Below are 230686 nucleotides of genomic sequence, written 5' to 3'. Positions count from 1 at the left end.
CCGGCCGCAGCCGGGTGCGGTCGGCCTCCTGGACGCGGACGGCGCCGCGGAGCTCGCCCGCTCCGGACTGCTGCTCGACGCCCGGGCCGCGGAGCGCTACCGCGGGGACGTGGAGCCCATCGACCGTGTCGGCGGCCACATCCCGGGCGCGGTGTCCGCCCCGACCACACAGAACGTCGACGAGGACGGGCGATTCCTGCCCGCAGGCTCACTCGCCGCCCGGTTCTCGGACCTGGGCGCCGACGGCACCACCGAGGTCGGTGTCTACTGCGGCTCCGGCGTCTCCGGTGCCCACGAGGTGCTGGCGCTGGAGCTCGCGGGACACCGGGCCGCCCTCTACGCCGGGTCCTGGTCGGAGTGGTCCTCCGACGAGTCCCGCCCCGTCGCCACGGGCCCGGAGCCGGTCTGACCCCGTCGGCGCCTGAACGGAGCGAGGGCCCGTACGCCACTGCGTACGGGCCCTCCTCGTGGTGCGGTCGCCGGACCGGCGCTCAGTCCTGCTTCTTCCGGCGTGTGCCGAAGACGATCTCGTCCCAGCTCGGAACCGCCGCCCGGCGGCCCGGCCGTACACCGTCGGCCTCGGCCTGGCGGTCCGTCGTCCCCGTCAGCCGGTCGCGGTGGCCCGCCACGGCACGAGGCATCAGCACATCGGCGTACGCGGAACCCGCACCGGCCGCCGCGGCCGGGGGCTCGTCCGCCTCCGGCTCCTGCTGCGGCGCGGGCTCGAGCGCGGGAGGCTCCGGCTGCGACGGCCGCTCCGGTACGACCATGTCGCCGCGGAAGCTCGGCACTGCCTCCAGCAGGCTGGTCAGCGAGTCGCGCTCACCGGCGGACACGCCGCTCACGCGCTCCTCCGGCTCCGGGGGTGCTGGACGCTCGATCTGACGGTCCAGGGAACGGTCCAGCGGCCGGTCCCGCGGCAGCCGTGCGATCCGGGGCACGAACGGGAAGCTCGGCTCCGGGGCCGCGACGTCGTCGGACTCGCCGATCAGCGAGCGCGCCTCCTCGTCAACGGCCTGGACCAGGCGCCGCGGCGGGTCGTACGTCCAGCTCGCGGAGTGCGGTTCGCCCGCGACGCGGTAGACCAGGAGGACCTCCCAGGTGCCGTCGTCACGGCGCCAGGAGTCCCACTGGACGGTCTCCCTGTCGGCTCCGCGCAGCAGCAGACGCTCCTGCACGGCCTCGCCGAGCTGGGGTCCGGTGTTCTCGCCGGGACGACGCACAGGAGTCTTCCGGGCACGCTCGGCCATGAACGCGCGCTCCGCGAGCACCGGGCCCTCGAAGCGCCGCACCCGGTCCACCGGGATACCCGCGAACTGGGCGACCTCCTCGGCGGAGGCGCCGGCACGTATACGCGCCTGGATGTCGCGGGGGCGGAGATGGCTCTCCACCTCGATCTCGATCTGGCCGAGCCGGGCGCGGTCGTTGCGCACGGCGGCACGCAGCCGTTCGTCGATCGGAAGCGTGTACTCCGTGCTGTCCGCAGCCTTGAGCACCAGTCGTGTGCCGTCGTTCGAGACGGCCACGACACGCAGTTCGGGCATGGGAACCTCCCGGGTGGTGCCTGCCGACGTCACGTGCGTCGCTGCTTCCGCTAGTCGAGTGTGACCTGCCCGGGTTCAGCCTGCCACAACCTTGCCAAGTTACCCGGCGTGTCGGGCCTTGGCCCTGGAACGCCACGATGGCACGGTCACCTGGTTACGACGCGGAGCGACCGTTTGGTTGCTCCATGTAGCAGGCGCCCGTGCGATGCCGCGGCGCCGCCGGTTCGGGGGCTTCCTTCGGCCCCCTCCCGTAGGTCCGGGACACCCGTGCGGGAGTCCGGCCCCAGGGCTCGTCACAGTACTCCATTCGGGCCACCTGGGTGGACCGGCGCGCCGCCGAAGTTCTCACCGCGCACGGGAGTTGGGTTACCCCGTTGTTCGCGGTATGCCCCCGATGCGTGTGCTGCTTCACAAAATCTCCAGAATCGGAACTATCTGATTCGCTCAAATGTCCCTTCCTGGTGCAAGGTGGGCTAGTTGTCGAGCAGGGACAGATCATGGTGCAGAAGCCGCAGAGTGATGCGGAACGCAAGGAAAGGCGCATAGATCTGAGCCTGCCCCAGGTCGCGGGCAGTGCCGTCGCGGCGGTGGCGGCGGCGGTGATGGCCTCGCAGCTCGGTGTGTACGGGACGATCGCCGGCGCGGGCGTGATGAGTGTGGTGGCCACCTGCGGAGGTTCGGTCTTCCAGCACTTCTTCCGTCGTACGGGGGAGCAGATCCGCGAGGTCACCGTCCAGGTGAAGCACCCGGCGGGCCGTCAGGTGACCGTGCACACCAAGGAGAGGTCTCCCGCGTCACGGCGCCCCGAGGACGACGCCACGCGATTGCTGGGAGCCGTGGGGCGGTCCGTGCCCGCGGAAACGGACCGTACGACGGTGCTGCGCACGGTGGAGCGGAGCGGCGACGCGGGCGCGGACCGCACGACGGTCCTGCGGCAGTTCCGGCCGGGCGGGCCGGCTCCCGGCGAGGGACCCACGGCAGCCCCGACTCCCGGTGAGGGGGCTCCCGGCTCCGACGCCTCCACGGACGACACCTGGTCCGACGCCCGTACTCACGGCACCCGCGTCCGCGGCTGGAAGCGGTCGGCCCTCGCGGCGACCGGGGTCTTCGTCCTGTCGATGGCCGGCATCACCGTGTACGAAATGGTCTCCGGCCACGACCTGGGGGGCGACGGGCGGACGACCATCAGCTCCGTCGTCGGCGGGGGTCATGGCGGGTCGACCTCACCGTCGCCCTCGACCTCGGGAGGTGCGGACCGGGAGGACGGCTCGGACCAGGAGGACGACGGGTCCGTGCCTGACAGCGGGAGCACGACGACGCCCGGCACCGACGCGGACCGGGGCGGGAGCGCGCAGCCCGAGCCCTCCGGCGACGGCTCGGCCGACGAACCCGCCCCCACGCCCTCGGCGTCCGGCGGCGCCTCGGCGCCTGCGACCGTCACCCCGACCACGCCGGGGGCGGACGGCACCACTCCTGCGTCGCCGGATCCGACCGGCGCCGACGAGGTCCCGGACCAGCAGGGCGGGGCCGGGGCGGACACGGACCGGTGATCGGGTCCGGCCCGCCCGCGGGCACTCACTCCCCGAGCACGCGCCGCAGGTAGTCGTTGGCGAAGAGCCGGTCCGGGTCGAGCCGGTCGCGTACGGCGGTGAACTCGCCGAACCGGGGATAGGCGCCGGCCAGATAGCCGGAGTCCCTGGTGTGGATCTTGCCCCAGTGCGGGCGCCCGTCGTAGCCGGTCATGATCCGCTCGACGGCCGTGAAGTACGCCTGGTGCGGCGTGCCCCGGTACATGTGCACCGCGATGTAGGCGCTGTCCCGGCCCGAGGCGGTGGAGAGCGCCATGTCGTCCGCCGGCGCCGTGCGGACCTCCACGGGGAAGCTGATGCGCAGCGGTGACCGTTCGACCATGGCCCTGAGCTCGCGCAGGGCGTCGACCGCCGCCTCGCGCGGCACGGCGTACTCCATCTCGACGAAGCGCACCCGCCTGGGGCTGGTGAAGACCTTGTACGGGATGTCGGTGTACGTACGGGCCGACAGGGCGCGGCTGGAGATCCTGGCCATGGACGGAATGGCGGCGGGGACGGCCCGGCCGACCGCGCAGGCGACCTGGAAGATCCCGTTGGAGAGGAGCTCGTCCTCGATCCAGCCGCTGACCCGCCCGGGCGGAGCGGCGGGGCCGGCGCTGCGGTTGTTGCGCTTGGTGTTGCAGTTGCCGGTGTGCGGGAACCAGTAGAACTCGAAGTGCTCGTTCTCCGTGACCAGCTGATCAAAATCGGATGTGACCCGGTCGAAGGTCATCGGCTCCTCGCGGGCGGTCAGAAGGAAGACCGGTTCCACGGCGAGCGTCACCGCGGTCACCACGCCCAGCGCGCCGAGCCCGACGCGGGCCGCCGCGAAGACCTCCGGGTGCTCGTCGGCCGAGCAGCGCAGGACCGTGCCGTCGGCGGTGACCAGCTCGAGCGCCCGGATCTGCGCGGATATCGACGCCGAGTCCCGGCCGGTGCCGTGGGTGCCCGTGGACGTAGCCCCGGCGACCGTCTGCTCCATGATGTCGCCCATGTTGGTGAGGGAGAGCCCCTCACGGGCGAGCGCGGTGTTCAGACGCTTCAGCGGGGTCCCGGCCTCCACCGTCACGGTCATCGCCTCGCGGTCGACGGCGCGGATGCCGGTGAGCAGGTCCGGGCGCACGAGGACCCCGTCGGTGGCCGCGGCCGCGGTGAAGGAGTGTCCGGTTCCGACGGGCTTGACCGTGAGCCCGTCCTCGGACGCCCTGCGGAGCACGTCGGCGAGCTCGTCGACGGACGCGGGGGACTCCACGCGTGCGGGCCGGGCGGTGACGTTGCCCGCCCAGTTACGCCACGTGTTCGCCGTCCGTGCGTAGGTGTCGGTCATCTTCCCCGCGCCCTCCCGTAGGCGCCGGCTCCGCCAGCCGGCGATACCCCAGGAGCGCCACCGCGGCCGCGAGCGCTCCCGCCACGGCGGGCACCGCGTACCCCGCCTCGGCCCCGGAGGCGTCGACCACCCAGCCGGCGGCGGACGAGCCGAGCGCCACTCCGACGGCGAGTCCGGTACTGGTCCAGGTCATGCCCTCGGTCAGCTGGGTACGCGGTACGTGCTGTTCGACGAGGGCCATGGTGGTGACCATCGTCGGTGCGATGGCGAGGCCCGCGACAAAGAGCGCCACGGCCAGGAACGGCAGGCTCCCGGCCAGTTGGAGGGGGATCATACTCACGGCCATCGCGCACACCCCCACCAGCCACCTGGTGGACGGCTTCCCCTTGAGGTGGAGCAGGCCGAAGACTGCTCCGGCGAGACATGAGCCCAGGGCGTAGACCGCGAGGACGAGGCTGGCCGCCGCCTTGTGACCGCGCTCCTCTGCGAAAGCCACAGTCACCACGTCCACCGCGCCGAAGATCGCCCCGGTGGCGACGAACGTGAGGACCAGCACCTGGAGCCCCGACGACCGGAGCGCCGAGCCGCCGGTGTGGTGCTCCTTCGGGTGCGGCCTGGGTTCGGTGGCGCGCTGCGCCGTCAGCCAGAAGACGCCCACCACCAGGAACCCGCCGGCCAGCAGTGGCCCCGCCTCCGGGAACCACGCGGTGGACAGACCGATGGAGACGATGGGGCCGAAGATGAAGCACACCTCGTCGACGATCGACTCCCAGGAGTACGCGGTGTGCAGCTGCCGCCCGGACCCCCGGTAGATCTCGGCCCAGCGGGCCCTGACCATCGACCCCACGCTCGGGACGCACCCGGCGCCCGCGGCGAAGACGAACAGCGTCCAGTCCGGGAGCCGCTGCTGGGCGCAGACCAGCAGCCCGGCGACCGAGGCGGCGGCGAACAGCGTGACCGGGCGCAGGACGCGGCGCTGCCCGTAGCGGTCGACCAGCCGGGACACCTGCGGTCCCATGACCGCCGCCGCCATCGCGAGCGTCGCGGAGAGCGCGCCCGCCAGCCCGTAACGGCCGGTGAGCTGGGAGACCATCGTCACCACACCGATCCCCATCATGGAGAGCGGCATCCGGCCGAGGAGTCCGGCCGTCGAGAAGGCCAGGGTTCCGGGTGCGGCGAAGATGGCGCGATAGGGGCTGGGCAAGGTGTAGCTCCGATGAAGCCTGTCAGGTGTGCAGAGGGCTGACACAGCTTACGGGTGGCCGGTGAGGCCGGACGCCGGCCGACGGCGGGTGCCGCGCTGTCGGAGGCGGGTGGCAGGATCGGGTACATGTCCGATCTGCGTGATCCCGCTCCCTACGACGCTCTTCTCCTGCTGTCCTTCGGCGGTCCCGAAGGCCCGGACGACGTCGTCCCGTTCCTCGCGAACGTGACGCGAGGCCGTGGCATCCCCGAAGAACGGCTCAGAGAGGTCGGCAAGCACTACTTCCTCTTCGGCGGCGTGAGCCCGATCAACGCGCAGAACCGGGCGCTCCTGGACGCGCTGCACAAGGACTTCGCGGACCACGGCCTCGAACTGCCGGTGTACTGGGGCAACCGCAACTGGGCCCCGTACCTCACCGACACCCTCCGCGAGATGATCACTGACGGGCACCGCCGGATCGCCGTGCTCGCCACCAGCGCCTACGCCTCGTACTCCGGCTGCCGCCAGTACCGCGAGAACCTCGCGGAGTCGCTGTCCGCGCTGGAGGCGGAGGGACTCCCGGTGCCCCGGGTGGACAAGCTGCGGCACTACTTCAACCACCCGGGCTTCGTACGCCCCATGGTGGACGGCGTCCTCGCGTCGCTGGCCGACCTCCCCGAGGACGTCCGAGCGGGGGCGCACATCGCGTTCACCACGCACTCCATCCCGACCGCCGCAGCCGACACCTCCGGACCGGCCGGGACGCACGGCGACGGCGGCTCCTACGTGGCGGAGCACCTGGACGTCGCCCGGCTGATCACCGAGGCGGTGCGTGAGGAGACCGGCATCGACCACCCCTGGCAGCTCGTCTACCAGTCGCGCAGCGGAGCCCCGCACATCCCGTGGCTGGAGCCGGACATCTGCGACCACCTGGAGGCACTCCACGGCGACGGTGTCCCGGCGGTCGTCATGGCCCCCATCGGCTTCGTCTCGGACCACATGGAGGTGTTGTACGACCTCGACACGGAGGCCACCGCGAAGGCCGCGGAGATCGGCCTCCCGGTGCGGCGGTCCGCGACGGTGGGGGCGGACCCCCGGTTCGCCGCTGCCGTCCGCGAACTCGTCCTGGAGCGCGCCGCCGCCGAACAGGGCCGTCCCGTCACGCCGTGCGTCCTGGGCACGCTGGGCCCCTCGCACGACCTCTGTCCGGTCGGCTGCTGCCCTGCCAGGACCCTCAAGCCGGCGGCCGCCGGCGCCGACAGCCCGTTCTAGCCGCCCGCCCACCCGCCGCCCGGGCGCGGACAAGCCCGTCCCGGGACACCACCTCTGGAGCGCTGTGACCGACCCCCTCCTGTCCGAACTGCTCGACCTCGCCCTGGAGGCTGCCCGCAGGGCCGGTGCGCTGCTGCGTGACGGCCGCCCCGCCGATCTCGGGGTGGCCGCGACGAAGTCCAGCCCCATCGACGTCGTCACCGAGATGGACATCCGGGCGGAGAAGCTGATCACCGGCTACCTCTCCGAGCACCGCCCCGCCGACGGCTTCCTCGGCGAGGAGGGCGCCAGCGCCGAGGGCAGCAGCGGGATCAGGTGGGTCATCGACCCGCTCGACGGCACGGTGAACTACCTCTACGGGCTGCCGACCTGGTCCGTCTCGATCGCCGCGGAGCGCGACGGCGAACGGGTCGTCGGTGTGGTCGAGGCGCCCATGCGCCGTGAGACGTTCCACGCGGTCCTGGGCCGCGGAGCCCACGCGAACGGGGAGGCACTGCGCTGCCGCCCCACGGCCCCCCTCGACCAGGCCCTCGTGTCGACCGGCTTCAACTACGTCACGAAGGTCCGCACCCACCAGGCCGCCGTCGCCCAGCAGCTGATTCCCAGGCTGCGGGACATCCGGCGCGGCGGATCCGCGGCCATCGAGCTCTGCGACGTCGCGGCGGGCCGCCTCGACGGCTACTACGAGCGCGGGCTCCACCCCTGGGACGTGGCGGCCGGCGACCTGATCGCCCGGGAGGCCGGCGCGCTCACCGGAGGCCGGCCCGGCCTTCCCGCGGACGGCGACCTCACCGTCGCGGCGACCCCGGGCGTCTTCGAGCCGCTGCAGGCGCTCCTCGAGGAACTGGGAGCCTGGCACGACTGACCGAACGGCTTCCTGAGCCTGTCGAGGCACCCAGGGGCCCCGTCGGCACACGAAGAGGGCCCCGGACAGCCATGACGGCTCCCGGGGCCCTCTCGTAGCGGCTCAGACGCTTGTGGCGCCGATTTCCACGCCGTGCTCGGCGGCGAGGCGGTGCAGGTCGTCGAGCTCTCCCTGCTCGACGTCCGCGAGGAAGTCGTCGCCCGTCTCGCGAGCCCTCGTGAGGTCGGACTCGGTGGTCTTGATTCGTTGCAGCAGACCTGCGGTGAAAGCGTCCATGAAGCGCCCCCTCGTCGTGGGTCGGTGGCACGGGGGTGTGCCCGGTGGTCCCCCGGCACGGTGGCCGGGGTGCGGGTGATCACGCAGTCCCTCTGGATGCAGGACGGGCTGTGGTACGCCACATACATGGCGTGATCGCGGGTGTGAGAGCGTCCTCCCCGCCGTGAACCTCTGAGAAACCTCAACTGGCCCGGAAATCCGATCAATTCCCAGGAGCGGCAGCCCGGCCCGCGCCGTCTTACCGCCGGTTTATGCGCGTTACGGGCAGGATGGACGCGCACAGTCGGTGCCGCTGACGTGCAGCGAGCGGCCGTATCGAGGGCCGCTCGCCGTTTTTTCGGGATCTAGGGAAGGACTGCGCCGTGCGCGTACTCGTCGTCGAGGACGAGCAGCTGCTCGCCGATGCGGTGGCCACCGGGCTGCGCCGGGAGGCCATGGCCGTCGACGTCGTCTACGACGGGGCGGCGGCCCTCGAACGGGTCGGGGTCAACGACTACGACGTCGTCGTGCTGGACCGGGACCTGCCGCTGGTCCACGGCGACGACGTCTGCCGCCGGATCGTCGAGCTGGGCATGCCCACACGGGTGCTCATGCTCACCGCGTCCGGCGACGTCAGCGACCGGGTCGAGGGACTGGAGCTCGGCGCGGACGACTACCTGCCCAAGCCCTTCGCCTTCAGCGAGCTGACCGCACGGGTACGCGCCCTGGGGCGCCGCACCACGGTCGCGCTGCCCCCCGTGCTGGAACGGGCCGGCATCAAGCTCGACCCCAACCGCCGCGAGGTCTTCCGGGACGAGCAGGAGATCCAGCTCGCCCCGAAGGAGTTCGCGGTCCTGGAGGTCCTGATGCGCAGCGAGGGCGCGGTCGTCTCGGCCGAGCAACTGCTGGAGAAGGCCTGGGACGAGAACACCGACCCCTTCACCAACGTGGTGCGGGTGACCGTCATGACCCTGCGCCGCAAGCTCGGTGAGCCGCCCGTCATCGTCACCGTCCCCGGCTCCGGATACCGGATCTGAGGGCGGGATGGCAGCCTCCCCGGCGCCCATGAAGGCACCACCGAAACCGACCTGGGAACCCAAGGCGCAGGAGTCCCCGTACCCCTGGCTGCGCCCGACCATCCGGATACGGCTCACGCTGCTGTACGGCGGCATGTTCCTGATCGCGGGCATCCTGCTGCTGTCGATCATCTACATGCTGGCCGCGCAGGCGCTGCACGACGCGGGCGGGCTGGAGTTCCAGGTCAAGGGCACGAGCGTGCAGATCTCCAGCGACATGTGCCCTCAGCTGTCCTCGGCGCTGAACAACACCCAGCTCAACGAGATGATCAAGGACTGCACCGCGGCGCAGCGGCAGCACGCCCTCGACAGCCTTCTGAACAGGGCGCTCCTGGCCCTCGTGGGCCTCAGCATCATCGCCTTCGCCTTCGGCTACGCCATGGCCGGACGTGTGCTCTCGCCCCTGGGCAGGATCACCCGCACCGCCCGCAGGGTGGCCGGGACCGACCTGACCCGGCGGATCGAGCTGGACGGGCCGGACGACGAGCTCAAGGAGCTCGCGGACACCTTCGACGAGATGCTGGACCGGCTGGAGCGGGCCTTCACGGCCCAGCAGCGGTTCGTGGGCAACGCCTCGCACGAACTGCGCACGCCCCTGGCGATCAACCGCACCCTGCTGGAGGTGCATCTCTCCGACCCCGGGGCCCCGCCGGAGCTCCAGCAGCTGGGCAAGACGCTCCTGGCGACGAACGAGCGCAGCGAGCAGCTCGTGGAGGGCCTGCTCCTGCTCGCCCGCAGCGACAACCAGATCGTGGAGCGGAAACCCGTCGATCTCGCCGAGGTCGCGGACCGCGCCATCGACCAGGCCAGGTCGGAGGCGGCGGACAAGGGCGTGCAGATCCTCGGGGAGCGCGCTTCCGCGGTCGTCCAGGGCAACGGAGTGCTCCTGGAGCGCATCGCGCTCAACCTCGTACAGAACGCCGTGCGCTACAACGTGGCGGAGGACGGCTGGGTCGAGGTCACCACCGAGCTCCAGCACGGGCAGGCGCTCCTGGTGGTGTCCAACACCGGCCCCGTGGTGCCGGCGTACGAGATCGACAACCTCTTCGAGCCGTTCAGGAGGCTGCGGACGGAGCGTACCGGCAGCGACAAGGGCGTGGGGCTCGGCCTGTCGATCGCGCGATCCGTCGCGCGGGCGCACGGAGGCCGTATCATCGCGGAGCCTCGTGAGGGTGGTGGTCTCGTGATGCGCGTCACCCTTCCGGTCTGAGAGGCTTCACGTCGTGAGGTCGCATTGGATCGCTCTGTTCGCTTTGGGCGGAATTTTGGAACCCTGTTTCCGTTCTGTCCCTGTGTGATCGATCACAGAAGCGGTTTTTGGCCCCTCTACTCTCCGTGAGCGCATCTCTGTACGAAAGCCGGGAAACGTCCGGGTTTTCGGGGGGCGATATCACGGGAAGTACACGGGGTGGCGCCCGTGAACTGCAGTAATGGGACCGTGTACGGTCCCCATCGCCACCCAAGCTGATCGCTCGCGAGAGATCCGGTTGGGTGTCGATTGAGTAACAGACCTTGATGTGAGGCAAAATCTCCGCCTCAGGTCGGGCACAAGTCCGGCCTCTCACGCGTTACGTGCGCTGAGACACCGCAGACACCCATGAGGGGGAGAGCGACATGGCAACGGATTACGACACCCCACGCAAGACCGACGACGACGTCGATCAGGACAGCCTCGAGGAGCTCAAGGCTCGTCGGAGCGACAAGACGGCATCCGCCGTCGACGTGGACGAGTTCGACGCGGCAGAGGGACTTGAGCTGCCCGGCGCGGACCTGTCCAACGAAGAGCTCGCCGTGCGGGTCCTGCCCAAGCAGGCCGACGAGTTCACCTGCATGAGCTGCTTCCTGGTGCACCACCGCAGCCAGCTGGCGCGCGAGAAGAACGGCCAGCCCATCTGCCGCGACTGCGACTGAGGCAGGCCGGCCGTGGCAGGCGACACACCGTTCCGGAAGCGGCGCTTGCGGCGCACGAAGTCGTCGGAGGCACATCAGGGCGGCGCGGGCCCGGCGAAGGGCGAAAGCCCCACAGCCGAGCACCAGGCCGCCCTGCCCGCCTCTCCCGGCAGCACACCTGACGACGAGCGGGGCCTGACGGCCTCGCTCGAAGCGGTACGGGAGGCCGACCGGCCACCCGGGCAGGAAGGCTCCCCGAAAGGCTCCGGACGCCTGCACACCCTGAGACGAGGCGTCGCCAGGAGCAGGGAGAGCGCCGTGGCCGCCGTGGGCATGGTGGCCGACCGGATCATCGACATCGCTCCCCGCGTCCCGGTGCGGGACCTGGCCACCCTGCGCAGGCAGTTCCCCGGGCTCGGCCCCGAAGAGCTGGCCGACAAGCTCGTCGCGGGCGCCTGCAACGCCACGGCGACCGTCGGCGCGGGCATCGGTGCCGCGGCGATGATGCCTGTCCCACCGGCCATGCTCGCCGAGCTGGCGGCCGAGATCACCGGAGTGGCCACCGTCGAGCTGAAGCTCGTCGCCGAACTCCACGAGGTCTACGGCCAACGCCCCCAGGGCAACCTCGGCCAGCGCAGCACCGCGTATCTGACGTCCTGGACGGAGGAGCGCGGCATCGACGTCTCCCGTCCCACCACGCTCAACGCGGCGCTGGGCGGACAGATGAAGCGCGAACTGCGCCAGCAGATCATGAAGCGCACCGTGCGCGACCTGCCCAACCTCATCCCCTTCATGATCGGCGCGGCCGTCGGCGCGATGATGAACAGGCGGGACACCAGAAAGCTCGCCGACCGGGTCAGGAACGACCTGCGGCGCCAGCAGATCCCCTGGGACCGCCTTCCGGAACTCCCTCCGCTGGAACAGCCCGCGAAGCCCCCCGAGGAACTCCCCGGAGGGCTGGACGGCCCCGGCCGCTGACCCCGGTCGTGTCAGGCGGCCACAGGTGCGAGGGCCGCCACCAGAGCCTGCGGCTCGCGGGTCGACAGATAGACGTAGGGCGTCGGGTCCTGCGGGTCCGTGACCTTCACCCGCACCGCGGTCGGGATGTAGCTGCGCAGCAGCATGAACGCGCGCGGGTCCGCCTTGTACGAGCGCCAGGCGCGCGCCTCCTCCCCGTCCAGCACCTCGGCGTCACCGAGCGCCTCCAGGGGGATACGGGCATCCCCCGCGACCAGGGCGCCGGCGACGACACGGATGCGGGCGGAGCCGTACGAGCTGACGGCCACACACGCCGCGGCCGTGCCGGCCACCAGGCCGCCGAGCATGGGCAGGGCGCCGAGCGGCAGGAACATCAGCGCGCACGCGACGCCGATCCCGAAGGCGATGAGCCACCACGAGCGGGGCGCTGCGAGACGTTCGTCGAAGGGCGGTGCGGAAGGCTGCATGGAAGCAAGCTTGGCACGGCGCGACCCTCGGTCGGCCGCGCGGGTAAGGTCTGCGGCTGTGAGTGGAACATCTGCACGTCTGACACCTCCGGCCGACGCGGTGAAGCCTGTCCGCCATCCTGACGCCCCCGCGCCCGGGGAGCTTCTCGGCTCCCACTACGAACAGTGTTTCGGCTGTGGTGGCGGGCAGCCGCACGGACTGCATCTCCGGGCGACCGCCGGAGAGGGCGTGAACGTCACCGCCGAGTTCACCGTGAAGCCCGCCCACCAGGGAGCTCCGGGACTCGCGCACGGCGGTGTCCTGGCCACGGCGATGGACGAGACGCTCGGCGCGCTCAGCTGGCTGCTGCGGGTCATCGCGGTGACCGGACGGCTGGAGACCGACTACGTCCTGCCGGTCCCGGTCGACACCGTGCTCTTCCTGGAGGCCGAGGTCACCGCGGTCCACGGCAGGAAGATCTACTGCCGTGCCACAGGGCGTACCGAGGGCCCCGAGGGGCCCGTCGCGGTCCGTGCGGAAGCCCTCTTCATCGAGGTCAAGGTGGAGCACTTCATCGACAACGGACGGCCGGAGGAGATCCAGGCCGCCATGTCCGACCCGGACCAGATCCGGCGTGCCCGCGCGTTCGAGGTGAACCCCTGATGCGCCACCCCGTCGACGTACTCATCCGCCGGGTCGACCCGGACGTGCCGATCCCCGCCTACGGTCATCCCGGTGACGCCGGTGCCGACCTGGTCACCACCGAGGCCGCGGAGCTCGCCCCGGGCGAACGGGCGGTGCTCCCCACCGGGGTGTCGATCGCCCTGCCCGACGGGTACGCCGCCTTCGTGCACCCCCGCTCCGGCCTCGCCGCCCGCTGCGGAGTGGCTCTCGTGAACGCCCCAGGGACTGTCGATGCCGGGTACCGTGGAGAGATCAAGGTCATCGTGGTCAATCTCGACCCACGCGAGACCGTGAGGTTCGAACGGTTCGACCGGATTGCCCAACTGGTCGTCCAGCAGGTCGAGAAGGTGCGCTTCCACGAGGTGACGGAGCTCCCCGGCTCGGCGCGGGCCGAGGGGGGCTTCGGATCCACCGGCGGCCACGCCGCGGTGGACGGTGTCACGGGCGGTAACACCCAGGGTGGGAACAGCTACGCTTCGGTCGTATCCGACCGGGAAGGACGTTGACGTGTTCGGACGTCGCAAGAACAGTGGTTCCGCCGAGGACACGGCGGACGAAGCGCGCGAGGCCGAGCAGGTCGCCGACGAGCTCGACGGCACCGAGGCCCAAAACGGCTCGCGCCGCACGAACCTCCCGCCGGCCCCCCGCCCCGACGGGCCGTGGGACATCTCCGAGGTCTCCCAGCCCGGCGAGGGCCGGGTGGACCTGGGCGGCATCTTCGTGCCCGGGGTCGAGGGCATGGAGCTCCGTGTGGAGGTCGCCGGTGACGCGATCGTCGCGGCCACCGTCGTGCTGCGCGACAGCGCGGTCCAGCTTCAGGCTTTCGCAGCCCCCAAGAAGGAGGGCATCTGGGGCGAGGTGCGCGAGGAGATCGCCTCGGGCATCACCCAGCAGGGCGGGATCATCGACGAGGTCGAGGGCCCGCTGGGCTGGGAACTGCGCGCCCAGGTCCCCGTACAGCTCCCGGACGGCAAGAACGGCGTACAGCTCGTGCGCTTCATCGGCGTCGACGGGCCGCGCTGGTTCCTGCGCGGTGTGATCTCCGGCCAGGGCGCGGTGCAGCCGGATGCCGCCGGGCTCCTGGAGACGATCTTCCGGGACACCGTCGTCGTCCGCGGTGAGGGCCCGATGGCTCCGCGTGACCCCATCGTCCTCAAGCTGCCCGACGACGCCCAGATGGTGCCCGAGGGTGTGCAGCAGGAGGACCAGGAGAGCTCGAAGTTCTCCGGTGGCATGGGCCAGCTCCAGCGCGGGCCCGAGATCACCGAGGTGCGCTGACCGCGCACCGGCTCGTTCGAGGCCGGTGGGCCGCGCCCCGGGGAGGGGGCGCGGCCCACCGGCTTTCCATTGCCTCACCGGGTGTGGCATGCACATACTGGCCGCTGCCGAGGGAGCGGTACGCACGGCCGCGTACGCACGGGGGAGAGCGATGACACGGAGCACCGACGTACAGGGCGGCACGGCTCCGGCCGGGAGCCCGGCCGACGGACCCATGGTGCGTGTCGAGGAACTGCGGCGCTCGTACGGCACCGGAGCCGCAGCGGTTCACGCCCTGCGGGGGGTCTCCTTCGAGGTCCCGCGCGGTGAGCTGGTGGCGCTCAAGGGCCGCTCCGGATCGGGCAAGACCACCCTGCTCAATCTCGTCGGCGGTCTCGACGCCCCTGACAGCGGCCGGATCACCGTCGGCGGCACCGACCTCTCCGGGCTCGACGAGGACGGGCTGCTGGAGCTGCGCAGGGACCGGATCGGCTTCATCTTCCAGTCGTTCGGCCTGATCCCGATCCTGACCGCGGCGGAGAACGTCGGTGTGCCCATGCGGCTGCGGAGGACCGATCCGCACGAGCGCGAGGAACGAGTGGCACTGCTGCTCTCGCTGGTGGGTCTCGGCGACCACACCCAGCAGCGCCCAGGGGAGCTCTCCGGCGGCCAGCAGCAGCGCGTCGCCATCGCCCGCGCACTGGCCAACCGGCCCGCCCTCCTGATCGCGGACGAGCCCACCGGGCAGCTCGACGCGGAGACGGGCCTGGCGGTCATGCAGCTGTTGCGTGCGGTCGTGCGCAGCGAGGGCGTCACCGTCCTCGTCGCCACCCACGACCCCCAGCTGCTGAGCTTCGCCGACAGGGTCCTGGAGCTGAGCGACGGGCACATCGTCGAGCACGTGTAGCGGCGCCCGGGACGGGGGCGCAGGGCTGTGACCTGGGTCCCACGTCGGGTGCGGCCGCATCAGAATCCCGTCAAGACGGTCCCCGCGTCCGGCCCTGACCCCATATGCCGGATTTTCTCGATGTAGCTTCGACACCGGCTCCCGTATCGGCGGCAGCCGGTTCAGAGAAGACAATGGGGCCATGGCACGCGGCAAGCTTCGGATCTACCTGGGTGCGGCACCCGGCGTCGGCAAGACGTACGCGATGCTGTCCGAGGCCCACCGCCGGGTGGAGCGGGGCACGGACTGCGTCGTCGCGTTCGTCGAGCACCACGAGCGCCCGCGCACGGAGGTGCTGCTGCACGGCCTGGAGCAGATCCGCCGCCGCGACATCGAATACCGCTCGGCCGTCTTCGCGGAGATGGACGTCGACGCTGTCCTGGAGCGGGCACCCGCCGTGGCACTCGTGGACGAACTCGCCCACACCAACGTGCCCGGCTCCCGCAACGCCAAGCGCTGGCAGGACGTCGAGGAACTCCTCAAGGCCGGCATCGACGTGGTCTCCACCGTCAACATCCAGCACCTGGAGTCCCTGGGCGACGTCGTGGAGGCGATAACCGGGGTGCGACAGCAGGAGACCATCCCCGACGAGGTCGCCCGGCGTGCGGACCAGATCGAGCTCGTCGACATGTCGCCCCAGTCGCTCAGGCGCCGCATGGCCCACGGCAACATCTACCAGTCCGACAAGGTCGACGCGGCCCTGTCCAACTACTTCCGCCCCGGCAACCTCACCGCCCTGCGCGAGCTGGCGCTCCTGTGGGTCGCCGACCGGGTCGACGAGTACCTCCAGCAGTACCGCGGCGAACACGACATCAGCGCGCCCTGGCAGGCCCGCGAGCGCATCGTCGTCGGACTGACCGGCGGACCCGAGGGGCGCACGCTCATCCGCCGCGCCTCCCGGATGGCCGCGAAGGGCTCCGGCAGCGAGATCATGGCGGTGTACATCGCCCGGAGCGACGGCCTGACCTCCGCGTCACCCAAGGAGCTCGCGGTCCAGCGCACCCTCGTCGAGGACCTCGGGGGCACCTTCCACCACGTCATCGGCGACGACATACCCTCCGCGCTCCTGGCGTTCGCCCGGGGCGTCAACGCCACCCAGATCGTCCTGGGCTCCAGCCGCCGCAAGACCTGGCAGTACATCTACGGCCCCGGGGTGGGGGCCACCGTCGCCCGCGAGTCCGGGCCCGACCTCGACGTGCACATCGTCACGCACGAGGAGGTCGCCAAGGGGCGCGGACTGCCCATCGCCCGCGGGGCACGGCTCAGCCGCGCCCGGATAATCTCGGGCTGGCTGGCCGGCGTCGGCGGGCCGGCCCTCCTGACCCTGCTCCTGCACGGCATGGAGAACGGACCGGGGCTCGCCAACGACGTCCTGCTCTTCCTCTTCCTGACCGTCGCCGCCGCCCTCCTCGGCGGGCTGACACCAGCCCTGGCCTCGGCAGCCGTCGGCTCCATGCTCCTGAACTACTGGTTCACGCCGCCCACCCACACCCTGACCGTGCAGGACCCGGAGAACTTCGTCGCCATCGTGATCTTCTTCGCGGTGGCGGTCGCGGTCGCCTCCGTGGTCGACCTGGCGGCACGCCGCACCCACCAGGCGGCCCGTCTGCGTGCCGAGTCGGAGATCCTCTCCACCCTCGCCGGGAGCGTCCTGCGGGGCGAGACGGCCCTGGACGCCCTGCTGGGCCGGGTCCGCGAGACCTTCGGCATGGAGTCCGTCGCCCTCCTGGAGCGGCAGAGCGACGTCGAGCCCTGGACCTGCGCCGGATCCGTCGGCCCCGCGCCGGTGGCCCGCCCCGACGACGCGGACGTGGACATGCCCGTCGGCGACCACATGGCGCTGGCGCTCTCCGGCCGTGTGCTTCCGGCGGAGGACCGCCGGGTCCTCGGCGCCTTCGCCGCGCAGGCCGCCGTCGTCCTCGACCGGCAGCGCCTGGTGGGGGAGGCCGAGGCGGCCAGACGGCTCGCCGAGGGCAACCGGATCAGGACCGCGCTGCTCGCCGCCGTCAGTCACGACCTGCGCACCCCGTTGGCTGCCATCAAAGCCGCGGTGAGCTCCCTGCGCTCCGACGACGTCGCCTGGTCCGACGCAGACGAGGCGGAGCTGCTCGCGGCGATCGAGGACGGGGCCGACCGTCTGGACCACCTGGTCGGCAACCTTCTCGACATGTCACGCCTGCAGACCGGCACGGTCACTCCGCTGATCCGCGAGCTCGACCTCGACGAGGTGGTGCCCATGGCGCTCGGCGGCGTACCGGAGGGCAGTGTCGACCTGGACATCCCCGAGACGCTGCCCATGGTGGCCGTCGACCCGGGGCTGCTGGAGAGGGCCGTCGCCAACATCGTCGAGAACGCCGTCAAGTACAGCCCGGGCCGGGAACGCGTCATGGTCGCCGCCAGCGCCCTGGGGGAACGTGTCGAGCTGCGGGTGGCCGACCGCGGGCGCGGAGTCCCCGACGAGGCCAAGGAACGCATATTCGAGCCCTTCCAGCGCTACGGCGACGCTCCGCGCGGCGCCGGCGTCGGCCTGGGGCTCGCGGTCGCCCGCGGCTTCGTGGAGTCCATGGGCGGCACGCTCGACGCCGAGGACACCCCCGGCGGCGGCCTCACCATGGTCCTCACCCTCACCGCCGCACCCGGACAGGTACGGGCCGGCCCCGTACCGCCCGTGCACATCAGCTCATGAGGTCCCCGCAGCCCGTGGGATCCCCGGGGCGCACCCCCACCCCGTACACGTACTTCCGAAAGGCAGGTCCGCGATGACCCGGGTGCTCGTGGTCGACGACGAGCCGCAGATCGTGCGCGCCCTCGTGATCAACCTCAAGGCGCGCAGGTACGAGGTGGACGCGGCACCCGACGGGGCGACCGCCCTGCAGCTCGCGGCGGCGCGTCACCCCGACGTCGTCGTCCTCGACCTCGGCCTGCCGGACATGGACGGCGTCGAGGTGATCAGGGGGCTGCGCGGCTGGACGCGGGTGCCGATCCTCGTGCTCTCGGCCCGTCACACCTCCGACGAGAAGGTCGAGGCCCTGGACGCCGGGGCCGACGACTACGTCACCAAGCCGTTCGGCATGGACGAGCTCCTGGCCCGGCTGCGCGCCGCCGTACGCCGCGCGGAACCCGTCGGCCAGGACGGCGGGGACGACCTGGTGATCGTCGAGACCGAGGGTTTCACCGTCGACCTGGCGGCGAAGAAGGTCCACCGCGAGGGCCGCGACGTACGGCTCACACCCACCGAGTGGCACCTGCTGGAGGTCCTCGTCCGCAACGACGGGCGGCTCGTCAGCCAGAAGCAGCTGCTCCAGGAGGTCTGGGGCCCCTCGTACGGCACCGAGACCAACTACCTGCGCGTCTACATGGCCCAGCTGCGCCGCAAGCTGGAGGCTGACCCCTCGCACCCCAGACACTTCGTGACCGAGCCCGGCATGGGGTACCGCTTCGAGCGCGGACGGCCCGTTCCTGAGTGATCGCGCCTCACTCGTCCGGGTGAATCTGTCCGGGCCCGCCCCTACCACAGGAGACCGGTACCCTTCGGGTATGAGCGCTGTTCCCCGATTCGAGAAGCCCGGCAGGGCGGCAAAGCCGTCCGGCCGCTTCCGCCGCATGCTCGACCGGCTGGCCAGCTCCCAGGAGGACCTCGAGTCCGAGGAGCTGCAGGAGGACACGCACGCGTCGGGCTGCACGCGCATCTCCGAGTGCACGGACCGCCAGATCGTGAAGGTCACTGGTACCTTGCGGACCGTCACCCTGCGTCCGCGGGCCGGAGTGCCCGCCCTGGAGGCGGAGCTCTTCGACGGCACCGCACCGCTCGACGTGGTCTGGCTCGGCCGACGTTCCATTGTCGGCATCGAGCCGGGGCGCAAGCTCATCGCGTCGGGCCGCGTGGCCATGAGCCACGGGCGCCGGGTGCTGTTCAACCCCAAATACGAACTCCGACCGCTCGGCAAGGAGTAGCCGGTGACGTCTCTCGACAAGCCGACGTCCGATACGGACCAGCCCCACCGCACCGACCAGCAGGACGCCGACGCGAAGGCGGTCACGGAAGCCGCGCTCTTCGAGGCCTTCGGCGGCGTGCGGGGCATGGTGGAGACAGTCCTTCCCGGGCTGCTCTTCGTCACGATCTTCACCATCAACAAAAACCTGACGGCCTCGGCGATCGCCGCGCTGGCCGTCTCCCTGGTCCTCGTCGTCGTACGGCTGCTCCGCAAGGACACCGTCAAGCACGCCTTCAGCGGCGTCTTCGGCGTGGCCTTCGGTGTGCTCTTCGCGAAGATGACGGGCAACGCCAAGGACTTCTACCTGCCGGGCATGATCTACACGCTCGGACTGGCCCTCGCCTACCTGGTCACGACCCTCGCGGGTCTGCCGCTGATCGGCCTCATCCTCGGGCCGGTGTTCAAGGAGAACCTCTCCTGGCGCACCAGGAACCCCGGCCGCAAGAAGGCCTACGCCAAGGCCAGCTACGCGTGGGGCCTGATCCTCCTCGCCAAGTGCGCGATCCTCTTCCCCCTGTACTGGTGGGCCGACACCGCCCAGCTCGGCTGGGTACTGGTCGCGCTGAAGATCCCGCCGTTCCTGCTCGCGGTGTACCTGACCTGGGTCTTCCTGGCCAAGGCGCCGCCGCCGATCGACGTCTTCGCCGAGATGGAGGCGGAGGAGCAGGCCGAGAAGGCCCGCAAGGCCGCCGCGGACGCCCGGGCCGTGGAGGCCCGCAACTCCGAGTTCTGACGCGGCACGGCACACGTACGTGTGGGGCCCCGGACCTTCACCAGAAGGTCCGGGGCCCCACACGTTGCCGCGTCCGCTCAGTCCTCGGCGGTCTCCCGGCGGACCGACAACAGGTCCTCCAGCTGCTCCTCGCGCGCCTGGGCGGCCACGAACAACAGCTCGTCACCCGCCTCCAGCGTCTCCTCGGGGCTCGGCGTCAGCACCCGCGTACCGCGGATGATCGTGACGAGCGAGGTGTCCTCCGGCCAGTCCACGTCGCTCACCCGGATGCCGGCCAGCGCCGACTCCGGGGGCAGCGTCAGCTCGACCAGGTTCGCGTCGCCGTGGCTGAAGCGCAGCAGCCGGACCAGATCACCGACGCTCACCGCCTCCTCGACCAGCGCGGACATCAGACGCGGGGTGGAGACCGCGACGTCGACGCCCCAGGACTCGTTGAACAGCCACTCGTTCTTCGGGTTGTTCACCCGGGCCACGACCCTCGGCACGCCGTACTCGGTCTTCGCGAGCAGCGAGACGACCAGGTTGACCTTGTCGTCACCCGTAGACGCGATCACGACGTTGCACCGCTGGAGCGCCGCCTCGTCGAGCGACGTGATCTCACAGGCGTCCGCCAGGAGCCACTCGGCCATCGGTACGCGCTCCACCGAGATGGCGGTCGGCGCCTTGTCGATCAGCAGTACCTCGTGCCCGTTCTCCAGGAGCTCGGCCGCGATGGAACGGCCCACCGCACCGGCCCCGGCAATCGCGACGCGCATCAGTGACCGCCCTCCTCGGGACCCTCGGCGAAGGCCTCCTCGACCTTCGCGATCTCGTCCGTACGCATCATCACGTGGACGAGGTCGCCCTCCTGCAGAACCGTCTGCGACGTGGGCAGTATGGCCTCACCCAACCGGGTGAGGAAGGCGACGCGGACGCCGGTCTCCTCCTGCAGGGTGCTGATCTTGTGCCCGATCCAGGACGGCGTGGTGTGCACCTCGGCGAGCTGCACACCACCGCTCGGGTCGCGCCACAGCGGCTCCGCGCCCGACGGCAGCAGCCGCCGCAGCATCTGGTCCGCCGTCCAGCGGACGGTCGCGACGGTGGGGATGCCCAGCCGCTGGTAGACCTCCGCACGCCGCGGGTCGTAGATGCGCGCCGCGACGTTCTCGATCCCGAACATCTCGCGGGCCACCCGGGCGGCGATGATGTTGGAGTTGTCGCCGCTGCTCACCGCCGCGAACGCGCCGGCCTCCTCGATCCCCGCCTCGCGCAGGGTGTCCTGGTCGAAACCGACCCCGCTGACACGCCGGCCGCCGAAACCGGAACCGAGGCGACGGAACGCCGTGGGGTCCTGGTCGATCACGGCGACCGTGTGCCCCTGCTGCTCCAGGGTCTGCGCGAGGGCGGCTCCGACGCGCCCGCAGCCCATGATGACGATGTGCACCTCGCGCCTACCTCGCCGTCCTGGTCGTCCGGATGACCTGCGAAAACACCCTGCTCACACTTCTCTCTCAGCTTGCGGGGCAAACAATGGGGCAACCACCTTCGGTGTCGCCCGTGGATGAGCTTATGCGGCGACGTCCCCGCCGCCTCATCCGAGTGTGCGTACGCTGCGGGCCGATGAGCAAAAGCGGGTCCGGCCTGAGCTCCGGGGACCTCCGCACCGCAAGGATTTCGTTAAGGATTCCATGGACTTTCGCGGTGAGGGCGGGTAAATATGAAGGTTTTCGGGGTGCCGAGGGGGTGGTGCCTCGGCGGCGTGTCCCAGCAGCGCTTACGATCCTCACCGTGTCCAAACTGACCGACGTGCCCAAACGGATCCTGATCGGCCGGGCGCTGCGCAGCGACAAGCTGGGGGAGACGCTCCTCCCCAAGCGCATCGCCCTCCCCGTCTTCGCATCCGACCCCCTGTCCTCCGTTGCGTACGCACCTGGCGAAGTCCTCCTCGTGCTGTCCATCGCGGGCGTGTCGGCGTACCACTTCAGCCCCTGGATCGCGGTCGCGGTCGTGGTCCTGATGTTCACCGTCGTCGCCTCGTACCGGCAGAACGTCCGCGCCTACCCGAGCGGGGGCGGCGACTACGAGGTCGCCACCACCAACCTCGGGCCGAAGGCGGGCCTGACCGTCGCCAGCGCCCTCCTCGTCGACTACGTCCTCACCGTGGCCGTGTCGATCGCCTCGGGCGTCGAGAACCTCGGCTCCGCGATCCCCTTCGTCGTCGAGCACAAGACGGCCTGCGCCGTCGGCGCCATCGTGCTGCTGACGCTGATGAACCTGCGCGGCGTCAAGGAGTCGGGAAAGCTCTTCGCCATCCCGACCTACCTGTTCGTGGCCGGCGTCTTCGCGATGATCATCTGGGGGGCGTTCCGGGGGCTCGCCCTCGGGGACACCATGCACGCGCCCACCTCGGACTACGAGATCAAGCCCGAACATCAGGGACTGGCGGGCTTCGCGCTCGTCTTCCTCCTGCTGCGCGCCTTCTCCTCCGGCTGTGCGGCCCTCACGGGCGTCGAGGCGATCAGCAACGGCGTCCCCGCCTTCCGCAAGCCGAAGAGCAAGAACGCCGCGACCACACTCGCGGCGATGGGCCTGCTCGCCGTCACCATGTTCTGCGGCATCATCGGCCTCGCCATGGCCACCGACGTGAAGATGGCCGAGAACCCGGCGAAGGACCTGATCCACAACGGCTCCCCGGTCGGCGCGAGCTTCACCCAGGACCCGGTGATCTCCCAGGTCGCCGCCGCCGTCTTCGGTGAGGGCACCTTCCTCTTCGTCTTCCTCGCGGCGGCCACCGCCCTCGTGCTCTTCCTCGCCGCGAACACGGCGTACAACGGCTTCCCGCTGCTCGGCTCGATCCTCGCCCAGGACCGCTACCTGCCGCGCCAGTTGCACACCCGCGGTGACCGGCTGGCCTTCTCCAACGGCATCGTGCTGCTGGCAGGGGCCGCGATCCTGCTCGTCTGGATCTACGGTGCGGACTCGACCCGGCTGATCCAGCTGTACATCGTCGGCGTGTTCGTCTCCTTCACGCTCAGCCAGACCGGCATGGTGCGGCACTGGAACCGTCATCTGCGCACCGAGAAGGACCCCGCCGCGCGGCGGCACATGATCCGCTCCCGGGCGATCAACACCTTCGGCGCGTTCTTCACCGGTCTCGTCCTGGTCGTCGTGCTCGCCACGAAGTTCACCCACGGCGCCTGGGTCGCGCTGCTCGGGATGGTCATCTTCTTCGGCACGATGACCGCGATCCGCAAGCACTACGACCGGGTCGCCGAGGAGATCGCCGCCCCGGAGACCCGGCCCGACGACAGCATCCGCCCCTCGCGCGTCCACTCGATCGTCCTGGTCTCCAAGCTCCACCGGCCCACGCTGCGCGCCCTCGCGTACGCCAAGCTGGTGCGCTCCGACCAGCTGGAGGCGCTCTCCATCAGCGTCGACCAGGCCGAGACGAAGGCGCTCAGGGAGGACTGGGAGCGGCGCGGCATCGACATCCCGCTGAAGATCCTCGACTCGCCCTACCGCGAGGTGACCCGGCCGGTCATCGACTACGTGAAGAGTCTCCGCAAGGACCGGCCGCGCGATGTGATCAGCGTCTACATCCCGGAGTACGTCGTCGGCCACTGGTACGAGCACCTGCTGCACAACCAGAGCGCGCTGCGGCTGAAGGGCAGGCTGCTGTTCACGCCGGGCGTGATGGTCACCTCGGTGCCGTACCAGCTGGAGTCCTCGGAGGCCGCGAAGGTGCGGGCCAGGAGGCGCGCGGACTGGATCGCGCCGGGCTCGGTCCGCCGCGGCCCCGTGGAACGGCGGCAGCCCAAGGAGCCCAGCCAGAAGGGCTGACTCCGGACTCGGCCTGTGGTAAGCGGCCGGCTTCCGTCCACGTAGACTGGTGGGCTGTTGTCCGGCCGTTTCCCGTTTTCCGTTCCGGCTTCCTCCTCCCCTCTCTCATCCCGACCCCTGGAGCCACCCCCTCATGCAGAACGAATCCACGTCGTCGCAGGCCGGGGAGTCGCTGATCGGCCAGGAGTACGAGGTCGAGGTCGGTCCCGTCGCCCACGGCGGCCACTGCATCGCCCGTACGTCCGAGGGACAGGTGCTCTTCGTGCGCCACACCCTCCCCGGCGAGAAGGTCGTCGCACGGGTCACCGAGGGCGAGACCGGCGCGCGTTTCCTGCGGGCCGACGCGGTCACGGTCATCGAGGCCTCCAAGGACCGGGTCGAGGCCCCCTGCCCGTACGCCGGCCCCGGCAAGTGCGGCGGCTGCGACTGGCAGCACGCCAAGCCGGGCGCCCAGCGCCGCCTCAAGGGCGAAGTGATCGCCGAACAGCTCCAGCGCCTGGCGGGCCTCACCCCCGAGGAGGCCGGCTGGGACGGCACGGTCATGCCGGCCGAGGGCGACAAGCTCCCGCCGGGCCAGGTCCCCGCCTGGCGGACACGCGTGCAGTACGCCGTCGACGCCGACGGCCTGGTCGGGCTCCGCAAGCACCGCTCGCACGAGGTCCAGCCGGTCGACCACTGCATGATCGCCGCCCCGGGCGTCTCCGAGCTCGGCATCGAGAAGCAGGACTGGCCGCAGATGGCGACGGTGGAGGCCATCTCCGCCACCGGTTCCCACGACCGCCAGGTCATCCTGACCCCGCGTGAGGGTGGCCGGCTGCCGCTGGTCGAGCTGGACAAGCCCGTCTCCGTGATGCGCGTCGACGAGAAGGACGGCGGCGTCCACCGCGTCCACGGCCGTGCCTTCGTCCGCGAGCGGGCCGACGACCGTACGTACCGCGTCGGCTCGGGCGGCTTCTGGCAGGTGCACCCGCAGGCGGCGGACACGCTGGTCCGCGCGGTCATGCAGGGCCTGCTGCCCCGTAAGAACGACACGGCGCTGGACCTGTACTGCGGGGTGGGCCTCTTCGCGGGTGCCATCGGCCAGCGGATCGGCGAGAAGGGCGCGGTGCTGGGCATCGAGTCCGGCAAGCGCGCGGTCGAGGACGCCCGCCACAACCTGAAGGACCTGGACCGGGTCCGCATCGAGCACGGCAAGGTCGACCAGATCCTTCCGCGCACGGGCATCACCGAGTGTGACCTGATCGTCCTGGACCCGCCGCGCGCGGGCGCGGGCAAGGGCACGGTCAAGCAGCTGGTCGCGCTGGGCGCACGCCGCATCGCGTACGTCGCCTGCGACCCGGCGGCGCTGGCCCGGGACATCGCGTACTTCCGGGACGGGGGGTACCGGGTGCGGACGCTGCGGGCGTTCGACCTGTTCCCGATGACGCATCACGTGGAGTGCGTGGCGATCCTGGAGCCGGTGAAGAAGGACGACTGACCTGCGGTTTCGTGTGGTCCGGGTGGGTTGCTCGACCTGTTTCCCTCCGTGCGGCGCGTCGAGCGGACGGCTTGCCTCTCGTAGCCTCTTGACCTGCGAATTCATCAGGGAGGCGCTTGCGTCGGCGACGCCTTCAGGGTCTCGTCGGAAACTCTTGACGCTCACATGACGCTTGAACAGGAATCTTGACCGCCCGGAACTCTCTGTGGCTCGGGTCCTGCGGAGCGGATCATCGGCAGGGGGCAAGTTCTTCCGGTGTGGGTGTCTCGCTGCGCCGACAGTGTGCTGTGGAGAGGTGCAGCAGATCTCGGCGGAGGGTGTCCGCCTGTTCTGGGTCGTCGTGTGCATCGGCTGTCCGGGATGCTCCCTGGGAACGAGGTGACCCGCCGTGCGACTGTTGCGGTCAGTGGTCGAGGCCACCGTGCAGATCGCCACGTCGTGGAACGGTCGCGCTTCCCACCCGGACCGACCACCGCAACGGGTTCTGCCCGCAACGTCGACGGCTTGGTCAAGGCGCTCGGCTCGGACACTGGCAAATCGAAGAACGAGGTCTCCCGGATCTGCGGCGATCTCGAGGAACGGCCCGTCGCCTGACGACGCTCTGCGGGTGCTTTGACCCGTCAGTTCAGACGAGGTCGAGCTCTGCAGACTCGACTGCGCCCAGTAGTCGGCATTCTCCGGTATTTCCGTCAACGCGCAGGTAGCCCGTACCTACAGCTATGTCCCGAGGGTCTCCGTCACGGAGATAGGCAGCTGACTGGCAGTCGAAACAGAAGTCGCCTGCCACTTGGGCGCGTTCCCCTTCGGCGAGCGCGAGGGCCATGCCTTCGTGGCTGACCTGTTGGTCCAGGAAGTTCTGGGCAAGACGGCAGCGGCTTCGGCGTTCAGCTTCAGTCTGTCCTCAGGCGAGAGAAGTTACGTCATGGCGAGAGGCCGGCATGTCCCGTCTGACCGTCCGGGAACACGACGCCAGCACGTTCGAGCAGATGCTGGTCATAGAACAGCAGCGACGTCCGGGCGGCATCGAGGAGATGGTCCTGTCGCTGTCGCTGTCGCTGTCGGTGAAGGGCTCGGCCCACTAGGCCGGCGTCCGGCCACCTGATTGAGGTGGGACTTTACGTCTCCCGCCTGAATCTCGCGACCTGCGGATTGCCTCTTCTTCACACCCCTGGAGCTAGTCAGCCAAGACCAGCTCGTCAGGGCCATCCATCCCAGCCGTCCTGACTACCGCCCGGCAGAACTCCTCGGGGGGGCAGTAGCGGTGCTCCGTGATGTAGTGGATGACGAGGTTGGGGGCCGAGTAGACAATGCCGTCGGTGTCCTGAGCCCGGATCTCGGCAGAGCCGAGCCACACCTGGGTGTCGAAGGCCGGGCCGCCAAGAATGACGGGCCGCTCGGTGGGGCAGAACTCGCAGTCGTGAACACCGCGCGTCTGGTTGTCGTAGGCACTGCTGAGGGCCTTCAGCGCATTTATCACACGGTCGTCCACGATCCCGGTGCGGAAAGCATAATCGGGCGCCAACCAGCCGACGTTGAGCATCTCCTGGTCCGATGCGTCGTACGCGTAGGCGGTCATGTCGGGGTAGTGGGGCACAACCACTTCTCAGCGTGGGTTGCAGTGTTCTCGGCAGAAGGCCATGTGCACGGGTCCCATGTTGGGTTCAACGGTATCGCTGAGCAGCGTGGGCTTGCTCACCGTGATCGACCCCGACGTCATCCGCAGGTCGGTCCCCAGGAACACGGTCCAGTTCGGAAGTCCTTGCCGGGACCGAAGGTCTCCGTGGGCTTCACTCTCCTGCCCTGCTCGGCGGCAAGTCCGACGGGCTGTCCGAGCACTTTCCCGTCCTCGACATAGAGGTAGCCCCAAGTGCCGCTGGGCATCTGAGTGTCCCCGTACCTCGGATGTATGCCCCGTGGCCCGGGATGACGGCTTGGCCGTCCGGCCGCCCGCCAGGGATTCGAACGCGGGCCGGGTCGACGCCCTTACCGTGAGAGGGATTGCTGTGTCCGCGCAACTCGGTTGCCACGGATGCCTTGCGCCACCCGGTCAGTCCTCCGAGTCCGGTGACGGCGAGCTGTTGGGCTTCCTGCGGCCGTGTAACGCGGCTGATGGCGCGCACCCGCGTCGAACGCCCGGCGCGGGGGTTGTGGTGCCCGGCCGAGGCGGTTGCCCGTTTTCTCGCAGGAGTGGCTTCGTTCCACCGCGACCGTCACATCGTGGGCCGCTGTACCTTCGGACCCCGGGGGAGGGGGAGTTGATGCAGGCGATTCGTTACGACCAGCGTGTGCTGGTGCTCGTGGAGGTACGGGGGGAGCAGCGCGACTGGGACGAGGCGGAGAGGGCGTTCGAGCAGCAGGGCTGGCCGGTCGTGACCGCGTTCGCCCGTGGTGAGGGCGCGTCGCGGGGTGTGCTGAGCGAGGCCGACCCGGCACGGTTGTACTCCGTCGAGGTGCGGTTCTTCGGGGCCCGCAACCGGCGCACCGAGCGGGCGGCCAGTTGGCGGGTGGAGCGGCTGGCACGGGCGGCCGGGCTGGAGATGTACGCCCGGCGCTGCGAGTCGGTGGACCGGGACCGGGAGCAGCTGACCGGCTGGCGGGCGCATACGGTGGCGCACAGACCACCGCGCGCGCCCGTTCCCAGGCCGCGGACGTCGATGGAGGGATTGCGCAACGCGGCAGTGCTGGCGCGTGCGCGATTCTCGGAGAGGCGTGGCCACCACGACACGGGCATGGTGGTCACGGGCACGGCGTCGGAAGCCCGCCGGCTCTCCCGCATGGACTTGCCCGGCGGTTCCGCTCCGAGGGATGTCATCGACGTGCGGCCCCTCCACGGCCGGGAGCGGGGGCACATCGTGCCGCGTCGCGACGAGGACGGTAGGCGTCGCGCGTTCCGCCTCGTGGCCTGGCTGCTCGTCATGACCTTCTGTGCCGTGGTCGCCCGGCACCACAGCGGTGTGCGGATGTGGGTGTGGGTTGGTGCAGCGGTGTTGTGCTTTGCCGGAGGAGCCCGGTCTGCGTACGGCATGTTCGCGACCGGCGGTCGTGTGGCGAGCCTGTTCATGGCCGGTGCGGTGTCCGTCTACCTCCTCGTCGTCGCGTTCGGCGCGGGCATGGACGACGACGGAGGCTGGACCCCGGTGGAGATGCTGTCGCTCTTCGCCGTCACGGCGACGGTGGGAGGGCTCTGGCTGCTGGTCCGCCAGTGGACGTGGGGCGAATGGCTGGCCTGGGCGGCGCCGCTCGTGTTCACGGCTGTCGTGTCGTTCGTGGTGGCATCCGGATCGGTGCTGCACGCGCTGTACGCGGACAGTCTCGGGCTGACACCCGATGACCTCGACGTCTCGGGGATCTGGCAGGCCGTATCGGCGGTGAAGCTGTCGAGCCTGCTCAGCTACGCCCTGATCGTCCCGGCGCTGTGGGGCATCGCGAAGCACCTGCACGCCCCGTTCGTCAGCCCTGTCGAACGGCTCGGCGTCCCGCTGTACGTCCTCACTCAGGTGACGGTGGTGGCGATGTGCGCGCTGGGGGCGCTGGACTCGGCGGGAGAAGCGGTGAAGGACTTCCGTACGGCCGCAGTCCGGAAGGCGGATCCGCCTTCGTACTTCGGGGTGGCGCCGGAGTGGACGTGCGTCGAGCCGACGGTCCCCGCGGCGGAACTCGGCAGCCGAGGTGGTGTGCTCCGTCCCGAGCGGCCGTACCTCTCGTTCGGGGCGGCCGGAGGAACGGTGTCACTGTGGGACGAGCCGGCGGGCACGGCGCTCCAGATACCCGCCGAGCAGGTGCGCCTCGTCCCTGCGGCCGATGGCCGGGTCCGGTGCACCTTCTCGTACGCGAGCCTGCCGAAGGACGGCTGACCCGTACCAGGCCGGGGAGCACTCGTCGGGATCGATGAACGTCATCAGGTCCCGATCAGGGACGCGACGGTCGGAGCACCGGTGGGAGCTGCCCGGCCTTCGGTGCGGGGCGGGGCCCGGACGGGTGGGGCCGGCTTACCTGGCTGGGCCCGGGCTCATGCTGATGTGGCCTGTGCGGGGCTCCCGGCCCAGGTGGTCAGGGCCTTGACGCGTTCGGTCCGGCGGACTTCCGGGTCGACGGTCCGCGTGGCCCACGCGATGTGACCGTCGGGACGTACCAGGATCTCCGACACTCCGCGCAGATCGTCGCGGTTCTCGAACGCCTCGGGGCTCGCGGCGTACGCCGTGGTGAGGTGCGGGGTCCAGTTCCCCGACGGCTGCGCTCGGCCGGTGTCCTGCGCCGCAAGGTCGATCAGGACGAAGTGGCCGGGCGCGAGAAGTTCGTACACGCGGGTGTGCTCCGAGGGCGCGGCCGCTGTGCTCAGTTCGATGTCCGGCATCCGTCGGCCCACCAGGGGATGGGTGCCCTCGGGGGAGTCGGAGGAGTCGGAGAAGGGCGAGGCGTACGCCGTGCTCAGCGCGGAGACTCGGCCGGCGAGGAGCTGGTTGACATCCTGGATGCCGAGCAGCTCGTCGAGCAGCGTGCGCAGGGCGACCGCGGGACGCCGGTACTGCGGAACCAGGGTCAGTTCGGCGAGGAGCAGCTGGACAGCGGTGTCCTGGGTGACGGCCTGTCCGACCGGACGGCGTTCGGCCTCGTAGCTGTCCAGCAGGCCGGTGGGGGCCCAGCCGTTGATCTCGGCGGCGAGCTTCCAGCCGAGGTTCATGGCGTCCTGCAGCCCGATGTTCAGCCCCTGCCCGGCTGCCGGGAAATGGATGTGGGCGGCGTCGCCGGCCAGCAGGACGCGCCCGCTGCGGTAACGGTCGGCCAGGCGGGTCGCGTTGCCGAAGCGGGAGAGCCACCGCGGTTCGGCTATGCCGCAGTCGTGGCCGCAGGCACGGGTCAGGGAGTCCCGGAACTCCTCCAGGGTGACGGGCTCGGCGGCAGGGGCGCGCATGCGTTCCGGATCGATATGGACGAAGCGGGTGAGTCCGCCCTCCAGCGGCACGACCAGGACGCCGTTCGCCTTGGCCGCGCCGAGGGCCTCGGGCGAGGCGGCGGTCACCGCGAAGTCGCCGAGTATGCCGGTGAGGGTCTCGTCGGTGCCGGAGAAGCCGATTCCCGCGGCCTGCCGCACGGCGCTGCGGCCGCCGTCGCATCCGACGACGTACCGCGCCCGTTCTGTCGTGACCTGACCGGCGCTGTCGCGCAGGTCGACGGAAACGCTCGTGTGGTCCTGCGTGAGCCCCAGGACCTCGTGCCCGCGGTCGATCCGAACGCCCAGTTCGCGCGCCCGCTCCTCCAGCAGGGCTTCTGTGCGCGCCTGGACGAGGAACAGCGTGTAGCCGTGTCGGCTGTCCAGTGCGCTGAAGTCGAGGTGGGTGGGCAGGTTGGCGTAGTGCCAGCCGGGCACGGTCCTGCCCGACGACAGGAAGCGCGGGGCGAGCCCGCGCATGTCCATCAGCTCCATGCTGCGGGGATGCAGCGTCAGGGCCCGGGAGTTCTGCGTGGCCTTTGCGCGGCGCTCGACGATCCGCACCTGGACACCGGCCAGGGCGAGCTCGCATCCGAGCATCAGGCCGGTCGGTCCGGCGCCGACGACGATTACATCCGGTTCCATGGCTGTGCTCCTCGGCTGTGGGCAGCCCGCTGATCAGCGGGTCGGCCAATTAGTGAACAACGTTCACGTGAACGTTGTTCACTATAGTCATGGGTATGACCTCCTCGTCCACACCGAGCCGGGGCCGGCCCGCACGGCTCGACCGCGCCGGAACCGTCGACACCGCCCTCGATCTGCTGGACGACCTCGGCCTGGAAGCGCTCACGATGCGCCGGCTGGCCGACAGGCTGGACGTCCGGGCCGGGGCGCTCTACCGCCACTTCACGACCAAACAGGACCTGCTGACCGCCATGGCCGAGCGCATGCTGGGCGACCTCCACCCGCAATCCGGGGCGGCCGACTGGGCGGAACGGCTAAGAGCGCTCGCCCGGGCGATGCGCCTGGCTCTCCTCGCTCGCCGTGACGGTGCCAGGGTCTTCGGTGGCACCCACTCGACCGGCCCCCACACGCTGGCCTTCGCCGAATCCGTCCTCGGTGTGCTCCGCGAGGCGGGCTTCCGGGACGAAGATGCCGCCCGCGCACTCATGGCCTTGGTCAACTTCACCCTCGGCCACACGCTGGAGGAACAGGCCGCCTCCGTACCGCATGACGACGGGACACCCGCGGGGCCGGATCGCCTGCGGAACGCGGTACAGGCCGGCCCGTACCCGAACCTTCAGGCCGCCCTGCCCGTGCTCACCGGTGCGGACTTCGACGCCCACTTCGAATTCGCGCTGGACCTCCATGTCGCCGGACTGCGTCAGCTGCGGTCCCGCACCGAGTGAGGGCTCCCGGGGTGCGGCGCCGGGAGCGCGCCGCCGAACTGTGAATTCATGGAGAGGGGGCCCGCATCGGCGGCGCCTGAAGGGGTGCGTCGGGAGCTTCTTGCCGCTCGAAGGCCGCTCGGATGACGCTCGGAGCGGCCTCCACCGGTACGTCGTCGACGACGATCCGGCCGCCGGCCGGCTCGCAGGGCCGGGTGTGGATCCCGGTCAGTCCGACTGCTTCTCCATGTGCTCCAGGACGCGTTCGGACATGCGGGCGAACGCTTTGAGCTGACTTGGTGTCAGGGCATCGATGAACAGCCGGCGGACGTGCTCGACGTGCCGGCCCGCGGCCTCTTCGATCGCCTCGTAGCCGGCCGGGGTCGCGACGACGAACGCGCCGCGTCCGTCGTCGGGGCATTCCTCCCTGGCCAGGAGCCCGCGTTTCGTCATCCGCGTGACCTGGTGGGACATCCGGCTCTTCTCCCACTCCACGAGTTTGGCCAGATCCAGCAGGCGCATCCGCCCGCCGCCTCTCTCGGTGAGGCCGGCGAGCACGACGTAGTCGGACGGGGACATCCCGGAGTCGGACTGGACGTGGCGGGACAGCCGTCCGATGAGCTTCTCCTGCATGCGGATGAAGTTGTCCCAGGCGGCTTTCTCTTCCCCGACGAGCCAGCGCGGCGGTGCGTCCATGGGGGCAGTTTAACGAGGGCCCCTGTCGCTCGTCCGCCTGCGGGGGTGCTGACTCGGCGAGGCCGGGCCCGCGGTGTCCTGGGCAATGGGACCCGGGGTGGCGATCCCCCGGCGGCCGTCGGGGGCGGCGTGGTCCGCCGCTCCGCCGTCGGGTGGGCCGGGAATGCCGCCACGGGCGCGTTCGCGGAGCCGTGAACAGGATGAACTGCGACCGCCGAAAGGCTAGTTGACACGTCCACCACCGCTGCTATCGTAGGTGACGCGTCAACCACTTGGTCGAGCTGACCGGCGTCGATGCCGTGACCGTGTCACCGCGGAAGCGGGGCCTGTCCGGGGTGCGATGCCGACCGTTTCGGCGTGTCGGTCGGCCGGCCCGGTCTCAGGGCCGCCTCCGCAGGCGCCTACGGCTGCATTCCGGCGTCGAGATCGACGGCGCACTTCCGAGCACCCGAACACCCGAGCGCGCGAAGACGAGAACCCGGAAAGGGATCCCATGAGCAAGGAAACGAAGGCCGGACTGCAGGCGCTGCTGACGCCCGAGGAGAGCGTCGTCGTCCTGATCGACCACCAGCCGTTCCAGTTCGCCAACCTGAACAGCCACGAACCCACGATGGTCGTGAACAACGTCGTCGGGCTCGCCAGGGCGGCCGAGGTGTTCGACGTGCCGACCATCCTGACAACAGTGCTGGAGGAGCGCGGCGGCTACATCATCAAGGGGCTGCAGGATGTGTTCCCGGAGCAGAAGCCGATCGACCGCACGTTCATCAACACCTGGGAGGACGAGCGCGTCGTCGAGGCCGTCAAGGCGACCGGCCGCAAGAAGCTGATCATCGCCGGTCTCTGGACGGAGATCTGCGTCGCGATGCCGGCCATACAGGCGGCGGGTGAGGGCTTCGAGGTGTTCGTCGTCACCGACGCCTCGGGCGGGGCCTCGAAGGAAGCTCACGAGATGGCGGTGCACCGCATGGTTCAGGCGGGCGTGGTGCCGATCACCTGGCAGGCCGTCGCGGGGGAGTGGCAGCGCGACTGGGCCCGCGAGAAGACCTTCCCGGGCATGACCGAAGTCCTGCTCCAGCACGGGGGCGCCACCGGCGTCGCCTTCAGCTGGGAGTCGCAGCTGCTCGCTTCGGGGCGTTCCGGGAACACTGCCTGACGATTCGTCAAGTTCTGGCCTCCTGCGGCCGTGTGCGGCTCGTCGGTCGCGAAGCAGCTCCGACCGCAGGCGGCCGTGCGGGCCCGGCGGCCGGCCGGACGTGATGCCCGGCGCTCGCCGCCAGGGGAACTCCAGGGGTCCGACGTCCGGGCCCGGTCGACCGGCGTGGCCGGTTCAGTCCTGGAGGGTGGCGAGCCAGTCGGTCAGCAGGCGGTTGACCTCGTCGGGGCGTTCCTGCTGGATCCAGTGGCCGCAGCCTTCCAGCAGGTGGTACGCGGAGAGGCCGGGCAGGGTGGTGGGGTAGGCGTCGATGGCGTCGGCCATCCAGGTGGTGGAGGCGTCCAGGGTGCCGCCGATGAACAGCGACGGCTGCTCGACCGGGGCCCCGCGGTGGGGGGCGAGGTCCTCCCAGTCGCGGTCCATGTTGCGGTAGCGGTTGAGTGCGCCGGTCAGGCCGGTGCGCTCGAACTCCGTGGCGTAGAAGTCGAGGTCGTCCTCGCTCAGCCAGGCAGGGGACTTACCTGTGGGGAAGCGGTCGCGCAGTCGGCCGCCGCGGGCGGCGAAGTGCGGGTCGGGCTCGCCCTGGGCGGGCATGGTGTCGGCGGACAGCGCCGCGTAGAAGCCGGCGAGCCAGCCCCGGACATCGGGCTCGATCTCCGCCTCGGCGCGACCGGGCTCCTGGAAGCAGGAGACGTAGAACTCCTCCTCAATACCGCCGATCCGGCCGAAGACGTCGGTGGGGCGGGGGCCGCCCGGCGGAGCGTAGGGGACGCTCAGCAGGCCGACGGCGCGGAAGACTTCGGGGTGGAGCAGGGCGGAGGAGGCGGCGATGTTCGATCCCCAGTCGTGGCCGATGACCACCGCGCTCTCCTCGCCGAGGGCGCGCACCGCGGCGACGTTGTCCGCCACCAGGTCTAGCATCCGGTAGGCGTCGGTCGCGGCGGGCTTGGAGGAGCGGCCGTAGCCGCGTACGTCGACGGCCACCGCCCGGTAGCCGGCGGCCGCGAGGGCCGGGAGCTGGCGGCGCCAGGAGTACCAGGACTCAGGGAAGCCGTGCACGAGCAGGACCAGCGGACCGGTGCCCTGCTCGACCAGGTGCAGACGCCCGGCCGGGGTCCCGACGGTGCGGTGGCGGAACTCGGCGGTGTGCTCGGGCAGCATGGGCTTCTCCTCGGTTCACGGGCGGACGCGTTCACGGGCGGACGCGGATACCTGTCGATCATGCGGCGCGGCGGCCTCCCGGCGCGATCGGTGTTGCCGTTCCGGCAAAATCGCGGCGCAGACGGGTTTCAGCGGTGGGCGGTGGAGGAGCGGGAAGGGTGGCAGGCGACGACCGATCAGGACGGCTGCCGCAGGTCGGGCCGGTCCCTGAGCTGCCTGCGGGAGTTGATGCCCAGCTTGCGGTAGATGTTGCGCAGGTGGGTGTCTATGGTCCGCGGGCTGAGGAACAGCCGGGCGGCCACCTCTTTCGACGTCGCGCCGGTGGCGACCAGTCGCGCTATGTGCAGCTCCTGCATGGTGAGCTGGTCGCGGGCGTGGGCGGTGCGGCTGCGCGCCGTCTCGCCCGTGGCGCGCAGTTCGTCAGCCGCGCGCCGGCCGAACGCCTCGAGCCCGGCGCCGGAGAACAGTTCGTGCGCGATGCGCAGGTGGGGCCGGCAGTCCTGCCTGCGTCCCTGCCGCCGCAGCCATTCCCCGTACAGGAGGTGGGCCCTGGCCCGGTACGGGAGCATCGGTGTGTCGGCGAGGTGGGCGATCGCCTCCCGGTAGTCGTCCTCCGCTCCCGTCACCAGCGCTCGCGCGTAGGCTGCGATCCCCAGGCCCGAGGGGGTCCCACTGGCCTCGGTGCGTTCGGTCAGCGACGCCAGCGCGGCGACGGCGGCGTCGTGTTCGCCGCACCGCACGGCGGCCTCCACCAGCTCCGGCAGGGTGAACCCCGCGGTGAAGAGTTCCCCGTCGGCGGTGGCACGCCGAGCGGCGGCCAGTGCCTCCTGGTACAGGGACAGGCCGTTGTTGAGTACAGCGCTCGCCCAGTGGACGTTGGAGACCACCTGCCCCGTGGCGGTGGCCGTCACCAGGACGGCTTCGAACAGCGCGGACGCCTCCTCGCGGCGTCCGCGCATCGCGGCCAACTGGAGCCGGTGGTAGATGACAGGAGGCGCACCGGTCGCGTCGGCGATCGCCTCCTCCTCGGCGATCGCGGACATCGCTTCGTCGAGGTCGCCGGTGAGCGCGGCGGCGGAGGCGGCCTGCGCGAGACCGAGGCGCAGGACGAGTGGCGATCCCGAATCCCGGCCGCTCTTCAGCAGCCATTCGATGATCCGCACATGGGTGACCGGGTCCCACAGCTCGGCCGCGAGGATGATCGCGAGCGCGGGGTGCCGGTCCCACAAGGGGCCCTTCGCCCCGTCGAGGGCCTCCCTGATCAGGGGGACGGCCGCCCTGTGCCCGTTCGAGGTCAGGACGTCCAGCGCGTCCAGGATGTCCGGTGGGTGCGGAGGAGCGGACCTGGCTTCGGCGAGGACCAGGTCCGTCACACCGTTCGCGCGCCCGACGAGCAGACTCGCTTCGAGCGCTTCCAGGTAGCTCTCCCGAGAGCGTTCGGTGTCCAGGGGTGCGATCCGCCGCGCGGCGCGCAGCATCCACGCCGGCCCTTCGCTGTCGTCGGCCCGCACCAGGGCGATCCGGCCCCGCAGCAGGTAGGTCTCCGCCTGCTGGAACGCGTCCGGCCCTGAGTTCTCGGCTGTCCCGAGCAGCGTGGCCGCCTTGTCGGTGGAGCCCGCGTCGAGGTGGGCGCGCGTGGCCGCGAGAGTCCGTTCCATCCGCTGCGCCGGTTCGGGCGACAACTCCGCCGCGCGTTCGAGGAAGGCCGCCGTGGCCACCGCACCGCCCCGCGCCCGGGCCCGGGCCGCCGAGCGCTCCAGCTCGGCGGCGACGTCCTGGTCGGGGACGGCGGAGGCCTGGGCGCGATGCCAGGCGCGCCGGTCCGGGTCGGTGACCGGGTCCGTGGCTTCGGCGAGTACGCGATGGGCCAGCCGCCGTTCGCCCGGCGCGGCCGCGTCGTAGGCCGCGGTCCGCGCCAGGGGGTGGTAGAAGCGCACGCGGGTGCCGAACTCGACCAGTCCGGTGGCGGTGGCGGCCGCGCCGGCGGTCGGGAGGTCGATGTCCAGGCTGCGCGCGGCTGGCCAGAGCAGCCCGGGATCGCCGGTGGGGTCGGCGCCGGCGATCGTGAGCAGGAGCCGGGCCTGCGCGGGCAGACGGGAGAGCGTGGTCCGGAACTCGTGCTCCACCCGGGTCGGCACCGGGGTGAGCCGCGGCGGGGCGAACCCACCGGCTCTGGGCAGGGCGAACAGCGCCAGTGGGTTGCCCCGTGCCTCGTCCACCAGCCGGTCACGCACCTGTTCGTCGAGCGTCTCGTGGCTCTGCGCGGCAAGCAGGGCCCGTGCGTCGGCGTCGCTCAGTCCGCCGACGCCCAGGCTCGGCAAGGCGTCAAGCTCGTCCGCCTCGCACGGCATCCGCACGGCGAGCACCATGGCGACCGGTTCGGCGGACACGCGCCGGGCGAGGAACGTCAGCGCCCTGGACGAGGCCGCGTCGAGCCAGTGCGCGTCGTCGACGACGCAGAGCACCGGGCGCTCCTGGCCCGCTGCGGTCAGGAGCCCCAGGGCCGCCAGGCCGACCCGGAACACGTCCGGTGTCCCGGACGACAGATCGAAAGCGATCCGGAGCGCCTGGCGGTGCTCCACGGGCAGCTCGGTCAGGTGACCCAGCACGGGAAGGCAGAGCTGGTGCAGCGCGGCGAACGGCAGCTCCGCCTCGAGCTGGGACCCACCCGCGCGCAGCACACGGAATCCGGAGGCCGCCCCTTCCGCGTGCTTCAGCAACGAGCTCTTGCCGATCCCCGCCTCGCCACGCAGGACCAGAGCACCGCCCCGGCCCGTGCGTGCCGCGCCGATCAGCTCGCGGAGGCGCTGTGTCTCGTACTGTCTGCCGAGCAGCGGACCGTGAGGAGGAGCCGACGATTGCACAGCGCGTAGATTACAGCGCGTCGGTCGCTGAGCCGTCCGGGGCGTCGAGCCGGTCCGGGGCGTACTGGGGTGCGTGTACGGCCGTCAGTTCGCCGGGGCCTCGGCTTCGGCCTTCAGTGCCTGGAGCCAGACGTCCAGCCCTCCGCCGAGCATGTCGGCGACGGCATCGCGGTCAGCCCCCTGAAGCGAGTCCAGCAGCGGGGCGTCCCATGACTCCTGGGTATGTACACGGGTGCCCTTGTCGGTCGGGGTGAAGACCCAGAGGTGTGTTCCCTTGTCGATGGTGATCGCCTTTCCCTTCGCGGGCCCTTCCCAGATCACGCACCGGCCGGGCTCCACGTGCTGGACGCTCGACGTGATCGTCAGGGTGTCCGCCGGGGCGAAGTCCGACTCGGGCACGGGGGTGGTCCACCGGAACCGGGACGTGGAGGAGAAGGTGCCGGAGTCGAGGCGCTCTATGGTCAGGACCGCGTCCTGCCACTCCTTCCACTTCTCGACGTCGGTGTGCACGGCCCAGACCTCTTCGACGGGCGCGTCGATGTCGATGTCGGACGAGCGGGTGATGGCGGCCCCGGGGTCCGTGCTCTTCTCGCCGCACCGGCTGTCCTGGGCCTGTCCGGCCGAGCCGGTGGCGGATGCGGTGGCGGACGCGGTGGGGGCCTTGCTTTCCCGGGCTCCGGGCTCGGAGTCGTCGCCGGAGGCGCAGCCGCTGAGGGTGATGGCCAAGCTCATGGCGGCGATCGTGAGCGCGGCCTTCCTGGCGGGGCGGTGCTGGTGGGAGGAGACGTACATGGAGATCCTTCTGTGCTGTGTGGTGGTGGGGATTTTCAGGAGTGGTGGTGTGCCTGCGGCACGACGCCGACCTTTTCGCCTTCGCCCAGGACGACGAACTGGCCCATCATTCCTTCGTCTTCGTGCTGCAACAGGTGGCAGTGGTACATGTACGGCGTGTTCGGGTCGGTATGGCCGCGGAAGCGCATGGCCAGCCGGTAGTGCCTTCCCTGCGCCAGCAGGACGGTGTCCTTCCAGCCACGCAGGTGTGGTTCCGGCTTCGCGTCGTCGACCGTCAGTACCTGGAACTGCACGTCGTGGACGTGGAAGTTGTGCGGGAAACCGTTGTCGTTGACCACGTCCCACACCTCGACGGTGCCCTCGCGGACTCCGAAGTCGATGCGGTCCATCGCCATCGACCGGCCGTTGATCTGGTCCGACGCGAGCACGAAGGAGCGTTCCTTCACCGGCTCCTCGCCGTCGAGGTCCGGCGCGACGCCGAGGACGGCAGGGATTTCGGCTCTGTCGGAAAGGGTTGCCGCAGCCCGGAACCGGCAGATGTCGAGGCGGTCGTCGAAGCCGTCCAGCCGTCCCAGGGTGCCGCCGAACTCGGAGGGGTAGGAGCGCAGTTCGACCTGCTCTCCCGGCTTGAAGGCGACCACTATCTCGGCGCGTTCCCCCGGGGAGAGGTACAGGCGCTCGGTGTTCCACGGCCTGGGGAGCAGGCCGCCGTCGGTGGCGACGAGCGAGAACGTCCGGTCGTCGGAGAACCCGAAGTTGTACAGGCGTGCGTTGGAGCCGTTGAGCAGCCGCAGCCGCACGAGCCTGGTCGTGACGTCGACGTACGGACCGATCGTGCCGTTGACGAGCACCTCGTCACCGATCACGCCCAGCGAGCCGCCCAGAGGCACCCGTTCCTCGAACTGGTTGTCCCCGTTGAACGCGCGGTCCTGAACGATCATCGGGATGTCGTCGACGCCGTACTCGGACGGCAGCTTCGACGCCTCGGTGTCCTCGTCGTCGACGATGAACAGTCCGCCGAGGCCCCGGTACATGTGGTCGGCGGTCGCGCCGTGCACGTGCGGGTGGTACCAGAGCGTCGCGGCGGGCTGGTCGACCGTCCACCGCGGTTGCCACGTACCTCCGGCCGGGACGGCCTGGTGCGGTCCGCCGTCCATGGCGGCGGGCAGGTGCATCCCGTGCCAGTGGAGCGAGGTCTCCCGGTCCAGGCCGTTGCGTATGTCGAACTCGACCTGCTCACCGCGCCGCGCGCGGATCGTCGGACCGAGGTACGTACCGTTCACGCCCCAGGTGCTGGTGGTCGCCCCGGCCTTGAACCGCGTCCTGCCCGACTGGATGCCGAGCGTGAAGACCCGGGCACCCGAACTGCTGGTCCTCGACTCCGCGAGCGGCGGAATCGACAGGGCCTTGTCGAAGGCGACCTTGCCGACCGTGTCCTGCTTCGCGACGGCGTAGTAGACGCCGTAGCCACCGCTGGTGAGGACCACGGAGCCCCCGATACCGATGCCGAGGGCCTTCAGCGCTGTGCGTCGTTTCATGGAGAGACCGTCCCGCGCCGGAGGGTCCGTCCGCGTCGGCGAAAACTACGTAGACGGACGCGGTGTCCCGCCGACGGTTCCGCGGACGGGCGTGGAGGGAGAGCCCCGCGGCTGCTGGAAGTGCGCCCGCGACGGCTCCCGCGCCCGGCCGGCAGCCGCCGATGTACGTAGTTCCTACCGGCGCGAAGGATGCCCCGTCGCAGGAGGGTTGACCTCCTGAAGGCCCGTTTTCGGACGGACCGTTCTCGACCGCACGTTCCCGAGGAGCCCATGGGCATGTACTCCACGTACTCAGGCAGCCGTTCCGCCGGCCTGCTGGCCGGGGCCGCACCGGCACGTCGGTCCTCGCCGCATTCGTTCCCCCCGTCTCCTGGAGGTCCGTTGTCCCTCGCCCCCGTCAGCGACGTCGATCTCTACACCGAATCGGCGCGCATCGACCCGTACGGCATCTACGCCGAACTCCGGGCTCTCGGACCCGTGGTGTACCTGACCCGCCACGACCTCTACGCGCTGCCCCGTTACGACGAGGTGCGCGCCGCCTCGATGGACTGGAAGACGTTCTCCTCGGCGCGGGGGGTGTTCGTGGATCCCGGCGTGAACGCCCGGTTGGAGGGGATCACGCTGTGCAGCGATCCGCCCGAGCACACGGCGATGCGCTCGGTGCTGGGTCGGCCTCTGCGGCCCGACCGGATGCGCGAGTTGACCCCGCGGATCGAGGCCGAGGCCGACAGGATCGTCGAGCGGCTGGTCGGCCGGGGCAGGTTCGAGGTCGTCACCGAACTGGCGGAGTACCTGCCCATGACCGTGGTGTCTGACCTGGTCGGGCTTCCCGACCACGGGCGGGAGAAGATGCTGGAGTGGGCCGCGGCCATCTGGGACACCCAGGGGCCCGCCGACGACCGGGCAGCCGCGGCGGGTCCGGCGGTCGAGGAGTTCATGAGGTTCGCCATGCACGACGCCGTGCCGGGGAGGATCGAGCCCGGCGGCTGGGCGGCACAGCTCTACGAGGCTGCCGACCGTGGCGAGATCCCGCGCGACAAGTGCCCGGTGATGATGCTCGACTACGTCACTCCCAGCCTGGACACGACCATCATCGCGATCACCAACGCGGTCGCCCTGTTCGCCCGGAACCCGGACCAGTGGGAGCTGCTGCGCGCGGACCGCTCGTTGATCCCGCACGCGATGAACGAGTCGCTGCGTCTGGAGACCCCGGCGCCCCAGTTCAGCCGGGTGCTCACCGAGGACCACGAGATCGGCGGAGTTCCGCTGGCCGCCGGTTCACGGGTCGCGCTGCTCTACGCCTCCGCCAACCGCGACGAGCGCCACTACCCGGACCCGGAGCGCTTCGACATCACCCGCCGCCCCTCGGACCATCTCGCCTTCGGGCGGGGAGAGCACGTGTGTGTCGGGATGCACCTCGCCAGGCTGGAGATGAGCGCGCTGCTGGAAAGACTCGCGGACCGGGTCGACGGCTTCGAGATCATCGAGCACCGACCGCTGATCAACAACGGGTTGCGCGGTCTCGACCGCCTGGAGGTGGCGATCGAGCACACGCGGCCACGGGAAACGGCGATCGAGCCGGTGCGGCCGCGTACGTCGTGAGCCACAGCCAGGCCGGCCCGAGCCCCCTCACCTCTCCCACCGTCCCGCCGAACCGCGCCACGGCCTGTGCGTACGACGGTGCCGGACAGCCGGACAGCTGACGCCCGTACGGAACCGGGCAGGCCGGCCGGGGTCGTCGGTGGGAGTCCGACCCGGCCGGGTGTCAGGTGGTGAGGCGGCGCACGGCGTCGAGGAAGGTGTCCACGTCGTGCTCGGTGGTGGAGAAGGAGGTGACGAAGCGGCAGACACCCGGTTCCCAGCGGTCGTGGTAGAAGGCGAATCCTTCCGCCAGGAGCTGGTCGACGACCGGCTGGGGAAGGCGGCAGAAGAGGATGTTGGCCTCGACGGCGTGGAGCAGATCGGCGCCGTGGAGCGCCTTGAGCCCATGGCCCAGGCGGGCGGCCATCGTGTTGGCGTGGGCGGCGTTGCGCAGCCACAGCCCGTCGGTGAGGTAGGCGTCGAGCTGGGCGGACTGGAAGCGCATCTTGGAGGTGAGCTGGCCGGCGCGCTTTGCCCTGAAGGACAGTTCCTGGGTGAGAGCGCGGTCGAAGACGACGACGGCGTCGGCGGTCATGGTGCCGTTCTTGGTGGCCCCGAACGACAGGACGTCGATGCCGGCCTGCCAGGTCATCTCCGCGGGTGTGCAGCCCAGCGCGGCGACCGCGTTGGCGAAGCGGGCCCCGTCCATGTGGACGCGTAGACCCGCGTCCTTGGCGACACGGCTCAGGCCGCGGATCTCGTCGAGGCTGTAGAGGGCGCCGGTCTCCGTCGCCTGGGTGATGCTGACCGCCGACGGCTGCACGCTGTGCACATCCCCGACCTTGCGGTGGGCCGCGGCGTGCAGCTGCTCCGCGTCGATCTTGGCGTCGTCGCCGGGCAGGTGGACGAGCTTGGCCCCGCCGGTGAAGAACTCCGGTGCGCCGCACTCGTCGGTGTTGATGTGGCTGTCGCGGTGGCACAGCACGCTGCCCCAGGGCGGGGTGAGGGCGGCCAGGCTCAGGGCGTTGGCCACGGAGCCGGTGGAGACGGGCAGGACGTCGACGTCGCGTCCGAAGACCTCGGCGAAGCGTGCGCGCGCACCGGCCGTGTGGCGGTCGGCTCCGTACGGCAGGTCCTGGCCGGAGGCCGCGGCGATGACGGCCTGAACGATCTCGGGCGAGGCGCCGGCGGTGTTGTCGCTGGTGAATATCCGCTGGGTGCCGGGAGCGGCGGAGGTGATGCTGTTCATGTTCAGGGGCGTCCTTCAGCTGATGATGGGGGAGGCGATGACGACGGTGACGTCGGCAGCCGTGGGGCCGGTGCGGTAGATGTGCGGGGCGTCACCGGCGAAGGCGAGCAGGTCGCCGGTGTGCAGGTCGCTCGGGGCATCGGTCGGCCCGGCGGTGAGGTGGCCGGAGGAGACGAGCAGGTGCTCGATGGTGCCGGTGGCGTGAGGCACGCCGTCCAGACGCGTTCCGGGCGGCATGCGCAGCCGCCAGATCTCCAGGCTGTTGCCGCTGCTGATGCGGCGCAGCAGTTCGCGTCCCACCTCGCCGCCGGCCAGGTCGGTGCCGGGCACGAACACCGGTCCCGGGTCCGTGTCGCGGGCGAGCAGGTCGGTCAGCGGGATGCGCAGGGCGATCGCGAGCGCGTCGAGGGTCTCGATGGTGGGGTTGCCCCGCCCGGCCTCCAGCTGCGAGAGCGTCGCCTTGCTCAGGCCCGCCCGGCGGGCCAGCTCGGCACTGCTCATGCCGCGCTGCTCGCGGCGCCGGCGGATCTGGGCTCCGACCGCGACCGCGGTGCTGCTGGCGGGCCGGCGCTCTCCCCCCGGCGTCATGAACGCTCCCGGTGCGCGGCGCTGTAGGAGACGCGGATGCGGCCCTTCCTGACCTTCAGCGTCGGCAGTACGACGTCGGTGAGGTCGCCGAGGCTGTGCACATGGGTCCCCCCGCACGGCGCCGAGTGCAGATGGGCCAGACGCACGATGCGGCGCCCGTCGACGCCGTCGTCCCCGGTCACCGGCCAGTCCTGGGCGATGGCCTCGGCGACCTCGGCGCGGAGCGCCTCGGTGGCCTCCTCCCGGCTCTCCGGGGTGTCCGGACGGGCGTCGGGCTGCGGCGCGGTGAACTCGATCCTGGCCTGGCCGGGGAAGTGGTTGCTCGCGGCCAGGACCCAGCCCTGGGTCCGTCCGGCCGCCTCGATCAGATGGCCGGCCGTGTGCAAGGCGGCATGCGCGGTGCGCAGCGGCAGGTCGATGCGGACCTCGACCGGCTGTCCGGGCGAGAAGGCCGGCAGCGCGTCCTCGCCACGGGCCACTGCGACGACCAGCCCGGAGCCGTGGTCGCGCACGGGGGTGATCTCGTGACCGTCCACCCACCCCCGGTCGGCGGGCTGACCCCCGCCCTGTGGGTGGAACAGGCAGTGCTCGACCGCCACCCACGGTGCGCCGTCGCGCTCTCCCGCGGCGGCCACCAGGGTTCGGGCCTGCTCCTCGTACGTGTCCGCGTAATAGGCGGGAACCTGCATGACACCCTCACTGGGCTATGTGAACGAACTGTGCGTTCACTATAACGAACGTCAGGGTGTTGTGTCTGCGAGCCCCGCCCGGCCGGTCACGGCTCCGGGGCAATGAGAGGCCGGATTCCTCCGGACGTCCGGTCAGGCCTCGGGGATGGCGCGGCCGAAGTCGGCGAGCGTGACGTTCTCGGGCTCCGGGCCACCGCGCCGCCCGGTCTCCAGCGCGTCCAGGGCGGTCAGCTCGTCGGCGCCGAGCTCGAAGTCGAAGACGTCGATGTTCTCGGCGATGCGCGTGCGCCTGGTGGACTTGGGGATGACCGAGCGGCCCTGCTGGAGGCCCCAGCGCAGGAGCACCTGGGCCGGGCTCTTGCCGTGTGCCTCGGCGATGCGTGTGACGGCGGGGTCCTGTAGGACGCTCCTGCGGTCCTCGCCGTAGCCCGGGTAGAACGTGATCCCTCCGATGGGGGACCACGCCTGGTTGAGGATGTGGTGCCGGTCGTCGAAGTCGAGGACGGCGCGCTGCTGGAAGTAGGGGTGGATCTCCAGCTGGTTGACCGTGGGGACGACGGAGGTGGCGTCGAGCAGCGCGGTCAGGTGGTCGACCATGAAGTTGCTGACGCCGATGGCGCGCACCTTTCCGTCGGCCAGGAGCTTCTCCAGGGCGCGGTAGGCGGCGAGTGTCCTGTCGAAGTCGGACGGCAGCGCCTGGTGCAGGATGAGCAGGTCGATCCGGTCGACACCGAGCTTGGCGGCGCTCTTGTCGAAGCCGTGGAGGGTCTCGTCGTAGCCGTAGTCGCTGATCCAGATCTTGGTCTCGACGAAGATCTCTTCGCGGGGCACCCCGGAGTCGCGGAGGGCCTGGCCGACCTCGCGCTCGTTGCCGTAGGCGGCGGCGGTGTCGATGTGCCGGTAGCCGAGTTCGAGCGCGGCCTCGACCGCGGCCCGTGTCTCGTCCGGCGGGGTCTGGAAGACGCCGAGCCCGAGGGCGGGCATCTCGACGCCGTTGTTGAGGGTGAGGGTCTGCATCGTAGGAACCTTTCGTTTCGAGGCCGTACGGGCGCGATGGGGGCGTGACCGCTGCCGCGAGCAGTGCACCGGAGCCTGTCGGGGCCTTCACAGCGTGCCTGTCCGCGGCCGCACCAGCACCTCGGGGGCGTTCCTCGGGCCGTCCCGTGCTCGGGCCGGCTCCTCGGGTCCGGCCTCCGTCGCGCGCCCCCGGCACGGCGTGAACCGCCGTGCGGAACGCCCGCCTTCGCGGCTCTGCTCTCCGGGTGATCAGGAGTCGCCCGTGTCCGTCAGCAGTTCGAGATGGGCGAGGTCGCCGGGAGGGGGAGTGGTCACCGACCACAGTGGCGCGGGGGTTCCGTCGGCGACAGCGGCCGGGGCGTCGGTGAGGTTCATCCGCTCGCGCAGCCGGCCGTAGAAGTCCATCGGCCCCAGCCGGACCGCCCGCAGCCGGCGGGGGGCGGCGTACACGCCGATCCAGTCGCCCGGGCCGAGAACGCCCCGCAACTGTCCGTCGATGCTCACCGCCGCCTGGCCCGACCGTTCCAGCAGGCGCAGTCCGACGGGCTCGTCCGGGGCGGTGACGACGGACCGGTCGAACGCCATGTGCGGGGCGACCGGTGTGAAGACGAGTGCCTCCGCGCGGGGTGAGAGGACGGGCCCGCCCGCCGCGAAGCTGTAGGCCGTCGAGCCGGTCGGGGTGGCCACCAGCAGTGCGTCGGCCGAGTAGGACGCGAGGAGCCGGCCCGAGATGTAGACCCCGACGGACACCTGGCGGTCCCGGGAGAGCTTCTCCAGCACGATGTCGTTGAGCGCGGTGACACTCAGAGCGATGCCCCACTCGTCGTCGACCTCGCAGTCCGGACGGACGTGAGGCGGCGGCAGAAGCGGTCCACGGCCGTAGTCCATCAGGGCCTCGATCTCCGCCGGTACCTCCAGAGGACGGGACGCGCGCAGGGTGAGCAGCATGCGGCTGTCGATCCTCATCCTGTTCTCGCGCACGGCGTCCAGGGCCGCCCGGACCTCGGACACCGACGTCTCGGTGAGGAATCCGACCCGCCCCAGGTCGACCCCCAGGACCAGGGCGTCGTTCACGGCGGCCAGCCGTGCTCCACGGAGGAAGGTGCCGTCTCCTCCCAGCGTCACGACGAGGTCCGGGTCGCCTGCCGCGTCCACCTCTTCGCGGGCGGTGCGCCGGCCCCCTTCGTTCCACACGTCGATGTCCGCGCACCGCACGGTGTGCTCCTCGCACCAGGCGCGGACCACGTCCGCCGCCTCCAGGGCCTCCGGCCGCCCGCCGTGCACGACGAGACCGACCCGGTTCACCGTTGCGCCCGTGTCCGAGGCGTGCGTGGTCACCTTGTCGTGGCCACGGTGCGAAGCGTCGCCCGAGTACCTCTGCACGCTGTCTCCAGTCGTTGTGCGGGACGTGCCCGGGATGTACGGGGTGGTGCGGTGGGTGAGCGTTGTCCCGGGCCCGGCACCAGCGTCCGTCAGATGACTCACCCGCGCGCGGCGGCAGACCGGACCGCACCGGGCAGGGGGAGTCGGATCAGCCCGGCAGCGGCAGCGTCACCGTGAACAGCGCCGAACCGGGCCGGCTGTCGAGGGTGACCGTGCCGCCGTGGGCGTGGGCCAGGGAGCGGGCGACCGACAGGCCGAGGCCGCTGCCGCCGCGGTCGCGGGTGCGGGCCTTGTCGACGCGGTAGAAGCGGTCGAAGACCTTCTCCCGGTCGGCGGGCGGGATACCGGGCCCGGCGTCCTCGATCCGCACCACCGCGGTGTTCCGCTGCCGTGTGACCTCCACCGACACCGGCGTACCGGCCGGTGTGTGCACGGCCGCGTTGGTGAGCAGGTTGTCCAGGACCTGCCGGATGCGGTGGGGGTCCATGCGCAGCACGAGCGGGTCCTGCGGCGACGTGACCGAGAGCGGGCGGTCCGGGTGGCCGGCCCGGAAGGCGGCGGACGCCTCCTCGGCCAGCCCCACGAGGTCCGCCTCCCGCAGCCTGAGCGGCGCGTCCACCTCGGCCGCGTCCAGGCGGGCGAGCAGCAGCAGATCGTCCAGGAGCACCCCCATCCGGGCGGCTTCGGCGCGCAGCCGCGCGAGGTGCCTGTCGCGCTCCTCGGGGGCGTTCGCGGCGGCGTACTGGAAGAGGTCCGCGTAGCCCCGTACGGACATCAGCGGTGTACGCAGTTCGTGCGAGGCGTCGGCGACGAAGCGCCGCAGGCGCTGCTCGGCCTCCGCGCGGACCGCGAGCGAGTCGTCGATGTGCTCCAGCATCGTGTTGAAGGCCGTGCGCAGTTCCTCGACCTCCGGACCGCCGCCCCGCTCGCCGGCGCGGATCGGCAGCCGGGCCGCCGATTCGGTCAGGTCGTGCGAGGCGATGCCGTGCGCGGTGTGCGCCATGTCGCTGAGGGGGTTCAGACCCCGGCGCAGCATCCGTCGGCCGAACTCGACGAGCACCGCCAGCGCGACGGCGAAGGCCACGACCTGGAAGCCGATCAGCCGCCTCATCGTCGCGTCGATGCCGTCCGTCGGGGCCGCGCTGACCAGGACCACACCGGGCTTCACCGCGCACGCGCGCAGCCGGTACCCGCCCGTGCCCGCGAGGTGCGCGCTGCGCAGCACCTCGGTTCCGTCGGCAGCCTGCTTCCCGGCCAGCGAGGTCAGTGGTGCGATGTCCGGGGGCAGGTCGCCGTTCTCCTCGGGCGAGCGCAGTTCGGGGACGCGGCCCGAGACGTCGTAGACGGCGTAGTACCACCGGTAGTACTTCTTGCCCTGGAGCGTGCCCGTCTCGGCGATGCTCTTGGACTGGGCGATCTGGGCGAGCCCGAGCTGATCGTCCAGCTGGTTCGTCAGATAGTCCCGCATGTACGTGGTCAGCGCCGCGCCGACGACGGTGAACACCACCAGGGACAGGGCCCCGAGACCCAGTGCGAGGCGGGTGCCGAGCCGCAGCCGCCGGAAGGCCCGGCGCAGCTTGTCGATCACGTGCCCGACTCGCCCGCCTGCCGGATGACGTAGCCGAAGCCCCGCACCGTCCGGATCAGCGGTGCGCCCGTGTCACCCGCGTCGTCGAGTTTGCGGCGCAGTCGGCTGACGACCAGTTCCACGACGTTCGAACGGCCCCCGAAGCCGTACTCCCACACATGGTCGAGGATCTGCGCCTTGGTCATCACCGCCGGGGACTTGCGCATCAGGAAACGCAGCACCTCGTACTCGGTGGGGGTGAGCGTGAGTGTCCTCTCCCCGTGGCGGACCTCGTGGGTGTCCTCGTCCATCGACAGGTCGCCCACCCGCAGCACGGAGCGCCGGTAGTCCGGCCCGGCGCTGCGCCGCAGCACGGTGCGCAGACGCGCCATCAGCTCCTCCACCGCGAACGGCTTGACCAGATAGTCGTCGCCGCCCCGGGTCAGCCCGGCCACCCGGTCGGCGACCCCGTCCCGTGCGGTGAGGAAGACCACGGGCACCATCGTGCCCGAGCGGCGCAGCCGGTCCAGGACACCGAAGCCGTCCACGCCCGGCAGCATCAGGTCGAGCACCACGATGTCCGGGTGGAACTCCCCGGCCAGGCGGAGCGCGTCCTCACCGGTGTTCGCCGTGACGGCGTCCCAGCCCTCGTAGCGGGCGACGGTCGCGACGAGGTCGGCTATCGGCGGGTCGTCGTCGACGACCAGGAGGCGCACTTTTTCCACCCGCCCATAGTGCGTCACCGGGGAGACCTGACCGTGTGCCCCGGCTCACACAGCGGACACATTGATAGGGACTTGTCAGCAGTCCGACAGGTTCTCGACAGCTTCCGGCAGCGAGGCTCGGAGTTCCACGACCGGATCGACCCGATCAAGGAGCTGCCGTCCCGTGACGACCGTCCAATCACCCCCCGCGCGCCCCACGGCGATACGCCCCAGGGTGGTGGCCCGCACGGGCCTTTACGTGATGCTCGCCGCCAACGCGGCCGTCGTCGCCTGCTTCTTCGCGCAGGCCGGCTTCGCCTCCAACGCCCTGATCGTCCTCGGCCGCCTCACCGGCCTGTACGGCGCACTGGTCATGGCCTTCCAACTGGTCCTCGTGGCCCGGCTGCCGTGGCTCGACCGACGTATCGGCATGGACCGGCTCACCGGCTGGCACCGCTGGACCGGCTTCACCCTGCTGTGGACGCTGCTCGCACACGTCGTCTTCATCAGCTTCGGCTACGCCGACGGCGCCGGGGTCGGTCCCGTCACCGAACTCGTCGACCTCGCCGAGACGACCGAAGGCGTCCTGCGCGCGGTCGTCGCGCTCGGCCTGATCCTCGTCATCGGCGCGGTCTCAGCCCGCTACGCCCGCCGCCGCCTCGCCTACGAGACATGGCACTTCATCCACCTGTACGCCTATGTGGCCGTGGTGCTCGCCTTCACCCACCAGGTCGCGGTCGGGACGAGCTTCACCTCGTCGCCCGCCGCGACGGCGTACTGGTACGGGCTGTGGGCCGTGGCCCTGGGCTCCGTCCTGCTCGGCCGCGTCGCCCTGCCCCTGTGGCGCAACACGCGTCACCGGTTCCGGGTCTCGGCGGTCGTCCCCGAGTCCGACAGCGTGGTGTCGATCCACATCACCGGCCGCGACCTCGACAAACTGCCCGCCCAGGCAGGCCAGTTCTTCCTGTGGCGGTTCCTGACCAAGGACCGCTGGTGGCAGGCGAACCCCTTCTCCCTCTCCGCGGCCCCCGACGGGCGCAGCCTGCGCCTGACCGTCAAAGCGGCCGGCGAGGGCAGCGCGGCCCTGCGTCACATGAAGGTCGGAACGCGTGTGTTCGCCGAGGGCCCCTACGGCGCCTTCACCACCCTGCACCGCACCCGCACCTCGTCCCTGCTCATCGCGGGCGGCGTCGGAGTCACCCCGATCCGCGCACTCCTGGAGGTCCTTGACGGCCACGCGGTCGTCATCCACCGGGTCGGCTCGGAGCGCGACGCCGTCCTCCACGACGAGCTGCGCGACCTCGCGCGCGCCAAGGGCGCGGAGCTTCGACTGGTGACCGGCTCGCCCGTCCCCGACAAGCTGGCGCCGGGCGAGCTGAAGCGGATGGTGCCGGACATCGCCGACCGGGACGTCTTCCTGTGCGGACCGCCCCCGATGATGAACGCCGTGCTGGGCACACTGGAGGACCTCGGCGTTCCCAGGCAGCAGATCCACTTCGAGCGCTTCAGCCTGGCCGGCTGAGGAAGACGAGGAAGACACCGTGAAGCGAGCCGTACCCGTCGTCGCCCTCAGCATCGTGGGCCTGATCTCCGTCTGGCGCTACCAGCCGTCCCTCGGCCCCGCGGAGTCCACCGCCGCGCCGGTCACGACACCCTCCGCCTCCGCATCCGCCCCCGCAGGGTCCCAGGGCTCCTCCTCCCGGGTCGTCCAGGGGACGACCGTCACGACGGAGAAGGGCCCGGTGCAGGTCCAGGCGACCTTCGAAGGCGACAGGATCACCGCGGTGAAGATGCTCCGGCAGCCGAACCATCCGCAGACGCAGGCGGCCGTTCCGAAGCTGGTGGCGCAGACGCTGGAGGTGCAGAGCGCGGACGTCGACACGGTGACCGGCGCGACGATCACCAGTGACGCCTACAAGGAATCCCTGCAGGCCGCCATCGACGCGAAGGGCGCCTGAGATGCGGCGCGTCGAGCACGTCATGGGATTTCCGGTCTCGCTGCGGATCGACGACGAGGACGTACCGGAGCGGGCCGCGGACGCGGTCTTCGCCTGGCTGCGCGAGGTCGACGAGCGGTTCAGCCCCTTCGTGACCGGCAGTGAGGTGTCGCGTCACGGCCGCGGTGAGCTGGGGCGGCACGAGCTGAGCGAGGACCTCGTGGAGGTGCTCGGCCTGTGCGAGCACTACCGCCTCGCCACGGACGGCGCGTTCGACGCGTGGCTGCCGGGGCGCGGGTTCGACCCGTGCGCGGTGGTCAAGGGCTGGTCGGTGGAGCGGGGGGCCCAGCTGCTGCGGGCGTCCGGTGTGCGGCGGTTCTGCCTCAACGCCGGGGGAGACGTGGTCGTCGCGGGCGGGCCCTGGCGGACAGGGGTGAGGCACCCGGAACGCGCCGACCGGCTGTGCGCCACCCTGGAGCTGACCGACGGTGCGGTCGCCACGTCCGCCCGCTACGAGCGCGGCGACCACATCATCGACGGCCGCACCGGGCACCCGGCGACGGGACTGCTCAGCATGACGGTCGTGGCCGCCACCCTGACCGAGGCGGACTCGGTCGCCACCGCCGCCTTCGCGATGGGAGCCGAGGGCGTCGAGTGGGCCGCGTCCCTGGCGGGCTGCGAGGTGTTCGCCGTGGTCACCGGGGGCCAGGTGCTGCGGACGGCCGGCTTCCCGGTGGCCGGGGAGATGCCGGCGGCCGCGTGAACGGTGGCGGGGCCCGGCCCCGTTCGCTCGGGTGACCCGGCGTCGGCGCCGAGCTCTTTCCCGCGTCCGGACGCCGCCGTGCGAGGCGAGCCGCCTCGTCCGGCGACGCCCGGTGTGCCGGTCGGGGGGCGTGTCAGCCGAGGGCGCCGGCGTCGTGGACGACGTTCCCGCCGATCACCGTGGCGCCGACGGTCAGGGTGTCGATCCGCTGCGGGTCGACGGTCAGCAGGTCGTCCGAGAGGACTGCGAAGTCCGCCAGCATGCCCCGGGCGAGGCGGCCCTTGCGGTCCTCGGCGTGTTCGGCGTAGGCGGAGCCCACGGTGTACGCGTACAGGGCCTGCGCAGGGGTGACCGCCTCGGCGGGTGCCAGCGGGGCCCCACCTGCGGTGCGGCGGTTGACCATGTCGTGGATGCCGAGCAGCGGGCTGCCGTGGGCGACCGGGGCGTCGCTGCTGCCGGGGAGGACGGCTCCCGCGTCGAGGAGACTGCGCATGCGGTAGCAGAGCTCCGCGCGCTCGGGGCCCAGCGCGGCGATCATGCCGTCGCCGATCTCGGAGACGAAGCGCCCCTGCGGCACGGGGACGATGCCGTTGGCCACCAGACGGCGCACCTGTTGGTCGGAGGCGACGGCGAAGTGCTCGATGCGGTGACGTGCGTCGTGGCGGGGGTGGGCGGCCTGCGCGGCCTCGAAGGCGTCCAGGACGACGTCGATGGCGGCGTCCCCGATGGCGTGGGCCGCGATCTGCCAGCCGCACCGGTGCGCCTCGGCGATCGTGCGGTGCAACCAGTCCTCGTCGAACTGGAGGAAGCCGACGTTCTCCGGTTCGTCGTGGTAGCCGCAGCACATGTGCGCCGAGCGGCCGATGAGCGAACCGTCCGTGGCGATCTTGGTGGCGCCGATCTTCAGCCGGTCGTCGCCGAATCCGCTGTGCAGCCCCAGGTCGAGTCCGAACCACGTGGCACCGTCGCCGACGTCCCCCATGTCATGCAGGACGGTCATGTAGGGCATGACCGTGGTGCGGATGCTCAGTCGGCCCTCCCGCACCGCGCGGTGGAAGGCGTGCAGATCGGCCGGGCCGTGCCCGACGTGTTCGGCGGCGGCTATCCCCGGCTCGGTGAGGCTGGTGATGCCCTCCGTCACGCCCTGGTCGTTGCCGGCCGCGATCGCGGCGACGACCGAGTCCACGGGTGAGGGCCGGAAGGCCCGTGTCACCAGGTGCATGGCGGTCTCCTGGAGCAGGCCCACCGCCCTGCCGTCCCGGTCGCGCTCCACGTGGCCGCCGTCGAGATCGGGCACGTCGAACCGGCCGGTGAAGCCGGCGCGGGCGAAGGCCGCGGTGCTGGCCACGCCCATGTGGCAGGAGACGTGCTCCAGCCACACGGGACGCCCCTGGGCCGCCTCGTCCAGGGCCTCGGCGGTCGGATGGGCGCCGATCTTGTTCTGGTCGTACCCCGCGCCGAAGAGCCATTCGTCGGGCCCGAGACGGGCCGCCCGTTCGCGCACGGCGGCGTAGAGGGCGTCGAGGGTGGGGACGGCCCGCGCGTGCAGGTCGAGCTGGAGGAGGCGACGGCCGCGCATGCTCAGGTGCTGGTGGGCGTCGTTGAAGCCGGGCACCGCCGGCGCGCCCCCGAGGTCATGGACCCGGTCGGCGGTACATCCGGCGACCTCCTCGTCGAAGCCGACGATGCGGCCCCCGAAGACCCCGAGGGTGTGGGCGGTGGGACGGTCCGCGTCCAGGGTGGTGAAGCGGCCGTCGGTGAACAGTGCGTCCAGGTGCATGGCTGGTCCTTCGGGGGAATGGGGGTGTGGCCGGTCTACGCGACGGTGGGCAGGCCCTCCGGCTCCCGGGCGGCCGCCTCCTCCGAGGCGCTGTCGCGGGCGCGGTGACGGGCCAGGGCCAGCACGCAGACCGTCGTCAGCAGCAGGAGCGCGATGTAGTACCCGACCACCGGCCAGTGCCCGCCGCCCCGGGTGAGCAGCCACTGGGCCACGAAGGGGGTGGAGCCGCCGATGACGGTGCTGCACAGCTGGTAGGCCAGGGAGACGCCGGTGTAGCGGACCTCGACGGGGAACGCCTGGGAGAGGAAGCCGGCCAGCAGCGCGTAGTAGCTGCACCCGGTGAGCACACCCAGGGCCAGCCCCACCCCGATCAGCACGCTGTCGCGGGTGGCGATCAGCAGGAACATCGGCACCGCGACGACGATGTTGGCGATCAGGGCGCCGGCCATCAGCCGCACGGTTCCCACGCGCTGTGCGAGCAGCGCGGCGAGGGGCTGCCACAGGAACTGCAGGACGGCGAGGACCAGGAGGATGTCGAGCATGGTCTGCCGGTGGACGCCCAGGTCGCTCGTGGCCCAGGACAGCACGAAGGTGTTGGTGAAGTAGGCGGACGAGATGCCCATCGCGCTGGCGCCCACACCGAGCAGGACCAGCACCCGGGACGTGCGGAACAGCTCGACCACGGGGATCTTCGGGGTGGCGTCCTCCCGCTGCTTGGCGGCCTCGAACTCACCGGACTCGGTGACCTTCAGCCGGATGACCAGACCGATGACCACCAGCACCGCCGAGAGCAGGAACGGGACGCGCCAGCCCCACGTCAGGAAAGCGTCGTCGGGCAGGTTGCCGACGGCGATGAAGACGAGGGTGGCCAGGATGGACCCGGCCGGTGAGCCCTGCTGGACCCACATCCCCGCGAGACCACGGCGTTTCTTGTCGGTGTTCTCCGTGGCCATGAGTACGGCGCCGCCCCATTCGCCGCCGACCGCGATGCCCTGGACGGCCCGGAGCAGGACGAGCAGGATCGGCGCGGCGACGCCGATGGTGGCATGGGTGGGCAGCAGGCCGATGAGGGTGGTGGCGGACCCCATCAGGACCAGGGTGGTGACGAGGACGTTCTTGCGCCCCACCCGGTCACCGATGTGGCCGAAGATCAGTCCGCCCAGCGGGCGGGCCAGGAAGCCGACCCAGAAGGTGGCGAAGGCCGCGAGGGTGCCGGCGGTGGCGCTGGCGGTGGGGAAGAACAGCTTGCCGAACACCAGGGCGGTGGCGGTGCCGTAGATGTAGAAGTCGTACCACTCGACCGCCGTCCCGATGAAGGACGCGGTGGTGGCACGCCTGGCCTTGCGGCCAGTGGTGGGTGCGACGTGGGGCATGGCTGACTCCGGGAGTGAGCGGCGGTTCCGGCGGATTCGACCTGCGCGCGGCGCGAGGCGGTGCAAAGGCCCTGCGTCGACCGCGACGCTGCGGGTGCCCGTTCGAACGGTGTTGTCCGGTGAGCCATAGTTTCGTGGCCCACCGGCCATACGGTCCAGTACCTTCTGAGCTGCACAGCCATACCTCGGAGGCATGGCGTTGTGTAGCCCCCGGTCGGGGTGGCGGCCACAGGACCGCGGAAAGACCGCGGAACGGCCGAGGAGAGATGGAGGAGCGATGGAACTGCGGGTCCTGCGGTATTTCCTGGCGGTGGTCGACACGGGCTCGATGACGGCGGCCGCCGCGCGCGTCCACGTGGCCCAGCCCTCCATCTCCCGGCAGCTACGCTCACTCGAACGCGAGCTGGGCGCGGAGCTGCTGCGGCGCACCGCCTCGGGGGTCCGGCTCACGGCGGCCGGGCGACGCTTCGTGCCCGTCGCCAGGGACCTCACCCTGCGCGCCGCCCGGGGCACGGAACTGCTCCAGGCCGTCTCCGGGCACAGCCCCCTGCAGTTTCGCGTGGCCTGCCCGAACTCCACCATCACGCACCTCATGGCACCGTTCGTCGCAGAGCTCGGCGGCCCGTTCACCGACGCCCGGGGCTGTGAGCCGGACGAGGTGTACGAGCGGCTGAGGGCCGGGGACGTGGACATCGGCATCTCCACCGGCCCGCCGCCCGGCGGCATGGCCGTGCGGCGTCTCGGAGGCCGGCGGATCAGTGCGCAGATGCCGGCCACGCATCCCATGGCCCTGGAGGGCAACGGCGACCTGGAACTGGCGAGCCTGCTCGAACACCCGGTCATCGTCAGCAGCCGGGCCAGCGCCGTGCGGCGCGCCCTCGACACGGCACTGTACGAGCAGGGCGCCCCGCTCAGGCCCGCCTTCGAGTCGCAGTCCGAGGCCATGGCCCAGGCCCTGGCCGCCGCGGGCCACGGTGTCTGCGTCGTCGCCGACCACCCGCAGTTCGACCTGAGTGTCCGCCCCCTGACCGGCCAGGGCCGTCCGCTGGCCATCTCCCTGTACGCCGGCTGGGACCCCGACCACTACGCGCACGAGGAGATCGACGCGGCCGTACAGCAGCTGTCGAGCTGGCTCATGGCCAACGACGGCGGACGGAAACCCGGCAGCCGTCCCGGCGGTGCTCCGGTGCCGCCTCCTGCGCCGGTGGACGACCGCCCGGTGACATGAGGGCCAGGACGAGCCGGTCGCGTACCCGACCCCGCCCTGCCGTCGGCCCCCGGTGTGGTCCCGCGGCTCTCCCTGCCCGGTTCAGCGGGGGCCCGGCGTACCGGCCCGGACCAGGGCTCGTGCCAGGTCGGTACTCACGGGGAGGGTGTCGAGAGGCAGCGGCTGCGTGGCGAGGGCGCCCTCGTGCAGTACGAGTAGCCGGGTGGCGAGGGTGGTGGGCTCCTGGCAGCCCGCCGCGGTGGCGAGTTCCTCGAACAGCGTCCGCAGCCAGAGCTTCTGGTTCGTGGCGATGCGGTGCGCGGGGTGCGAGGGGTCCGGGAGTTCGGCGAGCGCGTTGATGAACGCGCATCCGCGGGTGTTGCCCGCGCTCCAGGTCCGCAGGGCCTCGAAGGGTGCGGTGACCTTCTCGACGGGATCGTCGAGTGCGTCGACGGCGGCCAGGACGAGCGACCGCCAGCGCCGGTCCCGTCCGTCGAGGTAGGCCGCCACGAGACGGTCCTTCGAGCCGAACCGGTTGTACAGGGTCCGCTTGGTCACGCCTGAGTGCTCGGCGATCAGATCCACGCCGACCGCCGTGATCCCGCGCTCGTAGAACAGCTCCTCCGCCGCCGCCACGATGCGGCGGCCGGCCTCTGACATGGGCTGCGTCTTCTCCATGGGGCGGACCTTCACTGATCGGTGTACCGTGGACGGGGTATACAGATCAGTATATCTGCGAGGAGGTCCAAGTGATGGGTGTGCCCGAGACCATGCGCGCGGTACGGATCGCGGAGCACGGAGGGCCGGAGGTCCTCCGGCAGGCAGAAGTGGCCGTGCCGGTCCCGCAGGCAGGGGAGGTGCTGGTCCGGGTCGCCGCGGTCGCGCTGAACAACACCGACCTGTGGACCCGGGAGGGAGCCTACGGACGGCCCGGTGACCCCGAGGCGCGGTCGGGCTGGCGAGGGCCGATCGGCTTCCCGCGCATCCAGGGAGCCGACGTGGCAGGCCGCGTCGTGGCGGTCGGCGCCGACGTGGACGAGGACCTCGTCGGTCTCCGCGTGGTCGTCGACCCGGCGGTCTACGACACCGACGGGCCGGACGCGAACCCGGTGGGCCTGATGGGCAGCGAACGCGACGGCGGCTACGCCGAATTCGTGACCGCACCGGTGGAGCGGGTGCACGACGTGACAGGGTCCCCGCTCACGGACGACCAGCTCGCGACGCTGCCGACCGCCTACGGCACGGCCCTGGGCATGATCGAGCGGGGCCGGCTGCGGGAGGGGGAGACCGTCCTGGTTTCGGGGGCGTCGGGCGGAGTGGGCATCGCGCTGGTGCAGATCGCCCGTGCGCGCGGTGCGAGGGTGCTCGCCGTCAGTAGCGGATCCAAGATCGACGCGGTGCGTGAAGCGGGTGCGCACGAGGTCGTCGACCGGGCGGGGGGCATCGCCGAGCAGGTCCGCGCCGCAGCCCCGGACGGCATCGACCTCGGACTCGACGTCGTCGCCGGGGACCTGGTTGGCGAGGGGCTGCCGCTGCTGCGTGAGGGCGGCCGGTGGGTCGTCGCCGGCGCACTCGGCGGCTACGACGTGACGTTCGACGTACGCCGTCTCTATCTGCACAACGCACAGGTGATCGGCTCCGCGATGCACACCCCGACGCACTTCGGCCTTCTCATGGACCTGGCCCGCGAGGCCGCGATCCAGCCTCTCGTCGCCGCGACGTTCCCTCTGGACCAGGCGGCTCGGGCGCAGGAGGAGCTGGCCCGCAGGAGGCACGTGGGGAAGATCGTCATGCACCCGTAGCCGCCCCCGCGCTCCGTCCGGCACCGGTGGTCCGAGGGGGGCGGGGAGGGCCCCGGGGCCTCACTCCCCGATCGCCGCGTGCCGTCCGCCGCGCGACGCTGATCCGCTGCTCATCCGCACCGTGCACCTTGGTTCCTGCCGGTCGGACGGACCGGCAGGAGCAGTTCGAGTGAGAACAAGAGGTATCCGCCATGACCCTGACGATTCCCGGCTTCGAGTACAGCCGGCTGCCGGGCGCGCACGACGTCCGGCTGAACGTCGCGGTGGGGGGCGCCGGCAGCCCGGTCGTCCTGCTGCACGGCTTTCCCGAGACCCACCTGATGTGGCGGCACGTCGCACGGGAGCTGGCCGCCGAGCACACGGTGATCGTCCCCGACCTGCGCGGATACGGCGACAGCGACAAGCCGCGGGCGACCGACGAGGACGTCTACTCCAAGCGGACCATGGCCGCGGACATCGTCTCGGTCGCCGCACGGCTGGGCCACGAACAGTTCGCCCTCGTCGGCCACGACCGCGGCGCCCTCGTCGCCTTCAGGGCGGGGCTGGACCACCCGGAGACCGTCACGCACCTGGGCATCCTCGACGTCGTGCCGACGCTGGCCATGTGGAACGTGCTGCAGGGACTCTCCGCGGCGGTCGGCTACCACCTGTTCCTGATGGCGCAGCCCGCGGGCCTGCCGGAGACGATGATCGCCAACAGCTCGGACGCGTTCTTCGGGTCGTTCCTCGACGCCTGGGCCAAGGACCCGGAGGCGATCCCGGACGAGGTGCGCGCCGAGTACCTGCGGGCGAGCGGCGGCGCGGTCGACTCGATCGTCGCCGACTACCGCGCCTCGGCCGGCATCGACGTGACCCAGGACCAGGCGGACCTCGACGCGGGCTCCCAGTTCGCGATGCCCGTCACCGTGGTCCAGCAGGACTGGGGATCGCAGCTCGGCTACGACGCCTCGCAGGTGTGGCGGGCATGGGCGCCCGACCTGGACCACCGCCTCACCCGGGCCGGTCACTTCATGGCCGAGGAGGCACCCGGCGAGATCGCGGCGGCGATCCAGGACCTGCTGGCCCGCTGACGCGCGGTTCTCCCCGGACAAGCCGCCGCCCGTCGCTCGAAAGCCCCTGCGCACCACGGCCTATGGTGTGGTCCCGAGAGGAAGAGCAGCATGCGGATCGATGTGCTCGGCGCGGTACAGGCATGGCACGACGACGGCCGGCCCGTCAACCTCGGCGGTCCGCGCCACCGAGAGGTTCTGGGCCGGCTGGTCGCCGCCCAGGGCCGCACGGTCACCACCGACGCCCTGGTCGACGACCTGTGGGACGACCCTCCGGGCAGCGCCGTCGGCGCACTGCGCACCTTCGTCGCCGCGCTGCGCCGGGCCGTCGAACCGGACCGCTTGCCGCGCACACCGCCGAGGGTGCTGGTCACCCAGGGGACCGGGTATCTGCTGCGCCTGCCGCGTGAAGCCGTGGACGCCCACCGTTTCCAGGACGCCCTGGCCGCCGCCCGCCGGTCTCCCGGCAGGGCGGCGGACCTCGGCGAGACGCTCGCCCTGTGGCGCGGGCAGGCCTACGCCGACCTTCCCGGCTCACCGTGGGTCGAGCAGGAACGCCTGCGGCTGGAGGAACTGCGCTTGCAGGCGGTGGAGTTGAGGGCCGACGCCCTTCTCGCCTCCGGGGGCGGCGCCGGTCTGGCCGCCGAACTGGGCGGACACGTCGCCGAGCACCCCTGGCGCGAGCCGGCCTGGGGGCTGCTGGCCCGTGCGCTGCACCGCGACGGGCGCCGGGCCGAGGCCCTGGACACCCTGCGCCGGGCCCGCACGATGCTCGTGGAACAGCTGGGACTCGATCCCAGCCCCCGGATGCGGCGCCTGGAAACCGCCATCCTCAACAGGTCGCCCGAACTGGAACCGCCCGGAGAGCAGGGCCCGGCCGGTCCGGCCGCGACGCGCACCCCGCTGGGTCCGCGCACGACCGTGGAAGTCGCCCGCACCCTCGCACTGGCCGGAGGCGACGCGCTCGTCGGCTCGCGCCGCGACCGCCTGGCGGCCATCGCCGCCGCCGAACGCACCGGAGACGTCACGCTGACCGCACGCGTCATCGGTACGTACGACGTCCCCGCGATCTGGAGCCGCGCCGACGACCCCGAGCAGTCACGTGCCGTCGTCGCCGCGGCCGGGAACACCCTCCTCCGGCTCGGCCCGGACGGCCCCGCCGATCTGCGGGCCCGGCTCCTCGCCACCGTCGCCACGGAGAGCCGCAGCGCCGACACCACGGGCGCCGCCCTCGAAACCGCGCGCAAGGCCGCACGCGAAGCCGAGGCCCTGGCGCGGAGACTGAACGATCCCGCGCTGCTCGCCTTCGCGCTCGACGGCGTCTTCCTCCAGTCCTTCACCAGGCCGGGCCTCGCCGCACAGCGCGACGCGATCGGCGCCGAGCTCCTCGCGGTGACCGGCCGTCACGCGCTGCCGGCCTTCGAGATCCTGGGGCACCTCGTACGCCTCCAGGCGATGTCCGCCCTCGGCGAGCTGGAGAAGGCCGCCGAACACGCCGGGGCGGCGGAGGCGATCGCCACCGCCCACGAATCCCCGCTCGTCCCCGTCCTCACCGCGTGGTTCCGTGCCCGCGTCACCGCCGCCCGCAGCACCGAACCCGGCGGCCCGACCGCCGCAACTGCTGCCGCCGCCTACCGCGCCGCCGACAACGACCTGGCCACAGCCGGTATGCCGGGGCTCCACCGCGGCCTGCTCCCGCTCGCCCTGCTCGGCCTGCGGCTGATGCACGGCCGCCCCGCTCCCACCGGCCCCGACCTCGACTGGGGGCCGTACCTGCCCTGGGCGGCACCGCTGGTCCTGCTGGCACAGGACCGGGTCGAGGAGGCGCAGGCCGCACTCGCCACCGCACCCGAACCGCCCGGTGACCACATGCAGGAAGCGCTCTGGTGCCTCGTCGCGCACGCCGCGGCCGTACTGGACCGGCCAGAGACCGCCGCTCGCGCGGCAACGGCCCTGCGAGAAGCACGGGCCGAACACGCGGGCGCGGCAACCGGCATGCTGACCCTGGGCCCCGTGGAGCGCTACCTCACCGAGGCCGAGGCCTGCGCCGGGAGGGCCCGCTGAGCAGGACTAGCGGCACTCCGGCAGCGCCCGCACCTCCCTGGTGCGTACGGCGGGGAGCCAGGCAGTGGAGGGCACGGAGCCGGCCGGGAGGCGGATGCGGAACCAGCGGGTGGACTGCCGGTCCTCCTCGTCGATGACGGGATCCCCGCCGTGCACCTGACAGTCAGCGGTCAGGACGTCGCCGTGCCACACCCTGGTCGGTACGACGTTCTCCGCCGTGTAGGGCCGCAGGGGATCGACCGCCAGACCCAGACTGCACCGCAGGTCCAGGTCGACCGGCTCCCGGCAGCCACGTTCCGCGTTGTACACCCTGACCAGGCCGGCCGGTGCGGCCGGGGCGGCCCGTACGCCGTCCGAGCACAGGGTCGCACCGGCCACCCCGCACAGTGCGGTGGCCAGGACGGCGGTGCGGGCGCGCCCGCACCGCCGTCCCGCCCCCGCGACACGCGCCTCCCGGTGGGCGGTGATCCGGGCGAGCAGGCTCTCCGCCGTGTGGGGAGCGCGGGCCCGATGGGTCGGGGCCAGACAGTCGGTGGCCAACGCGCGCCAGAACGCCGGTACGGCATGGTCCACGCGCAGCGCCGCCCGCCCCTCGCCGTACTCCTGGACCGCGGCGCCCCGTGCCACGGGCGTCGCCCCTGCGAACAGCGGGACGCCGGGCGCGAAGACCTCGTGGATGATGACGCCCAGCGCCCAGATGTCGGCGGTCGGCCGGACCCGTACGCCCAGTTCACCGAGGGGCGCCTTCCAGCGCTCGGGCGGGAAGTAGTCCAGGGTTCCCATGGGTGGCGCGTACCCGTGTGTCCCCGTCAGCTCGGTGGCGAGGCCGAAGTCCGAGAGCTTCACGGACCGGTCCCTGCCCAGCAGGACGTTCTCCGGCTTGAGGTCCGAGTGGACCCAGCCGGAACGGTGCAGATGGGCGAGCCCCTCGCAGATGCCCGCGATCAGCCGGCCGCGGTCGGCCTCGGGCACCCCCGCTTCGATCAGGTCCCGCAGGCTGCCGGCGGCCCGTTCCATGACCAGCACGATCGCACCCTCCAGGGAGGGGCGCTCGGGGGAGGCGAGGACGAACCACTCCTGGAAGCCGATCAGCCGGGAGTGCCCGGCCCTGCGCCCGAGTTCGACCTCGCGGCGGGCGGACTCCACGATCCTGCGTACCTGGCGTGGCGAGAGACCGGCGGTCGGCATGATCTTGAGCGCGACGTCGCCGTGGCCCGGGAGCGTGGCGGCCCGGCCGGGCCGTCGGCCGGCCGGTCGCGCGGCGTACACCGTGGACCAGCCGCCGGACCCGATCAGCCGGGTGACCACCCAGCCTCCGATGCGACAGCCGGGCGGGAGCACGTCGGTCCTGTCGTCCCCCGTGGTGCCCCCCGAGGTGCGCGCCGTCCTCATCGCGCGGCCTGCCGCTCCCGCCCCCCGGCGCGTGCCAGGGGCGGCAACAGCGCGAGGTGCTCCTCCCGTACGAGCCCGAACCGCAGCGCCAGCCCGACGATCTCCTCCCGTTTGCCGTTGCGGCGGTCGCTCCTGCCGGGCTCGGGGGTGTCCGGGACGCCGATGCGCAGCTTCTCCTCGGCGAGGTAGTCGATGTGCGAACTGACCGCCCGCGCGGTCAGTTCGCCGGAGGTGAGGTGTCCTCTGAGCCGCTCCACGATCCGGGGAGTGGTGGGGACCGCCACCCGCGACTGGTCGCGCAGACGTGGCTCGCAGAGCGCGACCAGGACGAGGAAGTACGCGGCCGTCTCGTTCAGGGAGTACGCGGTGACCGTGCTGTTCCCCCAGGGGACGCCCATGGCGTCCGGGTCCAGATAGAGGTGGTCGGGAGCGAACACCTGGAAGGAGAACGTGACGTCACCGCGCGTGGGCAGCACGACGCGCGAGAACTCGAAGGGGATGGGTGCCCCGACCCGTCGCGGCGGAACCCGCAGGTATTCGCCCGCTCCCTCCGGGTTCTCCACGAGATAACTGTGGGCGGTGCTGTGGTTGGTCAACTGCCAGTGGTCGTCCGTCACACGGATCTCCCCGGCCAGCCGGGAGATCGCCGGATCGTCGAGGCGCAGCTCGACGGGAACGCTCGCGGAGCCCCGCCCGAAGCGCGCGACCTCACCGGGGCCGAGCCGCAACGTCACCGCGTCTCCCCGCGGTTCGCCGCCGGCGCCGCTCTCCTGCGGCAGATGGACGATTACGCCGCTCACCGCTCCCCCGTCCCGCGCGTCGCTTGTCGGACCAGCGGAACGATACTCATCTCACGGGAGTTCACCGGTGTACTTCGGCCACATCGGCGCAACTGGTCACCACGGTCCGCAGATGCCCCGTTCCGGACCGTGAGCAGTGGGGGAGGTCACCGCGGAGGGGTGGCAGGAGTCCGGGCCGGGCGGACGGGACGGCGTGAAGGGAGCCCCGGAGCCGTGAACGAAGCCTCTGAGCCCCCTTCCCGTGGCGAGATCCGGTCCTCCGCTCAGAGCGCGGGGCTGCCCGACAGGAGCGGCGCGACCAAGCGGTCCCCGAAGGCCGTCCACTGCTGCCACCCGCCGCTCGGCTGTGCCTGCACACGGGTCCGCACCCGGCTCGCGTCGGTGACGGCGAACACGTGCAGCCGCCCGGTGGCGTCGAGCGCGGCCGTGGGGGTGGCGGCGAGCCGGACGCCGGGTTCGCCGAACTCCGCGCCGGGATGAGCGTCCCCGCCGGGGGTGACCTGCCAGCGGTGGTCGAGGCGGGCTCCGCCGGGTGTGAGGGTGAACACCTCCAGCCTGCCGTCGGCGTTCACGGCGAACGCCGGGGCGGCGGCGCTCCAGCCTGACAACGGCAGCCAGGTGTCCCAGCCGCCGCTCGGCACGGCCTGCCGCCGGGCGAAGGTTCCCATGCCCGAAGGTCCGATCGCGGCCACGGTGAGCCGGCCGCTGCCGTCCCGCGCCACCCGCGGAGCGGCTCCCGCCGCCGTGCCGAAGCGGTGCCAGGACGCCGTCCAGGGCCCGCCGGGGGTCTCCTGCCAGCGGTGGTCGATGCCCGCGCCGCCGGGGGCCAGGACGAACACCTCCAGTCGGCCGTCGGCGTTCGCCGCGACGACCGGCGGAGCACCCGCGGCCCCGCCGAACCCGGGCTCCCACGGGTCCCAGACCGTGGACCCGGCCGACCTCTGACGCCGACGCGCGAAGGAAGCGCCGCCGGGGCTCAGGGCGAAGACCTCGAGCCGGCCCAGGGCGTCGAGGGCGACGGCCGGGGCGGCACCGGCGGGACCGCCGAACTCCTCCCAGTCGTACCAGCCGCCGTCCGCACGCTGCACCCGGTGGTGCAGGTTGGCGCCGCCGGGAGCGAGCGAGAACACCTCCAGCCTGCCGTCGGTGTCGCGTCCGAGGGTGGGAACCGCACCGGCCGGCCCTCCGAAGGTCTCCCAGTCCGACCAGCTGTCCGTGTGCGGGTCGAGCTGGACGCGTCGCAGCATCGCGTGGTCGGTGGCGTCGAGTGCGAACACCGTGAGCCGGCGGCCACGTCGAGGCCGGCCACCGGGTTGTCGGGGCTCTGCCACGGCGTCGGTGTGTCACGCCAGGACAGGGGCGCCATGTACAGCCCGTTCCGGAACCAGCCGGCGGCGCTCGCGTACCAGGTCTCCCCGTCGCGGACCACCTCCACGGCGTGGCCGGGCACATGGCCCACGGATCCGGCGAGCCCGAAACCGAAGGGGTCCCGTGACGCGAGGACGTCGGTGCCCTCGTATCCGTTGCGCGGGCCGATGAACAGGTAGTACCAGCCGTCCCGTTCGACGACGTACGGCGACTCGGTGACCGAGACCGTCGCATCCGTGCTCGCGTCGGTGAACACGACGCGGGGATCGCCCCAGTTGCGCAGATCGGCGGAGCGCCGGCAGGCCACGACGTGGTGGCCGCCGGGGCCGGAGAGTTCGGTGTAGTACATGACCCACTCGCCGCCGACCCGCAGCACCATCGGGTCACGCGCGACGATCCCCCGGAACAGCGGGCCGGACGGTTCGCGGGTCCAGGTGAACAGATCCGTCGAGGTGGCGAGGTTGATCGCCGCGCCACTCGCGCCGCCCGCCGCGTAGAACATCCAGAACCTGCCGTCCGCCTCGACGACGTGCGGAGCCCAGAGATGTTCCTCCCCGAAGTAGGACGGGTCGACGACCAGCGCGTCGGGGTGGCCGGTCCACGGCCCGTGCGGGCCCGGCGCGGAGGCGTGGGCGAAGGAGGTCTCCGCCGCGCTGTCCGGGGATCCGCCGGGCGGCGCGCTGTCTCCGACGATGGCGAACAGGTGCCAGCGGCCCCGGGCGTTGATCAGTGTGTGGTCGTTGAGATAGCGGGGGCCGGTGGACGTGGACGGGTCGTAGACGTGGGTGAACGGTCCTGCGCCGACCCGGTGAGGGGGCGGGACGTCATCGGATGCCGTGGCGGCGAAGGCCGGGCCGGCGCCCAGGAGCGGGAGGGCGCCGGCCGCACCGCGCAACAGGCTCCGCCTGCTGATCGGGTACATGAGTTCCTTCGGGGGGTCAGCCGACGGCGGGGCCGGCGGAGTTGTTGAGCCAGAGCCAGTCGGACCAGGTGGCGAAGCCCGTCTGCCATTTGTGGAAGGTGCCCGCGTGGCTCGTGCCGAAGACCTCGATGCGGCCGTCGGCGTTGGAGGCGGCGGTCACCTCCGTGCCGCCGGTGCCGAACACCGCCCAGTCGCTGTAGGGGGCGTTCACACCGGTCTGCCAGATGTGCATGGCGGTGGTGCCGTTCATCGCGAAGACCTCGACACGGCCGTCGGGGGTGCGTTCGCTGGTGAGCTGCGAGTCGGCGGGCCCGCCCACGGGCTCCCATCCCGACCAGTTCGCGGAGTCCGTCATGTACTTGTGGAACACGCCGACCGGACCGGAGGCGAAGACCTCCGGACGGCCGTCGGCGTTGTGGTCGACCGTCAGGTCGTGGCCGCCCTCACCGAACGGGGTCCACGGGGACCAGCCGCCGCTGGGCGCGGTCTGGTACCGGTGCTGGAAGGTGGAGTCGTTGAGGGCGAAGACCTCCAGGCGTCCGTCGGGTGCCTTCCCCATCTCCACCCGGCTGTCGGCGGGGCCGCCGCCGGTGGGCTCCCAGCCCGACCAGCCGCCGTTCGGGGCGACCTGGTACCGGTGGAAGAGACCGGCGGGGCCTGAGGCGTACACCTCGATGCGGCCGTCGGCGTTGACACCTGCCGCGGTGTCCCGGCCGCCACCGCCGAAGTTCTCCCACCCCGACCAGCCGCCGGACGGGCTCGTCTGCCAGCGGTGCTCGAAGGTGTCCCCGTTGAGGGCCAGCAGTTCCAGACGGCCGTCGGAGTTCGGAGCGACGGCGAGTTCGGCGTCGCCCGGTCCGCCGAGTGACTCCCACTCCGACCAGTCGCCGTTGACCTCGCGCTGCCAGGCGTGGTGGACGCCGTCAGCTCCGGCGGCGAAGAGTTCCAGGCGTCCGTCCGCCGAACGTGCGGACACGACCCTGCCCGACTCGGACGGGTACACCAGGGGTTCGGGCCGCGGACCGCTGCCCGGGGTGCAGGGAAGCACCACACCGCGCTCCGCCAGGTAGACCTCGGGGTCGATGCCGTAGGTGGTGGACCGGTCGCCCCAGATCCGCAGATGGAGGTGGGGACCCGTGGACTGCCCCTCGGAACCCATCAGAGCGATCTGCTGGCCGGCCGCCACGCGGTCGCCGACGGAGACGTCCCGCCGGATCATGTGCCCGTACTCGGAGATCCGGCCGTCGGGGTGCTGGACCCGGATCCACTGGCCGTAGCCGCTCTCGTAACCGGAGATGGTCACCTCGCCGTCGCCCACGGCGTGGATCGGTGTTCCGACGACGTTGGCGATGTCGGTGCCGTTGTGGTTCTCGTGGAAGTGCTGGGACACGAAACCGGCGGCCGGGCAGGCCGTGGCTGCGGCGGTGCCGGCTGCTGCGGCGGGAGCCGTCGGCAGAGGTGTCAACGGCAGCAGCAGCGCAGCCGCTGACGCGAGGAACCAGGTCAGTGCACGTCGGGAAAGCCCTGGAAGCACGAGTGCTCCTCCCCTTGGCGGTCTCGGGGTGAGTGGGACGGTCGGTCGGGGGCGTACGGTCGCGGTCGCACGGTCGGGGTCGTACGGACGGGCGGTACGGAAGCTAGCAACAGCGCGGCCCCCGAAGACCCCGGAAGGTTACGGAGTGACAGACGGGCGCACGTCGGCCGGCGGGCGCTCGCCGTCGACCCGCCGGCCACCGGACCGGTCCGCGGGACGACGGCGGACCGGTGTGCCGAACTCACCCCACCCGGACCGTTCCTCAGTTGATCGCGGGCCCGGAATCGTTCAGCCAGGCCCACTCGGACCAGGTGGCGAAGCCGGTCTGCCACCGGTGGTAGACGCCGGCGTGGCTGGTACCGAACACTTCGATGCGGCCGTCGGCGTTGTTGGCCGCGCCGATCGACGTGCCACCGCCACCGAAGGTCTCCCACTGCGAGAACGCCGCGTCGGGAGCGGTCTGCCAGGCGTGGCTCGCCGTCGTGGCGTTGATCGCGAACACCTCGACCCGCCCGTCGACCGTCCGTGACGTGGTCAGCTCGGCGTCGGGGATCCCACCGGTGCCGATCCACGCCGACCACGTGGAGGGGCTGGTCTGCCAGCGGTGGAAGACACCGTCGGCGTTGGAGGCGAACACCTCCAGCCGGCCGTCCTGGTTGTGGCTCGCCGTGACGGCGCGTCCTCCGGTGCCGAAGTTCTCCCAGGCGGACCATCCACCGTTGACACCGCTCTGGTACAGGTGCTCGAACGTCGAGTCCGACAGCGCGAAGACCTCAAGCCGCCCGTCAGGTGCGGTCTCCATGGCGAGACGCGCGTTCACCGGGCCGCCGTGCGTGCCTTCCCAGCCGGACCAGCCGCCGCTGGGCGCGGTCTGCCAACGGTGGAACACCCCCTCGGTGTTGGACGCGAACACCTCGATCCGTCCGTCGGCGTTGTTGCCCGCCGCCAGTCGGTGCCCCCCGGTGCCGAAGTTCTCCCAGGCGGACCACCCGGAGCTGGGCCCGGTCTGCCACATGTGGTCGAACGTGCTGTCCGACAACGCGAACAGCTCCAGCCGTCCGTCCGCATTGGGTGCCACGGCCAGCTGGGCGTTGCGCGGGCCGCCGACGAAGCGCCACGTCGACCAGTCGCCGTTCACGGTGGTCTGCCACGCGTGATGGACGCCGTCGGCTCCGGCGGCGAACGCTTCGAGGCGTCCGTCCGCGGACCGCCCGGACACGACCCGGCCGGAACCGTACGGGTGCTCGGGGCCGGTGCTCGTACCCGCCCACAGGGCGTTGGCGATCAGCGTGGCGTCGCCTGCCTCGATCCCGTACAGGTAGCGCAGGTCCTCCCTCGGCTGCTGCACACGCCAGCACACGTCACCGATCGGCGCGTCGTTCCACGAGCCGCCCGGGTACACCCGTTCCATCGCGTCGAGGAAGGCGTTCGTGGCGTAGGCCGGGTTCAGACGCTCCTCCCGGGTGCCCCACCAGTCCTGCTGCTGGAACAGCCCGATACTGGTGTGGTCGACGGCCTGCGAGTAGTTGTTCATGCTGGTTTCCACGATGATCGTGGCGATGGCGATCGCCGCTGCCCTCGGGTTCAGCCCCCGGTCCTTCACCGCCTGGGTGACCATCCGCGCGCAGGACATCTTGTACGCGTCCAGATAGCCGGCCATCTTCGCGCCGAGCTGCGGGTTCAACTGGCCGGCCATGACGCCGTCGGTGGCCGACGGCCCGGCCGGATCGCAGGGCTCGGTCGGAATGGCCAGGCCCTCAGGGCCGGCGAAGTAGTGGGAGACACCGGACCGGTCGTCGTCCCGCCCCGGAACGGGGCCGGTGCGGGCGACCGAGACCGATGCGGTCATTCCGAGGATCAATGCCCAGACACCGGCCAGCAGAGCCAGTCCGGTGACTGTGCGGGACAAGCCGCGTCTCGCCATGGTGTGCCTTCCGTCGTGAAGTCCGGTCGTCGGCGGCCGACAGTAGGAAGCACCGATGAAATGCCGATGGAATCGGGCCTGCCACGCGTTTCATCGCCATGTCATCGGCCCCTGCCAAGGTCGTGAGGTGTAGGCACCACACAGGGGAGAAGCGAATGCGAGTGAAGAGGACGACGGCCTCAGCGGCCGGACTTCTGCTGGCGGCAGGCCTTTCGGTGACGCAGGCGTCCACGGCGCAGGCGGCCGGGACGGCGGCTCCGTGCGGGGGCACGTACACGATCGTCGTCGGCGGCACGGGAAGCTCGTGGAACAACGACGGCTTCAGCGGCAACATCCAGCAGCACGTCGGGTACCCCACCCAGATCCCCAACGGCGCCAGCGCCCGGGCGGGCGTCAACGAGCTGAACCGGCTGGTGCGCGACCAGCGTGCCGTGTGCCCGGGCCAGCACGTCAAGATGGGCGGGTACTCCCTGGGCGCCGCGGTGGTGCACACCTGGGTCACGGAGAACTGGCAGACCTTCGGCAACGTCAACGCCGTGCTGATCGCGGACCCCAAGCGCCAGGGCGGCCCCGGCGCCAGCGGGGGATCGGTGCCGTTCGGCGGGATCATCGGCGCTCCGCTCGCCGGAGCCGACACGTTCTACGGCAACGTGCCGGTCAAGACGATCTGCCACTGGGACTACGTCTGCGACGAGTCCGCCGGCATCTGGACGTACCCGGCCAACCACGTCAACAACTACCCCAACGACTTCAACATGGACCACCACAACGACAGCGCCAACGAGACCTGGTACAACGGCGCCTGGTATCCCGCCTCCTGGTGATCAGGTGCCCGTGACGGACCCGGCCAGGGGGAGGACCCCGGGGCCGGCTTCGTCACCGCGCAGGATCATCCGGTGCGTCTCCCGCAGCATCCGGCTCGGAGAGACCCCCAGACCGTCGGCGAGGAAGCGGCGGGTGCGCTCGAACACCGTCAGGGCGTCGGCCTGGCGTCCGTTCCGGTGGAGCGCGCGCATCAGCATCGCGGCCAGCGGCTCGTCGAGGGGGTGTGCCGCCGACAGCGAGAACAACTCGGCGATCGCCTCCGCGTCCCGGCCGAGGCGCAGCAGCCCTTGCGTCTTCCGCTGCGCGATGGCGATCCTGCGCTTGGTGAGCCGCAGACGCTCGAGTTCGGCGAGGGGCCCCGGCAGACCGGCCAGCGGTTCCTCGCGGAACAGTTCCAGCGCCCGGGCACAGAGGCGGACCGTCTCGTGCGGTTCGCCCGCCCGATCGGCCTTGCCGATGTCGGAGACCAGCCTCTCCATGCGCGCCACGTCCACCTCGACCGCGCCGGGGGCGAGCCGGTAACCACGGGGTCCGCGCTCGATGACCGGGTCCGTGCCGCCCCCGGCGCGCAGCGCCTTGCGCAACCGGTAGATGTACACCGGCACCACGTTCGCGGCCGGCGTCTCCGTCCCCCACACGTCGTCGAGGAGTTCCTGCCTGCTGAGGGGCCGCCCCGCGCCCAGGGCCAGGGCGGCCAGCACTGCCTGCTGCCGGAGATGTCCCAGGTCCAGGGGCCGCCCGTCCTGCCACGCCCGCAGCGGTCCGAGCAGGGAGATCTGTATCCTCGCCTCCTTCGGTCGCACGACGACGGCCCCGCGTACCGGCTTCACGGGCCGGGTGCGCGGGCCCCGTCCGGGGACGACCAGACCGCAGTCGAACGCGTGGACGACGGCAGCGGTGCGGTCGCGCAGCCCGAGCTTCAGCAGGATCCGCGCGAGATGCTCGGCCACGGCATCCTCGGGGATGGCGAGGGCGGCTGCGATCTCGCCGTCCCGCAGGCCGCAGCCGACCGCGGAGAGCACCTCGCGCTCCTGAGGCCTGAGCACGGCGGCGGTTGAGGTGGGGCGGTCGGTGGTGACAGTCGTCGGCATCGCTGCTCCCCGGACTCCGGACGCGTCGGTCTTGCGGGCGCCGAGGAGACGGTATGGGGCGCAGCGTGGGGAGGGGCATCCGGAACGATCCGGAGTGACACCGCGATCGCGGGCGTGGCGGGCGTGCCTACCGCTTCTCGTCACCCGTGCGAGCGTGCCACCGGATCAGCAGCGTGGACGTCAGCAGGCACAGTGCGAGCGGGGCTCCCGGGAGGAGCAGGTCGGAGGTGTCGCCCTGCCAGAGCTGCGCGTTTGTCGCCCACGCCAGGGAGAGGTGCAGCAGGAAGAGGCTCAGCCCGACCGGCCAGAAGCGGCGCCGCGACTTCGTGACGGCGCCCCAGACCAGCAGCCAGCACGGGACGACGAGCAGGAGGACCGTCGCCACGAGCCGGCCGGGCTGCGGGGTGTAGGAATCCCCGGCGGGCAGGATCAGTGCGACGAAGGCCATGAAGAGGCCGAGGAGCATCCGCTCGGTTCCGGGACGCCGCTCCTTCCGGGCGGCGGGCGGCGGATTCGGGTGCGGGCCGTCGGGGCTCCGGGAGCCGCGGCCCGGGGAGGCCGCGGTGGGCTGTCCGGGAGCGGGGCCGGTGTCGGCAGCGCTGTGGGAGCCGGCTGCGGTGAGCCTGCGCGCCTCGGCCGCTCGCGCGGTCTCCGCGGCTCGGGCTCGGTCCGTGATGCGCCGGGCCGGGGCGTTACGCGCTTCCATGGACCCGTCGAGGCCGTACACGAACAGAGCGATGTCGTTCTCAAGGGCGTACCGGAGGGCGGGTGCGGCATAGCTGCTGCCCGTGAAGAAGAGCAACTGGCGGTCCAGCAGACGGCCCCGGGCTCCGAAGAGGAGCTGCAACTCCGGGCGGCCCACAGCCGCCGCCACGTACTTCACCTGCCCCAGCGCACGTGCCGACCGCACGTCTATGCCGCCGTCGGGCCCCCCGGGGTCGGCCCGTGCGTCGGTGTAGCCCCAGTACCGCATCCATGCCGCCGCGTTGTGCTCGGCGTCCTGCCAGGACCGGACCGGGCGTCTCTCCGGCATGGTGGGGCCGGTAGCGGCTCCCGTTCTCGTGTTGTTCTCGCTGGTCACAGCCGTGAATTATCGCAGGGCGTGCTTCTGGGGGACACGGGGAGCCCTTCGCTCGCAGCGTCGATCCGCGATCACAATGACCGATTCGAGGGATACGGGTCACCCTGCTGCTGTACTTTCCTGGCATGGTCACGGGCGAAATGAGCGAGAACGCGGAGTCCCGCTTCTCCGCTGTTCTGGCGGGCGCGGCAAGACTTCCGGGTGTGCGGGTCGACCGGGAGGCGTACCTCCGGGCGGCGCTGGCCCGTCACTGCTCGGAGGATCAACTGCGCCGGGCGATGGAAGAGACCCCCGCGGCGGCGGGTATCCCTCTTGATGTTCTGGACAAGGTGGCCGATGCCTCCATTCGCTACGAAACCGCCAAGGTGAGCGCGCTCTCCGCGGCTGCCGGTCTTCCTGGAGTCCTCGCCCTGCCCGCCACGGTGCCGGCCGATCTGGCCCAGTACATCGGCCACATGCTGCGCATCTCGCAGAAGCTCGCCTACCTCTACAGCTGGCCCGATCTGTTCTCCACCGACAACGACGATCTCGATGACGCCACCAAGGGCGTGCTCACGCTCTTCTTCGGAGTGATGTTCGGGACCCAGTCCGCGAACGCCGCCGTAGGGAAGGTGGCGGGGATGATCTCCGAGCAGGTCGCCAAGAAGCTGCCCCAGCAGGCGCTGACCAAGGGTGTCGTCTACCCCGTCGTGAAGAAGGTCGCCCAGTATCTCGGTGTGGAGATGACGAAGCAGACCTTCGCCAAGTCCGTCTCGAAGGCGATTCCCCTCGTCGGGGCCGCGGTGTCCGGCGGGCTCACCTTTGCGACCTTCCGCCCCATGTCGAAAAGGCTCAAGGCGCATCTGTCCGGCCTGGAACTCGCCGAGCCGGTCGGGGGCCAGGTCATCACGGGTGAAGTCATCCAGGACGAGGACCGTCAGGAGGCCGGCGATGCGAAGATCCCGAAGCCGGGCCGCGACTGGCGTGTCCTGAAGCGCCGGTAGACAGCAGCTCGGGTCGTGGGGGAGGGCGATCGATCAGGAGTCGTCGAGTTCACTGCGACCCCGCTGTGGTCGTGCGGTTTCCCTCCGGCGCTCGGGTCTCGGATCTCGGGGTTCGAGCGTCGCGTTGCCCTCCCTCACTCGTTCGGGGGCCAGATGAGGCGCCCCGGGCCGACGCTTGAGCTTCGGGTTCCGAGGGCCGAGTTTCGTGCTCCGGGATTCGAGCCGTGTTGTTCATCCGGGAGGTAGGTAAGGGCTTTTGGGGAAACCTCCCCTCCCTCCCCACCCCGTCACGGCCAGCAAGTATGACTAATTGTCATCGAGTTGCGGCGGAGAGTCGCGGCTGCTTACGGTGCCCACAACGAGACGACCCCGACACGGTGTTTGGCGCACCGGCCGGGGTCTGACCCAAGATCGCTACCCAAGAAAGACCGATCTCGTGGCTATCCAGCACCTTAGCTCCGCCCCGCCCGCCCCCGCAGCCTCGCGCCCCTACCGCAAGGCCGGTACCGGCTACGGCAAGCAGTCCGTCCCCGGCCGACACCAACCCCACAGGGCCGACTTCGCCCACCTGCCGGAGCGCGAAAGGTACGTCGCCGGGTATGTCGACCACCTCCCCGACGGCGCCGCCATGGACATCAAGTCGCTGGCCAAAGACCTGCCCCTGTACGGCCAGATGGCGATCGGCACCGCACTGCGCGCCCTCGCCGTGGCCGGACATCTGCGTCGCGTGCGCTGCCGGGTCGAAGGGGCCGGTCAGTGCCGATGGGTGACGCTCACCTACTGGTCGCGCGCCGCCCACGACAACGAGTGGTGGGCGGCCCGGCTGGCAGGCGACGCATCCACCGGCCCGGAGCAGGCGCCCGTACCTGCCGCCGAGCCGATCGTCCCCCGACAGCGCAGCGCGCAGGCGGATATCCGCCTGCGGACCTCCCCGAACCCGCCGCAGGACGAGCCGCGCGCGGGCGCCCCCACGGCAGTCGCGGCCCCGTCCCCCGCCTATCTCGTCCTCGCCGAACTCGGCCGCTGCGAGCCGCGCCTGGCGCTTTCTGCCGCCGACTGCGCCGCGCTCGAACCACTTGCCGCCGCCTGGTTCGCCAACGGTGTCAGCGCCGACTACCTGACCTCGGCGCTCACCGCCGGGCTCCCCGAGCGCATCGGATCACCCGTCGGTCTGGTACGCCGCCGCCTTACCGACAAGATGCCGCCCCACCTGCCCACAGCACCCGCACCGACCCAGGGCGTCCCGCCCGGCACCCTCGTGCGCGACCTCCTGGTCGAGTGCACCGAATGCGGTCGCCCCGGCCCGGCCGCCGCCCTCCCGGACGGCCTTTGCAAGCCCTGCCGCACGGCGCACCGGAAGCCGGAATCGCCCGAAGGTGCGACTCCGGACGAGGCCGAACGCGACGTCCCGGCTCTCGTCGCGAGTCTCCGCAACCTGATGCGCACGCCCTGAGCGGTCCGTACGCCCGCCATGCGCACCCCGGCCGGCACCGGGCCCCAGGAGGTGAGCGCCCTGCCCGCCGACGGCTGCGCATGACCGAGGCGCCTGGTCCGGGGTGGAACAGGCCCCGGCCAGGCGCCATGACGTCGGCGGGAACGCCGGACGTGTCGAACCGATCAAGCAACACGCCGTGCGGCGACTTCAGCCGCGGGCGTCGGGGAGGGAGGTCGCCCCGCTCCGTGTCAGCTGACGTTGACCGCGGTCCAGGCGGCGGCGACGGCCTTGTACTCGGTGCTGGTGGAGCCGTAGAGGGACGACGCCGCCGAGAGCGTGGCCGTGCGGGCGCCCGAGTACTTGGTCGTCGACGTCATGTACGTCGTCAGCGCCTTGTACCAGATCTGCAGTGCCTTGGCCCGGCCGATCCCGGTGACCGTGGAGCCGCTGTAGGTCGGTGAGTTGTAGCTGACCCCGTTGATGGTCCTGGAGCCACTGCCCTCCGCGAGGAGGAAGAAGAAGTGGTTCGCGACACCCGACGAGTAGTGCACGTCGAGGTTGCCGAGGGTCGAGGACCAGTAGTCCTTCGAACCGCCGTCCTTGCTCGGCTTGTCCATGTAGCGCAGCGGTGTGCCGTCGCCGTTGATGTTGATCTCCTCGCCGATGAGGTAGTCGCCCACGTCGGAGGAGTTCGCCGCGTAGAACTCGACGCCCGTGCCGAAGATGTCGGACGTCGCCTCGTTCAGGCCGCCGGACTCACCCGAGTAGTTGAGGCCCGCGGTGTTGGAGGTGACGCCGTGGCTCATCTCGTGGCCCGCCACGTCCAGCGAGGTCAGCGGGTGCGTGTTGCCCGAGCCGTCGCCGTAGGTCATGCAGAAGCAGCTGTCGTCCCAGAAGGCGTTCACGTAGGCGTTGCCGTAGTGGACCCGGGAGTACGCCGCCACGCCGTTGTTCTTGATGCCGCTGCGGTTGAAGGTGCTCTTGTAGAAGTCCCAGGTCTTCTGGGCGCCGTAGGCGGCGTCGACGGCCGCGGTCTGGTCGGTGGTGGAGCTGGAGGCGGCGCCGGTGCCCCAGACGTCGTCGGCGTCGGTGAACAGGGTGCCCGCGGAGGAGGTGCTGGCGTGCGCCTTGTTGTAGGTCTTGTGACCGCCGCGCGTGCCGTCCGTCAGGTTGTACGTCGAGCCCGACAGGGTGGTGTCGAGGGTGACCGTGCCCGAGTAGAGGCTCTTGCCGGTACCGGTCTCGATGCCCTGGTACTCGTAGAGCTTCGCGCCGGTGGCGGCATCGGTGATGACGTGCAGCTCGTTCGGGGTGCCGTCGTCCTGGAGGCCGCCGACGACGGTCTCGTAGGCGAGGGTCGGCTTCCCGGTGGCGGCCCAGACGACCTTGCGGGGCGCCTGGTCGGCCGCGGTCTTCTCCGAGCCCGCGGCCTCGGCTGCGCTGACCGCCTGCTTCTCGGCCTTGGCGGCGGTGATCGTCGGCTTGAGGGAGGAGACCTTGATGGCTGCCTTCGTGGCCTTGGTGACGCCCTCGGCCTTCCCCGCCTCGGTCTCGTGCACGACCAGGTCGCCGCCGAGGACCGGGAGGCCGTTGTACGTGCGTTCGTACCGCGTGTGAACCGTGCCGTCGACGTCCTTGACGACGTCTCTGACGAGCAGCTTCTCCTGTGCGCCGAGACCTATCTCCTGTGCCGTCTCCGCCGTGCCGGCGTCGGCCTGCTGGATGAGGGCGGTGCGGGCGGAGGCGGAGAGCTGGAGGGGCGAGCCGGCGAGCGGGGCGGGCGCGTCGGCGGAGAGCGCAGCGGGCCGGGCGGCGGCACCGGTGGTCATGCCGGTGGCGAGCAGGGATCCGGCGGCGACAGCGGTGGCGATCGCCAGAGTGGTCCGCTTGTGACGCGCGTAGAAGTGGGTCACAGGAGCTCCTTCTTGTGGGGGGCGACCCGACGGATCGGGGTAACCGGCGGGGCGCCGAAAAGGGGGGTGCGGCGTGCGATGGAACTTTGGCACTTGTGCCCTGTGCATGTCATGAGGCGGCGAAGTGGTTGGCTGAAACACGCCTGATCCCGCAGTGTTTCGGCTCTGTGAACGGTGCGTCCCGACGTGGGACAAGCGCTGGTACAGAGCCCCGCTGCCGGTTGCTTGTCGCTGGTGAAGCGGGCTGTGACGCAGCCGCTGGAGCGGCCCGTGCGACCGGAGTCGGTCGTGCGGGTGGCTTGAACTCGCCCTCGCGGCGCGCACCCCTGTTCCGGGCCGGTCTCACGCGCCGGGAACTCCCGGCGCGGTGGTGATGGAGTGCGCCTCCAACCTCCGCACGGGGCCGGTGTGACGGAGGCCGATACTGGGAGCGGCGGCCCTGGGCCGCATTCCTTCGACGGCGCCCCCATCGAGGGGAGTACATTACCCCTGGGGGTATCTCATGAGGAGTGATGATGGAGCTTGATCTGGCGGGTGCGGAGCTGAAGGCGGTCCTGAACCGGCTGCGCCGGGCTCAGGGGCAGATCGCCGGGGTGATCCGGATGATCGAGGAGGGTCGCGACTGCGAAGAGGTCGTCACCCAGCTCGCAGCCGCGTCGCGCGCGCTGGACCGGGCCGGGTTCGCGATCATCGCCACCGGGCTCCAGCAGTGCCTGACCGAGACGGAGAACGGGATGCGTTCCGGTGAGGACCGTGACGAGATGCGCGGCCGGCTGGAGAAGCTCTTCCTCTCCCTGGCCTGACCGGCGGCGGCCCGGACCGGCCGGCTGCCGGACCGGTCAGGTCAGGATCGGACCGGCCCGCCCGGCTGACCCTGCCCGGTCCGGGGCGCGCGGCGGGCTGCGGCCTCAGGCGATCGCGTCGACGAGCATGAAGGCCGCGACCCCCAGCAGTACGAACGCGAACACCCTCTGAAGGGTGGGGCCCGTGATCTTCGACGCGAGCCGCTTTCCGTCCCAGGCGCCGAGGATCGCCGCTCCGGTGAACGGGGCGATCACTTCCCATCGCAGGTCGCCGCCGGTTCCCGCTCTCGCGGTCGACGCGGCCAGGGAGTTGACGGTGATGACCAGCAGGCTGGTGCCCACGGCCTGTTTCATGCGCAGACCCAGGACGCCCACCAGTGCGGGCACGGCGAGGAATCCGCCACCGACGCCGAGGAAGCCCGTCACGGCTCCGAGCCCGGCGCCCGTTCCCGCTGCACGGGCGGGCTGGATGCGGTCCGGCGGCGCGGCGCCGGAGGGCCGCAGCATCCGTACGGCGGCCAGCGCGGCGACGACCGCGAACGCCGTGGTGAGCGCCGCCGAGGGGAGGTGACCGGCGGCGGCTCCGGCGAGGAACGCCGGAACGATACCGGCCGCGGCGAACAGCGCGCCGGTCCGCCAGGCCACGCCGCCGTCCCGCGCGTGGGCGTAGAGCGCGGTGGCGGAGGTGGCGGTGACGATGATCAGGCCGGCGGTGGTCGCCGACACCGGTGAGAACCCGAGCAGGTAGATCAGCGCGGGAACCGTGAGGACGCTGCCGCCACCGCCGAGGGCACCGAGGGCCAGACCGATGACGGCCCCGGCCACCAGTGCGAGGATCAGGGGGCTCACGCTATGGATCCGCTGTTCCCGCGCTCGTCGACGACCGGGAATCCGGCGGCGGCCCACGCGTTCATGCCGCCCTCCACGTCTTTCACCTGTGCGCCCCGAGCGGCGAGAATCCTCGCCGCCTGCCGTGAGCGGTGCCCGCTGCGGCAGATCACGGCGAGCGGACGGCCCTGCGCCTCCTCTGGCAGGGCTGCGCCCGCCGCCAGTCCGGTCAGCGGGGCGTGTGCGGCGCCCGGGGCGTGCCCGGCCCTCCACTCGGGCTTCTCGCGCACGTCCAGCAGGACGGCTTCCGGCCGGTCGCCGCCGGTGCGGGCGCGTGCCTCGCCCACGGTCAGGCGCTGTTCGCGCCTTCGGAAGAGGAACATCGTCGGCTCCGCCTTTCCTGGTTCTTGTTCGTGTGCGGTCGGCAGGGCGGACGGGCCCGTGCCGGTTCAGCCGGTGACGACGCTCAGCCCGGCCTCGGTCGCGGCGGCGAAGCCGTCGTCCACGGCGACGACCCGTCGTCCGTAGGCGTCCAGCAGCGATGCGGCGATCCCCGCGCGCATGCCGCCCGCGCAGTGCACCCAGACCGTGCCGTCGGGTACCTCTCCGACGCGGCCGTGCAACTGGTGGACCGGGATGTGCACCGATCCCTCGATCCAGCCGCCCGCACGCTCGGACGCGCGCCGCACGTCGAGCACGACGATCCCGTCCCGCCCCCTCTCCCGCGCCGCCAGTTCCGCGAACGTGGCGCAGGGGAAGGAGGCCGCGCTCTCGCCGTCGCGGAGCCACGAGGCGGGGCCGCCGGTCGCGGCGGCGGCCGGGCGGTCGATGCCGACCCGCACCAGTTCCCGCTGGGCGGAGGCCAGTTGCTCCGCCGACTCCGCGAGGAGGGTGACCGGCTTGCCCCAGGGGATCAGCCAGGCCAGATAAGTGGCGAGCTTGCCGTCGGCCTCGAAGTTGAACGAGCCCGTCACGTGCCCCCGCGCGAACGCGACCCGGTTGCGCAGGTCCACCACCCACTCGCCGGCCGCGAGCCGCGCGGCGATCTCGTCCGGATCCGCGAGCGAGGGCGGGGTCAGATCGACGGGGGCGGGCCCGGCGGCGTTGGCGGGGCCCATGTGCGCGTAGTACGCGGGCACGTCCTCCAGCCCGGCCACCAGGTCGGCGACGAAGGTGTCCACGTCCACGGTGAGCGCCGCGTTACCGGCCTTCTCCTTCCCGATCGTCGTGGAGTCGCCGTCCGCCTGCGCCGATGAGCAGAAGCTGCCGAAGCCGTGCGTGGGCAGGACCGCCGTGTCGTCGGGCAGGGCGTCGGCGAGGCGGCGCGCAGAGGCGTGCTGGGCGCGTGCCAGCTGCTCGGTGAGGCGCGGCTCGACGAGGTCGGGCCGGCCGACCGTGCCGATGAGCAGCGAGCCCCCGGTGAACGCCGCGACCGGCCGCCCGGCCTCGGCGAGCACATATGCCGTGTGGTGCGGGGTGTGACCGGGCGTCGCCACGGCCGCCAGCGTGAGACCGGTGTCGACGTCGACGGTGTCGCCGTCGGCGACGGGGGTCCGGGCGAACGAGACGTGCGCACCGGCCGGGATGAGGTAGACGGCGCCGGTCACGCGTGCGAGCTCCGGGCCGCCGGTGACGTAGTCGTTGTGGATGTGCGTCTCCACCACGTGGGATATCCGCACTCCCCGCCGGGCCGCGACGGCCAGGACCTGGTCGACGTCGCGGGGCGGATCCACGACCACCGCCGACCGCTCGCCGCCGGCGAGGTAACTGCGGTTGCCCAGGCCTTCGAGCTCGATGGTGTCGACGAAGAACACGGGTGGCTCCTTTCCTGAAATTACCCCCGGGGGTATGTCGTCACCGTAACACTTTACCCCCGGGGGTATATTTCCTGGGTGGACCGGGGTGCTCGGCGGCTCGACTACGGGGCGTAATGGGGTGTTTATGCTGTCAACGCACTCACTCCTGGGGGAGATGTAGGTTCGCGTGTACGCTGCGGGTATGAAGACCGACGACGCCTCGCCCGTTGGCCCCCTGGTCACTGGCTCCGAGATTGCTCGGTTGGCCGGTGTCACTCGGGCCGCCGTCTCCAATTGGCGACGGCGATACGACGACTTCCCCGCTCAGGCGGGTGGTGCCGCGAACAGTCCGCTGTACGCGCTTGCAGAGGTCCAGGCATGGCTGGACAGGCAGCGCAAAGGGCAGGAAGTCTCACCCGAGGTCGAGTTGTGGCAGGCCATGCGGGCAGCGTTCGGTGAGCAGATGGTCGCCGGACTGGCCGAGGTGGCTGCCATGCTTGCCGGGGCGCGGACAGCGAGACTGCCGGACGGTGTCGCCACCCGCGTGGAAGCGCTTCTCGAACGCGAGGGGCCCGTCGATCTCGTCAACGGGCTGACCGAACGTTTCATGGACTCTGCCCGGCGTGCAGGGTCGGACCAGGTGACCTCCGAGCGCGTGGTACGCGCCGTGTGTCATTTCGCCCCCGAGCTGCCGCCCGACGCCACGGTGTTCGACCCCGCATGCGGGATCGGCGTGCTGCTCCTCTCCGTTACCCAGGGCGCCGTATCGCGCTGCCACGGCCAGGAGATCGACGCCGACAGTGCCCGATTCGCACAGCTTCGCGCCGATGTCCTCGGTCAACCAGGTGTGCGCATCGTGTCGGGTGATTCGCTGCGTGGAGATGCATGGCCCGATGTCCGTGCGGATCTGGTCGTCTGCGACCCGCCGGCCGGCGTGACCGAATGGGGACGGGACGAGCTGCTGCTCGACTCCCGCTGGGAACTGGGAACTCCCTCGAAGGCTGAAGGGGAGTTGGCGTGGCTGCAACATGCTTACGCCCACACCGACCGAGGCGGTCAGGTCCTCATGGTGATGCCCGCCTCGGTCGCCTATCGGAAGGCCGGCCGTCGCATCCGGGCGGAACTGGTACGCCGAGGCATCCTGCGCCAACTGGTCGCCTTGCCCCCGGGGACGGCGACCTCCCACGCACTGTCCGTCCATCTGTGGTGTCTGCGGCGTCCTGAGAGCACGGGGAGCGCGGAAGAGATCAGGACCGTGCGGATGATCGACCTGACTGACAACAGTCCGGAAGGAAGCTTGGAACCACGCCCGGACCAAGTCGTGGACGTGCCGCTCATCGAGCTTCTCGACGACACCGTCGATCTGACCCCCGCAAGCCATCTACGAACCCGTCATCGCGACTTTCCCGGCGAGTACGCCGCCTTGCGCAAGGAACTGGACGACGAGGTCCGCCGACTCGCCGCGCTCCTGCCGGGGCTGAAGCCAGGTGTGCGACCGGGGTCGTTGGACGGTGCCACCACCAGCGTCGCGGATCTCGCCCGCGCCGGACTTGTCACGTACGACGGTCCGGAACCGGTCTCGGCCAGTGAGCAGTTGGACACGGACTATCTGCAGGGATTCCTGCTCAGCTCCGTCAATGCCCGCCGGTCCACCAGCGCCAGTGGGACCTACCGCATGGACGGCAAGGGTTCACGCATCCCTCGCATGGACATTGCCGACCAGAGACGGTACGGGGCGGCATTCCGCGCCCTGTCCGCGTTCGAGGAAGGCATGCGCAAGGTCGGCGATCTCAGCCGGCAACTCTCCGAGGTCGCCCGTGACGGTCTTGCCGCGGGCGCACTGATGCCGGAGGAGTAAGGGCGGCGCGGGCGCCCCCCCCTGGTGCCCGCGCAGGTCCGGCTCAGGGTGCTTGTCAGGCGGTCCGGTCCAGGAAGGGGCTTGGAGCTCCGTTCCACGTCACGCTCAGGGCTTCGCGGGCGCGTGTGCAGGCGACGAAGAGGAGGCAGCGCTCCCGGAGCAGGTCGGATTCGTGCTGGAGCGGGTCTGCCTCGCGTGGGGTGATCTCGCGGGCGAACGGGACCGCGCCCTCGTTGACACCGAGAACCGACACGGCCCGGAACTCCAGCCCTTTCATCGCGTGCATGGTTGCCAGCCTCACTCCCTCGGTCCCCTGCGCGACCTGACCTCGGACCCGCAGCACGGGTATACCGGCAGCCTTCAGCTTCTCCTCGGCTGTGTCCAGAGAGAGGTTGAAGCGGGCACACACGCCGATCTCGTGCGGCGCGAGGCCATCGTCGACCAACGTGCGGACCCGGTCCACCAGAGCCTCGGTCTCCTCCTGTCGCGTCGCGTACTCCTGTACCTGGGGCAGGCGCCCGTGCAGCAGGGACCGGTATCCGGCCAGCGAGTCCACCCCCTCGCCCTCGAGCGCTTCGACGGTGACCGGTGCGAGGAGCCGCGCCGACCAGGCAAGGATCTCCTCCGTCGAGCGGTAGTTGACCCGCAGCCGGAAGCTGCGGCCGACGGTCGCGATACCCAGAGAGCCGAGCGGGACCCGGGAATCGTAGATCCGCTGATGCGGGTCACCCGTGACGAACAGGTCGTCCGGGCCGGAGGAGACTGCGGCACGCAGCACCCGCCACTGCGCGGGGTGCAGATCCTGAGCCTCGTCGACGACCACATGGGCGTAAGGAGCCGCATCTTCGGACAGGAGTTCCGCCGCCCTGGTGCAGACACCCAGGTGTGTGGTCTCACCACGAGCACGCAAGAACTGTTCGAACCGCTCCACGGCGCTCCACACCTCACACCGGCGTGCGGAGCCGAGGCCGGTGCCGCGGCCACGACGACTCGCGCCGAGGTAGGCGTCGAGATCGCGCAGATCCTGGCCGAGTACGACGTGCCGGTACTCCTGCGCCAAGAACTGTGAGGTGAACGGCAGATCAAGCTGCTTGACGGCCTTCTCCCACAGCTGACGTTGTTCCCGGTCCCCGACCGGCTTGGGCGCGATTCCGGACTTCGCGCGCACGATGCCGTTCGCGTAGGCGTCGACCGTCGTCACGTCCACCCGCGCCAGGAGCTCCTCGTCCTCGTCGAGGAGGAGGCCCAGCATCTGGCGCAATCCGGCCGCGAGCGCGTTCGTATAGGTGGTCAGCAGGACGCGACCGTCCTCGCGGCGTCCGAGCAGATGCTTGACCCGGTGCAGGGCGGCGACAGTCTTTCCCGTCCCCGGCCCTCCGGTGACCTGGACGGGGCCTCTGTACGAGGTGCGGTAGGCCACGCGGCGCTGGGAGGGATGGAGGAAGACGCGCCAGGCGTCGAACGGCTTCTCCAGCATCTCCTCCAGCTCGTCCGGCCCCGTGACCAGGCGAATGCGTGCGGAAGTGTTGGCGATCACGGTGGCCAGGTCCTCGACCGGCTCGGCGGGCGCGTCGGCGGGCCGGCGGACGGCGACGACGTCCCGGTAGACCTCATCCGGTCCGAACCCCTCGGCCAGGTATTGGAGCACCTCCAGCTGGTCCTCCGGCAGAAGCGTCGCGAAGGCGTCCAGCTGTGCCTTGTCCACGAGCGAACGTGCGGCGCGCAGCACCTGGTCGTCGATGCCCAGTTCGTGCAGAGTGCCGTCGGAGACACCAGCGAACAGCAACTGAGGAGCATTGCGTGCGGCCGTCTCGTACAAGGGGGTCAGCTCGTCCAGAGCAACGGCGTTCCGCACCTCCAGAGCCCTGGTCGCGGAGTTGGCGCTGTACAGGCGTTTTGCCGCCCAGGAGTAGGCGTCGTCGTGCGGCAGGACGTTGACCAGCAGGAACATGTCGCTGCCGTCGTCGGGGGCGAGGACGACGCCCCGCCAGAAGTCGGTGATGCGGATGGTGCGCATCCGCGGGTCACGGGCGCTTCCGACAGACTCCAGGTGCAGGCCCTTGTCCGCGTTGAGTTCGGCAGCACTCAGGGTCTGGAACTTGCGCATGGCCTTGCGAACACCCGCTCGCACCGGCTTCTCGAGCATGTCGTAGCCGTCCCAGAAACTCTGGGCGAACGCGAGCCGTGGCATGAGGTTCCTTCCTGTCCGACGGTCTTCATGATGGTGAAAGTGGTGTGGTGGCGGCCGGCCTTGCGGCGATGGTCCGGAGGGCGGACAGGATCCGGTCCGGTTCCTGGCAGAGGTCGAGGGTGTGCTGGTACAGCCGTACTCCTCGTCCGTCCCGCCCGGCAACCGTGCCCCGTACCTCATGGAAGCGTCCCGCTTGTCGCCCCGCCGCGTATACGAGGTGAGCCTCGTGCAGACCGAGCGCTGTGGCATACGCGAGCGCCTGGTAGAGGTCGGCGTTGTGGAGCCCGTCGGCCTTCTCCTCCTTGTACTTGGCGTCGACGACGGCGAGCGGAGTGCGGCCGTCACCCGTGCGTACGACGAGGTCAGGGCGTATGCGCACACGACCTGCGGTGTCCAGGTGGTGCGAGTCCTGGAGGTAGGCGGCCAAACCCTGCTCCCGGAAGGCCTCTCGCAGAGCGACCGTGACGAAATCCTCGAACAGTTTGTTCATGTCGAGCAGGAAGCCGTCCACGACGAGCGGCTCGGCACCGGCCGGCCGGTGTTCCGGGGAGGTGCCTCGCAGGACGGCCTCGGCGAGTCGTAGGGCGGGCTGGTAGCGGGAGTTCAGGCGCGACGGCTGCCAACGCGGCAGTTGCTGTCCCCGTATCAGGGGCCGGGCATCGGCGAGACGCACACGCTGATGGACGAGGCGCCGTCGGACCAGGCCAGGGACTTGCGGCAGCCGCAGCAACCGCTCGACGGCCGCGCGCAGGATGCGGTTCTCGGCGATGTCGCCGGTGTACGCGTCGTAGGTGACCTCCGCGGGCGGCGTACGCCCGAAGTGCCGCCGGATCTGCTCGGCCTCGCGCAGTCGCCCGCGTACGACCGGAGCGGACTCCTCCACCTCCCGGTAGCCCTGGAGGACACCCCGGCGCAGCGCCGCGTCGATCTGCCGTTCCACGGCGTGCGCGAGGGCCGGGACGATGTCGTCGTACGTGCCGGTGTCGATGCCTCCCTCCCTGCTGTCGCGCCAGGCGCGTGCCGGATCGAGGCTGAAACCCAGGAGGAAGAACAATCGGCGCACGGGGGTCTTGGGCATGATCCGTACGATCGTGCCGCCGGGAGTGCGTACGGCGCCCACCCGGCTGCCCGCCCGCAGTACCCAGTGCCCCTGCCTGCCAGGATCAGGGGTCGCGCTCTGCAGGATGCCGGAGCCGGCGAGGGCCAGCCCGGCCTCGGTGCACAGCGGGACCGAGACCGCAGGCCCGTACTCGTGGAGTGTCACATCGCGCACAGTCATGGGGTCATGGGTGCTGTTCGCGCAGCGAGGCGAGGCCGTAGCGGGCGGCGACATCGAGGCCCTCTCCGTAGTGGTACTCCTCGAGCAGCGGGAGAATTTTCGTGCGCCAGGTCCGTTCGAGGCCGCCGTCGCGGTACACGCCCGGCTTCATCAGGTACGAGGGGCCGATGGCGAAGTCGGCCTCGTCGATACGGGCGTTGAGAGCGTCGAGAAGACGAGCCGGTTCCTGCTCCTTACCCTGACACTTCAGCCAACGGGCAAGCAGCCCGGCTGTCGGCTCGACTCGGGGGGAGAGTTCCACGAACGCGAATCGGCGCCGCATCGCCGCGTCGACCAGTGCGATCGACCGGTCGGCGGTGTTCATGGTGCCGATCACGAAGAGGTTGGGGGGCAGTGCGAAGTCGTCCCCGGAGTAGGTGAGACGGACGGACTTCGTCCGGTACTCCAGGAGGAAGTACAGCTCACCGAAGACCTTGGCCAGGTTCGCGCGGTTGATCTCGTCGATGATCAGGAAGTGCGGAACATGCCGGTTGCCTTCGCGGGAGGCGAGGTCGGCGAGCTCCCGGAGCGGACCCGCGGTGAGCCGGAAGGCCACCTCGCGCGTCTCGGGGTCCTCGACGGGCCGGAAGCCCTCGAAGAAGTCCTCGTACGAGTAAGACGGGTGGAACTGCACGATCTTGACTTGCTCGGGGCCGCCGCCGAAGTGTTCGGCCAGCTTCATCGCGAGGTAGGTCTTGCCTGTGCCCGGAGGCCCGTAGAAGACCAACTGCTTCTCGTCCGAGAGAAGTTCGCGCACCTCCTCCAGCCAGGTCCTGTCATGGATGAGGAGATCGGCCGCCAGCGACCCGGTGACGTCGGGTAGCGACAGCTCCCGCTGAAGCTGCGACTCGGACACGGGCAGACGGACGGGGCCGTCGATCGCTGTCGTTCCGGTGTGTCCGTCGAGTGTGTCCAGCGCCTCCAGTACGCCGGTCAGATCGACGACGTCGTGCTGGACCGACAGCTTCTGCTGCACCTCCTCCGGCAGTTCCTCGTACGGGTGGCTCCCCGTCTGCCAGGTGACGGTTCGCCGCAGATTGGACCGGCCGCCGGGAGACGAGATCTGTACGGCCTCACCGGTGATCCGCCCGACGTGAAGCCGGCCGTCGCCGATGGTGGCCACCGAATCACCGACACGCATCTGTGTCAGGAAGGCGTGCAACTCGTCGACGAGGCCACGCTTCTGGTTGTACGAAGCGGCGCCCTCGTATCCCTCCTCGACGAAGCGGCGCAGCGCGCTCTTCGTCGGATCGCTCTCCTCCAAGGGCGGCAGATGAGCGCCGGCGATGGAGACGATGCCCTCCTCGAGCCACAGCTGCCGGACCAGGTTGTGGCCCGAGACGTTGGAGCCCCGCACCAGCCACGCCTTGCGCGGGGCGCGCCAGCCGGTGGACAGGTAGTCGGCCAGCGGATGACCTTCGACGGTTCGCCAGGACTCGGGGCCGGAGGCGTCGTAGCCGTACACCAACGCGGCGGCGGCCGAGGAGGAGTTGCAGGCGATGTCCCGGGATGCCACCCAGCGCGGCACCGTCCCGGGCGGGACGGGGTCGGCGGGTGCGTCGGCGAGGCTGCCGTCCGCGCGCAGTTCCGTGCGCATCCGGCGCGCGTGGTTGCCGAGCCCCGGCCACGCATCGGCGGCCATGGACGATCCCTCCAGGAGAAGGAACTTGTGCGTGCCGTTGTCGCCGAACTCGGTGAGCAGGTGACCGCGCGCCACGCCGCCGTCCTTGGGCAGCTTGATGCGGAACTCGGGCGTGCCGGGGAGCCGGTCGAGCTGCGGCATGGGCGGCCTTCCGGGAGGGATGGTCCTGACGAACGCGATCACCCTACCTGTTGACGCCGTCAAGCGACCCACTTTCAGAAAAGGTAAACGAAAAGCGTGAATGCGTTGACGGTGTAAACGGGGCGCCCCTAGAGTTGCTCAGGTGCCTGATCGGTTCGTCGCCGATCGCCGGGCACTCGACGCTCAAGTGGGGGGCGCTATGGGTGGGGACCCGACGACAGAGGCCAGACGGCGCACGATCGAGGCGGAGTTGCCGTTCGTCGTCGAGAGGCTGAGGCGCTCCGCGTCGCGTTCGGGCCTCGTGAGCCAGAAGGCCTTCGCCTTGGAGGTGGACCGGCTCGGGCTCAGCAGTGACGAGCAGCGACGAGGATTGCGCAACGGGCTTGCCGCGGTCGGCCTGCAGGTGAAGCCCACGCGTCGAAAGGAGCCGCGAGCCTCCGCGGTGGGGCCCGCCGTGGTGCGTGTGGCGCAACCGGCTGCTCCTCTGGTCACCGCGGTCGGGCGGCGTGGCCCCGCGCCCCGCCCCGTTCCGGCGCCCGTCCCCAGCGAGAGGGCCCGGCGCCTGACACAGGCGCGGCGGATGCTGGCCCGCTACGCCGACGCCGACGGCAAGGTCGGCAGGCTCGCCCACGACGGCGTCGTCAGGCTCCACGGGCTCAGCCCCGCCGAGGCGGCTGAGTTGACCGTCGCCTTTCCCGTCACCCGCCCGGGCCGACCCGTTGCCCGAGTTGAAGCCGCGCCGTCGAAGCCGCCGACCGGCAAGAAGCGTGCCGCCCGCCCCGCCGCTCCTGCCGCGGGCGGTCACCTGTCCGAGGCTGTGGACGCGGCGCGGGCCGTGCTGGAAGCCGACCGGTGGCGGCGGCACCCGGACAAGGCTCTGCTCAAGGCGGAGGAGGAAGTGGGCCTCGCGGTGCTCCTCCGTGGCGGCACCGATCGCCTCGGCAGAGATGTCCCCGTAGAGGAGATCAAGACGCTGTCCCGTAGCGGCGAGCAGTGGCGCGCGTACGAGTGTCTCGTGCTGCACAACCTGCGGCTCGTCTGGAAGATCGCCCATGGCTACCAGGGGCGTGGACTGGACATCGAGGACCTCGTCCAGCACGGGACCCTCGGGCTGATGCGTGCAGTCCGTAAGTTCGACGCCGAGAAGGGCTTCAAGCTGTCGACCTACGCGACGTGGTGGATCAAGCAGGCCATCACGCGTGCCATCGCGGACGAGGGCACCATGGTCCGACTGCCTGTGTATGTGCACGAGCGAGTCAGCAAGGTGGCCGTTGCCGAGCGCAAGCTGCTGAGCGAGGGCCGGCCGACGACCATCGACAACGTCGCCTACGCGACCGGCCTCACCTTCGCCGAAGTGGAAGAGGTGCGCAGGATCAGCCGGCCCACCGACTCCCTGGACCGCATCATCGGTGACGACATCGCGCTCGGTGACCTGATCATCGGACCGAGCCGGTTGCCCGGTCCTCCCGCGGTACTGCTCCGGAAGGAGTTCCAGGGGCGCCTGCGGCACGTCCTGGAGCACCTGCCCGAGAGGGACCGGCACGTCGTCGTCCGGCGCACAGGGCTCGACGGGGACGAACCGGACACGCTGGAACACATCGGGGCTGTCTTCGGCGTGACCCGCGAGCGCATCCGCCAGGTCGAGTCGAAGGCCAAGGCCAAGCTCCTCGGCCAGCTGATCCGTCACGGAATGGCCCCCAAGCACGCCTGAGCCGGCCGCATCCGATGAACCGGCCACACTCCACCCGAACCGAAGGAACCCGCACATGGACCCGCGCCAGGAGCTGGTCGACTACCTCACCCGTCAGCTCGTCGGCCCCGTCGGCGACGACGAAGAGGTGCTCGACGCGCCGCCCGACCGGCAGTACCTGATGGGCACGCTCTACCCGCAACAGGCGGACCTCCAGCGGCAGCTCGCCCTCGCGGCCGACGACCCCGAGGCGCCCGCCGCCGAGGAGGACGCCCCCGACGCGAACCCGGCCGCCGATCCCGTGCCGGAGACCAACAGCTGGCTGCCCGCCTCCCTCGGCCTCAGCTTCTACACCAAGGCGGTCCACATCGAGGTGAGCTGTACCGCCGCCCGCTACGAGACGCGACGCAACGAGGCCGGGCGCGGGCGCCGTTGGCAGCGCGTCCCGCTCCCGCCCGAGACGCATACGATCGGCCCCGACCGGAATGAGGTGCCCGTCCTCGACAGCCGGGCGAAGATCCAGGTGACCCGGCGCTCCTACGGCGACGGCACACTGGTCACCGTTGCCCTGATCAACGAGAAACACCACGACGGCTCCGGCGGCAAGGCACCGAGCTGGGACGACATGCTCTTCCAGTGCGGGCTCACCGTCCGCCCTGCCGGAGAACCCGTGCTGCCCTACCCCAGCGTCCGGCTCGCCAGCCGTGACCCCGAGGAGCGCGAACTGCGCCTGCAGTACCGCCACGTCGTCACCCACGCCGTCGGCCATGGCTGCGCCGTACGTGAGGAACGCGGCGAGGCAGACCGGGTCGAACTCCTCGCCTGCGAGATCCTGCCGCGCGCCGAAGTGCCCGCCGTGCGCGCCGGCGGTCCGCTCGACGCCCCCGTGCTCAACATCTCCCACCTGGCCGACCCGACCGTCGACCGAGATCAACTCAGGGAGGAGCTCGCCGAGTTCGCCGCCGCCTACCATGCCTGGTACGTCGGTCAGCGCTCCGTCGAGGTACCGCCCTGGGGACGGGAGGCAGCCGAGCGCATCCTGGACCGCGTTCGCCAGGCGGTCTCCCGCATCGAAGCGGGCGTGCGCACCCTGTGCGACCCCGACCGCCCCGAACTCCTCGACGCCTTCCGCATCGCCCAGCGGGTCATGCTGCTGCAGATGCGGCATTCCGCCCCCGACCAGGCCGGCCTGCGACGCCACCGCTCCGACGCCGTGGCTCTCGACCCGCCCGCCGACCCCGACGCCACCTGGCGCCCCTTCCAGCTCGCCTTCTTCCTCCTCGCCCTCGACGGTGTCGCCGACCCAGGCCACCACGACCGCGGGACCACCGACCTGATCTGGTTCCCCACCGGCGGCGGCAAGACGGAGGCGTACCTCCTCCTGGCCGCCTTCACGATCGCCCTGCGCCGGATCCGCGGCGAGGGCGGCGGCACCGCCGTCCTCAGTCGCTACACCCTCAGTCTGCTCACCACCCAGCAGTTCCAGCGTGCCGCCACCACGATCTGCGCCCTGGAACACCTGCGGCGCGATGAACCCGGACTAGGTCTCGGCAGTGAGCCGGTCACCATCGGCCTGTGGGTCGGCGACACGACCACCCCCAACAAGTTCCAGACAGCCCAGGACGCCTTCGACCAGCAGCGCGAGGCCACCCACCCCGAGGACGTCTTCATCCTCGACCGCTGCCCGTGGTGCGGTACGCGCATCCTGCCGGCGAACTGGTCCAGCGTCCGGTCCGACTACGGAGTCCACGCAGAGAAGGACGAGTTCGCCTTCTACTGCCCCCGGGACGAATGCCGCTTCCACGATGTCCTGCCGGTCGCCGTCGTCGACCAGCACCTCTACGAGAAGCCGCCGACCTTCGTCCTCGGCACCGTCGACAAGTTCGCCCAGCTGGCCTGGGAGCCGGACTCCGGCCGTCTCTTCGGCGCGGGCACCGGCAACCCGCCCCCGTCCCTGATCATCCAGGACGAGCTGCATCTGCTCACCGGACCGCTCGGCACCACGGTCGGCCTCTACGAGGCGGCCGTCCTGGAGCTGTGCACCGGCCCGGACGGCCGTCCGCCGAAGATCGTCGCCGCCACGGCCACGATCCGCCGCTCGGCCGAACAGGTACGCGCGCTCCACCACCAGGACGTCCAGCTGTTCCCGCCGTCCGGTCCCGACGCCCGCGACAGCTTCTTCGCCGTCCCCGACAGCGGTCGCCCCGGACGCCTCTACCTCGGTGTCATGGCCCAGGGCCACACCGCGGGCCGAGGCGCCGTCGCCACCACGGCTGCCATGCTCCAGGGCGTCCACCAGCTCCCCGAGGAACACCGTGACGCCTACTGGACGCTCGTCGCCTACCACCACAGCCTGCGGGAACTCGGCCGTACCGTCACCGCGGCCGGTGACGACATCCCCGCCCAGCTCCGAGGCCTCGACGAAGGAGCCGGCGTCCGTGTGCTGGGCGACGTAGAGGAACTGACGAGCAACCTGAAGCGTGCCGAGCAGCCCGTCCTCCTCGACCGTCTGGAGAAGCCCTGGGAAGACCCCCGGTCGGTCGCCTTCCTGCCGTGCACCAACATGCTCTCCGTCGGTGTCGACGTGAAGCGCCTCGCCTACATGCTCATGCAGGGCCAGCCCAAGACCACCGCCGAGTACATCCAGGCCACCAGCCGCGTCGGCCGCCACCGCGTGCCGGGTCTGGTCGTCACCTACTTCAACGCCACCCGCCCGCGCGACCGGTCCCACTACGAGACCTTCATCGACTACCACCGGGCCCTGTACCGCTACGTCGAACCCGCCAGCGTCACCCCCTGGTCCCCGCCGGCCCGCCGCCGCGCCCTGCACGCCGCACTCGTCGTCCTGGTCCGCCACCGGCTCGGCCTGGCCGCGGAGAACCAGGCCGGCCGGATCACCGGCCACCGGGACGAAGCCGAGCGGATCGCCGACGCCCTCGCCGATCGCGCCGCGGCCGCCGAGCCCGGTACCACGCGCGCCGCCGCCGTACGCGCCGACGTCCGGGCGGAGCTCGGCTACCTCCTCGACACCTGGTACCGGCAGGCCCGGACGGCCGCCGCCGAGGGCAAGGACCTCTACTACCGCAGCCAGGGCAAGGGCCAGCACAACCTCCTCAAGACCTTCGAGCAGCGCTACGGCCTGTGGGAGACCCTCAACTCCATGCGCAGCGTGGACCGCGAATGCCAGATCACCGTGACGGGAGCAGGAAAGTGAAGCGCAAACTCCGGGTCCGCCAGGCACAGACCGTGCTGCCGTTCGGTGTCGGTGCCGTGCTCGACGTGCAGGGCGAGTCCTTCGTCGCCGCCGGCATCGAGAGGTGGCCGGACCTCAAGACGCCCGTCCCCTCCGACCGGCTCGCCGCCCGCCTCGGCGTCAAGGGCTTCTACGCCGCGCCCCACACCCTCAACGACCGCTACGACCAGCCCGACCGCCCCGGCGTTCCCCACGTCCGCTTCCCCGGCTGGCTCTTCTGCGGCGCCTGCCGGAGCATGGTCCGCTTCCTGCGCGAGATGGAGAAGCCCGGCGAGCCGCCCGTGTGCGCCGCCTGCGCCGCCGCGCCCCGTCTCACGCCGATGCGGTTCGTCCGCATCTGTGCCGACGGGCACCTCGACGACGTCGACTGGTGGTACTGGGCCCACTCCCGCCTCGCACCCGAACTGCGGGACTCCTGCACGGAGAAGAAGCACACGTGGCAGGCGCGACGGCTCGCTTTCCGTGTCGCCGACCGCGCCTCCGGACTCGAAGCGCTCTCGGTGCGCTGCGGAGCGACACGGCACGACGGCAAGCAGTGCGGCGCCGAGCGGGACCTGCTCGACATCCTCGGACCCCAGGGAGGCCACTGCCCGGGCCGCAACCCCTGGCAGCGCCGTGACGAGAACGCCACCTGCGGCCAGCAGGTCCACATCGTGCAGCGCACCGCCGGCAACGTCTACTACCCGGCCGTGTACTCGGCCCTCGACATCCCGCAGTCCGCCGAACCCCCGCGCGCGGAGCAGGACGCGGCTGAGGCCGTCCGCGGCCACGGCTGCTGGCCGCTCCTGCTCGACGCACCCGATGAGTCCCGGGCCGACACGTTCCGCAGGCTGATCAAGGAGGACACCGAGGCACCCGACAGCCTCATCGACCAGCTCGTCGCGGAGGCCACGGGCGCTCCCGCGCCCACCCCTCCCGCAGCCGGACCGGACGCGCGGAAGACCGATCTCAGCCGCGACGAGTGGAACGCCTTCGACGCCGCCCTGCTTCCGGAGCCCACGGGCGAGTTCGCGGTCCGGCGCGGCGGCCTCGGCCTCGACGGCGAGACGGAGGAGCCCTGGGCCGCCCTCGACGAGCACATCGGCGGCGTCGTCCTCGCCGACCGGCTCCGCGAGGTGCGGGCGCTGACCGGGTTCCGCCGCCACTCCCCGGGAGGCACACTCGTGCCCGCCGACACCAGCGGACGCCTGCGCTGGCTGCCGGCCACCGAGGTCTACGGCGAGGGCATCGTCCTCACCCTCGACGACAAGCGCCTGACAGCCTGGGAGAGCGACCCCCGCGTCCGCGCCCATGTCCGCGGCATCCGTGCCGACCTGGACGCGTCGTTCCGCGGCGACCAGCTCGCCGAGACCGCCGGGGGCGAACTCTCCCCCCGCTTCCTCCTCCTGCACACGGTCGCCCACCTCCTCATCCGCCAGCTCTCCTTCGACTCCGGCTACACCACCGCCAGCCTGCGCGAGCGCGTCTACGGCCGCCCCGAGCACGGTCAGCACGGACTGCTGATCTACACGGCCGCCGGTGACGCGGAGGGCACACTCGGTGGCCTCGTCAGGCAGGGCGAGGCACCGCACTTCGCCGAGACGCTCATCCGCATGCTGGAGGCCGCCGCCTGGTGCTCCGCCGACCCTCTGTGCGCCGAGCACACCGGCCAGGGCTTCGGCAACCTCAACCGGGCCGCCTGCCACGCCTGCACCCTGCTGCCCGAGACGAGCTGCCAGACCGGCAACACCCTTCTCGACCGTGCCCTGGTCGTCGGCTCCGCCCGAGTCCCCGGCTACTTCACCGACGTCCTCACCGCGAGCCGCGAGTACGCCGCCGCCACCGTCCAGGGATGACACCCATGACCACCACGAACGCCCCCGTCCTCCACCCCGACCTCACGCAGGCCCAGCGCGACTGCCTGGACGCCCTGCCGCTGACGGGCAACCACGTCGTCAGCGGTCCGCCCGGCAGCGGCAAGAGCCTGCTCGCCGCGCACCGCGCCGTCCACCTCGCCCTCACCGGCCGCCCCACCGTGCTCCTGTCGCGCTCCAACCTGCTGCGCCAGCTCCTGCGCGACACCCTCCAGGGCCTCACGGTCCCGGGCGCCCCGGTGGAGGCATCCACCGTGCACGCCTGGGTCCTGAAGCACTTCGGATACGGCGCACCGCGCACCCAGGACGGCTGGTTCGACTGGACGGCCCTCACCCACCAGGCCGCCGCCTCCCTCGGTGACGACGAGGCGGCCACGCCCCACCTCGTCGTCGACGAGGGCCAGGACCTGTCTCCGGGCTTCTACCGGCTCGTCCGCCTCTCCGCCGCATCGGTGACGGTCTTCGCCGACGAGTGCCAGCGCCTCACCGACACCAACTCCACCCTCACCGAGATCACCGACGCCCTCGGCCGCGCCACGGGGCGCGCCGAGGTCTCCGGCAACCACCGCAACACCCGCGAGATCGCGTCCCTCGCCGACCACTTCCGCACCGGCGGCAGCGCTTCCCCCATGCCCTTCCGCAGCGGTGTCCTGCCCGTGATCCGCCATTACTCCGGTGCCAAGGACCTTGCGGACGACATCGCCACCACGGCGGCGCGGCACCCGGCGGACCGCATCGGCGTCATCGTCAACTCCTCGCGCATGGCTGCCGACCTGATGCGACTCCTGGAACGCTCCGGCCTCGCCCACGAACCCCAGCTCTACAGCTCGGCGGCCACCGCCGGCCGCTACCGCGACCTCGAACTCGCCCGCCCCGGCGTGGTCGTCGTCCACCGAGCCAGCGTCAAGGGCCTCGACTTCGACACCGTCGTCATCGCCGACGCGGAGTCCGACTCCGCCACCGACCCCACGGCGGCGACCCTGCGCATGGCTTACTACGTCATGATCACCCGCGCGCGTCAGCGGCTGGTGCTGGGCTGGCAGGGCAACAGGTTGCCGCGTCACCTGGAGGGGCTGGACGGGTGGGTGCGGACGCGGTGACGGCATGACATCTCGACGCCAGGGCGTACGCGCACACAATCCGAGAGGACCACAACCCCGATGGGTAAGACCGATGGCACCAAGGGCCTGATCCAGCAGGCCTTCGACAAGGCGTTGGTCGTCCAGCAGCCGCTGGCGGAGAGGCGCGTCGCTGGTTTGCGGCGATCCCACCCCGACGACACCCCGCAGGATCTGATCCGGCGGTTGGATCGCCACTACCTTTTCGGCGTCACAGTGTCAGGAGGAGCATCCGGCGCGGCAGGAATCGTGCCCGGAACCGGGATTCCGACAGCTCTGGCCGATGTCCTGCTCTTCACCGAAGCGTCAGTGCTCTACACGCTGTCGCTGGCCGAGGTTCATGGCACGCACCCGGAGAACATCGAGCGACGCAGGCTCCTGGTCCTGACGGTCCTTCTCGGCGACAGGGCGATCACGGCGCTGGACAGAACGATCGGGCGCACAGGCCCTTATTGGGCACGGCGCATCGTCGATGCGATCCCCATGAGCGCGATCATTCGGGTCAACAAGGTGCTGGGTCCGCGGTTCATCACGAAGTACGGGACCAAGCAGGGGGTCCTGGTGCTCAGCAAGCAGGTGCCACTCGGTATCGGTGCCGCGCTCGGCGCCGGTGGCAACCATCTCTTCGGGCGAGTGACGGTCAAGTCCGCACGCACCATCTTCGGCGAGCCTCCGTCGAACTGTTCCGGTGCCTGAACGGGTGAGCGGGGAGTGCCCACGAGTAGTGCACCGGTCAGGTGCCGATGAAAAGGGGGCCGTAAGCCGGACGAGCGGGTGCAGAGGACAGCAACGCGTTGCGATTTTCGCAACACGTCGATACGGTGAGGCAATGACCGAGACTGTGATCGACCGTGTACGTGGAGTCATGGACGCAGCCTCCCTCTCCCAGACCGCGTTCGCCGAGCGGGTCGGCCTCTCCCCGGACAAGCTCTCCAAGTCGCTCAGCGGCGTGCGTCGCTTCAGCTCCCTGGATCTAGCCCGCATCGCGGAAGCCACCGGCACGACGGTGGACTACCTGCTCGGCGGACGCGAGCCGGTGCGCCCCCGCTCAGCCGCCCGTTCCGGCGGTGCGGTGGCCGAAGGGGCCCGGTGGGCCGAGATCGAGGCCATCGCCTGCCGGTTCCAGAACGCCTACGACGTGCTGGACCTGCTCGGCCGGCCCCGCGCGATCCCCGACCTGCCTCAGCCCCGCCCTGAACTCGAGCGGTACGTCGACCAAGGGGAACGCCTCGCGGCCGACTTCACGGAGCACCTCGCGCGGCAAGGCGCGGAGGCTCCCGCCGGTATGGATCTCCCGGCCCTCACCCGCCTCCTCGCGGACCACTGTGGAATCGACGTGGCGCTCGTCGACCTCCCCGCCCAGGCTGCCCTCTCCGGCGCGACGTGGCAGTCCGACGCCTTCCGCATCGTTTTGCTCGCAACCACCCAGGAATGGACCCGGGCACGCTTCACCCTGGCCCATGAGGTGGGACACCTCCTCGCCCGGGACGCCCAGGACCTGCGCGCCGACGCGGTACCGCAACCCGGTAGGCAGAAGGACTACACCGAGGTGAGGGCCAATGTCTTCGCCGCCCACTTCCTGATGCCCGAACCCGAAGTGCGAGCGGTCTGGAAACGCACGGTCGCCGACCGGAACGCTCCCACCGACGCCGAGCTCAGCGAGCTGGTCGTCGCCTTCAAGGTGTCGCCGAGCGCGCTGGCCGCACGACTCCATCGCATCGGGCTCCTCGACACGGCCCGCCGGGACAGGCTCCGTGGCTTCACCACCGAGATCTGCCACGTCCTCGCGGGGCGGCTCGACGACCACTACCGCCACCGCGCCGAATCCGCCGTGGCGCGCCCGCCACTCGTCCCCATGGCAGAACTGCACGCCGCGTACGAGGCCGGCGAGACGACCCTCCGCCCCCTGGCCGCCTATCTGGACCGCACCGTCGATGACCTGAGAGCCATACTCGAGCCGTCGCGCGCCCCGCGGGCGCTGCCGGAGGACGAGAAGGGCGACCCGGTATTCCAGCCATGACCAACCCCCTGGACCTCTCCAGCCGCGTCAGCCTGTTCCCCGACAACACGGTTCTCTGCAACTTCGGTGCCGTGAGCCGTCTGGATCTGCTCCGCAAGGTGCTCGGCGGGTGTGGCCGCTGGACCGAAGCGGTGGCGGAGGAAGCCCGCCGCTCCGCCGCCTACGTCCGCGACCTCGGCCAACTCCCCGTCGAGGGCTGGCTGGGGGAGCCGATCGAACTGTGCACCGAGGCTGAGATCGCCCTCGCGGACCGACTGCGACGAGCGGTCTTCGGCGGCATTCCGAGGGAGCCCCTGCGTCATCTGGGCGAAGCCGAGACCCTCGCCCTGATCCAGACGAGGAAGGAGTTCGCCGGGGCCGTCTGGATCACGGACGACCGCGACGCGGGCGAGTACGCCGCAGCGCGCGGTATTCCCGTCAAGGACACCGTCACCCTCATGCGCGAGGCCGCCGTGTCCGGTCTCATCCATTATGCGGAGGGGCACCGTCTCCTCCTCGGGATGGTCGCCGACGGCCGGCACATCCGTGGCGTTCCGGACCGCGCCGAGCGCTTGCTGGACTGACGGCTCACGACGGCCGTGCCACCCACGCGAATCGACACGTCTGGGGGCCTGTCTACTCGTCCTCCCAGGTCAGCGCGGCCATCCGCCAGCCGACGGGTGTCCGTACGAACTGGGTCGTCTTGCGGCCCGCGCCCTCGAACCGCTCGCCGTCGTGGAAGCCGGACTTGCGGTATTCGCTGGTACGGTGCGCGATCGACTCGAAGATCTCCGTCCGCTCCGAGACCTCCCACTCGGAGAACTCCGTCAGCGTCCCATCGGTGAGCATCTTCGCCCGAGGCTCGATGAACGCGTCGAGGTCGTGGACCACTGGCCCCGTCCCGGTGTTGCTGATGATCATTCCCTGAGGGATGAACACCTGTCGGATCACATCTACTTCGGGGCTGGAACCGTTCGTGTTGTCGAACGCGCCGAGGAAGGCGGACATCAGGCGGTCGAGCTCGTCCTTGTCGGTCGGCGCGGTGCTGCAGGATGCGGGCGGCCACTCGTCGGAGAGGACCGACCAGATCTCTATGTCGCGCCGCTCGCCCCGGTACTCGGTGTGCCGTCGCAGCACCCCCTCCCGGGTCAGCCCGAGGCGGCGGGCCGCTTCGATGCTCCGGGTGTTGACCGAGGAGACCCACCATTCGACGCGGCTCATCCCGCGCTCCCCGAACGCCCAGTCGATCAGTGCCCGGCACGCCTGGTTCACCAGACCCAGGCCCTGGCCCGCCTCCTCCGCCCAGCAGCCGATCTCGCAGTTCCCCGACGCCGTGTCGAAGCGCGTGAACATCACGCCGCCGACCAGGGTGCCGTCCTGCCAGATCCCGTAGATCCGGCCTGTGTCAGTGGCCTGCCTGTCGGCGTAGCGCTGGAGGGTGGCCGTGGCGGAGGCGAGGTCCGTGCTGAAGGTCGCCCAGGGAATCCAGGGATCGACGTTCGGGCGGGCTCGGTCGATGTGGTCGAGGAACTCCTGTGCGTGCGCGGGCTCCAGGGGGCGGAGCTGGGCGTTCTCACGGAGCGGGAGTATGAACACGGGGACCTCGGTTCGATGCTGCGGGGTACGTAACGAGCGTTCGGTACGTAAGCTAGCAGCATGCCGCCACCCGCACCCGGAGACCGTGAAGCCCGCCGCAAGGACGTTTCCGAGGCGGTATGGGCCGTGCTCGCCGACAAGGGGTTCGGCGGGCTGACCCTGCGAGCCGTCGCCGCCGCGATGAACGGCTCGACGGGGATGCTCATGCACTACTTCCCGACCAAGCGCGCTCTGATCGCGCACGCGCTGGACCTGCTGGAGGTACGTACCGCGGAACGCCCGCGCCGCGCACGGCCTGCCGAGGGACTGCCGTCGGTGCGCGCCATACTGCTGGACATCCTGCCGCTGACGCCGGACGACACCGCCCGCAACCGCATCTGGGTCAGCTCGTGGGACCTCGCGCTCGCCGACGAAGGGCTGGCCGGCGAGCAGGCCGGGCGCTACGCGCGGTTGCGGGGGATGGTCCGGCCGCATCTCGAAGCGGCCGGCCGGCTGCACCAGTTGGGCGACGCGAATGCCGACGCCGAACAACTGGCGGCTGCAGCGGTCGCGTTCACGCACGGGCTGGTCGTGCAGGCGCTCTTCGACCCCGACCGGTTCCCCGTCGACGTGCAGACCGCGATGCTCGACGACTTCCTGGCCTCGCTCGGGCCGGGAGCCGGCGCGGATCGACACCTGTCTCGACGCCCTGGTTTGCCTGGGAGCGCTGCAGGATGACCGAAGGCGGCCTTGTCACGTCGTTGCTCCAGGAGCTGCGTGTCGAGGGACCGACCCGCGGCGACGGCATCGGCCATGAGGGGTGTTGGCTTCGTCGACACGCTTTTGGTGTGGGACGACTGATTCGAGTGTGGCGACACTCCCTGTCGGCGGTGCGCGCCACGGTTCACGGACAGGCAACCCCCGGCAAAGACGGCGCCATGACCCATGGCCTACCGGCCCAGATCACACCACGTCCGCGTCGGAAGCCATGTCAGACGGGGGGAGTTGCTGCAAAATGGAATGGTGTCAAGTCTCCGCAATGACCCTCGCACCTCCGCTGCTGTTCGCGGCAGCGGCTGGGTGGCCAACTCTCCACAAGCAGAACAGTTATTGGCGCGCTTGGAGCCGAACGAACGGGTCGAGCTGCTGTTCGCCACGCTCCGGTTCCAGGGCGCGCTGACCGGTCGACGCCTCCTTCTGTGGCGGGGCACCTTCAAGGTGGCCCACATGGAACTGCGCCGTCCCCTTACCTTCCTCGAGGGGAGAGGCGCTTCCCGGTTCGGAGAGGCGGTCGTACTCGACGGCCCCGAAGGCGCGATAGAGCTCAGTTCCCTCTCTCCGGCCGTGGCCAGGGCTCTGGCCGACGCCGGGCGGCGCAGCAACGGCAACGCCTCTGGTACACCTCCGCACGCGCAGCACGACCACGAGCGGTTCGGGATGACAGGACCGGGCCGGGGGGCACCCTTCCAGGCCCCCGCACCTCCGTATGCGGAAGGAAGTACACGCTCACCGCAGGGGATTTTCCACACAAGGAGCATCCGCACATGGCAGGACGCCGAGCTCGCCGCCGCTGACCACATGCGCAGTATCGGCTTCACCGATGCACGGGTGACGGGCGCCGGCGCGGACGGCGGCATCGACGTGGTCGCCCGCGACGCCGTGGCACAGGTGAAGCACTACAGCCAGCCGATCGGTGTCGGACCCATTCGAGAACTCCGGGGAGTAGCGGACTCGCACCACCACCTGCTGTTCTATGCATCCGGTGGCTACACGGCCAGCGCCCGGCAGTTCGCCGACGAGAGGGAAGTCGCGCTGTTCTCCCTCCCGGAGCTCGGTCACATCACTCCGCTCAACCCGGCAGCCTTTCGCCTGTCCGCTCATCCGGCCCCGTCCGCCGGATGGAGCAGGACGATCACCAGTCCCGACCAGGCAGCTTCGGCGCGAGGCTGGACGCCGAATTCACGCGCAAGTCAGCGTGCCGCCGAGCTGGATGCCCAGCGGCAGACCGTACTCCGCCTGATCACTCGCGTCCGTACACGCACCAGTGAGGTGCACGCCCTGCCGTCCAACCGGTACACCAAGGACCACATCAAGGCGCTGAAAGCGGCACAACAGCTGACGGAGCGGGCGGATTCCCTGCTGGTCAAGTCTCAGGCCGACTTCCAGACGTACGGCACGCGGAAACGGTTCATAGCCCTGGCCGACGAGAAGGCCCGCGAAGCCGCCCTCAAGCTGGGGATGCGTACCTGACGGACCAGTCGTTCCTCTCTTGAGGCCGAGTGCATCCTGTAGTCGCCGTTCGAGGAACTCGCTGGGCACCAGCACCGGCTTGAGGGCCCGCCCGGGTGCAAGTGCCCGCTGAAGACAGCCGGCACCCGCTCTTGTGCCGACGGGATCACGAGCTGGTGTCGTGAAGCTCGGCGCGGACGGTCTTGCCGCCGGGTGGGTGGGGTACGCAGTCCCAGTGGTCGGTGAGGGCGGCGACGAGCAGCAGGCCCCGGCCGCCGGAGTGCAGCGCCCCGGGTTCGGTGTCCGCCGGAGGGGGCTGCGGGTACGCCTCCCCGCGGGCGTCGGTCACTTCGACGCGGAGGCGGCCGGCCGCCAGGTCGTAGGCGAGGGTGAGCCGGAAGCAGCGACCCGGTACGAGGCCGTGGAGGACGGCGTTGGCCGCGAGCTCCGCGACCACGAGCTCGGCACGCTCCGTGAGGTCCTGCGGGGCGCCCCAGCTCCGCAGCTCGGTCCCGGCGAGCAGTCTGGCCAGCCGGGCGCCGCGTCGCGTGGACGACAGGAGCTGGGAGAAGGTGCGGGTGGGGCGGCCGACTTGGGGCAGCGCGTGGTTCATGGCGCCAGAGTGACGGCAGGACGCGCCTGGGGGCGAGAGCCACACCCCGTACGCGGAGTCAGCGTACGGGCACGAAGAGTGGACAGTACGGGGTCCACTCCGTCACGCTGAGTGGTGAGCCCGGAGCGGTGTCAGGAGCCGTCGCGGTGCGGTGCGGAGAAAGGCGGGGGCCGGATGAGCATCGGTGTGGGGGAGGCGGCCGGGGGCGTCGGCGCGCAGGGAGTTCCGGCGGGGGAGTGGGAGCGGGAACCCCATCCGTCCGACAGTCTGCGCACGTTCGGCGCGGTCGTCCAGGCGCTGCGCGAACACGCGGGGCTCAGTCGCGTTGAGCTCGGCGCCCGGGTCCAGTACTCCAAACACACGGTGGAGTCGGTGGAGTTGGGCCGACGGATGCCGGACGACGTGTTCGTGGAGCGTGCGGAGGAAGCGCTCGGCAACACCGGTGCGCTGCGGAAGGCCGCCTGCCATCTCACCCGGGGTGAGGCGGGGCTCGCGGCGTGGTTCCGGCGGTGGGCACGGCTGGAACGGGAGGCGGTGAGCCTGTGCACGTATGAGTGCCGCCTGGTGCCGGGGTTGTTGCAGTCGGAGGCGTACGCGCGGGCGGTGTTCGACAACAGCATCCCGTTGTTGACCGATGAGCAGGCGGAGGCGCAGCTCACTGCACGGATGGAGCGTCAGGCGATGTTGCGGGAGCGGCCGACCGTGCCGTTCAGCTTCATCGTGGAGGAGTCGGTTCTCCGGCGGCGCCTCGGGGGAGAGCAGGTGCAGGCGAACATGCTGGACCATGTGCTTGAGCTGACCGCGCCGCGCAACGTGACGTTTCAGGTGGTGCCGCTGGAGCTGCCGTTCCACGGGTGCCTGGATGGGCCCATGCGGATCTTGGAAACCCCGGAGGGGCGGCGGCTCGGCTACTCCGAAGGGCAGCAGAACGGGCGGCTGATCTCCGACCCGAAAGAGATGAGCCTCCTCTGCCAGCGCTATGACACACTGCGCTCACAGGCCCTCAACCCCAAGGATTCCAGGGACCTGCTGGAGCGACTTCGAGGAGAGCGATGAGTAGCGGTTCGAAGGAACTCGTCTGGTTCAAGTCCAGCTACAGCGGCACCCAGGGCGACGACTGCGTGGAGGTCGCGGTCGCCGAACAGGGCGTATACGTACGGGACTCGAAGGACGTGACCCGCCCGGCCTTCGCGGTGAGCCGTGAGCGCTGGGGGCAGTTCGTACGGTTCGCGTCGGAGAGCTGAGCTACGGCAGGGCGTGCCGTCCGCTGAGCGGTGGGCGGCACGCTTTCGCCGTGCTCAGGAAACCTTGGTCTCGGTGTAGCCGAGGGCCGCGCGGTTGATGAAACGGTCACCGAGGTCGCGAACGGGCGCGGGCTTAGGCTTCTGCGCGGCCTTCTTCGCCGTGGACTTCTTTGGGGCAGGCTTCTTGCCGCCCGCACGCTTGGCCGGCGCTGCCTTCGTCTTCGTCTGCCTGGCGTTCTTCGCGGCCGGTGTGTTGCGCGCCGCGTACCGCTTGCGTGCCGCTGAGAGTTTCTCGCGTTCTCGAACGGCCACGTTGGCGGGGAGGGCGTTGGTCAGGGTGCGGGCCCGGCTGAGCGCGTAGCGCGCTGCGGTCCAGTTCTTTTTGTCGATGGCCAGGTTGGCCAGCCTGACGGCTTGCTGCAAGGCCTTGATCTTCGCGGGCTGCCGTTGGGGTATCGGGATCTCGGCCCCGCTGCTCCGTTTCTGTCCGGCGGCGCGGGTGCCCCAATCCGTACCGGAGGTCAGGACGACGACCGAACGAGGGTTGCTGCTCTGGCTTCGACGTACCACGTGCGTTGGTTCCTTGGATGAGCGAGGGGCGCCCCTGGGTGGCCGCAGTCGCGGCCACCCAAGAGCGGGTCAGTCGTGGCGGGGTCCCTGGCCGGGGGGCGGGGTGAGGGTGGAGCGGTATGTGCCGGACTCGCCTTCCGTGAGTGGGGTATCCAGGGCGAGGCCGGCGGAGGCCATGCGGTCGTACTCGGCGAGAATCAGATTCTTGGTGCGGTACTCGCCGTGTGCCTTGGTGTCGTTATCTCGGGTGACGTTGAAGGTGTCGAGGATGTAGGCGGTGTCGTCGCGGGTGATGCCGTAGAGGTGGAAGAAGAGCGCGTCTAGTTCGGCTCGGATAACGGCACGGCGGTCGGGGTCCCAGCGGAAGGGAGGGCCGGTGTCGCCGAGGTCGCGGGCGAATAGCGCCATATCTGAGGCCGTATAGGTGAGTTCGAGGATGCGCGGAACAATTGCATCGCTGTGAGTCGTCACGTGATCGGGCGTAAGGATGGGGAATTGTCGCACGATGAAGTAGTTCATCGAGGTGCCGCTAATTGACTGGCGGGCGGCGTAATCCACGATGAGGGACGACCAGACTGCTGACAGTAGCGCTGCATGTGGAGATAGGGCAAGCAGGAACTTGTTTCCGAAGCCGTGGGCTGGCGCTGCGGCTGCGATGACCGTGCGCTCATCCGAGGCCCGACAAATCTCCCGCCAACCCAGCAGCCATCCTTTATCCCATCCTTTTGAGGCGAGTCGGCTACGTACGCCTGGCACGGTTACGGGCTCACCTCTTTTATCGACTTCGCCGGTCGGAACATCTTCCTCCGGCACCCAGTAGCGGGGGAGCGGGACAGTCGTTGGGTGCTGGTGTTGGTCCACGGTGAAGCGAGGGAGTGTGCCCTTGTTCAGCTGTTTCTCCGTTGCGTCCTCGTACGTGGAGAACCGGTGATCGTAGTGGTGAAGCATCTTTGCCTCGTACAACGGCAGCAGGCGCTCGTTGCCGCGGACGAGGGCGTTACCGTCGAGGACCCATCCGGCCTTGAGGAGATCGTCGAAAGTCTCATCACTCTGGGCATCGGGACGGAATAGACGCGAGTCGTTCGACATGTGGAACATGCTCATGAACGAGATGCCCCAGGAGTTGCCGCCCGTCGTCTTAGTCTCGTCGATCAGGACCGGTACGCGGCGGTAGATACCCAAAGTGATTTCGGCGTCGCGGCTGCTGCGAAAGACGGGGCACGTGCCGGTGTTCGGGTTCATGGCCAAAATGTCGTCGGCAGTCAACAGGTAGCTCCACTGAGCGATTTGCTCAGTCTGGCGAACCTTAAAAACCATGCGGATCGGTTCTCGCGTGCTTCCTGCTCCGCGCAGCATGAACAGGCAGAAGCGCATCTGGTTGTGGACCCCAGGGAAGACCTTGTCCTCGTTCTCGAAGTCGTACAAGGCTGCAAGCTGGCCCTTGGTGACGACATCCTTGAAGAAGAACTGCGTCGTCGCGTCCGTCGCGATCCCCGTCGGCACGATCACGCCCGTCCGCCCACGTGGTCCCGTCAGGACGCGGTCCGTCTCCGTGAAGACCGCGTATGTGTTGATGTCACCCCGCCCCGTCAGCGGGAAGCGGGCACTGACACGCAGGAAATGGCTCTCCCCCTCCGCCCGGCGCCTGGCAGCCTCGAACTCGGCGTACAGGCGCTCGCCGTCACGGTCGTCGCGCAGTTCCGTGATGAGTCGTTTGCGGGCGGCAGCGTTCTTGGCCCCGGCGATGCGAGGATCGCGCTGAGCGAAGAACTCCTGCTCCTGGAGCTTAACCCGCTCCCACGGCGGGTTCCCCACCACCGCGTCGAACCCGCCGGCCCACCCCGTCCCCGGCTGAACACCCGCGCCCGACTCCGGGACCGCGAAGACCTCGGGGAACTCCAGGTGCCAGTGGAAGAAGCGGTACTGCTCCCGCAGTTTCCGGATCTCGGCGTGGGTGGTGTCCGGCACCACGGACTGGTCACGGTTCCGCAATGCGCGGAACACCTGGTCGGTCGGGGCCTCGGGGGCACCGTCGCGCTTGGGCCAGACGAAGGCGGCGCACCAGGCGTCGGCGGCATGCACGTCATCGACGTAAGTAACCGACTCCATATGGGCGCGGTAGGCGGACTCCTGTGCCCGAACCTGCTCCAGGAAGTCGGAGGGCGCCGTGGTGATCCTGGCGAGTTCTGCGGCGTACCGGTCGTTGCCCGGCAGGGTCTCCGTGTCGAAGAGCAGCTCGTCCTGGCCGCCGCGCTGGATCTTGTTGCGCTTGACCAGTCCGGCCGCGTACTTCTTGTCGTCGCCCTCGATCGGCTTGAACGCGTCGTCCGGGATGCCGTCCGCCAGCAGTTTCGGCGTCGCCCCGATCAGGCCGTTGCCGTGCTTCACATGCGCGTCAAGGAACCCCAGCGCCTTGCCCGGTTCCATCGCCTCCAGCCAGAGCGACACCTTGGCCAGCTCCACGGCCATCGGGTTGAGGTCCACGCCGTAGACGCAGCGGGCGACGACCTGGTGCAGGGCGTGCCGTACCGCGTCGACCGTCGGCTCCGGGTTGCGCTCGCGCACCGATGCCACGCGCTTGGCGATGCGGCGGGCCGACGCGACGAGGAAGTGCCCGGACCCACAAGCCGGGTCGCAGACCGTCAGGGACAGCAGCTCGTCCACGATGTCGTCGGTCGGGTCGGGGTGGCCGGCCTCCGTGGCGCGCTGTTCGCCGCGCTTGACCGCGTCGTCTATCACCGGGTCGAGCGTCGTGTCGAGCAGGCACTCGATGAGGGAGGACGGCGTGTAGTAACTGCCCGTCGTCTTGCGGCTGTTGCCCGCGACCTCGATCAGTTCGAAGGTGCGGTCCGTGGCGGAGTGCTTGGGCTCCAGTTCCAGCAGGGACTCGTAAACCGAACCGAGCTCCTCGGCGTCCAGGTGCCGGTAGTCGATGGGGCGCCAGCGGCGGGCGCCCGGGTCACGCATCTGGGCGAGGTGGCGGACTGCGGCGAGCAGCGACTCGTTGGACAGCTTCAGGCCGTCCAGCGGGGCATCGGCCTCCTTGGGGGAGAACAGGCCACCGAGGCCGGGCAGGCCCAGCTCGGGGCGGCCGCCCTCCTTGCCGAGGGCGTCGAGGACGATACGCAGCGCCTCGTACTGGTCACCATGGGCGGTGCCCTGGCGCCGGCGGGCGCGCTCGCGCAGCCGGGCGGAGGAGAAGTAGCGGTCGTACGCCTTCTGCTGCCGCTCGTCGGCCTTCGGGTCGAGCAGGGCCCCGCGGTCCTCGGCGACGAAGACGAACAGCAGGCGGTAGACGAGGCGCAGCAGGGCGTCCCGCAGTGCCTTCGGGTCGGTGTCCTCGCGCAGCCGGGTGTTGTCCGGGTGGCGCAGGAAGCCGGTGCCGAGGGCGGTGAGGGCGTTCTGCACTCCCAGGCGCAGCTGGTCCAGGGCGCGGGCGCCGGAGCTGACGGCCTCGGCGCGCCACTTCTCCAGCCAGCACCCCGAAGCCGCCGCCCCCTCCGCCACCGCGAACCGGGACGCGTGCAGTACGCAGTACAGCAGCACGAACTCGCTGAACAGCTCGCCGTCGAAGATGGCTTCCAGGTCGAACTCGACGTACGCGGCGGTCGCGAAGGACGACGAGTCGCGCAGCAGCCGCACACGGCGGCCGTTGGTGAGGACCGCCCACAGGTGGGCCTCGGTGCGGTTGAGGCAGTCCTGGAGCATGGACTGCGGGGGGACCTGGCCGAAGGTCAGGCGCTTGTCGAGCTCCTGGTTCCAGGGGACCTGGTGGACGAGGGCCGGGCCGTGGCGGTGGGAGACCGGGAAGTGCTTGTCCGGGTCGGCGTCGGCCGGGATGCCCGCCGCGCCGATCTCCGTCAGCGCGCCGAAGTCCAGCTTGCGGAAGAGCTGGGCCAGCCAGTCGGTGCCGGCCCGGCCGGTCGGGTCCGCGGCCGGTGCGCCGGTCTTCGGGTCGGCGGGCAGGGCGGTGCGCAGGTCGCGCCAGAGCGGCTTGAGGTACTCCCAGGCGCGCTCGGCCTCGTCACGCACGGGGACCGAGGCGGGCAGGCCGTAGTCGGCGGGCCTGGTGCCCGGCAGGTTCCGTGCCTCGGCGATGCGCAGCAGCATGTCGGCGGGGAGCAGGCCGCCGACCGTGGTGACGGCGGTGAAGGCCAGGGTGGTGCGGGTGGCGGCGGACATCAGGCTTCGGCTCCGGACACGGTAGAGGCGGCGGGGGCGACGGGCGGCAGGTAGACGTACACGCCGAGGACGTCGGCGGGTTCCTGCGGGACGACCTTCAGGCCGCGGACGATCTCCTCGTTGGCCTTGCGCACCCGGCGGTGCGAGGCGTCGAGCTCGGCGGCCAGATTCGTGCCGTACTCCGTGAGGTGTGCGGCGAGGTCCCCCAGGCCGTCCAGGGCGCGGGAGATGGCGTTGTGGGCGGACTGTTCGTGGGTGTTCGCCACGGCGCGGGCCGCGAGGAGGGCGGCGGCCGCGTCGTCGTCCAGCCAGCGGGCGCGCGACGGCATCCCCTCGAAGGCGAGCAGGCGTGCGTCCTCGGCGACCACCTGCCGTTCGCCGGTTCGGGACGGCAGGGTGAGGTGGAAGCGGTAGCGGACCAGCAGGAGCGTGGTGCGGGTGGTGACCGCGTCCGTGGTGACCACACCGCAGCGCCGTGCCGGGCGGGGGCCGAGCGCCTTCACGTCCAGCGCCGAGTCCAGGACATAGGACGCGATGGCGCCGATCGCCGGGTCGGTGCGGACCAGGGCGGCCTCGCCGCGGGCGATCGCCGGGGTGGTGCGGAAGGGGATCTCGCGGTTCTCCTCGACGAGCCGGTTGCCCAGGGTCGCGGCGAGCGCGTCCCGCAGGCCCGCCGGGGTGCCGCCGGCCTGGGCGGTGAAGTCACCGGTGCCGTCGCGTGGGTCGCGGACCAGCGCGTCCAGGTCGCGCAGGGCCTCCAGGGCGAAACCGCGGACCTCCTCGGCGCCGCCGAGCGCGGCCCGAACGGCGGCGACCTCGCGGGCCACCTCCTCCGGGTGGATCGCGCGCTGGGCGTACTTGGAGCGGGAGGTCTTCTCCCGCTCGGCGGCCGAGGACCACTCGCGCTCGATGCGGTCGAAGGACTCCTGGTGGCCGTCCCCCATGTCGAACAGGCTCTCCTGGCTGCCCTGCCGCCCGTGCAGCAGCAGCCACTCCACCACCGCGTCGGTGACACCGGACGCGGTCTCGTCGGGGACGGAGACGGAGATGCCCAGGTCCTTCTTGATCTGCCGGTGCTTCTTGAACAGCACCTCCAGGACCTTGCCGTCGATGCCGTTGTCCTCGCCGTACATGGTGATGACGCGGACCTGGTCGCGCTTCTGGCCGTAGCGGTCGACGCGTCCCTCCCGCTGGTCGTGACGGGTCGGGTTCCACGCCAGGTCGTAGTGGACGACCGCGTCGAAGTGGTGCTGGAGGTTGACGCCCTCGGACAGGCAGTCGGTGGCGATCAGCACCCGGCGGGCAGCCGGGTCGCCGGCCTCGCCCGCCTCGGCGGCGAGCTGCTCGATCCGCTCCAGGCGCTGCTGCGGGGAGAGGGTGCCGGTCACCGCGGCGATCTTCGTCTTCTTGCCGAGCTTGCCGTCGAGCTGATCGGCGAGGTAGGTGGCCGTCGGGATGTAGCGGCAGAAGACGATCGGGTGGTAGCCCTCGGCGATCAGGCCCTTCAGGTGCCGGGTGAGCGCCTTCAGCTTCGCGTCCTCGGCAGGTCCGACCAACTCCGCCGCACGTGAGGCGAGTTCGAGCAGCCGGGCGCCCGCGTCCTCGGACTCGGCGGCGCCCGGTGCGACGTCCATGCCCTCCAGCCGGTCGTTGTCCGCGGAGTCGGCGGCCACCGAGGCACCCAGCAGGTCCGCCTCGTGCGCGGTGCGGGCGACGGCGGACTCGGAGCGGGTCTTCAGCGTCTGCGCGGCGGCGGCCGGGGAGGACACCATCGAGCGCAGCAGCGCGATCACCGACCACCACGCGATCCGGGCTTCCCGCTTCCCCTGCTCACCCGCCTCCGCGACGCGGTCACGCGCGTAGGCGATGGCGTCGTCGAGCAGCGCCCGGTAACCGGGCGTCAGCTTGTACGGCTCGTCCTTCGTCCAGCGGTCCGAGGGAAAGGCGGTCCGCTCGGCCAGCGAGTCGTCGGCGAGACCGTCCACCTCCTTGGTGAGGTAGGTGCGGACGTCGGCGCGCTTGCGGGCGACGAAGTGCTCGGCGAGCTTCGCCCGCCCCGCCGGGGACTCCAGGTCCAGGATCGCCAGTTCGGGCCGTACCAGACCCAGCAGGTTGCGGAAGGCGGACTCCTTGCCGGAGTGCGGGGTCGCCGTCAGCAGCAGCAGATGGCGGTCGGCGTCGGCGGAGACCTTCCGCAGCAGCTCGTAGCGGAGCTGGTTCGACGCGGAGGACGCGCCGCCCTGCGTCGCGTCGTCGGCGGCCACGCAGGAGTGCGCCTCGTCGACGATCACCAGGTCGGGGCAGCGCCTGAGGAAGTCCTCACGGTGCCGGGTCGACTTGATGAAGTCCGTCGAGATGATCGTGAACGGGTGCTTGTCGAACAGGGTCTGGTCGAGCGCCAAGTCGCGTTCCAGCCGCGACACAGTGGAGGCCAGGACCAGTTCGGCGTCGATGCCGAACTTCTCCCGCAGCTCGCCCTGCCACTGCTCGGCCAGCGACGGGGAGCACAGCACCGCCAGCCGCGTCGCCTCACCCTGTGCCAGCAGCTCCTTGGCGATGAGCCCCGCCTCGATCGTCTTGCCGATGCCGACGTCGTCCGAGATCAGCAGCCGTACGGTGCGCTGCCGCAGCGCCATAAGCAGCGGGACCAGCTGGTACGCCCGGGGTTCCACGGCGATCGACGCCAGGGAGCGGAACGGGCCCGCCCCCGAACGGAAGCCGATGCGCAGCGCCGTGCGCAGCAGACCGGCGGCCCGCTGGTCGCCCAGGTCGGACGGGCTCGGCGGTGCGAACTCGGCCGGACGCACCTCCTCGAAGGAGGGAAAGACGGCCGCGATGTCGTCCTCGCTCCCGCCCAGAGGGCGCAGCACCAGCATGTCGGCGGCGCTCTCGGGCAGCACCACCCATTCCCGGCCACGGGCGGCGACCAGCGAGCCGGCTGTGTACGTGAGGCTCATGAGATGTCTCGGTTTCTGGAGATTCGGAAGAGGGCGGCGCGGTCAGCGCAGGTGGAAGTAGGCGGCCTGATGGCCGGTGATGGCATCCCAGTCCGCGTCCGTGGGGAAGCGGACGACGTCCCAGCCGGCGTCCTCCAGCCGGTAGCCGGCCTCCAGGTCGCGGGTCGCGTCGGCCGGGTGGCCGGGGACGTCGACGAACACGGCGAGGCTGGCACCGTCCAGGCGGAAGACGAGGTCGGGGCAGGCTCCCGCCTCCGGGACGAGGGTCTTGACCTCGTCGGGGAGCCGGTAGCCCTTCGCCCTGAGCCAGCCGAGCAGATCGCCCTCCGCGACCAAGGCGGCCAGATCCGTCTCCAGCACGGTCGGCGAGGGCGCCGGGGTGCTCGTGGGGGCGGAGTCCACCGTGCGCGCGGCCTGGGAGTTCTCCGGCGCGGTGGTCGCGCTGTCCGCCGCCGGGGCCAGCCTGCGGAAGAGTTCGCTGCGGGACTCGCCCCGGTCCTCCCGCTCGGTGCGGGCGCCGGCCAGCCGCTCCAGCAGCGGCCGGGCGCTGTGCCGGCTCAGCCTGCGGTGGTGCGTCTGGTTGGCGTAGGAAAGCAGGCAGGCGTAGCAGCCGCGGGCACACTGCTCGTCGTCCGACGGCCCGCCCTCGTCCTTGCCGGTCTCCGGGTCGAAGTGGCAGATCTCCATGGCGGTCCTGGCCGCCTTGGCGAGGGCGTCCTTGTCGTGCTGGATACGGCGCAGCACACCGGCGCCACCCTCGGCCGCCTCCGTGAACAGAAGGTGGCGGCGCGGGCCGTCGTCCGGAGGCAGCAGCTCCGCGGTCAGCTCGGAGTCCTCCAGCTCGAACGCCGCCTCGATGCCCCGCTCCAGGGCGTACAGGAACGACAGGGCCACCGGCTCGGGCTGCGGCTCGTCCAGAGTGACGACGAGGATGTTGCGGCGATCCTCCACGTAGGGCAGGACACGCCGCTTGCGGCGCTTCTCGTTCCCGTCCTCGTCGACCACCGGCATGCCGGTGCCCTCGATGGCGTCCGCCGCGGCCCGGTCGTTGAGCCAGCGGCCGTCGCCGAGGTCGAGCCAGTAGCCGTCCGGCTCGCCCTCCTTGTCGCGGACGCGGCCGAGGTTGGTGATGCGGACCGTCGCGGAGTCCCCGTAGTCCAGGTCGAGGACCGGAGCGCCTTCCCGGTCGGTCACATGGGAGGTGAGACGCCCCTTGCGGACGCCGTGGTCCTGGAACGCGTACGAGGTCTCCAGGCGGAAACCCGCCCGGCGGCGCTCCTCCTCGTCGGAGGAGATCCGCTCGCGCGGGGTCGTGTACACGGTGTGCAGGTGGAGCAGGCCGGTGCGCTTGCCCGTCAGCTGCTCGTGGCACATCGTGCAGACGTCCGTGCCGACCTTGACGGCGTAGTGGTAGCCGCAGCCGTCACAGCGCCTCGCCTCCGCCGTCGCCAGGTCACCCGAGGCGTCCGGCGGCAGCTGGACCCGGGTGACCTGGTAGCGGGCCCCCTCGTGGTAGATGAGCGCCCCGGGTCCGAACTCCCGGATCGCGAGGAACCGGGGACGCTGCAGGTAGTCGCCGTCGGCGTTGCGGCGGTTGCCGGACCGCGGGATGTACGCGGCCAGCGGGAGCCGCGGGAAGCTGTAGCCCGGCAGGAACCCCTCGGAGGCCAGATAGCGGTACGGGTTGAAGTCGCTCATCACCGACTTGCTGTCGGACGAGCGGTTCAGCAGCAGGTTCGTCTGGGTCTCCGCCTCGCGCCGGCGGGTCCGGGCCCGGCCCTGCTCGCCGGGCGTCAGGGTGTGGTCGACGACCCGCTTGTTCTGCTCGTACTGGTCCATGACGGCCGCCCGGAACAGCTCCCGCCACCGGTCGAAGGACGCGTGGAACTCCTGCGGGGCCCGCTCGATCCGGTCCTCGATCCACTCGTCGTACCACCACGTGGTGGCCTCGAAGTCCCCGATGAGCGGGGTCAGTACGGTCCGGGCGGTCGCGATCGCGCGCCGACGGGCGTCCTCGTCGAGGGACAGGTCGTGGATGTGGGGGAGGAGCGCCAGCGCCATGTGCGGATCGGGGCGGTCGCCGCCGTCCGGGTCGTAGGCGACGTCGACGACGTCCGGGATCGCCCTGCCGAGCTTCATCCCGGTCTCCGCCAGCCAGATGCCCTGCAGGTGGGAGCGGACCAGGTCCTCGTTGGCGAGGTCCAGACGCGGCGGGGCCACCTGCCCGGACACCATGTCCTGGGAGCGGCGGAAGTAGTACTGGTCGTGGCTGTTGCCCGTGGCGCAGTACGTGGTCACGAGTGCGGGCTGGCCGGAACGGCCCGCCCGGCCCGAACGCTGCGCGTAGTTCGCCGGGGTCGGCGGGACGTTGCGCATCATCACGGCGTTGAGCGAGGAGATGTCCACGCCCAGCTCCATCGTCGGCGAGCAGTACAGCAGGGGCAGTTCGGCGGAGCGGAACTCCCGCTCGCGCTCCAGCCGGTCCTCCGGCGTCACCTGCGCGGTGTGCTCCCGGGCGAACAGGCCCGCCAGCTCGGCCGCCGCCGTCCGGTACAGGTCCCGGAAGAACGGGTTGACCCGCGGCCCCTCGCCGCGGTTGTACGTGCGCGCCAGCGGGTCGATCGCGCCCCGCTCGCCGTTCCCGGCCCGCCAGATGAGGGCGGCGGCCGACACCCGGAACCCCATGCGCTTCTCGGCCGCACGGCGGCGGTAGGCCGGGCCGGCGTGCTCCGGGGCCGCCTCCACCTCACGCACCAGGTCCGCCTCGCGCAGCACCCTCAGCAGGTCCTCGATGATGCCCTGGACGTCCTCCGGGGGAAGGTCGCGCAGTTCGGGCAGATTCCGCCGCAGGTACTTGCCGAACTTGCCGCGGGCCGACAGGAACAGCGCGGAGCGCTCCATACCCGGCCGCGAGCCGTACGGGTAGGCGGTACCGACGGTGGGGCGGTCGCTCTCGCTCAGCACCCACGGACCCGCGAGGCGCTCCTCGCTCGCCCGCTGCAAGGTGTCGAAGTCGTCGCGGAAGTACTGCACGTCGATGGCGAGGGCGCGCCGCATGAAGTCCAGCAGCGTCCGGGCGATCTCCTCACGCAGCGCGGGGTCCGCGTCGCGGAGCGCCGCGTGGACGGAATCCCAGCGGTCCGGCTCGGCGGCGATCCAGCCCAGGTCCTCGTAGTCGATGCGCAGCAGCCCCGTCTGCTCGAGGTTCGGCATCGTGATGCGCCAGCCGCGCTCCAGGTCGCGGTAGAGCCGGTACCCCACGACGTCACGGAAGGCCTTCGCCGCGCGGCTCTCCATCGAGGGAGCCAGCTTGCTGTGCTTCGTGTTCGCCGCGTACTCGCGGGGCGTCAGCCCCATCACCTCGGTCACCGCCTCGGCGAGGTCGTCATGGCGCAGCCCCTCCTCGCCGGCCCGGACCGCGGCCTGATGGAGGGCGCCGCGCAACTGGGTCACCTGCGCGAAGTCGTTGAAGTGCCCGGCCTGGAGCGACGCGTCCTGCCGGTTGTCGACGAAGGTGAGGAGCTTGCGTGCCTCCTTGCCCAGGCTCTCCTCCGGCACCGCCCGCAGGGACTTCACGATCGACGCGGAGATCAGGGAGGTCGCCGAGGAACGCCCTTCCTGGTCGAGGGTGGCGAGCTTGGCGAAGTCCCGGCCGCGGGTCTGCTCGTAGGAGACCTGGCAGTGCACGCAGAACAGGAACGGCGCCGGCACGAACGCCGCCACCAGACCCTCGTCCGACTCGTTGCCGAAGGCGTCCACGACGACGCGCTTGGGCACCCGGGGGCGGTAGGACTTCTTGACGACGGTCACGCCCTGCGCGTCCCGTTCGAGCCACGACTCCGGCAACCGCCGGTCGTCCACGGCCTTCTGCGCATCGGCGGGCCACTCGTAGTCCTCCCCGGGCATGCCCAGGTACAGATAACCCTCGCCGTCGCGGCCCCCGGAGGCGGAGGTGTCCCGGCGCGGCTCGTACCGGAACGTGCCGCTCTCCTCGGAGCGCCAGACGGTCAGGTACTCCTGACCGCACTCGCGGCAGAACGCCAGCGGGAACAGCGGCTTGCCGGCGCTGCCGGGCTGCTCCAGCTGGTAGGTGCGGGTGAGGGGACGGGTGAGCGGATCCTCCAGCGTCGTGTAGACGGTGTCGCCCTTGGAGAGGAACTGGTGCAGCCGGAAGGCGAACAGCGGGCGTTCCGTCACCGGGTGCTTCGCCTGCGCACCGGCCTCCAGGGTGGTGCGGATCGCCTCGCGCACGCCCTCCTCGGCCACACCCGAGGCGTCGGCCAGCTCTCTGGCCGCCGTCTCCAGGGTTCCCGGGGCACGCCGGCGGTACCTCCCCGTGCCCTCCTCGCGTTCCAGACCGAACCGGGACTCAACCCAGCGGGCCAGCGAGTCCTTCGTCAGCGCGTCGTACGAGCGGGGTGCCGCCGGAACCCGCAGCCGCTCGGCGGGCACGTCCACCGAGGCTTCCTCGGTCGCCCGGACGAGGGTCTCGCCGATGACCCGCTTCGGCAGGACCGTCGTACCGAACAGCCGCCGGCGACCCTGGCCACCTCGCGCCGCTGATCCTCCCAGGAACCCTCGGTGGACATGGTCGCCGAGGTGCCGATGCACTGCAGGGTCGCCGAGGCCCGGCAGGCCTCGCGGACCCGGCGGATCAGGAACGCCACGTCCGCGCCCTGCCTGCCGCGGTAGGTGTGCAACTCGTCGAAGACGAGGAACTGCAGTCCCTCGGCCATGCGGATCAGGCTGGACCTGTCGTCCGGCCGGGTCAGCATCAGCTCCAGCATCACGTAGTTCGTCAGCAGGATGTCCGGAGGGTTCTTGCGCAGCTCCCGACGCCTTTCGTCGGACTCCTGCCCGGTGTAACGGGCGAAGGTGACCGGCTCGCCCCCCGTTCCGAATCCGTTGCGCAGATACTTCTCCAGCTCGCCGAGCTGCGAGTTGGCCAGGGCGTTCATCGGGTAGACCACGATGGCGCGAACCCGCCCGCCCCCGCCGGGGCCGGCCGCCTGACGTTCCTTCAGGACGCGGTCGACGATCGGGACGATGTACGCCAGGGACTTGCCGGAACCGGTGCCGGTGGTCAGGACGTAGGAGTCGCCCGCCTGTGCGGCCTCGATCGCCTGCCGCTGATGGAGGTGGAAGGTCAGCGGACGGCCGTCCGGGCGCCGCGCGTTCTCCTTCTTGCCCGCCTGGAAGATCTCCGCGCATTTGGGGTGCAGCACGCCGTCCCGCACGAGGTCGGTGACCTGGCCGCCGTCGGCGAAGAAGGGGTTGAGCGACAGCCACGGGTCCGGCCACTGCGACTTCGCCGCCAGGTCGTCCTCGACGAAACCTTCGATCCGGGCGTCCCGGATCACCGTCGCACTCTTGGTGAAGTCCTCGTACTCCTTGATCAGATCGGCGTGGATGCCGAAGACGTCCATCGTCTCGGGCAGGCGCGGCTCCCTGCGCGGCACGGGCGTGGGCGCGGCCGGTGTGCGCTCGGGGAGCAGGGAACGCAGCCGCGCCACCGGGTCCATCACCCGCCAGTGCGGGGCCAGCAGGTCAGCGGTGTCGTCCGGCGCGAGCGCGAGCGGGACCAGGGCGTCGTGGACCTGGGCGGCGTTCTCGGGCCGCAGGTCGGCGTCCTTCTCCAGCAGGCGGCCGACGAGCCTGACCAGCTCGGCGGGAAGGTCCGGGCGCACCAGGGTCAGCTGCGGCGGCGCTTCGTGCTGATGCTGCTCGGAGAGCTCGAAGGGCGTCCTGGCGGAGAACGGCGGCCGCCCGATGAGCAGTTCGTACAGGATGCAGCCGAGCGCGTAGAGGTCGGCGAGGGCGGAGACGGGTTCGGCCCGGAACTGCTCCGGGGCCATGTAGCGGGCCGTGCCGACGCTGACGCCCGTACTGGTCAGCCGCGTCTGGTCGGGATCGTCGACGATCGAACCCATGCCGAAGTCGAGGACCTTGAGGGTGCCGTCACCGGTCAGCATCACATTGGCCGGCTTCAGGTCGCGGTGGACGACCCCGGCCGTGTGCGCGGCCGTGAGAGCCGCGGCGATCTGGGCACCGACGGCGGCGGCCCAGGAGACCGGAAGCTGGGGCTCCTCGTCGATGAGGTCGGCGAGCGGATGACCGTCCAGCAGCTCCATGGCGAGGTAGGGCAGGCCGCTGCCGCCCTGCGTCCCGTCCACGCCGCCGTCGATCAGCAGGGTGAGGTTCGGGTGCCCCTGGGAGAGCATGCGCATGATCCGCACCTCGCGGCGGAAACGGTCGATCTCCTTGCCGGACCCGGAGGTGTCGACGGCGACCCCGGTCCGTCCGCGCAGCACGGTCTTGACGGCGACCTGACGGTGCGGGGAATCAGGGGCGGCACGCAGGTCCTCCGCCCGGTGCACCTCACCCATGTTCCCGCGTCCCACGACCCCCGTGATACGGAACCGTTGGTCAACCGTTTCCAGGCTCACTTGCCCTCCCCGTTCCCCACCCGACAGATGCAAGACGGCCACGCCTCGCAGGGAGCGTACACCGTGCCCCTCGATCAAGAGTAAGTGTGACACGTTAACGATGTCAACGTACATGTCTTCTGTGAATCCCCTCGTGGGGCTTCGGGGTGATCGCGGTGCTGTCGACCGGGGTCCGTCGCAGGCCAGGGCCCCGGTGCCGGTGCGGGCCCGGATAGACTCGTCCGCATGGTCCGGTCGTCCTGTGGTGAGGTGAGCTCCGGGATGTGGCTGCGCGAGGCGGACACCGTGGTGCGGCGGTCCGCGGCGCTGCCTGAGCAGCGGGCGGTGGATCCTTTCGTCATCACCGCGGGATTCCGGATTCCCCCCGTCCCCACGGAGTGGTCGCCGCACTCCCATCCGATGCACGAGCTCGTCTGGGTGCGCGGGGGGACGCTCACGTCCCGGGTGGAGGACCGTGTCTTCACCGTGTCGGAGGGATACGGGCTCTGGATGCCCGCCGGGACGGTACACGGCGGCCGGGCGACCGCCGGTGCGGAATTCCATGACGCCTTCTTCGCTCCCGACCTCACGCCGTTCGCGTTCGGGGAGCCCAAGGCGATCGCGATGACGCCGCTGCTCGAGTCGCTGCTGACCCATCTGTCCCGCCCGGATCTCGATGCGGCGGCCAGGGCGCGGGCCGAGTCGGTCGTGTTCGACGTGCTCCAGCCGGCGGAACACCAATTTGCCCTGCAGCTGCCCGGCGACGCGCGGATCGCCGCGATCGCCGAAGCCCTGCTGGACGATCCCGCCGACTCCCGCTCGCTGGAGGAGTGGGCGCGGTGGCTGGGGGTCAGCGACCGCACGGTCACCCGAGCGTTCCGTCAGTCGACGGGCCTCTCCTTCGCGCAGTGGCGGCAGATGCTGCGTGTGCACCGGGCGCTGACGCTGCTGGCCGAGGGCCTTGACGTGATGTCGGTATCCGAGGTGCTCGGCTACGCGCAGCCCAGCTCCTTCATCGCCGCGTTCCGCCGGGTCATGGGAACCACACCGGGTGCGTTCTTCGACGCGTAGGGCTCGCCGCGCGATCTTGCTGTGAGAGGTGCCCACGAATCGGCGTGAACTCCGGGGTGCCCGCCCTTTTGCGGGCCCGTCGCCGGTGGCACCATCTGTGGGATGTCCCCTTCCATCCAGGTCGGTCCGTACACCGTCATCGCGTTGGCCGACGGGGAGGGCCCCTTCTTCTCGTCCAGGTCGGAAGCGTTCCCCGGTGCCACCGGCGAGCAGTGGGCGGCGGCCGACCGGCTCGATCCCGGCGCGCTCGACACCGACGGGCGCTGGTGGCTCCAGTTCCGGGCGTTCGCGATCCGCAGCGACCAGGGTGTGACCCTGGTCGATGCGGGGATCGGCCCGGCCGACGGCCCGGCGGCCTCATGGGCGCCCGTACCCGGTGCGCTCCCGGCTTCACTGGCTGCCGCGGGTGTCGAACCGTCCGATGTGGACACTGTCGTGCTCACACACCTCCACACCGACCACGTGGGCTGGGCTGTCGTCGGCGAGCAGGCGCAGCCGTTCTTCCCGAACGCCGCATACGTGTTGCAGCAGGCTGAACTCGACGCGATCGAGCAGGTCAACCCGCAGCTGCGGTCCTCCGTGATCGATCCGCTCCGCAAGGCCGGTCAGCTACGGCTGCTCGACGGCGACACCCCGCTGCGCGGCGGCGAGCGCGTGGTCGCCACGCCCGGTCACACACCCGGCCACCAGAGCGTGCTCGTCGCGTCCGGGCGCGAGCGGGTCGCCGTCACCGGTGACCTGCTCGTGCACGCGATCCAGCTGCTCCACCCCGAAGTCGCCTACGCCCACGAGATGGACCCTGAGCGAGCAAGGGCATCGAGGCGACAGGTGCTCCACGGTCCGCCCGCCGGCACCCTCCACCTCGCGACCCCGCACCTGACCGAGCCGTTCATCACCCGCTGACCCGCTGACCCGCTGACCCGCCGGCCCGCCCGGCGGGGCCGGTTCGCCTCTCCCGCTCGCGGGGCGGTACCTCCGCGCATGTCCGGAATCCCGTATCCCGTGTCCAGAACTCCTGATTGTCGGCATGGCAAGCGGAATATAACCTTCTCTGAGTTAGGTGACCCTTAGTTGGTGCTCGCCGTGGACGGAGCTTTTCCGTGCACGGGCGAGTGTGCCGCCCGGCCGGTGAAGGCCGGACGGAGGGTGCCGCAGTCCCTGCCCCTCCGACCGTCCGGATCCATCGATGTTCACGAGCCCCTTCCGGCACGCGAGCCGCCCCGCGGCCGTCACCGCCGCGCCCGCAGCCGCCCTCAACGGGCACGACCTGCTGCTGCGGTACGGCGGCAAGCCGGTCGTCCACGGTGTCTCGATCGCCCTGGAACCCGGCCGCGCGACCGCCCTCGTGGGGCCGAACGGCAGCGGGAAGTCCACCCTGCTCCGGGCGCTCTCCCGGCTGCACCGGGTGGACGGCGGCAAGGTGACCCTCGGCGCCGCCGAAGGAGAGCCCGAGCGCGACGCGGCCCTGCTCAGCGCCCGCCAGTTCGCCCGTGAGGTCACCCTCTTCTCCCAGTCGAGGCCCGCGCCCCAGGGACTGACGGTCGCGGAGGTCGTCGCGTTCGGACGTCACCCCTACCGGCGCGGGTTCGCCGGACAGACCGCCGAGGACCGGACCGCGATCGACCACGCCATGGGCGTCACCGGTGTACGGGACATGGCCGGCAGGCCGGTCGGCGAACTCTCCGGCGGAGAGATGCAGCGCGTCTGGCTCGCCGCCTGCCTGGCCCAGGACACCGGTGTGGTCCTCCTGGACGAACCGACCAACCACCTCGACCTGCGCTACCAGATCGAGACGCTCGACCTGGTGCGCGACCTCGTCCAGGAGCACGGCATCGCGGTCGGCATCGTGCTGCACGACCTCGACCAGGCGTCCCGCGTCGCGGACACGCTGGTCCTCATGAGCTCCGGCCGCGTGCACGCGACGGGCGCACCCGTGGACGTCCTCACCGCCGAGAACATCGCCGAGGTCTACGACATCCGCGTCGAGGTCGGGGTAGATCCCCGCACCGGACGTCTCCGTATCGACCCGCTCGGCCGGCACCTCGCCTGAAGCAGCGCCGCTCCGGTGAGTCACGGCAGCGGCCACAGCCGCAACCTCAGTCCCCATCGAAACGCAAGAAAAGAAGAGGCCCCTTCATGAACCGTGCCCATCGCCTCGCGGCGTCAGCCTCCACAGGGCTCGCCCTCCTCGCCGCAACGGCCTGCGGTACGACCGACGTGGACAAGGCGGCTGCCGGCAGCACCGCCGACGCGGCACCCGCGTCGAAGAGCTGCGCCGACGACACCACGGCCACCTCCACGAAGCCGGTCTCCTTCACGGACGGCGTCGGCCGGCAGGTGAAGCTCGACAAGCCCGCCGAGCGGATCGCGGTCCTGGAGTGGCAGCAGGTCGAGGACGCGCTGACCCTGTGCGTCACCCCCACCGCGGTCTCCGACTCCAAGGGCTACAGCACCTGGGTCAGCGCGGAGAAGCTGCCCAGCGGGGTGACGGACATCGGCACCCGCGAGGAGCCCGACCTCGACACCCTCTACGCGGCCAAGCCCGACCTCATCGTCGTGGAGGCGTTCGACGCCGACGACGAGACCCTCGCGAAGCTGGAGAAGCGGGGCGTTCCCGTGATGGCCACGCGCGGTGCGAACCCGAAGGACCCGATCGGGAACATGCGGGAGGTGTTCAGCATGATCGGCGAGGCGACGGGCCGCACCGAGCGCGCCGACCAGGTGCTCGAGGAGTTCGACCAGCACCTCGCGACGGCGAAGAAGCAGGTCACCGACGCCGACCTGCCGACGAAGGACTTCCTGTTCTTCGACGGTTGGCTCCAGGGAGGCAACCTCACCGTCCGCCCCTACAGTGACGGCGCCCTGTTCACCGAGATAGGCAAGGAGCTCGGTATGAACCCCGCGTGGACCAACGACGTCAACAAGGAGCACGGCGACGGCGGCGTCGACCCCTCCTACGGCCTCGCGCAGACCGACGTCGAGGGACTCACTGCGGTGGGCGACGCCAACCTCTTCTACGCCAACGACGAGGGCGCAGGCGGCTACGTAGCCGCGCTGGCCAAGAACCCGATCTGGAAGACCCTCCCGGCCGTGAAGGAAGGGCGCGCGCACTCGTTCCCGGCACGGGTGTGGGGCGCCGGCGGTCCGCGCTCCACCGCGCAGGCGATCGACGCCTACGTCGACGTGCTCGACAAGAAGTGAGCGCACAGCAGATATCGGCACCCGGAGGGAAGCCGCTGCCGCGCACCGAGCGCGGCGGCGGCCCCACCGGGGTGTTCGTCCTCGTACTCCTCCTCGCCGCCACCGCCCTGGTGGGCATGTGGCACCTGACGCAGGGGACCTCGGGCGTCGGCGTCGGCGACCTGGTGCGCTACTTCGCCGGCGACCGGGAGAACACCGGCGGGGCGCCGGTCGGCGAGATCTTCACCGGCTCGCGCCTGCCGCGCCTGCTCGCGGGCATCGCGGTGGGCTTCGCCCTCGGCTGCGCCGGTGCGCTGCTCCAGTCGGTCACGCACAACGCGCTCGCCTCCCCCGACACCCTCGCGGTCACGGCGGGGGCCTACTTCACGCTCACGCTCGTCGCGGCCTTCGGCTTCGCCGTCCCGCTGTGGGCGTCGGGTGCCGTCGCCTTCGCCGGCGGCCTGGTCGCGGCCGCGCTCGTGCTGCTGCTCGCAGGCCGTGCGGCGGGCACCGCGGGCACACGCCTGATCCTCGCCGGATCGGCTACGGCGCTGGCCCTGGACGCCGCGACCGGGATGCTGCTCATCCTGTTCAACCAGAACACGACCGGCCTCTTCGCCTGGGGCAGCGGTTCGCTCGCCCAGCTGAACATCGACGCGTCCGTACGCGCCTTCCCCCTGGTGGCCGTGGTGCTGTGCCTCGCTCTGGCACTGTCCCGGCGGCTGGACGTGATGAACCTCGGCGACGACGCCGCGTCCACCCTCGGTGTGCCGATCCGGACCACCCGTGTGACCGCGCTCCTCTGCGCGGTACTCCTGACCAGCACCGCCGTGACCCTCGCCGGTCCGATCGCCTTCGTCGGACTCGGTGCCCCCGTCGTGGCCCGCCTGATCGCGGGACGGGTGCGCGCGTTGCGCCGGCACCTCTTCCTGGTCCCCGCGGCCGGGCTGCTCGGCGCGCTGCTCATCCTGCTCGCGGACGCCACCCTGCGCGCGATACAGGGTGCGGACGGTGCCGCCTCCATCCCCACCGGCGTGCCGACCGCGCTGCTCGGCGCCGTCGTGATCATCGTCCTCGCGATGCGCCTGCGTGACACGGGCCGGCTCCGTCAGCCACCCGCCGCGCGGGTAGCCGCGCGGTCCCGCCGCGCGTACCTCCTCGTCGTGTCCGTCACGGTGGTGCTGCTGGCCGGGGCGGTCGTCGTCGCGGTCCTGGCGGGAAGCCTCTGGCTGAAGACGGGTGACGTCGTGCTCTGGATCCAGGGCACGGCCCCCGACCTGATCGGCCAGGCCCTCGACGACCGGTTCCCGCGCGTCGTCGCGGCGGTCCTCGCCGGAGCGGCGCTCGGCCTGGCCGGATGCGTGGTGCAGAGCTCCGTACGCAACCCGCTGGCGGAGCCGGGAGTGCTCGGCATCACGGCGGGCGCCGGGCTGGGTGCGGCGAGCGTCGTCACGTCAGGCCTGTCCGGAGGACAACCGGTGCTCGTCGCGGTCGCGGTCGCGGCGGGGCTCGCCACATTCGGGCTGATCGCCCTGCTGGCCTGGCGTGGCGGCTTCCTGCCCGACCGGTTCGTCCTGATCGGCATCGGCTGCGGATACGGCCTCAGCTCCGTCACCACCTTCCTCCTGCTGCGCGCCGACCCGTACAACACGCCCCGGATCTTCACCTGGCTCTCCGGTACGACCTACGGCCGCACGCTGCCCGACGTCGTGCCGGTCGCGGTGGCCCTGGCGCTCGCGCTTCCCACGCTGCTAGCCATGCGCCGTCAGCTGGACCTGCTCGCCGTCGACGAGGACACCCCGCGCATCGTCGGCGTCAGGGTGGAACGCGCGCGCTTCGCCGCACTGGCGATCGCCGCGGTGCTCGCGGCGCTCAGCGTGATCGCCGTCGGCGTCGTCGGCTTCGTGGGGCTCGTCGCCCCGCACCTCGCCCGGTCGCTGGTGGGTGCCCGGCACGGCCGCGCGATCCCGGTCGCGATGCTGCTCGGCGGGCTCCTGGTCTGCGTGGCCGACGCCCTCGGCCGCACGCTCGTCGCACCTGCCCAGCTGCCGGCGGGACTCATGATCGCCCTGGTCGGCGCACCGTACTTCGTCTGGGTGCTCCGGAAGTCCCGCGCATGACACCGCCAGGCGGATCCCGCCCCCGTCCCCTCCCACCCGCATCATCCGCAAGGAGCACCGTCATGGCGGCCCCGCAGGAAACGCCCGTGAGAAGTGTCGTCGTCCCGTTCGTGCCCGGCACCACGCCGGCCCCGCTCAGGCGCCTCGGACACGACGAGGTGGTGGAACGCTGGCACGCCGTCGACCGGTCCGCCCAGGCTCCTCACATCGTGGCCGTCGCCGTCCGGGGCGACGAGGGCGAGGAGTGGACCGCTGCCGCGCTCGTGACGGCACGCCCGCAAACGGCCTATCTGAAGATCGTCGACGCCGTCGGCGACGTGCCGGCGGCAGTGGCGGCGGTCGTCGCACACGCACGTCGCCTGGACCTCGCCCAGGTCAAGTGGGAGGGGTGGACGGTGAGTCCGGAAGCCGCAGCCTCTGTTGGCTTCACGCCTCTGCATCCGCCGCTCGCGCAGTCGGCAGGCGCGGCAGGACCCGCCACCGGTTACGTCCGCTGGCTGGGCGACGCCGGGGTGACGGAGCCCCCGTACTACGGGCAGAGCACGCACTTCACCTGCGGCGCCGTCACCGCGCTGGTCGCACAGACGCAGGCGGGGGTGATGGAGCGGGAGGCGCTCGACCGCCGGGCGGAGCTGACGTTCTGGCGCGACGCGACCAACTTCCCCGCGTGCGAGCCCGTCGGACTGGGTGTCGCCGTGCGCAGGGCGTGGCCCTCGTCCCCCGTCGAGGTCCACCTCGACACGGACCTGCCCGTCATGCTCGGCCACCTCTCCGAGAGCGAGCAGGAGTGGCGTGCCTATCTCCAGCGCATGTCGCGTACGGACGCCGAGGGGATCGGCGTCCCGGTGGACCCCCGCCCCCTGAGCGTGGCCGCGATCCGCGAAGCGATCGGCCGGGGGGAGCACGTGCTGCTCCTGGTCTCGCTCGCCGGCATGCAGGGGTTCGAGGTCCCGCACTGGGTGCTCTGCCACGGCACCGCACCCGGCGCCGTCGTGATCGAGGACCCCTGGGCCAACGCGGCGACGGGGGACACCTGGGTCGACGCCCACCTGCTGCCGGTCGCCGACGCGTCGCTCGACACGATGTCGGCCATCTCGCCGGACGGCTTCCACGGCGCCGTGACCATCGGCCGCCCGGAACGGGGCGAGGCATCCGACACCGGACCGGCGGGCGGGTAGGCCCTCGGGAGCGCTCCGCGGATTCCGGCGGTGCCGTTCGCCCGTGCGGGGCCGTCCAGGTGACCGCACACGGCTTCGGGGACGTGAGTCCGGGCGCGGTGAACCGGATCCTCCTATGCTGGAACCGCAGGGTGGGGCCGGGATCGAGGCGGTGGCGCATGAGGGAACCGCAGATCGACTACGCGGCGGTCTTCCACGCCCTCCCCGGCATGGTCGCTCTGCTCACCCCCGATCTCCTGTACGCCGACGCGAACGAGGATTTCCTCCGCCTGGCCGGGCGGAGCCGCGAGCAGTTGCTGGGCCGCTACATCTTCGACGTGTTCCCCGAGAACCCCAACGACCCGGCCGCAGCCGGAATGCGGGAGACCCGGGCGTCCATGCTGCGCGTGCTGGAGACCGGCGAGCGCGACACCATGGCGCTCGTCCGCTACGACATCGAGGACCGCGAGCGACCCGGCCACTGGGCGGAACACTTCTGGAGCCCGGTCAACGCGCCGGTGACCGACGCGGACGGGCATGTGCTGTTGATCGTGCACCGGGTGGAGGAGGTCACCGAACTCATCCGTGCCCGCGGCGCGTCCGACAGCGGCAGGACCCGCGTGCTGGAGGCCGAGCTCTACACCCGCGCCCGTGAACTCCAGGACATCAACGAACGTCTCCGCAGGGCTCATGCGCGCGATCGTGAGGTCGCCCTGGCCCTGCAGGAGGCGATGCTCCCCGCCCCCTCGCCTGTCGGGCACCACCGCGCCGCCGTCCGCTACCAGCCCGCCGCCAGCAGCTTGAACGTGTGTGGTGACTGGTACGACCTGGTCGACCTGCCGGGGGACCGCATCGCGGTGGCCGTCGGCGATGTCGTCGGTCACGGCCTGAAAGCGGCCTGCGTGATGGGGCAGCTGCGCAGCGCACTGAGTGCGGCGGCCCGTGTCGCCGACGGCCCCGCCCGCGCCCTGGAGGCCCTCGGGCTGTATGCCCGCCATGTCGACGGCGCCGAGTCGTCCACCGTGGTGAAGACGTTCATCGACTGGGCCGCACACACGATCGTGTACAGCAGCGCGGGTCATCCTCCACCGGTTCTTCTCCACCCCGACGGCACCGTGACCCTTCTCGACCGGGCGACCGACCCGCCGCTCGGCGCCCGGCCCGAACACGTCCCTCGCCCTGAGGCCACCACGCCCTTCGTCGAGGGCGAAACCCTGGTCCTGTACACCGACGGTTTGATCGAGCGCCGTCACGAGGACATCGACCTGGGTCTGGCCCGGCTGTCGGACGCCCTCGTCCGCCACGGGCGGACAGGCCCCGAGGAACTGGCGGACGCGCTGCTGGCCGACCTCCTGCCACCCGCCGGCAACACCGACGACGTCGCCCTGGTGATCATCCGGCTGTGACCCGCCGGGTCTGCCGGGTCTGCCGGGTCTGCCGGGTCTGCCGGGTCCGCCGGATCCGCCGGGTCCGCCGCAGGCGACCCCGGGCGCCTGGTCACGGCGCCCGGGGCTCGCGTCACATCGTCGGAGCCTGCTGGATGAAGGTGTCCAGCACCCCGTCGGCCACCTTGATGGTGCCCTGCGGCCGGGTGGTGCCCGGGATGGTGGTGTACGCGGCCGCCTGCTTCGCCAGATCCGCCGCCTCGGCGAAGTCCGCCTGTCCGCTCCCCGAGTGCAGCCGGGCCCGCAGGCCGTCCAGGGTGGCGTCCAGTGAGCCGCCCCACGCGTCGAGGGAGTCCAGCCACGGCTTCGTCTGCGCCAGGAAGGCCGGGTCCCGGACACCGGCGCGGATCTGCTCGGGAGCCCCTGCCAGCACGTCGGCGTAGGCGCCGAGCTCACGCAGCGCGGCCTGCCGTCGGGCACGGGATCCGCTGTCCCACGCCTCGGTGAAGTCCGCCAGTCGCGCCGCCAGTTCGGGGGCCTGCGGCTGCCAGTCCGTGTCGCCGAAGGTCGGCGCGAGGTGCTGGGTGTCGAAGAAGGCCAGGAGCGCCCGGGTGGTGGCGGGGTCACCGCCGGCCAGGTAGCCGGCCGCCGCGCGCCAGGTGCGATCGGGGTCGTAGTCCTCGTCGTTCCAGGCGAACGACGCCCCTCCGAAGAGGGCGACCTTGCTGGCGGCCGCCTGGTTCATCGGGTTGAGCACGATGCCGCTCAGGGCCTTGTGCAGCCCGGCCTCACGCTTGTCGTACGGGGCCATCAGCAGTCGGCCGGTCGTCTGCCCGTAGTCGTTGACCGGGTAGTTGTCCCAGAGGAACACCTTGCGTCCCCACACCGCGGAGGCGGCCTCGGCGTCCGCCACGCTGATCGACGGGGGAACGACGTCCGTGCCCGTCCACTGCACGACCACCTTCGGGTCCAACTGTTCGCGCAGCACGGACTTGTAGGCGGAGTCCGCCGTGTCGGAGTACTCCGTGGGCACGAACTGGAGCGGGGCGGCATCCGGGCGGGCGTCGATGAAGTCGTGCTGCACGGAGTTGAGCAGGTCGGCCTGGGCCTGCCCCGCGCTGCCCCTGCCCGGAGCGCCGTACTTCTCCTGGTCGGCCTCACAGTTCCACTTGGTGTAGCTGATGTCGTCCAGCGCCACGTAGAAGCTGCGGGCCCCCTGGTCGTAGAGGGTGCCCAGCTTCGTCTTGAGGGCGCTCACGTCACCGGGATCGCTGTAGCAGACGGACAGACCGGGGGAGAGGGCGTAGGTGAAGTCGACGTGGTGGGCGGTGGCCTGGTCGATCAGCTCACGCAGGTCGGCCAGTTTGTCGGCCGGATAAGGGTCGCGCCACTCGTCCCTGAGGTAGGCGTCGTCCTTCGGTGTGTAGATGTAGGTGTTGGCCTTGATGTCGCCGTAGAAGGCGAGCTGGTCGAGCCGGTCGGCGTGCGACCAGGGCGCGCCGTAGAAACCCTCGATGCTGCCGCGCAGGGGCATGGCCGGGTGATCGGTGATCGAGACGGACGCCACGGTGCGCTTCCCGGTCACCAACTGCCGCAGTGTCTGGGCGGCGTAGTAGACACCGTCGCCGTCGTTGCCGGCGAGCACGATGCTGTTGCCGCGGGAGGCGAGGGAGTAGCCCTCCGCGACCAGGGTGCCGGGCACGGTGCCGCCGGCGGCACGCAGGGCGGCGGCCACCGCGCGGTCCTTGACGGAACCGGCCACGACGGTGAGTTTTGCTCCGTGCGACGGCGCCGTCACGGCTGCGGAGGCCGGGACCGTCTCGATGTGACGGGCACCGGCCGAGGTCAGTGCCTTCCTGATGACGTCGGCGCTCGCGGCGTCCACGTCGTCGCCGAGGACGAACCGCACGCGGTCGGGAACACGGAGGTCCCGTCCCGTCGATTCCATGTGCTGCGGAGTGGGCGTGACGACTGGCGTGGCCGCGGACGTGGTGGGCGCCGGCGCGGTGGCCGGCCCTCCGGCCGCCCACGCGGGGGCGGAGAGCGTACCCAGGGCGAGCAGGGCCGCGGCGCCGAGAAGGGGGAGCCGGGGGACACGGGGCGGACAGTACGGATGGCTGTCAGACATACGGATCACTGCACCTCCACGTAAGTGGACCACCACATTCAGGTGGAGTGGTCTAAACCACCACTCGGCGGCGTCGGTGTCAAGATCCCGCCCTCGGAAATAGGGAACCGGCGGGACCGAGGCAGCCGGAAACCCCCCGACCCCATCGGCCGGTGACCGGCCCGGAGGAAACGCGGCCGGCCCGCACACGGCGGGCCGGCCGGGGCACGACAGGGCGTCAGGTCGACCAGAGGACGTTGCCGTTCTCCGTGACGACCACCTTGCCGTCCGCTCGCAGGACGAGCTGGGCTCCCGGGTGGTCGTGCGTCTTGGAGGCCCAGATCGCCCGGTCGTCGCCGTTGTGGATGACGAGGTTGCCGTCGGGCTGGAAGATCGCCCGGTGGTTCTGGCCGAACGTCATCGCAGCCCAGATCGGCTTGCCGTGTTCGTTGAGGACCACGAGGTTGCCGTCGGTCTGCATGACCATCTTGATGCGGTTCGTCGTCCAGGCCTGGTTGACCTGGATGACACTGGGAGCCGAGATGACCACCGTGCTCCACTCCGGCTTCGGCGAGGGCTTGGGCTTCGGCTTCGCCTTGGCCTTCGGCTTCGTCGCGGAAGGGCTGGGTGTCGGCTCCGGCGCGGGAACCACGGGGGCCGCGGCCTTCGGCTCGACCGGCTTCGGCTTCTCCTTGGTCGGGGAGGGGCTGGGCTTCCCGGCCACGTAGTCGTCGAGCGCGGCGGGGGCGGAGTTCGGGTTGAGGACGGTGTCCGCGCCCCCCGCCACCGGCCGCATCGGTGTCTCGTCCCCACCCTTGTCGTTGGCGCTTCCGACCAGCAGCAGGGGTATGGCCACGAGGGCCGCGCCGAGGAAGGCGGCACCCGCCAGGACCGGCGTACGGGGGCGGCCGGCGTGGACGCCGGTGGCGGTCGTGGTGCCGGGCGCCGTCACGGCTGCCGTCGTGACGCCGACACCCTCCTCGGACGCCTCGGGTGCCGCGGCCTTGGCGGCCGGCGGAGGGGTGGCCGCGGTGTCCCCGGCCGGCGTGGCGCCGGACTCCGCCTCGGGTGCGGCCGCGAGGGCCGGCGCCCCCTCGGCCGGTGCCGGTTCCGGTGACGCGGGCCGGGAGCCGGCCGCCTCCGCGTCGGGGGTGGCGGCCACTGTCGTGTTCGCGCCGGGGGTGGGGGGCTGGGAGGACATGCGGTTACTCCTTCTCGGTGGCGGAGCTGTCAGTGGCAGTGGTGGGGCCGGAGGAACACCTGCGAGCCCTCGACGCACGGGCTGACGTCCCGTCGGGGAACCGGGACGCACCGGTTCTCGCCGTCGGATGCCGGCTGACCCGGCGCGCGGCCACCGGTCCGACGCCCCCTCCGAGCTGTGAGGCAGTGCCGTGGAGTCCCGGTCCGGGCGTCCGGACCGTGAGGCGCCGCACGTCGAAGAGGCCGATGGCGTACACAACGTAGCCGTTCGGGGCGAGAAGGACCGCGCCCTCACCCCGGGGCTTCCCGTCACTTTGTCCTCTTCCTGCTCACTGCTCCTGGAAAGTTCTCCGCCCGGGCGGGAAACGGGCGCGTCGGAGGCCCAAACGGACCCGGTCCGAACTCCCATGGGCCGGGCCCGTATGACATCCTGTTGGCTCCCCGATCTGATCAATGCCGGCGTGCGCGCGTGGCGTTTCGACAGCCGAGAATTCGTACAGACCCAAGAGTTCAGGTGGAGATGCGGCCCGGAGAGCGACAAGAGGGCGCGAGCGGCGCCTCGTTCGTCATGCCCGAAGCCCCGGATCCGGCCGCCGGACCGGGGCCGGGGGTCGGTGAGGACACCGTCGAAGCCGACACCTCCGGAATACCCGAAGCAGTGAGGGCCGCGGCCCGCCGCGCTCCGGGACACTGGGTCGGGGTGGTGGACCCGGAATGGACCGAGGAACGCACGCCGGCCGAGTGGGCGGTGCTGGGGGAGTGGCAGTCGGACGCGAGCGGCAGTGTGGGCGAGTACCGCGCCAACCCGGCGTACCGGCCCTCGGCGCGGGTGCTCGGATGGCCGGAGCCCACCGATCCGGTGGACGCCGCGGCGCAGCGGGCCGCCACCGGCTACGGGTCGGTGGAAGAGGCTCTCGCGGTGCTCGCCGAGGCGGAGATCACCGTCGTGCGCGGACCGGACGGCGGGCCGCTGACGGCAGCCGGACGGGACGGGGCGCCGGTGGTCCTGTTGTTCACCTCGCCCGCACACGAGTTCATGTCGTCGGCACTTCACCATGACAGGCTGCCGGTACGGGAACTTGCCCGCTCACTGAAGGATTCCGGCACCTTGCTGATGGTCAACGCGGGAGCCGCGGCCCCCTTGCTCGTCCCGGCGGAGAGCCTCCCCGGCCCCGCGCGCGTCGCGGGCGACGCCTGGGCGCCCGCCACGGAGTACGGCTCCGCCGCCTCAGGTACCGCGGATCACCTCGGGACCGCCACGGCGGAACCGGCCGCGGACCGGACCGTCAGCTCATCCGACCAACTGCCCCCCACCACAGGGAGGACCCCGTGACGAGTTCGCCCCAGCACCCCCCAGCCTCCCCGAAGGCACGCGCCGAGTCCGGCGCCTCCGGCGGCGAGGAGTCGGCCGCCGGCACCGCGCCCACCGCCCCAGCCGCACCCACGTCCGGATCCGCAGGGCCGACGACCGGGGCGGACGCCGGGAAGGCCGGTACGCGGACCACGGAGGCCGAAAAGGCTTCCGGAGACGCCGAGAAGGCTTCGGAAGAGGCCGCGAAGGAGCCCGGCGAGACGGGCAGGGAACCCGCAGGACCCACGGCGGGCACGACGGCCGGCCCCGAAGCCGGCGCCCGGTCCGATTCCGAGTCCGAGGCCGACCACGGCGGCACCGCCGCCGCGCAGAGCCGGCTGCCCGCACTCGTGCGGACCATGACCGCGACCGCGATCGGCAGGCCGGAGCACGAGGCCGGCCCCGTGGGCAGGCCCGGCAAGGCGGTACTGGCCGGGGCGGCGGTGGCGGGGGCGCTGCTCGTGTCGGTGCCCTTCCTGATACTCGTCGGGAACGACGACAAGGGCCCCGAGCGGACGTCGGTCGCCGCCGCGGGGACCGTGCTCGACGGGAGCGGCCCGGAGGCACCCGGTGACTTCGCGGTGACCCCCGCCGAGACCACCTCACCGGCCGCGGAGAAGACGAAGGCCGCCGACGAGCCGGCGAAGGAGAAGCCGGTGGAGAAGGCCCCGGTGCCGGAGAAGGCGAAGGACGTGCCGAAGAAGGCCGCCGAACCGGAGGAGCAGCCGAAGAAGGAGAGCACGGAGAAGAAGTCCGACGGCGCCAAGAAGCAGCCCGCGAAGGCCGCCGCTCCGGCCGTCACGCTCAGTGGGCCCGTCTCCTTCCGCAGCCATCTCTCGGGCCGCTGCATCGACGTACCGGGCCATGACTTCAGCGACGGCAAGGCGCTGCACGTGTGGGACTGCAACGGCGCCCCCGCGCAGAAGTGGCAGTTCGCCTCCGACGGCACCATCCGCATCAAGGGTCTGTGCCTGGACGTGGCCAACGCGAACTTCAGCGACGGCACCCCCATCCAGATCGCCTGGTGCAACGGCAACGCCGCCCAGAAGTTCGCTCTGAACGGCGCCCACGATCTGGTCAACACCGTCGTCGGCATGTGCGTCGACATCGCGGGCGCCAACCGGAACAGCGGGGCGGCGCTGCAGCTGTTGCACTGTTCGGGCAACCCCGCCCAGAAATGGAGCACCTGACCGCAGCTCCTCGATGCCGGGAGCACCCCTCCCGGAACCCGTACCCGCCGGGGACGAGGCATGATGGCATCGTCGGCTCGCCGGCACGCGTCCCCGGCGAAATCGGGGAGTCCGCAGAAGACGCCGCCGTAGCAAGGAGGTTGGTGCGTGTCGCGCCAGGTACTGTCGGTCGGCCCCGCCGACCGCTTTTCGACGATCGGTGAAGCGCTTGCCGCAGCCCGTACCGGGGCGCTCATCAGCGTCCGGCCCGGGACGTACGCCGAGAACCTGGTGATCCACACCAGGGTCACCCTCACCGCCGCCGAGGGGCGGGGCACGGTGGAGATCAGGCCGCGTTCGGGCAGCGTGATCGCATTGCGCGCCGATGCCGTGATGCTCTCCGAACTGACCCTGCGGGGTGGCGACGCCGAGCTGCCGGCGGTGGACGTACGGCGCGGGCAGGCCGCGTTCGACGGCTGCGAGATCATCGGCGCCGCATGGACCGCGATGCTGGCCGGCGGAACCGGCTCCCTCGCGCTGCGGAACTGCCGTGTGAGCAACCCGCAGGGCGCGGGCATCGTCGTGACCTCGACCACCCCCACCACCGTCGAGTCCTGCACGCTCGAACACCTGGGCACCAGCGGCCTGGTCCTCGCCGAGCAGGGCGAGGCCCGCATGCGGGACTGCACGGTGCGTGATGCCCGCGGCAACGGCCTGCTCGCCAACGGTGAGACCCGTGGCAACGTGGAGGACTGCGACATCTCCTCCACCGACAAGCCCTCCATAGCCCTGGAAGGGAACTGCTCCGTCTCGGTGGTCCGCACCGTGGTGCACGACACCAGCACGGGTGTGCACCTGAGCAGCTCGGGCCGTACGACCCTGGAGGACGTCCGCGTCACCGGGGCCTCCGGAAACGGGATCGCGCTGGCCGGGGGCACCGACCCGGTGCTGCGGCGCTGCCGCGTCTCACGCGCACGCGGCCACGGGGTGCTGGTCACCGACCGGTCCCGCGGCACCTTCGAGGACTGCTGGGTGGACGGCGCGCAGGGCGCGGCGCTGCGGGTCGCCGGGGCCGCCTCCCCGGCACTGACCGGCCTGACGGTCCGCGACTGCGACGGACCCGGACTGCTCCTGGAGGAGGACTCGGCACCGGAACTCGACCGCCTCGAGGTGATCGGCGGCACGCCCGCGGTCGCGGTCGTCGGAGGTGCCAACCCGTTGCTGCGCAGGGCCAGGCTGGTGGAGCCCTCCGGTGACGGCATCGCGTTGACCAAGGACGCCCGCGGCCGCGCCGAGGACTGCGAGATCGTCCGTCCGAAGGGCGCCGGTGTGCGCGTGGCCTCCGGCAGCACCCTCTACCTGGCCGGTGGCGGGGTCTCCGACCCCGCCACCAACGGGCTGGTGGTCGAGGACGGCGGCAACGTCACCGTCCGCGACTTCCGCGTCGAGACAGCCGGCGAGGAGGCCGTCGTGGTCGCCGCGGGCGGCGAACTGACGGCCAACCGCACCGCCGCGCACGCCCCCAAGGGGCATGGCTACCTGATCCGTGAGGGCGCGCTCGCCTCGCTCAGCGGATGTGAGGCCACCGGCGGATCCCAGGACGGCTTCCGGGTGGAGTCCACCGCGCCGGTCTCGCTCGTCAACTGCCACGCACGGGAGAACGAGGGCGGCGGTCTGGTGCAGACCGTGCCCGGCGAACGTCTCGCGGTGGACAACCTGAACAGCGTGAGCAACGGCAAACGGGACGCCTGGGGCACCGGCAGCGCCGAGAACACCGACCCGGCCGGCTCCGGCGCCGCGGACGCGCCCGCGCCGGACCGTGCGGACGGCCCGCTCGGCGCCCTCAACGCGCTGATCGGACTGGAGAACGTCAAGCAGCAGGTGCGGACCCTGGTCAACCTCACCCAGCTCGCCCAGCGCCGTGAACAACTGGGCATGTCGGCGCCGCCGATGAGCAGACATCTCATCTTCGCCGGTCCGCCCGGCACCGGAAAGACGACCGTCGCCCGCCTCTTCGGTGCGATCCTGGCCGAGCTGGGCTCGCTGCGCAGCGGGCACCTGGTGGAGGTCTCGCGCGCCGACCTCGTCGCCCAGGTCGTCGGCGGTACCGCGATCAAGACCACGGAGACCTTCCAGCGGGCCCTCGGCGGCGTCCTGTTCGTCGACGAGGCGTACACGCTCGCCTCCGACAGCGGCAACGGTGGCGCCGACTTCGGCCGTGAGGCCGTGGACACCCTGCTGAAGCTGATGGAGGACCACCGCGACGACGTGGTGGTGGTCGCGGCCGGCTATTCCCGCGAGATGGACTCCTTCCTCGCCTCCAACCCGGGTCTGGCCTCCCGTTTCTCGAGGACCGTCGAATTCGAGAACTACTCCGTGCCCGACCTGGTCGCGATCATGGAGAGCATGTGCACCCAGCACCAGTACGAGCTGGGCGAGGGCACCGCCGCCGCTCTGGCCGCGCACTTCGAGGCGATGCCACGGGACGCCGGCTTCGGCAACGGCCGTGCCGCACGAGGGGTGTTCGAGGAGATGGTGGACAGACAGGCGGTCCGGCTCGCCGAGCAGCAGCAGGTCAGTGAGCACGATCTGCGGCTCCTGCTGCCGGAAGACGTCTCCGCCACCGCCGCGTCGGCGGCCACCGGCACCGCCGTTCCGGACGACGACCCGCTGACCCGTCTCGGCGACATGATCGGCCTCGCCGAGGTGAAGCGCGAGGTCGCCGACCTGGTCAACCTCATCACCACGGCCCGCCACCGTGCGGCTGCCGGGCTGCCGGTACCCTCGCTCAGCAACCACCTGGTGTTCACGGGCCCTCCGGGTACCGGCAAGACAACCGTCGCCCGCCTCTACGGGGAGGTCCTGACCCAGCTCGGAGTGCTCGACCGGGGCCAGCTGGTCGAGGCGGCCCGCGCCGATCTGGTCGGCCGCTACATCGGCCACACCGCGCAGCTCACCCGCGAGGTCTTCGAACGGGCCCGTGGCGGTGTCCTGTTCATCGACGAGGCGTACACCCTCACCCCGCGCGGCGGCGGCGCCGACTTCGGCCAGGAGGCCGTGGACACCCTGCTGAAGCTGATGGAGGACCACCGCGACGAGGTGGTGGTCATCGTCGCCGGCTACACCGACGAGATGGAACGCTTCCTCGGCTCCAACCCGGGCCTCTCCTCCCGCTTCCCGCGACGGATCGCGTTCGCCGACTACTCCTCCGAGGAACTGGTCACGATCGTGCGGACCCAGGCTTCGAACATGGGCTACGAGTGCGGGCCCGGCACCGGTCCCCTGCTCAAGGAGTACTTCGACGCGATACCGCGGGACCGTTCCTTCGGAAACGCCCGGCTGGCCCGCCAGGTGGTCGAGTCCATGGTCACCCGTCAGGCGGGCCGGCTCAGTTCGCTGGCCGCGCCCACCCTGGACGACCTGCGTGTACTCCTCCCCGCCGACGTCACCGCCGTTGCCCCGAAGGTGGCACCCCGATGAAGCCTCCGGGGAACGGGGCGGCCCGCCTGCTGTCCGGGGCCGGCCTCGCCGCCGCCCTGCTGCTGCCCACCGCCCTTCCGGCGCAGGCCGCACCCCCTTCGCGCGTCCCCGCGGCCGACGGGAAGAAGGGCCAGGAACTTCCCGGCATGCCCTCCGCTCTCGACCCCGAGGCCGACGAGGTGGTCTGCACCCCGGCCTCCCGTGAGACGGCGAAGAAGCAGGACTGGTCGCGCCAGCGCCTCGACCTGGACCGGCTGCACCAGCACAGCACGGGTGCCGGGGTGACCGTCGCGCTGATCGGCACCGGTGTCGCCCCCGGCGCGGCCGGTCTCAAGGGCCGGGTCACCGCCGACGGTGAGGCCGCCGACGACTGCGTCGGAAGCGGCACGTTCCTGGCCGGCCTGATCGCCGGGACCGGTGGGGACAGCCCTCGGCTGGCCGGGGTGTCACCGGAGGCGAAGATCCTGGCCCTGCGCGGCACCGACCGACGTGGCAAGGCGAGCGCGGACCTGGTGGTGGACGCGCTGCGTGCGGCGACCGGGGCCCGTGCCGAAGTGATCGCGGTGGCGGTGGCTCTGCCGCGGCAGGACGCGGCGCTGAGCAGCGCGGTCGCGGAGGCCCGCCGTTCGGGCGCCGTCGTGGTCGCGGCGGCCGCCCCTGACCCGCCGTCCCGGGGCGGGTCCGACGAGATCCCGGCCCGCACGTACTGGCCGGCCGGGGAGCCCGGCGTCCTCTCGGTCGCCGACATGCTTCCCGGCGGCGTCCGTCCGGACGGCTCCCTGCCCACCTACGGCGTCGATCTGGCCGCCCCGGGGGCCGGGGTGGTCTCCGGCGGCCCGCGGGGCACGGGCCACTACCTCGGCGGCGGCGTCCCGGTGGCCACCGCCTACGCCGCGGGAGCCGTCGCGGCCGTCCGCGCCGCCCACCCCGACGACTCGCCCGAGGACGTCGTCCGCCGTCTGACGGCCACCGCCTACCCCGCCGACATCCCCCAGCTGGACGCCTACGCCGCCGTCACCTCCGTCCTCGGTGAGCCTGCCGGGTCCGACGGGCCCGGGGACAAGGCCGGAGCGGAACCCGTGACCGTCCGCGACACCGCCGCGACGGACCGCGCCACCGGCCGGGCCACCCTCTTCGTCCTGCTCGGCTCAGCGGCCGTCCTCGCCGTCCTCTGGGCCGGTTTCGCCCTGTCCCGGGCCCGCGCCCGGGGGTGGCGCCCGGCGGGAGCGGCCGGAACGACGTCCGACTGATTGATCCGTGGCATGACGACGACACCCTCCCGAGGCCGACCTCGGGAGGGTGTCGTCGTCGTGCGTCCTGTCAGTCCTGGCTCCGGCTCTCCTCGATCAGCGCCGTCTGCATGAGACGCGGCCGGCGGCGGGCGATGTGGAGGGCCCGGCCGGGCGGGAGGTTGAGGGGCTTCGCGTCGCCGAAGAGACGGCCCTCGGTGGGCGGGCAGGAGAGCAGGACCGCGGGGTTGTTGGCCTCGTCGAGGCGGCGGATGAGCCCGTCGCTGAGGCCACGGCCGGCACCCATGGCACTGCGGGCGACGACCAGGTGCAGACCCATCTCGAAGCCCAGGGTCAGATTCTCGAAGAGCGGTTCGAAGGGGCTCTGGAAGGAGTTTCCGGAGACCATGTCGTAGTCGTCGACCAGGACGAACAGGCGGGGACCGGTCCACCAGTCGCACCTGCGCATCCGGGCGGGCGCGATGTCGGCGCCCGGGACACGGGACTTCATCGCGCGGGCCGCGCCCTCGATCGTCTCCTTGAGGTTGTCCAAGGAGATCACGTGCCCGATGCGGTACTCCTCGGGAATGGCGTCGACCAGGGTGCGGCGGTAGTCCACCGCGATGATCTTCGCCTCCTCCGGGGTGTAGCGGGTGGTGATGTTCCTGGTGATGCCGCGCAGCAGGTTGGTCTTGCCGCTCTCCGTGTCACCGACCACGATCAGGTGCGGTGTACGGCTGAAGTCGTGCCAGACCGGTTCCAGCGCGTCCTGGTCGATGCCCAGCGGGATACGCATGCCCCCGCCCTCGGTGGCCTCGGGCTCCGGGAGATCGGATACCGGGAGCCTGTGCGGCAGCATCCGGACCTGAGGCGCGGGTGCGCCCGTCCAGTGCCGGGAGATCTCCGCGACCAGGTGCGTGACCCCGTCGCCGAGGTCGTCCAGGGAGCCGCTTCCGTCCAGCCGGGGCAGCCCGGCGAGGAAGTGCATCTTGCTGTCCGCGGTGATGCCGCGTCCACCGCTGCGCGGCACCGAGCGGGCCTTGCGGGTGTCGATCTCGGAGTCCATCGGGTCACCCATCCGCAGTTCGAGGCGGGTGGCCGCCTGGTCACGGACCTGGGCCGACAGCTCCACCCAGCGCGTGGTGGTGATGATCAGGTGGATGCCGTAGTTGAGCCCCCGGGCGGCGAGTTCGTTGAACTTCGGGATCAGGTCGTCGTAGTCCTGACGGACCGTGGACCAGCCGTCGACCACCATGAACACGTCGCCGAACGGCTCGTCGGGGAACTCCCCGGCGGCCCGGCGGCGACGGTAGGACTGCATGGAGTCGAGCGTGTGGTCCACGAAGAACTGCTCGCGGCGGGCGAGGAGCGTCATCACCTCGGCGACGGTACGGTGCACCCGCTCCGGGTTGAGCCGTGCCGCGACCCCGCCGACGTGCGGAAGGGCGGCGAGCTGCGAGAGACCGCCACCGCCGAAGTCGAGGCAGTAGAACTGGATCTCGGCGGGTGTGTGGGTGAGGGCCAGGGCGGCGATGAGCGTGCGGGCGAGTGTGGACTTGCCGCTCTGCGAACCGCCCGCGACGGCGACGTGCCCGCCGGCTCCGGAGAGGTCCACGACCAGCGGGTCGCGGCGCTGCTCGAAGGGCTTGTCCACGAGGCCGACCGGGACCCGCAGCCGTCCGGTGCCGGACCACCCGGCGGCGCTGAGGCCGCGCTCCGGGTCGGGGGCGATGCCGGGCAGCAGGACGTCCAGCGGGGAGGGCTCGTCCAGCGGCGGCAGCCACACCCGGTGGGCGGCGGGGCCGGAACCGCGCAGCCGGTCGAGGGCCACGTCGAGCAGGGCCTCCTCCTCGCCCGTCTCCTCGGCCTCCGGCTCCGGCTCGGTGGCCGGGTCCAAGGTGCGCGGCACCACCCAGCCGCTGGTCCACGGCACCACCTGGCTGGCCACCCGGGCCTGGACGACCGCACCGGTGCGGCGCCCGTACGTCCCGGACGAGTAGGCGGCGCGGAACCGTGTGAGGGCCTCCACCCCGGACTTCAGGTAGCCGCTGCCCGGCTGGGCAGGCAGCTCGTAGGCGTCCGGGACGCCGAGTACGCCGCGGCTCTCCATGGCGGAGAAGGTACGCAGACCGATGCGGTACGACAGGTGGCTCTCGAGCTGGTGCATGCGGCCCTCGTCCAGGCGCTGCGAGGCCAGCAGCAGATGCACCCCGAGGGAGCGGCCGAGCCGGCCGATCATCACGAACAGGTCCATGAACTCCCGGTGCGCGGACAGCAGCTCACTGAACTCGTCGACCACCACGAAGAGACTGGGCAGCGGGGTGAGGTCCGTCCCCCCGGCGCGGGCGCGCTCGTACTCCAGGGCGGAGGTGTAGTTGCCGGCGGAGCGCAGCAGCTCCTGACGCCGGATCAGTTCGCCGTGCAGGGCGTCCTGCATACGCTCGACCAGGGCGACCTCGTCGGCGAGGTTGGTGATGACGGCGGAGGTGTGCGGGAGTTCCTCCAGCCCGAGGAAGGTGGCTCCACCCTTGAAGTCGACCAGGATGAAGTTGAGGGTCTCGGAGGAGTTGGTCAGGGCGAGCCCCAGGACGAGCGTGCGCAGGAGTTCGCTCTTGCCGGAGCCGGTGGCTCCGATGAGCATGCCGTGCGGGCCCATGCCGCCCTGCGCGGACTCCTTGATGTCGAGGTCCACGGGGCGGCCGTCCACGCCGACCGCGATCGGTACCCGAAGCCGTGCGGAGCCCGTGTGACGGTTGAAGAGGGTCTGCGGGTCGTGCCGGTGCAGGTCGGGGATGCCGAGCAGCGTGGTCAGCTCCACGTCCGTGTCCATCGGCTGCGCGATGTCGGTGCCCAGGCTCATCCGGCGGGGGGTGATCAGCCGGGCCAGCGACTCCGCGCCGAGGAGGCCGAGCCGGTCGGGCCGGCCGAGCGGCACCGAGCGCTCCTTGCGGCTGCGGTCGGTGCGCACCAGGCTCACCTGGTCGGAGCCCACGGTCAGCCTCAGGGTGTTGCGGCCGGGGCGCCAGCGCAGCGACCCGGATATGTCGAGGGCCAGGGCGTTGCGGTAGCCGTGTCCCTCCCAGCGGTGGCCCTCGGGCACGGAGACGCCGTCCAGGACGACGATCGTGTAGGGCTCGTCGCGGCCGGGGCGCGCTTCCGGGTCGAAGCCGGGGCGTTCGGCGAACTCGGCACCCAGGAGGTCGTCGAGTTCGGTGACGTCGGCGGTGATCCGGCGGGCCTGTCCGGCGCCGTCCTCCTCGTACGGGTCCAGCGTGTGCGGGAGCCACTTGGCCCATTCCCAGTCGGGCCGCCGCTCGTCGCTGACGCAGAAGGCGATCCACAGCTCCTCGGGCGCGTGGAACACCGCCAACTGGCCGAGCATGGCGCGCACCAGGGCACGCACCGCTTCCCCGCCGGGGCCCTCGCCCGCCTCCCCGGACGGGGTGCCGCCCGGCCCGGAGGCTTCCTGGTCGGGCGCCTCCTCGGGGCGCAGCAGGACCCGGGCCGACGAACGCAGGTAGAGGCCGAGGGGCTGCCCGGGGATGGTGGAGTAGGCGCGGACGAAGCGGCGCAGGGCGTGCGCGCAGAGGGGTTCGAGGTCCTCGACCGGCCGGGTGGAGACCGGGTTCAGGGTGAGTGCGAGCTGCTGCTCGCCGACCGCGAGACGGATCTCGCCGAAGTCCTCGTCGGCCGGGCGCCGCTCCCACAGTCGCGAGGTGCGGGCCAGTGAGCGAAGCGACGCGGGCTCCGGGTGGCGCCAGGCGAGCGCCCGCTGCTGCTCCGTGATGGTGGCGCGGACCCGCTTGCGGATCTGGGCCAGGTACCGCAGGTAGTCGCGGCGTTCACCCTTCAGGCGCTGCTTGCGCTCACTGGAGCGCCGCATCAGCTGACCCAGCAGCATGGCACCGGCGGAGAGCGCCATGACGCCCATCGCCAGGTACATGAAGACGCCGTTCCCGCCGCCGGGGCGCAGGAACATCAGCATCATCGAGACCGACATCAGCGCCATCGGCAGATAGGTCCAGATCGCCGAGGTGTCGGGCACCGTCTCGGCGAGGACCGGCGGCTCCTGGAGGGTCAATTGCCCTTCGGGCATCTCCGGCCCGCGCCTGCGGGCCGGGCGACGAAACAGCACGACACTCAAGGGAACAGAACCTCCGGTTCACTGAACTCTCCGGCCCGCACCGGAATTCCGGCGCACCCGGCGGTGGAAAGGGCCGCACCGCACCGATTCTCCGGGCCCCACGCGACGCGCGGTGAACGCCGGATGAATGTTTCGAGCGGATGGCCGGGCGCGGGCAACTTCCGTGATGGCCAACCACATACCGGATAAATGGAGTCCGGTCCGCAGCGCGACCCTGTGGTCGTAGGCAGTAGTGTGCATTCACGGAACACGACCTGTCCACGCGGGAGTGGTCGTCGCCGGGGTCCGCGGAGGCACATTCCGCGCCCGGCCCCCCGGTTCGCGGCCGCGCGGACCTTCCGTACTGTTCGCACATCCCCCCTCGCGGGGAAGTCCTCCTGTCAAAGCCTTTCGGAAGACGAGAGTTCAGCTGATGACCGACAGCGCGGTGGCCGAATCGTGCCGCCTGACCGTACGTGCACCGAGCGTCAGCATCGATCTGGCGGTGCCCGCCGACGTACCGGTCGCCGATCTGCTGCCCACACTGCTGCGTTACGTCGGCGAGGAGGCCGAGGAGGCCGGACTCGACCACGCCGGCTGGGTGCTCCAACGACTGGGTGACGCCCCGCTCGACGAGGAGACCACCCTGGCGCGGGCCGGGCTGGCCGACGGCGCCGTGCTCTACCTGCGCCCGCACACCGAGGCGCTGCCCGAGGCACGGCTCGACGACCTGGTGGACGGTATCGCCGAGACCGTGGGAAGGCGCCTGCGCACGTGGTCTCCCGGAGCGGCGCGTGGCCTGCTCGTCGGTACCGCGGTGGCGACCGTGGCGACCGCCCTCATGCTGGTCTTCTGGCCGGGGGTGACGACCAGCTCCGGTGGTTCCCGGGCGGCCTGCGCGGCGCTGGTCGGTCTGCTCCTGCTCGCGGAGCCGGCTCCGCCAGCCGGGCGGTCGGCGACCGCGCCTCCGCCGTCGCGCTCGCCCTGCTGGTCGCACCCTGCCTCGCGCTGGTCGGCTGGGTGCTGCCCGGCGGGGACCTGACCGGCCCCGACGCGGAGCAGGTCGCAGGCGCCCGGCTCCTGGCCGCGGGTGCCGCGGGCGCGGGAGGCGCGGTCCTCGCACTGGCCGCCACCGCGGTCGGCGCCCCTGCCCTGCTGGCCACCGCGATGGTCGCGGTGGCCACGGCGATCGCCGGGGTTCTGATGGGGTACACGGGCCTGGACGTGCCGGCCGCGGTGGCGCTGGTCGCCACGGTGATCGTCCTCGCAGCCGGGGCGGTCGCACCGTTCGCCTTCAAACTGGCCGGGATGCGGATGCCGGCGCTGCCGTCCACCGCCGGCCAGCTCCAGGAGGGCATCGACCCCTACATCGGTGACGAGGTCGCCGAGCGCACCGAACTTGCCGGACGCTGGGTCACCGCACTCTTCGCCGGTACCGGCACCATCGCCGCGGCAGCCCTGGTGGTCCTCGCCGAGAAGCCGGACCTGCCCGAGGTGCTGACCGGACTCGCGCTGAGCCTCCTGCTGCTCCTCCACAGCCGGGGTCTGGTGCACATCGGCCAGCGGCTGACCCTGGCGCTGCCGGGGGCCCTGGGGCTGCTGCTGATGGCCAGGGCCTGGGCGTTCGACAGCGGAGCCGACGGCCGGGTGGTGGTCTTCGGCGTGCTGCTCGCCGCAGCGGCGGGACTCGTCGTCGCCTCCTGGACGCTGCCCGGCCGCCGGGTCCTGCCGTACTGGGGCCGTGCCGCGGAGCTGGCGCACACCGGCCTCGCCGTCGCGCTGCTGCCGTTCACCCTGTGGGTGGCGGGACTCTTCGGCTGGCTGCGCGGCCTGTTCGGCTGACGACGCCAGTCGGACGCCGTCACACGAGAACGAGTTGAGGAGAGGCTGTGCAGTCCAAGCGCGACCAGGTACACGCCCACGGATTCATGATGGGCAGGCTCAGCTCGGGCCTGCTGACGGCCGACCCGGACGCCCCGGAGAGCCCGCTCGGACGCACCACCCGGGGCGTGGTCTTCGGCGTGCTGGTGACGGTCCTGATCGGAGCGGGCGCCACCGTGTACGGGTTGCTGCGCCCCGGTGGCAACGACGGCTGGCGTGACGCGAGGAACCTGGTGGTCAACCGGGACACCGGAGCCCGCTACCTGTGGACCGGCACCGACGGCGTGCTGCACCCGGTGCGCAACTACGCCTCGGCACGCCTGATCGGCGGCTCGGACCTCCCGACCGTGGACGTCGCCACCGCGTCGCTGCGGGACATCCCCGTGGGGTCCCCGGCCGGCATACCCGGAGCGCCGGACGGCCTGCCCGGACCGGGACAACTCGACGAGGGCGCCTGGCACATGTGCGTCACCGGGCCGGGAGGAGCCCTGGCCAGCACCTCGGGTGCCGCAGGGGGAACCGGGGTGGAGAAGCCCGGAGCCACGACCGTGGTCGCCGGGGCGCCCCTGGACTCCCGCGGTGTCGGTGCCGACCGCGGGGTTCTCGTACGCGGCCCGGACCGTACCGAGTACCTTGTGTGGCGCGGCAGCAGGCTGGCGCTGGACCGCGCCTCCGACGCCCGTACCGCTCTCGGGTACGGCTCCGAGCAGGCCATGCCGGTCTCGGCGGCCTTCCTCGACGCCTTGGCTCCCGGGCCCGCCCTGAAGCCCCCCGAGGTCGAGGGACGCGGCGCCGAAGGACCCGAGCTCGGCGGTGAGGCCAGCCGGACGGGTCAGCTGTTCAAGGTCAGCGTGCCCGGCGGAGGCAGCACGTACCACCTGCTGCGGAAGGACGGCCTGGTGCCGCTGACCCGGCTCGGCGCCGCGCTCGTGCTGGGCGACCCGGCGACCCAGAAGGACGCCTACGAGGGGCAGTCGCCCGAGGTGCGTGCGCTCGGTGCCGACGCGCTGCGCGAGCACAGGGCCGAGGGCTCGGGCACGGCCGGATCCGCGGAGCTGCCCGAGACGCCGCCGACCCCGCAGTCGGCGCCGCGCGGCACCGCGCTGTGCGCGCAGGTGGACGGCGACAACGGCGGCGCGCGGATCAAGTCGGTGCTGGTACCGCTCGCCGAGCTCGCCCCGGTCGCCGTCTCGGAGGGAACCGCGCAGCCGCTCGAGGCGGCCTGTGTGAGGACGGACGTCACGGTGGTGCGTCCCGGTCACGGGGCGCTCGTCCGCGCCCTGCACGCGAGTGGCGCCGCGCACGCCGGCACCACCTACCTGGTGGCGGAGAACGGTGTGAAGTACCGGGTTTCGGCCAAGGACTCCCTGGCGGCGCTCGGCTACGCCGAGAAGGACATCAGCTCGGTCCCCGCACCCATGCTGGCAGCCCTCCCGACCGGCGCCGACCTCGATCCGGCAGCCGCGTCCGGTGCCGCGCAGCCCAAGGTCACGGCTCCGCGGTGCGGTGCCGAAGACCCGGAGGAGCAGGGCGGCGAGAGGGCCGAGAAGGGCGAAGCGGAGCGGGTGGGCCAGGCTGCCGGCGAGGGTGCGGCCAGGGCGGCCGGCTCCACGTCCTGACACCCGGCAACCCGTTACTGAGGCTTCGGAGAATGAGACGCCGAGGGCAGTTGTGACTTTATGCTGCGCTCTCGTCGCTCTGAGGTGGATTCGTCGTGCATCGATCGCGGCGGGAAAGCTCAGAATTTGCTCAAACTTTTTTGGGCGTCACGCTCCCGGAGGTCTGATCCTGAGACCTGCCCGCTTCACCTGGAACGGGCGTCTTCGATGACCGTTCGCGGCGGGACCGCGCCCGTTCGGTGACCGCATGATTCGGAACGGGGCGTTGGCGGCCCATCGGCCCGGCCCGCCGGGTAACACGCGTTCATTTTGCGGAAACATCTCGACAACTCCATTGCCGCGCAGAGATTCCGGCGAGCTGACCTATGCTCAAATTTCCCCAGCATCCGTTGCGCCGGACGGTGGATTCTCCTTAGCCTCAGCGGGCAACGGTGCGAGGAGACTCGCCTGAACGAAGGGAGCGTGACATGGCGGACGGTTCCGGCAGGAAAGCGGAATATGCCAAGGGCTTGGGAGGTGTCTCCTCCCTGGAGTCGGCCCGGGCCGCGGTCGAGAAGATCCAGAACAACGTGGCCGAGGTCGCGGCGCGTTCGGGTGTCGGCGGCGACGAGGGTCAGGCTCTGCTGAAGCTCTTCCGCAGCTGGAACTCCGAAGCGCAGAAGGTCGTCGTCCAGATCAGCAAGATGATCGACGCGCTCCAGGAGAACGTGACCTCGGCCAACCGCCTGGCGAAGGAGAACCAGGACCTGACCGAGGTGCTCAACAGCAAGACCAGCCAGGGTGTCTTCGAAGCGCTGCGCTGACCCGACCCCCCAGCGGCAACCGGCCCCTGCGAAGAGGCCGGCACCCGTGAGCTTCCCGGGCCTCGACGCCCGGCCACCCGAGAGGAGACGTCATGGCCGACGGCATCATCGATGTGCAGTACGCCACGGTCCGGAACGCGATTGAGGAGCTGAAGGGCCAGACCCAGCAGATCATCACCACCCTCAACAACCTGGAGGACGAGCTGAAGCCGCTCGTCATGTCCTGGGAGGGTGACGACCAGCAGATGTACCGCGGAGTCCAGGCGGAGTGGGACCAGGCCACCAAGAACATGGCCCTGCTCCTGGGCGACAGCGGTGAACTGGTCCAGAGCATCCACGACAACCACTCCCGTGACGAGCGCAGGAGCGCCGACAACTGGGGCAACGTGCGAGCTCGCTGAGGCCCTGCGTGCGGATCGTGCCGGGGCGTTCCCCGGCACGATCCGCACGGCAGGTCCCCGGGGCCGGCCGGACTCCACTTCGTCCGGCCGGCCCGCGTTCCGTCCGGTACCGAACGGCAGGAGGACGTCCCATGGCCGGTGAGAAGGCCGACGTCAAGCATTTCGACCTCAAGCAGATGGAGAACTTCCGGGACAACGAGGTGCAGCCTGTGTACACCAAGGCGAAGAAGCACCGGGAGGACGGCGAGGCGCCCAACATCCGGCCGCTCGGTGACCTCATCGACGGGCACACCAGCCCGGACAACCTCGTGCAGGGCCAGCAGCTTCTGCGCATCGGCAAGATGGCCACCGAGGCCCTGGTCTCGGGACCCAAGCTGATCGAAGGTGTCCGGACGGCGGCCGAGGCCATCGACAAGCTTCTCGGCGACCAGATGGAGCTCTTCAAGGAGCTGCAGGAAGCGCTCACCGACACCATCGAAGAGGCCAACAAGACCAAGAACAAGAACCTGGACGCCATCGACGCCCAGACGCTGCTGCAGACCTTCGACGAGGTCGACACGCTCACCAGCGGGTCTTCGGAGACGAACGAGACCTGATCCCGTGCCGTGCGAGGCATCGGCGCCCCGCCCGGCACACGCTGTGAGAGAGACCCGGCTGCACGTCCGTACGACGGGGCGGCGCGCCGGCGCGGACGACAACAGACCAGAAAGGGTCCCCGGTGCCCGATAGGTACGATTCCACATCCGTCGGCAACGTCGACAAGTACGAGGACGTCGGTGGAGCATCGTCCGACACCTGGGCCGGCCTGGTCACCCACATCACCGGTTATCCGGTACCCGACCGCGCCACCATCTTCGACAAGCTCCGCTCCGACCACGGCGGCAAGCTCTTCCGGATGGACATCAAGGAGCGCAGCCTCGGCCTGCTCGTCAAGGACTCCGGCTTCCTGCAGAACAAGGGCGAGGACTACGACATATGGTTCTTCGACAGCGGTAAGAAGCGCTCCATCATGCAGGCCCGAATCGTCTTCGAGGGGCGGGTGAAGGCCGGCGAGGAGGTCATCTTCGCCGGGACCGACTCCGACGACGTGAACAACGTCCAGGTCCGTGAGGGAAACGAGTTCACGGACTACAACAAGGACAAGATGAGCACCATCCCGCTTGCCCAGTACATGAACGGGCCGCGGGCAGCGCTTCTCGAACTGCTGACGGGCGACACGAAGAACGCCCGGTTCAGCAACCTCGGGGTGGCCGACGAGGCCGTGGTGGACCTGAACTCCTTCAATCGCACGGGGGAGTCCTTCGACTTCGCGGCCAAGTTCTTCAAGGACCAGGCGCCGCTGCTCAAGGACTGGGAGGACCGCTTCGGCCGTGACGACGCCAGCTGGAAGGGCGAGGCAGCGGACGTCTTCCGGAGCCTGCTGAAGAAGGTCCGCGAGAACTACGACAGCTACGTCGAGACCTTCAACTCCTCGCCCGGCACGGGGGACGAGGCCGGAACGGGTAACACGCTCTACTCGCGGGCGCTGTCGCTGGGACGCTCGTACCTGGTGGACGCCGCCAACACGCTGTTGGCGGCGTGGCTGAAGTGGGCGAAGTCCCCTTACTACGACCCGCACCGGGTGCTGCGCTACGTCCTGGACGACCTCGCCCAGTGGGTGGACGCCGAGAACGTGGCCAAGACGGAGATCAAGTCCTACACCAGCCGCTACTCGACGACCGTCAGCCACAGTCCGAAGGAAGGGTTCTCCCAGGTGCACCCCGACTACGGGGACCTCACCGACATCGCCAACTGGGCCAAGGTCGGCGACAAGGCGGTCGAGATCTGGAACAAGGGCGTCGACGATCTGCTGATCACCCCCGCCCGTCAGGTGCAGTCGACTCTGAACAACCACTTCCTCGACCTGGGCAAGGACTTCGCCGAGAGCGTGCCCAAGCCCAAGTCGACCAGCACGGCCTCCGAGGAGTACGAGAAGAAGAAGCTCGAGGAGGAGAAGGAGGAGATCAAGAAGGAGAACGAGGAGAACAAGAAGTACCAGGACGAGCTGCGGGAGGAACAGAGGCGGCAGCGCGAGGAGGACAAGAAGTACCAGGACGAGCTGCGCGAGGAACAGAGGCTTCAGCGCGAGGAGGACAAGAAGCTCCAGGACGAGCTGCGGAACGAGCAGAACCAGCAGCGCGACGAGGACAAGAAGTACCAGGACGAGCTGCGCGAGGAACAGAAGCGCGAACAGGAGGAGGCCAAGAAGCTCCAGGACGAGCTGCGGAACGAGCAGAACCAGCAGCGCGACGAGGACAAGAAGTACCAGGACGAGCTGCGCGAGGAACAGAAGCGCGAACAGGAGGAGGCCAAGCGGGAGGCCGAGGAGCAGCAGAAGATCGTGGAGGAGAGCCTCGGCGGCCTCAACGATCCGAACGCGGTCAACACGCAGAACCTCGACGACCTGTTCAACGTGCCGGTCACCGAGAGCAACGGTGATCTCGGCAACCTGAACAATCCGGGTGGTCCCGACGACCTCAACAACACGATCACCGAGGAGCTCGGCAACCTCGGCGACGTGAACAACCCCGGCGGTGACAACCAGACGCCCCTGGGGGTCACACCGCCCGTCTCCCAGAACCTCGGCAGTCTCGGCAACCTCAACGGTGGCCCCGGCGGCACGAAGAACGCCACGGACGCGGCCAACGAGGCCATCAGCCAGAACCTCGGCAGCCTCGGTGAACTGAACAGTGGTGCCGGTGGTTCCCTGGACACGCCGACCGGGGGCAGCACGCAGCTCGGTGAGAGCGGTCTGACGACGGACTTCCCGGACGGCAGCAGTTCGACGTTCGATCCGGACAGCGGTGTGCTGACCACCACGCATCCGGACGGCAGTGTCACCACGCAGGATCTGGGCAGCGGCGCGCGGGTGACGAACCCGGACGGGTCGGTGACCTCGCTGGGTGACGACGGGAAGCTGACGACGACGTTCCCCGACGGCACGAAGCAGGTCGTGGACCCGACGACCGGCCAGGCCGTCTCCACGGCCCCCGACGGCACCGTCACGACCGAGAACCTCGGCAGTCTCGGCAACCTGAACGGTGGGAACGGCGGCCTCGGGGACCTCGGCGACATCAACTCCTCACTGCCCACCGACTCGATCGGTGACCTGGGCAGCCTCGGTGATCTGAACAGCGGGGCCGGTGGTTCCCTGGACACGCCGACCGGGGGCAGCGTCGAGCTCGGTGAGAGCGGCCTGACGACGGACTTCCCGGACGGCAGCAGTTCGACGTTCGATCCGGACAGCGGTGAGCTGACCACCACGCATCCGGACGGCAGTGTCACCACGCAGGATCTGGGCGACCTCGGGCAGGTGACCAATCCGGACGGGTCGGTGACCTCGCTGGGTGACGACGGGAAGCTGACGACGACGTTCCCCGACGGCACGAAGCAGGTCGTGGACCCGACGACCGGCCAGGCCGTCTCCACGGCCCCCGACGGCACCGTCACGACCGAGAACCTCGGCAGTCTCGGCGACCTGAACAGCGGCAACGGCAGCCTCGGAGACCTGGGAGACCTGGGCGGGCTCGGGAACCTGGACGGTCTCGATACCCCGACGGGCGGGCAGACCGGGCTCGTCGACGGCGACTTCGCCACGATGTTCGCGGACGGTGGCTCGACGCGCTTCGATCCGGAGAGCGGGATGCTCACCAGTACCGGCCCGGACGGCTCCGTCGTGGAGACCGATCTCACCCACGGGGCGAGGGTGAACAACCCCGACGGCTCCACCACCTTCCTCGATGACGGCCAGCTGACCACCACCTTCCCGGACGGCTCCAAGCAGGTCATCAACCCGGACACCGGCGTCGCCACCGTCACCGATGCCCAGGGCAGGACCGAGACGGTGGATCTGAAGGATCTCAACTCGTCGATACCCACCAACAGTTCCGGCATCTTCGACGAGCTGGGCGGACTCGGTGACCTCGGTGGCCTCAACGGTTCCGGCGGGGGCGGCGGTGGCGGCACCACCAGCCGCGACGTGCCGCTGTCCGAACTGGGTCTCGGTGGTGGCCAGATGACCGCCGGCGCGTCGGGCGGCAGCATCCCGGGGGCCTCCTTGGACGGCATGACGACGGGCCAGGTCGCTCCCCTCTCCGACAGCGTCTCCGCCGGCGCGGGAACCCCCCTCGCCGCCGCCGGGGGCGCCGGAGGTGCGCCCGGTGCCCCCGGCACCCCCGGCACGCCAGGCATGCCGATGGGTGGCGGCATGGGCGGCATGGGCGCCGGCGGAGAGAAGGGCAACGGTGAGCGGGTGCGTTCCGTCCTGGTCGACGCGGCCGAGGAGAGCGAGCGCCGCACCCGCCGCCGGCGCAGCCCGTGGAACCGGCAGGAGGACAGCGACACCTTCCTCTCACCGGCCTCCCGGGTGACGACCACCGGCGGCGATTCCCCCGAGCAGCCGGCCGAACCGGGCCGCAGGCCCACCACGTCCGCCGACTACCTCGAGGAGGACGCGGACGTGTGGGGCACGGAGGAAGGCGGCACCCCGTCGGTGATCGGCCGGTGACCACCGTTCAGGAGCGGCGCCTGCCACGGTGAGAGGGGCCCGCGCCGACCCCGGCTTCCGCAGCGGGGTCGTCACCAGGCAAGATCAACGGAGTCCCCGGACGACACGAGGCCAGGGCCGGACACGGGCCTGAGGGCGCGAGAGCAGCGTCCGGACAAACGGACACACGGACGGAGAGGGAGGGAACGAGCATGACGGAACCGCTGGAGAAGCGCCTCGAGAAGGCCATGGCCGAACTGCAGTCGGCCCAGGAGGCTGTCGCACGCACCGAACGCGAGTTGCGGACGGCTTCGTTCGCGGCACTCTCCTCCGACCGTGCGGTCCGAGCCACGGCGGGACCGCAGGGTGAGCTGACCGGGATCGACTTCCTGGAGAACAAGTACCGGGACATGTCGCCGCAGGAGTTGGCCGCCAGTGTTCTGGAGGCGGCGAACGCGGCACGCCTCAAGATGAACCGCCATGTGATGAAGGCGATGGCGCCCTTCACCGAGCCCAGCAGCAACGTGCCGGAGCTCAAGGGCTTCGAGATGGACTGGGAGCGTATCTTCGGCCCCGAGGTGCTGCGCGAGGACGACGGGGACACGGCGCGTGATGCCCAGGCGACGCCCGCCTGGCGGGACGCGATAGGCGAAGAGGGAGAGGACTGACGATGGGACAGCGGTACTACGTAGACCCGCATCGCATCGAGGCCCTGGCCAAGCAGTTGGAGGAGATCGGCACCCTGACCAGGAGCATGACCGAGGAGTTCCTCGACGAGCTGGCGCCCACGGTCAACTGGCCGGGAACTGAGGGCGAGTTCGCGGAGAAGGCGAAGCCGCAGGAGCAGAAGGAACGGCAGACCACCAAGGACACCATGCTGTCCATCCGTGACGCGCTGGTCGGCATCACCGACGCCACGCTCGGCAACGTACGGATGATGAAGGACACCCGCGACCGCAACATCGAGAGCGTCGAGCAGGGCACCAACCGCATCGACACCGATGGACTCGACGGCCCGGGCGGGCATGGGCGTCGCTGACCTCCGCGCCACAGGCCGCTCCCACGCCACGACGGGAGCGGCCGCTCCGTCCTGCCCGCGCGGGCACGAGGACGGCTCCCGATGAGCATCCAGGTGTCGCCCGAGGTCAACGCCATGATCTTCATCCTCACCGGGGAGAGGCTCATGGACGCCGACGAGGATCTCGCGTACGAGAGCCGTCGGCCCTACTCCGGCCTGGGCCGGAAGCTGGACCGGCTGTCCTCGCTGATCGACAAGTCGGTCCACGACATCGGCGAGTCCATGCCGGACGACCTCGCCAAGTCGTACAGCAAGGCGATGGGCATGCTCATCGACGACGGCGGCAAGAACTACCTTCGCGACTTCGCCGAGCAGCTCGACAAGATCGCCGAGGGCCGGCGGAAGACCTCCATGGACATCATGGAGTCCAAGTGGCAGGTCATCGCCGAGATCATCCGGCTGCTCATCGAGATCGCCATCTATCTGGCCATGTCCTTCTTCACCGGCGGCGCCTCGGCCAGTCAGATCATGCTGGCCAAGATGCGCAGCCGGTTCTTCATCCTCACCACGCTCAGCCACCTGCTCCAGCGGCTGCACCTCGCCCCCTCGCTGACCGAGGCGTTCGCCGAGGCGTTCACGACCTTCGCGGTACGGATGGCGATGATGAACTTCGCCCCGGACGGACGCCGTCCCGACGGCATCGACTGGAGCGACATCGGCAAGGCCGCCGCGTTCGGAGCCGCGGCCGGCTTCCTCACCAGCGTCTTCGACAAGTTCGCGCGCGGCATCGTCAAGAGCTTCGACAACAACTTCCTCAAGAACGCCCCGGACCTCGACTTCAAGAACCCCCCCAACCCGAAGAACACCCCCGACCTCGACCTGCCGAACGACAGACCGAATCCCCGGCCGACCCCCGAGCCCAGCCCGAAGCCCGACCGCGACAGCCTCTTCGACGACCGTCCCGGCCCGTACGGGAACGGCCCCGGCCCTTCGAGCAACCCGCCGGTCACCTTCCGGAACAACCCGCTGTCCTTCCGGAACAACCCCGAGCTGTGGCGCAACAACCAGCTCCTGCGCTTCAATGCCGATCGGCCCGGTGCGCTGGCCGGGCACTACGGATTGAAGGGCACGGCCGACTTCCTCGCCGCCGGATCCGGTGAGGCGCTCGCCGAGATCCTGATCAAGGGAGCCTTCGACGGCGACTGGTCCACCAGCTGGTCCACCTTCGTCGGCGCGGGCATCAGCAGTCAGGTCGAGGCCACCCTCAGCGACACGGCCGTGAACAGTGCCGCCGAGCTGCGTCACGTCATCGACAAGCTGCGCAACCCGCCGCCCACCGTGTCCGGCGGCACCACCGGTTCCGACGACGGTGCGTCGCGCTCCGCGGGCGGCCGGGACCGCACCGACGGCCCTTCGCGTCCGGACACCACGGGCGGGGACGGCCCCACGCCCACCTCGATCCCGCCGGTCTCCCAGCAGACCACCGGACCGGGGGCCGCCACCGGCAGCCAGTCGCCTCCGCCCTACGTCTCCGAGAACCCGCCGCCGTACACGTCCCTGGACCCGCCGCCCTACTCGCCGGGCCCGTTGCCGGTGACCGCCACCGAGAACGCGCTGTGGCAGCAGGTCCACCAAGGCCCGGCCGAGGTGCGTGAGCAGGCGCTGCGTGACCTGGCCGCCCTGCGCGGCTCCCAGCCGCCCGGCACCTCCGAGATCGGTGTCCGCGACAGCCTGCACGGCAATCTGTCGCAGCTGCCCGAGGTCCGGGTGGTGCCCGCCGGGGGCAGCCCCGCGAACCAGATCGACACGGACGAGGTCCGCCGCGCCCTCGACGGCTTCGGCACGCAGGTCACGGTGGACGCCCCGATCGCCGTGGGCGCCACGCCCGGCGCGGTGGACGGCCCGGGTGCGGTGAACGGCGCCGGTGCCTCCGGCAGCACGTCCGGTGCGGCGGGCAGTACCGGCGCGGTGGACGGGCCGGGTGCGGTGAACGGTCCCGGCACCTCCGGCAGCACGTCCGGCACGAACGCCGGGAACTCCGCCGTACGTCCGACCGGGGACAACGCCGACCTCGTGGTGGACCACGGCGTGGACGCGACGCCGGAGAACGTGGAGAACGGGCCGGGCGCCGCGCCCGGAACGTCCCCGGAGAACGTCACCGTGGACGTTCCGGTGGATTCCGCCGTGACGTCGCCGACCCCGGAGGGCAACACGCAGGGGTCTCCCGAGAGCAACGCCCAGGGTGCTCCGGAGGGGAGCACGCAGGAGTCTCCCGAGAGCGTGGTCCAGGCTGCTCCGGAGAGCGACATCCAGGGGTCTCCGGAGAGCGACCTCCGGACGTCCCCGGGGGAAGCGGCGGGCCGGAACGACGGCGCGGCCGCCGTGCCCGGCGTCCAGGGGAACGCCACTCCCGTCGCCACGGGCGGCAGCCCCACGGCCTCCACCACCCCCGCGACGGGCAGCGGCGCCCGACCGGGTGGCGTGCCCACGGCGGGCGGTGCCCCCACGTCCTCCGCCACTTCCCCGCAGGGCACCCGTGCTCCGGAGGGCGCAGCTCCGGTGGACTCCTCGCCGACCACGACGGACGACTCCCCGCAGAGCACCCCCGCTCCGGAGACCGTCGATCCGAACATGCCCGAGGCCACGACGGACCCCGACGTCATGGCGAGCCCCGGCGGGAACGTCTCCGCCCCGGTCGGCGACAGCACCACGGTGGACGCCCCCACCGCTCCGGCCGCCGACCCGACCACCGACACCACTCCCGGCCCCGCTGCCGACACCGTCACGGCTCCGCCGAAGGTGAGCACCGTCGGCTCGTTCGCCGACTCCGGCGATGTACGCGATGTCAGCGGCACCACCGACGTGAAGTCCGACCCCACACGCGCCGTGGACCCCGCCTCCACCACGGCGCCGCCCCTGACGATCGTGGTGTCGCAGCTGCCGCCGCCGGGTGAGGGTTCGCGGGAGGCGGCCGAACTGCTGGACGGCGCGGGAACCGACCGGGCCGTCGTGCTCGGGCCGGCCGTCGCGCCCGACGGGACAGGACGCCCGGTACGCGCCGCGGTCGAGCTGACCCGCGAGGGGCCGGGCGCCCCGGTCCAGGTCCGCACCCTCACCGGCCCGACGCCCGCAGCGACGGCTGACGGCACCGTGGACACCGCGTTCCCCGGCGCGGACGTGCTGCTGCCGCTCGCCGACGCCCTCGGCCCGATGCCCCGCCCCGCCACCGAGAGCACCACGGACACCGACGCGGCCGTCACCTCCACCCCCACGCCCCCGCCGACGGGCCCCACGGAGAAGGTGAACCCCGCACACGGCGACCCGGTCGCCCGGGACTCCACGCCTCCCACGTCGTCCGCCGCCGACAAGCTCGCCACCCTGTCGCGGCCCTGGAGCGAGCCGGCCACCGACGTGTACCTGGAGGCGGGCGACAGCGACAGCGCCGGGTCCGGCGGACGGGCTCCCGGCCAGGGCACGGGACACGGCCCCGGGAACGGCGGCACCCCGCCCCCGCTCGCCCCGGTCACCGCGGAGACCTCGCCCACGGCACAGCCCGTGGTCCTTCCCCCGCCGCAGGCCCGGATCGTCGTACGCCCCGTGAGCGGCGCAGCCTCCGGTGACACCGACGGGGACGGGACCGGGAGGCCGACGGACGAGCCGGCCGTGGTCACCCTGGACGGCATCACGGTGCCCGTCGCTCAACTGCGGCGCCTGGTACCGGACACGGCGGTGCAGACCCAGCCTGGCCGTGCCGTCCGCACCCTGACCATCTCGCAGAGCCCGGCCGAGGACGGCACGCGACGCGACGCGGGGCGCCGGGCGCTGCTCGGCCAGGACACGTTCCGTGGGGTACGCACCGTGTCCGACGGCGGCTCCCCCGCCTCGTCCCCGCGCGTCGGGACGGACCCTGCCGCGGGTACCGAAGCCCAGCAGTCCTCCCCGCGCACCGTCTTCACCGGTCCCCCGGCCCCGCTCCCCGGTGCGGACACGGAACGGGGAGCCGACTACTTCGTGACCCACGGCACCCCCCGTACCGTCACGCTCGGCACCGACGACTCGGCGCTGCCCAGCGTGAAGATGAGCGGTGTCCAGCTCGGTGAGGTGCTCAAGTCCTGGGCGGTGGACGGGGACGAGGACCGGCCGCTGGTGCTCTACGCCTGCGAGACCGGACAGCAGCCGCAGATCGCCGGCCTGCCCGTGGCACAGCACGTGGCGAACCGGACCGGGCGCCAGGTGTACGCGCCGACCACCGAGGTGGGCACCGCCCGCGGCCGGGACGGCGAGGTCCGCGCGGTGCTCACAGAGGGCGCGGACGGGCCGGGCCGCTGGAGGCTGTTCACCCCGGAACCCAAGGGCGCGGACCTGGACCGGGCAGCGCGCGACGCCGGTCTGCACGCGGGCCCCGGTCCGGCCGACCCGTTCGCCCGGGCCCGCACCCTCCAGCAGATCCGTACACTGCGCGACGTCCTCGGACCGGACGCCGAACAGCGCCCCCAGAACGCGGAGTTGCTCGCCGGTCTCGCCTACGTGGACGGTCTGCGCTGGCTGAACGCGGACAGCGCCGCCCGCTACGGCGACGGCCGCATGACCCCGGACCTGCTGCGCCGCATGGTCACCGACTGGCACACCGCCACCGGTGCCACGACGGCCGACCCGTCCGCCGACCCCACGGTCGAGCAGTACACGGCGTTCCTGCGCGCGGCCGCCGGGCTCCGGGCCGGTGCGGGGCCCGAGACCACGCTCGGTGACCTGCTGCCCCCGCCGCCCGCCCAGCTGTCTCCGACCACGTCGGTCTCGCGGGAGGACGTGCGGGGACTCTCCTACGCGCCGTCGGCGGACGTCGCCTGGTCGTTGTCGAGCGCACCGCTGCCGCTGTCCGAGCTGGCCCTCGGCCCCGAGGACACCGCCGAGCTGGCTCGACGCCTGAGCGACCCGGCGCCCACGGCCACCGGCCCGCAGGAACAGCCGACGCCCGAGCCGCCCAAGGCCGGTGAGGTCGATTCGTATGCGGCGCGTCATACGTACGGGATGGCGGAGAAGGGGTTCAAGGAGTTCCGTGATCTGGCGCGGGACAGGAACGTGGTCATCGATGTGCGGCCGACGAATCCGCTGGCTCCGAAGTGGCTCGAGGCGGGTGCGTTGCCGAAGCCGTCGGAGATCAAGGCGAAGACGGTCAATGACGTCGATGTCTTTTTGGGTGCTGATCCTTCGGTTGTCGGGCTGGTGGGTTATTTCAAGCCGGTGCTGGCGGATGTGGGGGTTGTTCCGGAGGGGGATCGGGACCGGGTTCTGTCGCGTTTCAATGAGCGGTCGGCGGAGTTCCATGAGCTTGCCGGGCAGATGGCGGGTCTGGAGTCGGAGAACAGGTTCTTCGTCCGGGACGGGGTGGTCTACGGGACGGGGCGGGATGGTGAGCGGCGTCCTCTCACCGGTGATCATGATGTGTTCGACATCTCTACGCCTGACGGTGAGCGGATCTCGCTTCCGGCGCATGACGCGCTGATCGAGGAGATGCGGGCGAAGGACATGGCCGTGATGCACGGCGCGCACATGTTCTGGAATCCGCCGACGGCTTTCGACAAGTCGCTCTTCGACAAGATCGTCGGTTCTCATCAGGGCCCGGGCGGTGCGCCGTTGCTCCGGTTCAGCCCCGGGAACAACAACGCCGAACTCACCTGGACCGTGCCGCTCGGGGCGGGTGAGGTCGATTCGTATGCGGCGCGTCATACGTACGGGATGGCGGAGAAGGGGTTCAAGGAGTTCCGTGATCTGGCGCGGGACAGGAACGTGGTCATCGATGTGCGGCCGACGAATCCGCTGGCTCCGAAGTGGCTCGAGGCGGGTGCGTTGCCGAAGCCGTCGGAGATCAAGGCGAAGACGGTCAATGACGTCGATGTCTTTTTGGGTGCTGATCCTTCGGTTGTCGGGCTGGTGGGTTATTTCAAGCCGGTGCTGGCGGATGTGGGGGTTGTTCCGGAGGGGGATCGGGACCGGGTTCTGTCGCGTTTCAATGAGCGGTCGGCGGAGTTCCATGAGCTTGCCGGGCAGATGGCGGGTCTGGAGTCGGAGAACAGGTTCTTCGTCCGGGACGGGGTGGTCTACGGGACGGGGCGGGATGGTGAGCGGCGTCCTCTCACCGGTGATCATGATGTGTTCGACATCTCTACGCCTGACGGTGAGCGGATCTCGCTTCCGGCGCATGACGCGCTGATCGAGGAGATGCGGGCGAAGGACATGGCCGTGATGCACGGCGCGCACATGTTCTGGAATCCGCCGACGGCTTTCGACAAGTCGCTCTTCGACAAGATCGTCGGTTCTCATCAGGGCCCGGGCGGTGCGCCGTTGCTCCGGTTCAGCCCCGGGAACAACAACGCCCAGCTCACCTGGACCGCACCGACCACGCTGCCTCCCGGCGGGCCCGCGACCGCACCGGTCTCGCAGGAGGACGTGCGCGGCCCCGATCCGCTGCAGCCGTCGGCGCGGAACCGTCCGGACAGCCTCGCCGAGAGCCTGGCGCTGTTCAGCAAGGGCAAGGGCCCCGCGACGACGTCCGACCCCGCGGACCTCGTCCGGACGCAGGGCCTCGCCTTCCGCCGGGTGGACGTCCCGGGCGACGGGAACTGCCTCTTCCGGGCGGTGCTCGACAGTGCCCGCGGCCGCGACGTGCCGCCTGCCTGGGCCGCCCGGAGCATCGCCGGGCTGCGCGGCCTGGTGCGTGACCGCGTCGCCGGGTCCGAGCTCGGTACCGTCGCCGACGCCCTCGTGCCGGACCCGGTGTTCACCGTGGTGGACGACCTGCGGATACGCGCGCTGGCCGGCGTGACCGACGCGGGGGAGCACCGCGTGATCACCGACGCCTGGAACCGCGTCGCACAGGCGGTCGTCACCGACGGCGACGCCGACCAGTGGCGGCAGATCCTGGCCGACAGCGACTATCCGCAGCTCGCACAGGTGGCGCCCACCCCCGCCGACGCGCGGCGGCTCGGCGGACGCGGCCTGCTCGCCGCGGCCGCGGAGCGATCCGGGCTGTGGTCGTCCCCCTTCGCCGACCTGCTCCCGGACGCGCTGGCGCACACCCTCGACCTCGATCTGCGCCTCGTGCGGCCCGACCCGCACACGACGGGCGCGCTCCTCGTCACCGAGCTGCACCCCGGAGGCACCGGCGGCACTCTGCACCTGGCGTACAACGGGAGCGATCACTACGACGCGCTCGTCCCCGTCGCCCCGGAGCCCGCGTCCGACCCGGAATCCGAGCCCGGACCGAAGCCGGACCCGGGAGCGAAGCCGGACCCGGGAGCGAAGCCCGGCCTGGAAACCGAGTCCGAGCCGGACCCGGCTCCCGGAACCGAGTCCGAGCCGGACCCGGTCACGCCGCCCGTGCCGCCGCTCCACGCGCAGCCGGACGGTTCCGACCCCTTCGGTGAGTGGCTGCGCAGCATGGCCGGGATCACGGGTCCCGACGATGCCGAGACCCCCGACCGTGGCGACCCGGTGCCGCTGGAGACCCAACTCGAACGGCACCGCCCCGCCCGTCTGCTGACCGGCGACGACGTCCGTCCGCCGGGGCCGGCACCGCGCACCGTCACCTTCGAGGACGGCAGCAGGCTGCCCGGTGTCCTCATCAGGCCGGGCGCGGACCCGCGCGACACCGCCCCGCCCGGGGCGCCGAAGGGGACGTCCACGGGGCTGCTCACCGGGCCCGGCACGCTCACGCTCCGCTCGCCCCAGCTGGTGGCGCGGGAGATCCTCGACAAGCTGCCGGCGTCGACGCGTGCGCACTTCGACGAGGCGGAGCTGCTGCGCCTGCTGACCTACCAGCCCTCGGCGTTCACCGCCCCTCGCGGCGCCCGCATTGTGGGCCGGGAGAAGTCCGGGGTCGGCCTGGAGATGACGGTCGAGGCCGTCCCGTACCACCGGTGGGAACGCTTCTCCGACGTCGGTGGCGCCACGGTCCGGGTGGACACGATGCGGCGTGGGCAGGCCGGTACGGGTGGCGGACGCAGTGTGGGCGTCGGGCGCCGTATCGCCGGCGGCGTGGGCATGGGGCCGCCGCTCAACTGGCTCCTGAAGATCGGTACGTCGCTGGGCTGGAGCCGCAGGACCGACTACACGCAGGGCACCACGGCGTACAACCAGGCCGAGCACCGCGCCCACGAGGGCTCGCACCTGCACCTGGACGACGTCCACTACCGGGTGACGGTGCGACGGGTCACCGAGGCGCCCAAGGCCACCCGGACGGACACCGCGGCGACCGGTCCCGCCGCGGGGCCGCGTTGGCAGCGCACCCGCGTGCACACCGCGGAGTTCGGCATGCGGGACGGGCTGAGCTGGCGGCTGCCGGACGACCTCACCGTGCCGTTCACGGGACCCCGCCGGGCACCGGAGACCCTGACGTTCCCGGACGGGGTGGAACCGCGGCTGAACGACTCCACCGCCCTTCACCTGACGACCCCGCCGGAGGACATCGCACTGGCCCTCTCCGGGGCACGCCCCGGCAGTTCGGCGCACCGCACGCTGGTCTCGTACGTCCGCCCGGGACGGCTGCTCGGGCTGTTCGGGCGGCTCACCGGACCGGTCAGCGGTCCCGAGCTGACGCAGGGCAGCGGCCAGCGGCCGATGGGGCACCTGGTCGTGGAACGCTCGGTGCCGCACCGGGCCGTGCTGGTCACCGAATCGGTCAAGGCGGAGGTGCGCGACCTCACCCAGACCACGTACCAGAACCAGCGCGGTCACGTCCGCGAGACCAAGTTCGGATTCCAGGTCACCGCGGGTCCGAACCACACGCTGCCCGGGCTCGAGACCGACGTACGCCTCCAGGGCGGTCCGCTGGTCCGCGCGGACCTGGGCGTCGGGCGGGGCCACTACCTGGGCACCGACGCGGCCCGCAAGGTCACCGGCCGGGTCCGCAACCATCCGATGGCGCTCTACCAGGTGGAGCGCACCCTGATGGTCCGCAGGGCCGGTGAACCGGCGTCCGCGGCCCGGCCGGTGCGCGTGGTCAGCCTGGACTGGATCTCCACCCAGGACGCCCGCCGACTCGCGGGCTGGGACAGTCGCACGCCCGGCCGCACCGGACCGAACCCGGACGCCGAGCCGCCCGTGCCGTGGTATCTCACCCGAAAGGACCCGGTCCACCTCGGCGGACAGGTCCGCGCGGAGGGGTTCCGCCCACAGGCACGCACCGTCACGCAGCCGCCGACGACGCAGCAGTCACCGCCGCCCGTCACCGGTCAGCAGTCACCGCCGCCCGTCACCGACGAGCAGGCGCCTGCGACGACACAGGAGCAGACACCCCCGAGGACCGGCCCGCAGACACCGCCCCCGGACCAGCGGCAGCCCGCCCCGCAGGACGGCACCGCCCCGCAGGACGGCACCGCCCCGCAGGACGGCACCGCCCCGCAGGACGGCACCGTCGCGCCGGACCCCATGCGCGCCTTCACGGACGCCGTCCTGGACACCCTGCACCGCTCGTACCCGTCGATGTTCGTGCCGCCGATGATGCTGAAGCATCCCAAGCTGGCCCGGTTCTGGTACGGCGACGGACGGTTGCGGACCGCGCTGCACAACGAGCGGCAGGTGCGGGAGGCGCTGAACCGGCCCACCCTGACGCAGAGCCTGGACGAACTGACCACCACCGGGGTCCCGGTCACGCTCACCGAGGACGGCGTGGTGCGCCGCGGCCACCACACGCTGGTCCTCCGGGCGTCGCTGACCGACCGCCGGTTCGAGACCACCATGAGCGAGCGGTCGCTGCGCAACGCGGTGATCGGCAACGAGGTCTCCGGCCAGGGGCAGCAGGACTCCAGCACCTACTCCGCGGGTATCGAGGTGGGTGTCTCCCCGCGCGACCACGACAAGGTGCCCGGACCCGACCTGCCGCGCCAGGCGGGGAACGTCTCGGTGGGCGCCCGCCACGCCCGCACCTACCAGAAGGCCACCCGGAACACGGTCACGGTCGCCCACGACCACCTGACCTTCCAGAACGGCGCCGACCTCTACAGCTACCAGGTGGAACTCGGCGCGACCTTCGAGGGCCACCGCCGGCCGCGCGGCTGGGCGCGCCTGCTGACCGTAGGTCTGCTCGGTGCGGGCGTCTTCGTCAGCAAGGTCGAGGAGCGCCCGCTGTTCAGCCGGGGTACCGAAACCGTGGGACGGGTCGAGCTGGCCGTGCCCGCCGCCCACGGGTCCGACCGGCACGCGCCGGCCGACCCGCCCGCCGACGGCACGACGGCCGCGCCGACCCCCGCCCCCACGTCGCAGCGGCTCTCCACCGCGGAGGCGGACCAGCTCCTCGACGGCACCCGCCCGCTGCCCAGGGCGGACTCGGACGGCCGCCGGCTCGTCCGGCAGTTGCTGAGCGCACCGCACGTCGTGCTCGGCGCCGAGGGCGGCCCGCAGCGCCAACAGCTGATGCAGGACACCGCCGACCGCGCGGCGGGCGGCACCTGGCACGTCAGCGCCCCCGGGGCGCCGGTGCGCACCGCGCTGCGACGGGCGATGGCCAACCTCGGTGTGGCCGGCCAACTCGGCCAGTACCTCGGGCCGTTCGGCTCCCGGATCACCGGGCTCAACGGCGCCGGGCCGTTCCGGACGCACTACCTGAAGGCCGCGGTCCGCGGTGAGCTGGACAACCTACGGGTCAGGAGCGATCCGAAGCCGGCCAGCCTGGAGACCACCATCGCCAACGATCACCGGGTCGTCGGCAGCACGAGCACCGGCTCGCGCACCACGCTGGGCGTCCAGGGCGGCTACATGCCGTTGCAGCAGCTCCCCGGCAAGGAGCCGGTCGTCGGCTCGTACTCCTCCGCTCTCCAGTACGCCTGGGGCAAGGGCCGCGGCTTCTCGCAGGCCCTGACCCGGGGACGCAGCACCACCGTGACCTTCGCCGGCCGGATGTACCTGGTGGTCGCCGACGCCACGGAGACCGTGGCGGTGCGGGACCGCTGGACGGCCGCGATCGGCACGGTCGGCACCCGTGCCGGGGGCCGCGTCAGCTCCGCCGCCGGGAAGGTGTCCGAGAGGCTCGGACGCGGCCTGGCCCCGCGCCGGGCCGCCGCCGCGCTCCAGCGGATCCGTGACGCGGTGATGTTCCACCTGCCGATGCAGGACGCCATCGAGGCCGGGCTGGCCCCCGACGGGCTGGGCCCCACCACCCCGAAGAACCTCGGCGGCGGCTACCGGGTGCCGGCCTTCCTGCGGAACCGGCGCTTCCCGACCCACCCCAGCGGCCAGCTGGACGCGAGCCGGGCCGCGCAGGTGCTGCTGCCGCGCCTGCAGAAGATCGGCGTGCCCTCGCACGACCGCGAACAGGTCCTGCAGCGGCTCTCACCGGACTTCCTGCGCGCCCACCTGCACGAGCTGACCACCGAAGGGATGAGTCTGCCGGTCCGCTACCGCGCCTGGACCAGCCCGCACCTGCTGCCGGTCGGGGGCAGCCCCGGGCAGGTCCGGTTCAAGCTGACACCGATCACCACGACCGTGCAGCGGCTGCGTACGGGGTTCGAGCTCGAGGACTACCGCAACATCTCCCGTGACGACTCGGACAACACCCACCAGGACCGCGGCGCCGACCTCACCCTGAGCGCCGGTGAGCGCGCGGCGGACAACGGCGTGCTCATCGCCAACCCCTCGCTCCAGGGAACGGCGGCCAAGCAGCGTGGGAGCACCCGGACCGAGACCGTGGGCACCACCTCCATGCCGAACATCGCCACCACACAGGCGCACGCGGAGATCGTCACCGGCTACACCCTGACGGTCACCATGACGGACGCGGCCGGTGACCCGCTCGCCCCGCGTGCGGTCGCCCAGGTCGGCACCCTCAACGAGATCGCGCCGGCGAGCCTGCTCACCCCGGTCGGAGAGGGCGACGACGGCGCGGTCACCGAACAGGACGTGCCCGCACCGGACCGGTCGGTACACCTGCTGACGGCCGAACAGTCCCTGCCGGACGGCATCGCCGCCTGGCGCACCTCCGACGACGGCGCGAGCGGTCCCGACCCCGACATCCTGCCCTTCGACGACCGGATCGGCTCCGGCATCCTCGCCGTCGACATGCGCGGTGCGACAGGGGTGCACGACGCACTGACCCTCGCCACCGCACGCGCCGACGGCCTGGGCGACACCGACCTCGGCAGCCGCCACTCCGGCAACGTCCTCGCCTCGCGCGTGCGCATGGCCCGCCACACCCCGCTCACCGGCCTCGGCACGGCGCCCGGGCAGGCCCAGGCGGAGGCCACCTCCCAAGGCGGACTGACCGCGGGGTTCCGCGAGGCGCTCGGCGCGGGCGGCTCCCAGCTGCCCGCGCAGTCCTCCGCACGCCTGCTGGGCCAGTCCCACACCGCCGACTCCCGCCTCTACGCGAAGATGCACCGCCGCGGCGCGTGGCTCCTCGCCGTGGAGAACAAGCCCCGCATGGAGGCCATGCAGCGGGCCAAGACCTCCGACGCGCTCAAGGCCGGCATCACCGACAACGTCGAAGGCGTGGCGGGCACCGCGCCGCTGGCCGGCAACAGCAACGCGGGTGTGACCAACCCCGGTGGTGCGGTACCGATCGGCGGCTCGAACGACGGCACCGCACTGAAGGGCGCCACGGACACCACGCTCGGCACCCACGTCAAGGTCGTCACCGACCGCAGCATGCTGTTCGCGGTGCCGGTGACCTGGCTGGCGGTTGCCGAGGTGGACCACCGGATCACCGACAGCCGCCCGTTCCGCGCCCTCGGAGCGGCCCGGCGGGGACCGCGAGCCGCCGAGGCCGGGACCACCGCGCTGATCTGGCTGCGTGAGGACATCGCACGCGACTACGGCCTCCTGGACGACAGCTCGTTCCCGGCCGAGGCGAGCGCCGCCTGGGACGACATGGCCAAGGCGGCCGCCGACCTCGCCACGGCGGAGAAGGAGTACTACGACGCACGCGCGCGGACCCGTGAGGCCTGGCTCTCCCTGAGCCCCGCCGAGCGGAGCACGCTCGGCGACCCGCCCCTGACGACCGTGCTGCCGCGGGAGTCGGCACAGTCCCCGGCCGTCATCACCTGGCAGGCCGCCCGCGACGACGCACGGCTCTGGGAAGGGCGCACCGAGACGGCCGCCGCGGACCACCACCGGCTGCACCTCGCCGCCTCCCGTCTCACCTCCCACCACCAGGGCTCGACGTCCGTCCCGGTCGCGGACGCGCCGCAGGAGTACACGGCGCCCGGATGGCGCTCCGAGGCGCCGGAGCCGTACGGGATCACCGACGCCACCGGCTCCGCCCCGCGGACCCTCACCTCGCCCGACGGCGCCACGGTGCGCGAGGTCCACGACGTGCCGCACGACGGCGCCTCGTTCTTCCACGCGCTGCTCGCCGCCGCCGGCGCCAGGGGGCAGCTGCCCCGCCTGCTCGGCGGCGATCTCGCCGCCCGCTTCGCCGAATCCCCCGGTGACCCGGCGGTCGGCGCCGAGGCCATCCGCGCCGCCCGTGACCGCCTGGCCTGGGCCCTGGGCGAGGACGGCAACCAGGATCTGCTGGACGCCCTCGCCCTGGACACGGCCGACACCTTCACCCAGGCCGAACTGGACGGCGCGGGCGTGGTGCTGACCCCGGAGCAGCAGGCCGAGTTCGACGCCTTCGGCCGTCTCCCGCTGACGTTCTGGCCGACGCCCGACCAGCGTGTGGCGCTGGCGACCGCCGCCCTGTCCCGTCCGTTCACGAGCGAGCCGTCCGGCACCGGGCCGACGGGCGCTCAGGCCCCGCCCGAGCGCCGCGCCGGGGACCACGGCGGCGCCGACCTGCTGCCCGCCCTCGCCGCGCGTGTCCTCGGCACCCCGCTGACCGTGGTGACCGGTGAGGGCCGCGACCAGCTGTTCCTCCCGCACGGCACCGATCCCGCCGCAGTCGATCCGGCCGCCGACCCGGTGCTCTTCTCCACCGGGGGCTTCTTCCACGCCGCCCTCCCGCCCGGCTCCCCGGCCCCGTCCACCGGCGCGCTGCCCGCCCCGGCGGCTGCCGGGACCTCCGGCACGGACACCACGGCCGGGGATCCGCCCGCGCACCGCAGCCACACCACCGCGCCCTGGCTGCCGCCCGCCGACAGCAGCGGACCGCGCTACCGCCTCGCACGCGACGGCGTCCTCACCGCGCCCGACGGCGCCACCTACACCCAGGGCACGCCCACGGGACGCGGCAACGGCTTCTTCGGCGCTCTCTCCACGGCCCTGCGCGCCGCCGCAGGCCTGCCGGGCACGGACCGCCAGGTCGCCGCCCGGCTGCGCATGCGCTCCGAGATGGTGCCGACCCGCCTCATGCGCCTGGCCGGCCTTCCCGGGCGACCCGGCGGAGCGGGACACGTTGTTCGCGCCCCCGCCCCTCGTACCGCGCAGCGGAGATCCCACGCCGAGCAAGGACGCGCTCGAGGGGCGCCTGCGCCGTCACCTCGCCGAGGCCCCCTGGGGTCCCGGAGCCGACCGGGCCGTCGCCGAGTGGGCCGCCGGAGCGACCGGCACCACCGTCACCCTCATCGAGGAGAACGGCACCGCCCACACGTACCCCGGCCCGGCAGGCGACAGTGGCCCGCACATCCGGCTCCGCCGCCGCGGCGGCGACTTCGTCCCGCTGGTCCCGCGCACCGCGGTGACCGGCACGGGAACCGAGGCCACATCGAAGAAGGGGCCGCAGACCGACGGGACCACGCGGCCCACCACGACGGCACCGGGCACGTCGCCGTCCGTCGTCCCGCCGGTGGTCACCCACGAGCCGCCGGTCCCGCCGCCGCCGCGCGAACCCGCCCCCGACCCGCTGTCCCCGTCGCCGGCCCCCGAGGGGACGCCGGGTCTGCGGGACGCGGAGGAGGCGTACGAGCTGGACACGCTGTCCGGCAGGCCGGGACCCTCGCGATCCGATGCCGAGGCGCTGGCGCAGTTCCGGTTCACCGACGACACCAGCGAATCCGAGAGCGAGTCCGAGTCGGACTCCGAGTCGGACTCCGACAGCGAGGACGGCACCACCGGGAGCACCCACGAGGCCTGGCTCGACCTCCTCTTCGGCCCCGCGGTCCGGGAGGACTACTCTCCCGAGATGCTCGTCGGAACGGCCCTGTCGCTGCGGGAGCTCGCCCGCAGGGCACCGCAGCCGGCCACCGGCGCCCGCGACCCGCTCCGCGACCTCACCAGGCGTGTGCTGAACATCGGCCCCGGCGTCGCGGTGAGCGAGCAGCACCTCCTGCTCCTCGGTTCGCTGGCACTCGACGCGTCCCCGGCCCAGCTGGCCGACGAGCGCGCCCTCGCCTCGCACCTGCGACGGCACGACGCCGCCCTGGACCGCGGGACCGCGCTGGTGTCGCAGGACGCCACCGTGCGCAACTGGACCGGCACCGGGGACCAGGTACCGCCCCTGGACTCGTACGCGGTGGAGGGGGACGACGGCAGGGTCAGCGCCTGGCCCGCGCCCTGGTCCGAGCCGTACGTGGTCCTCGCCCAGGACAGCGAGGAATCGGTCCTGCTGAACACGCCGCGCGGCACGTTGACGCTGGACGACCCCGGGGACCTCGCCCGGCTCGTCGCACGTGACCCCGCGCGGCCGGCGGGCGCCGACGTCGTCCTGGCCTTCCCCCACCAGGACATCGAGGATCTGGCGCGGCACGTCGCCGATCTGACCGGTTCCAGGGTCTGGTACTCGGAGCACGCCCCCCGCCCGTCCACCGACTGGCGGACAGGCACCGACCGCATCACGCTGGGCCCCGTCGGGGACGACGTCGGCAGGGTGTGGACGTCCGTCCGTCCGGACCAGGACGCGGACGGCTCGGGCGACTTCGACGAGCTCATCGGTCTGTACGAGGACGACTCCGACCAGGCCGACGGGATCCAGGCGCGCCGGCCGGAGCCGCTGACCACGACGGACTACGGCGTCGTGGACGACAGCGGCGAGGGCGTGCTGTTCCGCAGGCCCGGGGGGATCCGCGGCAGCTGGCAGACCCCACGGGCACTGAGCGGCACGGAGGACGCCCCCGAAATCGCCATGTCCGTACAGGAGTACAGCAACACGCTCGTCAGCGACCGGCCCGCCCTGCGGATCTCCCCGGACCGCACGCTCGCCGTCGAGAACGGTGCCTACGGGCAGCAGGTCTTCGCAACGGAGCAAGCCGTCGCGAACGCCTCCGTGAAGCTGGCACGGGCGGGCCTCGCGGTGCGGCTGCGGGCCGATCAGGGACTGAGCATCATCCTGCCCACCCCGGACGGGGGCACCAGGCGGCTGTTCCGTGTCGTCCCCGCCTTCCTGACCCGCTCCGGCGAGTCGACGGAAGAGATCTGCCGGGACTTCGCGGACATGCTGGCCGACGGTGCCCGCACCTCGCACATGGTCTTCCGTGGTCCCGGGGGCGGACCGGCGGTCACGGCGCCCGTCAACGCCTCCGACGGCGCGGAGGTCACCGGTACCCATCACCTCGCGGACACCCTGAGCCACGTCGCGGACGGTGACATACCGGCGGAATCCGCGGATCCGGCCTGGGCGGCGTCCCTCGCCCGCCGGGACGACCGGCCCACCGGCGGCGACGGGGGCCCGCTGCCCGGCCGCGCGTACGGCAGCGCGCTGAGCCTCGACCAGCCGGACGACCCGCGCCGCGACGCCCTGTCGGACGCCGCACACCGGATCGGGGTCAACGAGCACGCGTGGGCCGACATCGGCGAGGGCTACGTCGTCCAGTCCGTCGCGGCGGCCGGCGCCCAGGGCCAGCCGAGCCTGGAGCAGAACTTCGCCAAGCCGCAGAACGCGGCCGGAGGCGCGCACTTCGGCTACCACTTCGCCACGGTCGTCCTGGCCAGCGAGGACGGCAGCCACCAGATCTCCCTGGAGAACCACGCGCGTTCCTCGGTACGCAACCACCGGCACCGCAGAACGGTCCGGGCGAACCTGGACTCCCTCACGGTGGACGAGATGCGGGAGAACGCGGATCTCCTGCGACAGGAGATCGAGGGAAGGCAGGAGGCCGGGGACGACGGGCACCTCGCTGAGCTGCGCGGCCACCTCGACCTGACGCTCGCCATGATCAGGGCCGGCCAGGCCCGTACGGAGATGCTGGCGGCGCCGGCCGGTTCGCCGGAGCGCGCCGCGGCCGAGCGCACGCTGGAAGCGGCCACCCGAGCGGCCGCGACGCGCGTCGGACAGCTCGAAGCGGTCATCCCGGGCAAGCGGCAGTGGTACATGCGGATGTACGCGCAGCGTCCCGGTGAGTCGGCCCACGACACCAACGCGGAACTGCTGTCCGACAAGCCCTCCGCCGAGGCCAACCCGTTCACCGCCGTCGTGCTCCGCGGACAGCTGGCGCTGCCGGTCTCCGTCACCTTCGCCAAGGACGCGCACCGGACGCCCGAGAGCGCGAAGCACCCCGTCCGGCACCTCGCCAAGGTGGTGGCCAGGGCGGGGCTGTGGAACGCCGCGAACGGGCTGCCGCTGCCGGACGTCAGGATCAGCGGGACACGCGGCGGGCGCCTGCTCGGCCGGGACCTCACCAGGACACGTGCCGAGGCGGTCGCGGCCTCCTTCCGGCAGGAGCTCGCCGACGCTCTCGCGGAATACCAGGAGGGAACCCCGCAACCGCACCTCACCGCGGACGGCTTCACCGTGGAGCCCGTCGCGGTGCGCGGCCGCCGGCCCTCCACCGGAGACGCGGGTACCGCCACCGTCGACATCACGGTCGACGACCACCGCGGCGGGCCCCGGGACGTCGCCACCCGCGGTCCGCGCGGCGGTTCCCAGCGCCTGCCGGGCGGCTCGCGCGACGACGGCGCCGACCCGGTGGCGGAGCAGTGGCCCATCGGCCGTCCGGTCACCGTCGGGCGTCCCCGCTACGGAGTCGACCCGCGCTTCATCGTGTCCGCCGCCGACGTGCCCGACGCGGGCACACCCTCCGCCGGCACACCCCCGGACACCGGGAAGGGCAAGGGGCCGGCCGCCCCGGACGCGGACGACGCGACGGCCACGGCGGGCCCCCGGCCGAACCGGTGGTTCACGTACACGCGTGACGCCGAGTCCCGCCCGGAGCCCTTCCGCTACGAGGTCGCAGACACCGGCCACATCCGGCTCCCCGGAGGGGACGAGATCCCGCCGACCGGGTGGGCCAGGTTCGGTCACGACTTCGTCCACGGGACGGGCGCGATCCTGCGGGGCGACAGCGGCTGGATCGGCCGCGTGGACAACATGGAGACGCTCTCGCTCCTCATGGCGGACCTGGACCAGGAGCCCGCACCCCACCGGGTCGTGGCGGACGACTCGGCCCTGTACCTGGTGCCGGAAGGCGACGGGGACTCGGCACTGCGCATTCCGCTGCGGGGGACCGCCGACGCCACGCCCCCCGGGCCGTCTCCGTCCGAGCCGCCCCGTGCCCGCCTCGACGACCGGCCGCGCGTCGTCGTGCGGTCGGCCTTCGACGTACGGCGCTTCACGCACGCCGGTGAGACCGTCACCGACCTGACGGTGCGGCTCGCCCTGCGTCCCGGGGACGGAGAGGCGGACACCGACGCCGTCCTGGCCCGGGTGCTCGAGGGCGTGGAGGAGTTCTACAACCGGCCTGGGCACAAGCTTCCCGACGGGGACCGGTTGCACGTCACCGTCGAGCCGGTCCGGCCGGACGAGAACCCCCACCTGACGGTCGATCTCGTGGGCCGTGACCAGCGGATGAACCAGCGGGCGTGGTGGGCCGACGCAGACCCGGCGGACTTCGCGCACGAACTCGCGCACCAGCTGTTCCTGCGCGACGAGACGCGCGACGCGAGCAACCCCGGGCGGCTCCACGCGCCGGGCAGCCTGCTCGGGCCCTTCCGGGAGCAGGCCCCCGACGGCCTCGCGCAGACCGGTCTGCGCCCGCGCCACCTCCAGCTGTGGGCGGCGGTGGCCGGGGACATCGACGTGCACACCTCGCCGGAGGGGACGAGCTGGGCCGACGCGCGGACGGACGCACCGGCGGAGAGCCGGGAGCCCGTGTGGGTCGACCCGGTGTCGCTCCCCGACGCCTCGCCGCAGTCCGGTCCGGACGGTGCGGTGCCGCCCCCGCTGCCCCCCGGACGCGACCTCTCCCCGCTCGCGGAGGAGTCCGACGACTCCGATTCCGACTCCGACGACGAGGCGGCCGATCCGGGCTGGCTGGACACCGTGTTCGGCCCGCACCGGGGAAACATCCCCCGGGCCCGGCTCCGCGAGGCCTCCGAGGCGCTGCTCGACCTCGTCCGGGAGGAGGCGGCCACCCACCCGACGTCACGTGAGCTGCGCCACGGCCTGAACCGCGTCACCCGCCAGGTCCTGCACATGGCCGCCGGGGCGCGGCCGGGCCCCGCGGACTTCCTGCTGCTCGGTTCGCTGGCGCTCGACGCCTCCTCCGACGACCTCGCGAGCGCCGAGCAGCTCGCCGTCTACTTCATCGAGCGGCAGATCGAGACCGGCCGCGGCGCCATGGACGAGGGCACGCTGCTGCGCGACGACGACGGGGCCGTCGTCGGGCGTGACTTCACCGGGCGAGGGCTGGCCGCCCCCGAGCCCGCCTCCTACGCCGTGCGGGGCCGGGGCCGGGTCATCCCGCGTCCCGCCCCGTGGCAGAACCCGTACATGGTCGTGGCCAGGGCGGCCGGTCACGCCGTCGAGGTGACCATGCCGGGGCGTACCTTCCGGGTGGACAGCGCCGACGAGCTGGCCATGCTCATCTCGTACGACTCCCGGCGGCCCCGTGGCGCCGACATCGTCCTGGCGCTGCCTCCGGAGTACGCCGCGACCGTCGCCCTCCTGGTCACGGGGACGACCGGCCGCCGCGTCTGGTATCCCGAGGCCCCGGTCGACGTCGCCACGCACCCCACCGCCGGGACGCGCCACCTCATGCTGGACCTGAACGACGGCAACACCGGGGCGGGCTGGGCATCGAGCGACCCGTCCGAGGGCGACGGCCTGCCCGGAGCCCGCGACTTCGACAGCGACACCGACGGCGGGCCCGCCCCGGACAGCGACGACGACCGGTCCAGTACCGAGGGAGACGCGGAGTTCGACCGGCTGGCCGACCAGGCCGTCCTCGAACGGCAGATCGAGGGGCTCCGCCCCCGGCCGCTGACGACGCGTGACTACGGCGTCATCGACAAGCGCGGTACCGGGGTCCTGTTCACGCGGCCGCTCCCGCCCGCCGTCGGCGAGGTCCGGGCAGGCACCGGCTCCGACGCCCTGGTCCTGCCGCGCCAGGACCAGGGGACCGTCCCCATGGCCGGCCGGCCGCCGCTGCACATCTCCGAGGACCGCACGCTGGCGATGCTCGCGGGCGACGGGGACACCACCGGCCGCGGCCGCCAGGTGTACGCCACCCGGGCGGCGATCGAACGCTCCTCGACGCGGCTGACCGCGGCAGGGGCCGGGGTCCGGCTGAAGGCCGACGAGTCGGCCGGCGTACTGCTGCCGAAGGAGGACGGTTCCTACGGCGAACCGCTGTACCGGGTGGAGCCGGAGTTCCTGACGGCTTCCGGCGCCTCGGAACACGCCTTCACCCGGACCTTCGCCCAGATGGTGGCCGGCTCCACGAACGCCCCCTTGTCCCACATCGCCTTCCGCGGGCCCACCGGCGCCGTCGTCTCCACCGCCCCGGTGAACGGACAGCACAGCCGTGAGGTCACCGGGACGCACCACCTGGCCCAGGCGCTGACGGAGGTCGCCGAGGGTTCGCGCCCCGCCGCCGAGGTGACCCCCCGCTGGGCAGCCCGCCAGGCGGGCAGGGACAAGCGCTTCACCGGTGGCGTGGTGGGCGCGCCCACACCGGGCGAGCGCTACGGCCGGGCCCTGAGCTACGAGCCGGACAACCCGCTGCGCACCCCGCTGGCGTCGGCCGCGCGGCGCATCGGTGTCAACGAGTACGCGTGGGCGGGGGTCGGAGAGGGCTATCTGATCCAGTCGGTCAGCACCACGAACGACGGCGGCGCGCAGTTGTTCACGCACAACCACGCCAAGCCCGGCGACCGGGTGGGCCCCCACGCCCCCTACCACTTCGCGCAGGTCGTGCTGGAGAGCGAGAACGGCACCCACCAGATCACGCTGGAGAACGAGACCCACTCCCGGACCGCGATCTCCCCCGAGGCCCTCGACGACGTCATCGACGAGAACCTCGACCGCTACGGGGAGCACCAGCTCCTCCAGCTGGCCCGCGGCGCCGAACGGCACGTCGCCGAGGCGCGGGAACGCGGCGCGGACCGGTCGGAGACCGACGGTCCGGAGGGCTTCGCCCGGGTCGCCAGGGCCCTGGCCGCCGTCCACGACGCCGAGCAACTGCCCGCCTTCTTCGACGAGGACCGGCCCGAGCACGCGCTGGCACTGGGCGAGGTGGACCGGGCCCGCTCCCGCGCGAGGGAAGCGATCCGGGACGCAGCGCCGGTGATGGACGACAAGGACCTCTGGTCCTTCCGTGCGTACAGCAAGCGGCCCGGTGAGTCCGCGCACGAGGTCAACGCGGCACTGCTGTCGGACTTCTCGCCCGCAGTGGCCAATCCGCTGACGACGGTGGTGCTGCACGGCCACGCGCCGCGCTGGCACCAGCAGGCGATCCACTTCGACGAAGGGGACCACGGCGTCCCCGCCGACGCGGACGGCACGATCGACGGCCTGGCGCAGTCACTGGCGCGGGCGGGACTGTGGAACCGCGCCAACGGACTCCCCATGCCCAAGATCACCCTCACCGGGCACGGCAATCGCTCGCAGGCCAGCGGACAGGACCGGGCGGACGCCGTCGCGAGGGCGCTCGCGACCAGGCTGGGCCAGATCCTGACCACCCTCCAGGCGGACACGGGCGGACCGCGTGTCGGCGTGCGGGACTTCGGTCTCACCAAGGCCGCCAAGCGGGTGCGCAGGGCGACCGACCCGGCCCAGGGGCGCGTGGTGACGATCGAGATCGACGACCAGCGGCTCGTCCCGCCGGGTTCGTCGGCGCCGTCGGGGACCACCACGCCCGTCAGGGAGACTGCCGCGTCCGAGCGGCCCGCACCCGACCGGGCCTCCGGATCCCCGGGCACCGGGCAGGAGACGGCCGAATCCCCGTCCGCCGGGCCCGAGGAGACCGCCGAGCGCCTGACGGTCCCCACCCCCGAGCGCGGCAGGTCCCGCTCCCGGGGCCGTTCCGCGGGGCCCGGCCCGGAGCGCAGGAACAGCGACGCGCCCCCGTGGGTCATGGCGCGCATCCGCTATGCCGAGGAGTCCGCCGCCTTCGACCGTCGGCTGGGCGAGTACCTGGCCGAACACGAGGCGGTGACCGCCGAGTTCCGGAAGATGGCGAGTGCCGCGTGGGCGGCCGCGCGCATGAGGCATCCGCGCGCGCTGGCGACGTTCGGCGACACCAGCAAGTTCAAGGCGGGCGTCGTCGGCACGTCCCGCGACGCCCTCCAGCGAGTGCTGAGGAGCGGAAACCTGCGGGAGCTCGTGGCGTTCCTGTACGAGGGGATCTCCGAGAACCTCGTGCCGGAGATGCTCGGCGGCGTGGAGGAGCAGCACCCGGAGATCGCCGCCGAGCGGCCGAGCCGCCGGCAGCGGGAGGCCTACGCCGAGTACATGCGGCGCGCCATCGAGATCCAGCAGTCGGCCATGACCCTCGAGGAGAAGGAGGCCGCCGTCAGGGAACTGCCGCGGCCCGTGGCCGATCCGCCGCACCCGGACACCGCGCGCCCGCCGCTGAGCGCGGCGGAGCGCCGGATCGCGGTCGACGAGGCCGGACTGACCTGGATGCCCGCGACAGCGGTGTACGACCTCGCGATGAGCGCCGACTTCCAGGGCCGGTCCGAGGACTCGGGCGGCCTGGTGGCGACCGGCACCGCCGGGTCCACGTACCGCTTCGTGCTGCACGCCGCCCGGATGCGGGACCAGTGGGGCCTCGACCTGGACCTCGGTCTGATCCGGGCCGGGATGCTGGCCATCTCGCTCACCGTCGGCCACCACACCGCCCATGAGGTGATGCGCGGCGCCCAGCTGGCACTGGACGGCGTCCCCGGCCACGACCCGGCCCTGGACTACACGGACAACTGGGGCCGGTACTGGAACGTCCATCCCCTCGGCGAGCGGGAGCTGAGGGAGAACGTCGCGCGGGACGGGCTCTTCCCCGACGAGCACGCGCAGGCCCTGCTGGACGAGCTGGAACCGAAGCCCGTCGGCGGCGTCGTACGGCAGGACGGCGCGCACACCCGTGCGACGCTTCCGCACCGTCCGGTGCACACCCGACCCGTCGCCTCCGAGCCGAACCACCCGGCTCCTCAGATGCCGACCGCTCCCGCCCCGCACCAGGGCACCACCGCCGCGTCGCCCCAGGTGTCGCCCGACGACGCGGAACGGCACCGCGAGGCGATCCTCGACGCCCTGTACGGCCTCGGCGCCCTCAACGGCGTCGACCGGGGGCGGGCCGCCGAGGGCCTGGAGCGTCTCGACCGGCTGAGGCACGCGGACCCGGAGCTGCGCGGCGGTTTCCTGGACCTGGACGCCCTGGTCCGCCGGACGCTGCTCCTCGATCCCTCCGACACCGTGAACGCCGCCGCCCGCGGCGCCCTCATGCGGCTCGTGACGGACCCCTCCACCGCGGGCGCCCGCACACTGAGCGCGGTTTCCGCCCACTACCTCGTCCGGCGCGGCGCCTTCCACACGGACTTCCGGCTCACCGACGCGCAGGGCCGCCCGCGCGGCTGGAACTGGCTCGGCCAGGTCCTGCCGGCCGACTTCGACCCGGGCTCCACCGGCCGCGTCTCGCGCGCCCCCGACGGCACGACCGGCCACAGCGGGCCCGAGACCGCGCCGTGGCTCCCCACCCCGGGCCACCCCGACCCGTACCTCGTGCTGCTCGGCGGCCGGCCGGACGCGGTCGTGGTGCGGGGACTCGGCGGCTTCGCGCGTCCCGTCCCGCCCGAGGTCCTCAACGAGCTGATGGCCCTCGACCGGGGCCTCGCCGGCCGGCCGGGACCGCTGCTGCTGCACGTCGCCCGGTCCGAGGCCGCCTCCCTGGACCTGCCGCGCGGGCTCGCCGACCGCCTCGGCAGAGAGGTGTGGGCCACCACCGGCCGGTCGGCCATCGGGCGCCTTCCCGGAGCCCCGGACCGCTCGGTCGTCCTGCTGCTGGACGAGGAGAAGCAGGCGCCCAGGGGCCAGTGGTTCGCCAACACGCCTGCCACGGATCTCACTTCGCACCCTGACGCGGCGGACGGCCAGATCAGCTCCCTCTCCGTCGCCCACCACGGGAACCGGTCCACGGGCTACATCTCCATGGACCTCGCCGACTCCGACGACGGGGGCTGGTCGCGGACCCTGACCCACAGCCGGCTGGGGACGGTCACCTCGTACACGTTCCAGCGCACCTCCTACGACGCCACGCAACCCACGACACCCGTGCCCTGGGTCGAACTCAACCTGCCCACGCCGTACTTCCCCAACAACCACGGCCTGCCGGGCTCCGTCATGTGGCACACCCCGCAGGGTGAGCGGACCGACGACGGGCCGCAGTTCGCCCGCAGGCTCGCCCGCCGCCGTAGCCTGGCCTCCCTCGCCCCCGAGCATCCCGTGGTGCTGCTCGTCTGCTACGCGGCGGCGCCCCCCGGTATCGGGGAGATGCACGGGCAGCACATCGACGGACCGCTGCCGTTCACACCCGACCCGCTCGCGGACGTCGCGGTCGGCCAGCACACGGCCAACGAGACGGGCCGCACGGTGTTCGCGACCACCCTCATGAACGCCGCCGTCCAGTCGCGGAACGGCGCCCAGGAGGCCTACCTCAGTCTTCACACCGACGCACGCGGCCGCGCCTACCCGTGGAGCATGTTCCGACCGGAGCCCACGGGGGCGGCACTGGAGCAGCGGGCCCGCGACGCAGGGCTGCACCACGGCCCCGGTCCGGTCCCCGAGGCCGTACAGGAACGGACGCTGCGGCTGGTACGCGCGCTGCGCCAGATCTTCGGCCCCACGGTCGACGACGCCCCGGACCATCCGGTGCTGCTCCGGGGCATCGGTGCGCTCGACCTGATGCGCGAGGCCGATCCGTACCTGGACCGGGACGGCGCGCGCACGTTCACCCTGGACCTGTACGAGCAGCTCCTGACCGGTTACCACACGGGAGGCCTCGCGACGGGGCCGGCACCGCAGTTCACTCCGGACGCCCACCGGAGCCTGCTGGTGGAGGCGGCCCGGCGCCAGGACACGGGGCCGCGCGAACCCCTCACCCGCTGGATCGCGCTGCCGCACATCGTCCACATGCTGACCGACCTCGCCTCCACGCCCCACCGGGAGGACATCGCCCGCGACGTCCTGGGGCTCGACGTCTCGGCGCCGGTGGGCGAGGCGGAGTGGTCGCGGCTGGTGTGGGCGTCGTTCAAGGTCGCCCTGACGACCGGGCAGATGGACCAGGGCGCGTTCGCCGCCGCCGTCCTGCACCTGCCGGCGCCCGACCCGGCGCGGTTCGGCGAAGCGGTCCTCGTGGCACGGAGGGCCGCCGCCGCCGGCCGCGACCCCCGGCAGCTGAGCGAGCTGGCCGCACACCACCTGGAGCAGCAGGGCGCACTGGACCCGGACCGGCTCCTGACGGACGACGACGGCACGGCCTGGGGCCGTGCGCTGGACGGCGTGTCCCGGCCGCAGGGCACGTTCGACCCGAGCGTCGTCACCCTGCTCGGGTACGCGCCCGACGGCACGCTCGTGCCCGTCGGCACCGAACCCGCGCCCTGGTCGGCCGACCCGCACCGTCCGCGGCCCTTCGTGTACGTCGCCGACGGTGACGCCGACGGACTGCGGATGCAGGGACCGGTACCGCCCGGCGAGTTCGGCGAACTGGTCTTCCGCGACCCCGAGCTGCTCTCCGAGGACGGGTACGCCGAGGTCATCGCCGTGGTGCCGCACGGCAGGCCGTCCGGCGCGCGGCCCGTCGAGGGCAGCGTCCCCGGTGAGGGCGCCCGCAATTCGGCCCGCAACTGGTGGGCCACGCACAGCGCCACCACGCTCCACCACGACCCGGCGACCGGGACGTACACCGTCGCGGTGCTGCCGGGCCCCGGCGGTCAGCCGGCCACGGCGGGTACCTGGGGACGGATCACGAGCGCCGAGGGCGACGGACCCGGTGCCACCGGTACGGCGGTGGCCACCAACGCGAAGCCGCACCGCACGGACGGGGCGCGCGCCACCACCGGGCCGGCACCCCGGAACTCGACGCCGCCCGGGTCGCGCACGCACGGGCGACGAGCGCGTTCGTCGAGGCCGCGGCCGGAGCCGCGACGGCGGAGCGGGCCGGCGGTGACGGGACGGCGGCGGCCGACGCCTGGGCCGAGGCCGATGCCGCACGTCGCCTGCTGGAGGACGCCGAGGCACGGCTGTGGGCCCTGGGCGTCGCCCCCGACGCGCGGGACACCGGGCCGGACGACGCCGCCGACGGTGGGACGGCCGCCCCGGTCGTCCCGCGGACCGACCGGGAACGCGTATGGATCGCCGGGCAGTTGACCGACGACGACCTGCCGCCCGGTCCGGCGGGGCCCGCCGAGGACGAGACCTTCGGCCCGCGGGAACGTGAGGCGGTGGGCATCACGCTCTCCGTCGGCCAGCGGACCGAGATGATGCTGCGCGGCGACGACCGGCTGCCCGCGGGCGCGCTGTCGCCGCTGGACCTGATGCGGGTGCGGATGGCCGGCGACGGTGCCTGGTCGGACGCGATGGACACGGCCGCCGCGCGAGCGTCGAGGCGGCTGTGGGCACGGGCGTACGCGGACTTCGCCGGAACGGCCCCCGAGAACACGGGCGGGAGCGGGACCGACCGTGCCTGGGACGCCGCCGTCTCCCTGGTGCTCCCGGCGGAGCCGCACGCGGTCCTCGCCGACTCCCGGTACGCCGGTGAGGACTTCCGCGACGCGGTACGCCGTGTCGCCGGCCACCTGCTGGGAGCCTGGAACGGTACCGGGGCCGCCCCCGTGTCCGCCGTGGAGCTGGCCGACACGCTCCGCTCCGGGCTCGGCCTGCGACAGCGCCGGACGCCGCCTGCCACGGACACCGGCGCCGACGCGGACACCCCCACCGACGCCGAAGCGACCCCGGCCGCGGCCCCGGTCGCGCAGTCGGGCACCGACGCCGATATGCCGGACATCGACATGACGGCACCGGATGAACCGGTGCTCGACACCGGCGGCCTCGGCGAACTCGACATCTCCGCATGGGACGGCGTCGACCTCGGTGACTTCGACTTCGATTTCGGTGACTTCGACTTCGACCTGCTCGCAACGGGCCTCGAAGACCTGGCCGCCCCCGACGTGGACATGGCCGACGCGGAGCCGATCGGCACCGACCCGACGGCGCTGGACACGGGCGGCGCGCAGCAGGTGTTCGCCGTACCGACGACCGCGGTCCCGCCCCGCCCGCTCGCTCGCCTGCCCCGGCAGAGCCTCGTGACGTACGCCCCGGGAGAGACGCGGCCCTCGGCCGGCGCACAGGGCGACGTCGAACGCCTGGCGTTCCAGGTCGCCAGGGCCGGGCTGCGCAACCTGCGTGCGCGGGTGCCGCTGCCGAAGATCGACATCGCGGGCTTCGGCGCCGACGCACGCGGGGCCGGAACCGCGCAGGAGCGGGAACAGGCCGCCCGGCAGCGGGGCGACCAGCGTGCCCGGACCGCGTACGACCTGTTCGTCCGGAGTCTCGACGACGCGCTGCGCGCCCTCCAGACGAATCTGCCGGTGGGCCGGACCCGGCTGACCCCGAAGGACTTCAAGATCACCCAGCGTGGCCGGGCGCGCCTGCCCGGCCAGGTCGGCATCGCCGGCCTGCCGGAGCCGGTGAGCCGCGCGGACCTGGGCCGCCAGGCCACCATCGCCCTCACCTCGCCGGGGCACGCGGCGGCGGTCGAGGCGCTGGACGGGGCACGCCGCGACGACCCGGAGCTGCGCACCGGTACGTTCGACGTGGACGCGGTCGCCCGGCGCGTCCTCCACCTCGCCCCGTCCGTCCTCGTCGACCCGGAGATGCGCCGCGACCTGTACACGATGGTCGAGCGGGCACTCGCGGCCGGGCGGGCCGGCGGCCTGGCGGCGCTCACGGCGTTCTCCCTCGATGAGCAGGGCGTCCTCGCCCCGGACCGCGCCCGGCACGTCACCGTGGGCGGGACCCGGATGGCAGGCCTGAACTGGGCCGGATCCGACGTCGTCGAACTGGACAGCATGTTCATCGAGGGCCTCCGGCCGGACGGGTCCGGCGGCTTCGAGTCGATGGGCATCACGGACTTCGCCCCGTGGACGTGGAGCGAGACGCCGTACGCCGTGCTGGCCGACGGGCGCCACGACACGGTGACGGTGCGGCTGCCCGACGGCACGGCGCAGGACCTCGACGCCGCCGAATTCGCCGAACTGGTCTCCGCCGACCCGGCGTTGCAGGGCCTCCCGGACGACACCCCGATCGTGCTGGCCGTCCCCTCCGCCGGCGACCGGTACCTGGACCTGCCGCGCACGCTCGCCGACCGGACGGGCCGCACCGTGTGGGTCCACAGCGGCCAGGCACGACGCAACCCCGGCCCGGCCGGGGCGAGTACCATCGCCGTGATCCGGCAGGACGGACTGCCGCACGGCTCCTGGTTCCCGGTCCGGCCCGGCCTCGCGCCCGACGCCGACGACGGCGCACCGGACTGGCACCGTGACGTACTGACCCAGCCCGTCGTCAGCGCGCTGACCGGAGAGCAGATCGGCCGCAGCCTGCACACGCCCGGCGAGCTCGCCGGCACGCGTGAGCACAACTTCAGCCGCCTCGACCAGATGACGCTGTACGTCCACTTCGACCCCGCCACCGGGACGTACTCCGCGAAGCTCCCGCTGGACGACCCGGGGCCGAAGGACAAGGCGTACCACCTGGCCGGCCACGGCCTGCCGGGGCGGCTGGTGCTGCCGATGGCCGACGGAGGGTCGAGGACGGCGGACCGGCACGAGGCGGGCGAGTGGCTGCGCCGGCGCAAGAGCCTTTCGAGCAGGCCCGCCGACCACTGGCTCGACATGGTGGTCTGCTATTCCTCGACCCCCCAGGACGGCACCACGCAGGACCTCTCCCAGGCCGGCCACTCCTTCGCCGTGCCGTTCGCCGCCGATCCGCTCGCGGACGACGCCCTCTCCCTGGGGCAGCACCTCGCGAACGAGACGCGGCGCACGGTGCGCCTCTCCTACGCCCTGCAGGGCGCGTTCACCTACCAGGACGACCCCGTACGGGTGCTGTTCACCGACGCGAGCGGCCGCCGGTGGTGGTGGGAGACCCGCCGTCCGGAGCCCGACGAGGCCGAGCTCGACCGCCTCGCGGAACTGGCCGGATTCGAGGGTGATGCGTCGCCGCGGAGCCGTGCCGAGCTGCTGCGCCTGGTGCGGGCCATGCGTCTGCTACTCGGACAGGACGTGGAGGACGCGGACGACTTCACGACCCTGATCCGCGGAGCCGCCGCGGTCGTCAACATGTGGCACGCCGATCCGGACCTCGGCCCGACGGGACCGTTCTCGCACGACCTGCTGCGACGGGTGATCGCCGCCCACCCCGAGGCTGCGTCCGGGGTGGACCGGGACGTCACCCGCCGTGTCCTGGCCGCGGCGGCACAGGCCTGGCAGTCCGGCCCGTCCATGCCGGTGAGCCGCTTCGTGAACCTGCCCGTGCTCGACTCGGCCGCCCGCTGGCTCGGTGACACCGCGGCGGTGGACACGGCGGCCGTCACCGCGCTGAAGCTCTCCGGCCCCGACGAGGTGGACGGAGCCGGGCGGGCACGGATGTTCTGGGCGCGGGTCAAGGCCGAGGAGACACTGCTCGCTGCCCAGGACGCCGACGCGCTCACGACGAGGGTGCTCCATCTCGACCCCGCCGTCGAGGTGGACGAGGCGTTGCGCGGCGAGGCCCTGAACCTGCTCACCAGGGGTTTCGCCGCGGGCCGGAACATGGCCGACGTCGATGTGGCGGCCGCGTACGACCTGGAGTCACGGGGCGCGTTCGACCACGCCTCGGCGGCGACGACCATGGGGTCCGCCCTGGGCGGCGGTCTCGACTGGAAGGACGGCGCCGCCGCCCTCCTGCCCGGACTGGACACGTTCCGTGTGCAGAGCGGAGTCGTCGCCGCTCCGTGGGCCGGTCAGGACGCCTCGGGCGCGGCCAAGCCGGTGCCCTACCTGGTGCGGGCCTCCGTGGATCTGCAGGACGGCAACGGCCTCCATGTGACCTTCAACGGCGCTACGTACCAGGTGCGGGCCGCCGAGTTCGCCGAACTGCTCGCTTCCGACGCCGAGTTGCGGCGCAAGGACCTGACGACCCCCGTCCTGCTGATACTGGACGGTCTCGACGGGCCCGCGCCCGGCGTCGCGGACCTGGTGGCCCAGCGGCTCGGCCGCAGCGTGTGGTGGAGCCCCTTCCCGGTGGAGCTGTCCGGTACGGACGACGCGGGTGTCACGGTGCCCACGCTCGTCGGTTCGCTGATGACACTGACCAGCCCGACGGCCGCCGACTGGCGCGAGGCGCGGCCCGTCGACCGGGGCGGGGTCCAGGAGGGCCGCCGACCGGTCGATTCGCCCCTGCCCGCCGCTCCGCCGTCCGCCGCTGCCGCGACAGCTTCCTCGGGGAAGGCCCGCTCCTCGGCCGGGGACCCCATGCAGGGGGTGGAGACGGACTCCGACCCCATGGAGGGGGTGGAGACGACCTCGGCATCCGTGACCACCACGCCCGTCCGCACGGCCCCGGCCGCCCCACCGCCGCCCGCGCTTCCCACGCGCAGCCTGGTCGCGTACGCGCACGGCATCACGACACCGTCCGCGGACGGCACGGAGACCCTGCGCCTGCTGGCGTCCCAGGTGGCCGCCGCGGGGCTGCGCAACCGGCGGGCGGGCGTGTCGCTGCCACGCGTCGCCGTCACCGGCTACGGCGCCGACGCGCGCCGTGACGAGCAGGCCGCCGCGGCCAGGCGGCGCGCACAGACCGCGCGGACCCTGTTCCGGCGGCTGCTGGCGCGCGCCCTCGAGGACCTCCAGCAGGACCTGCCCGCCGGCGGACCGCGCCTGACCGTCGAGGACTTCACGGTCGGGGCGCGGAGCATGGCCCGGGCCCCCGAGGGCTGGGTGGGCACAGGTCCCCTCGACGGTGTGACCCGCGCGGAGCTGGGCCGGCAGGCGACGATCGGCATCACCCAGCCGCCCGACGCGGCAGCGATGCAGACCCTGGACACCCTGCGTCGCCGTGACCGCTCCCTGCGCGACCGCCCGCTGGACGTCGACGCGCTCGCCCGCCGCGTGCTGCACCTGGACCCCGGCGCGGGCGTCGGACAGGACCGGCTGGCGGAACTGTTCGCCCTGGTGCAACGGTCCACGGCCGCCGGCGCGGCCACGAGCCTCGCGGCCCTGGGCGCCTTCCACCTGGCCGAGCTGGGTGTGCGAGCGCCCGGCCGCGCGCGCCACTTCACCGTTCAGGGCCGCCGGGTCCCGGGTCTCAACTGGGACGACGACACCGTCGCGGAGCTGGACACGGCCAGTGGTGACGTGCTGGAGGACACCCCGTCCGGTACGTACGACGTCCTCGACACCCTGCGGACCCCGTGGCCGCAGGGCGTCACCCCCTACGTCGTGGCCGCCGACGGAGCGCACGACCGGGTGGAGGCACGGCTGCCGGACGGCTCGACGCGCGAGCTGGACGTCGACGAGTTCGTGGAGCTCGTCGCGGCGGACGTGGCGCAGGAGACGCCGGCGCAGGGCACCCCCATCGTGCTGGCCGTCCCCTTCGCCGGGGACGCCTACCTCGACCTGCCGCGCAAGCTCGCGGACCGCACCGGACTCACGGTGTGGGCGCACAGCGGCGAGGTGACGCTCAGTTCGGCGCCCGGAGCGGCGAGCACCATCGACATCGTCCGGCGGCCCGGCGTCCCGCAGGGCGACTGGATCGCGAGCGTGCCCGGCCTGGCCCCCGACCCCGACGACGACGCACCGGCCTGGCACCGCGAAGTGGTGACGCGGCCCATCGTCAGCTCCCTGAGCGGGAAGCAGATCGGCCGGGCCTCGCACCACCCCGCCGAGTACGCCCAGCACTTCGAGCAGGAGGGCCGCCACTTCGACCGGATGACGACGTTCGTGCACCACTACCCCGCCACGGGCGGGACGTCCCAGGAACACGACCTGCCGCGCCCGGGCCCCGAGGACACCGCCTACCGCCTGGACATGCACGGCGAACCGGGCGTCCTCCAACTGGCGCTGCGGGACGGCGGCGTCCGGCTGGTCGACGAGCGGGAGGCCGGGCCGTGGCTCAAGCGCCGCAAGAGCCTGGCGAGCCTGCCCGAGGACCACTGGATCGACCTGGTGGTCTGCTGGAGCGGAGCGCCCAGGGGAAGTGCCGTGCCGGCCCCGGCCACCGTGAGCGACGCCTTCCCCGGCCCGTTCGTCCCCGACCCGCTGCGTGACGTGTCCATGGGACAGCACCTGGCGAACAGCACGGGACGAACCGTCCGCCTGGCGTACAGCTCGCAGGGGGCGCGGTCGGACGGCGGCCGCTACATGCGCACCCTGTACGCGGACGCGCAGGGACGCCACCGGGCCTGGGACCTGTTCCGGCCGGAGCCCTCGGGCCCCGGACTGGACCGCCTGGCCGAGGCCGCCGGTCACCGCACGGGCGCCGGACCCGTCACGGACGAGGCGCGCGCGAGGACGCTGCGCCTGGTGCGGGCGCTGCGGCTCACGTTCGGGCACGAGGTGGACGAAGCCCCCGACTTCGGCGATCTGCTGCGCGGTGCGGCGGCGGTGGACCACATGTGGAGCAGCGACTCCGACTTCGACGCGGCCGGCCCCTTCACGCTGGACCTGCTGCGCCGGGTGACCGAGGCGCACGCCGGCGGCGCCGCCGTGGACCAGGAAGCCACCCGGCGTGCGCTGACCGCCGCCGCCGAGCAGTGGTCCATGTGGCCCGGCGACGTGCTGGTCAGCTTCGTGGACCTGCCGGCGGTGGAGGCCGCCGCACAGTGGATGCGGGACGGCGACCCCGCGGACGAGGCCGCGACCGCCCTGGACATCGATGCCGACGAGGTCGGCGTGACCGAGCGGTCACGCATCTTCTGGGCCCGGGTCAAGGCCGAGGAGGCGCTGCCCGACGCCGACCCCGGCCAGCACGAGTTCATCGCGCAGGTCCTCCACCTGCCCCCGGGCGCCCGGACGGGCCGAGCGGAGCGCGACGAGACGCTGGACCTGATCACCCGCGCCTTCGCGGTGGGCCGCGACGCGTCCGATCCGGACGCGGCGGCGGCATACGCCCTGGAGGAGTCCGGCGCCTACACCACCACCCGTCTGCGCACGGTCCAGGACGGCGCACACGGGGGCGGCCGCGACTTCACCGGCGTACCGATGCCGTCGGACGTGGACCTGGCGCGGTTCCGCACACCCGCCGGAGTGGTGGACGCACCGTGGAAGCAGGGGACGGACACACCGGTCCCGTACCTGGTACGCGTCGCCCCGGATCCGCACGACCCTGACCTCCTCCGCCTGTCCTACGACGGCGAGACGTCCAGCGTGCCGACCGCCGAGTTCGCGGAAATGCTCGCGAACGACCTGCCGTTGATGCGCCGGGAACTGACCACCCCCGTGGTCCTGGCGTTCTCGGGACCGCCCGCCGACGCCGGCGACGTCGCCCACCGGCTCGCCCAGCGGCTGGGCCGCTCCGTCTGGTGGACCGACTTCCCCGCGGACCTGTCGGCGGCCGGCGGCTCCGGACAGCCGGTGCTGGACCTGCGCGACTCGGCCGTCGCCGGGAGCGTGCCGACGGCCGACGTCTGGCACGAGACGCGTCCGGTCCGGTACACCGCGGCCGGGGACGCGCCCCGCACGCTCCCCGCGCCGGTGCCCCGGTCCACCGGCCGGGGCACCCGGAGCCCGGCCCCGTCCGAGTCGCCGTCCACCGGCTCGCTCCCGTCCCCGGGCGCCGTCGACGCCGCGTCGGACCCGGCGGGGCGGGCCCAGCCCTACTCGGCGGACGGACGGTTCGACGAGCGGTTCGCGGAGACCCTGGAGGCCTTCCCCGTGGCCACCTCCACCGACCGTCACACGGTGTGGGGCTACGGCCAGGAAGACGCGGAGTTCCACGTGTTCGTGGCCGAGATACCGGCCCTCGGACTGCGCGGCGAGTACAACTCCGACGGACCGTCCGCCGGTGGTGTCACCGACATGGCCGGGAAGGTGTACTCCGACGGCCCGGCCTGGGACTGGTACCTGCCCGGCCGCGGACTCGTCGCCTCCTCGCGCCTGCTGACGGAGCCGCACACGGCGACCGAGGACGGCCCCCCGCCCGTACCGGTCATCTGGCCCGCCACAGGGCCGGTGAGCAGCGCTCCGCCCGTCGACCCCGCCACCGTCGCCGCCGACCCGGCCGCACTGGCGGGCAGCACACTCCCCGACGCGCTGTGGCGCGACCACGACGGCCCTCTGTTCCGCTTCAGCCCCGACGGGCCCGAGCGGGTCTTCGGCGAGGGCCTCAGGGCGTACGGCCCCGACATGGTGCACCTCCTCGACCATGTCTACGGGGGCAGCTCCCTGGTCCCCACCACCGTCTTCGCGAGCACGACCGCGAACCGTCACTACGTGCGCGACAGCGCCCGTGCGAACCCGATGGGCGCCCACGCCCTGTACCACCGCTATCGCTGGCGCTACGACATCCAGGTCCCCGGCGGCATCGACGTGAACGCCACCCTGGGCCTTGCCTCGCCCTTCCCCGACCAGGAGGAAGTGCTGTTCCCCGGGGGCATCGACCGCCGGTACATCCGTGGCGCGCAGCCGATGGAGTACGGCATGCCGCTCGGACCGTACGTCGCCAACCCGCACTTCGCGCCCGCCACGCCGTCCGACGGTGCGCGGGAGGGCGACGGACCGGGGGCGGGCGACATCGGCGGTGCGCGTGGGTGATGAGATGTCCACGTGCCTTCCTCCGCGAGCCGGGCCTCCGCGCGGCGTGACCGTATGGAGCGACCTCATGCCGACCACCAGCGGACATCCGGACGGCGCCCCCGGGCCGGCACCGGCCTCCGGTGCGGCAGCCGAGCGCGCGGCGGTATCCGCCCCCGTGTCCGCGCCGCCGCCCGTCACCGTCGCACGCGGCGAGCCGGGCTTCCCCGTCCCGCCCGAGGCGATCGCGGAAGCCGGCACCGTGGCCGTGTGCGTCGCCGAGGACGGGGAGCCGGCACGGACGCGGATGCCCGGGGGCACCCACGCGGTGCCCGTCTTCACGTCGCCGCCGCCGGGGGCGCCGGCGGACCGGATTCCCGCGCACGTGACGATGACGCTTCCCGCTCTACTCGACCGACTGCCGTCCGGCCCGGACGTGCTCTTCCTCAGCCCGTCGGCCCCGGCCTCCCTGCTCCTCCCTGCGGAGGAGCTGCGTGAACAGTGGCAGCAGACGTCCGGCGCGTCCGTGTACCGGGCCAGGTCCACCGGGCGCTCCCGCACCGATTCAGGTACCCCCAGCAAGCGAGGCCAAGATGAGTGAGTCCGGCGCCGAAACCCGTGCCCCCCAGGATCCCGTACCCCCCGAGGAGTTCGTCCAGGCCGCCCGGCTGGCACCCGACCACTGGCTCTACCTGGCCGATCCGGCTTGGCAGGGGGACGGCCCGCCGCCGGAGTGGGCCGTGGTCGGCCAGTGGCGTTCCGACTCCGAGGGCGAGATCGTCGAATGGGAGGACAACGAGGACTACAGGCCGTCACCCGAGGCGATGGGATGGCCGGAACCCGCCGACGACGTGGACCGTGCGATCCAGCTCGCCACCACCGGGTACGGCCCGGTGGAGGACGTCACCTCGGCCCTGGCCAGGACCGAGGTCGCGGTGCTCGTCACGGCGGACGGCGAGCCGGTGAGTGCGTCGGCGACCGACGGCACGGCGGTGGTGCTGGTCTTCACCTCCCCCCGCCATCTCCAGGCCGCCGGGCAGCTGGGCTTCGAACGGATGCCGGTGGTGGACCTGCTCGGCCGCGTCCCCTCCGGTCACCACCTCTGCCTCAACAGCACAGCCGCCGTGAGCATGGTGCTGGCCGTGGACGGGCTGGCGGAGACGCTGCTCGGCGTCGTGACGGCGCCGAGCAGCACTGCGACGGACGGCTGAACGCGCGGCGTCCCGGTCGGCACTCCCGTCGGCCGCCGGTTGCGGGCGACGCGCTCGCATCGAGCCCGGGCGGATCGAGGAGTACGTACTCCGCTTCCACCCTTCGTGGCCGTGTTCCTGCCCCGACACACGCCGGCGGCCGAGCTCTCCGACGCCGAGCCGCTCGCCGACGAGCGAAAGCCACGGCCGCGTGCGGTGAGGGTCAGAGCTGGAGGGGCATCGTCCAGCAGTTGGACGTGGCGGGCTTGCCGGAGAGACGGTCGGTCAGCCAGGAGATCGCGTCGCCCTGGTCGGTGACGAGCGGGACGAGGTGATTCGTGAGGATCTTGTCGCCGAGGTTCGGCAGCTTGATGGCGTCATAGGTGACGTCGGCGCCCTTGCCGCACCAGTCGACGGCCAGTTGCCGTGCCTGCGAGTGCGGAACGATGTCGTCCTGCACGCCGGTCGCCAGACGCACGGGGCCGGCGGGCTTGAGCGTGCCGATGCGCTGCTTGTCCAGGGCGGCCTTCGCACGGGGGTCGGCCGCGATGACGTCCCCGATGGACCGGCCGTCGGTGGTCCACTTGCTGCTCTTGGTGAATCCGTAGCCGAAGAGCGCGTCGCCGACACACATGGTCGACGCGTCCTTGAGCGCGGCCTTCCCGGCGGCGCTGATGTTCGCGTCGACGACCGCCCGCAGGTCAGGGTCGGACTGGGCGAATCCGCTGATCGACCAGGCGAGAGCCCCGGCGAGCGCACTGCCGTCGATGCCCTTCATCACCGAGGTCAGATTCGCGGGCGGCGCACCGGAGTACGTGCCGGCGAGCGGGACGTCGGGTGCGTAGGAGGGCTGGAGCTCGGCGGCGGCGGCGCTGGCGCCGCCACCCTGGCTGTATCCGTACAGGCCGGTTCGGGACGCCGCGGTGACCGATGCCCCGGGTACGGCGCGGGCGGCGCGGGCCGCGTCCAGGAGGGCGTGCGCCTGGTCGAGCCGGTTGACGTAGGTGTGCAGGCGGTCGGTGGTGCCGAGGCCGACGTAGTCGGTGACGACGACCGCCGCTCCGGTGGCCAGGATCCGGTAGATCGCCAGGGCCTCGTATCCCACGGACACCGTGTCGCCCTTGAGGGTGAGCGGGTGCTGCAGGGCGAAGGACGGCGCGCACTGGTCGCCCTGGCCCATGGTGCCCGAGGCCAGTGCGACCAGGGGGCGTGGTCCGCTGCCCTTCCAGGCGGCCGTGGGCTCGATGTAGGCACCCGTCACGGCGACGGGCAGCCCGGCCGAGTCGGTGGACCTGTACATCAGGCGGGTCGCGGTGCCGGGCATGGGCCGGCCGTCCAGCCCGGGGATGCTCAGCCCGAGCGGCAGGGCCTCGGTGCGGACCAACGCGCCGTTCACTGCGGGAAGTTCGGCGGGCGGGGTGTAGAAGGCGGGGATGGTGACCCCGCGGGAGACGACGGGTTCCGGCGTCGCCGCGGAGGCGGGTACCGCCGACAGACCGGCGCAGACGGCGCCTGCGGCCACGACGCCGGCCAGCAGGCGCCGGCCGGGCGATGTCCCGCCGAGGCTCTTCGCCGCGGGCTGCGCGGAAGCCGGGTGCAGGGGGGAGGTGTCACGGGAACGGACTCTCTTGCGGCTCATGCTGCGCTCCTCGGTGTGGGCTGGGTGATCGCGTCGATGCCGCGCGCGGTGCCGGCGTCCACCTCCCGCCAGGCCGCGGCGGCGACGGCCGTCGGCGGGGCGCGGGCACCGGCCGTGCCGGGGCGAGCGCTCCGTCGAGGACGCGGGTGGGACGCCGTCGGCTCGGCCCGGCTGTCCGAACTGCGCGGACAGCCGGGCCGGCCGATGGTGGTCGATGACGCCTGAACTCGGTCGTTGCACGCCAAATGCCGTGCGTGGCAGCGGTGTTACTCGCTGGTCACTTACGGCAGCGTAGGTCTACGTGTCGCACAGTGACAAGACGTCTGCATGCGCCATTTCCCTGTGACTCGCTATGCTGCGGGTCACAGGAAATGAGGGCGGGGGCGACAGTGCGCGAAGCGCCGTCCGTGGAACGCGGGCAGACAACGCAGACGAACGGCAGACCGTCGCTCGTGCAGCGGCGCAAGGAGGCCCTCCGCTTCGAGATCGCCGCCGAGGCGGTGCGTCTGTTCGCCTCCCGGGGTGTCACGGGCACGACGGGCGAGGAGATCGCCCAGGCGGTGGGCATCTCCGCCCGCACCCTGTGGCGTCACTTCCCCACGAAGGAGAGCTGCGTACTGCCGCTCCTCTCGGCGGGGCTCGAGTCCGCCATCGACCAACTGGGGGAGTGGCCGCCTGAGACGGGGCTGCTGGACTTCTTCACGGGCCTCGCCCGCAACGCCGTGCTGCCCCCCGCGACCCCTCTCATCCTCGACCTGATCCGCATGACCTCCACCGACCCGGCCCTCCGCGCCGTCTGGCTCCAGGCCCACGACGACGCCCTGCCCGTGCTCGGGGAACTCCTCGCCAGGCGCACCGGCGGCAGTGCCGACGACCTGAGGACCAAGGTGCACGCGGCGACCCTCAACGGAGCGCTGCGCGCGGGGGCGGAGGACTTCGCCCGCCGGTACGGCGACGATCCCGACGCGGCGGGGTCCGAGATCGCCGCGTGCCTCCTCGACGCCCTGCACGCGGCCTCGGACGGCCTGCCCTACTGACGGCCCGGGCCGGCCGCCGGGACCCGAGGGTTCCGGTGTGCCCCCGGCGTGTGGCGAGCACGGGCCGCGCCGTCGTGCGCTTTGATCGGTGGAGGGAAGCGTCGCGCGGTGCGCGCCGGCCAGGCAGAAGACCGTCATCGGAGCGCTCGGCATGACTGAGGAAGAGTCCGGCACCCCCCACTGGCTGTTCGGCGACCAGCTCGGCCCCCATTTCGTCGACCCGGCGCGGGGCGGCCCGCACCGGGACGCCCCGCTGCTGATGATCGAGGCCCGCAGCGTCCTCCGGCGGCGACGGTTCCACCGTGCCAAGGCGCACCTGGTCCTCTCGGCCATGCGCCACCGGGCCGCCGAACTGGGCGACCGCGTGCGGTACGTCAAGGCCGACACCTACCGCCAGGGTCTGCGCGAGGCCGTGGGGGAGGGCCGGGTGACCGTGCACCACCCCACGTCCCACGCGGCCCACGCCTTCGTGCGCTCGCTGCCCTCCGTACGGGTCCTGCCGGCGCGTGGATTCCTGGTGACGCACGACGAGTTCCGCACGTGGGCGGACGACCGCGGCACGAAGCACCTGCGCCAGGAGGACTTCTACCGATGGGTCCGCGGGACCCACGACCTGCTGATGGAGGGCGACGGGCCCGCCGGTGGCCGGTGGAACCTCGACCACGACAACCGGCAGCCCCCGCCACGCGGCTCCTCCGACCTGGGCGTACCGGCGCCCTACCACCCCCGGGAGAGCGAGATCGACGACGAGGTGCGGTCCGACCTCGACCGGTGGTCGCGCGACGGGGACGTCGAGTTCGTCGGTGAGGACGCGCCCCGCCGGTTCCCCGCCACACGCCGGGAGGCACTCGCCGGACTCCGCCGCTTCGTGGAGCACCGGCTCGCCACCTTCGGCGCGTACGAGGACGCGATGCTCGCCGGGGACACGACGATGAGCCACAGCCTGCTGTCCTCGTCGCTCAACCTCGGCCTGCTGGACCCCGCGGAATGCGTCGAGCGGGCCGAGGCGCGGTGGCGGTCGGGCGACGTACCGCTCAACAGCGCCGAGGGATTCGTGCGCCAGATCGCCGGATGGCGCGAGTTCGTCTGGCACGTGTACTGGTACTTCGGCACGCGCTACCGCGAGAGCAACACCCTGCGCCACCACGAACCGCTGCCCGGATGGTTCACGGAACTGTCCTCGGACGCCACCGGTGCGAACTGCCTCTCCCACGTCCTGGACCAGGTCAGGACGACGGGCTGGACCCATCACATCCCACGCCTGATGGTGCTGGGCAGCCTCGCCCTGCAGCGCGGATGGGACCCCCGGGCCGTCACCGACTGGTTCCACCGCAGCTTCGTCGACGGCTACGACTGGGTCATGGTCCCGAACGTGGTGGGCATGTCGCAGTACGCCGACGGGGGTCGCATGACCACCAAGCCCTACACGTCCGGCGGCGCCTACATCGACCGCATGAGCGACTTCTGCGGCTCCTGCCGGTACAAGCCGTCCGTACGGGTCGGCGACGACGCCTGCCCCTTCACCGCCGGCTACTGGAACCTCCTGCACCGGCACCGCGACCGGTTCGAGCACAACGCGCGGATGGTCCGGGCGGTGCGGGGTCTGGACAGGCTCACCGATCTCGACGAACTGCTGGAGCAGGAGCGCCACCGTCAGGACTGAGATCCTTGGGGAGGGGCGTCGTGCGCGGCCCCGGTCGCAGCGCGGAAAGGACAGGCACATGGATCGGCCGGCGGCGGAACACCCCTCGGGAGACTCCGGGCAGGAAGCACTCTTCGGGTGGTCGGACACCGCCCCGGCACAGCCCCCACAGCCGTTCCGTGACAGCCCGCAGGCCCGTCGGCTGCTCGACGTGCGCGAGGTCTACGCGGAACCCGCCGCACTGGACTCGCCGCGGGGACAGCAGATCATGGCCCGGCTGCCCGGGGTGAGCGTGACCGAGATCGCCAACCACTGGGGCATCCCCTCCCTCCACGGCAACGACGGCAACATCGCCCGCTGGGTGAGGATCAAGAACGGGACGCTGGTCCTCGGGGTCAAGCACACGCTCCGGACACGCCCCAACGGCCGGTCGGCCGACTGGATCGCCCCCGGCCCCTCCAACGGATGCGCGATGGCCTGCGCCTACTGCTACGTGCCCCGCCGCAAGGGCTACGCGAACCCGATCACCCTGTTCACCAACATCGAGGCGATCGTGGCCCATGTCCGCCGCCACGTACGGGCGCAGGGCCCCAAGCCGGCGCCCAACCAGTGCGACCCCCTGGCCTGGGTCTACGACATCGGCGAGAACGGGGACTGCTCCGTCGACGCCCTCGTCTGCGACAACACCGCGGATCTCGTCGCCGCGTTCCGGGGACTGCCGACGGCGAAGGCGTCCTTCGCGACCAAGTTCGTCAACCCCGACCTCCTGGCACTCGACCCCCAGGGGCGCACCCGGGTGCGCTTCTCCCTGATGCCGCCCGACGACGCCCGGCTGCTGGACATCCGTACCAGCCCGGTCCCCGAGCGGATCGCGGCGGCGGCCGACTTCCTCGACGCCGGTTACGAGGTCCACTTCAACCTCTCACCAATCATCCTGCGCCCGGGGTGGCAGAGGGACTGGGCCGACCTGTTCACCCACCTCGACGACGTGCTGCCCGCCAGGGTGAAGGAGCAGGCGGCGGCCGAGATCATCATGCTGACCCACAACCAGGGGCTCCACGAGGTCAACCTGGGCTGGCATCCCCGTGCCGAGGAACTGCTGTGGCAGCCGGCCGCCCAGGAGACCAAACGCTCGGAGAACGGCGCCCTCAACGTCCGCTACGCCCGGGAGATCAAGCAGCGCTCCCTGACGCGCATCCGCGAGCTGCTGGCAGCGCACGCGCCGTGGCTCCGCGTCAGGTACGCCTTCTGACGCCTGCGTGGACATGGCGTGCGGCGACGGCGGTGCGAGGACCGTCCGCGGTGCCGGTGCCCGGGGGCTTCCCGGCGACGGCCCGAACGGGCGCGCCCTGTATAGGCTCGCCCCATGCTGAGACTCGGAATGCCCGTCATCGGCGTCACGGACGTCCCCCGTGCGGTGGCCTTCTGGACCGCCGCCCTGAACCTGGTCGCCGGCGAGGAGCGGGCGAGCGAGACCTGGCGGACGCTCGAACACGCCGACGGTTCCGGCCGTGCCCTCGGCCTGCTGCGCAGCACGTCCCCGGCCGAGCCCCGCCCCCGTGTCCATCTGGACCTCTTCGCGGAGACGCGGGAGGAACAACAGTCCGAGATCACGCGGCTGACCGGTCTCGGCGCGCAAGCCGTCGACTGGGACTCCTATCCCCCGGATCCCGACTTCGTCGTCCTCGCCGACCCCGACGGCAACATCTTCTGCGTGGTGGATCTCAGCCACGCGGCCGGTGGGAGCGACCGGCCGGGGACCTGATCCGCCGGACACCGGCTCACATGTGGCCGATGTCAGCGGCGTCCGGTGCCTTGCTCAGCTCGCCGGGGGCCAGGTGTCAGGTCGCTCCCGGCGGGACGGGCACCGAGACCGGTGAGCTGCCCGGCTGCGGCGTGCTCGGGACGCCCGCGGAAAACCGGTACCGGGGCGGCGGGAGGAGGTGGAGACTCGGTCCATGTCAGACATGGCGTCCTTCCGGGAAGCGGTCACCTCGTGGGCGGCCGGTGGCCCCGGTGACCCCGCGCGGGAACTGGCCCTGAGCCTGCCCGTCCGGGCGGTCGTCCTGCTCGAAGGGCCGAGCGACGTCGCGGCGGTGGGCGCGCTGGCGGCGAGCCGCGGCCGGGACCTGGCGGCCGAGGGAGTCTGCGTCCTGTCGATGGGCGGCGCGATGAGCGTCGGGCGATTCGCGCACCTCCTGGGACCGACCGGTCTCGGTCTCCGGCTCACCGGACTGTGCGACGAGGCGGAGCGTGGCTACTACGCCCGCGGGCTGGAGCGCGCCGGCGCGGCGGGGCAGACGTTCTTCGTCTGCGCGGCGGATCTGGAGGACGAACTGATCCGCGCGCTCGGTGTGGCACGGGTGGAGGAGCTCGTCGGGGTGGAGGGTGATCTGCGCGCCCTGCGGACCTTCCTGAACCAGCCCGCACAGCGCGGCCGCAGCGCACAGCAGCAACTGCGGCGGTTCTTCGGCACGAAGAAGGGCCGCAAGATCCACTACGGCCGCGTCCTCGTCGAGGCCCTCGACCCGGCCCGCGTTCCCGCCCCGCTGGCCGGCCTGCTCGCCGGCCTCTGACCCGGCGGCGCCCCGTGACGGCCAGGGGGCCGCACGGGCCCTCCGCCCTGCTCCCCGGTCCCGGTGCGGTGGTCCGGCGTCCCGCCGGACCACCCCGGCAGTCCCCGCGCTCTCGCGTCCCGGCTCCGCGCGCCGTCACGTCGTGTCCACCTGAGCTCCGGTGTCCGCATCCCGTGCAGGTGCTGTGTCCGCCTCGAAGTGGCCTGCTCGTAACCCTTGACGCTGCCCTTCGGCGAAAACTACGTTTTATTTCGCGGAAATCAACTTCCACTTTGTGGAAACCTCTGAAGAACTCTCTCGGTCGCCAGGGCCCGTGGCGCGCAGCCTTCTCCGAAGTAGGCCGTCGACAGGCCTGGTTGCGACCCCAAGCGAATACCCGAGGGCCGATCGATGACTGCTGTGGAGGGCGTGCCGCCCGGGACGGCCACCGGGGACACCCGGGCCGACGGGGGCAGCGGAGCCACCAGCTCCGTCCTGTACACCTACGACCTGGCCCCGACGAAGAAGCAGGGACGCCGCTGGGGCGCCTACAACGTGTTCACCCTCTGGGCCAACGACGTACACAGCCTCGGCAACTACGCCTTCGCCATCGGCCTCTTCGCGCTCGGCCTGAACGTGTGGGGCATCCTGGCGGCCTTCGCGCTCGCCTCGGTCCTGCTCTTCCTGCTGCTGACGCTCTCCGGCTTCATGGGGCACAAGACTGGTGTCCCCTTCCCGGTCATGAGCCGCATCGCGTTCGGCATCAGGGGCGCGAAGATACCCGCCGCGGTCCGTGGCATCGTCGCCATCGCCTGGTTCGGCATCCAGACCTACCTCGCCTCAGCCGTCCTGAGCGCCCTGCTCATCGCGATGTTCCCCGGACTACGTGCTCTGGACTCGAACTCCCTGCTCGGCCAGTCGACCCTCGGCTGGATCTCCTTCCTCGCCCTGTGGGCCCTGCAACTCCTCATCGTGAGTTACGGGATGCAGATGATCCGGAGGTACATGGCCTTCGCGGCGCCCACGACCCTGATCACCATGCTCGCCCTCGCGGTGTGGATGTTCGTACGCGCCGACGGATCGATCTCCCTGTCCGTGGACGCTCCGCTCAGCGGGGGCGCCATGTGGCTGCAGATCCTCCAGGCGGCCGCCCTGTGGGTGGTGATCTACGGGACGTTCGTCCTGAACTTCTGCGACTTCACGCGGTCCGCCAGGAGCCGCGGGTCCATCGTCCGCGGCAACGTGATCGGCATCCCGCTGAACATGCTCTTCTTCGCCGTCATCGTGGTGGTCCTCAGTGGGGCGCAGTTCAAGCTGGACGGGCACGTCATCACGAGCCCCACGGACATCGTCCGCACCATCCCGAACATGTTCCTCCTGGCGACGGCCTCGCTGGCCCTCATCGCCCTGACCGTCGCGGTGAATCTGCTGGCCAACTTCGTCGCACCGATCTACGCCCTCATCGACCTCTTCCCGCGCCGGCTGAACTTCCGCCGGGCAGGCGTGGTGAGCGCGGCCGCCGGGCTGGCGATCCTGCCGTGGAATCTCTACAACAGCCCGATCGTCGTCAACTACTTCCTCGGCGGGCTCGGAGCCCTCCTCGGACCCCTCTTCGGCGTGATCATGGCCGACTACTGGCTGCTGCGGAAGTCCCGGATCAACGTGCCCGACCTCTACAGCGACGATCCGCAGGGCGAGTACCACTACAGCCGCGGCTTCAACCCCCGCGCCGTCGCCGCCTTCGTCCCCGCCGCGGCCGTCGCCGTCGTCGTCGCCCTCGTGCCCTTCTTCCACGCCGCCGCCGGATTCTCCTGGTTCGTCGGTGCCCTCCTCGCCGCCGCGTTCTACGCCCTGATCGCGGACCGTGGCGCCCAGATCCGCGACGTCGACGGCGAGTCCATCGCCGTCGCCGCCGAATGAACCACGGAGCCGTGACCGCGGAACGCACCACCGAGCCGCCGGACGGACCACCGAACCGTCGCCGGACGACCCACCGAACCGAAGGCCGCCACATGCGCATCCTCGTCGTCAACGTCAACACCACGCAGTCGATCACCGACTCGATCGGCGTACAGGCGGCCGGTGCCGCCTCACGTGGCACCGAGATCGTCCCGCTGACCCCCTCCTTCGGGGCGGAGTCCGTCGAGGGCAACTACGAGAGCTACCTGGCCGCCGTCGCGGTGATGGAGACCGTCCGCGCCTACCGGGAGCCCTTCGACGCGGTGATCCAGGCCGGTTACGGCGAACACGGCAGGGAAGGGCTGCAGGAACTGCTCGACGTCCCGGTCGTCGACATCACCGAGGCCGCCGCGAGCACCGCCCAGTTCCTCGGCCGCACCTACTCCGTCGTCACGAGCCTGGACCGCACGGTCCCGCTGATCGAGGAGCGTCTCCACGCCGCCGGTCTGAGCGCGCGCTGCGCCTCCGTGCGGGCGAGCGGGCTCGCCGTCCTGGACCTGGAACGGGACGGGAAGGCGGCTGTCGACGCCATCGTCGAACAGGCCGCCCAGGCCGTGGAGACCGACCGGGCGGAGGTGATCTGCCTCGGGTGCGGCGGGATGTCCGGCCTGACCGAACGCGTCGTCGAGCGCACCGGGGTGCCTGTCGTCGACGGCGTGAGCGCGGCGGTGACGATCGCCGAGTCCCTCGTCCGCCTCGGGCTGACCACCTCGAAGGTCCGCACCTACGCACCCCCGCGTTCCAAGCGCATCGTCAACTGGCCCCCGCGGGCCGGCTGACACGGCCCCGTTACGTCGGGCACCGGCCACCGCTCTACCCGATGGTCACCACCCGCGCCCACGCGGGCGGGCCGTCGGGGACGTACTCGGAATTCGACTCGTCGTACGACGGGCTTCCGTGGTGCCGGCCGAACAGGCCCACCACCGTCCGGCACGGCGGACGCCGGGACGGCCACAGTGTCTGGCCGTCGGTCAGCATCACCAGGACGTCAGGGCGCGGGCGTGACTCCAGCGCACGCGCGAACCCCGCACGCAGGTCCGTACCCCCGCCGCCCAGCAGTTCGACGCCCTCCGCGCCGCCGCACAGGGGCCGGACCCGGTCCGCCGCCGCGTCGCACGGGAGTACGCCGACGAGGTCACGGCGGCCGCCCACGGCCCGTGAGATCGCCGTCACCTCCAGCAGAGCGCTGCCCAGTTCGGCGTCACTGACGGAGCCGGAGGTGTCGATGACCACGACGACCCGCGTCGGCCTGCGCCGCAGGCTCGGCAGGACCGCGCCGGGAACCGCCGCGGACCGGCGGGCCGGCCTGCCGTATACGTAGTCGTCGCCCGAGCCGGGCGCGGAGGCAGCCGCCCGTACGGCGGCGCCCAGCAACTGCCGCCAGGGCTGCGGAGGATGGAACGCCTCCTCGGCCCAGCGTCGCCAACCGGCCGGGGTGTTCCCCGGACTTCCGGTGATGCCCCGCGCCACCCTGAACCGCACCGCGTCCCGCTCCTGTGCACTGAGACCGTCCGCGCCCCTGGGCCCCAGGTCCCACGGCCGGGGGAGGCCGTCCGCGCCGCTTCCGCACTCCAGCCACGCCAGATGGGCGGTGTGAGGCCCCAGCCGGAACTGGCGGAGGTAGTCCTCCATCAGTTCGCCGTCCCTCAGCCCCAGGGACGCCGGGCGGACGGCACCCTCGGGCGCCACCAGGCCCTCGCCGAAGACGTCGTCGTTGATCTCGCAGTCGGCCGCAATGTTCATCCGCAGCCGCTCCGCGGGGCCGGACAGGCCGTGCCGGAGCGCGTAACGGTCGCCGCGCCCGTGGTGGTCGCGCAGCAGGTGCGACACCTCGTGCACCCACACCCCGGCCAACTCCTCGACAGGCGTGCGGTCGACGAAGGCCGGAGACACGTAGCACCGCCAGTACGGGTCGACGGCCATCGTCGGCACGTGCCGGGACTCCACCGGGTGCAGGGCGAACAGAGCCGTAGCCAGGTAGGGCCGCGCGAGGACCGCCTGGAGGCGGGCGGCGAAGAGCTTCCGGGTGTCCAGCGTGCCCTCGCACGCGTCCTGTGGGCGTACCGGCCGTGGCGCGGCAGGCCGGCCGGGGGCGCTCCCGCTCACCGGTTCCCCCGGGTGACCGAGAGCGCCCGGACCTTCGCCCGGTCCGCCCGCTGCGACACGGACACCACTCCGGCGAGACCCTCGATCGCCGCAGGCACCTCCCAGTTGTCGCGGCGCAGCGTGGCGAGTGTCGTCGCCGGAACGACCAGCAGGTCCGGAGCGCCGGTCTCCGCCGCCCTCGCCAACAGGGCCCAGGCGGCGTCCCACCGGTCCCGCGCGGGGCGTGAGCGGACCGCGGCGACCACCGCGTCCAGCGTCGCCTGACGCAGATCACCGCGCTCCGGAAGCTCCGCAGCCCCGGGGTCCGCCAGCAGGTCCTCCGGGTCCGGCAGGTCCATCCTGTCCAGGTAGGCCAGGAATTCCAGCCCGGGACCGTCGCCCACCGTCCCCCGGACCAGCATGGACAGGACGTCGCGCGACGCGCCGGCCGCGGTCGCGAACGCGGTCAGGCACAGTGCCATGTCCCAGCTTCGCGGTGACGGCCACGCCCCGCCCCGCAGCGCCTCGCCCGAGGGGAGCCGGTGGACCAGGGCGGGCCGTGCGCCCAGCAGGCCGCAGACCGCCCGGCGTGCGAACGCCACGGCCTCCGGCAGCAGTCCGGCGTCGAGCGTCGGCAGCACGGACCGGGGCCAGACACCGCCGAGGCCCCGCACCACCACGTCGGCGTCGTGCACCCACCGCAGATGGACGAACCTGTTGGCGAGCGGGGGGCTCAGCTCCCAGCCGTCGGCGGCGGAGGACCGGGGATTGGCGGCGGCCACGATCCGGACGCCCGGCGGCAGGCGCAGTGCGCCGACCCGGCGCTCCAGTACGAGGCGCAGGAGCGCGGCCTGTACGGCGGGCGGGGCGGTGGACAGTTCGTCGAGGAAGAGCAGCCCGCGGCCCGCGCGCACCAGCCTCACCGCCCAGTCCGGCGGCGCCATCGGAATGCCGTTGCCCGCCGGGTCGTCCCCGATGACGGGAAGACCGGAGAAGTCCGACGGTTCGTGCACGCTGGCGATCACCGTGGTCAACGGCAGGTCCAGGGTGGTGGCGAGCTGGGTGAGCGCGGCCGTCTTACCGATCCCGGGCTCACCCCACAGCAGCACCGGCAGGTCGGCGGAGACCGCCAGGGTCAGCGCCTCCAGCTGCGGGTCGGGACGTGGAGCGGTGGTCGTGTCGCGGAGCAGGGCCAGCAGCGCGCCCGGCACATCGAGCCGCGAAGCCCGGACGGAAGGGGCGGGGGCACCGGAGGGGGCCGGGGTGTCAGGGGTCTCGGTGGTCGGGTTCTCGGAGGGCGGGGCGTATGCGGACATGAGGCATCACCTGAGGGTTCGTCGAAGGGCGCGGCCCCGGGTTCCGGGCGCGCGGAAGGCGGCAAGGGCGGCACGCGGGTGCCGGGTGCCCCGGGCCGAAGGGCGCAGGGGCGGCACGCGAAGTGCCGGATGTCGAGGGGAGGCAGTGGCGCCGGACGCCGAGAGGCTGAGCGGCGGCGCCCGGTGCGCGGTCAGCGGTAGGCGGCGTTCCGGGGGCGGGTGCGGTGAAGGCCGACGCGGTACCGCTCCCGTCCGGTCACGGGCTCCCTGGGCCCGGGATCGGCGAGACCGGCCCTGAACAGGCCGTGCCTCACCCGCTGTCGGGCCGCGTCGGTGAACAGGTCGCGCAGGTCCCCGTCCCTCAGCCGCGCCTCGGCCCCGAGCATGCGCTCGATCCCGGCGAGCGCGCCCGCCGGGTCCCCGTGGGCGAGGCGGTCACGCACGTCGGCGAGGCAGTCCGGCCGGCGGTGCGCCACGTCGATGACCTGGAGGCAGGGGAGTGGGGTACCGGTGAGCGCGGCCAGCAGCTCCTCCCGCCGGATCTCGGCGGGATCGTGGTCCAGGGGCACCAGCACCCCGCCGACCAGGCCGATCCGGTGCCGGGCGCCTCGGCAGTCCACCTCGCGCGGCGGACCGTCGTCGTCCGTGCGCAAGGAGCCGGACGCCGATGTCCCCGGCGCCAGGGCGGCCGCGACCAGAGGGTGCAGCCGTTCCGGCGCGACGAGACCGCGGCGCAGCAGCTCCAGGTCGGGGAGCACCCGTGCAGCCGCATCGGGGAGGACCGGTAGCCCGGCACAGGCGCCCGCCTTCACGTACCGGGCGGACCGCACCTCGGACGGCCCGCCGGCCTCTCCCGGCGGGCCGGGGGAGGGACGCACGTCCAGCAGCAGCCGGTGCCTGCCGCCGAGACGCACGGCGACCTCGCCCCCACCGGTACGCCCCTCCGCGGCCAGAAGCAGGGCCGCCTCGTCGGCCCACCGGCCGAGCGCGAACCGCTCCGGTCCGGGCACCCGGGACGCCCAGACGGGGACCGGCCCGTCGAAGGGCCCGGCCCCGTCCGCCCCGGTGCGCGGGCGCAGTTCGTGGCTGCGGCCCGCGTCCCAGAGGTGCCGGTGCAGGTCCAGGCGGAACCGACGGTCGGGGGGCCGGTAGCCGCGCGGCCCGTGCCCACGTCCGTGCGGGGCGAGGCCGTCCCACACCGTGAGGCTGATCCGCTGCCCGCCCTCCGCCCACGCGGGCGCGGTACGCACCACGAGACGCACCGGACGGGGACGCCCCGGTTCGTCGTACCTGGCGAGCGTGACGGTCGTCCCGGTGCGGAGCAGTCCGTCGGGCGCGGTCCTGGGCATGTGCCACCGCAACAGGTCCGGTGCCAGCCGACGAAGGTCCGCCCTGAGCAGGGCGGCCAGGCCACTGCCGTGGACACGTGCGACGGTACGCAGGTCGAGATCGACGTCGAATCCGGCGGCGGCGCAGGCCCCCGCCCAGTCGCCGGCACAACGCCTGGCCGTCGCGGTCTCGATCATGGAGGGCGGCACGGCGATCTCTCGCACGCGCGGCCAGAAGGAGAAGCTGGAGTCCTCGAACGCGGTCATGGTGAGCATCAGCACTCACCTTGCGCGGTCAGGACCCCCGATCTGCGGGAGTCTTGAGTAGTCATCGGCGGGAGCGTAGCCCGCGCGGGCGCCGGGGGCCACACCTTTTCCCTGCGGGCGGGCGGGAGACGTCACTCGAAGAACTTGAGGCTCCAGCCGGTGCTGGTGTTCGAGCCGGGGACATCGGCCCTGCTGTACGTGATGTCGCCCCACCAGCTGAACGTGCCCGTGTACCAGTACCGGTTCGCCCATGAGTACGGAGTCCCCTTGGCGACCGCGTGGAACATCAGGGGGAAGCGCGGGCCGGCCGGCGGGCTCGTCCCGATGTCGCCGTCGAGCAGGACGAAGCTGTGGTGGCCGGGGCCGTCGACGTACAGGGTGGGGTCCCAGCCGGGCATCATCGTCGCGCGGGAGGAGCCGAAGAGGCAGCCGTTCGACTTGTACCAGTCCCATACGTACGTGGGGTCGCCGCCGGCCCGGAGCCGCAGGTCGGCCAGGCAGTACTGGTCGCTCCAGCTGCCGTTGGCGGAGTACACGATGTGGAGCTGCCCGTTCGGGTCCTTGATCGCCTCGGGGGCCTCATTGATGAACGGGTTGCCGACCACCCGCTCCCAGCTCTCGCGCGGCTGCGAGATGACGAACCGTGCGCCGGTCGGTGTCCTCGGACCGCTCATCCGGCTGATGTAGAGGTTCTGCTCGACATTCGTGTCGCCCGCCCAGCCGGACCAGACGAACCAGCGCTGCCCGTTGAAGGTGAACAGCGTGCCGTCGATGGCCCACTTGTCGTCGGCCAGCGCGAGCTTCGACTCCCCGGTGTAACCGCTGTCCGGTGCGGCCGAGTCGATGACGTACATCCGGTGGGCCGCGCCTCGGCCCGCCGAGAAGTAGATGTAGTAGCGGCCGCCGTCCCGCACGATCTCCGGGGCCCAGACCTCGCCGAGGCCGCGGTTGTCCGACCAGACCTGGCGGGCCGGTGCCGAGGCCAGCGCCGCCGTCGACGAAGCCTGCCGCACGGCGATCCCGCCCCCGGTCGACTGCACCGAGACGTACGTGCCGCCGACGCGCAGGACGCTGGGGTCCGCGGCCTGCATACCGGTGCGGTCCGCCCGGGCGGTCCCGGCGGAGGCCAGGCACATCGCGGCGGCGAGCATGACGGAGAGAGCGAACGCGGCGATACCGGAAAGGTGACGAGGAAGCTTCATCATCCCGCTCCATGGTCGGCCTCCGCGCCGCGACGCGGCAACCGGGGGAGCGGTTGCCGGCACGCGGGCAGGGCTGGTCAGGACCACGCCGGCGCGGAACGCGGGGGGTGACATCCGGTCATGGCCCCTGCCTCCGCACCGACATGTACATCGATGAAAAGAGCGCTCTCACAGCATCGTGAGTGGATCTGCGCATGTCAATATCGGGGACTCGGCGAGGAGAGCCGGACCGCGCCACCCCGGGCTCGGCATGAATGCGCATGATGGTGCTCCCGTTCGGTTCACCGACACCTCCGGAGGACGACGCATGGCCGAGGAAGCAGTGCCCGCCGACGAACTGCCGTTGTCCGGCATCACCGTCGTGAGCGTCGAACAGGCGGTGGCCGCGCCCTTCGCCACCCGCCAGCTCGCCGACCTGGGAGCACGGGTGATCAAGGTGGAGCGGCCGGACGGCGGTGACTTCGCCCGCCGGTACGACACCACGGTGCACGGCCAGTCCAGCTACTTCGTCTGGCTGAACCGCTCCAAGGAATCCCTGACCCTGGACCTGAAGTCCGAAAAGGGGCGCAAGGTCCTGCATGAACTCCTGGCGCGGGCAGACGTGTTCGTCCAGAATCTCGCGCCCGGTGCCGCGGCGCGCCTGGGTCTGGCCGCCGACGACCTGGCGGATCGTTACCCGACGCTGATCCCGTGTTCGGTCACCGGCTACGGATCGAGCGGGCCCTGGGCGGACCGAAAGGCCTACGACCTGCTGGTGCAGTGCCAGACCGGTCTGGTCTCCCTCACCGGCAGTGCCCGTGAGGCCGCCCGGGCCGGGGTGTCGGTCGCCGACATCGCGGCGGGGACGTACGCCTACAGCGGCATCCTCACCGCGCTGTTCACGCGGGCCACCCGCGGCACCGTACGCGCCGTGGAGGTCTCGCTGTTCGAGGCGCTCGCCGAGTGGATGGGGCAGCCTGCCTACTACACCGCGTACAGCGGTGCGCAGCCGCCGAGGGCCGGCACCCGGCACCCCACCATCGCCCCGTACGGAACCTACACCGCGGCCGACGGCAGGGACGTACTGCTCTCCGTGCAGAATGAACGCGAATGGGCCGCCCTCTGCGAGCGGTTCCTCGGCGACCCCGGCCTCACCGACGACCCGCGCTTCGCCACCGGATCCGCCCGGGTGAGCAACCGTGAGGAGGTCGACGCGCTCCTGGCCGAGCGGATCGCGGCGTCCGGCAGCGGCGAGGTGATGGCGCTCCTCGACGCCGTCGGCATCGCCAACGCCCCCGTCAACGACGTGAAGCAGTTCCTGGAACATCCCGTGCTGTCCGGCCGTGACCGCTGGCGGGAGGTGGCCGTGCCCGGCGGGGAGACGGTGAGGGCGCTGCTGCCGCCCGTCGACCTGGCGGGGACCGCCCCGCGCATGGGCGCCGTTCCCGCGGTCGGCGAGCACACCGAAGGCATCCTGGCCGAACTCGGATACACGCCCGGGCAGATCGGCGAGTTGCGTGCCGACGGAGTCGTCTGACCATCCGGCGGGCGAGCAGGACCGCACCGAGGAGGCCGCCCGCCGTCGCGCCCGGACTGTCGTGCCATAACCGGACGTAGTCTCCAAGTCTGTTGTTTTCTAAGGGTGTTGCCGTTCACGCCCGAGGCTGAGTCCTGGATTTCTCAGCTGTCATGAACCTTGTCAGTCTGGCGACGGGCCCTCTATTGTCGCGGGCAGAAAGCGCTTTCCCCTCCTGGGTTCCGTCCGGTGGAAGCGTTCGTCGTGACGGCCGTCGCGACGAACGCGCGTGAGCCGCCACCTGCTCGGCCCAGGGCTTCACCGGGAAGCCGGGCCCGTGCGGACGAAGGTGCACCACACCGGTCCGCGCCGGGCCCGGCCGCCTCGCTCGTCCCGGGACCGGCAAGGACTGCCGCCCCGACCGCTCGAGATCAACATGCACCACCGGCCGACGAGTGCTGCCCGGCGTCAAGCCGACAGCCCCGCCGGTTCGCCGTTGCGACCGCGGCATGGAGCAGCAACACAGCATGTGAACACGAATGGGGACACCAACATGAGACGACCAGTCGCGCTGCGACTCAACGCCGCTCTGGCCACGCTGGCCGTGGCGGCCGCGACCGGCGTGGTGCTGTCGATGCCCGAGGCGGCGTCGGCGGCGGCGACCGGGAGTGCCACCGGATACGCGACCCAGAACGGCGGGACCACCGGCGGCGCCGGCGGGACGACCGTGCGGGCCACCACGGGTACCGCGATCCACACGGCCCTGTGCAACCGGGCCAGCAGCAGCACCCCGATCACCATCGAGGTCGAGGGCACGATCAACCACGGCAACACCACCAAGGTGTCGGGGAGCAGCTGCAACACCGCCGCCGGTGTGATCGAGCTCAAGCAGATCAGCAACGTCACGCTCGTCGGCGTCGGCAGCGGTGCCGTCTTCGACCAGCTGGGCATCCACATCCGTGAGTCCAGCAACATCATCATCCAGAACGTGACCGTCAAGAACGTCAAGAAGTCCGGCTCGCCCACGTCCAACGGCGGTGACGCCATCGGCATGGAGAGCGACGTCCGCAACGTCTGGGTCGACCACACGACTCTGGAGGCCTCGGGCGGTGAGTCGGAGGGCTACGACGGCCTCTTCGACATGAAGGACAACACCCAGTACGTCACGCTGTCCTACAGCACCCTGCGCAACTCCGGCCGTGGCGGCCTGGTCGGCTCCAGCGAGACCGAGCTCTCGAACGGCTACATCACCTACCACCACAACCTGTACGAGAACATCGACTCGAGGGCGCCCCTGCTGCGCGGCGGCATCGCCCACATCTACAACAACTACTACGTGAAGCTCAACGAGTCCGGAATCAACTCCCGGGCCGGAGCGCGGGCCAAGGTCGACAACAACTACTTCAAGGACTCCAAGGACGTCCTGGGCACGTTCTACACGGACGCGGCCGGATACTGGCAGGTCAGCGGCAACACGTTCGACAACGTGACCTGGTCCGCCAAGGGCAGCGAGAACAACCCGGCCGGTCCCGACCCGAAGTCCAACACCACGGTCAGCATCCCCTACTCCTACAGCCTGGACAACGCGAGCTGCGTCCCGGCGATCGTGGGTGCGACCGCGGGCGCCAACAAGGGCCTGAAGGTGTCGGACGGCAGCTGCTCGCCGACGACCCCCACCCCCACCCCCACCCCCACGCCCACCGACCCGACACCGGACCCGACGGACCCCACCCAGCCCGGCGGCACCAACCTGAGCATCGGTGCCGGATCCGACGGCTCCAGCAAGGCGAGCGGGTCCAGCTACGGCAACGTGCGTGACGGTGACATGAGCACCTACTGGTCGCCGGCCGGCTCGACGGGTTCCATCTCGATCAAGTGGGGGACCGCCACCTCCGTGTCGAAGGTGAACATCCGTGAGGCGTCGGGTTCCACCGGGGTCATCGGAGCCTGGAGGGTCGTCAACGGTGACACCGGCGCGGTTCTCACCTCCGGGACCGGGGCCGGCACCATCACCGTCCCCAAGACCTCGCTGAAGAAGGTCACCTTCGAGATCACCGGCTCGTCCGGGACACCGAAGGTCGCCGAGTTCGAGACGTACGCCGGATAGCGGCACGGTCCTGGCTCCCTCCCGGGACCGGTGACGCCCCGGAGACGTCCGGGGCCGTCGCGGGAACACCGGGCAGGGGTGCGAGGACCGGCTCCCGCCGCTGAACGCCCCGGTCGGGGGCCGTCGAACGCGACGGCCCCCGATTCCGTACGTCCGTGGCCGGGTAGGCCCGTGCGCTCCCCTCAGCTGCCCCCCTGGGCCCCCGCCGCGGACAGGGGCCTGTGGTGGAACCGGCAGGGCGGGCCGGCCGGACGTCCGCCGGCCGATCCGATCCCGACGCACGGACCGGAACTCATGATGACCAGCACGGACTCCGCCTCCTCCGCGTCCGGGCCGATCGGGCGCGGGGCGCATCGACGACCGGACGGTCGACGACGAGGCGGTGGCCCCGTTCGGCGGCAGCAAGGCATCCGGGGCCGGAGGCCGGTCCGGGGGGCAGGGCGAGCCTCGACACCTTCTCCGAGATGTGGTGGATCACCGCCCGGGCGCGCATCGAGCGCTATCCGTTCCGACCACGCGCTCCAGTGCCATCATGACCGTCGAGCCCCTGGTACGGCTCGGGGCGGACCCGAGCCCGGCCGGCCACCCGCCGCCCGGGCGGAGGACCGCGTCGGCCGGCCGACGCGGCGCCGACGCCCGCCCTCACCCCTCCCGGAGCACCCCTTGAGCAGCGACAACGGCCACACCCTCGACGTGCAGGCGATCCGTTCCTGCTTTCCGGCGCTGAAGGCGGGGACAGCCCGCTTCGACGCTCCGGGCGGCACCCAGACGCCCCAGCAGGTCGTCGACGCGATCACCGGAGCCCTCACCTGCCCCCTGGCGAACCGCGGCGTCCTCACGGAGGCCGCGCGCAACGCCGAGACGATCGTGGCCGACGCACGGTCGGCCCTGGCCGACCTGCTCGGCTCGGAGGCCGGCTCGGTGGTGTTCGGGCGCAGCGCCACCCAGCTCGTCTACGACCTGGCGCGCACCATGGCCAAGGACTGGGGGCCGGGGGACGAAGTGGTGGTGTCCCGGCTCGACCACGACTCCAACATACGGCCCTGGGCGCAGGCCGCCGAGGCCGTGGGGGCGACGGTCCGGTGGGCCGATTTCGACCCCGGAACGGGAGAGCTCGACGCCGGTCACATCCAGGCCGTGCTGTCCGGCCGTACCCGGCTCGTGGCCGTCACCGCCGCCTCGAACCTCATCGGTACCTGCCCCGACATCCCCGCCGTCGCCGACCTGGTGCACCGAGCCGGCGCGCTCCTCCACGTGGACGCGGTGCACTACGCCTCGCACGCCACGGTCGATCTGACCGCCCTCGGCGCGGACACCCTGGTCTGCTCGCCGTACAAGTTCCTCGGACCGCATCTCGGCGTGCTGACCGGGCGGCGGGAACTGCTCCACAGTCTCCGGCCGGACAAGCTGCTGCCCTCCAGCGACGCCGTGCCCGAGCGCTTCGAACTCGGCACGCTGCCGTACGAGTTGCTGGCGGGTGCGACGGCGGCGGTGGACTTCCTCGCCGGGCTCACCCCCGTCGCCGGCAGCCGGCGGGAGCGTCTGGGGCACGCGTTCACAGCACTCGCCTCGCACGAGGACCGGCTGCGCGTCCGCATCGAGGAGGGACTGGCCGGGATGGACGGAGTCACCGTGTACTCCCGTGCGGCACGGCGCACGCCGACCACGCTGTTCACCGTGGCGGGCAGGGACTCCGGGGAGGTCTCCCGGCACCTGGCCGAACGCGGGGTGGACGCACCGGCCGGCTCCTTCTACGCCGTCGAGGCGTCCCGCCGGCTCGGGCTGGGCGAGGAGGGCGGCGTACGCGTCGGTCTCGCGCCCTACACCTGCGACGAGGACGTCGACCGGCTGCTGAACGCGCTCGACACGCCACGCAGCTGACACGGCGGCAGGCCCCCGAGGCGCTGATCCCTCCGGCCGCCGGACGCTGGTGGGTCGGCGCCCCGGGGGCGCCGGCGGTGGGTGTTTCAGCGCCAGTCGGGGGCGCCGGACGCGGGGGACAGGACACTCTCGATCTTCGTCCGGATCTCCCGCATGACCGCCACGACCCGCCTCTCGTGCTCCTTGCCGAGCCGCGCCACCGGCACCGAGCAGCTGATGGCGTCGACGGCCGGTGAGTCGTACCGCAGGGCGAAGCCGAAACCGGCGATGCCCGTCACCGTCTCCTCGCGGTCGATCGAGTAGCCGCGCTCGCGCACCCCGGCGAGATCGGCCAGCAGCGTGGCGCGTCCGGTGTGCGTCTTCTCCGTGAGGGGCGCCAGGGGCCCTTCGGGCAGCGGGAGTCGGTCGTCGGGACGCTCGGCGAGCAGAGCCTTGCCGAGCGCTCCGGCGTGCGCCGGGATGCGGCGCCCCACCCGGCTGATGGTGCGCAGGTACTCGTGGGACTCGCGCGTCGCCAGATACACGACGTTCGAGCCGTCGAGCCTGGCCAGATGGATCGTCTCGCCGAGCGCGTCCGAGGCCACGTCGAGGTAGGGACGCGCCGCGCGCACATGCGGGTCGCTGTCCAGATAGCTCGTCCCCGTGTGCAGGGCGCGGATGCCGATGCCGTACAGGGAACCGGTCGTGTCGGTGCGCACCCAGCCGCAGTCGACGAGGGTCCGCAGCAGCTGGTACATGCTGCTGCGCGGTACGCCGAGCTCTTCGGCGAGTTCGTCCAGCCGGGCCGGCCGGTCGCCCCGGGAGGCGAGGAGTTCCAGCAGCGCGACCGTACGGGACGCCGACTTCACCCCACGGACCCCGCTGTTCTCCGGCATCCGCCCATCCTAAATCCGCGCTGTCACACCCATTGACCCTGTCGCGTTCACCGCCCTAACCTCCGTTCTCATACATATACGCCATCTGCATATGAGGATGTACCGCCTGAGTGTGCCACCCGCCGCTCCGGCCGACGGCTCCCGCGAAGGAGCCGTCGCGCGCGGACGTTGCGACAGCCCGACACTCCGACAGTTCGAAGGGGAACTGACATGCCGCTCGTCGTAGTCGGGATCAGCGTTGTGGTGCTGCTGCTCCTGATGACCCGCATGAAGCTCAACGGCTTCGCCGCGCTGCTGCTCGTAGCCGTCGGCGTGGCTCTGGTCCAGGGGATACCGGCGGTCGAGATACCGGACGTCCTCTCGGCCGGAATCGGGGACCAGATCGGCGACACCATGCTCACCATCGGCCTCGGTGCGATGGTCGGGCGGATCATGGGTGACTCCGGAGCGGCCCAGAGGATCGCGGGCAAGCTGCTCGACGCCTTCGGGCCGCGCGGGGTCCAGCTGGCCATGGTGGTCACGTCCATGCTCATCGGCGTGACCATGTTCTACGAGGTCGCCTTCATCATCATCGTGCCGATCGCGTTCACCCTCGTCAGGGTCACCGGGGTGAACCTGCTGTGGGTGGGCCTGCCGATGTCGATCTCGCTGTCCACGATGCACAGCTTCCTCCCTCCGCACCCCGGCCCCACCGCCGTCGCCGCGACGTTCCACGCCTCCGTCGGCCACACCCTCTTCTACGGCCTCTTCATCGCCGTGCCGGCGGGTGCGCTCGTCGCGCTGCTGTGGCCGCGGCTGCCGTTCGTGAAGGCGATGAACCCCTCCATACCCAAGGGCCTGGTCAGTGAGCGCGAGTTCACCGACGAGGAGATGCCCGGCATGGGCTGGTCGCTGTTCGTGGCGCTCTTCCCCGTGGCGCTGATCGCCGGCGCCGCCGTGGTCGACATGGCAGTGTCCGGCGACAGCCCCTTCCTGCACGGGGTCGCCTTCATCGGCTCGGCACCGATCGCACTTCTGCTGGCCCTCCTCCTGGCGGCCTGGGCGTTCGGACCGCGGATCGGCCGCAGCCTGGCCGACGTCAGCGCCTCCTGCTCCTCGGCAGCCCAGGCGATGGCGATGATCCTGCTGGTCATCGGTGCGGGCGGGGCGTTCAAGAACGTCCTCGTCGAAGGCGGGATATCCGACTACATCAAGGACATCACGGAACACTGGGCGATTTCGCCGATCATCCTGGCCTGGCTCATCGCCGCCATCCTGCGCATCGCGCTCGGCTCGGCGACGGTCGCCGTCGTCACCGCCTCCGGCGTGGTGCTCCCGCTCCTCACGGGGAGCGGTGCCCACCCCGAGATGATGGTGCTCGCCGTCTCGTGCGGATCGATCGCCTTCTCCCACGTCAACGACCCGGGATTCTGGCTGTTCAAGGAGTACTTCAACCTTTCGGTCATCCAGGCGATCAAGGTCCGCACCGGCTACACGACCGTGCTCGCCGTCCTCGGCCTCGGCGGCGTCCTGGCGGCCGAGTGGACCCTCGACGTCATCGGCCTCTGAAGGCCCCGCACCCCGGCTCCAGGCCCGCCTCCCCCTCGCACCCAAGGAACCCGACCAGCATGAACCAGCCGACCGTCACCCACTTCGCCGTCTATCCCGTCGCCGGCCGCGACTGCATGGAGCTGAACCTCTCCGGCGCCCACGGCCCCTTCTTCACCCGCAACATCGTCGTCCTGAAGGACTCCGAGGGCCGCACGGGACTCGGGGAGGTGCCCGGGGGCGAGAAGATCACCAGGACCCTCCGGGACGCCGAGTCGCTGGTCCTCGGCGCGAAGGTGGGCGACTACAAGCGCGTCCTGCGTGAGATCGGAAGCCGCTTCGCGGACCGCGACTCCGGCGGACGGGGCGCCCAGACCTTCGACCTGCGGACCACCGTGCACGCCGTCACGGCAGTCGAGTCGGCCCTGCTGGACCTGCTGGGCCGGCACCTCGACGTGCCGGTCGCGGCCCTGCTGGGCGACGGTCAGCAGCGGGACTCCGTACGGGTGCTGGGCTACCTCTTCTACGTCGGCGACCCCGACCGCACGGAGCTGGACTACGCCCGCGAACCCGGGGCCGACGTCGACTGGTACCGCATCCGCCACGAGGAGGCCCTCACCCCCGGGGCGATCGTCCGCCAGGCCGAGGCCGCCTACGACCTCTACGGCTTCCGGGACTTCAAGCTGAAGGGCGGAGTCCTCCCGGGCGCCGAGGAGGTCCAGGCCGTCACCGCGCTCAAGGACCGCTTCCCCGGGGCGCGGATCACCCTGGACCCGAACGGCGCCTGGTCGCTGCGCGAGGCGGTCGAACTCTGCTCCCCGCTGGTGGGCACCCTCGCCTACGCCGAGGACCCCTGCGGGGCGGAGGACGGCTACTCGGGGCGCGAGGTCCTGGCCGAGTTCCGCCGCGCGACGGGCCTCCCGACCGCGACCAACATGATCGCCACCGACTGGCGGCAGCTGACCCACGCCCTGGCCCTGCAGTCGGTGTCCATCCCGCTCGCCGACCCGCACTTCTGGACCATGCAGGGGTCGGTCCGCGTGGCCCAGCTGTGCAACGCGATGGGTCTGACCTGGGGCTGCCACTCCAACAACCACTTCGACATCTCCCTCGCCATGATCACGCACTGCGGTGCCGCCGCCCCCGGGGAGTACAACGCCCTGGACACGCACTGGATCTGGCAGGAGGGCCTGGAGCGGCTCACCGTCACCCCGCCGCGCATCTCCGGGGGCGAGATCGCGGTCCCCGACGCACCCGGGCTGGGCGTCGAACTCGACACGGACCGCCTCCACGCCGCCCACGAGCTCTACCTGAAGGAGGCTCTGGGCGCGCGGAACGACGCCGACGCCATGCAGTACCTCGTGCCCGGCTGGACGTTCGACGCCAAGCGGCCCTGCCTGGTGCGGTAGGCCCCGTCAGGACGCCTGGCCCGCCTTCGCCATGAGACCGGCCGTCCAGACACGCACTGCCTCGGTGAGTCCGGGGGTGACGAAGGCCAGGAGCGTCTCGTCGACGGCTCCGCCGGGCCCGATCACCAGGCCGGTGCGTCCGTCCAGTGCCGGATCGGTGGCGGCGGCCAGCGGACCCGTCGCGGCCGCCGCCACCGGTGCCGAGACGCCCTTCCTGATCTCCTCCCAGTGGGGTCGCAGCGCGGGGGGCAGGATGTCGACGGTCATCTGCGCCGCGTTGTCCGTCGCGGCCGCGCCGGGATCGGCGGCGAAGACCGAGATGCCCCGGGGGCGGAGCCGCTCGGCGAGTTCCACGGTGTGCGCGAGGTGGGCCAGCTTGGCCCGCCCCGTTGCGGCGAGACCGTAGTGGGGGCCCGGCGGCTCGGCTTCGTCGAACACGCCCTGCGCGGCGGCGACGGCGCCCGACGTGACGTTCACGATGCGGCTCGGTGCCGCTTCGGCGAGCGCGTCGGTCAGCGCCCCGGTCAGGATGCAGGGCGAGAGGTGGTTGAGGGCGATGCTCAGCTCGATCCCCTCCGGGCTCTCCCGGCGCTCGGTCCACATGCCACCCACGTTGTTCACCAGCAGATCGAGGCCGCCCTCACCGGCGAGCCGTTCCCCCAGCACCCGGGTCCCGGCCAGGGACGACAGATCCGCGCGGACGAAGCGCCCGGCGCGGCGCCCCGCGGCCCCGTCGACCCGGGACACCGCCGCCCGGCCGCGGTCCGGGTCGCGACCGACGAGGGTGAGGTCCCAGCCCCGGCGCGCCAGCCCGAGGGCCGTCTCCAGCCCTATGCCGCCGGTCCCGGCCGTCACCACTGCCCTCGGTGTGTACTCAGTCATGCCGTGCTCCTGCTCGATGCCTCGGCCGGGGCGGGGCGCCCTTCGTCCGTGCCTCCAGCAGACCGCGCCGGCGGCGATCACGGAAGTTCCGGTCCGGCATGGCCCGATGCCGCGCGGGCATGGGTTCAGGTGGGAGGATGCGCTCATGGGTGACGTGGAGATCCGGCAGGTCCACTACTTCATCGCCGTGGCGGAGGAGGGCAACTTCACCCGCGCCGCGCAACGCCTGTCGATGACACAGCCCGCGCTCTCCCGCGCGATCCTGGCCCTGGAGAAGGCCGTCGGCGCCACCCTGCTGCTGCGCACGCCGAAAGGCGCCACGCTCACCGCCGCCGGTCACGCGATGCTCGAGGAGGGCCGGACCCTCCTGGCCCAGGCGGGGAACGTGACCTCACGGGTGCGCCGGGCGGCCGAGCGGAACGCCTCGGTGACGGTGACCGGCCCCGGATGCGACGCGGCCCTGCTGGACAGGATGGTCCGCTCGTACAACGAGGCCGACCCGCCGCATCCGGCCCGGACGGCCGTCGGAACGATCGACGACCAGCTCGGCCGGCTGCGGTCGGGGCAGGCGGACATCGCGCTCGTCCGGGCCCTCGTGGGCGGGACGGGACTGAGCAGTGTGGTGCTGCGCCGCGAACGGATCAGCGTGCTGGTGGGCGCCCGGCACCGGCTGGCAGGGGCGGGCACCCTGCGGATCGCCGACCTGGCCGGTGAACCACTGCTCGGCTGGCAGGGCCCGGGTGCTCAGCTCAACGACCCGGTCCTCTGGCCGGACGGGCTGCCGGGGACGCCGGGACCCCAGGTGAGCGACGGTCTGCAGATGCTGGCGGTCGTCCGCCTCGGGCAGGCGGTCGCGCTTGCCGCGCCACCGTCGGGCGGCGGCGGCGCGCCCGACGGAACCGTCAGCATCCCTCTGGAGGACGGGCCGGCCGTGCCTCTGCGGCTGGTCTGGCCGAAGGAGCGGACGACGCCGGGCATCCGGCGCTTCGTCCGGCACACCGTCACCTCGTTCCGCCGGACGGGACGGGCCGGGGCGGCGGACGCAGTCGCGGATGGCCGGTCCGCCGCCCGGGCCGGCTGACCCGCGGGCCCGTGGCCGGCCTCAGCCGTCGTCCCGTCCCGGGGCCCGGCCGTCAGCCGGGCCGGCGGCTCGTCCGGACGTTCCACCTGCCCTCGAAGCGGGAGAGACGGACCGGATGGTCGAAGCACTTGCTGATCCGATCGCTGGTCAGCACCTCGTCGACGGGCCCCGAGGCCAGGCACCGCCCGTCACGCAGCAGCATCGCGTGCGTCGTACCGGGAGGGAGCTCCTCCAGATGGTGCGTGACCAGGACCGAGGCGAGCTCCGGCGAGCTCTGCTGCAGACCGTCGATCCGTTCGATCAGCTGCTCACGTCCCGCGACGTCCAGACCCGTCGCCGGCTCGTCGAGGAGCAGCAGCCGTGGCCGCGGCATGAGCGCCCGTGCGATCAGGGCCCGTCCCCGCTCGCCCTGGGACAGCGTCGGCCACCGCGCGTCGCGCCGTGCGGCGAGGCCGAGCAGGGCGACGAGGTCCTCGGCCAGGGTCAGTTGCTCCGCCGTCGGCCGCCACCGGGGCACGGGCTCGACACTGTTGGTCAGTCCGGTCAGGACGACGTCCCTGACCTTCAGCGGTGAGCGCAGCGCGTGACGCGGGTCGACATGACCGACGTACGTGCGGAGCAGACGCAGATCGACCCGGCCCAGCAGGTGTCCCAGGACCTCGACCGTGCCGCGGGTTGGATGCGTGAGCGCCCCGAGGAGGCCGAGCAGGGTGCTCTTGCCGGCGCCGTTGGCACCGAGCAGGGCCCAGTGCTCGCCCGCCCCCACGGTCAGCGACACCTCGCTCAGGATGTGGTTCCCGTCGCGCACGACGTCCACGTCGTGCACCCGGAGCACCGGCGGCGTGTGCGTCATCGGGTCAGCCCTCCCGCCCGGTTGACGGCGGCCATGACCGCGTGGACGGAGGCGGCCAGGACCGAGGTGTCCCAGCCGGCTCCCCAGCTGACGGTCCCGTCCACCCGGCACTCGGCGTAGGCGGCCGCGGGGCTGCCCGGGCCGGTGGCCGTGGAGTGCTCGGCGAAGCCGAGGACGTCGACCGTGACGCCCGCCGAACGCAGGACGTCCGTCAGTGCCGACAGCGGGCCGTTCCCGGTGCCGCGGAGCGAGCGGACCTGTCCCTCGGCACGCAGTTCACAGCTGAACTCGTGTGCGCCGGGACCGGTTTCCGATGTGCTCCAGGACTCCAGGACGAAGGGGCCCTCCCCACAGGGTGCGACGTACGTCGTGCGGAAGAGGTCCCACAGCTCGCCGGGGGAGAGCTCGCTTCCCGTGCTGTCCGTGACCTGCTGCACCGTCTGCGAGAAGTCCGGCCGCATCGCCTGCGGCAGGTCCAGCCCGTGGTGCGTGCGGAGCAGATGGGCGATCCCGCCCTTCCCCGACTGCGAGTTGATGCGGATGACCTCCTCGTACGTACGGCCGATGTCGCCCGGGTCGATCGGCAGGTACGGCACTTCCCAGGGGGCCTCGCCGGCACTCACCCCGGCTTCGGCGGCCTGCTTCGCGTGGTGCGCCATGCCCTTGGCGATGGCGTCCTGGTGGGTGCCGGAGAACGCCGTGTGCACGAGCTCACCGCCGTAGGGGTGCCGCGGGTGGACCGGAATCCGGTTGCAGTGCTCCACCACGTCACGCACCGCGTCGATGTCGGAGAAGTCGATCATCGGGTCGACGCCCTGCGCGTACAGGTTGAGGGCGAGGGTCACCAGATCGACGTTGCCCGTCCGCTCGCCGTTCCCGAACAGACAGCCCTCGACCCGCTGGGCGCCCGCCTTCACGGCGAGTTCGGCGCAGGCGACGCCGGTCCCGCGGTCGTTGTGCGGGTGCACGGAGAGGACCACCGACTCACGGCGTGCCAGGTGGCGGTGCATGTACTCGATCTGGTCGGCGTACACGTCCGGGGTGGCGATCTCCACCGTCGCGGGCAGGTTGTGGATCACCGGCCGGTCCGGGCTCGCCTCCCACAGCTCGGTGAGGCCGTTGCAGACGTCCAGGACGAAGTCCGGCTCCGTGAGGTTGAAGACCTCCGGGGAGAACTCGAACCGGATGTCCCCGCCCGGACGCTCCTCTGCACGCCGCATCAGACGGGTCGCGGCGTCGCGGATCAGTGCGTGGACCTCGGACCTGGACCGCCCCAGGACGACGTCCCGCCATGTGGGCGCGGTGGCGGTGTAGAGGTGGACGACGACGTGGGGGAGTCCTTCGACCGAGTCGACGGTCCGGTCGATCAGGTCCTGGCGGGCCGCGGTGAACACGGAGACCGTCACGTCGTCGGGCACCGCGCCGCTCCCGGCGAGATGGCGTACGAAGTCGAAGTCGGTCCGGCTGGCGGACGGGTAGCCGACCTCGATCTCCTTGAAGCCCATGGTGACCAGGAGGTCGAACATGCGGCGCTTGCGCTCGGTGTCCATGGGCTCGGCCAGCGCCTGGTTGCCGTCCCGCAGATCGACGGGCACCCACAGGGGGGCACGCTCCAGCCGGCGCGAGGGCCAGGTGCGGTCGGTGAGCGGCGGCAGGGGCACCCGGTCGTGGGCGGGGCGGTAGCGGTGGTGCGGCATCGCACTCGGGCGCTGGGGGTTCCAGGCCGGCGCGTCCGCCGGCACGGCGCCGGACGGAGGACGCAAGGTCGGAAACGACGTGGTATCGGACATGGAGGTCATCGCGGGGGAGCCACTCTCGGTCGGCCGTGGAGCGACCGGCACAGCCCGACACCCGCTGCGGGGGGCCGGTCGGTCGTGTGTCAGGCCCCGCAGCGGCGGACGAGGAGAAGGCGCTCGTTCTGCGGCATGCCGGGTACAGTAGCCGGAAGAAACTCCTCAGACAACCTGAGGAGTAAGGCCCCCGGGGAATTGAGCACACATGCCGTTGGGACCCCTGAGACCCTCGCCCCTTGTCGAGCAGGCGACCGATCACCTGCGCGAACAGATCACGGGCGGCACGTGGCCCGTGGGTACGAGACTGCCGAGCGAGACGGCTCTGGCCGCGTCACTCGGCATCGGACGGTCGACGGTCCGTGAGGCGCTGCGCGCACTCGCCGGGGCGGGCCTGGTGCGGGCCCGGCAGGGGGCCGGCGTCTTCGTCATCGCGTCCGAGCCCGAGGAGGACTGGGCCACGCGGCTGCGTCGCGCTGCCGTCACCGACGTCTACGAGGTCCGCATCGGCATCGAGGTCGAAGCCGCGCGACTGGCCGCGCGACGGCGGACGGGCGACGACATCGCCGCCCTCGGCGCGGCCCTGGCCGGACGCCGGGCCGCGTCGGACGCGGACGACGCCGCGTTCGTCGACGCCGACATCGCGCTGCACGCGGCCGTGGTCGCGGCGGCGCACAACCCCGTGCTCTCGGCGCTGTTCACCGAATTCGTCCCCACGCTGCGGCGGGGGCTGATCGACATGCTGGAACTGCTCGACCTGCGCGCGGACGACCCCGACCACGGTGACCACGACCACGCCTCACTGGTGGACGCAGTCGCCCGGGGGGACGGTGACGCGGCGAGCAGCACGTTGCGCGAGGAACTGGAACGGACGCTGGCCCGACTGGCGTCGGTCTGATGCTCAGACCCTGCCCGGCGAACGTTCCCCGCCGGGGGACCGCTCGTCGCGTACGGCTTCTGTCCCGGCGGCCAGGCCTGCCATGTCGCGTGCGTGCGTGCGGTACTTGCTCGTGAGGCTGCCGGTCCGAGGCGGTGGAACCGTCCGTGCTCACACCCCGCCGGCGATCCTCATCACCGTGCCGGTGGCGTAGGAGGCGTCGTCCGAGAGCAGCCAGGCGACCGCTCCGGCGATTTCCTCGGGCTTGCCTGCGCGGCCCATGGGGGTGACCGCCGCCACCTTCGCCGGCCGCTGCGGATCGGCGTGGAAATCCGTCCAGATCGTGCCGGGGGCGACGCAGTTGACCCGGATGCCGTCGCCCGCCACCTCCTTGGACAGCCCGACCGTCATGGCGTCCACGGCGGCCTTCGCCGCCGCGTAGTGGACGTAGGTGCCGGGGCTGCCCAGGGTCGCGGCGGCGGAGGAGATGTTCACGATCGCCCCGCCCGCCGTCATGTCGCCGATGGCCCGGCGGGCGCACAGCAGGTAACCGAGGATGTTGACCTCCAGGGCCTGCCGCATTCCGTCCGGGTCGGCGTCGGCCAGCGGTCCGACCGGCCCGCTCACCCCGGCGTTGTTCACCAGTCCGGTGACCGGGCCCAGGTGTGAGGCGGCGGTCTCGAAGAACCGGTCCACGTCCGCCGCGTCGGCGGTGTCGACCGCGACCGCGACGGCCGCCCGGCCCAGCGCGCGCACCCCTTCGGCCACGCCCTCGGCCGCCTCGGCGTTCGACCGGTAGCCGATGACGACGTCGTGTCCCTCGGCCGCCAGCCGCAGGCAGATCGCCGCGCCGATGCCCCGGCTGCCGCCGGTGACCGCAGTCACCCGCTTCCGCTCTCCCTGTTCCGCCATGTCCGGTCCTCCGAGCTGGGCATGTGAATGATCGACCGGACAGCCACCCTATCCGGACGGCCCCCGCGCCCCCTGACCCGCAGGGCGATACAGCTAGTGCCCGTGCTCGTCCGACGGCGCTGTCGTGCCGGGGGTCTGTGCCGCCGCTCCCGACGGAACGGTGAAGGCCGCTGTCCGGACGGTGCCGTCGTGCTTGAAATCCAGGAACAGCCGGTAGGTGGCGGAACCGGGCGCCGTCGCGGTGAAGGAGACGCCGGGCCCGGGCCCCGTGGAGCCTTCGGGGTGGACGTGGAGATGGGCGAGGTCTCCGGCACGCAGGGCGACGAGGTGCCCGTACGCGCCCAGGTAGGGCTGAAGGTCGGTGACCGGGCGGCCGTCCTTCCGCACGGTGAAGGTGAGGCGTTCCGGCACGTCGGGACGCAGATTGCCGTTCAGGGAAACCGTGTAGCCGTCGACGAGGGCCGTCCGGGCGGGCTTCGGGAGCTTCGCCGCCCGGTACGGCCCGGACACGGCGAGATCCGCTCCCAGGGTCAGATCCCCGGCGTTCGAGTCCGCGGGTGTGAAGTCGGCGAAGACCCGGTAGTCGCCCGCCGCCGGCAGTTCGACCGCTGTGCTCCACGTCCCGTCGGCCGCCCGGGCCGGGTGCAGATGGCGGTAGGTGGCCAGATCGCGTGAGGCGAGGATCAGGTGGAGTTCCTTGCCGTGCTCGCGCCGGAACTCCGTGACCCGCTCTCCGGCCCGGTCCCGGACGGCGAACCGCAGTTCGCGCCGCTGCCCTGCCTCCAGCCGTGGGGTCCTGAGGTCGAGCGTGTATCCGCCCTCGGTGATCTGCAGGCCCCCCGCGGGACGCTCCTCGCGGCTCTCGTCGGTGTGCGGCGCCGCGCTCCCGGCGTGTTCGGCGCGCTCGGGGGAGCCGGTGGTTCCGGCGTCGGTGCCCACGGCTGCCCCGATGCCGTAGGCGGCACCGAAGGACGCGGTGAGTGCGGCGACGAAGGCGCTGATCTTCGCGGCGGGGTTCATGACTGCTCCTGCTCCTGTGCTCTCCGGCGAGGGCCCGAGAGGGGCCGATTCCCCTGAGCGTATACCCAAGGGGGGTATGTGTGGCCGGTGCGGTCGAAGCTTGTCATGCATACGGGCGGGGGGTATAGCCTGGAGATGGAGAGGATACCCGTGAGGGGTATGTTGGTCCCATTCGGACGAGGAGCAGGAAATGACTCCCACCAGTCCCGGCGCCGCCCGGGTCGAGCTCGCCATCGGCGGCATGACCTGTGCTTCGTGCGCGGCCCGGATCGAGAAGAAGCTCAACCGCATGGAGGGGGTCGAGGCCACCGTCAACTACGCCACGGAGAAGGCCAGGGTCGCCTACGCCGGGGAAGTGTCGGTCGACGACCTGATCGCCACGGTCGAGGCCACCGGCTACTCCGCCCGGCGACCCGCCCCGCCCGGCCCCGGGCCCGGGAACGCCGACGGCCCGGGCGACGGCCGGGCCGAGGACGAGCCCGCCGACACCGAGCTGAGGTCCCTGCGCCAGAGGCTCGTCACCGCCGCCGTGCTCGCCGTGCCGGTCATCGCGATGGCGATGGTCCCGGCTCTCCAGTTCGAGTACTGGCAGTGGCTTTCCCTCACGCTGGCCGCGCCGGTCGTCACGTACGCCGCCTGGCCCTTCCACCGCGCCGCCTGGACCAACGCCCGGCACGGCGCCGCCACCATGGACACCCTCATCTCGGTCGGTACGTCGGCCGCGTTCCTGTGGTCGTTGTGGGCGCTCTTCCTCGGGACCGCGGGCACACCGGGCATGACGCACCCCTTCGAACTCACCATCGGCCGGAGCGACGGAGCGGGGAACATCTATCTGGAGGCCGCCGCCGGCGTCACGGCCTTCATCCTGGCCGGCCGGTACTTCGAGGCCCGCTCGAAGCGCAAGGCGGGCGCCGCGCTCAAGGCACTCATGGAGCTGGGCGCCAAGGAGGTCACCGTCCTGCGTGACGGCCGTGAGATCACCCTGCCCACGGCCGCGCTCCGGGCCGGGGACCGCTTCCTGGTGCGCCCCGGCGAGAAGATCGCCACGGACGGCACGGTGGTGGAGGGCTCGTCCGCCGTCGACGTCTCCATGCTCACCGGCGAGTCGGTGCCCGTCGAGGTCACCGCCGGGGACTCCGTCACGGGAGCCACCCTCAACGCGGGCGGCCGGCTGGTCGTCGAGGCCACCAGGGTCGGTGCCGACACCCAGCTGGCCCGGATGGCCGCACTGGTGGAGGAGGCCCAGAGCGGCAAGGCCTCCGCCCAGCGGCTCGCCGACAGGATCTCCGCGGTCTTCGTGCCCGTCGTCATGGGGCTGGCGCTCGCGACACTCGGCTTCTGGCTCGGTTCGGGCGCCGGACTCAGCGCCGCGTTCACCGCGGCCGTCGCCGTACTGATCATCGCCTGCCCCTGCGCGCTGGGCCTGGCCACACCGACCGCCCTGCTGGTCGGCACCGGCCGCGGGGCCCAGCTCGGCATCCTGATCAAGGGGCCCGAGGTCCTGGAGAACACCCGCAAGGCGGACACGATCCTCCTCGACAAGACGGGCACCGTCACCACCGGCCGCATGACGCTGCTGAAGGTCCACACCACCGGATCCACGGACGAGACCGAAGTGCTGCGCCTCGCCGGAGCGTTGGAGCACTCCTCCGAGCACCCGATCGCCCGGGCGGTCGCCGAGGGCGCCGCGGCGAGGGTGGGCACGCTGCCCGTGCCCGAGGACTTCGCCAACGTTCCCGGCCTCGGCGTCCAGGGCGTCGTGGACGGCCGTGCCGTGCTCGTCGGCCGCGAGAAGCTGCTGGGCGAACGGGCCGTCGAGCTTCCCGAAGGGCTCAGGTCCGCCAGGGAGGAGGCCGAGAGGGAAGGGAGGACCGCGATCACCGTGGCCTGGGACGGCGAGGCACGGGCGGTCCTGGAGGTCGCCGACGCGGTGAAGGACACCAGTGCCGAGGCGGTCCGCCGGCTGCGTTCGCTAGGCCTGACACCCGTCCTGCTGACCGGCGACAACAAGGCGGTCGCCGAGTCCGTCGCCGCCCAGGTCGGCATCGACGAGGTCGTCGCCGAGGTCATGCCGCAGGACAAGGCCGACGTCGTCAGGAGGCTCCAGGCGGAAGGGCGCAGCGTCGCCATGGTCGGCGACGGTGTCAACGACGCTGCCGCACTCGCCCAGGCGGACCTGGGCCTGGCCATGGGGACCGGCACGGACGCCGCCATCGAGGCGGGTGACCTGACGCTCGTACGCGGGGACCTGCGGGTGGCCGCCGACGCGATCCGGCTCTCCCGCAGGACGCTGGGCACGATCCGCTCGAATCTGTTCTGGGCCTTCGCCTACAACGTGGCGGCCCTCCCGCTCGCCGCGGCCGGTCTGCTCAACCCGATGATCGCGGGTGCGGCCATGGCCTTCTCGTCGGTCTTCGTCGTCGGCAACAGCCTTCGGCTGCGCGGCTTCCGCGCCGCCGGCTGAGGCATGTCCCTGCCCCGGCGGAGGGTGCCCGGGAGCAGGGCGGCCCGGGCGTTGCGGTTTGCGTCCGGGGGGGCCGGGGCGGCAGGGTTCGGGGATGTGGCCACTCTGCTGATCGTGCATCACACCCCGTCCCCCAACTGCCAGGCGCTGTTCGAGGCGGTGGTCGCGGGCGCGACGACTGAGGACATCGAAGGCGTACGGGTCGTGCGGCGGGCCGCGCTCGCCGCCACGGCGTCCGACGTACTCGCCGCCGACGGATATCTGCTCGGCACCCCGGCGAACCTCGGTTACATGTCCGGCGCGCTGAAGCACTTCTTCGACCAGGTCTACTACCCGTGCCTGGACACCACGAAGGGCCGGCCCTTCGGCTACTACGTGCACGGCGGGAACGACGTCACCGGGGCCGTGCGCGGCATCGAGACCATCACGACGGGCCTCGGATGGCGTCGTACGGCCGACGCGGTGACCGTCACCGGCGAGCCGGGCAAGGCCGACACCGAGGCGTGCTGGGAGCTGGGGGCGACGGTCGCCGCAGGGCTGATGGACTGACGGGCGTCAGGCGCGGTCGATGTGCACGCTGGTCGACTTCACGCGGGCCGTCGCCCGCATGCCGACCTCCAGCCCCAGCTCCTCCACGGCCTCCCGGGTCAGCAGCGACACGAGGCGGTGCGGTCCTGCCTGGATCTCGACCTGCGCGGCGACGTCACCGAGCTTCACCGCGGTGACGATGCCGGGAAAGGCGTTCCGCGCCGAGGTGTAGGAGGTCTCCTCCTCGCCGGAGCCGGCCTGTGCGACCTCGACGGAGAACGCCGCCAGGTCACGGCCGTCGATGAGGCGGCGCCCGCTCTCGTCACGATGGGTCGCGACCCGGCCGGCATCCGCCCAGCGACGGGCGGTGTCCGGGCTCACGCCGAGAAGACGTGCCGCCTGGCCGATGGTGTAGGACTTCATGGGCGACACCATATGTGGAACGCGCGCGCGGTCCTCACCACGCGCGCCCGCTCCCGCGCAGGGGCGGCCTGATCACCTTTGCGCCAACTCCGTTCCCGGGCCCGAGCCGCAGGACCCGCTGCCCAAGGGCCACGTGCGGTGCGCGTCGGCCCGGCGCGGAGCCGGCCCGTCGTCGCCCACGGCCTGTGTCGCCGCAGGTGGCAGGTGCTCCGAGGAAGCCCGGAGCCCTCAGGTGATGCATGTGTGACCATCTCGGCCATCTTTAAAGCAGTTGCTTGACTGCTGTGCCGGGGCCGGATTGCCTGGACCTCCGAGACGCGTTCGACCGAGGAGCAGGCGAATGGAACGCACGGTGCGGACCGAGCAGGCCGGCGGGACCAGGGACCGGATCCTGCAAGCCGCCGAGCGGCTGTTCGCCGAGCACGGTGTGTACGCGGTCTCCAACCGCCGGGTCAGCGAGGCGGCGGAGCAGGGCAACAACGCGGCGGTCGGATACCACTTCGGGACGAAGGCCGACCTGGTGCGCGCGATCGCCCGGAAGCACAGCCGGCAGATCGAGGAGACCCGCGAACGCCAACTTGCACTGATCCAGGATCCGTCGGACATAGGGGAGTGGGTGGGCTGCCTGGTGCGGCCCACCACCCGGCATCTGGCCGCCCTCGGCAGCCCCACCTGGTTCGCGCGGTTCTGCGCCCAGGTCATGACCGACCCCGCGCTGCAGGACATCATGGCCGAGGAGTCGCTCGCCTGCCCGCCGACCCTGCGGACCCTCGAAGGGCTCAACCGCTGCCTGCCCGACCTGCCTGCCGAGGTCCACGTCGAGCGGGCCGCCATGTCGACCAACCTGATCCTCCACACCTGCGCGGAGCGTGAACGCGCTCTCGCCGCGAACGCCTCCACACCACGCGCGAACTGGCACGACACCGCCACCGGCCTGATCGACGCAGTCGTCGGACTCTGGACGGCACCGGTCACGCCCCGCCGCTGACCTCTCCCGGCTTCACCGACGGCCCGACCACCATGTCCCCCACCTGAGCTCCGGCGCCCCGATCCGGGCTGTCCCGAGCCGAGAACAGAGGCTCCATGACCCCCTCCCGCGTTCTCGTCGTCGGCGCGTCCGCCGCCGGGCTGGCGACCGCGGAGGCGCTGCGCCGCAAGGGCTTCAGCGGCACGCTGACGCTGCTCGGCGACGAACCGCACCCGCCCTACGACCGCCCTCCCCTCTCCAAGCAGATCCTGGCCGGCAGCAGGACCCCCGACACCACCCGGCTGCGGACCCCCGAATTGCTGGCGGCCCTGGACGCCGAACTGCTCCTCGGTGACCCGGCGGTCCACCTCGATCCCCCGACACGGACGGTGCGTACCGCGTCCGGGCGTGAACTGAGCGCCGACGCCGTCGTCGTCGCCACCGGACTACGGGCGAGGACCCTGCCCGGCACCGACGCCGAGGGCGTGCACGTACTGAGGACGCTCGACGACGCCCTCGCGCTGCGGTCCGCACTGCTGGCCGCGCGGCGGCTCGTCGTGGTCGGCGAAGGGGTGCTCGGCTGCGAGATCGCCGCCACCGCGCGCTCCATGGGCCTGGACGTCACCCTGGCAGGCCCCCGGCCGGGGCCCATGCTCACCCAGTTCGGACCCGTGGTGTCCGAACTGCTCGCCGCGCTGCACACCGGGCACGGTGTGCACCTGCGGCTGGGCCACGCGGTCACCGGACCGACCACCGCGGAGGGCCGGGTCACCGGGGTGCGCCTGGACACCGACGAGGTGCTGCCCGCCGACGTGGTGGCCGTCGCCATCGGGGGAGACCCCGCCACCGGCTGGCTGGCGGACAGCGGGCTGCGCGTCGGGAACGGACTCGTCTGCGACTCCCGCTGCCGGGCGGCGGAGGGAATCTACGCCGTCGGCGACGTGGCCGCCTGGCACCACGAGCTCTTCGACGCCCCCATGCGCCTGGAGAACCGTACGAACGCCACCGAGCAGGCCGTCGCCGTCGCCGACAACATCCTCGGCGCCGACCGGCCCTACGTCCCCGTGCCCTACTTCTGGACCGATCAGTTCGACGCCCGCATCCAGGCCCACGGCCGGCTCGGGCCGGACGCCGACGTGACCGTGGTGGAGGGCGATCCGGAGACCGGGCGTTTCGTCGCCCGCTACGAGCGCGACGGCAAGGTCACGGGCGTTCTCGGCTGGAGCATGCCCAAGCAGGCGCGACTGCGCCGCCAGGAGATCGGCGGCCCGGCCCCGACCCTCGAACCGTCCGCGCCGTGACCACGGCCGACGGCACGTCAGCCACCCGCACGACGAAGTGAGGAATCGATGACCAGCACGGTAAGCACGGGAGGGGCGCACGCGCCCTCGGCCCCGGAATTCCCGATGCCCAGGGCCGCGGGCTGCCCGTTCGACCCGCCGCCCGCCCTGAAGGAGGAACAGGAGCAGGGGTCGCTCAGGAAGGTCCGGCTGTGGGACGGGACCACACCCTGGCTGGTCACCCGCTACACCGAACAGCGCGCCCTCCTGTCAGACCCGAGGACCAGCGCGGACATCACCCGCCCCGGCTACCCCAGTTCCGCGCCGGTGCGGGGGTCGAGCTTCAGCTTCATCCTCATGGACGACCCCGAACACGCCCGTCAGCGGCGCATGGTCACGGCCCCCTTCACGATCAAGCGGGTCGAGGCGATGCGCCCGGCCGTCCAGAAGATCGTGGACGGTCTGATCGACGACATGCTGGCGGGCCCCCCACAGGCCGACCTCGTCCAGGCCTTCGCCCTCCCGGTCCCGTCGCTCGTGATCTGCGAACTGCTCGGGGTTCCCTACGCCGACCACGACTTCTTCCAGGAGAACAGCAAGACCCTCATCAGCCGCAGCGCGGCACCCGAGGAGCGGGGCGCGGCCCACGCCAACCTGATCGGCTACCTGGACGAGCTGATGGGCGACAAGATCGCCCGGCCCGCCGACGACCTCCTTTCAGGGCTCGGCGCCCGCGTCGGGGCCGGGGAACTGTCCCGCCGTCAGGCGGCGGAGATGGGCGTGCTCCTCCTGCTCGCCGGACACGAGACCACCGCCAACATGATCGCTCTGGGCACCCTCGCCCTGCTCGAGCACCCCGACCAGCTCACCCTGCTCCGCGACTCCGACGACCCGAAGACGGTCGCCGGCGCCGTCGAGGAGCTGCTGCGCTATCTCAACATCACCCACGGGGGCCGCCGTCGCGTGGCCGTCGAGGACATCGAGATCGGCGGCGAGGTCATCCGGGCCGGCGAGGGGATCATCGTGCCCAACGACATCGGCAACCGTGACCCCGATGTCTTCGCCGACCCCGACCGGCTCGACATCGGGCGGGACGCACGGCGTCACGTCGCCTTCGGTTTCGGAGTGCACCAGTGCCTGGGACAGCCCCTGGCCCGCATGGAACTCCAGGTCGTCTACAGCACCCTCTACCGGCGCATCCCGACCCTCCGCCTGGACGCCGGCCTGGAGGACCTCTCCTTCAAGCACGACGGGTCCGTGTACGGCGTGTACGAACTGCCCGTGGCCTGGTGACCTCCCGGGCACCCGCCCCACCCCACAGCGGACATCACGACGAAGGAGTGCCCATGAAAGTGATTCTCGACCAGGACAAGTGCGTGGCGTCAGGGCAGTGTGTCGTCGCCGCGGACGATGTGTTCGACCAGGACGACGACGGAATCGCCGTACTGCTCGACCCCAACCCGTCGTCGGACCGTGCCGACGACGTCGAGCAGGCCGCAGCCGTCTGCCCCGCCCTCGCCATCCGGATCCTGGGCTGACCTGAGGGGCCGTCCCGCCGCTCACCGCCGCGGGACAGGCGCGCCCGGACGTTCCTACGGGACGGGCAGGAGCTCGCCCGTGGCGGCCCGGGACTCGACGGCGCGGTGCGCCTGATCAGCGTTCCCGCATGTCCGGGCCCGGGTCCGCGCCGGTGAGGGCCCCGAGGTGGAAAGGGCCTTCCCGTGGCGGCGCACGACGTCCATCGGCGCCCTGACGGCGGCCTCGCCGCCGCCGTCGAACACACGGTGGACGCCTTCGTGGCACCCGTCAGCTCCACGACGGGTGCCACGAAGGCGTTCCCGGTGGACACGACGACGTGGTCCGCACCGCCGCGCCGGGCCGACTCCGCGTTCTCCTCTGTGGAGGTGAGCCCGATGTCCGTGGCTCCCCGGGGCCTGGTCAACCGCGTCAGCTCCTGTCCCGGGCCTACCGGACGCCGAGTGGACCGGCGTCGCCCGCCCCGGCACGACCGGGGAGCCTCCGGTGACGAAGCGATGTGCCGTGACGCCCCGCACCATCAGGCCGGCCGCACCGGTCACCGCGGTCCCGGGCGGAGTGCCCATCCTGTTGTCCGCCCGCCGGATCACCTCTCTCGACGCGGACCTCGGACACCGCTCTCGGCCTGCTGAGGGTCCCGGCAGCCGCGACGCCTCCGTCCGTGGCCTGACGGCCGGGTCAGGGCCCCGGAGGACGGCCGGCCCGGAGCCCCCGGCGGCCCCCGGGCGGGCCCCTGGGCCACTCAGTGCGGTTTCCAGCTGAGCTTGCCGCCCCCCACCCAGCGGACCGCGGCCGGGTCGTCGAGGTCGTGGACCGGGATCCCGGCCGTCGCGGCGGCGATCAGCACGTCCGTCATGGCGGTCGCGCTCCCGATGACCTCTCCGTCGATCTCCACCACGCGGAAGGGCGGATCCCCGGGCTGAACGGGCAGGACGGTGATCCGCGGGGCCGAGGCGTGAGGGTTCTCAGTCATGGCGGATCGGTTCCACGCCGGCGTTCCAGGTATGCGGGACGGCTTCAGGCATGAGTCGTATGCCCGTTTTAGTACGTTTTTAGAATTTAATCCCGTAATCCATAAAAGGCCATTTCGTGTGACCTGAACCCCTTCGCGTTGGAGCAAATCGCCCGAATCGGACTTCGTGACCAGGGTCACCTTATGCGGCCCGGACGCGGGAGGGTGGCAGTCGGTTCCCTTCTGCGCCAAGAGGAATGGATGGCGCGATGTGGGGTGGATTACATGAATTCCCGTGAATTGATCTTGCGAATGAATTGTGATCACTGAACCAGGCTTGTTCCTTTCCCTATTTCTCGCCTACGGTCACCATCACTCCGGGCGGAACGCCGAATCCTGCCGCCGCCCGATTACCCGACCACTTCTCGTACGGCAGGAGCGGGGGACCCAAGTAAGTGCCGATCCGGTTTCCGGAGCGGCTCGGGGTGAAGTCGCATTCATGTGCGGCCGGGCATCTCCAGCCCGAACCCGACAGCTCACTTCGCAGGCGACGGAGAGGAATTCAGCATGCCCGAAATCGGTAAGCCCCGTCGTTTTAGGACCAGTTCGCTCACTCGCGGCATCATCGCCGTGACCACGGGCGGAGCCGCCCTGGCCCTCCCCGTGATCGGTGCGACCAGCGCCTTCGCGGCCCCGGCCCAGTCGCCCGCCGTCGAAAAGGCTGCGACCTCGACTGCCGCGTCCGGCAAGGGAATTGCAGCGCAGAAGTCCGAGGCCACCACCTATTCCGTGATCTTGGGTGACACCCTCGCCAAGATCGCTCGCGAGCATTCGGTGAACGGTGGCTGGAAGGCTCTGTACGAGGACAACCAGAAGGCTGTCGGCGGAAACCCGGACCTGATTCACCCCGGTCTGAAGCTGACGATCGGCGCCAAGGCCGACAACAAGTCGGAGAAGGCCGAGTCCAAGGCCTCCGCGTCCTCCGACCGCGCCGAGAAGAGTGCCGACCGCGCCGACCGCTCGGAGCGCACGGACACCTCCCTCGCCGCGGAGGGCGCCCCCGCCGCCGAGGCCGCTCCCGCCGCCGAGCCGGTCAGCTACACGAACGACCTCGACGGCTGGATCAAGGAGTCGCTCGCCGTCATGGCGGAGCACGGCATCCCCGGCACCTACGAGGGCATCCACCGCAACATCATCCGTGAGTCCGCGGGTGACCCCCAGGCGATCAACAACTGGGACATCAACGCGATCAACGGCGTCCCGTCCAAGGGGCTGCTCCAGGTCATCGACCCGACCTTCCAGGCCTACCACGTGCCCGGTACGTCGACGGACAGCTACGACCCGGTCGCCAACATCACGGCCGCGTGCAACTACGCCGCGGACAAGTACGGTTCGATCGACAACGTCTTCGGGGCCTACTGAGTCCTCGCCCAGGCGAAACCTCCGGCACGCGGGTGCGTGACGGAGGGACCGGAACGACGGGTGGTACGGGTTCGGCGGAACCCGTACCACCCGTCGTTCCGTTGTCCGGGGCCGTCCGTGTCCGAGGTCACCGGACCGCGGTGTCAGGCAGGACGGGGCGGGCGGTGTCCCGACGACAGGCCCGGCGGGGCAGGCCGACTGGTCTCGTACAGGTTCGTCGTCCATACTGCCCGCCGTGGAGCAGCGCATAGATTCGAACACCAAGCCCGAGTTCGCCGCGGGGACAGATCCGGCGTACATCCCAGGCCTGACGGCCCCTGCCCCCGCGCGGACGGAGGCGGAAGCGGAGGAGGCGGAGCCCGAGGGGGTCCGGGAGGCCGAGGTCGCGGAAGCCCCCGCGGAGGGGGTGGCGGACGAGGCCGTGGACGACTCCGCGGCATCCGTCGACGCGACCCCGGACGAAGAGGTCGAGCCCGAGGACGTCGCGCCGGACGCCGGGGCGGCCGGCGTCGAGGAGAAGGCCGCAGGCGAGGACGGTCCCGTCTTCGAGGTCAGTGACCGACGCGGATCCATCAGGGTGGACGCCGAAGGTGTCCGCTTCCGGCTCGACGACCAGGAGGCGGAGTTCGACTGGTCCGAGATCGGCGCGGTCGAGGTCAGGACCGGCCGCTTCGGACGCCGGTTCACCGTGACCGTCCACCTGTCGAGCCGCCGGTGGTTCAACGCCGAGGTCGAGGCCGGATCCCGTAGCGACCTCAAGGGGTGGACCGCGGAGCTCGACGAGGCGTTGGACGCCTACTTCGAAGAGGCCTGACCTCCACGGTCACGGCTGGGCACCGGGCCGCAGGACGGCCGCGCCCGGCCGGCGGATCCTGATCCGCCGCGCCGGGCCGGGCCGCTCGCCGGTCCGGCCCGCAGCATGCCCTGACGCGTCAGGCCCCCGCGGCCGTGCCGAGCACCACCGACCGGGTGAGGTGACGCGGCACATCGGGATCGAGCCCCCGGGCCGCCGCACGCGCGATCGCCAGACGCTGAACCCTGACCAGGTCGGCCAAGGGGTCCAGACCGCTCTCCACCCAGCGGGCCCCGGTCGCCTGCACCTGTTCCCGCAGTCCTTCCGGAGCTTCGCCGAACATCCAGGTCGCGGTGCCGGCCGTGGCGATGCTGATGGGGCCGTGACGGTATTCCATCGCCGGGTAGGACTCCGTCCAGGACAGGGACGCCTCCTTCATCTTGAGCGCGGCCTCGTTGGCGATCCCCACCGTCCAGCCGCGCCCCAGGAAGCTGAACTGCTCGCACTCCACGAGGCCTTCGGGCAGTGGCTCAGCCAGGGCGGTCTCGGCGTCCCGGACGACGTCGTCCGTGTGCAGCCCGAGATGGGCGCGGAACAGGGTCAGCGCGGTGGTCGCGAACCTCGTCTGGACCACGGACCGCTCGTCGGCGAAGTCGAGCACGACCACGTCGTCGGCGGCGTCCATCACCGGGGTCCGCGGGTCGGCGGTCACGGCGACGGTCCGGGCCGTGCCTCGCAGCCGGGTCAGGAGGTCGAGGACCTCGGTCGTCGTCCCCGAACGCGTCAGCGTGACGACCCGGTCGTACGCACGCCCGAAGGGGAACTCCGAGGCGGCGTACGCGTCCGACTCGCCCTGTCCCGAGGACTCGCGGAGCGCGGCGTACGCCTGCGCCATGTAGTACGAGGTTCCGCAGCCGACGACTGCGATGCGCTCACCGGTGGCGGGCAGGGCCGCCTTCCGGTCGGCAGCCACCTCGGCTGCGCGGCGCCAGCACTCCGGCTGGCCGGCTGTCTCGGTCTCGACATGCGACATGTCCGAACTCCGCTTCCGCTGCTGCTCGCACCCGGTGGGGTGGGCTGGGTGAAATCGACTCCTGCTTGTTCAATTCTGCATGTTACCCATGCTGTTCGAGCAAGAACAAGCAGAGTGTTCGCAACTCCATGATCGGTATAGCGGCGGTTTTCAGCCATGCTCGGTGGGTAGTCGGCTCAATCCGGTTCCGTCGTCGTGGTTCGGGTATGCGTTCAACGGTCTGAACCCAGTGGGGTACATGTCGTACATCGAGCGTTAAGTCACCCATGGTGGCGATCTTTGACGACCCCGGACGGTCACCACTGGGTCGCGAACCGTCCGGGAGGGGGGCCGGATCGCGCCATCGAGGCGGAGTCCTGGCCGAGTTCGAACGCGCGGCCGGATCCAGGTCGGCATAATCGCCCCATGTCGATCACGGGTGGGGACGTCGTTGACCTCGGCAGGGGCCCGTACGCGTGGCTGCCGTCGAAGCGGGGCCGGGGGACGGCCGACTGCGGCTCTCCCGTGTTGCCGCGCGGCCCGCTGGGTGTCGACACTCCCTGCGACCCGATGCCGCCCGGTCAGTTCCCCGACCCGGCCGGAGTGCCGGAGCGCACGGGCTGCCCGGCCCGCGTACGCACCCACAGCCTCCACGCTGCGGGCGGGCCCGCGTGACGGCCGGCCGGTGCGACAGACGGACGTTCGGCCGGCACGTGGGCTGCCGGCGCACCCCGACAACAGAGACGCGGTGACACCGTGCTGGCATGGATCGTGGCCCTGATCGCCGTAGCGGTGGCGACATCGTCGGCCGTCCGTACGTATCACGCCAGGCGGGAGGCGTACGCTGCCTCGGCCCGCGCCGAGCTGACCGAGCGGCAGGCCAAGGCGGCCGATGCACGCACCCGGGCCCTGACGGAGGAGATCGGTCAGCTCGCCCGGAAGCGGATACCAGCAGCGGCCACCGCCCTGTCCCACCGGACGGCGCCCGTACCCGGGCTGCGGGAAGCGGCGGACATCGACGGCGACGCCGCCAGGCTGCTGACCGAAGCCGTACAGGCAGCGCGCACCGCGGTCCTGGAGGAGCGGGCACGTGTCGACGCGGCGGCGAGGTCGGCCATGCGCGGTACCTCGGCCAAGATCCAGTCCCTGCTCAACCAGTCGCAGCACCTGCTGCACGAGCTCCAGCACGAGTACGACGACCCCCGGATCCTGCAGCTCGACTTCCGCAACGAACTGGCGTTGCGCCGCACCCAGGCCACGGCCGTGCTCTGCGACGCCTGGCCCGGGCTCGCCCGGCAGAACTCCTCGCTCGTCGAGATCGTGCTCGGCGCCCAGTCCCGGGTACCGGGGTACGAGCGGATCAAGGTCGCCAACCATCTGCGCCAGGAGAGGCTCGCCCTGGTCGCCAGGGCGGCCGAACCCCTGGCGATCGCGCTCGCCGAGCTGCTGGCCAACGCCACCGCCTACTCCCACCCGGACACGGAGGTGCCGGTGACGGTCCAGCAGACCGCTGGACGAGGGGCTCTGATCCTGGTCGACGACGCCGGGATCGGCATGGACGACGATGCCCTGGAG

At 71.7% G+C, this 230686-nt stretch carries 153 protein-coding genes, 3 pseudogenes and 1 riboswitch (2 of these 157 only partly in view); of the genes and pseudogenes, 95 read left to right on the top strand and 61 right to left on the bottom strand.

What is annotated here, in order from left to right; translation table 11 throughout:
* Positions 1–409 carry the 3' end of a sulfurtransferase gene (locus P8A20_RS08895; RefSeq protein WP_306103288.1) on the top strand. It extends 419 nt beyond the left edge of the window, so 409 of the gene's 828 nt are visible here — the last part of the coding sequence; the start codon falls outside the window, past its left edge; its stop codon occupies positions 407–409.
* A gap of 82 nt (positions 410–491) precedes the next feature.
* Here the strand turns inward: P8A20_RS08895 and sepH are convergent, their stop codons facing one another.
* Complete coding sequence (sepH, locus tag P8A20_RS08890) at positions 492–1544, bottom strand: septation protein SepH (RefSeq protein ID WP_306103287.1); 1053 nt, start codon at positions 1542–1544, stop codon at positions 492–494.
* Positions 1545–2041: 497 nt separating this feature from the next.
* Here sepH and P8A20_RS08885 point away from each other — a divergent pair, with 497 nt between their 5' ends.
* Positions 2042–3094 carry a RodZ family helix-turn-helix domain-containing protein gene (locus P8A20_RS08885; protein WP_147959852.1) on the top strand — a complete coding sequence of 351 codons (1053 nt, stop codon included), beginning with the start codon at positions 2042–2044 and terminating at the stop codon, positions 3092–3094.
* Positions 3095–3119: 25 nt separating this feature from the next.
* On the opposite strand, the gene P8A20_RS08880 is transcribed toward P8A20_RS08885, so the two are convergent.
* Positions 3120–4439, bottom strand: coding sequence for a D-arabinono-1,4-lactone oxidase (locus P8A20_RS08880; protein WP_306103286.1), 1320 nt, complete (start codon positions 4437–4439; stop codon positions 3120–3122).
* The gene (locus P8A20_RS08875) at positions 4399–5643 is read right to left on the bottom strand and encodes an MFS transporter (RefSeq protein ID WP_306103285.1); all 1245 of its coding nucleotides are present in this window, start codon (positions 5641–5643) and stop codon (positions 4399–4401) included. Before P8A20_RS08875 ends, P8A20_RS08880 begins: the two co-directional genes overlap by 41 nt.
* Positions 5644–5769: 126 nt before the next feature.
* Between P8A20_RS08875 and P8A20_RS08870 the strand changes: the two genes are divergently transcribed.
* Positions 5770–6894, top strand: coding sequence for a ferrochelatase (locus P8A20_RS08870; protein ID WP_147959853.1), 1125 nt, complete (start codon positions 5770–5772; stop codon positions 6892–6894).
* A 64-nt stretch (positions 6895–6958) separates the two neighbouring features.
* Positions 6959–7759 carry an inositol monophosphatase family protein gene (locus tag P8A20_RS08865; protein WP_147959854.1) on the top strand — a complete coding sequence of 267 codons (801 nt, stop codon included), beginning with the start codon at positions 6959–6961 and terminating at the stop codon, positions 7757–7759.
* 102 nt (positions 7760–7861) lie between these two features.
* Here P8A20_RS08865 and P8A20_RS08860 read toward each other — a convergent pair whose 3' ends face one another.
* On the bottom strand, positions 7862–8035 hold the full coding sequence (locus tag P8A20_RS08860) for a hypothetical protein (protein WP_164992724.1): 174 nt from the start codon (positions 8033–8035) through the stop codon (positions 7862–7864).
* A gap of 362 nt (positions 8036–8397) precedes the next feature.
* Between P8A20_RS08860 and P8A20_RS08855 the strand changes: the two genes are divergently transcribed.
* From P8A20_RS08855 to P8A20_RS08840, 4 genes are all read left to right on the top strand, one after another.
* Positions 8398–9051, top strand: a complete 654-nt coding sequence (locus P8A20_RS08855; RefSeq protein WP_073721987.1) for a response regulator transcription factor — start codon at positions 8398–8400, stop codon at positions 9049–9051.
* A 7-nt stretch (positions 9052–9058) separates the two neighbouring features.
* Entirely contained in the window at positions 9059–10300 is a 1242-nt protein-coding gene (locus tag P8A20_RS08850) for a sensor histidine kinase (protein ID WP_147959855.1), read from the top strand.
* 404 nt (positions 10301–10704) lie between these two features.
* Positions 10705–11001, top strand: a complete 297-nt coding sequence (locus tag P8A20_RS08845) for a DUF4193 domain-containing protein (RefSeq protein ID WP_003965732.1) — start codon at positions 10705–10707, stop codon at positions 10999–11001.
* A gap of 12 nt (positions 11002–11013) precedes the next feature.
* The gene (locus tag P8A20_RS08840) at positions 11014–11958 is read left to right on the top strand and encodes a hypothetical protein (RefSeq protein ID WP_306103284.1); all 945 of its coding nucleotides are present in this window, start codon (positions 11014–11016) and stop codon (positions 11956–11958) included.
* Positions 11959–11969: 11 nt separating this feature from the next.
* Here the strand turns inward: P8A20_RS08840 and P8A20_RS08835 are convergent, their stop codons facing one another.
* On the bottom strand, positions 11970–12425 hold the full coding sequence (locus P8A20_RS08835; RefSeq protein ID WP_147959857.1) for a DUF3093 domain-containing protein: 456 nt from the start codon (positions 12423–12425) through the stop codon (positions 11970–11972).
* Between the two features lie 58 nt (positions 12426–12483).
* Here P8A20_RS08835 and P8A20_RS08830 point away from each other — a divergent pair, with 58 nt between their 5' ends.
* The 8 genes from P8A20_RS08830 to P8A20_RS08795 all read left to right on the top strand — a co-directional run bounded on the left by P8A20_RS08830 (position 12484) and on the right by P8A20_RS08795 (position 20020).
* Positions 12484–13068, top strand: a complete 585-nt coding sequence (locus P8A20_RS08830; RefSeq protein ID WP_147959858.1) for a PaaI family thioesterase — start codon at positions 12484–12486, stop codon at positions 13066–13068.
* The gene (dut, locus tag P8A20_RS08825) at positions 13068–13595 is read left to right on the top strand and encodes a dUTP diphosphatase (RefSeq protein WP_147959859.1); all 528 of its coding nucleotides are present in this window, start codon (positions 13068–13070) and stop codon (positions 13593–13595) included. Before P8A20_RS08830 ends, dut begins: the two co-directional genes overlap by 1 nt.
* 1 nt (position 13596) lies before the next feature.
* Entirely contained in the window at positions 13597–14367 is a 771-nt protein-coding gene (locus P8A20_RS08820) for a DUF3710 domain-containing protein (protein ID WP_147959860.1), read from the top strand.
* A 151-nt stretch (positions 14368–14518) separates the two neighbouring features.
* Positions 14519–15253 (top strand): ABC transporter ATP-binding protein, encoded by a 735-nt coding sequence (locus tag P8A20_RS08815; RefSeq protein WP_306103283.1) that lies wholly within the window; start codon positions 14519–14521, stop codon positions 15251–15253.
* 181 nt (positions 15254–15434) lie between these two features.
* Positions 15435–17978, top strand: a complete 2544-nt coding sequence (locus P8A20_RS08810) for a DUF4118 domain-containing protein (protein WP_147959862.1) — start codon at positions 15435–15437, stop codon at positions 17976–17978.
* Between the two features lie 73 nt (positions 17979–18051).
* Entirely contained in the window at positions 18052–18759 is a 708-nt protein-coding gene (locus P8A20_RS08805; RefSeq protein ID WP_147959863.1) for a response regulator, read from the top strand.
* A 70-nt stretch (positions 18760–18829) separates the two neighbouring features.
* Positions 18830–19246: an OB-fold nucleic acid binding domain-containing protein gene (locus P8A20_RS08800; protein ID WP_015579063.1), complete on the top strand. Its 417-nt coding sequence runs from the start codon at positions 18830–18832 to the stop codon at positions 19244–19246.
* A 3-nt stretch (positions 19247–19249) separates the two neighbouring features.
* Complete coding sequence (locus tag P8A20_RS08795) at positions 19250–20020, top strand: DUF3159 domain-containing protein (RefSeq protein WP_147959864.1); 771 nt, start codon at positions 19250–19252, stop codon at positions 20018–20020.
* A gap of 77 nt (positions 20021–20097) precedes the next feature.
* On the opposite strand, the gene P8A20_RS08790 is transcribed toward P8A20_RS08795, so the two are convergent.
* Both P8A20_RS08790 and P8A20_RS08785 read right to left on the bottom strand, forming a co-directional pair.
* The gene (locus tag P8A20_RS08790; RefSeq protein ID WP_147959865.1) at positions 20098–20775 is read right to left on the bottom strand and encodes a potassium channel family protein; all 678 of its coding nucleotides are present in this window, start codon (positions 20773–20775) and stop codon (positions 20098–20100) included.
* A complete protein-coding gene (locus tag P8A20_RS08785) occupies positions 20775–21443 on the bottom strand; it encodes a potassium channel family protein (protein ID WP_014153600.1) in 669 nt (222 codons plus the stop codon). The genes P8A20_RS08790 and P8A20_RS08785 overlap by 1 nt, the downstream gene beginning before the upstream one ends.
* 344 nt (positions 21444–21787) lie before the next feature.
* Between P8A20_RS08785 and P8A20_RS08780 the strand changes: the two genes are divergently transcribed.
* The 3 genes from P8A20_RS08780 to P8A20_RS08770 all read left to right on the top strand — a co-directional run bounded on the left by P8A20_RS08780 (position 21788) and on the right by P8A20_RS08770 (position 26398).
* Complete coding sequence (locus tag P8A20_RS08780) at positions 21788–23839, top strand: APC family permease (RefSeq protein ID WP_147959866.1); 2052 nt, start codon at positions 21788–21790, stop codon at positions 23837–23839.
* A gap of 133 nt (positions 23840–23972) precedes the next feature.
* The gene (locus P8A20_RS08775) at positions 23973–25316 is read left to right on the top strand and encodes a class I SAM-dependent RNA methyltransferase (RefSeq protein ID WP_147959867.1); all 1344 of its coding nucleotides are present in this window, start codon (positions 23973–23975) and stop codon (positions 25314–25316) included.
* A gap of 938 nt (positions 25317–26254) precedes the next feature.
* Positions 26255–26398 carry a hypothetical protein gene (locus P8A20_RS08770; RefSeq protein ID WP_187282157.1) on the top strand — a complete coding sequence of 48 codons (144 nt, stop codon included), beginning with the start codon at positions 26255–26257 and terminating at the stop codon, positions 26396–26398.
* 92 nt (positions 26399–26490) lie between these two features.
* On the opposite strand, the gene P8A20_RS08765 is transcribed toward P8A20_RS08770, so the two are convergent.
* Entirely contained in the window at positions 26491–26892 is a 402-nt protein-coding gene (locus P8A20_RS08765) for a DUF7919 family protein (RefSeq protein WP_261988676.1), read from the bottom strand.
* A 682-nt stretch (positions 26893–27574) separates the two neighbouring features.
* Here P8A20_RS08765 and P8A20_RS08760 point away from each other — a divergent pair.
* Positions 27575–29170: an NnrS multi-domain protein gene (locus tag P8A20_RS08760; RefSeq protein ID WP_261988677.1), complete on the top strand. Its 1596-nt coding sequence runs from the start codon at positions 27575–27577 to the stop codon at positions 29168–29170.
* A 155-nt stretch (positions 29171–29325) separates the two neighbouring features.
* Here P8A20_RS08760 and P8A20_RS08755 read toward each other — a convergent pair whose 3' ends face one another.
* Positions 29326–30891 carry a monooxygenase gene (locus P8A20_RS08755; RefSeq protein WP_147959869.1) on the bottom strand — a complete coding sequence of 522 codons (1566 nt, stop codon included), beginning with the start codon at positions 30889–30891 and terminating at the stop codon, positions 29326–29328.
* Between the two features lie 95 nt (positions 30892–30986).
* Between P8A20_RS08755 and P8A20_RS08750 the strand changes: the two genes are divergently transcribed.
* Positions 30987–31655: a TetR/AcrR family transcriptional regulator gene (locus P8A20_RS08750; protein ID WP_147959870.1), complete on the top strand. Its 669-nt coding sequence runs from the start codon at positions 30987–30989 to the stop codon at positions 31653–31655.
* Between the two features lie 207 nt (positions 31656–31862).
* Here P8A20_RS08750 and P8A20_RS08745 read toward each other — a convergent pair whose 3' ends face one another.
* The gene (locus P8A20_RS08745) at positions 31863–32330 is read right to left on the bottom strand and encodes a MarR family winged helix-turn-helix transcriptional regulator (RefSeq protein ID WP_147959871.1); all 468 of its coding nucleotides are present in this window, start codon (positions 32328–32330) and stop codon (positions 31863–31865) included.
* A gap of 493 nt (positions 32331–32823) precedes the next feature.
* Between P8A20_RS08745 and P8A20_RS08740 the strand changes: the two genes are divergently transcribed.
* Entirely contained in the window at positions 32824–33483 is a 660-nt protein-coding gene (locus P8A20_RS08740; protein WP_147959872.1) for a hydrolase, read from the top strand.
* A 174-nt stretch (positions 33484–33657) separates the two neighbouring features.
* Here P8A20_RS08740 and P8A20_RS08735 read toward each other — a convergent pair whose 3' ends face one another.
* From P8A20_RS08735 to P8A20_RS08720, 4 genes are all read right to left on the bottom strand, one after another.
* Complete coding sequence (locus tag P8A20_RS08735; protein ID WP_147959873.1) at positions 33658–34644, bottom strand: alpha/beta fold hydrolase; 987 nt, start codon at positions 34642–34644, stop codon at positions 33658–33660.
* 176 nt (positions 34645–34820) lie between these two features.
* Positions 34821–37508: an AAA family ATPase gene (locus tag P8A20_RS08730; RefSeq protein WP_306103282.1), complete on the bottom strand. Its 2688-nt coding sequence runs from the start codon at positions 37506–37508 to the stop codon at positions 34821–34823.
* An 84-nt stretch (positions 37509–37592) separates the two neighbouring features.
* Positions 37593–38300, bottom strand: a complete 708-nt coding sequence (locus tag P8A20_RS08725) for an SRPBCC family protein (RefSeq protein ID WP_147958193.1) — start codon at positions 38298–38300, stop codon at positions 37593–37595.
* Between the two features lie 35 nt (positions 38301–38335).
* Entirely contained in the window at positions 38336–39838 is a 1503-nt protein-coding gene (locus P8A20_RS08720; RefSeq protein WP_147958192.1) for a multicopper oxidase family protein, read from the bottom strand.
* A 381-nt stretch (positions 39839–40219) separates the two neighbouring features.
* On the opposite strand from P8A20_RS08720, the gene P8A20_RS08715 reads away from it, so the two are divergent.
* On the top strand, positions 40220–41440 hold the full coding sequence (locus P8A20_RS08715) for a cytochrome P450 (protein WP_261988538.1): 1221 nt from the start codon (positions 40220–40222) through the stop codon (positions 41438–41440).
* 163 nt (positions 41441–41603) lie between these two features.
* Here P8A20_RS08715 and P8A20_RS08710 read toward each other — a convergent pair whose 3' ends face one another.
* The 7 genes from P8A20_RS08710 to P8A20_RS08680 form a co-directional block, all read right to left on the bottom strand.
* On the bottom strand, positions 41604–42668 hold the full coding sequence (locus tag P8A20_RS08710; protein ID WP_147958190.1) for a threonine aldolase family protein: 1065 nt from the start codon (positions 42666–42668) through the stop codon (positions 41604–41606).
* 15 nt (positions 42669–42683) lie between these two features.
* On the bottom strand, positions 42684–43256 hold the full coding sequence (locus P8A20_RS08705) for a helix-turn-helix domain-containing protein (protein WP_147958189.1): 573 nt from the start codon (positions 43254–43256) through the stop codon (positions 42684–42686).
* Positions 43253–43945: an alanyl-tRNA editing protein gene (locus P8A20_RS08700; RefSeq protein WP_147958188.1), complete on the bottom strand. Its 693-nt coding sequence runs from the start codon at positions 43943–43945 to the stop codon at positions 43253–43255. The genes P8A20_RS08705 and P8A20_RS08700 overlap by 4 nt, the downstream gene beginning before the upstream one ends.
* A gap of 132 nt (positions 43946–44077) precedes the next feature.
* Positions 44078–44962: an aldo/keto reductase gene (locus tag P8A20_RS08695; RefSeq protein WP_306103281.1), complete on the bottom strand. Its 885-nt coding sequence runs from the start codon at positions 44960–44962 to the stop codon at positions 44078–44080.
* 249 nt (positions 44963–45211) lie between these two features.
* Positions 45212–46300, bottom strand: a complete 1089-nt coding sequence (locus P8A20_RS08690) for an NAD(+)/NADH kinase (protein WP_187282061.1) — start codon at positions 46298–46300, stop codon at positions 45212–45214.
* Positions 46301–46493: 193 nt separating this feature from the next.
* Entirely contained in the window at positions 46494–47933 is a 1440-nt protein-coding gene (locus P8A20_RS08685; protein ID WP_147958186.1) for a sensor histidine kinase, read from the bottom strand.
* A complete protein-coding gene (locus P8A20_RS08680) occupies positions 47930–48637 on the bottom strand; it encodes a response regulator transcription factor (protein ID WP_147958185.1) in 708 nt (235 codons plus the stop codon). Before P8A20_RS08680 ends, P8A20_RS08685 begins: the two co-directional genes overlap by 4 nt.
* A gap of 163 nt (positions 48638–48800) precedes the next feature.
* On the opposite strand from P8A20_RS08680, the gene P8A20_RS08675 reads away from it, so the two are divergent.
* From P8A20_RS08675 to P8A20_RS08665, 3 genes are read left to right on the top strand one after another with little or no spacing between them, the layout of a single operon-like run.
* Positions 48801–50138 carry a ferredoxin reductase family protein gene (locus tag P8A20_RS08675; RefSeq protein ID WP_306103280.1) on the top strand — a complete coding sequence of 446 codons (1338 nt, stop codon included), beginning with the start codon at positions 48801–48803 and terminating at the stop codon, positions 50136–50138.
* A 19-nt stretch (positions 50139–50157) separates the two neighbouring features.
* Complete coding sequence (locus P8A20_RS08670; protein WP_147958183.1) at positions 50158–50574, top strand: FMN-binding protein; 417 nt, start codon at positions 50158–50160, stop codon at positions 50572–50574.
* A 1-nt stretch (position 50575) separates the two neighbouring features.
* Entirely contained in the window at positions 50576–51316 is a 741-nt protein-coding gene (locus P8A20_RS08665) for an FAD:protein FMN transferase (protein WP_147958182.1), read from the top strand.
* Between the two features lie 133 nt (positions 51317–51449).
* On the opposite strand, the gene P8A20_RS08660 is transcribed toward P8A20_RS08665, so the two are convergent.
* Together P8A20_RS08660 and P8A20_RS08655 are read right to left on the bottom strand one after the other, a co-directional pair.
* Positions 51450–53096 (bottom strand): amidohydrolase, encoded by a 1647-nt coding sequence (locus P8A20_RS08660; protein WP_147958181.1) that lies wholly within the window; start codon positions 53094–53096, stop codon positions 51450–51452.
* A 35-nt stretch (positions 53097–53131) separates the two neighbouring features.
* Entirely contained in the window at positions 53132–54469 is a 1338-nt protein-coding gene (locus P8A20_RS08655; protein ID WP_306103279.1) for an MFS transporter, read from the bottom strand.
* A gap of 277 nt (positions 54470–54746) precedes the next feature.
* Here P8A20_RS08655 and P8A20_RS08650 point away from each other — a divergent pair, with 277 nt between their 5' ends.
* A complete protein-coding gene (locus tag P8A20_RS08650) occupies positions 54747–55697 on the top strand; it encodes a LysR family transcriptional regulator (protein ID WP_306103278.1) in 951 nt (316 codons plus the stop codon).
* 81 nt (positions 55698–55778) lie between these two features.
* Here P8A20_RS08650 and P8A20_RS08645 read toward each other — a convergent pair whose 3' ends face one another.
* Positions 55779–56354, bottom strand: a complete 576-nt coding sequence (locus tag P8A20_RS08645) for a TetR/AcrR family transcriptional regulator (protein WP_306103277.1) — start codon at positions 56352–56354, stop codon at positions 55779–55781.
* Between the two features lie 74 nt (positions 56355–56428).
* On the opposite strand from P8A20_RS08645, the gene P8A20_RS08640 reads away from it, so the two are divergent.
* From P8A20_RS08640 to P8A20_RS08630, 3 genes are all read left to right on the top strand, one after another.
* The gene (locus P8A20_RS08640; protein ID WP_306103276.1) at positions 56429–57478 is read left to right on the top strand and encodes a zinc-binding dehydrogenase; all 1050 of its coding nucleotides are present in this window, start codon (positions 56429–56431) and stop codon (positions 57476–57478) included.
* A 191-nt stretch (positions 57479–57669) separates the two neighbouring features.
* Positions 57670–58548, top strand: a complete 879-nt coding sequence (locus tag P8A20_RS08635) for an alpha/beta fold hydrolase (protein WP_306103275.1) — start codon at positions 57670–57672, stop codon at positions 58546–58548.
* A gap of 90 nt (positions 58549–58638) precedes the next feature.
* Complete coding sequence (locus P8A20_RS08630) at positions 58639–60591, top strand: AfsR/SARP family transcriptional regulator (protein ID WP_306103274.1); 1953 nt, start codon at positions 58639–58641, stop codon at positions 60589–60591.
* A gap of 6 nt (positions 60592–60597) precedes the next feature.
* Here P8A20_RS08630 and P8A20_RS08625 read toward each other — a convergent pair whose 3' ends face one another.
* The 5 genes and pseudogenes from P8A20_RS08625 to P8A20_RS08600 form a co-directional block, all read right to left on the bottom strand.
* Positions 60598–61983, bottom strand: coding sequence for a serine/threonine-protein kinase (locus P8A20_RS08625; protein WP_306103273.1), 1386 nt, complete (start codon positions 61981–61983; stop codon positions 60598–60600).
* On the bottom strand, positions 61980–62783 hold the full coding sequence (locus P8A20_RS08620) for an FHA domain-containing protein (protein ID WP_187282059.1): 804 nt from the start codon (positions 62781–62783) through the stop codon (positions 61980–61982). Before P8A20_RS08620 ends, P8A20_RS08625 begins: the two co-directional genes overlap by 4 nt.
* A 263-nt stretch (positions 62784–63046) precedes the next feature.
* Positions 63047–65073 (bottom strand): annotated as a pseudogene (locus tag P8A20_RS38955) (DUF8189 domain-containing protein).
* Positions 65074–65089: 16 nt separating this feature from the next.
* Positions 65090–66607: a DUF8189 domain-containing protein gene (locus P8A20_RS08605; protein ID WP_147958172.1), complete on the bottom strand. Its 1518-nt coding sequence runs from the start codon at positions 66605–66607 to the stop codon at positions 65090–65092.
* A gap of 262 nt (positions 66608–66869) precedes the next feature.
* The gene (locus P8A20_RS08600; RefSeq protein WP_306103270.1) at positions 66870–68531 is read right to left on the bottom strand and encodes a PLL family lectin; all 1662 of its coding nucleotides are present in this window, start codon (positions 68529–68531) and stop codon (positions 66870–66872) included.
* 155 nt (positions 68532–68686) lie between these two features.
* On the opposite strand from P8A20_RS08600, the gene P8A20_RS08595 reads away from it, so the two are divergent.
* A complete protein-coding gene (locus tag P8A20_RS08595) occupies positions 68687–69355 on the top strand; it encodes a cutinase family protein (protein ID WP_306103269.1) in 669 nt (222 codons plus the stop codon).
* Here the strand turns inward: P8A20_RS08595 and P8A20_RS08590 are convergent, their stop codons facing one another.
* On the bottom strand, positions 69356–70447 hold the full coding sequence (locus P8A20_RS08590; protein ID WP_147958169.1) for an AfsR/SARP family transcriptional regulator: 1092 nt from the start codon (positions 70445–70447) through the stop codon (positions 69356–69358).
* 127 nt (positions 70448–70574) lie between these two features.
* Positions 70575–71480 carry a restriction endonuclease gene (locus tag P8A20_RS08585; RefSeq protein ID WP_261988537.1) on the bottom strand — a complete coding sequence of 302 codons (906 nt, stop codon included), beginning with the start codon at positions 71478–71480 and terminating at the stop codon, positions 70575–70577.
* Positions 71481–71653: 173 nt separating this feature from the next.
* On the opposite strand from P8A20_RS08585, the gene P8A20_RS08580 reads away from it, so the two are divergent.
* Both P8A20_RS08580 and P8A20_RS08575 read left to right on the top strand, forming a co-directional pair.
* Positions 71654–72511, top strand: a complete 858-nt coding sequence (locus P8A20_RS08580; protein WP_306103268.1) for a hypothetical protein — start codon at positions 71654–71656, stop codon at positions 72509–72511.
* Between the two features lie 436 nt (positions 72512–72947).
* Entirely contained in the window at positions 72948–73964 is a 1017-nt protein-coding gene (locus P8A20_RS08575; RefSeq protein ID WP_306103267.1) for a MarR family transcriptional regulator, read from the top strand.
* Positions 73965–74194: 230 nt separating this feature from the next.
* Here the strand turns inward: P8A20_RS08575 and P8A20_RS08570 are convergent, their stop codons facing one another.
* Positions 74195–75859: a M4 family metallopeptidase gene (locus tag P8A20_RS08570; RefSeq protein WP_147964047.1), complete on the bottom strand. Its 1665-nt coding sequence runs from the start codon at positions 75857–75859 to the stop codon at positions 74195–74197.
* Positions 75860–76374: 515 nt separating this feature from the next.
* Here P8A20_RS08570 and P8A20_RS08565 point away from each other — a divergent pair.
* The gene (locus P8A20_RS08565; RefSeq protein WP_014153568.1) at positions 76375–76662 is read left to right on the top strand and encodes a metal-sensitive transcriptional regulator; all 288 of its coding nucleotides are present in this window, start codon (positions 76375–76377) and stop codon (positions 76660–76662) included.
* Between the two features lie 105 nt (positions 76663–76767).
* On the opposite strand, the gene P8A20_RS08560 is transcribed toward P8A20_RS08565, so the two are convergent.
* From P8A20_RS08560 to P8A20_RS08550, 3 genes are all read right to left on the bottom strand, one after another.
* Positions 76768–77511: a sulfite exporter TauE/SafE family protein gene (locus P8A20_RS08560; RefSeq protein ID WP_306103266.1), complete on the bottom strand. Its 744-nt coding sequence runs from the start codon at positions 77509–77511 to the stop codon at positions 76768–76770.
* On the bottom strand, positions 77508–77873 hold the full coding sequence (locus P8A20_RS08555) for a rhodanese-like domain-containing protein (RefSeq protein WP_147964045.1): 366 nt from the start codon (positions 77871–77873) through the stop codon (positions 77508–77510). The genes P8A20_RS08560 and P8A20_RS08555 overlap by 4 nt, the downstream gene beginning before the upstream one ends.
* Positions 77874–77939: 66 nt before the next feature.
* Positions 77940–79304 carry an MBL fold metallo-hydrolase gene (locus P8A20_RS08550; RefSeq protein ID WP_306103265.1) on the bottom strand — a complete coding sequence of 455 codons (1365 nt, stop codon included), beginning with the start codon at positions 79302–79304 and terminating at the stop codon, positions 77940–77942.
* Positions 79305–79488: 184 nt separating this feature from the next.
* Here P8A20_RS08550 and P8A20_RS08545 point away from each other — a divergent pair, with 184 nt between their 5' ends.
* Positions 79489–81144, top strand: coding sequence for an HsdM family class I SAM-dependent methyltransferase (locus P8A20_RS08545; protein WP_187282435.1), 1656 nt, complete (start codon positions 79489–79491; stop codon positions 81142–81144).
* Between the two features lie 55 nt (positions 81145–81199).
* On the opposite strand, the gene P8A20_RS08540 is transcribed toward P8A20_RS08545, so the two are convergent.
* From P8A20_RS08540 to P8A20_RS08530, 3 genes are read right to left on the bottom strand one after another with little or no spacing between them, the layout of a single operon-like run.
* Positions 81200–83335 (bottom strand): UvrD-helicase domain-containing protein, encoded by a 2136-nt coding sequence (locus P8A20_RS08540; RefSeq protein ID WP_306103264.1) that lies wholly within the window; start codon positions 83333–83335, stop codon positions 81200–81202.
* Positions 83336–83360: 25 nt separating this feature from the next.
* Positions 83361–84614, bottom strand: coding sequence for an McrC family protein (locus P8A20_RS08535; RefSeq protein ID WP_306103263.1), 1254 nt, complete (start codon positions 84612–84614; stop codon positions 83361–83363).
* A gap of 4 nt (positions 84615–84618) precedes the next feature.
* A complete protein-coding gene (locus tag P8A20_RS08530) occupies positions 84619–86436 on the bottom strand; it encodes a DUF4357 domain-containing protein (protein ID WP_147964040.1) in 1818 nt (605 codons plus the stop codon).
* A 142-nt stretch (positions 86437–86578) separates the two neighbouring features.
* On the opposite strand from P8A20_RS08530, the gene P8A20_RS08525 reads away from it, so the two are divergent.
* The 7 genes from P8A20_RS08525 to P8A20_RS08495 all read left to right on the top strand — a co-directional run bounded on the left by P8A20_RS08525 (position 86579) and on the right by P8A20_RS08495 (position 96933).
* Complete coding sequence (locus tag P8A20_RS08525; protein ID WP_306103262.1) at positions 86579–88147, top strand: sigma-70 family RNA polymerase sigma factor; 1569 nt, start codon at positions 86579–86581, stop codon at positions 88145–88147.
* Between the two features lie 55 nt (positions 88148–88202).
* Positions 88203–91340 (top strand): helicase-related protein, encoded by a 3138-nt coding sequence (locus tag P8A20_RS08520; RefSeq protein WP_306103261.1) that lies wholly within the window; start codon positions 88203–88205, stop codon positions 91338–91340.
* Positions 91337–93214, top strand: coding sequence for an MrfA Zn-binding domain-containing protein (gene drmB, locus P8A20_RS08515; protein WP_187282434.1), 1878 nt, complete (start codon positions 91337–91339; stop codon positions 93212–93214). Before P8A20_RS08520 ends, drmB begins: the two co-directional genes overlap by 4 nt.
* 5 nt (positions 93215–93219) lie before the next feature.
* Complete coding sequence (locus P8A20_RS08510; protein ID WP_161121918.1) at positions 93220–94332, top strand: AAA family ATPase; 1113 nt, start codon at positions 93220–93222, stop codon at positions 94330–94332.
* A 60-nt stretch (positions 94333–94392) separates the two neighbouring features.
* Complete coding sequence (locus P8A20_RS08505; protein ID WP_306103260.1) at positions 94393–95046, top strand: hypothetical protein; 654 nt, start codon at positions 94393–94395, stop codon at positions 95044–95046.
* 133 nt (positions 95047–95179) lie between these two features.
* Complete coding sequence (locus P8A20_RS08500; RefSeq protein WP_306103259.1) at positions 95180–96370, top strand: helix-turn-helix domain-containing protein; 1191 nt, start codon at positions 95180–95182, stop codon at positions 96368–96370.
* On the top strand, positions 96367–96933 hold the full coding sequence (locus P8A20_RS08495) for a PIN domain-containing protein (protein WP_237691171.1): 567 nt from the start codon (positions 96367–96369) through the stop codon (positions 96931–96933). Before P8A20_RS08500 ends, P8A20_RS08495 begins: the two co-directional genes overlap by 4 nt.
* A 52-nt stretch (positions 96934–96985) precedes the next feature.
* Here P8A20_RS08495 and P8A20_RS08490 read toward each other — a convergent pair whose 3' ends face one another.
* Positions 96986–97945: a GNAT family N-acetyltransferase gene (locus tag P8A20_RS08490; protein ID WP_306103258.1), complete on the bottom strand. Its 960-nt coding sequence runs from the start codon at positions 97943–97945 to the stop codon at positions 96986–96988.
* A gap of 60 nt (positions 97946–98005) precedes the next feature.
* On the opposite strand from P8A20_RS08490, the gene P8A20_RS08485 reads away from it, so the two are divergent.
* Positions 98006–98662 carry a TetR/AcrR family transcriptional regulator gene (locus P8A20_RS08485; protein ID WP_051800434.1) on the top strand — a complete coding sequence of 219 codons (657 nt, stop codon included), beginning with the start codon at positions 98006–98008 and terminating at the stop codon, positions 98660–98662.
* Between the two features lie 342 nt (positions 98663–99004).
* On the top strand, positions 99005–100174 hold the full coding sequence (locus tag P8A20_RS08480; protein WP_161121916.1) for a restriction endonuclease: 1170 nt from the start codon (positions 99005–99007) through the stop codon (positions 100172–100174).
* A 145-nt stretch (positions 100175–100319) separates the two neighbouring features.
* Here the strand turns inward: P8A20_RS08480 and P8A20_RS08475 are convergent, their stop codons facing one another.
* Positions 100320–100766, bottom strand: a complete 447-nt coding sequence (locus P8A20_RS08475; RefSeq protein WP_306103257.1) for an ATP-binding protein — start codon at positions 100764–100766, stop codon at positions 100320–100322.
* A 174-nt stretch (positions 100767–100940) separates the two neighbouring features.
* Between P8A20_RS08475 and P8A20_RS08470 the strand changes: the two genes are divergently transcribed.
* Together P8A20_RS08470 and P8A20_RS08465 are read left to right on the top strand one after the other, a co-directional pair.
* Positions 100941–101822 carry a helix-turn-helix domain-containing protein gene (locus P8A20_RS08470; protein WP_306103256.1) on the top strand — a complete coding sequence of 294 codons (882 nt, stop codon included), beginning with the start codon at positions 100941–100943 and terminating at the stop codon, positions 101820–101822.
* Positions 101819–102010, top strand: a complete 192-nt coding sequence (locus P8A20_RS08465; protein ID WP_306103255.1) for a DUF397 domain-containing protein — start codon at positions 101819–101821, stop codon at positions 102008–102010. The genes P8A20_RS08470 and P8A20_RS08465 overlap by 4 nt, the downstream gene beginning before the upstream one ends.
* A gap of 54 nt (positions 102011–102064) precedes the next feature.
* On the opposite strand, the gene P8A20_RS08460 is transcribed toward P8A20_RS08465, so the two are convergent.
* The 4 genes and pseudogenes from P8A20_RS08460 to P8A20_RS08445 form a co-directional block, all read right to left on the bottom strand.
* Positions 102065–102580 carry a hypothetical protein gene (locus P8A20_RS08460; protein WP_306103254.1) on the bottom strand — a complete coding sequence of 172 codons (516 nt, stop codon included), beginning with the start codon at positions 102578–102580 and terminating at the stop codon, positions 102065–102067.
* A 69-nt stretch (positions 102581–102649) separates the two neighbouring features.
* Entirely contained in the window at positions 102650–106762 is a 4113-nt protein-coding gene (locus P8A20_RS08455) for an Eco57I restriction-modification methylase domain-containing protein (protein WP_306103253.1), read from the bottom strand.
* Complete coding sequence (locus P8A20_RS38925; RefSeq protein ID WP_306103252.1) at positions 106762–109719, bottom strand: DEAD/DEAH box helicase; 2958 nt, start codon at positions 109717–109719, stop codon at positions 106762–106764. Before P8A20_RS38925 ends, P8A20_RS08455 begins: the two co-directional genes overlap by 1 nt.
* 42 nt (positions 109720–109761) lie before the next feature.
* Positions 109762–116165 (bottom strand): annotated as a pseudogene (locus P8A20_RS08445) (protein kinase domain-containing protein).
* Positions 116166–116390: 225 nt separating this feature from the next.
* On the opposite strand from P8A20_RS08445, the gene P8A20_RS08440 reads away from it, so the two are divergent.
* The 7 genes from P8A20_RS08440 (at position 116391) to P8A20_RS08410 (ending at position 125078) form a co-directional block, all read left to right on the top strand.
* Positions 116391–117215, top strand: a complete 825-nt coding sequence (locus P8A20_RS08440; protein ID WP_147961241.1) for a helix-turn-helix domain-containing protein — start codon at positions 116391–116393, stop codon at positions 117213–117215.
* Between the two features lie 102 nt (positions 117216–117317).
* On the top strand, positions 117318–118118 hold the full coding sequence (locus P8A20_RS08435; RefSeq protein WP_306103251.1) for an MBL fold metallo-hydrolase: 801 nt from the start codon (positions 117318–117320) through the stop codon (positions 118116–118118).
* 283 nt (positions 118119–118401) lie between these two features.
* Positions 118402–119265 (top strand): ABC transporter ATP-binding protein, encoded by an 864-nt coding sequence (locus P8A20_RS08430; RefSeq protein ID WP_147961243.1) that lies wholly within the window; start codon positions 118402–118404, stop codon positions 119263–119265.
* A gap of 86 nt (positions 119266–119351) precedes the next feature.
* A complete protein-coding gene (locus P8A20_RS08425; protein WP_147961244.1) occupies positions 119352–120416 on the top strand; it encodes an iron-siderophore ABC transporter substrate-binding protein in 1065 nt (354 codons plus the stop codon).
* Positions 120413–122515, top strand: coding sequence for an iron ABC transporter permease (locus tag P8A20_RS08420; protein WP_147961245.1), 2103 nt, complete (start codon positions 120413–120415; stop codon positions 122513–122515). The genes P8A20_RS08425 and P8A20_RS08420 overlap by 4 nt, the downstream gene beginning before the upstream one ends.
* A 62-nt stretch (positions 122516–122577) precedes the next feature.
* Positions 122578–123693: a peptidase C39 family protein gene (locus P8A20_RS08415; RefSeq protein WP_147961246.1), complete on the top strand. Its 1116-nt coding sequence runs from the start codon at positions 122578–122580 to the stop codon at positions 123691–123693.
* Between the two features lie 158 nt (positions 123694–123851).
* The gene (locus P8A20_RS08410) at positions 123852–125078 is read left to right on the top strand and encodes a PP2C family protein-serine/threonine phosphatase (protein WP_147961247.1); all 1227 of its coding nucleotides are present in this window, start codon (positions 123852–123854) and stop codon (positions 125076–125078) included.
* Positions 125079–125190: 112 nt separating this feature from the next.
* Here the strand turns inward: P8A20_RS08410 and P8A20_RS08405 are convergent, their stop codons facing one another.
* Both P8A20_RS08405 and P8A20_RS08400 read right to left on the bottom strand, forming a co-directional pair.
* Entirely contained in the window at positions 125191–127185 is a 1995-nt protein-coding gene (locus tag P8A20_RS08405) for a glycoside hydrolase family 84 protein (protein WP_306103250.1), read from the bottom strand.
* A 217-nt stretch (positions 127186–127402) separates the two neighbouring features.
* Positions 127403–128365: a mannose-binding protein gene (locus tag P8A20_RS08400; RefSeq protein WP_306103249.1), complete on the bottom strand. Its 963-nt coding sequence runs from the start codon at positions 128363–128365 to the stop codon at positions 127403–127405.
* A gap of 519 nt (positions 128366–128884) precedes the next feature.
* On the opposite strand from P8A20_RS08400, the gene P8A20_RS08395 reads away from it, so the two are divergent.
* From P8A20_RS08395 to P8A20_RS08380, 4 genes are all read left to right on the top strand, one after another.
* On the top strand, positions 128885–129697 hold the full coding sequence (locus P8A20_RS08395) for a type VII secretion system-associated protein (RefSeq protein ID WP_306105133.1): 813 nt from the start codon (positions 128885–128887) through the stop codon (positions 129695–129697).
* Positions 129694–130905: a ricin-type beta-trefoil lectin domain protein gene (locus P8A20_RS08390; RefSeq protein ID WP_306103248.1), complete on the top strand. Its 1212-nt coding sequence runs from the start codon at positions 129694–129696 to the stop codon at positions 130903–130905. The genes P8A20_RS08395 and P8A20_RS08390 overlap by 4 nt, the downstream gene beginning before the upstream one ends.
* 147 nt (positions 130906–131052) lie before the next feature.
* A complete protein-coding gene (locus P8A20_RS08385; protein WP_306103247.1) occupies positions 131053–134364 on the top strand; it encodes a right-handed parallel beta-helix repeat-containing protein in 3312 nt (1103 codons plus the stop codon).
* On the top strand, positions 134361–135614 hold the full coding sequence (locus P8A20_RS08380; RefSeq protein ID WP_147961253.1) for a S8 family serine peptidase: 1254 nt from the start codon (positions 134361–134363) through the stop codon (positions 135612–135614). The genes P8A20_RS08385 and P8A20_RS08380 overlap by 4 nt, the downstream gene beginning before the upstream one ends.
* A 70-nt stretch (positions 135615–135684) precedes the next feature.
* Here the strand turns inward: P8A20_RS08380 and eccCa are convergent, their stop codons facing one another.
* Positions 135685–139689: a type VII secretion protein EccCa gene (gene eccCa / locus P8A20_RS08375; protein WP_147961261.1), complete on the bottom strand. Its 4005-nt coding sequence runs from the start codon at positions 139687–139689 to the stop codon at positions 135685–135687.
* Between the two features lie 460 nt (positions 139690–140149).
* Between eccCa and eccD the strand changes: the two are divergent.
* The 13 genes and pseudogenes from eccD (at position 140150) to P8A20_RS08320 (ending at position 186016) form a co-directional block, all read left to right on the top strand.
* Positions 140150–141558, top strand: a pseudogene (gene eccD, locus P8A20_RS08370) (type VII secretion integral membrane protein EccD).
* Positions 141559–141605: 47 nt separating this feature from the next.
* On the top strand, positions 141606–143216 hold the full coding sequence (gene eccB, locus P8A20_RS08365; RefSeq protein ID WP_147961255.1) for a type VII secretion protein EccB: 1611 nt from the start codon (positions 141606–141608) through the stop codon (positions 143214–143216).
* 467 nt (positions 143217–143683) lie between these two features.
* Positions 143684–144019, top strand: coding sequence for a hypothetical protein (locus P8A20_RS08360; RefSeq protein WP_031098256.1), 336 nt, complete (start codon positions 143684–143686; stop codon positions 144017–144019).
* 92 nt (positions 144020–144111) lie between these two features.
* Positions 144112–144420 (top strand): WXG100 family type VII secretion target, encoded by a 309-nt coding sequence (locus P8A20_RS08355; RefSeq protein ID WP_147961256.1) that lies wholly within the window; start codon positions 144112–144114, stop codon positions 144418–144420.
* Positions 144421–144551: 131 nt separating this feature from the next.
* Positions 144552–145016 carry a type VII secretion system-associated protein gene (locus tag P8A20_RS08350; RefSeq protein WP_031098251.1) on the top strand — a complete coding sequence of 155 codons (465 nt, stop codon included), beginning with the start codon at positions 144552–144554 and terminating at the stop codon, positions 145014–145016.
* 122 nt (positions 145017–145138) lie between these two features.
* Positions 145139–148966, top strand: coding sequence for an AAWKG family protein (locus P8A20_RS08345; protein ID WP_147961257.1), 3828 nt, complete (start codon positions 145139–145141; stop codon positions 148964–148966).
* Between the two features lie 191 nt (positions 148967–149157).
* Positions 149158–149613, top strand: coding sequence for a YbaB/EbfC family nucleoid-associated protein (locus tag P8A20_RS08340; RefSeq protein ID WP_147961258.1), 456 nt, complete (start codon positions 149158–149160; stop codon positions 149611–149613).
* Between the two features lie 2 nt (positions 149614–149615).
* Positions 149616–149984, top strand: coding sequence for a hypothetical protein (locus P8A20_RS08335; protein WP_147961259.1), 369 nt, complete (start codon positions 149616–149618; stop codon positions 149982–149984).
* An 81-nt stretch (positions 149985–150065) separates the two neighbouring features.
* A complete protein-coding gene (locus tag P8A20_RS38680) occupies positions 150066–165506 on the top strand; it encodes a WXG100-like domain-containing protein (RefSeq protein WP_371934391.1) in 15441 nt (5146 codons plus the stop codon).
* Between the two features lie 448 nt (positions 165507–165954).
* Positions 165955–176406, top strand: a complete 10452-nt coding sequence (locus P8A20_RS38675) for a lonely Cys domain-containing protein (RefSeq protein WP_371934435.1) — start codon at positions 165955–165957, stop codon at positions 176404–176406.
* The gene (locus P8A20_RS38670) at positions 176403–184826 is read left to right on the top strand and encodes a lonely Cys domain-containing protein (RefSeq protein ID WP_371934390.1); all 8424 of its coding nucleotides are present in this window, start codon (positions 176403–176405) and stop codon (positions 184824–184826) included. The genes P8A20_RS38675 and P8A20_RS38670 overlap by 4 nt, the downstream gene beginning before the upstream one ends.
* 67 nt (positions 184827–184893) lie before the next feature.
* A complete protein-coding gene (locus P8A20_RS08325; protein WP_306103246.1) occupies positions 184894–185406 on the top strand; it encodes a hypothetical protein in 513 nt (170 codons plus the stop codon).
* Positions 185399–186016 (top strand): type VII secretion system-associated protein, encoded by a 618-nt coding sequence (locus tag P8A20_RS08320; protein WP_306103245.1) that lies wholly within the window; start codon positions 185399–185401, stop codon positions 186014–186016. Before P8A20_RS08325 ends, P8A20_RS08320 begins: the two co-directional genes overlap by 8 nt.
* 202 nt (positions 186017–186218) lie before the next feature.
* On the opposite strand, the gene P8A20_RS08315 is transcribed toward P8A20_RS08320, so the two are convergent.
* The gene (locus P8A20_RS08315) at positions 186219–187634 is read right to left on the bottom strand and encodes a lipase family protein (RefSeq protein ID WP_147962707.1); all 1416 of its coding nucleotides are present in this window, start codon (positions 187632–187634) and stop codon (positions 186219–186221) included.
* Between the two features lie 15 nt (positions 187635–187649).
* Between P8A20_RS08315 and P8A20_RS08310 the strand changes: the two genes are divergently transcribed.
* From P8A20_RS08310 to P8A20_RS08275, 8 genes are all read left to right on the top strand, one after another.
* Complete coding sequence (locus tag P8A20_RS08310) at positions 187650–187859, top strand: hypothetical protein (RefSeq protein WP_147962708.1); 210 nt, start codon at positions 187650–187652, stop codon at positions 187857–187859.
* Between the two features lie 146 nt (positions 187860–188005).
* Entirely contained in the window at positions 188006–188671 is a 666-nt protein-coding gene (locus P8A20_RS08305; protein WP_147962709.1) for a TetR/AcrR family transcriptional regulator, read from the top strand.
* Between the two features lie 151 nt (positions 188672–188822).
* A complete protein-coding gene (locus P8A20_RS08300; protein ID WP_147962710.1) occupies positions 188823–190334 on the top strand; it encodes a cryptochrome/photolyase family protein in 1512 nt (503 codons plus the stop codon).
* A 58-nt stretch (positions 190335–190392) separates the two neighbouring features.
* Positions 190393–191565 (top strand): spore photoproduct lyase family protein, encoded by a 1173-nt coding sequence (locus tag P8A20_RS08295; protein WP_306103244.1) that lies wholly within the window; start codon positions 190393–190395, stop codon positions 191563–191565.
* Between the two features lie 114 nt (positions 191566–191679).
* Positions 191680–192078: a VOC family protein gene (locus P8A20_RS08290; RefSeq protein ID WP_306103243.1), complete on the top strand. Its 399-nt coding sequence runs from the start codon at positions 191680–191682 to the stop codon at positions 192076–192078.
* Positions 192079–192271: 193 nt separating this feature from the next.
* On the top strand, positions 192272–192889 hold the full coding sequence (locus P8A20_RS08285; RefSeq protein WP_306103242.1) for a TOPRIM nucleotidyl transferase/hydrolase domain-containing protein: 618 nt from the start codon (positions 192272–192274) through the stop codon (positions 192887–192889).
* A 390-nt stretch (positions 192890–193279) separates the two neighbouring features.
* On the top strand, positions 193280–194788 hold the full coding sequence (locus P8A20_RS08280) for an NCS1 family nucleobase:cation symporter-1 (protein WP_306103241.1): 1509 nt from the start codon (positions 193280–193282) through the stop codon (positions 194786–194788).
* A 92-nt stretch (positions 194789–194880) separates the two neighbouring features.
* Positions 194881–195606, top strand: coding sequence for an aspartate/glutamate racemase family protein (locus P8A20_RS08275; RefSeq protein WP_306105132.1), 726 nt, complete (start codon positions 194881–194883; stop codon positions 195604–195606).
* 34 nt (positions 195607–195640) lie between these two features.
* Here P8A20_RS08275 and P8A20_RS08270 read toward each other — a convergent pair whose 3' ends face one another.
* The 4 genes from P8A20_RS08270 to P8A20_RS08255 form a co-directional block, all read right to left on the bottom strand.
* A complete protein-coding gene (locus P8A20_RS08270; RefSeq protein WP_147962803.1) occupies positions 195641–196861 on the bottom strand; it encodes a vWA domain-containing protein in 1221 nt (406 codons plus the stop codon).
* 68 nt (positions 196862–196929) lie between these two features.
* Positions 196930–198228: an AAA family ATPase gene (locus P8A20_RS08265; protein ID WP_306103240.1), complete on the bottom strand. Its 1299-nt coding sequence runs from the start codon at positions 198226–198228 to the stop codon at positions 196930–196932.
* Positions 198229–198419: 191 nt separating this feature from the next.
* Positions 198420–199832 carry a hypothetical protein gene (locus tag P8A20_RS08260; protein ID WP_306103239.1) on the bottom strand — a complete coding sequence of 471 codons (1413 nt, stop codon included), beginning with the start codon at positions 199830–199832 and terminating at the stop codon, positions 198420–198422.
* Positions 199833–199954: 122 nt separating this feature from the next.
* Entirely contained in the window at positions 199955–201025 is a 1071-nt protein-coding gene (locus tag P8A20_RS08255; RefSeq protein WP_147961868.1) for a glycoside hydrolase family 43 protein, read from the bottom strand.
* A gap of 307 nt (positions 201026–201332) precedes the next feature.
* Here P8A20_RS08255 and P8A20_RS08250 point away from each other — a divergent pair, with 307 nt between their 5' ends.
* From P8A20_RS08250 to P8A20_RS08240, 3 genes are all read left to right on the top strand, one after another.
* On the top strand, positions 201333–202541 hold the full coding sequence (locus P8A20_RS08250) for a CaiB/BaiF CoA transferase family protein (RefSeq protein ID WP_147961867.1): 1209 nt from the start codon (positions 201333–201335) through the stop codon (positions 202539–202541).
* 532 nt (positions 202542–203073) lie between these two features.
* Positions 203074–204627, top strand: coding sequence for a pectate lyase family protein (locus tag P8A20_RS08245; protein ID WP_306103238.1), 1554 nt, complete (start codon positions 203074–203076; stop codon positions 204625–204627).
* A 663-nt stretch (positions 204628–205290) separates the two neighbouring features.
* Positions 205291–206508: a cysteine desulfurase-like protein gene (locus P8A20_RS08240; RefSeq protein WP_306103237.1), complete on the top strand. Its 1218-nt coding sequence runs from the start codon at positions 205291–205293 to the stop codon at positions 206506–206508.
* Between the two features lie 86 nt (positions 206509–206594).
* Here the strand turns inward: P8A20_RS08240 and P8A20_RS08235 are convergent, their stop codons facing one another.
* Positions 206595–207383, bottom strand: coding sequence for an IclR family transcriptional regulator (locus P8A20_RS08235; protein ID WP_306103236.1), 789 nt, complete (start codon positions 207381–207383; stop codon positions 206595–206597).
* 210 nt (positions 207384–207593) lie between these two features.
* Between P8A20_RS08235 and P8A20_RS08230 the strand changes: the two genes are divergently transcribed.
* On the top strand, positions 207594–208931 hold the full coding sequence (locus tag P8A20_RS08230; RefSeq protein WP_147961864.1) for a gluconate:H+ symporter: 1338 nt from the start codon (positions 207594–207596) through the stop codon (positions 208929–208931).
* 59 nt (positions 208932–208990) lie between these two features.
* Positions 208991–210319 carry an enolase C-terminal domain-like protein gene (locus P8A20_RS08225; protein WP_147961863.1) on the top strand — a complete coding sequence of 443 codons (1329 nt, stop codon included), beginning with the start codon at positions 208991–208993 and terminating at the stop codon, positions 210317–210319.
* 6 nt (positions 210320–210325) lie between these two features.
* Here P8A20_RS08225 and P8A20_RS08220 read toward each other — a convergent pair whose 3' ends face one another.
* A complete protein-coding gene (locus P8A20_RS08220; protein WP_147959874.1) occupies positions 210326–211201 on the bottom strand; it encodes an SDR family NAD(P)-dependent oxidoreductase in 876 nt (291 codons plus the stop codon).
* A gap of 145 nt (positions 211202–211346) precedes the next feature.
* Here P8A20_RS08220 and P8A20_RS08215 point away from each other — a divergent pair, with 145 nt between their 5' ends.
* Positions 211347–212282, top strand: a complete 936-nt coding sequence (locus P8A20_RS08215; RefSeq protein ID WP_147959875.1) for a LysR family transcriptional regulator — start codon at positions 211347–211349, stop codon at positions 212280–212282.
* Positions 212283–212334: 52 nt separating this feature from the next.
* On the opposite strand, the gene P8A20_RS08210 is transcribed toward P8A20_RS08215, so the two are convergent.
* Positions 212335–213135 carry an ABC transporter ATP-binding protein gene (locus P8A20_RS08210; protein ID WP_147959876.1) on the bottom strand — a complete coding sequence of 267 codons (801 nt, stop codon included), beginning with the start codon at positions 213133–213135 and terminating at the stop codon, positions 212335–212337.
* Positions 213132–214925, bottom strand: coding sequence for a 2-isopropylmalate synthase (gene leuA / locus P8A20_RS08205; protein WP_306103235.1), 1794 nt, complete (start codon positions 214923–214925; stop codon positions 213132–213134). Before leuA ends, P8A20_RS08210 begins: the two co-directional genes overlap by 4 nt.
* 208 nt (positions 214926–215133) lie before the next feature.
* Here leuA and P8A20_RS08200 point away from each other — a divergent pair, with 208 nt between their 5' ends.
* A complete protein-coding gene (locus P8A20_RS08200) occupies positions 215134–215823 on the top strand; it encodes an FCD domain-containing protein (RefSeq protein WP_306103234.1) in 690 nt (229 codons plus the stop codon).
* A 150-nt stretch (positions 215824–215973) separates the two neighbouring features.
* Here P8A20_RS08200 and P8A20_RS08195 read toward each other — a convergent pair whose 3' ends face one another.
* Both P8A20_RS08195 and P8A20_RS08190 read right to left on the bottom strand, forming a co-directional pair.
* Complete coding sequence (locus P8A20_RS08195; protein WP_147959879.1) at positions 215974–216714, bottom strand: SDR family NAD(P)-dependent oxidoreductase; 741 nt, start codon at positions 216712–216714, stop codon at positions 215974–215976.
* A 93-nt stretch (positions 216715–216807) separates the two neighbouring features.
* Positions 216808–217734 carry a DUF8832 domain-containing protein gene (locus tag P8A20_RS08190; protein WP_306103233.1) on the bottom strand — a complete coding sequence of 309 codons (927 nt, stop codon included), beginning with the start codon at positions 217732–217734 and terminating at the stop codon, positions 216808–216810.
* Between the two features lie 190 nt (positions 217735–217924).
* On the opposite strand from P8A20_RS08190, the gene P8A20_RS08185 reads away from it, so the two are divergent.
* Both P8A20_RS08185 and P8A20_RS08180 read left to right on the top strand, forming a co-directional pair.
* Positions 217925–220198, top strand: coding sequence for a heavy metal translocating P-type ATPase (locus tag P8A20_RS08185; RefSeq protein WP_147959881.1), 2274 nt, complete (start codon positions 217925–217927; stop codon positions 220196–220198).
* A 96-nt stretch (positions 220199–220294) separates the two neighbouring features.
* The gene (locus tag P8A20_RS08180) at positions 220295–220747 is read left to right on the top strand and encodes a flavodoxin family protein (RefSeq protein ID WP_147959882.1); all 453 of its coding nucleotides are present in this window, start codon (positions 220295–220297) and stop codon (positions 220745–220747) included.
* 6 nt (positions 220748–220753) lie between these two features.
* Here P8A20_RS08180 and P8A20_RS08175 read toward each other — a convergent pair whose 3' ends face one another.
* Entirely contained in the window at positions 220754–221149 is a 396-nt protein-coding gene (locus P8A20_RS08175) for a TOBE domain-containing protein (RefSeq protein ID WP_306103232.1), read from the bottom strand.
* Positions 221150–221489: 340 nt separating this feature from the next.
* Between P8A20_RS08175 and P8A20_RS08170 the strand changes: the two genes are divergently transcribed.
* The 4 genes from P8A20_RS08170 to P8A20_RS08155 all read left to right on the top strand — a co-directional run bounded on the left by P8A20_RS08170 (position 221490) and on the right by P8A20_RS08155 (position 224934).
* Positions 221490–222137: a TetR/AcrR family transcriptional regulator gene (locus P8A20_RS08170; protein WP_147959884.1), complete on the top strand. Its 648-nt coding sequence runs from the start codon at positions 221490–221492 to the stop codon at positions 222135–222137.
* 95 nt (positions 222138–222232) lie between these two features.
* Entirely contained in the window at positions 222233–223417 is a 1185-nt protein-coding gene (locus P8A20_RS08165) for an NAD(P)/FAD-dependent oxidoreductase (protein ID WP_147959885.1), read from the top strand.
* Between the two features lie 48 nt (positions 223418–223465).
* Positions 223466–224689 (top strand): cytochrome P450, encoded by a 1224-nt coding sequence (locus tag P8A20_RS08160; protein WP_147959886.1) that lies wholly within the window; start codon positions 223466–223468, stop codon positions 224687–224689.
* Positions 224690–224742: 53 nt separating this feature from the next.
* A complete protein-coding gene (locus P8A20_RS08155) occupies positions 224743–224934 on the top strand; it encodes a ferredoxin (RefSeq protein ID WP_147959887.1) in 192 nt (63 codons plus the stop codon).
* Between the two features lie 740 nt (positions 224935–225674).
* Here the strand turns inward: P8A20_RS08155 and P8A20_RS08150 are convergent.
* On the bottom strand, positions 225675–225905 hold the full coding sequence (locus tag P8A20_RS08150; protein WP_014153511.1) for a hypothetical protein: 231 nt from the start codon (positions 225903–225905) through the stop codon (positions 225675–225677).
* Between the two features lie 384 nt (positions 225906–226289).
* Positions 226290–226449: riboswitch (cyclic di-AMP (ydaO/yuaA leader) on the top strand.
* Between the two features lie 2 nt (positions 226450–226451).
* On the opposite strand from P8A20_RS08150, the gene P8A20_RS08145 reads away from it, so the two are divergent.
* Both P8A20_RS08145 and P8A20_RS08140 read left to right on the top strand, forming a co-directional pair.
* Entirely contained in the window at positions 226452–227306 is an 855-nt protein-coding gene (locus tag P8A20_RS08145; protein ID WP_306103231.1) for a transglycosylase SLT domain-containing protein, read from the top strand.
* 235 nt (positions 227307–227541) lie between these two features.
* Entirely contained in the window at positions 227542–228120 is a 579-nt protein-coding gene (locus P8A20_RS08140) for a hypothetical protein (protein ID WP_306103230.1), read from the top strand.
* 118 nt (positions 228121–228238) lie between these two features.
* Here P8A20_RS08140 and P8A20_RS08135 read toward each other — a convergent pair whose 3' ends face one another.
* On the bottom strand, positions 228239–229132 hold the full coding sequence (locus P8A20_RS08135) for an SIS domain-containing protein (protein WP_306103229.1): 894 nt from the start codon (positions 229130–229132) through the stop codon (positions 228239–228241).
* 405 nt (positions 229133–229537) lie between these two features.
* On the opposite strand from P8A20_RS08135, the gene P8A20_RS08130 reads away from it, so the two are divergent.
* Together P8A20_RS08130 and P8A20_RS08125 are read left to right on the top strand one after the other, a co-directional pair.
* A complete protein-coding gene (locus P8A20_RS08130) occupies positions 229538–229786 on the top strand; it encodes a hypothetical protein (protein WP_306103228.1) in 249 nt (82 codons plus the stop codon).
* 81 nt (positions 229787–229867) lie between these two features.
* Positions 229868–230686, top strand: partial view of an ATP-binding protein gene (locus P8A20_RS08125; protein ID WP_306103227.1) — the 5' portion only. Its footprint extends 681 nt past the window's final position; 819 of the gene's 1500 nt are visible here — the first part of the coding sequence; its start codon is at positions 229868–229870; its stop codon lies off the right edge, out of view.

The sequence above is a fragment of the Streptomyces sp. Alt3 genome (genome assembly GCF_030719215.1).
Lineage (GTDB): Bacteria > Actinomycetota > Actinomycetes > Streptomycetales > Streptomycetaceae > Streptomyces > Streptomyces glycanivorans.
The sequence above is the reverse complement of the archived record's forward strand: the minus strand, read 5'-3'. Positions and strand labels throughout refer to the sequence as shown.

What these genes read in the sequence shown, in the direction of transcription:
- P8A20_RS08705 (WP_147958189.1), bottom strand. Translation starts at nt 43,256, where the DNA reads ATGACGCCGGGGGGAGAGCGCCGGCCCGCCAGCAGCACCGCGGTCGCG.
- P8A20_RS08870 (WP_147959853.1), top strand. Translation starts at nt 5,770, where the DNA reads ATGTCCGATCTGCGTGATCCCGCTCCCTACGACGCTCTTCTCCTGCTG.
- P8A20_RS08650 (WP_306103278.1), top strand. Translation starts at nt 54,747, where the DNA reads ATGGAACTGCGGGTCCTGCGGTATTTCCTGGCGGTGGTCGACACGGGC.
- P8A20_RS08335 (WP_147961259.1), top strand. Translation starts at nt 149,616, where the DNA reads ATGGGACAGCGGTACTACGTAGACCCGCATCGCATCGAGGCCCTGGCC.
- P8A20_RS08260 (WP_306103239.1), bottom strand. Translation starts at nt 199,832, where the DNA reads ATGCTCACCATGACCGCGTTCGAGGACTCCAGCTTCTCCTTCTGGCCG.
- P8A20_RS08355 (WP_147961256.1), top strand. Translation starts at nt 144,112, where the DNA reads ATGGCCGACGGCATCATCGATGTGCAGTACGCCACGGTCCGGAACGCG.
- P8A20_RS08510 (WP_161121918.1), top strand. Translation starts at nt 93,220, where the DNA reads ATGACCACCACGAACGCCCCCGTCCTCCACCCCGACCTCACGCAGGCC.
- P8A20_RS38675 (WP_371934435.1), top strand. Translation starts at nt 165,955, where the DNA reads ATGTCCGTACAGGAGTACAGCAACACGCTCGTCAGCGACCGGCCCGCC.
- P8A20_RS08325 (WP_306103246.1), top strand. Translation starts at nt 184,894, where the DNA reads ATGCCGACCACCAGCGGACATCCGGACGGCGCCCCCGGGCCGGCACCG.
- P8A20_RS08470 (WP_306103256.1), top strand. Translation starts at nt 100,941, where the DNA reads ATGAGCATCGGTGTGGGGGAGGCGGCCGGGGGCGTCGGCGCGCAGGGA.
- P8A20_RS08410 (WP_147961247.1), top strand. Translation starts at nt 123,852, where the DNA reads ATGAGGGAACCGCAGATCGACTACGCGGCGGTCTTCCACGCCCTCCCC.
- P8A20_RS08175 (WP_306103232.1), bottom strand. Translation starts at nt 221,149, where the DNA reads ATGAAGTCCTACACCATCGGCCAGGCGGCACGTCTTCTCGGCGTGAGC.
- P8A20_RS08660 (WP_147958181.1), bottom strand. Translation starts at nt 53,096, where the DNA reads ATGCACCTGGACGCACTGTTCACCGACGGCCGCTTCACCACCCTGGAC.
- P8A20_RS08495 (WP_237691171.1), top strand. Translation starts at nt 96,367, where the DNA reads ATGACCAACCCCCTGGACCTCTCCAGCCGCGTCAGCCTGTTCCCCGAC.
- P8A20_RS08770 (WP_187282157.1), top strand. Translation starts at nt 26,255, where the DNA reads ATGTCCCGTCTGACCGTCCGGGAACACGACGCCAGCACGTTCGAGCAG.
- P8A20_RS08600 (WP_306103270.1), bottom strand. Translation starts at nt 68,531, where the DNA reads ATGGCGAGACGCGGCTTGTCCCGCACAGTCACCGGACTGGCTCTGCTG.
- P8A20_RS08695 (WP_306103281.1), bottom strand. Translation starts at nt 44,962, where the DNA reads ATGCAGACCCTCACCCTCAACAACGGCGTCGAGATGCCCGCCCTCGGG.
- P8A20_RS08810 (WP_147959862.1), top strand. Translation starts at nt 15,435, where the DNA reads ATGGCACGCGGCAAGCTTCGGATCTACCTGGGTGCGGCACCCGGCGTC.
- P8A20_RS08750 (WP_147959870.1), top strand. Translation starts at nt 30,987, where the DNA reads ATGACCTCCTCGTCCACACCGAGCCGGGGCCGGCCCGCACGGCTCGAC.
- P8A20_RS08195 (WP_147959879.1), bottom strand. Translation starts at nt 216,714, where the DNA reads ATGGCGGAACAGGGAGAGCGGAAGCGGGTGACTGCGGTCACCGGCGGC.
- P8A20_RS08200 (WP_306103234.1), top strand. Translation starts at nt 215,134, where the DNA reads ATGCCGTTGGGACCCCTGAGACCCTCGCCCCTTGTCGAGCAGGCGACC.
- P8A20_RS08775 (WP_147959867.1), top strand. Translation starts at nt 23,973, where the DNA reads ATGCAGAACGAATCCACGTCGTCGCAGGCCGGGGAGTCGCTGATCGGC.
- P8A20_RS08505 (WP_306103260.1), top strand. Translation starts at nt 94,393, where the DNA reads ATGGGTAAGACCGATGGCACCAAGGGCCTGATCCAGCAGGCCTTCGAC.
- P8A20_RS08235 (WP_306103236.1), bottom strand. Translation starts at nt 207,383, where the DNA reads ATGCCGGAGAACAGCGGGGTCCGTGGGGTGAAGTCGGCGTCCCGTACG.
- P8A20_RS08440 (WP_147961241.1), top strand. Translation starts at nt 116,391, where the DNA reads ATGGTCCGGTCGTCCTGTGGTGAGGTGAGCTCCGGGATGTGGCTGCGC.
- P8A20_RS08395 (WP_306105133.1), top strand. Translation starts at nt 128,885, where the DNA reads ATGCGGCCCGGAGAGCGACAAGAGGGCGCGAGCGGCGCCTCGTTCGTC.
- P8A20_RS08255 (WP_147961868.1), bottom strand. Translation starts at nt 201,025, where the DNA reads ATGAAGCTTCCTCGTCACCTTTCCGGTATCGCCGCGTTCGCTCTCTCC.
- P8A20_RS08225 (WP_147961863.1), top strand. Translation starts at nt 208,991, where the DNA reads ATGAACCAGCCGACCGTCACCCACTTCGCCGTCTATCCCGTCGCCGGC.
- P8A20_RS08265 (WP_306103240.1), bottom strand. Translation starts at nt 198,228, where the DNA reads ATGTCCGCATACGCCCCGCCCTCCGAGAACCCGACCACCGAGACCCCT.
- P8A20_RS08245 (WP_306103238.1), top strand. Translation starts at nt 203,074, where the DNA reads ATGAGACGACCAGTCGCGCTGCGACTCAACGCCGCTCTGGCCACGCTG.
- P8A20_RS08475 (WP_306103257.1), bottom strand. Translation starts at nt 100,766, where the DNA reads ATGAACCACGCGCTGCCCCAAGTCGGCCGCCCCACCCGCACCTTCTCC.
- P8A20_RS08755 (WP_147959869.1), bottom strand. Translation starts at nt 30,891, where the DNA reads ATGGAACCGGATGTAATCGTCGTCGGCGCCGGACCGACCGGCCTGATG.
- P8A20_RS08315 (WP_147962707.1), bottom strand. Translation starts at nt 187,634, where the DNA reads ATGAGCCGCAAGAGAGTCCGTTCCCGTGACACCTCCCCCCTGCACCCG.
- eccCa (WP_147961261.1), bottom strand. Translation starts at nt 139,689, where the DNA reads ATGCCCGAAGGGCAATTGACCCTCCAGGAGCCGCCGGTCCTCGCCGAG.
- P8A20_RS08165 (WP_147959885.1), top strand. Translation starts at nt 222,233, where the DNA reads ATGACCCCCTCCCGCGTTCTCGTCGTCGGCGCGTCCGCCGCCGGGCTG.
- P8A20_RS08145 (WP_306103231.1), top strand. Translation starts at nt 226,452, where the DNA reads ATGCCCGAAATCGGTAAGCCCCGTCGTTTTAGGACCAGTTCGCTCACT.
- P8A20_RS08625 (WP_306103273.1), bottom strand. Translation starts at nt 61,983, where the DNA reads ATGAGGACGGCGCGCACCTCGGGGGGCACCACGGGGGACGACAGGACC.
- dut (WP_147959859.1), top strand. Translation starts at nt 13,068, where the DNA reads ATGCGCCACCCCGTCGACGTACTCATCCGCCGGGTCGACCCGGACGTG.
- P8A20_RS38680 (WP_371934391.1), top strand. Translation starts at nt 150,066, where the DNA reads ATGAGCATCCAGGTGTCGCCCGAGGTCAACGCCATGATCTTCATCCTC.
- P8A20_RS08210 (WP_147959876.1), bottom strand. Translation starts at nt 213,135, where the DNA reads ATGACGCACACGCCGCCGGTGCTCCGGGTGCACGACGTGGACGTCGTG.
- P8A20_RS08735 (WP_147959873.1), bottom strand. Translation starts at nt 34,644, where the DNA reads ATGCTGCCCGAGCACACCGCCGAGTTCCGCCACCGCACCGTCGGGACC.
- P8A20_RS08170 (WP_147959884.1), top strand. Translation starts at nt 221,490, where the DNA reads ATGGAACGCACGGTGCGGACCGAGCAGGCCGGCGGGACCAGGGACCGG.
- P8A20_RS08220 (WP_147959874.1), bottom strand. Translation starts at nt 211,201, where the DNA reads ATGACTGAGTACACACCGAGGGCAGTGGTGACGGCCGGGACCGGCGGC.
- P8A20_RS08845 (WP_003965732.1), top strand. Translation starts at nt 10,705, where the DNA reads ATGGCAACGGATTACGACACCCCACGCAAGACCGACGACGACGTCGAT.
- P8A20_RS08765 (WP_261988676.1), bottom strand. Translation starts at nt 26,892, where the DNA reads ATGACCGCCTACGCGTACGACGCATCGGACCAGGAGATGCTCAACGTC.
- P8A20_RS08880 (WP_306103286.1), bottom strand. Translation starts at nt 4,439, where the DNA reads ATGACCGACACCTACGCACGGACGGCGAACACGTGGCGTAACTGGGCG.
- P8A20_RS08700 (WP_147958188.1), bottom strand. Translation starts at nt 43,945, where the DNA reads ATGCAGGTTCCCGCCTATTACGCGGACACGTACGAGGAGCAGGCCCGA.
- P8A20_RS08540 (WP_306103264.1), bottom strand. Translation starts at nt 83,335, where the DNA reads ATGCCACGGCTCGCGTTCGCCCAGAGTTTCTGGGACGGCTACGACATG.
- P8A20_RS08190 (WP_306103233.1), bottom strand. Translation starts at nt 217,734, where the DNA reads ATGAACCCCGCCGCGAAGATCAGCGCCTTCGTCGCCGCACTCACCGCG.
- P8A20_RS08435 (WP_306103251.1), top strand. Translation starts at nt 117,318, where the DNA reads ATGTCCCCTTCCATCCAGGTCGGTCCGTACACCGTCATCGCGTTGGCC.
- P8A20_RS08740 (WP_147959872.1), top strand. Translation starts at nt 32,824, where the DNA reads ATGAGCAAGGAAACGAAGGCCGGACTGCAGGCGCTGCTGACGCCCGAG.
- P8A20_RS08285 (WP_306103242.1), top strand. Translation starts at nt 192,272, where the DNA reads ATGTCAGACATGGCGTCCTTCCGGGAAGCGGTCACCTCGTGGGCGGCC.
- sepH (WP_306103287.1), bottom strand. Translation starts at nt 1,544, where the DNA reads ATGCCCGAACTGCGTGTCGTGGCCGTCTCGAACGACGGCACACGACTG.
- P8A20_RS08305 (WP_147962709.1), top strand. Translation starts at nt 188,006, where the DNA reads ATGAGGGCGGGGGCGACAGTGCGCGAAGCGCCGTCCGTGGAACGCGGG.
- P8A20_RS38925 (WP_306103252.1), bottom strand. Translation starts at nt 109,719, where the DNA reads ATGAGCCTCACGTACACAGCCGGCTCGCTGGTCGCCGCCCGTGGCCGG.
- P8A20_RS08725 (WP_147958193.1), bottom strand. Translation starts at nt 38,300, where the DNA reads ATGTACGTCTCCTCCCACCAGCACCGCCCCGCCAGGAAGGCCGCGCTC.
- P8A20_RS08655 (WP_306103279.1), bottom strand. Translation starts at nt 54,469, where the DNA reads ATGCCCCACGTCGCACCCACCACTGGCCGCAAGGCCAGGCGTGCCACC.
- P8A20_RS08535 (WP_306103263.1), bottom strand. Translation starts at nt 84,614, where the DNA reads ATGACTGTGCGCGATGTGACACTCCACGAGTACGGGCCTGCGGTCTCG.
- P8A20_RS08500 (WP_306103259.1), top strand. Translation starts at nt 95,180, where the DNA reads ATGACCGAGACTGTGATCGACCGTGTACGTGGAGTCATGGACGCAGCC.
- P8A20_RS08430 (WP_147961243.1), top strand. Translation starts at nt 118,402, where the DNA reads ATGTTCACGAGCCCCTTCCGGCACGCGAGCCGCCCCGCGGCCGTCACC.
- P8A20_RS08555 (WP_147964045.1), bottom strand. Translation starts at nt 77,873, where the DNA reads ATGTTCCTCTTCCGAAGGCGCGAACAGCGCCTGACCGTGGGCGAGGCA.
- P8A20_RS08645 (WP_306103277.1), bottom strand. Translation starts at nt 56,354, where the DNA reads ATGGAGAAGACGCAGCCCATGTCAGAGGCCGGCCGCCGCATCGTGGCG.
- P8A20_RS08790 (WP_147959865.1), bottom strand. Translation starts at nt 20,775, where the DNA reads ATGCGCGTCGCGATTGCCGGGGCCGGTGCGGTGGGCCGTTCCATCGCG.
- P8A20_RS08710 (WP_147958190.1), bottom strand. Translation starts at nt 42,668, where the DNA reads ATGAACAGCATCACCTCCGCCGCTCCCGGCACCCAGCGGATATTCACC.
- P8A20_RS08405 (WP_306103250.1), bottom strand. Translation starts at nt 127,185, where the DNA reads ATGTCTGACAGCCATCCGTACTGTCCGCCCCGTGTCCCCCGGCTCCCC.
- P8A20_RS08135 (WP_306103229.1), bottom strand. Translation starts at nt 229,132, where the DNA reads ATGTCGCATGTCGAGACCGAGACAGCCGGCCAGCCGGAGTGCTGGCGC.
- P8A20_RS08130 (WP_306103228.1), top strand. Translation starts at nt 229,538, where the DNA reads ATGTCGATCACGGGTGGGGACGTCGTTGACCTCGGCAGGGGCCCGTAC.
- P8A20_RS08720 (WP_147958192.1), bottom strand. Translation starts at nt 39,838, where the DNA reads ATGAAACGACGCACAGCGCTGAAGGCCCTCGGCATCGGTATCGGGGGC.
- P8A20_RS08805 (WP_147959863.1), top strand. Translation starts at nt 18,052, where the DNA reads ATGACCCGGGTGCTCGTGGTCGACGACGAGCCGCAGATCGTGCGCGCC.
- P8A20_RS08320 (WP_306103245.1), top strand. Translation starts at nt 185,399, where the DNA reads ATGAGTGAGTCCGGCGCCGAAACCCGTGCCCCCCAGGATCCCGTACCC.
- P8A20_RS08665 (WP_147958182.1), top strand. Translation starts at nt 50,576, where the DNA reads ATGCGGCGCGTCGAGCACGTCATGGGATTTCCGGTCTCGCTGCGGATC.
- P8A20_RS08155 (WP_147959887.1), top strand. Translation starts at nt 224,743, where the DNA reads ATGAAAGTGATTCTCGACCAGGACAAGTGCGTGGCGTCAGGGCAGTGT.
- P8A20_RS08565 (WP_014153568.1), top strand. Translation starts at nt 76,375, where the DNA reads ATGGAGCTTGATCTGGCGGGTGCGGAGCTGAAGGCGGTCCTGAACCGG.
- P8A20_RS08160 (WP_147959886.1), top strand. Translation starts at nt 223,466, where the DNA reads ATGACCAGCACGGTAAGCACGGGAGGGGCGCACGCGCCCTCGGCCCCG.
- P8A20_RS08280 (WP_306103241.1), top strand. Translation starts at nt 193,280, where the DNA reads ATGACTGCTGTGGAGGGCGTGCCGCCCGGGACGGCCACCGGGGACACC.
- P8A20_RS08465 (WP_306103255.1), top strand. Translation starts at nt 101,819, where the DNA reads ATGAGTAGCGGTTCGAAGGAACTCGTCTGGTTCAAGTCCAGCTACAGC.
- P8A20_RS08530 (WP_147964040.1), bottom strand. Translation starts at nt 86,436, where the DNA reads ATGCCGCAGCTCGACCGGCTCCCCGGCACGCCCGAGTTCCGCATCAAG.
- P8A20_RS08760 (WP_261988677.1), top strand. Translation starts at nt 27,575, where the DNA reads ATGCAGGCGATTCGTTACGACCAGCGTGTGCTGGTGCTCGTGGAGGTA.
- P8A20_RS08360 (WP_031098256.1), top strand. Translation starts at nt 143,684, where the DNA reads ATGGCGGACGGTTCCGGCAGGAAAGCGGAATATGCCAAGGGCTTGGGA.
- P8A20_RS08630 (WP_306103274.1), top strand. Translation starts at nt 58,639, where the DNA reads ATGCGGATCGATGTGCTCGGCGCGGTACAGGCATGGCACGACGACGGC.
- P8A20_RS08350 (WP_031098251.1), top strand. Translation starts at nt 144,552, where the DNA reads ATGGCCGGTGAGAAGGCCGACGTCAAGCATTTCGACCTCAAGCAGATG.
- P8A20_RS08640 (WP_306103276.1), top strand. Translation starts at nt 56,429, where the DNA reads ATGGGTGTGCCCGAGACCATGCGCGCGGTACGGATCGCGGAGCACGGA.
- P8A20_RS08290 (WP_306103243.1), top strand. Translation starts at nt 191,680, where the DNA reads ATGCTGAGACTCGGAATGCCCGTCATCGGCGTCACGGACGTCCCCCGT.
- P8A20_RS08520 (WP_306103261.1), top strand. Translation starts at nt 88,203, where the DNA reads ATGGACCCGCGCCAGGAGCTGGTCGACTACCTCACCCGTCAGCTCGTC.
- P8A20_RS08580 (WP_306103268.1), top strand. Translation starts at nt 71,654, where the DNA reads ATGGTCACGGGCGAAATGAGCGAGAACGCGGAGTCCCGCTTCTCCGCT.
- P8A20_RS08545 (WP_187282435.1), top strand. Translation starts at nt 79,489, where the DNA reads ATGAAGACCGACGACGCCTCGCCCGTTGGCCCCCTGGTCACTGGCTCC.
- P8A20_RS08745 (WP_147959871.1), bottom strand. Translation starts at nt 32,330, where the DNA reads ATGGACGCACCGCCGCGCTGGCTCGTCGGGGAAGAGAAAGCCGCCTGG.
- leuA (WP_306103235.1), bottom strand. Translation starts at nt 214,925, where the DNA reads ATGTCCGATACCACGTCGTTTCCGACCTTGCGTCCTCCGTCCGGCGCC.
- P8A20_RS08340 (WP_147961258.1), top strand. Translation starts at nt 149,158, where the DNA reads ATGACGGAACCGCTGGAGAAGCGCCTCGAGAAGGCCATGGCCGAACTG.
- P8A20_RS08635 (WP_306103275.1), top strand. Translation starts at nt 57,670, where the DNA reads ATGACCCTGACGATTCCCGGCTTCGAGTACAGCCGGCTGCCGGGCGCG.
- P8A20_RS08185 (WP_147959881.1), top strand. Translation starts at nt 217,925, where the DNA reads ATGACTCCCACCAGTCCCGGCGCCGCCCGGGTCGAGCTCGCCATCGGC.
- P8A20_RS08415 (WP_147961246.1), top strand. Translation starts at nt 122,578, where the DNA reads ATGGCGGCCCCGCAGGAAACGCCCGTGAGAAGTGTCGTCGTCCCGTTC.
- P8A20_RS08250 (WP_147961867.1), top strand. Translation starts at nt 201,333, where the DNA reads ATGGCCGAGGAAGCAGTGCCCGCCGACGAACTGCCGTTGTCCGGCATC.
- P8A20_RS08850 (WP_147959855.1), top strand. Translation starts at nt 9,059, where the DNA reads ATGGCAGCCTCCCCGGCGCCCATGAAGGCACCACCGAAACCGACCTGG.
- P8A20_RS08835 (WP_147959857.1), bottom strand. Translation starts at nt 12,425, where the DNA reads ATGCAGCCTTCCGCACCGCCCTTCGACGAACGTCTCGCAGCGCCCCGC.
- P8A20_RS08485 (WP_051800434.1), top strand. Translation starts at nt 98,006, where the DNA reads ATGCCGCCACCCGCACCCGGAGACCGTGAAGCCCGCCGCAAGGACGTT.
- P8A20_RS08300 (WP_147962710.1), top strand. Translation starts at nt 188,823, where the DNA reads ATGACTGAGGAAGAGTCCGGCACCCCCCACTGGCTGTTCGGCGACCAG.
- P8A20_RS08815 (WP_306103283.1), top strand. Translation starts at nt 14,519, where the DNA reads ATGACACGGAGCACCGACGTACAGGGCGGCACGGCTCCGGCCGGGAGC.
- P8A20_RS08800 (WP_015579063.1), top strand. Translation starts at nt 18,830, where the DNA reads ATGAGCGCTGTTCCCCGATTCGAGAAGCCCGGCAGGGCGGCAAAGCCG.
- P8A20_RS08860 (WP_164992724.1), bottom strand. Translation starts at nt 8,035, where the DNA reads ATGGACGCTTTCACCGCAGGTCTGCTGCAACGAATCAAGACCACCGAG.
- P8A20_RS08455 (WP_306103253.1), bottom strand. Translation starts at nt 106,762, where the DNA reads ATGTCCGCCGCCACCCGCACCACCCTGGCCTTCACCGCCGTCACCACG.
- P8A20_RS08215 (WP_147959875.1), top strand. Translation starts at nt 211,347, where the DNA reads ATGGGTGACGTGGAGATCCGGCAGGTCCACTACTTCATCGCCGTGGCG.
- P8A20_RS08595 (WP_306103269.1), top strand. Translation starts at nt 68,687, where the DNA reads ATGCGAGTGAAGAGGACGACGGCCTCAGCGGCCGGACTTCTGCTGGCG.
- P8A20_RS08275 (WP_306105132.1), top strand. Translation starts at nt 194,881, where the DNA reads ATGCGCATCCTCGTCGTCAACGTCAACACCACGCAGTCGATCACCGAC.
- P8A20_RS08885 (WP_147959852.1), top strand. Translation starts at nt 2,042, where the DNA reads ATGGTGCAGAAGCCGCAGAGTGATGCGGAACGCAAGGAAAGGCGCATA.
- P8A20_RS08585 (WP_261988537.1), bottom strand. Translation starts at nt 71,480, where the DNA reads ATGCCGGAGAGACGCCCGGTCCGGTCCTGGCAGGACGCCGAGCACAAC.
- P8A20_RS08380 (WP_147961253.1), top strand. Translation starts at nt 134,361, where the DNA reads ATGAAGCCTCCGGGGAACGGGGCGGCCCGCCTGCTGTCCGGGGCCGGC.
- P8A20_RS08150 (WP_014153511.1), bottom strand. Translation starts at nt 225,905, where the DNA reads ATGACTGAGAACCCTCACGCCTCGGCCCCGCGGATCACCGTCCTGCCC.
- P8A20_RS08425 (WP_147961244.1), top strand. Translation starts at nt 119,352, where the DNA reads ATGAACCGTGCCCATCGCCTCGCGGCGTCAGCCTCCACAGGGCTCGCC.
- P8A20_RS08590 (WP_147958169.1), bottom strand. Translation starts at nt 70,447, where the DNA reads ATGCCGACGACTGTCACCACCGACCGCCCCACCTCAACCGCCGCCGTG.
- P8A20_RS08295 (WP_306103244.1), top strand. Translation starts at nt 190,393, where the DNA reads ATGGATCGGCCGGCGGCGGAACACCCCTCGGGAGACTCCGGGCAGGAA.
- P8A20_RS08230 (WP_147961864.1), top strand. Translation starts at nt 207,594, where the DNA reads ATGCCGCTCGTCGTAGTCGGGATCAGCGTTGTGGTGCTGCTGCTCCTG.
- P8A20_RS08400 (WP_306103249.1), bottom strand. Translation starts at nt 128,365, where the DNA reads ATGTCCTCCCAGCCCCCCACCCCCGGCGCGAACACGACAGTGGCCGCC.